Origin of the sequence: Streptomyces canus, from assembly GCF_041435015.1 — a bacterium.
GTDB lineage: Bacteria > Actinomycetota > Actinomycetes > Streptomycetales > Streptomycetaceae > Streptomyces > Streptomyces canus_G.
In genome coordinates, this window is sequence record NZ_CP107989.1 from 4,340,938 (window position 1) to 4,567,889 (window position 226,952).

211 protein-coding genes, 4 pseudogenes and 1 riboswitch (2 of these 216 only partly in view) are annotated in these 226,952 nt (G+C 70.1%); of the genes and pseudogenes, 91 read left to right on the forward strand and 124 right to left on the reverse strand.

Annotated features, from left to right (window positions below; genetic code table 11):
• The 4 genes in view from OG841_RS19530 to OG841_RS19545 are tightly spaced (each overlapping or abutting the next) and all read right to left on the reverse strand, a layout consistent with a single transcriptional unit that may run on beyond the window.
• Positions 1-202, reverse strand: partial view of a complex I subunit 1/NuoH family protein gene (locus OG841_RS19530; RefSeq protein ID WP_062041765.1) — the 5' portion only. It extends 767 nt beyond the left edge of the window; only the first 202 of its 969 coding nucleotides appear in the window; it begins with the start codon at positions 200-202; its stop codon lies off the left edge, out of view.
• Positions 199-1,932: an NADH-quinone oxidoreductase subunit C gene (locus OG841_RS19535; protein ID WP_328640357.1), complete on the reverse strand. Its 1,734-nt coding sequence runs from the start codon at positions 1,930-1,932 to the stop codon at positions 199-201. The genes OG841_RS19530 and OG841_RS19535 overlap by 4 nt, the downstream gene beginning before the upstream one ends.
• Positions 1,929-2,663: an NADH-quinone oxidoreductase subunit B gene (locus OG841_RS19540; RefSeq protein WP_371566277.1), complete on the reverse strand. Its 735-nt coding sequence runs from the start codon at positions 2,661-2,663 to the stop codon at positions 1,929-1,931. The genes OG841_RS19535 and OG841_RS19540 overlap by 4 nt, the downstream gene beginning before the upstream one ends.
• Positions 2,654-3,076: an NADH-quinone oxidoreductase subunit A gene (locus OG841_RS19545; RefSeq protein WP_057607955.1), complete on the reverse strand. Its 423-nt coding sequence runs from the start codon at positions 3,074-3,076 to the stop codon at positions 2,654-2,656. Before OG841_RS19545 ends, OG841_RS19540 begins: the two co-directional genes overlap by 10 nt.
• 221 nt (positions 3,077-3,297) lie before the next feature.
• Between OG841_RS19545 and OG841_RS19550 the strand changes: the two genes are divergently transcribed.
• From OG841_RS19550 to OG841_RS19575, 6 genes are all read left to right on the forward strand, one after another.
• The gene (locus tag OG841_RS19550; protein ID WP_371566279.1) at positions 3,298-4,521 is read left to right on the forward strand and encodes a sensor histidine kinase; all 1,224 of its coding nucleotides are present in this window, start codon (positions 3,298-3,300) and stop codon (positions 4,519-4,521) included.
• 112 nt (positions 4,522-4,633) lie between these two features.
• A complete protein-coding gene (locus tag OG841_RS19555; RefSeq protein WP_328640354.1) occupies positions 4,634-5,977 on the forward strand; it encodes a sensor histidine kinase in 1,344 nt (447 codons plus the stop codon).
• A gap of 981 nt (positions 5,978-6,958) precedes the next feature.
• Positions 6,959-7,663, forward strand: coding sequence for a response regulator transcription factor (locus OG841_RS19560; RefSeq protein WP_328640353.1), 705 nt, complete (start codon positions 6,959-6,961; stop codon positions 7,661-7,663).
• Positions 7,664-7,930: 267 nt separating this feature from the next.
• On the forward strand, positions 7,931-9,859 hold the full coding sequence (locus OG841_RS19565) for a 2-oxoacid:acceptor oxidoreductase subunit alpha (protein WP_328640352.1): 1,929 nt from the start codon (positions 7,931-7,933) through the stop codon (positions 9,857-9,859).
• Complete coding sequence (locus OG841_RS19570; RefSeq protein ID WP_328640351.1) at positions 9,852-10,931, forward strand: 2-oxoacid:ferredoxin oxidoreductase subunit beta; 1,080 nt, start codon at positions 9,852-9,854, stop codon at positions 10,929-10,931. Before OG841_RS19565 ends, OG841_RS19570 begins: the two co-directional genes overlap by 8 nt.
• Positions 10,932-11,137: 206 nt before the next feature.
• Positions 11,138-11,395: a hypothetical protein gene (locus OG841_RS19575; protein WP_328640350.1), complete on the forward strand. Its 258-nt coding sequence runs from the start codon at positions 11,138-11,140 to the stop codon at positions 11,393-11,395.
• A 21-nt stretch (positions 11,396-11,416) separates the two neighbouring features.
• Here the strand turns inward: OG841_RS19575 and OG841_RS19580 are convergent, their stop codons facing one another.
• On the reverse strand, positions 11,417-11,986 hold the full coding sequence (locus OG841_RS19580; RefSeq protein WP_328640349.1) for a DUF6082 family protein: 570 nt from the start codon (positions 11,984-11,986) through the stop codon (positions 11,417-11,419).
• Positions 11,987-12,215: 229 nt separating this feature from the next.
• Positions 12,216-12,626, reverse strand: a complete 411-nt coding sequence (locus OG841_RS19585; protein WP_328640348.1) for a winged helix-turn-helix transcriptional regulator — start codon at positions 12,624-12,626, stop codon at positions 12,216-12,218.
• Positions 12,627-12,717: 91 nt separating this feature from the next.
• Between OG841_RS19585 and OG841_RS19590 the strand changes: the two genes are divergently transcribed.
• Both OG841_RS19590 and rarD read left to right on the forward strand, forming a co-directional pair.
• A complete protein-coding gene (locus OG841_RS19590) occupies positions 12,718-13,572 on the forward strand; it encodes an SDR family oxidoreductase (protein ID WP_328640347.1) in 855 nt (284 codons plus the stop codon).
• Positions 13,573-13,700: 128 nt separating this feature from the next.
• Positions 13,701-14,705, forward strand: a complete 1,005-nt coding sequence (rarD, locus tag OG841_RS19595) for an EamA family transporter RarD (protein WP_371566283.1) — start codon at positions 13,701-13,703, stop codon at positions 14,703-14,705.
• A gap of 80 nt (positions 14,706-14,785) precedes the next feature.
• On the opposite strand, the pseudogene OG841_RS19600 reads toward rarD, so the two are convergent.
• Positions 14,786-15,940: pseudogene (locus tag OG841_RS19600) on the reverse strand (MFS transporter); the annotation flags it as partial.
• Between the two features lie 143 nt (positions 15,941-16,083).
• Here OG841_RS19600 and OG841_RS19605 point away from each other — a divergent pair.
• Both OG841_RS19605 and OG841_RS19610 read left to right on the forward strand, forming a co-directional pair.
• Positions 16,084-16,551 carry a VOC family protein gene (locus OG841_RS19605; RefSeq protein WP_328640346.1) on the forward strand — a complete coding sequence of 156 codons (468 nt, stop codon included), beginning with the start codon at positions 16,084-16,086 and terminating at the stop codon, positions 16,549-16,551.
• Positions 16,552-16,702: 151 nt separating this feature from the next.
• Positions 16,703-17,653 (forward strand): M28 family metallopeptidase, encoded by a 951-nt coding sequence (locus OG841_RS19610; RefSeq protein ID WP_328640345.1) that lies wholly within the window; start codon positions 16,703-16,705, stop codon positions 17,651-17,653.
• Between the two features lie 14 nt (positions 17,654-17,667).
• Here OG841_RS19610 and OG841_RS19615 read toward each other — a convergent pair whose 3' ends face one another.
• Positions 17,668-19,227 carry a hypothetical protein gene (locus tag OG841_RS19615; protein ID WP_328640344.1) on the reverse strand — a complete coding sequence of 520 codons (1,560 nt, stop codon included), beginning with the start codon at positions 19,225-19,227 and terminating at the stop codon, positions 17,668-17,670.
• 129 nt (positions 19,228-19,356) lie between these two features.
• Between OG841_RS19615 and OG841_RS19620 the strand changes: the two genes are divergently transcribed.
• From OG841_RS19620 to OG841_RS19630, 3 genes are all read left to right on the forward strand, one after another.
• On the forward strand, positions 19,357-19,848 hold the full coding sequence (locus OG841_RS19620) for a DUF6668 family protein (protein ID WP_328640343.1): 492 nt from the start codon (positions 19,357-19,359) through the stop codon (positions 19,846-19,848).
• The gene (locus OG841_RS19625) at positions 19,845-20,000 is read left to right on the forward strand and encodes a hypothetical protein (protein WP_328640342.1); all 156 of its coding nucleotides are present in this window, start codon (positions 19,845-19,847) and stop codon (positions 19,998-20,000) included. Before OG841_RS19620 ends, OG841_RS19625 begins: the two co-directional genes overlap by 4 nt.
• A 204-nt stretch (positions 20,001-20,204) precedes the next feature.
• Entirely contained in the window at positions 20,205-20,795 is a 591-nt protein-coding gene (locus OG841_RS19630) for a flavodoxin family protein (RefSeq protein ID WP_328640341.1), read from the forward strand.
• On the opposite strand, the gene OG841_RS19635 is transcribed toward OG841_RS19630, so the two are convergent.
• The 4 genes from OG841_RS19635 to OG841_RS19650 form a co-directional block, all read right to left on the reverse strand.
• Positions 20,785-21,669, reverse strand: a complete 885-nt coding sequence (locus tag OG841_RS19635) for an ABC transporter permease (protein ID WP_328640340.1) — start codon at positions 21,667-21,669, stop codon at positions 20,785-20,787. The genes OG841_RS19630 and OG841_RS19635 overlap by 11 nt on opposite strands.
• Positions 21,656-22,642: an ABC transporter ATP-binding protein gene (locus OG841_RS19640; protein WP_328640339.1), complete on the reverse strand. Its 987-nt coding sequence runs from the start codon at positions 22,640-22,642 to the stop codon at positions 21,656-21,658. The genes OG841_RS19635 and OG841_RS19640 overlap by 14 nt, the downstream gene beginning before the upstream one ends.
• Before the next feature lie 32 nt (positions 22,643-22,674).
• Entirely contained in the window at positions 22,675-23,910 is a 1,236-nt protein-coding gene (locus tag OG841_RS19645; RefSeq protein ID WP_328640338.1) for a LolA family protein, read from the reverse strand.
• A 240-nt stretch (positions 23,911-24,150) separates the two neighbouring features.
• The gene (locus OG841_RS19650; protein ID WP_328640337.1) at positions 24,151-25,161 is read right to left on the reverse strand and encodes a polyprenyl synthetase family protein; all 1,011 of its coding nucleotides are present in this window, start codon (positions 25,159-25,161) and stop codon (positions 24,151-24,153) included.
• Positions 25,162-25,370: 209 nt separating this feature from the next.
• On the opposite strand from OG841_RS19650, the gene OG841_RS19655 reads away from it, so the two are divergent.
• From OG841_RS19655 to OG841_RS19665, 3 genes are all read left to right on the forward strand, one after another.
• The gene (locus tag OG841_RS19655) at positions 25,371-26,882 is read left to right on the forward strand and encodes a peptide MFS transporter (protein ID WP_365118031.1); all 1,512 of its coding nucleotides are present in this window, start codon (positions 25,371-25,373) and stop codon (positions 26,880-26,882) included.
• Between the two features lie 19 nt (positions 26,883-26,901).
• Positions 26,902-28,896, forward strand: a complete 1,995-nt coding sequence (locus OG841_RS19660; protein WP_328640335.1) for a CocE/NonD family hydrolase — start codon at positions 26,902-26,904, stop codon at positions 28,894-28,896.
• Between the two features lie 269 nt (positions 28,897-29,165).
• Positions 29,166-29,341: riboswitch (cyclic di-AMP (ydaO/yuaA leader) on the forward strand.
• A 3-nt stretch (positions 29,342-29,344) separates the two neighbouring features.
• Entirely contained in the window at positions 29,345-29,827 is a 483-nt protein-coding gene (locus tag OG841_RS19665) for a transglycosylase SLT domain-containing protein (RefSeq protein ID WP_328640334.1), read from the forward strand.
• Here the strand turns inward: OG841_RS19665 and OG841_RS19670 are convergent.
• The 5 genes from OG841_RS19670 to OG841_RS19690 form a co-directional block, all read right to left on the reverse strand.
• Positions 29,824-30,636, reverse strand: a complete 813-nt coding sequence (locus OG841_RS19670; protein WP_328640333.1) for an HAD family hydrolase — start codon at positions 30,634-30,636, stop codon at positions 29,824-29,826. The two genes, OG841_RS19665 and OG841_RS19670, sit on opposite strands and share 4 nt — an antisense overlap.
• A 305-nt stretch (positions 30,637-30,941) precedes the next feature.
• On the reverse strand, positions 30,942-31,970 hold the full coding sequence (locus OG841_RS19675) for a LacI family DNA-binding transcriptional regulator (protein WP_328640332.1): 1,029 nt from the start codon (positions 31,968-31,970) through the stop codon (positions 30,942-30,944).
• A gap of 31 nt (positions 31,971-32,001) precedes the next feature.
• Positions 32,002-32,880: a carbohydrate ABC transporter permease gene (locus OG841_RS19680; protein ID WP_365118036.1), complete on the reverse strand. Its 879-nt coding sequence runs from the start codon at positions 32,878-32,880 to the stop codon at positions 32,002-32,004.
• Positions 32,877-33,878 (reverse strand): carbohydrate ABC transporter permease, encoded by a 1,002-nt coding sequence (locus OG841_RS19685; RefSeq protein WP_371566301.1) that lies wholly within the window; start codon positions 33,876-33,878, stop codon positions 32,877-32,879. Before OG841_RS19685 ends, OG841_RS19680 begins: the two co-directional genes overlap by 4 nt.
• Positions 33,875-35,212, reverse strand: a complete 1,338-nt coding sequence (locus OG841_RS19690; protein WP_328640329.1) for an ABC transporter substrate-binding protein — start codon at positions 35,210-35,212, stop codon at positions 33,875-33,877. Before OG841_RS19690 ends, OG841_RS19685 begins: the two co-directional genes overlap by 4 nt.
• Positions 35,213-35,568: 356 nt before the next feature.
• Between OG841_RS19690 and OG841_RS19695 the strand changes: the two genes are divergently transcribed.
• Positions 35,569-36,753, forward strand: a complete 1,185-nt coding sequence (locus OG841_RS19695; protein ID WP_328640328.1) for a glycoside hydrolase family 53 protein — start codon at positions 35,569-35,571, stop codon at positions 36,751-36,753.
• 124 nt (positions 36,754-36,877) lie between these two features.
• Positions 36,878-37,276: a hypothetical protein gene (locus OG841_RS19700; RefSeq protein WP_328640327.1), complete on the forward strand. Its 399-nt coding sequence runs from the start codon at positions 36,878-36,880 to the stop codon at positions 37,274-37,276.
• A 51-nt stretch (positions 37,277-37,327) separates the two neighbouring features.
• Here the strand turns inward: OG841_RS19700 and OG841_RS19705 are convergent, their stop codons facing one another.
• A complete protein-coding gene (locus OG841_RS19705; protein WP_328640326.1) occupies positions 37,328-38,530 on the reverse strand; it encodes an FAD-dependent oxidoreductase in 1,203 nt (400 codons plus the stop codon).
• A gap of 47 nt (positions 38,531-38,577) precedes the next feature.
• Positions 38,578-39,816, reverse strand: a complete 1,239-nt coding sequence (locus OG841_RS19710; protein WP_328640325.1) for a carboxylate--amine ligase — start codon at positions 39,814-39,816, stop codon at positions 38,578-38,580.
• Positions 39,817-40,063: 247 nt separating this feature from the next.
• Here OG841_RS19710 and fahA point away from each other — a divergent pair, with 247 nt between their 5' ends.
• From fahA to OG841_RS19750, 8 genes are all read left to right on the forward strand, one after another.
• Positions 40,064-41,299: a fumarylacetoacetase gene (gene fahA, locus OG841_RS19715; protein WP_328640324.1), complete on the forward strand. Its 1,236-nt coding sequence runs from the start codon at positions 40,064-40,066 to the stop codon at positions 41,297-41,299.
• Positions 41,300-41,453: 154 nt separating this feature from the next.
• Positions 41,454-42,395, forward strand: a complete 942-nt coding sequence (locus OG841_RS19720) for a M56 family metallopeptidase (RefSeq protein WP_328640323.1) — start codon at positions 41,454-41,456, stop codon at positions 42,393-42,395.
• A 128-nt stretch (positions 42,396-42,523) separates the two neighbouring features.
• Entirely contained in the window at positions 42,524-43,309 is a 786-nt protein-coding gene (locus OG841_RS19725; RefSeq protein ID WP_328640322.1) for a GntR family transcriptional regulator, read from the forward strand.
• 31 nt (positions 43,310-43,340) lie between these two features.
• Positions 43,341-43,568 carry a 4Fe-4S dicluster domain-containing protein gene (locus OG841_RS19730; protein WP_018568287.1) on the forward strand — a complete coding sequence of 76 codons (228 nt, stop codon included), beginning with the start codon at positions 43,341-43,343 and terminating at the stop codon, positions 43,566-43,568.
• A gap of 16 nt (positions 43,569-43,584) precedes the next feature.
• A complete protein-coding gene (locus tag OG841_RS19735) occupies positions 43,585-44,922 on the forward strand; it encodes an ABC transporter substrate-binding protein (protein ID WP_328640321.1) in 1,338 nt (445 codons plus the stop codon).
• On the forward strand, positions 44,919-45,827 hold the full coding sequence (locus OG841_RS19740; RefSeq protein ID WP_328640320.1) for an ABC transporter permease: 909 nt from the start codon (positions 44,919-44,921) through the stop codon (positions 45,825-45,827). The genes OG841_RS19735 and OG841_RS19740 overlap by 4 nt, the downstream gene beginning before the upstream one ends.
• Entirely contained in the window at positions 45,811-46,578 is a 768-nt protein-coding gene (locus OG841_RS19745; RefSeq protein ID WP_328640319.1) for an ABC transporter ATP-binding protein, read from the forward strand. The genes OG841_RS19740 and OG841_RS19745 overlap by 17 nt, the downstream gene beginning before the upstream one ends.
• 11 nt (positions 46,579-46,589) lie before the next feature.
• The gene (locus OG841_RS19750) at positions 46,590-49,394 is read left to right on the forward strand and encodes a fumarate reductase/succinate dehydrogenase flavoprotein subunit (protein ID WP_371566309.1); all 2,805 of its coding nucleotides are present in this window, start codon (positions 46,590-46,592) and stop codon (positions 49,392-49,394) included.
• A 57-nt stretch (positions 49,395-49,451) separates the two neighbouring features.
• Here OG841_RS19750 and recQ read toward each other — a convergent pair whose 3' ends face one another.
• The 15 genes from recQ to OG841_RS19825 form a co-directional block, all read right to left on the reverse strand.
• Positions 49,452-51,458: a DNA helicase RecQ gene (gene recQ, locus OG841_RS19755; protein WP_328643622.1), complete on the reverse strand. Its 2,007-nt coding sequence runs from the start codon at positions 51,456-51,458 to the stop codon at positions 49,452-49,454.
• A 231-nt stretch (positions 51,459-51,689) separates the two neighbouring features.
• Positions 51,690-53,339 (reverse strand): NADH-quinone oxidoreductase subunit NuoN, encoded by a 1,650-nt coding sequence (gene nuoN, locus OG841_RS19760; protein WP_266560915.1) that lies wholly within the window; start codon positions 53,337-53,339, stop codon positions 51,690-51,692.
• The gene (locus OG841_RS19765) at positions 53,336-54,907 is read right to left on the reverse strand and encodes an NADH-quinone oxidoreductase subunit M (RefSeq protein ID WP_328640317.1); all 1,572 of its coding nucleotides are present in this window, start codon (positions 54,905-54,907) and stop codon (positions 53,336-53,338) included. The genes nuoN and OG841_RS19765 overlap by 4 nt, the downstream gene beginning before the upstream one ends.
• 5 nt (positions 54,908-54,912) lie before the next feature.
• On the reverse strand, positions 54,913-56,826 hold the full coding sequence (gene nuoL / locus OG841_RS19770; RefSeq protein ID WP_371566312.1) for an NADH-quinone oxidoreductase subunit L: 1,914 nt from the start codon (positions 56,824-56,826) through the stop codon (positions 54,913-54,915).
• Positions 56,827-56,840: 14 nt separating this feature from the next.
• Complete coding sequence (nuoK, locus tag OG841_RS19775) at positions 56,841-57,140, reverse strand: NADH-quinone oxidoreductase subunit NuoK (RefSeq protein ID WP_003974374.1); 300 nt, start codon at positions 57,138-57,140, stop codon at positions 56,841-56,843.
• A complete protein-coding gene (locus OG841_RS19780; RefSeq protein ID WP_328640315.1) occupies positions 57,137-57,994 on the reverse strand; it encodes an NADH-quinone oxidoreductase subunit J in 858 nt (285 codons plus the stop codon). The genes nuoK and OG841_RS19780 overlap by 4 nt, the downstream gene beginning before the upstream one ends.
• On the reverse strand, positions 57,991-58,632 hold the full coding sequence (gene nuoI / locus OG841_RS19785; RefSeq protein ID WP_328640314.1) for an NADH-quinone oxidoreductase subunit NuoI: 642 nt from the start codon (positions 58,630-58,632) through the stop codon (positions 57,991-57,993). Before nuoI ends, OG841_RS19780 begins: the two co-directional genes overlap by 4 nt.
• Entirely contained in the window at positions 58,625-59,989 is a 1,365-nt protein-coding gene (nuoH, locus tag OG841_RS19790; RefSeq protein ID WP_371566315.1) for an NADH-quinone oxidoreductase subunit NuoH, read from the reverse strand. Before nuoH ends, nuoI begins: the two co-directional genes overlap by 8 nt.
• The gene (locus OG841_RS19795; protein ID WP_371566317.1) at positions 59,986-62,490 is read right to left on the reverse strand and encodes an NADH-quinone oxidoreductase subunit G; all 2,505 of its coding nucleotides are present in this window, start codon (positions 62,488-62,490) and stop codon (positions 59,986-59,988) included. The genes nuoH and OG841_RS19795 overlap by 4 nt, the downstream gene beginning before the upstream one ends.
• Positions 62,487-63,833 carry an NADH-quinone oxidoreductase subunit NuoF gene (gene nuoF, locus OG841_RS19800; RefSeq protein WP_365118053.1) on the reverse strand — a complete coding sequence of 449 codons (1,347 nt, stop codon included), beginning with the start codon at positions 63,831-63,833 and terminating at the stop codon, positions 62,487-62,489. Before nuoF ends, OG841_RS19795 begins: the two co-directional genes overlap by 4 nt.
• Positions 63,833-64,693: an NADH-quinone oxidoreductase subunit NuoE gene (nuoE, locus tag OG841_RS19805; protein ID WP_328640310.1), complete on the reverse strand. Its 861-nt coding sequence runs from the start codon at positions 64,691-64,693 to the stop codon at positions 63,833-63,835. The genes nuoF and nuoE overlap by 1 nt, the downstream gene beginning before the upstream one ends.
• Entirely contained in the window at positions 64,690-66,012 is a 1,323-nt protein-coding gene (locus tag OG841_RS19810) for an NADH-quinone oxidoreductase subunit D (protein ID WP_328640309.1), read from the reverse strand. Before OG841_RS19810 ends, nuoE begins: the two co-directional genes overlap by 4 nt.
• Positions 66,009-66,776, reverse strand: a complete 768-nt coding sequence (locus OG841_RS19815) for an NADH-quinone oxidoreductase subunit C (RefSeq protein WP_328640308.1) — start codon at positions 66,774-66,776, stop codon at positions 66,009-66,011. Before OG841_RS19815 ends, OG841_RS19810 begins: the two co-directional genes overlap by 4 nt.
• On the reverse strand, positions 66,773-67,327 hold the full coding sequence (locus OG841_RS19820; protein ID WP_010041554.1) for a NuoB/complex I 20 kDa subunit family protein: 555 nt from the start codon (positions 67,325-67,327) through the stop codon (positions 66,773-66,775). Before OG841_RS19820 ends, OG841_RS19815 begins: the two co-directional genes overlap by 4 nt.
• Before the next feature lie 14 nt (positions 67,328-67,341).
• Positions 67,342-67,701 (reverse strand): NADH-quinone oxidoreductase subunit A, encoded by a 360-nt coding sequence (locus tag OG841_RS19825; protein WP_007383963.1) that lies wholly within the window; start codon positions 67,699-67,701, stop codon positions 67,342-67,344.
• Between the two features lie 734 nt (positions 67,702-68,435).
• Here OG841_RS19825 and OG841_RS19830 point away from each other — a divergent pair.
• Complete coding sequence (locus tag OG841_RS19830) at positions 68,436-69,242, forward strand: C40 family peptidase (RefSeq protein ID WP_328640307.1); 807 nt, start codon at positions 68,436-68,438, stop codon at positions 69,240-69,242.
• Between the two features lie 751 nt (positions 69,243-69,993).
• Entirely contained in the window at positions 69,994-70,641 is a 648-nt protein-coding gene (gene def / locus OG841_RS19835; protein ID WP_306977733.1) for a peptide deformylase, read from the forward strand.
• A 105-nt stretch (positions 70,642-70,746) separates the two neighbouring features.
• Here the strand turns inward: def and OG841_RS19840 are convergent, their stop codons facing one another.
• Positions 70,747-72,033: a geranylgeranyl reductase family protein gene (locus tag OG841_RS19840; RefSeq protein ID WP_057608008.1), complete on the reverse strand. Its 1,287-nt coding sequence runs from the start codon at positions 72,031-72,033 to the stop codon at positions 70,747-70,749.
• 122 nt (positions 72,034-72,155) lie between these two features.
• Between OG841_RS19840 and OG841_RS19845 the strand changes: the two genes are divergently transcribed.
• The gene (locus OG841_RS19845) at positions 72,156-72,680 is read left to right on the forward strand and encodes a GNAT family N-acetyltransferase (protein ID WP_328640306.1); all 525 of its coding nucleotides are present in this window, start codon (positions 72,156-72,158) and stop codon (positions 72,678-72,680) included.
• Between the two features lie 110 nt (positions 72,681-72,790).
• Positions 72,791-73,111, forward strand: coding sequence for a PASTA domain-containing protein (locus OG841_RS19850; RefSeq protein ID WP_328643621.1), 321 nt, complete (start codon positions 72,791-72,793; stop codon positions 73,109-73,111).
• A 90-nt stretch (positions 73,112-73,201) separates the two neighbouring features.
• On the opposite strand, the gene OG841_RS19855 is transcribed toward OG841_RS19850, so the two are convergent.
• From OG841_RS19855 to OG841_RS19870, 4 genes are read right to left on the reverse strand one after another with little or no spacing between them, the layout of a single operon-like run.
• Positions 73,202-73,897: a demethylmenaquinone methyltransferase gene (locus tag OG841_RS19855; RefSeq protein WP_328640305.1), complete on the reverse strand. Its 696-nt coding sequence runs from the start codon at positions 73,895-73,897 to the stop codon at positions 73,202-73,204.
• Positions 73,894-75,198 carry an acyltransferase family protein gene (locus OG841_RS19860; RefSeq protein ID WP_328640304.1) on the reverse strand — a complete coding sequence of 435 codons (1,305 nt, stop codon included), beginning with the start codon at positions 75,196-75,198 and terminating at the stop codon, positions 73,894-73,896. Before OG841_RS19860 ends, OG841_RS19855 begins: the two co-directional genes overlap by 4 nt.
• On the reverse strand, positions 75,195-77,477 hold the full coding sequence (locus OG841_RS19865) for a bifunctional polysaccharide deacetylase/glycosyltransferase family 2 protein (protein WP_328640303.1): 2,283 nt from the start codon (positions 77,475-77,477) through the stop codon (positions 75,195-75,197). Before OG841_RS19865 ends, OG841_RS19860 begins: the two co-directional genes overlap by 4 nt.
• Before the next feature lie 17 nt (positions 77,478-77,494).
• On the reverse strand, positions 77,495-77,896 hold the full coding sequence (locus OG841_RS19870) for a hypothetical protein (RefSeq protein WP_371566324.1): 402 nt from the start codon (positions 77,894-77,896) through the stop codon (positions 77,495-77,497).
• A gap of 305 nt (positions 77,897-78,201) precedes the next feature.
• Between OG841_RS19870 and OG841_RS19875 the strand changes: the two genes are divergently transcribed.
• The gene (locus OG841_RS19875; RefSeq protein WP_371566326.1) at positions 78,202-79,230 is read left to right on the forward strand and encodes a chitinase; all 1,029 of its coding nucleotides are present in this window, start codon (positions 78,202-78,204) and stop codon (positions 79,228-79,230) included.
• A gap of 85 nt (positions 79,231-79,315) precedes the next feature.
• Here OG841_RS19875 and OG841_RS19880 read toward each other — a convergent pair whose 3' ends face one another.
• The 5 genes from OG841_RS19880 to OG841_RS19900 all read right to left on the reverse strand — a co-directional run bounded on the left by OG841_RS19880 (position 79,316) and on the right by OG841_RS19900 (position 84,748).
• On the reverse strand, positions 79,316-79,903 hold the full coding sequence (locus OG841_RS19880) for an imidazolonepropionase-like domain-containing protein (RefSeq protein WP_371566328.1): 588 nt from the start codon (positions 79,901-79,903) through the stop codon (positions 79,316-79,318).
• 7 nt (positions 79,904-79,910) lie between these two features.
• On the reverse strand, positions 79,911-81,110 hold the full coding sequence (gene mqnC / locus OG841_RS19885) for a cyclic dehypoxanthinyl futalosine synthase (RefSeq protein WP_371566330.1): 1,200 nt from the start codon (positions 81,108-81,110) through the stop codon (positions 79,911-79,913).
• A gap of 71 nt (positions 81,111-81,181) precedes the next feature.
• The gene (locus OG841_RS19890) at positions 81,182-81,910 is read right to left on the reverse strand and encodes a prepilin peptidase (RefSeq protein WP_371566332.1); all 729 of its coding nucleotides are present in this window, start codon (positions 81,908-81,910) and stop codon (positions 81,182-81,184) included.
• Positions 81,907-83,868, reverse strand: coding sequence for a serine/threonine-protein kinase (locus OG841_RS19895; protein WP_371566334.1), 1,962 nt, complete (start codon positions 83,866-83,868; stop codon positions 81,907-81,909). Before OG841_RS19895 ends, OG841_RS19890 begins: the two co-directional genes overlap by 4 nt.
• Positions 83,869-83,899: 31 nt before the next feature.
• Positions 83,900-84,748, reverse strand: coding sequence for a menaquinone biosynthetic enzyme MqnA/MqnD family protein (locus OG841_RS19900; protein WP_069762720.1), 849 nt, complete (start codon positions 84,746-84,748; stop codon positions 83,900-83,902).
• A 285-nt stretch (positions 84,749-85,033) separates the two neighbouring features.
• Between OG841_RS19900 and OG841_RS19905 the strand changes: the two genes are divergently transcribed.
• Positions 85,034-85,237 (forward strand): cold-shock protein, encoded by a 204-nt coding sequence (locus OG841_RS19905; RefSeq protein ID WP_003992177.1) that lies wholly within the window; start codon positions 85,034-85,036, stop codon positions 85,235-85,237.
• A gap of 99 nt (positions 85,238-85,336) precedes the next feature.
• Here the strand turns inward: OG841_RS19905 and OG841_RS19910 are convergent, their stop codons facing one another.
• Positions 85,337-85,903 carry a helix-turn-helix domain-containing protein gene (locus OG841_RS19910; protein ID WP_371566337.1) on the reverse strand — a complete coding sequence of 189 codons (567 nt, stop codon included), beginning with the start codon at positions 85,901-85,903 and terminating at the stop codon, positions 85,337-85,339.
• Positions 85,904-85,971: 68 nt separating this feature from the next.
• Between OG841_RS19910 and OG841_RS19915 the strand changes: the two genes are divergently transcribed.
• Genes OG841_RS19915 through OG841_RS19925 form a run of 3 tightly spaced genes read left to right on the forward strand, consistent with a single transcriptional unit; the run spans position 85,972 to position 87,621 of the window.
• Entirely contained in the window at positions 85,972-86,640 is a 669-nt protein-coding gene (locus OG841_RS19915) for an AzlC family ABC transporter permease (protein ID WP_371566339.1), read from the forward strand.
• Entirely contained in the window at positions 86,637-86,951 is a 315-nt protein-coding gene (locus tag OG841_RS19920) for an AzlD domain-containing protein (protein WP_371566341.1), read from the forward strand. Before OG841_RS19915 ends, OG841_RS19920 begins: the two co-directional genes overlap by 4 nt.
• Before the next feature lie 31 nt (positions 86,952-86,982).
• The gene (locus tag OG841_RS19925; RefSeq protein WP_371566343.1) at positions 86,983-87,621 is read left to right on the forward strand and encodes a class I SAM-dependent methyltransferase; all 639 of its coding nucleotides are present in this window, start codon (positions 86,983-86,985) and stop codon (positions 87,619-87,621) included.
• A gap of 3 nt (positions 87,622-87,624) precedes the next feature.
• On the opposite strand, the gene OG841_RS19930 is transcribed toward OG841_RS19925, so the two are convergent.
• The 4 genes from OG841_RS19930 to OG841_RS19945 all read right to left on the reverse strand — a co-directional run bounded on the left by OG841_RS19930 (position 87,625) and on the right by OG841_RS19945 (position 93,832).
• Positions 87,625-90,885 (reverse strand): S8 family peptidase, encoded by a 3,261-nt coding sequence (locus OG841_RS19930; protein ID WP_371566345.1) that lies wholly within the window; start codon positions 90,883-90,885, stop codon positions 87,625-87,627.
• Positions 90,886-91,016: 131 nt separating this feature from the next.
• Positions 91,017-92,756 (reverse strand): 3-oxosteroid 1-dehydrogenase, encoded by a 1,740-nt coding sequence (gene kstD, locus OG841_RS19935; RefSeq protein ID WP_371566347.1) that lies wholly within the window; start codon positions 92,754-92,756, stop codon positions 91,017-91,019.
• A 127-nt stretch (positions 92,757-92,883) separates the two neighbouring features.
• Positions 92,884-93,207: a hypothetical protein gene (locus OG841_RS19940; protein ID WP_371566349.1), complete on the reverse strand. Its 324-nt coding sequence runs from the start codon at positions 93,205-93,207 to the stop codon at positions 92,884-92,886.
• Positions 93,208-93,415: 208 nt separating this feature from the next.
• On the reverse strand, positions 93,416-93,832 hold the full coding sequence (locus OG841_RS19945; RefSeq protein WP_371566351.1) for an ATP-binding protein: 417 nt from the start codon (positions 93,830-93,832) through the stop codon (positions 93,416-93,418).
• Between the two features lie 117 nt (positions 93,833-93,949).
• Between OG841_RS19945 and OG841_RS19950 the strand changes: the two genes are divergently transcribed.
• The 3 genes from OG841_RS19950 to OG841_RS19960 all read left to right on the forward strand — a co-directional run bounded on the left by OG841_RS19950 (position 93,950) and on the right by OG841_RS19960 (position 96,680).
• Entirely contained in the window at positions 93,950-94,804 is an 855-nt protein-coding gene (locus OG841_RS19950) for a helix-turn-helix domain-containing protein (RefSeq protein WP_371566354.1), read from the forward strand.
• Entirely contained in the window at positions 94,801-94,989 is a 189-nt protein-coding gene (locus OG841_RS19955) for a DUF397 domain-containing protein (RefSeq protein ID WP_371566356.1), read from the forward strand. The genes OG841_RS19950 and OG841_RS19955 overlap by 4 nt, the downstream gene beginning before the upstream one ends.
• 89 nt (positions 94,990-95,078) lie before the next feature.
• On the forward strand, positions 95,079-96,680 hold the full coding sequence (locus tag OG841_RS19960) for a peptide-N4-asparagine amidase (RefSeq protein ID WP_371566358.1): 1,602 nt from the start codon (positions 95,079-95,081) through the stop codon (positions 96,678-96,680).
• Positions 96,681-96,724: 44 nt separating this feature from the next.
• Here OG841_RS19960 and OG841_RS19965 read toward each other — a convergent pair whose 3' ends face one another.
• The 3 genes from OG841_RS19965 to OG841_RS19975 all read right to left on the reverse strand — a co-directional run bounded on the left by OG841_RS19965 (position 96,725) and on the right by OG841_RS19975 (position 102,587).
• Positions 96,725-99,028, reverse strand: coding sequence for an MFS transporter (locus OG841_RS19965; protein ID WP_371566359.1), 2,304 nt, complete (start codon positions 99,026-99,028; stop codon positions 96,725-96,727).
• Positions 99,029-99,162: 134 nt separating this feature from the next.
• Positions 99,163-101,079 (reverse strand): AMP-dependent synthetase/ligase, encoded by a 1,917-nt coding sequence (locus OG841_RS19970; RefSeq protein WP_328640280.1) that lies wholly within the window; start codon positions 101,077-101,079, stop codon positions 99,163-99,165.
• A gap of 221 nt (positions 101,080-101,300) precedes the next feature.
• Entirely contained in the window at positions 101,301-102,587 is a 1,287-nt protein-coding gene (locus tag OG841_RS19975; RefSeq protein WP_328640279.1) for an acetyl-CoA C-acetyltransferase, read from the reverse strand.
• Between the two features lie 88 nt (positions 102,588-102,675).
• On the opposite strand from OG841_RS19975, the gene OG841_RS19980 reads away from it, so the two are divergent.
• Entirely contained in the window at positions 102,676-103,956 is a 1,281-nt protein-coding gene (locus tag OG841_RS19980) for a 3-oxoacyl-ACP reductase (RefSeq protein WP_328640278.1), read from the forward strand.
• 5 nt (positions 103,957-103,961) lie between these two features.
• Positions 103,962-104,873 carry a MaoC family dehydratase gene (locus tag OG841_RS19985; protein ID WP_328640277.1) on the forward strand — a complete coding sequence of 304 codons (912 nt, stop codon included), beginning with the start codon at positions 103,962-103,964 and terminating at the stop codon, positions 104,871-104,873.
• 203 nt (positions 104,874-105,076) lie between these two features.
• Here the strand turns inward: OG841_RS19985 and OG841_RS19990 are convergent, their stop codons facing one another.
• From OG841_RS19990 to OG841_RS20020, 7 genes are all read right to left on the reverse strand, one after another.
• A complete protein-coding gene (locus OG841_RS19990) occupies positions 105,077-105,751 on the reverse strand; it encodes a TetR/AcrR family transcriptional regulator (RefSeq protein ID WP_328640276.1) in 675 nt (224 codons plus the stop codon).
• 46 nt (positions 105,752-105,797) lie between these two features.
• Positions 105,798-106,109, reverse strand: coding sequence for a DUF4229 domain-containing protein (locus OG841_RS19995; protein ID WP_328640275.1), 312 nt, complete (start codon positions 106,107-106,109; stop codon positions 105,798-105,800).
• 96 nt (positions 106,110-106,205) lie between these two features.
• On the reverse strand, positions 106,206-106,730 hold the full coding sequence (locus tag OG841_RS20000; protein WP_328640274.1) for a GNAT family N-acetyltransferase: 525 nt from the start codon (positions 106,728-106,730) through the stop codon (positions 106,206-106,208).
• Between the two features lie 58 nt (positions 106,731-106,788).
• Entirely contained in the window at positions 106,789-107,439 is a 651-nt protein-coding gene (locus tag OG841_RS20005) for a UdgX family uracil-DNA binding protein (RefSeq protein ID WP_328640273.1), read from the reverse strand.
• Between the two features lie 254 nt (positions 107,440-107,693).
• Positions 107,694-108,857 carry an aminofutalosine synthase MqnE gene (gene mqnE / locus OG841_RS20010; protein ID WP_328640272.1) on the reverse strand — a complete coding sequence of 388 codons (1,164 nt, stop codon included), beginning with the start codon at positions 108,855-108,857 and terminating at the stop codon, positions 107,694-107,696.
• 47 nt (positions 108,858-108,904) lie between these two features.
• Positions 108,905-109,360, reverse strand: coding sequence for an Lrp/AsnC family transcriptional regulator (locus OG841_RS20015; RefSeq protein WP_328640271.1), 456 nt, complete (start codon positions 109,358-109,360; stop codon positions 108,905-108,907).
• Positions 109,361-109,418: 58 nt separating this feature from the next.
• Complete coding sequence (locus OG841_RS20020) at positions 109,419-110,102, reverse strand: UbiX family flavin prenyltransferase (RefSeq protein WP_328640270.1); 684 nt, start codon at positions 110,100-110,102, stop codon at positions 109,419-109,421.
• A 91-nt stretch (positions 110,103-110,193) separates the two neighbouring features.
• Between OG841_RS20020 and OG841_RS20025 the strand changes: the two genes are divergently transcribed.
• Positions 110,194-110,790 (forward strand): rhomboid family intramembrane serine protease, encoded by a 597-nt coding sequence (locus OG841_RS20025; RefSeq protein ID WP_328640269.1) that lies wholly within the window; start codon positions 110,194-110,196, stop codon positions 110,788-110,790.
• 25 nt (positions 110,791-110,815) lie between these two features.
• On the opposite strand, the gene mqnP is transcribed toward OG841_RS20025, so the two are convergent.
• Positions 110,816-111,718: a menaquinone biosynthesis prenyltransferase MqnP gene (gene mqnP, locus OG841_RS20030; protein ID WP_365118089.1), complete on the reverse strand. Its 903-nt coding sequence runs from the start codon at positions 111,716-111,718 to the stop codon at positions 110,816-110,818.
• Positions 111,715-113,166 carry a menaquinone biosynthesis decarboxylase gene (locus OG841_RS20035; protein WP_365118092.1) on the reverse strand — a complete coding sequence of 484 codons (1,452 nt, stop codon included), beginning with the start codon at positions 113,164-113,166 and terminating at the stop codon, positions 111,715-111,717. Before OG841_RS20035 ends, mqnP begins: the two co-directional genes overlap by 4 nt.
• 87 nt (positions 113,167-113,253) lie before the next feature.
• Between OG841_RS20035 and OG841_RS20040 the strand changes: the two genes are divergently transcribed.
• Both OG841_RS20040 and OG841_RS20045 read left to right on the forward strand, forming a co-directional pair.
• The gene (locus tag OG841_RS20040; RefSeq protein ID WP_328640266.1) at positions 113,254-113,643 is read left to right on the forward strand and encodes a PLD nuclease N-terminal domain-containing protein; all 390 of its coding nucleotides are present in this window, start codon (positions 113,254-113,256) and stop codon (positions 113,641-113,643) included.
• A gap of 81 nt (positions 113,644-113,724) precedes the next feature.
• A complete protein-coding gene (locus tag OG841_RS20045; RefSeq protein ID WP_328640265.1) occupies positions 113,725-115,116 on the forward strand; it encodes a purine-cytosine permease family protein in 1,392 nt (463 codons plus the stop codon).
• A gap of 4 nt (positions 115,117-115,120) precedes the next feature.
• On the opposite strand, the gene OG841_RS20050 is transcribed toward OG841_RS20045, so the two are convergent.
• The 3 genes from OG841_RS20050 to OG841_RS20060 all read right to left on the reverse strand — a co-directional run bounded on the left by OG841_RS20050 (position 115,121) and on the right by OG841_RS20060 (position 117,447).
• The gene (locus OG841_RS20050) at positions 115,121-115,939 is read right to left on the reverse strand and encodes a hypothetical protein (RefSeq protein ID WP_365118096.1); all 819 of its coding nucleotides are present in this window, start codon (positions 115,937-115,939) and stop codon (positions 115,121-115,123) included.
• A 91-nt stretch (positions 115,940-116,030) separates the two neighbouring features.
• A complete protein-coding gene (locus tag OG841_RS20055; RefSeq protein ID WP_328640263.1) occupies positions 116,031-117,005 on the reverse strand; it encodes an isopenicillin N synthase family dioxygenase in 975 nt (324 codons plus the stop codon).
• Complete coding sequence (locus OG841_RS20060) at positions 116,998-117,447, reverse strand: nucleoside deaminase (protein ID WP_328640262.1); 450 nt, start codon at positions 117,445-117,447, stop codon at positions 116,998-117,000. The genes OG841_RS20055 and OG841_RS20060 overlap by 8 nt, the downstream gene beginning before the upstream one ends.
• 93 nt (positions 117,448-117,540) lie before the next feature.
• Here OG841_RS20060 and OG841_RS20065 point away from each other — a divergent pair, with 93 nt between their 5' ends.
• Entirely contained in the window at positions 117,541-118,824 is a 1,284-nt protein-coding gene (locus tag OG841_RS20065; protein ID WP_365118100.1) for a PucR family transcriptional regulator, read from the forward strand.
• Here OG841_RS20065 and OG841_RS20070 read toward each other — a convergent pair.
• Together OG841_RS20070 and OG841_RS20075 are read right to left on the reverse strand one after the other, a co-directional pair.
• Positions 118,821-119,720 carry a transglutaminase-like domain-containing protein gene (locus tag OG841_RS20070; protein WP_371566369.1) on the reverse strand — a complete coding sequence of 300 codons (900 nt, stop codon included), beginning with the start codon at positions 119,718-119,720 and terminating at the stop codon, positions 118,821-118,823. The two genes, OG841_RS20065 and OG841_RS20070, sit on opposite strands and share 4 nt — an antisense overlap.
• Positions 119,721-119,834: 114 nt before the next feature.
• Positions 119,835-120,809 (reverse strand): quinone oxidoreductase family protein, encoded by a 975-nt coding sequence (locus OG841_RS20075; RefSeq protein ID WP_328640259.1) that lies wholly within the window; start codon positions 120,807-120,809, stop codon positions 119,835-119,837.
• 87 nt (positions 120,810-120,896) lie between these two features.
• Here OG841_RS20075 and OG841_RS20080 point away from each other — a divergent pair, with 87 nt between their 5' ends.
• Complete coding sequence (locus OG841_RS20080) at positions 120,897-121,223, forward strand: ArsR/SmtB family transcription factor (protein ID WP_328640258.1); 327 nt, start codon at positions 120,897-120,899, stop codon at positions 121,221-121,223.
• A 25-nt stretch (positions 121,224-121,248) separates the two neighbouring features.
• Here the strand turns inward: OG841_RS20080 and OG841_RS20085 are convergent, their stop codons facing one another.
• From OG841_RS20085 to hemL, 8 genes are all read right to left on the reverse strand, one after another.
• Entirely contained in the window at positions 121,249-121,647 is a 399-nt protein-coding gene (locus OG841_RS20085; RefSeq protein ID WP_328640257.1) for a hypothetical protein, read from the reverse strand.
• Positions 121,648-121,742: 95 nt separating this feature from the next.
• The gene (gene ccsB, locus OG841_RS20090; RefSeq protein WP_328640256.1) at positions 121,743-122,837 is read right to left on the reverse strand and encodes a c-type cytochrome biogenesis protein CcsB; all 1,095 of its coding nucleotides are present in this window, start codon (positions 122,835-122,837) and stop codon (positions 121,743-121,745) included.
• Between the two features lie 186 nt (positions 122,838-123,023).
• A complete protein-coding gene (resB, locus tag OG841_RS20095) occupies positions 123,024-124,736 on the reverse strand; it encodes a cytochrome c biogenesis protein ResB (protein WP_371566372.1) in 1,713 nt (570 codons plus the stop codon).
• A gap of 3 nt (positions 124,737-124,739) precedes the next feature.
• A complete protein-coding gene (locus tag OG841_RS20100) occupies positions 124,740-125,513 on the reverse strand; it encodes a cytochrome c biogenesis CcdA family protein (RefSeq protein WP_328640254.1) in 774 nt (257 codons plus the stop codon).
• 1 nt (position 125,514) lies between these two features.
• Positions 125,515-126,123, reverse strand: a complete 609-nt coding sequence (locus OG841_RS20105; RefSeq protein ID WP_328640253.1) for a TlpA family protein disulfide reductase — start codon at positions 126,121-126,123, stop codon at positions 125,515-125,517.
• Between the two features lie 66 nt (positions 126,124-126,189).
• Positions 126,190-127,452 carry a hypothetical protein gene (locus OG841_RS20110; protein WP_328640252.1) on the reverse strand — a complete coding sequence of 421 codons (1,263 nt, stop codon included), beginning with the start codon at positions 127,450-127,452 and terminating at the stop codon, positions 126,190-126,192.
• Positions 127,453-127,642: 190 nt separating this feature from the next.
• Complete coding sequence (locus OG841_RS20115) at positions 127,643-128,332, reverse strand: histidine phosphatase family protein (RefSeq protein WP_328640251.1); 690 nt, start codon at positions 128,330-128,332, stop codon at positions 127,643-127,645.
• Entirely contained in the window at positions 128,329-129,648 is a 1,320-nt protein-coding gene (gene hemL, locus OG841_RS20120) for a glutamate-1-semialdehyde 2,1-aminomutase (protein WP_371566374.1), read from the reverse strand. The genes OG841_RS20115 and hemL overlap by 4 nt, the downstream gene beginning before the upstream one ends.
• Positions 129,649-129,952: 304 nt before the next feature.
• Here hemL and OG841_RS20125 point away from each other — a divergent pair, with 304 nt between their 5' ends.
• Positions 129,953-130,600: a hypothetical protein gene (locus tag OG841_RS20125; RefSeq protein ID WP_174269201.1), complete on the forward strand. Its 648-nt coding sequence runs from the start codon at positions 129,953-129,955 to the stop codon at positions 130,598-130,600.
• A 77-nt stretch (positions 130,601-130,677) separates the two neighbouring features.
• On the opposite strand, the pseudogene OG841_RS20130 reads toward OG841_RS20125, so the two are convergent.
• Positions 130,678-130,961: pseudogene (locus tag OG841_RS20130) on the reverse strand (tyrosine-type recombinase/integrase); the annotation flags it as partial.
• A 294-nt stretch (positions 130,962-131,255) separates the two neighbouring features.
• On the opposite strand from OG841_RS20130, the pseudogene OG841_RS20135 reads away from it, so the two are divergent.
• Positions 131,256-131,384 (forward strand): annotated as a pseudogene (locus tag OG841_RS20135) (GNAT family N-acetyltransferase); the annotation flags it as partial.
• A 106-nt stretch (positions 131,385-131,490) separates the two neighbouring features.
• Here OG841_RS20135 and OG841_RS20140 read toward each other — a convergent pair.
• Positions 131,491-132,012 carry a hypothetical protein gene (locus OG841_RS20140; RefSeq protein ID WP_365118111.1) on the reverse strand — a complete coding sequence of 174 codons (522 nt, stop codon included), beginning with the start codon at positions 132,010-132,012 and terminating at the stop codon, positions 131,491-131,493.
• Positions 132,013-132,516: 504 nt separating this feature from the next.
• Here OG841_RS20140 and OG841_RS20145 point away from each other — a divergent pair.
• From OG841_RS20145 to OG841_RS20160, 4 genes are all read left to right on the forward strand, one after another.
• The gene (locus OG841_RS20145; RefSeq protein WP_328640248.1) at positions 132,517-133,035 is read left to right on the forward strand and encodes a hypothetical protein; all 519 of its coding nucleotides are present in this window, start codon (positions 132,517-132,519) and stop codon (positions 133,033-133,035) included.
• A 95-nt stretch (positions 133,036-133,130) separates the two neighbouring features.
• Positions 133,131-133,979 (forward strand): DUF4097 family beta strand repeat-containing protein, encoded by an 849-nt coding sequence (locus tag OG841_RS20150; RefSeq protein ID WP_328640247.1) that lies wholly within the window; start codon positions 133,131-133,133, stop codon positions 133,977-133,979.
• 60 nt (positions 133,980-134,039) lie between these two features.
• Complete coding sequence (locus OG841_RS20155) at positions 134,040-135,041, forward strand: ATP-binding cassette domain-containing protein (RefSeq protein ID WP_365118117.1); 1,002 nt, start codon at positions 134,040-134,042, stop codon at positions 135,039-135,041.
• Positions 135,038-135,856, forward strand: coding sequence for an ABC transporter permease (locus OG841_RS20160; protein WP_371566375.1), 819 nt, complete (start codon positions 135,038-135,040; stop codon positions 135,854-135,856). Before OG841_RS20155 ends, OG841_RS20160 begins: the two co-directional genes overlap by 4 nt.
• Positions 135,857-135,969: 113 nt before the next feature.
• Here the strand turns inward: OG841_RS20160 and OG841_RS20165 are convergent, their stop codons facing one another.
• The 7 genes from OG841_RS20165 to OG841_RS20195 form a co-directional block, all read right to left on the reverse strand.
• Entirely contained in the window at positions 135,970-138,516 is a 2,547-nt protein-coding gene (locus OG841_RS20165; RefSeq protein WP_328640244.1) for a sensor histidine kinase KdpD, read from the reverse strand.
• 2 nt (positions 138,517-138,518) lie between these two features.
• On the reverse strand, positions 138,519-139,202 hold the full coding sequence (locus tag OG841_RS20170; protein ID WP_328640243.1) for a response regulator: 684 nt from the start codon (positions 139,200-139,202) through the stop codon (positions 138,519-138,521).
• A gap of 133 nt (positions 139,203-139,335) precedes the next feature.
• A complete protein-coding gene (locus OG841_RS20175; protein ID WP_328640242.1) occupies positions 139,336-140,004 on the reverse strand; it encodes a potassium-transporting ATPase subunit C in 669 nt (222 codons plus the stop codon).
• A 5-nt stretch (positions 140,005-140,009) separates the two neighbouring features.
• Complete coding sequence (kdpB, locus tag OG841_RS20180) at positions 140,010-142,136, reverse strand: potassium-transporting ATPase subunit KdpB (protein ID WP_365118122.1); 2,127 nt, start codon at positions 142,134-142,136, stop codon at positions 140,010-140,012.
• Positions 142,133-143,797, reverse strand: coding sequence for a potassium-transporting ATPase subunit KdpA (gene kdpA, locus OG841_RS20185; protein ID WP_365118125.1), 1,665 nt, complete (start codon positions 143,795-143,797; stop codon positions 142,133-142,135). The genes kdpB and kdpA overlap by 4 nt, the downstream gene beginning before the upstream one ends.
• A 7-nt stretch (positions 143,798-143,804) precedes the next feature.
• A complete protein-coding gene (kdpF, locus tag OG841_RS20190) occupies positions 143,805-143,894 on the reverse strand; it encodes a K(+)-transporting ATPase subunit F (RefSeq protein WP_010351568.1) in 90 nt (29 codons plus the stop codon).
• A 221-nt stretch (positions 143,895-144,115) separates the two neighbouring features.
• Positions 144,116-145,957, reverse strand: coding sequence for an APC family permease (locus tag OG841_RS20195; protein ID WP_328640239.1), 1,842 nt, complete (start codon positions 145,955-145,957; stop codon positions 144,116-144,118).
• Between the two features lie 240 nt (positions 145,958-146,197).
• Here OG841_RS20195 and OG841_RS20200 point away from each other — a divergent pair, with 240 nt between their 5' ends.
• On the forward strand, positions 146,198-146,728 hold the full coding sequence (locus OG841_RS20200) for a hypothetical protein (protein WP_365118128.1): 531 nt from the start codon (positions 146,198-146,200) through the stop codon (positions 146,726-146,728).
• Between the two features lie 33 nt (positions 146,729-146,761).
• On the opposite strand, the gene OG841_RS20205 is transcribed toward OG841_RS20200, so the two are convergent.
• Entirely contained in the window at positions 146,762-149,281 is a 2,520-nt protein-coding gene (locus OG841_RS20205; RefSeq protein ID WP_328640237.1) for a sensor histidine kinase, read from the reverse strand.
• Positions 149,282-149,525: 244 nt separating this feature from the next.
• Between OG841_RS20205 and OG841_RS20210 the strand changes: the two genes are divergently transcribed.
• Positions 149,526-151,100 carry a Na+/H+ antiporter gene (locus tag OG841_RS20210; protein ID WP_328640236.1) on the forward strand — a complete coding sequence of 525 codons (1,575 nt, stop codon included), beginning with the start codon at positions 149,526-149,528 and terminating at the stop codon, positions 151,098-151,100.
• Positions 151,101-151,422: 322 nt separating this feature from the next.
• Here OG841_RS20210 and OG841_RS20215 read toward each other — a convergent pair whose 3' ends face one another.
• The 4 genes from OG841_RS20215 to OG841_RS20230 form a co-directional block, all read right to left on the reverse strand.
• Complete coding sequence (locus tag OG841_RS20215; RefSeq protein ID WP_371566378.1) at positions 151,423-152,820, reverse strand: hypothetical protein; 1,398 nt, start codon at positions 152,818-152,820, stop codon at positions 151,423-151,425.
• Positions 152,821-153,459: 639 nt separating this feature from the next.
• Positions 153,460-153,786, reverse strand: a complete 327-nt coding sequence (locus tag OG841_RS20220) for a DUF1048 domain-containing protein (RefSeq protein WP_328640234.1) — start codon at positions 153,784-153,786, stop codon at positions 153,460-153,462.
• Position 153,787: 1 nt separating this feature from the next.
• Positions 153,788-154,144, reverse strand: coding sequence for a DUF1048 domain-containing protein (locus OG841_RS20225; protein WP_328640233.1), 357 nt, complete (start codon positions 154,142-154,144; stop codon positions 153,788-153,790).
• Complete coding sequence (locus tag OG841_RS20230; RefSeq protein ID WP_328640232.1) at positions 154,141-154,467, reverse strand: PadR family transcriptional regulator; 327 nt, start codon at positions 154,465-154,467, stop codon at positions 154,141-154,143. Before OG841_RS20230 ends, OG841_RS20225 begins: the two co-directional genes overlap by 4 nt.
• A gap of 448 nt (positions 154,468-154,915) precedes the next feature.
• On the opposite strand from OG841_RS20230, the gene OG841_RS20235 reads away from it, so the two are divergent.
• The 4 genes from OG841_RS20235 (at position 154,916) to OG841_RS20250 (ending at position 158,468) form a co-directional block, all read left to right on the forward strand.
• Positions 154,916-156,871 carry an amino acid transporter gene (locus tag OG841_RS20235; RefSeq protein WP_371566380.1) on the forward strand — a complete coding sequence of 652 codons (1,956 nt, stop codon included), beginning with the start codon at positions 154,916-154,918 and terminating at the stop codon, positions 156,869-156,871.
• Between the two features lie 115 nt (positions 156,872-156,986).
• A complete protein-coding gene (locus OG841_RS20240) occupies positions 156,987-157,505 on the forward strand; it encodes a hypothetical protein (protein ID WP_365118137.1) in 519 nt (172 codons plus the stop codon).
• A 61-nt stretch (positions 157,506-157,566) separates the two neighbouring features.
• A complete protein-coding gene (locus tag OG841_RS20245; protein WP_371566381.1) occupies positions 157,567-158,097 on the forward strand; it encodes a GbsR/MarR family transcriptional regulator in 531 nt (176 codons plus the stop codon).
• Between the two features lie 26 nt (positions 158,098-158,123).
• Positions 158,124-158,468, forward strand: coding sequence for a hypothetical protein (locus OG841_RS20250; RefSeq protein WP_371566382.1), 345 nt, complete (start codon positions 158,124-158,126; stop codon positions 158,466-158,468).
• A 186-nt stretch (positions 158,469-158,654) separates the two neighbouring features.
• Here the strand turns inward: OG841_RS20250 and OG841_RS20255 are convergent, their stop codons facing one another.
• Together OG841_RS20255 and OG841_RS20260 are read right to left on the reverse strand one after the other, a co-directional pair.
• Positions 158,655-159,023, reverse strand: coding sequence for an amphi-Trp domain-containing protein (locus OG841_RS20255; protein WP_328640227.1), 369 nt, complete (start codon positions 159,021-159,023; stop codon positions 158,655-158,657).
• A 62-nt stretch (positions 159,024-159,085) separates the two neighbouring features.
• The gene (locus OG841_RS20260; protein WP_328640226.1) at positions 159,086-159,517 is read right to left on the reverse strand and encodes a DUF7144 family membrane protein; all 432 of its coding nucleotides are present in this window, start codon (positions 159,515-159,517) and stop codon (positions 159,086-159,088) included.
• A gap of 224 nt (positions 159,518-159,741) precedes the next feature.
• Between OG841_RS20260 and OG841_RS20265 the strand changes: the two genes are divergently transcribed.
• Positions 159,742-161,358, forward strand: a complete 1,617-nt coding sequence (locus OG841_RS20265; protein WP_371566385.1) for an MFS transporter — start codon at positions 159,742-159,744, stop codon at positions 161,356-161,358.
• 100 nt (positions 161,359-161,458) lie between these two features.
• Here the strand turns inward: OG841_RS20265 and OG841_RS20270 are convergent, their stop codons facing one another.
• The 4 genes from OG841_RS20270 to OG841_RS20285 form a co-directional block, all read right to left on the reverse strand.
• Complete coding sequence (locus OG841_RS20270; protein WP_328640224.1) at positions 161,459-162,292, reverse strand: class II glutamine amidotransferase; 834 nt, start codon at positions 162,290-162,292, stop codon at positions 161,459-161,461.
• A gap of 197 nt (positions 162,293-162,489) precedes the next feature.
• A complete protein-coding gene (locus OG841_RS20275) occupies positions 162,490-162,813 on the reverse strand; it encodes a hypothetical protein (RefSeq protein ID WP_328640223.1) in 324 nt (107 codons plus the stop codon).
• Between the two features lie 56 nt (positions 162,814-162,869).
• The gene (locus tag OG841_RS20280; protein WP_365118153.1) at positions 162,870-163,400 is read right to left on the reverse strand and encodes a potassium channel family protein; all 531 of its coding nucleotides are present in this window, start codon (positions 163,398-163,400) and stop codon (positions 162,870-162,872) included.
• A complete protein-coding gene (locus OG841_RS20285; protein WP_371566388.1) occupies positions 163,390-164,724 on the reverse strand; it encodes a diacylglycerol/lipid kinase family protein in 1,335 nt (444 codons plus the stop codon). The genes OG841_RS20280 and OG841_RS20285 overlap by 11 nt, the downstream gene beginning before the upstream one ends.
• A 686-nt stretch (positions 164,725-165,410) precedes the next feature.
• Between OG841_RS20285 and OG841_RS20290 the strand changes: the two genes are divergently transcribed.
• From OG841_RS20290 to OG841_RS20300, 3 genes are all read left to right on the forward strand, one after another.
• Entirely contained in the window at positions 165,411-165,755 is a 345-nt protein-coding gene (locus OG841_RS20290; RefSeq protein WP_328640220.1) for a carboxymuconolactone decarboxylase family protein, read from the forward strand.
• Positions 165,756-165,857: 102 nt separating this feature from the next.
• On the forward strand, positions 165,858-166,271 hold the full coding sequence (locus OG841_RS20295) for an SHOCT domain-containing protein (protein WP_371566391.1): 414 nt from the start codon (positions 165,858-165,860) through the stop codon (positions 166,269-166,271).
• A 642-nt stretch (positions 166,272-166,913) separates the two neighbouring features.
• Complete coding sequence (locus tag OG841_RS20300) at positions 166,914-168,332, forward strand: DUF2252 domain-containing protein (RefSeq protein ID WP_328640218.1); 1,419 nt, start codon at positions 166,914-166,916, stop codon at positions 168,330-168,332.
• A gap of 232 nt (positions 168,333-168,564) precedes the next feature.
• On the opposite strand, the gene OG841_RS20305 is transcribed toward OG841_RS20300, so the two are convergent.
• A complete protein-coding gene (locus tag OG841_RS20305; RefSeq protein ID WP_328640217.1) occupies positions 168,565-168,789 on the reverse strand; it encodes a DUF5133 domain-containing protein in 225 nt (74 codons plus the stop codon).
• A 269-nt stretch (positions 168,790-169,058) separates the two neighbouring features.
• A pseudogene (locus OG841_RS48635) lies at positions 169,059-169,148 on the reverse strand (hypothetical protein); the annotation flags it as partial.
• Between the two features lie 292 nt (positions 169,149-169,440).
• Here OG841_RS48635 and OG841_RS20310 point away from each other — a divergent pair.
• A complete protein-coding gene (locus OG841_RS20310; RefSeq protein ID WP_328640216.1) occupies positions 169,441-169,707 on the forward strand; it encodes a hypothetical protein in 267 nt (88 codons plus the stop codon).
• Between the two features lie 473 nt (positions 169,708-170,180).
• Here OG841_RS20310 and OG841_RS20315 read toward each other — a convergent pair whose 3' ends face one another.
• Together OG841_RS20315 and OG841_RS20320 are read right to left on the reverse strand one after the other, a co-directional pair.
• A complete protein-coding gene (locus OG841_RS20315) occupies positions 170,181-171,362 on the reverse strand; it encodes a M20 family metallopeptidase (protein WP_371566392.1) in 1,182 nt (393 codons plus the stop codon).
• Between the two features lie 53 nt (positions 171,363-171,415).
• The gene (locus OG841_RS20320; protein ID WP_371566394.1) at positions 171,416-172,969 is read right to left on the reverse strand and encodes an AbgT family transporter; all 1,554 of its coding nucleotides are present in this window, start codon (positions 172,967-172,969) and stop codon (positions 171,416-171,418) included.
• 162 nt (positions 172,970-173,131) lie between these two features.
• Here OG841_RS20320 and OG841_RS20325 point away from each other — a divergent pair, with 162 nt between their 5' ends.
• The gene (locus OG841_RS20325) at positions 173,132-174,157 is read left to right on the forward strand and encodes an Lrp/AsnC family transcriptional regulator (RefSeq protein WP_371566397.1); all 1,026 of its coding nucleotides are present in this window, start codon (positions 173,132-173,134) and stop codon (positions 174,155-174,157) included.
• A gap of 9 nt (positions 174,158-174,166) precedes the next feature.
• Here OG841_RS20325 and OG841_RS20330 read toward each other — a convergent pair whose 3' ends face one another.
• Genes OG841_RS20330 through OG841_RS20345 form a run of 4 tightly spaced genes read right to left on the reverse strand, consistent with a single transcriptional unit; the run spans position 174,167 to position 178,713 of the window.
• Positions 174,167-175,525 (reverse strand): GH1 family beta-glucosidase, encoded by a 1,359-nt coding sequence (locus OG841_RS20330; RefSeq protein ID WP_328640212.1) that lies wholly within the window; start codon positions 175,523-175,525, stop codon positions 174,167-174,169.
• Positions 175,526-175,545: 20 nt separating this feature from the next.
• Complete coding sequence (locus OG841_RS20335; protein ID WP_326672951.1) at positions 175,546-176,385, reverse strand: carbohydrate ABC transporter permease; 840 nt, start codon at positions 176,383-176,385, stop codon at positions 175,546-175,548.
• Between the two features lie 13 nt (positions 176,386-176,398).
• Positions 176,399-177,391: a carbohydrate ABC transporter permease gene (locus OG841_RS20340; RefSeq protein ID WP_371566400.1), complete on the reverse strand. Its 993-nt coding sequence runs from the start codon at positions 177,389-177,391 to the stop codon at positions 176,399-176,401.
• 5 nt (positions 177,392-177,396) lie between these two features.
• A complete protein-coding gene (locus tag OG841_RS20345) occupies positions 177,397-178,713 on the reverse strand; it encodes an ABC transporter substrate-binding protein (protein WP_365118167.1) in 1,317 nt (438 codons plus the stop codon).
• A 158-nt stretch (positions 178,714-178,871) separates the two neighbouring features.
• Between OG841_RS20345 and OG841_RS20350 the strand changes: the two genes are divergently transcribed.
• Positions 178,872-180,131, forward strand: coding sequence for an ROK family transcriptional regulator (locus tag OG841_RS20350; protein ID WP_371566402.1), 1,260 nt, complete (start codon positions 178,872-178,874; stop codon positions 180,129-180,131).
• A 220-nt stretch (positions 180,132-180,351) separates the two neighbouring features.
• On the opposite strand, the gene OG841_RS20355 is transcribed toward OG841_RS20350, so the two are convergent.
• On the reverse strand, positions 180,352-180,645 hold the full coding sequence (locus OG841_RS20355) for a putative quinol monooxygenase (protein WP_328640208.1): 294 nt from the start codon (positions 180,643-180,645) through the stop codon (positions 180,352-180,354).
• A gap of 301 nt (positions 180,646-180,946) precedes the next feature.
• Here OG841_RS20355 and OG841_RS20360 point away from each other — a divergent pair, with 301 nt between their 5' ends.
• The 4 genes from OG841_RS20360 (at position 180,947) to OG841_RS20375 (ending at position 185,046) form a co-directional block, all read left to right on the forward strand.
• Positions 180,947-181,963, forward strand: coding sequence for a sugar ABC transporter substrate-binding protein (locus OG841_RS20360; protein ID WP_328640207.1), 1,017 nt, complete (start codon positions 180,947-180,949; stop codon positions 181,961-181,963).
• A gap of 128 nt (positions 181,964-182,091) precedes the next feature.
• Positions 182,092-183,105 (forward strand): ABC transporter permease, encoded by a 1,014-nt coding sequence (locus OG841_RS20365; RefSeq protein ID WP_328640206.1) that lies wholly within the window; start codon positions 182,092-182,094, stop codon positions 183,103-183,105.
• Positions 183,102-183,938 carry an ATP-binding cassette domain-containing protein gene (locus OG841_RS20370; protein ID WP_020120685.1) on the forward strand — a complete coding sequence of 279 codons (837 nt, stop codon included), beginning with the start codon at positions 183,102-183,104 and terminating at the stop codon, positions 183,936-183,938. The genes OG841_RS20365 and OG841_RS20370 overlap by 4 nt, the downstream gene beginning before the upstream one ends.
• 76 nt (positions 183,939-184,014) lie before the next feature.
• A complete protein-coding gene (locus OG841_RS20375; protein ID WP_371566406.1) occupies positions 184,015-185,046 on the forward strand; it encodes a LacI family DNA-binding transcriptional regulator in 1,032 nt (343 codons plus the stop codon).
• A gap of 4 nt (positions 185,047-185,050) precedes the next feature.
• Here the strand turns inward: OG841_RS20375 and OG841_RS20380 are convergent, their stop codons facing one another.
• Together OG841_RS20380 and OG841_RS20385 are read right to left on the reverse strand one after the other, a co-directional pair.
• Positions 185,051-186,097, reverse strand: coding sequence for a CU044_5270 family protein (locus OG841_RS20380; RefSeq protein WP_328640204.1), 1,047 nt, complete (start codon positions 186,095-186,097; stop codon positions 185,051-185,053).
• Positions 186,094-186,732, reverse strand: a complete 639-nt coding sequence (locus OG841_RS20385; protein WP_328640203.1) for an RNA polymerase sigma factor — start codon at positions 186,730-186,732, stop codon at positions 186,094-186,096. Before OG841_RS20385 ends, OG841_RS20380 begins: the two co-directional genes overlap by 4 nt.
• A gap of 137 nt (positions 186,733-186,869) precedes the next feature.
• On the opposite strand from OG841_RS20385, the gene OG841_RS20390 reads away from it, so the two are divergent.
• From OG841_RS20390 to OG841_RS20400, 3 genes are all read left to right on the forward strand, one after another.
• A complete protein-coding gene (locus tag OG841_RS20390) occupies positions 186,870-188,210 on the forward strand; it encodes an MFS transporter (RefSeq protein WP_328640202.1) in 1,341 nt (446 codons plus the stop codon).
• Complete coding sequence (locus OG841_RS20395; RefSeq protein ID WP_328640201.1) at positions 188,207-189,580, forward strand: alpha/beta hydrolase family protein; 1,374 nt, start codon at positions 188,207-188,209, stop codon at positions 189,578-189,580. The genes OG841_RS20390 and OG841_RS20395 overlap by 4 nt, the downstream gene beginning before the upstream one ends.
• A 62-nt stretch (positions 189,581-189,642) precedes the next feature.
• On the forward strand, positions 189,643-190,494 hold the full coding sequence (locus OG841_RS20400) for a PaaX family transcriptional regulator (protein ID WP_328640200.1): 852 nt from the start codon (positions 189,643-189,645) through the stop codon (positions 190,492-190,494).
• A gap of 225 nt (positions 190,495-190,719) precedes the next feature.
• Here the strand turns inward: OG841_RS20400 and OG841_RS20405 are convergent, their stop codons facing one another.
• The 6 genes from OG841_RS20405 to OG841_RS20430 all read right to left on the reverse strand — a co-directional run bounded on the left by OG841_RS20405 (position 190,720) and on the right by OG841_RS20430 (position 197,212).
• Positions 190,720-191,985 carry an ArgE/DapE family deacylase gene (locus OG841_RS20405; RefSeq protein WP_371566409.1) on the reverse strand — a complete coding sequence of 422 codons (1,266 nt, stop codon included), beginning with the start codon at positions 191,983-191,985 and terminating at the stop codon, positions 190,720-190,722.
• 75 nt (positions 191,986-192,060) lie between these two features.
• On the reverse strand, positions 192,061-193,485 hold the full coding sequence (locus OG841_RS20410; protein WP_371566411.1) for a sensor histidine kinase: 1,425 nt from the start codon (positions 193,483-193,485) through the stop codon (positions 192,061-192,063).
• The gene (locus tag OG841_RS20415) at positions 193,486-194,211 is read right to left on the reverse strand and encodes a response regulator transcription factor (protein WP_328640197.1); all 726 of its coding nucleotides are present in this window, start codon (positions 194,209-194,211) and stop codon (positions 193,486-193,488) included. It lies immediately after the preceding gene.
• Between the two features lie 73 nt (positions 194,212-194,284).
• Complete coding sequence (locus OG841_RS20420) at positions 194,285-194,890, reverse strand: FMN reductase (protein WP_371566413.1); 606 nt, start codon at positions 194,888-194,890, stop codon at positions 194,285-194,287.
• On the reverse strand, positions 194,887-195,978 hold the full coding sequence (locus OG841_RS20425; protein ID WP_365118181.1) for an LLM class flavin-dependent oxidoreductase: 1,092 nt from the start codon (positions 195,976-195,978) through the stop codon (positions 194,887-194,889). Before OG841_RS20425 ends, OG841_RS20420 begins: the two co-directional genes overlap by 4 nt.
• Before the next feature lie 637 nt (positions 195,979-196,615).
• Entirely contained in the window at positions 196,616-197,212 is a 597-nt protein-coding gene (locus OG841_RS20430; protein WP_328640194.1) for a TIGR03086 family metal-binding protein, read from the reverse strand.
• A 76-nt stretch (positions 197,213-197,288) separates the two neighbouring features.
• On the opposite strand from OG841_RS20430, the gene OG841_RS20435 reads away from it, so the two are divergent.
• Both OG841_RS20435 and OG841_RS20440 read left to right on the forward strand, forming a co-directional pair.
• Positions 197,289-198,104 carry a DUF6597 domain-containing transcriptional factor gene (locus OG841_RS20435; protein WP_371566416.1) on the forward strand — a complete coding sequence of 272 codons (816 nt, stop codon included), beginning with the start codon at positions 197,289-197,291 and terminating at the stop codon, positions 198,102-198,104.
• 114 nt (positions 198,105-198,218) lie between these two features.
• The gene (locus OG841_RS20440; protein WP_328640192.1) at positions 198,219-198,557 is read left to right on the forward strand and encodes a DoxX family protein; all 339 of its coding nucleotides are present in this window, start codon (positions 198,219-198,221) and stop codon (positions 198,555-198,557) included.
• A gap of 33 nt (positions 198,558-198,590) precedes the next feature.
• Here OG841_RS20440 and OG841_RS20445 read toward each other — a convergent pair whose 3' ends face one another.
• Positions 198,591-199,478, reverse strand: a complete 888-nt coding sequence (locus OG841_RS20445) for an NADP-dependent oxidoreductase (RefSeq protein WP_328640191.1) — start codon at positions 199,476-199,478, stop codon at positions 198,591-198,593.
• 126 nt (positions 199,479-199,604) lie between these two features.
• On the opposite strand from OG841_RS20445, the gene OG841_RS20450 reads away from it, so the two are divergent.
• The gene (locus OG841_RS20450) at positions 199,605-200,006 is read left to right on the forward strand and encodes a winged helix-turn-helix transcriptional regulator (RefSeq protein ID WP_328640190.1); all 402 of its coding nucleotides are present in this window, start codon (positions 199,605-199,607) and stop codon (positions 200,004-200,006) included.
• 55 nt (positions 200,007-200,061) lie between these two features.
• Here the strand turns inward: OG841_RS20450 and OG841_RS20455 are convergent, their stop codons facing one another.
• Entirely contained in the window at positions 200,062-200,529 is a 468-nt protein-coding gene (locus tag OG841_RS20455; protein WP_328640189.1) for a hypothetical protein, read from the reverse strand.
• Between the two features lie 128 nt (positions 200,530-200,657).
• On the opposite strand from OG841_RS20455, the gene OG841_RS20460 reads away from it, so the two are divergent.
• On the forward strand, positions 200,658-200,993 hold the full coding sequence (locus tag OG841_RS20460) for a YnfA family protein (protein ID WP_059205070.1): 336 nt from the start codon (positions 200,658-200,660) through the stop codon (positions 200,991-200,993).
• A gap of 10 nt (positions 200,994-201,003) precedes the next feature.
• Here the strand turns inward: OG841_RS20460 and OG841_RS20465 are convergent, their stop codons facing one another.
• A complete protein-coding gene (locus tag OG841_RS20465; RefSeq protein ID WP_328640188.1) occupies positions 201,004-201,441 on the reverse strand; it encodes an ester cyclase in 438 nt (145 codons plus the stop codon).
• A 135-nt stretch (positions 201,442-201,576) separates the two neighbouring features.
• Between OG841_RS20465 and OG841_RS20470 the strand changes: the two genes are divergently transcribed.
• On the forward strand, positions 201,577-202,353 hold the full coding sequence (locus OG841_RS20470; RefSeq protein ID WP_371566419.1) for an SDR family NAD(P)-dependent oxidoreductase: 777 nt from the start codon (positions 201,577-201,579) through the stop codon (positions 202,351-202,353).
• The gene (locus OG841_RS20475) at positions 202,350-202,484 is read left to right on the forward strand and encodes a hypothetical protein (RefSeq protein WP_256122878.1); all 135 of its coding nucleotides are present in this window, start codon (positions 202,350-202,352) and stop codon (positions 202,482-202,484) included. Before OG841_RS20470 ends, OG841_RS20475 begins: the two co-directional genes overlap by 4 nt.
• 10 nt (positions 202,485-202,494) lie before the next feature.
• Here the strand turns inward: OG841_RS20475 and OG841_RS20480 are convergent, their stop codons facing one another.
• Entirely contained in the window at positions 202,495-203,688 is a 1,194-nt protein-coding gene (locus tag OG841_RS20480) for an RtcB family protein (RefSeq protein ID WP_328640186.1), read from the reverse strand.
• A gap of 205 nt (positions 203,689-203,893) precedes the next feature.
• Between OG841_RS20480 and OG841_RS20485 the strand changes: the two genes are divergently transcribed.
• The 3 genes from OG841_RS20485 to OG841_RS20495 all read left to right on the forward strand — a co-directional run bounded on the left by OG841_RS20485 (position 203,894) and on the right by OG841_RS20495 (position 207,115).
• Positions 203,894-204,709 carry a DUF3558 domain-containing protein gene (locus tag OG841_RS20485; protein WP_328640185.1) on the forward strand — a complete coding sequence of 272 codons (816 nt, stop codon included), beginning with the start codon at positions 203,894-203,896 and terminating at the stop codon, positions 204,707-204,709.
• Between the two features lie 118 nt (positions 204,710-204,827).
• Entirely contained in the window at positions 204,828-205,742 is a 915-nt protein-coding gene (locus OG841_RS20490) for a DUF3558 domain-containing protein (protein WP_328640184.1), read from the forward strand.
• A gap of 104 nt (positions 205,743-205,846) precedes the next feature.
• Complete coding sequence (locus OG841_RS20495; RefSeq protein WP_328640183.1) at positions 205,847-207,115, forward strand: DUF2637 domain-containing protein; 1,269 nt, start codon at positions 205,847-205,849, stop codon at positions 207,113-207,115.
• A 63-nt stretch (positions 207,116-207,178) separates the two neighbouring features.
• Here the strand turns inward: OG841_RS20495 and lysS are convergent, their stop codons facing one another.
• Entirely contained in the window at positions 207,179-208,918 is a 1,740-nt protein-coding gene (lysS, locus tag OG841_RS20500) for a lysine--tRNA ligase (protein WP_328640182.1), read from the reverse strand.
• A 139-nt stretch (positions 208,919-209,057) separates the two neighbouring features.
• Here lysS and argS point away from each other — a divergent pair, with 139 nt between their 5' ends.
• The gene (argS, locus tag OG841_RS20505) at positions 209,058-210,815 is read left to right on the forward strand and encodes an arginine--tRNA ligase (protein ID WP_328640181.1); all 1,758 of its coding nucleotides are present in this window, start codon (positions 209,058-209,060) and stop codon (positions 210,813-210,815) included.
• 30 nt (positions 210,816-210,845) lie between these two features.
• Here argS and OG841_RS20510 read toward each other — a convergent pair whose 3' ends face one another.
• The gene (locus OG841_RS20510; protein WP_328640180.1) at positions 210,846-211,247 is read right to left on the reverse strand and encodes an ATP-binding protein; all 402 of its coding nucleotides are present in this window, start codon (positions 211,245-211,247) and stop codon (positions 210,846-210,848) included.
• 113 nt (positions 211,248-211,360) lie between these two features.
• On the opposite strand from OG841_RS20510, the gene OG841_RS20515 reads away from it, so the two are divergent.
• The 9 genes from OG841_RS20515 to OG841_RS20555 all read left to right on the forward strand — a co-directional run bounded on the left by OG841_RS20515 (position 211,361) and on the right by OG841_RS20555 (position 219,229).
• Positions 211,361-212,176, forward strand: coding sequence for a helix-turn-helix domain-containing protein (locus OG841_RS20515; RefSeq protein WP_371566423.1), 816 nt, complete (start codon positions 211,361-211,363; stop codon positions 212,174-212,176).
• Positions 212,173-212,349, forward strand: coding sequence for a DUF397 domain-containing protein (locus OG841_RS20520; protein WP_371566425.1), 177 nt, complete (start codon positions 212,173-212,175; stop codon positions 212,347-212,349). The genes OG841_RS20515 and OG841_RS20520 overlap by 4 nt, the downstream gene beginning before the upstream one ends.
• A gap of 42 nt (positions 212,350-212,391) precedes the next feature.
• Entirely contained in the window at positions 212,392-213,216 is an 825-nt protein-coding gene (locus tag OG841_RS20525; RefSeq protein WP_371566426.1) for a DUF4253 domain-containing protein, read from the forward strand.
• A gap of 103 nt (positions 213,217-213,319) precedes the next feature.
• Positions 213,320-214,228 (forward strand): LysR family transcriptional regulator, encoded by a 909-nt coding sequence (locus OG841_RS20530; protein WP_328643618.1) that lies wholly within the window; start codon positions 213,320-213,322, stop codon positions 214,226-214,228.
• 121 nt (positions 214,229-214,349) lie between these two features.
• Positions 214,350-215,513, forward strand: coding sequence for a CaiB/BaiF CoA transferase family protein (locus tag OG841_RS20535; RefSeq protein ID WP_328640176.1), 1,164 nt, complete (start codon positions 214,350-214,352; stop codon positions 215,511-215,513).
• 49 nt (positions 215,514-215,562) lie between these two features.
• The gene (locus OG841_RS20540; RefSeq protein ID WP_328640175.1) at positions 215,563-216,330 is read left to right on the forward strand and encodes a crotonase/enoyl-CoA hydratase family protein; all 768 of its coding nucleotides are present in this window, start codon (positions 215,563-215,565) and stop codon (positions 216,328-216,330) included.
• A gap of 1 nt (position 216,331) precedes the next feature.
• On the forward strand, positions 216,332-217,078 hold the full coding sequence (locus OG841_RS20545) for an acetoacetate decarboxylase (protein WP_371566428.1): 747 nt from the start codon (positions 216,332-216,334) through the stop codon (positions 217,076-217,078).
• Positions 217,075-218,025, forward strand: coding sequence for a 3-hydroxyacyl-CoA dehydrogenase NAD-binding domain-containing protein (locus OG841_RS20550; RefSeq protein ID WP_371566430.1), 951 nt, complete (start codon positions 217,075-217,077; stop codon positions 218,023-218,025). The genes OG841_RS20545 and OG841_RS20550 overlap by 4 nt, the downstream gene beginning before the upstream one ends.
• 1 nt (position 218,026) lies before the next feature.
• Positions 218,027-219,229: an acyl-CoA dehydrogenase family protein gene (locus OG841_RS20555; RefSeq protein ID WP_371566432.1), complete on the forward strand. Its 1,203-nt coding sequence runs from the start codon at positions 218,027-218,029 to the stop codon at positions 219,227-219,229.
• 51 nt (positions 219,230-219,280) lie between these two features.
• Here OG841_RS20555 and OG841_RS20560 read toward each other — a convergent pair whose 3' ends face one another.
• Positions 219,281-220,483, reverse strand: a complete 1,203-nt coding sequence (locus OG841_RS20560; RefSeq protein ID WP_371566434.1) for an aminotransferase-like domain-containing protein — start codon at positions 220,481-220,483, stop codon at positions 219,281-219,283.
• Between the two features lie 114 nt (positions 220,484-220,597).
• Positions 220,598-221,500, reverse strand: coding sequence for an SAM-dependent methyltransferase (locus tag OG841_RS20565; RefSeq protein WP_328640170.1), 903 nt, complete (start codon positions 221,498-221,500; stop codon positions 220,598-220,600).
• Positions 221,501-221,735: 235 nt separating this feature from the next.
• On the opposite strand from OG841_RS20565, the gene OG841_RS20570 reads away from it, so the two are divergent.
• Positions 221,736-221,909, forward strand: a complete 174-nt coding sequence (locus tag OG841_RS20570; RefSeq protein WP_328640169.1) for a hypothetical protein — start codon at positions 221,736-221,738, stop codon at positions 221,907-221,909.
• Between the two features lie 30 nt (positions 221,910-221,939).
• On the opposite strand, the gene OG841_RS20575 is transcribed toward OG841_RS20570, so the two are convergent.
• From OG841_RS20575 to OG841_RS20595, 5 genes are all read right to left on the reverse strand, one after another.
• Positions 221,940-222,299 carry a DUF805 domain-containing protein gene (locus OG841_RS20575; RefSeq protein WP_328640168.1) on the reverse strand — a complete coding sequence of 120 codons (360 nt, stop codon included), beginning with the start codon at positions 222,297-222,299 and terminating at the stop codon, positions 221,940-221,942.
• Between the two features lie 294 nt (positions 222,300-222,593).
• Complete coding sequence (gene hemB, locus OG841_RS20580; protein WP_328640167.1) at positions 222,594-223,586, reverse strand: porphobilinogen synthase; 993 nt, start codon at positions 223,584-223,586, stop codon at positions 222,594-222,596.
• A 342-nt stretch (positions 223,587-223,928) separates the two neighbouring features.
• On the reverse strand, positions 223,929-225,635 hold the full coding sequence (locus OG841_RS20585) for a bifunctional uroporphyrinogen-III C-methyltransferase/uroporphyrinogen-III synthase (protein WP_328640166.1): 1,707 nt from the start codon (positions 225,633-225,635) through the stop codon (positions 223,929-223,931).
• Positions 225,632-226,591 (reverse strand): hydroxymethylbilane synthase, encoded by a 960-nt coding sequence (gene hemC, locus OG841_RS20590; RefSeq protein WP_328640165.1) that lies wholly within the window; start codon positions 226,589-226,591, stop codon positions 225,632-225,634. Before hemC ends, OG841_RS20585 begins: the two co-directional genes overlap by 4 nt.
• On the reverse strand, positions 226,588-226,952 hold the 3' portion of the coding sequence (locus OG841_RS20595; RefSeq protein ID WP_328640164.1) for a glutamyl-tRNA reductase. It continues 1,348 nt past the right edge of the window; 365 of the gene's 1,713 nt are visible here — the last part of the coding sequence; its start codon lies beyond the right edge, outside the window; its stop codon occupies positions 226,588-226,590. The genes hemC and OG841_RS20595 overlap by 4 nt, the downstream gene beginning before the upstream one ends.

The following is a 226,952-nucleotide window of genomic DNA, read 5'->3' on the forward strand; positions in this document are numbered from 1 at the left end:
CGACGTCTTCCTTCTGGGCGAACTTCACGCCGTCCGCGACGAGTTGGGCCCAGCCGTGGAAGCCGCCGGCGTACATCGGGCCCAGGCGGCCCTGCATGTGGGCCATCACCTTGTGCTCGGTCTGGCCGATGATCAGGGGGAAGGTGAGGAAGACGACGAAGACGATCAGGAGTCGCAGGGCGACGTCGAGAGCGTCGTTCACTGCGGGCCTCCTGCGGGCTTGTCGGGAGTGGGGGCGTGGGGGTCGGGGGTGGCGGGTTCGTCGGGGTCCGGGTCCTCGGAGGCCTGGGCGGCGCGGTCGGGACTCGGGGCGGTGCCATCTGGGCGTTCGGGGTCCTGGGACTCCTCGGGAGCCTCAGGAACCTCGGAAGTCGGGGGGCGCCCTGAAGTCTGGGGCCGCTCGGAGGCCTTGGATCCTTCGGAGGTCGTGGACTCCTCGGAGGCCGGCTCCCCGGAAACCGGCGGCTTCTCCGGAACCTGGGGAGCACCGGTGGCCGACGGCTCTTCCAGAACCTCGCGACCACCGGAAGCCGACGGATCCTCCGAAACCCCGCGACCCTCAAAAGCCGGCGACTCCTCCGAAACCTCGAGGGCTTCGGAAACTGCGGGACCTTCTGGGGCCGCCGAGTCTCCCGAAGCCGTGGGCCTCTGGGAGGCCTTGCGCATCTCGGCCCCCTCGGGCCGCTCGGAGACCCCGGGGCCCTCGGAATGCTGGACGACTCCGCTGCCCCCGGAACGCTCGGCGACCCCGCTGTCCCCAGATGAGGAAGGCCGCTCGGAGACTCCGGGGGCGCCGGGTGTGGTCGGTCGCTCGGAGACTTCAGGGTCCCCGGATGGGGAAGGTCGCTTCGGTTCCGGGGCGTCGAAGGCCTGGCGGGCGTGGTGCCACGGCGCGTCAGGGCTGCGGGGGGTGCTGGGGCGCTTCGGCGGGGCGGGGTTCGTGCTCGCGTCGTCGGTCGACGGCTCGGTCTGGGCCGCCGCGGCGCGCTGACTCGCGGAACCGCTCGAGGCGGTACGCGCCCGGCGAGGTCCGCCCGGTGCACCGCCCGTCGCTCCCGGACGCTGAGGGGCGTGGGCGGGGGCAGGCGACGCCGGGGAGTCTGAGTCGGGTGCGGGCGAACCCTTTCGCTGGGCGTCCGGCGAGGACGCGGGCAAGCCGGTTGCCGGAGCTGCGGACTCGGGCGCGCCACCGGCTGGGACTGCGGCACCGGCGCCGGTGCTGTCGGCATCCGATCCCGCCTGACTCGCCGAACCCTCCGCCGCCGAACGGGCCCGGCGGGCCGGGCGGTCGCCTGTGGGTCGGGGTGGGCGTTCGGTCGGGGGGCGGCCTGTTGCGCGGGTGGGGCGAGTCGGGGCCGGGGGGAGTTGGCCTTTCAGGGGGCCCCATTCGTTCGGGTCGGGGACTCCTGGGGGGAGCATCTGACGGCGTTTGGGGCCGCCGTGTTCGGACTCGCCCGGTTCCTTGGCGCCGGGCCAGGCCTTGGCGACGCGGGCGGCCAGGACGAAGTCCTTGCGGAGGGGGTGGCCCTCGAAGGTCTCCGGCAGAAGGAGGTGGGCGAGGGAGGGGTGACCCTCGAAGGTGACGCCGAACATCTCGTGGGTCTCGCGCTCGTGCCAGGCGGCACCCGCGTAGATGTCGACGGCGGTGGGCAGCACCGGGGTCTCGTGGGAGATCGTCGTACGCAGGAGCAGGCGTCGTACCGGGGAGAGGGCCGCCACGTGGGCCGCCACGCGGAAGCCGGTGCCCGGTTCGTCGACGGCGCTGAGCCAGTCGAAGTAGGTGCAGCCCAGTTCGTCGCGGGCGACGCGCAGTGCCGTGAGCCAGGTCGTGGGCGGGACGTCCACGGTCAGGACCTCGTACGACTCCTCGGCGGTGGCTTCGGGGCCGAAGAGTTCCTCGGCGGGGGCGGGGAGCCAACCGACGGCGGTCACTGTGACTCCCCCTCGCCCGAAGTCGGCGCAGGCGCAGAGGCAGGCGCAGGCGCAGAGGCAGGCGCAGGCGCAGAGGCAGGCGCAGGCGCAGAGGCAGGCGCAGGCGCAGAGGCGGGCGCAGGCGCAGAGGCGGGCGCAGGCGGCTTCACCAACCCGCTCTGCAGCGCGGCCGCCGACGGACGCGCCGTGGACGGCCCGTACCGCTCCTCCAGCGACTCCCGGGCGATCTTCTCCTGGAGCTTCAGGATTCCCTGGAGCAGGGCCTCGGGGCGGGGCGGGCAACCGGGGACGTAGACGTCGACGGGGATGATCTGGTCGACGCCCTTCGTCACGGAGTACGAGTCCCAGTACGGGCCGCCGCAGTTGGAACAGGCGCCGAAGGAGATGACGTACTTGGGCTCGGGCATCTGCTCGTACAGACGCTTCACCGCCGGTGCCATCTTGTCCGTGACCGTGCCGGAGACGACCATCAGGTCGGCCTGGCGCGGGCCCGGTGCGAAGGGGATGACGCCGAGGCGGATGAAGTCGTGGCGGGCCATCGACGCGGCGATGAACTCGATGGCGCAGCAGGCGAGACCGAAGTTGAAGACCCAGAGGGAGTACCGGCGGCCCCAGTTGAGGATCACCTTCATCGGCTCGGGGGCGAGGCGGGCGAGAGCGCCCAGTCGTTGCGGCTCCGGGAGCAGAACGGGCTCCGTGGCAGCGGAGTCGACCGCAGGGTTCACGTCCATGTCAGGACACCCTTCTTGTACGCGTACAGCAGTCCCACGGCGAGGAAGCCGAGGAAGATGAACATCTCGACGAGGGTCGTCGCGCCGTAGCCGGGAGCCGCGAAGACCGTCGCCCACGGGAACAGGAAGATCGAGTCGACGGCGAAGATGACGTAGAGGAAGGCGTAGACGTAATAGCGGACCTGGGTGTGGGCCCAGCCCTCGCCGACGGGGTCGACTCCGCACTCGTACGTCAGGAGCTTCTCGGGGGTGGGCACCACGGGTCGCAGCAGGCGGCCGGCGCCGAAGGCGACCGCGACGAACAGCACGCCGACGACGGCGAGCAGCCCGACGACCGAGTACGACTGGAAGTAGTCCGCCGCGACGACGGTCGGATCGACGACGGTTGCATCGACGACGGTCGGTTCCGGCACGTCCGCCCCTCACTCCCTGTGAGCACACTGAACACAGTGGTCACGCTGAACACCACTGTTCGACGATCTGTACGCACGGGAGTCTAGGCCCTGATAAAGGGACGGTAAGCAGCCCGTCACCCCTGGAAAGCCATCCGAAAGGCCGGGGTGGGGTTTTCCCCCGTAAGCCGCGGCGGTCCGCCTCATGGCGTGCGGCGGTCCGGGGCGGCACGCTAGCCCATATGACCGAACGCCATTCGTCCCCGAGCCGCGCCGTGACCACCGGCAGACACGGCGGAATCGACGACGGCCGGCCGCCGCCGGCCCGTTTCGCCTACGACGCGCACACCTGGAAGGAGATCGCGCATCTCCTGGCGAATCTTCCGGTGTCGATCCTCGGCTTCACCTACGTCGTGACGGTGTTGTTCACCGGTTTCTGGCTGACCGTCACGGTGATCGGATTCCCGTTGCTCGCGGCGGGTCTGCTGGGCGCGCGGCAGCTGGGCAAGCTGGAGCGGGCGCGGGCCCGGGCGCTGCTCGGCGTGCGGGTGGACGAACCGAGTCGGCTGCCGTGGCGCACCAAGAACGGCGGCAACGGCTTCTTCGCCCAGCTGTGGATGGGGGTGAAGGACCCCGTGGGCTGGCGGACGGTGCTGTACGACTTCATCCGGCTGCCGTGGGGGGTGCTCACCTTCACCATCACGCTGACCTCGTTGTTCGTGCTGTGGCCGGTCCTGCCGTTCATCGCGCGGGGCCTCGCCAACGTGGACCGGGTGATGGTGCGCGGTCTGCTGTCGCCCTCCGACGAGCTGGAACGCCGTATCGCCGAACTGGAGTCGGACCGGGGGGTCGTGGTCGACACGGCCGCCGCCGATCTACGGCGTATCGAGCGCGACCTGCACGACGGGGCGCAGGCCCGGCTGGTCAACCTGGCCATGGGTCTCGGCCTCGCGAAGGAGAAGCTCCTGGAGGACCCCGAGTACGCGCAGGCCATGGTCGAGGAGGCGCACGGCGAGGTGAAGCTGGCGCTTCAGGAGCTGCGGGATCTGGCGCGGGGCATCCATCCGGCCGTACTGACCGACCGGGGCCTGGACGCGGCGCTGTCCAGCGTCGCCTCGCGCTGCACGGTCCCGGTGAAGGTGACCGCCGACCTCGACGCGCGCCCGGTCCAGGCGATCGAGGGGATCGCGTACTTCACCGTCTCCGAGCTGCTCCAGAACATCAGCAAGCACAGCGGGGCCCGGTCGGCGTCGGTCGATGTGTGGCGCTCGGAGAACCGGCTGCTCATCCAGGTGTGGGACGACGGCCGCGGAGGAGCCCGGCTCGACGGCGGCACCGGTATGCGCGGGCTCGCGGAGCGCCTCGACGCGGTCGACGGGCTGTTCGTCATCGACTCGCCGCCGGGCGGGCCGACGGTCGTCACGGCGGAGCTGCCGTGGCGGGACCGCGGCCTGGAGAAGGGGTAGGGAAAACCCCCCTTCCAAGACGCCGACGGACTCCATGGTCCGTCGACCTGCGGCGCAGCAGGGTGGAGGTACGACACGACAGGCGCGGGACGAGAGAAGAAGGACGACGTCGATGGCCACGGACTACGGGTACGACAGTGGGCTCGGGTTCCCCGAGACGGTACGGCGGCACCGGGTGCCGGCCGGGCTGCGGGCGCCGTTCGAGGGGCGGACCTGGCGGGAGTTCGGCTATGTGCTGCTGAGCCTGCCGATCAGCATCGTGATGTTCACGTACGCCGTCACGATGATCTCGCTCGGCGCGGGCCTCCTCGTGACCTTCCTCGGGATTCCGGTCTTCGCGGCCGGGCTCGCCGGATGCCGTGGGCTGGGGGCGCTGGAACGGGCGCGGGCACGGGGGCTGCTGGGTCTCGAGGTCGGGGATCCGGAGCCGCTCAGGATGCGGAAGCCCGGATTCATGGCGTGGATGGGGGCGGTGCTCAAGAGCGGGACGTCGTGGCGGACGCTGGTGTACTCGGTGCTGCACCTGCCGTGGGCGACGTTCTCGTTCGTCGTCGCGGTGAACTTCTGGGTGTACGGCTGGGCACTGCTGACGTATCCGCTGTGGTTCTGGGTCTTTCCGGCGTACGTCGGTCAGGACGGGCTTCAGCTCTACGGCGACCAGACCCACCACATCTACCTGGACAACCCGTTCGAGATCGGTGTGACCGCGCTGGTGGGACTGTTGTTCACGCTGGCCACGCCGTGGATCGTGCGGGCGCTGACGATGGTGGACCGCCTGATGGTGCACGGGCTGCTCGGGCCGACCCGGCTGTCGGCACGGGTGGTGGAGCTGGAGTCCGACCGGGGGGTCGTGGTGGATACGGCGTCCGCGGATCTGCGTCGGATCGAGCGGGATCTGCACGATGGAGCGCAGGCTCGGCTGGTGGCGCTGGCCATGGATCTGGGGCTGGCGAAGGAGAAGCTCACGGAGGATCCTGCCGCGGCGGCGCGGATGGTGGACGAGGCGCACGGTGAGGTGAAGACGGCGCTTCAGGAGCTGCGGGATCTGGCGCGGGGGATTCATCCGGCGGTGCTGACCGACCGGGGGCTGGACGCCGCGCTGTCGGCGGTGGCTTCTCGGTGCACGGTGCCGGTGCAGGTGGAGGTGGATCTGCCGGCTCGGCCCGCGCCGGCGATCGAGGGGATCGCGTACTTCACGGTGTCGGAGTTGCTGCAGAACATCAGCAAGCACTCTCGGGCGACGTTCGCCGCGGTGGATGTGTGGCGGGTGGAGAACCGGTTGATGCTGCAGGTCATGGACAACGGGGTGGGTGGGGCCGATGTGTCCTCCGGGTCCGGGCTTGCGGGGTTGGCGGAGCGGCTGGACGCGGTGGACGGGATCCTGGTGGTGGATTCGCCGGTCGGGGGGCCCACTCGGGTCACGGCGGAATTGCCGTGGCGGGGCGAGCGGGTGTGACGGGTACCGCGTGAGAGGGCGGTGGGGGTTGTTTCGCCCCCGCCGCCCTCCCTCATTCCTCTCCCCTTCCCCTCTCCCCTTCCCCTCCGTAGGGGCTGCCGCCCCTTCAACCCCGCGGGGGCTCCGCGGGTCTGCACCGCCAGCGGCCCCGGGCGGAGCTCCGGTGGGTTGAGGTGCGTCCCCTTGAGGCCCCGCCCGGGGCCACTGGGGGCGTCCCTGCGGTTCTGGGCGGGGCCCAAGGGGACCCCCACAGGGGGAGCGGGGGGGCGAGCTGGCGGGGCGCGGGGGAAGTCACCGCAGGCGGTAGGGGCCGGTGCAGGCGAGGACGCAGCGAAAGTCACCGCAGGCGGTAGAGGGCGGTGCAGGCGAGGACGCAGCGAAAGTCACCGCACGGGATGGAAGACGGAGCTGGCGGGGCGCAGAGGAAGCGCCGCACGGGAAGCGCCGCACGGGAAGCGCCGCACGGGAAGCGCCGCAGAGGAAGCGCCGCAGGGGAAGCCCCGCAGGGGGCAGGGGGCCGAGCGACCCGCCCCTGCGAAGCACCCGGCCCCCGCACAACCCGACGCCCCGCGAGGCCCCTGCCCCCGCACAACCCGACGCCCCGCGAGGCCCCTGCCCCCGCACAACCCGACGCCCCGCGAGGCCCCTGCCCCCGCACAACCCGACGCCCCGCGAGGCCCCGGCCCCCGCACAACCCGACGCCCCGCGAGGCCCCGGCCCCCGCACAACCCGACGCCCCGCGAGGCCCCGGCCCCCGCACAACCCGACGCCCCGCGCGGTGCGCGACGCCCGCGAAACCCTGCGCCCTCCCCCAAGAAACCGGCGTCTCCCGGCCCCCGGTGGTCCCCTCCCATGGCGAAGATGGCCGGATTTCGAGGGTGGCCCCGTGTTATCGGGTCCTTGTTCGTATTCCGGGGGTTCTAATCCCGTTGCCCGCGCCCGCCCGGATCCGAATGCTGGAATGCTGGACTTGTCCAGCGGATGGACAGGGAGTGGGCTGGGGGGCCGAGAGTCGTGGAGGACAGGGTGCGGGTGGTCATCGCCGAGGATTCAGTGCTGCTGCGGGAGGGCCTGACCCGGTTGCTGACCGACCGCGGGCACGACGTCGTGGCCGGTGTGGGTGACGGGGAGGCACTGATCAAGACGATCGGCGAGCTGGACGCTCAGGGCGAGCTGCCCGACGTCGTGGTCGCCGATGTGCGCATGCCTCCGACGCATACGGACGAGGGCGTGCGAGCCGCCGTACAACTGCGCAAGGCGCATCCCGGACTCGGGGTACTCGTACTGTCGCAGTACGTGGAGGAGCGGTACGCCACCGAGTTGCTGGCGGGGTCCAGTCGCGGGGTGGGGTACCTGCTCAAGGACCGGGTCGCGGAGGTGCGTGAGTTCGTGGACGCGGTGGTGCGGGTGGCCGAGGGAGGTACCGCCCTCGACCCCGAGGTGGTCGCTCAGCTGCTGGGACGCAGCCGCAAGCAGGACGTGCTCGCCCATCTCACGCCCCGGGAGCGGGAGGTCCTGGGACTGATGGCCGAGGGGCGCACCAACTCGGCGATCGCGCGGCAGCTCGTCGTGAGCGACGGGGCCGTGGAGAAGCACGTCAGCAACATCTTCCTGAAACTCGGGCTGTCCCCGAGCGACGGGGACCACCGGCGGGTGCTGGCGGTGCTGACCTATCTGAACTCCTGACCATCTGACACGGCGTCAGATACCGCGGTGGCGGCCGGCCGGAGGGGCCGCCCGGGACCGAGAACCAAGGAACGATGAGGGAGCGTCTTCAAGGAAAGCGCCGGGGGGCGATTGAATCGTGACAATTCAGGGCGTCGTACCGTCTCAAATGCACGTTCATCATGCGAATGGCCGAGGGAAGGCGACCCCTGCGGTCGTAGGGTTGATCCTGGGAAGGCCTGCGGGAAGGCCGCTCCCGAACAGCCGCCCAGAGGGAGGTCCAGTTCAGTGACCAGTCAGGTCAGCAGCCCAGCGGAGCAGGCCGACGAAGCCGTCGTAGGAGAGCAGCGCAAAGAGGCCGGCGCGAAGGACGTCCGCCGCCTCGACCGGGTGATCATTCGTTTCGCGGGGGACTCCGGTGACGGGATGCAGCTCACCGGGGACCGTTTCACCTCGGAGACCGCGTCCTTCGGCAACGACCTGTCCACGCTTCCCAACTTCCCCGCCGAGATCCGGGCCCCTGCCGGAACCCTGCCGGGTGTCTCCTCCTTCCAACTGCACTTCGCCGACCACGACATCCTCACGCCGGGCGACGCGCCCAACGTGCTGGTGGCCATGAACCCCGCCGCCCTCAAAGCCAACATCGCGGATCTGCCGCGCGGTGCGGAGATCATCGTCAACACGGACGAGTTCACCAAACGGGCGATGCAGAAAGTGGGGTACGCGGCCTCGCCGCTGGAGGATGGATCGCTCGACGGTTACAGCCTTCATCCGGTCCCCCTGACCACGCTGACCGTCGAGGCCCTCAAGGATTTCGACCTCAGTCGCAAAGAGGCCGAGCGCAGCAAGAACATGTTCGCGCTCGGCCTCTTGTCGTGGATGTACCACCGGCCCACCGAGGGCACGGAGAAGTTCCTGCGGACGAAGTTCGCGAGGAAGCCGGAGATCGCCGAGGCGAACCTGGCCGCCTTCCGTGCGGGCTGGAACTTCGGCGAGACCACCGAGGACTTCGCCGTCTCCTACGAGATCGCCCCGGCGACGAAGGCCTTCCCGGTCGGCACCTACCGCAACATCTCCGGGAACCTCGCACTGTCCTACGGACTGGTCGCCGCGTCTCGCCAGGCGGACCTGCCGTTGTTCCTGGGCTCGTACCCGATCACGCCGGCCTCGGACATCCTGCACGAGCTGAGCAAGCACAAGAACTTCGGGGTACGGACCTTCCAAGCCGAGGACGAGATCGCGGGCATCGGCGCCGCCCTGGGCGCGGCCTTCGGCGGCTCGCTGGCGGTGACGACGACCTCCGGGCCGGGCGTGGCCCTGAAGTCGGAGACCATCGGTCTCGCGGTCTCCCTGGAGCTGCCGCTGCTCGTCATCGACATTCAGAGAGGCGGCCCGTCCACCGGTCTGCCGACCAAGACCGAGCAGGCGGACCTGCTGCAGGCGATGTTCGGGCGCAACGGCGAGGCGCCGGTGCCGATCGTCGCCCCCTGCACCCCGGCCGACTGCTTCGACGCGGCGCTGGAGGCGGCCCGGATCGCGCTGACCTACCGCACACCGGTGATGCTGCTCTCGGACGGTTACCTCGCCAACGGCTCCGAGCCCTGGCGCATCCCCGAGCTGGACGAACTCCCGGACCTGAGCGTGCAGTTCGCGCAGGGCCCGAACCACACCCTGGACGACGGTACCGAGGTCTTCTGGCCCTACAAGCGCGATCCACAGACCCTCGCCCGCCCCTGGGCCGTGCCCGGCACACCCGGCCTCGAACACCGCATCGGCGGGATCGAGAAGGAGGACGGGTCGGGCAACATCTCCTACGCCCCGGCCAACCACGACTTCATGGTCCGTACCCGCCAGGCCAAGATCGACGGGATCGACGTACCGGATCTGGACGTGGACGATCCGCACGAGGCGCGCACGCTGGTGCTGGGCTGGGGCTCGACGTACGGACCGATCACGGCGGCCGTACGACGGCTGCGGACGGCCGGTGAGTCGATCGCGCAGGCGCATCTGCGCCACCTCAACCCCTTCCCGCGCAACCTGGGCGCGGTGCTGAAGGCGTACGACAAGGTCGTCATCCCGGAGATGAACCTCGGGCAGCTCGCCACGCTCGTCCGGGCGAAGTACCTGGTCGACGCGCACAGCTACAACCAGGTCAACGGCATGCCGTTCAAGGCCGAACAGCTCGCCACGGCTCTCAAGGAGGCCATCGATGGCTGAGACGTCCACGGAAGGCACGGGCACGATCGAGGCACTCACGCTCGTCCCCAAGGCCGAGGCCCGCCAGAGCATGAAGGACTTCAAGAGCGACCAGGAAGTCCGCTGGTGCCCCGGCTGCGGTGACTACGCGATCCTGGCCGCCGTCCAGGGCTTCATGCCGGAGCTGGGGCTGGCCAAGGAGAACATCGTCTTCGTCTCCGGCATCGGCTGCTCGTCGCGGTTCCCGTACTACATGAACACCTACGGCATGCACTCGATCCACGGACGGGCGCCGGCGATCGCGACGGGCCTCGCGTCCTCGCGCCGCGACCTGTCGGTGTGGGTGGTCACGGGCGACGGAGACGCGCTGTCCATCGGCGGCAACCACCTCATCCACGCCCTGCGCCGGAACGTGAACCTGAAGATCCTTCTCTTCAACAACCGGATCTACGGCCTGACCAAGGGCCAGTACTCCCCCACCTCCGAGGTCGGCAAGATCACGAAGTCGACGCCGATGGGCTCGCTGGACGCCCCCTTCAACCCGGTGTCCCTCGCCATCGGGGCCGAGGCGTCCTTCGTGGCGCGGACGGTGGACTCGGACCGCAAGCACCTGACGCAGGTGCTGCGGGAGGCGGCCGCCCATCCGGGTACCGCACTGGTCGAGATCTACCAGAACTGCAACATCTTCAACGACGGCGCCTTCGAGGCGTTGAAGGACCGCCAGCAGGCCGAGGAGGCGGTGATCCGCCTGGAACACGGCAAGCCGATCCGCTTCGGCGCGGACCTGTCGAAGGGGGTTGTCCGGGACGCGGCGACGGGTGACCTGAAGGTGGTCACGGTGACCCCGTCGAACGAGGCGCAGATCCTCGTCCACGACGCGCATTCATCGTCCCCCACGACGGCCTTCGCCTTGTCCCGCCTGGCCGACCCGGACACGCTCCACCACACCCCGATCGGGGTGTTCCGGTCGGTGGACCGGCCGGTGTACGACACCCAGATGGCGGACCAGCTGGACGCGGCGATCGAGCAGTACGGCAAGGGGGATCTGGGGGCGTTGCTGGCGGGCGGCGACACCTGGACCGTGGTGGGCTGAGCTGCCGTACGTGATCGGTGGGGCCCGGAGGCGCCAACGCGTGGGCCCCACCGCGACGAGAGCCTCGTGCAACTGGGCTAATCCGCTCGAAACCAAGGTGCCCTTTCGACAAAAGGGCAGCGGCGTTCGTGATCTTGTGGGAGCCTGTGCGAACTTGTTCCGACCGTTGGTTGCCGGAAGCATTCCGGCCTAGAGAAGGCTCCGGAGTGCTCCGCAACTTTCCCGCCCTCAGCGTTGTCCGCCGCATCGGAGACCCCCCGAAGGCTCGGGGCAGTCAGACTGCGGAGACCTGTCCGGACGTGTTCGAATTGAGCGACGGCAGCTTCGCGATCATCGGAACGGAAGCCACCGCGGACCTGGACCGCCTCCTCCCCTCCCATATGACCCGGGCGGACCACGAGCGGATCGTGGTGATCGATCGTGAGACGATCATGCGAGCCAAGCGCGACATCCCTGACGTCTGAGGCGCTGTGCCCACCGAGCCCTCACGACGTGGATTCGGTGGATGGTGACGGCCCCACGATCCACCACTCGTCGGGGTCCTCGGCGAGTTCCTCCAGCATGATGTCGACGGCGGCCCCGACCTGCGCCTCCAACGAATCCCCGGGCAGGCTTCTGCGGTGCTCGACCGTACGGTCCCAGTACTCGGCGAAGCGCGTGTTGCGGCACAGCACACGCAGATGACCGAGCAGTTCGTCCCAGTCGCAGGCCCCGACGCGGTGCGACAGCAAGAGGTTGCCGTACTGCCTGTTGGCGAAGATCATCTGACGACGCCTGGCTTCGGAGAGTCCCGACAGAGTGCTCGCGGCCTCGGCCATGGACGGGTCGTCGACCATGCGATCCATCTGTTCCAGGGTGAGCCGGTACTGCTGGATCAGATTCGCCCGATGGATCTCCTCCGTCATCAGCGTGAGCTGGCCGAGTAACTCCAGCAGGATGTCCTCCTGACGTCGGCGGCGCGGGCCCCGAGCGAAGAAGGCCCGCATCAGGTCGCGTCCCGAAGCAACAGCAGAACCGATCCTGCTGTGACGAACGGCCGGAGTCTGTGTGGCCATGTCAAGGCATCCCCCTGGATCCGGTGACCGTGCGCCGAGAAGTGGCATGGCGGGTCGGTACACGGTGGGCGTGGGCACTCCGCATCCAGCGTGCCCGCCGACTCAAGTCGGCGTGGGAGGCGGAGAGGGGGCGCATGGGTGGACGAGGCTCGCATGTCGACCAACGCCCTGATACATGTGTGCCCCCTGGCGCCGTGTACATGCCTTCAGCCGGCCCGGGGCAGGCGTATCACCCCTGCTCAGAGCCCCTCTTCCGCGCGTCGTACACCTCCCGCGCCTCCTGCACCGCCGCCATCCTCTTCGCGGTCCACTCCGCCAGCCCGCGCACCTGTTCCGCCGCCTCGCGGCCGAGGTCGGTCAGCGAATAGTCGACCCTCGGCGGGATCACCGGCTTGGCGTCCCGGTGCACCAGGCCGTCCCGTTCCAGGGTCTGGAGGGTCTGGGTCAGCATCTTCTCGCTGACGCCGCGGCCGAGGCCGCCGATCGCCCGGCGGAGTTCGCTGAAGCGGTGCGGGCGGTCGAGAAGCTGGATCAGAACCAGGACGCCCCACCGGCTCGTCACGTGTTCCAGGACGAGGCGGTGGGGGCACATCGCTTCGCCCGACATCACCGGGGCGTTGATCTCCGCACTTACTGCCATGCCAGTACCTTACTTCAAAGTGGGTACTTTCGCAGAGTTAGCGCTTCACCTATGGTTAGTGCCACCGCACCCCACAAGGAGATCGCACATCATGAGCATCGTCGTCACCGGAGCCACCGGACACCTCGGCCGCCACGTCGTCGAGCAGCTGCTCGAGAAGGTCCCGGCCGAGCAGATCACCGCCGTCGTGCGCACCCCGGAGAAGGCCGCCGACTTCGCCGCCAAGGGCGTGAAGATAGCGGTCGCCGACTACAACAGCCCCGAGACCTTCGACAAGGTCTTCGCGGCGGGCGACAAGGTGCTGCTGATCTCCGGCAACGAGTTCGACAAGGGCCGCCCCGCCCAGCACCAGGTCGTCATCGACGCCGCCAAGGCCGCGGACGTGGCGCTCCTCGCGTACACCAGCGCCCCGGGCAGCCTCACGGCCGCGCTCGCCGACGACCACCGGGCCACCGAGGAGGCCCTCCTCGCCTCCGGCGTGACCTACTCGCTGCTGCGCAACGGCTGGTACAACGAGAACTACACCGAGAACCTCGCCCCCGCCCTGGAGCACGGTGCCGTGGTACAGGCCGCCGGTGACGGTCGCCTCTCCACCGCCTCGCGCGCCGACTACGCGGCCGCCGCGGTGGCCGTGCTGACCGGCGAGGGGCACGAGAACACGACGTACGAGCTGGGCGGCGACGAGCCCTGGGGCTTCGCCGAGTACGCGGCCGAGCTCAGCAGGCAGACCGGCAAGGAGATCGCCTACAACGCCGTCTCCGTCGAGGCCTTCGCCGGGATCCTGACGGGCGTCGGACTGCCGGCCCCGCTCGCCGCGATCCTCGCCGGTGTCGACGCCTCCATCGAGAAGGGCGAGCTGGTCGTCACCTCCGGCGACCTGTCCCGGCTGACCGGCCGTCCGGCCACCCCGATCGCGGAGTCGATCGCGGTCGCGCTCAAGGGCTGACACTCCCCAGCGGGGCCCCTGGGACCGGCACCCCCGGCTGTCATGACCGTATAGCGATACGGGCATGACAGCCGGGGGTGCTCGGCGATACCTTCTTGCAGGCGAGGACGGTGCGAGGAGGAGAGTCCGTGAAGTCGAGGGGCGAGCGGCACATAGGTCTGCTGAACGGCTTCGCCGCGTATGGGATGTGGGGCCTCGTCCCCCTCTTCTGGCCGCTGCTCAAGCCCGCCGGGGCCGCGGAGATCCTCGCCCACCGGATGGTGTGGTCGCTCGTCTTCGTCGCCGTCGCGCTGGTCTTCGTACGGCGCTGGGCCTGGGCCGGTGAGCTGCTGCGGCAGCCGCGCAGGCTGGCGCTGATCACCGTGGCCGCCGCCGTCATCACCGTGAACTGGGGCGTCTACATCTGGGCCGTCAACAGCGGTCACGTGGTCGAGGCCTCGCTCGGGTACTTCATCAATCCGCTGGTCACCATCGCGATGGGGGTGCTGCTGCTCAAGGAGCGGCTGCGGCCCGTGCAGTGGACGGCGGTCGGGGTGGGCGCCGCCGCCGTGCTCGTCCTCACCGTCGGATACGGCCGGCCCCCGTGGATCTCCCTCACCCTCGCCTTCTCCTTCGCCACCTACGGCCTGGTCAAGAAGAAGGTGAACCTCGGCGGCGTGGAGTCGCTGGCCGCCGAGACCGCGATCCAGTTCCTGCCCGCGCTCGGCTATCTGCTGTGGCTGAGCTCGCACGGCGACCTGAGCTTCGCCTCCGAGGGGCCGGGGCACGCGGCGCTGCTCGCCTCGACCGGCATCGTCACCGCGCTCCCCCTCGTCTGCTTCGGCGCGGCGGCGATCCGCGTGCCGCTGTCCACGCTGGGACTGCTCCAGTACCTGGCCCCGGTCTTCCAGTTCCTGCTCGGCATCTTCTACTTCGGCGAGGCCATGCCACCCGAGCGCTGGGCCGGGTTCGCGCTGGTCTGGCTGGCGTTGACGCTGCTCACCTGGGACGCCCTGCGGGCCGCGCGGACGCTGAGGAGGGAGATCACGAGGCCCAGCACCACCATGACGACGGGCACCGTCAGCGCCGTACGGAAGGCGGAGAGCCTGGCCTCGGGTGTGGAGCCGCCGGCCTCGCCCAGCGCCAGGCCGTAGACCGCCGTCACCGCGGAGATCCCGATCGCCGAGCCGAACTGTGTCGCCGTGTGCAGCAGCCCGCCCGCCAGGCCCTGCTCGGACTCGGCCACCCCGTCCGTCGCCGCGATCGTCAGCGGCCCGTACGCCAGCGCGAAGGCGGTGCCCGCGATGATCAGCGTCGGGAACATCGCGAGGTAGGGCCAGTCCATGCCGACCGGCAGGAAGAGGCCGTAGGCGAGCACCGCCAGCAGGAAGCCGCCGACGATCACGCGGACGTTGCCGAAGCGGGCGACGAGCCTCGGGGTGAGCGTGGGCGCGAGCACCGCGTCGCAGCCCATGACCACCAGGGCGATCGCGGTCTGCACCGAGGACCAGCCGCGCAGTTCCTGGAGATAGAGCGTCACCACGAACTGGAAGCCGAAGAAGGCCCCGACGAACAGCAGCGCCCCGAGGTCGGCCCGCACGACCGGTCCCGTGCGCAGGATCCCGAGCCGGACCAGGGGGTGCGCGGCCCGGCGTTCCACGCCGACGAAGGCGGCCCCGAGCAGCAGCGCCCCGACGGCGGACGCCGTCGTCGACCGCCAGCCGTCCAGGCCGTGTTCCAGGCGTACGACGGTGTAGGCGGCCAGCAGCATGGCGCCGGCGGCGGTCAGGGCGCCGAGCAGGTCGAAGCCGTGCCCGGTCGGCGGCGGGGCGGGCCGGCGCGGGATCAGCCGGAAGGCCGCGAGGAGCAGGGCGGCGGCCATCAGCACCGGCGCGAAGAACACCCAGCGCCAGCCGAGCGCGGTGAGCAGGCCGCCGATCACCAGGCCGAGGGAGAAACCGCCGGCTCCGGTGCCGGCGAAGACCAGCAGGGCCTTGTTGCGCCGCGGGCCCTCCTCGTACGACGTGGTGATCAGGGACAGTGCGGCCGGGGTCATGAAGGCGGAGGAGACGCCGGTGACGAAGCGGGCGACCACCAGCATCCAGCCCTCGGTCGCCAGACCCCCGAGGCCCGAGAAGGCGAGGAAGACCGTCAGCCAGATCAGGAACATACGGCGGCGGCCGAGCAGGTCGGCCGCGCGCCCGCCGAGGAGGGTGAAACCGGCGTAGCCGAGCACATAGGCGCTCACCACCCAGGCCGCGGTGTCGGTGGCGAGCCCCAGATCGGACCGGATCGACGGGATCGCGACGGCCATCATCGCGATGTCGGCGCCCTCCAGGAAGATCGTTCCGCACAGGACGAGCAGCAGCGCCCAGGCGCGTGCGCCCATGACCACACTCCATCGGTAGAGGGGAGTTACTCGACTGAGGGTCAGTTCCCTCCGACCACGGACGGTCCATCCGGTCGTACCGCCCCGGCGTCAGGAGCCGTTCAGGACAGTACGGGACCTGATTCGCCGCTATAAGTGGCTCCATGACGCAGACCACACCCACACCCCTGCACTGGAAACTTGTCGTCGACGCCGGCGACCCGCACGCCCAGGCCGACTTCTGGGCTGCCGCTCTGCACTACGTGGCCGAGGACAACGACGCGCTCATCCAGCGGCTGCTGGAGCTCGGCGCGCTGCCGCGCGAGGCCACCGTCGAGTACCACGCGCGCCTCACCTTCCGGGACCTGATCGCCGTACGGCATCCCGACGACCCGTACGACAAGGACAGCGGCACGGGTCGCGGCAGGCGGCTGCTGTTCCAGCGGGTGCCGGAGGCGAAGACCGTCAAGAACCGGCTCCATCTCGACGTGCACGCCGGCGACGGACAGCGGGCGGCCGAGGTCGAGCGGCTGACGGAGCTCGGAGCGAGCGTGCTGCGGGAGGTGAAGGAGCAGGGCGGCGAATGGGTGGTGATGGCGGATCCGGAGGGAAACGAGTTCTGCGTGCAATGAACCCATGAGAGCGATGGGGTCCGTTATGCGAACGGCCGTGACCGGATTCCGCCCTTGACGGTGAGTCAACCTCAGCTTCACCATCCAGGCACCCATTCACTGTGGAATCCCTGTGACTTCAGGGATTCCCACGGAATTCGGAGCCCCCCACATGAAGCTCTCGGTTCCCGGACGCGTCACGGCCACCGCCGTCGTCGCCACCGTCTCCCTCCTGGCCGGCGGATCCATAGCCGGCGCGGCCCCCGCGGGACAGCCCGCGGTGGCCGCGGCCCCGGACATTCCGGTGGCCAACGTGAAGGCGCATCTGACCCAGTTGCAGTCCATCGCCACCGCCAACGGCGGCAACCGCGCGCACGGCCGCGCCGGTTACAAGGCCTCGCTCGACTATGTGAAGGCCAAGCTGGACGCCGCCGGATTCACCACGACGGTCCAGCAGTTCACCTCGTCCGGCCGCACCGGCTACAACCTGATCGCCGACTGGCCGGGCGGCGACACCAACCAGGTGGTCATGTCCGGTTCGCACCTCGACAGCGTGACGGCGGGCGCGGGCATCAACGACAACGGGTCCGGTTCGGCGGCCGTACTGGAGACCGCGCTCGCCGTGTCCCGGGCCGGATACCAGCCCACCAAGCATCTGAGATTCGCCTGGTGGGGCGCGGAGGAGCTGGGCATGGTCGGCTCCCGCTCCTACGTCAACGGCCTCTCCACCGCCAACCGTTCACGGATCAGCGGCTACCTCAACTTCGACATGATCGGCTCGCCGAACCCCGGGTACTTCGTCTACGACGACGACCCGGCCATCGAGAAGACCTTCAAGGCGTACTACGCCGGCCTCGGCGTCCCGACCGAGATCGAGACCGAGGGCGACGGCCGCTCCGACCACGCGCCCTTCAAGAACGCGGGCGTGCCGGTCGGCGGCCTGTTCAGCGGGGCGGACTACGTCAAGACGGCGGCACAGGCGGCCAAGTGGGGCGGTACCTCGGGGCTGGCCTTCGACCGCTGCTACCACTCGTCGTGCGACACCACGGCCAACATCAACGACACGGCCCTGGACCGCAACAGTGACGCGGTGGCGTACGCGGTGTGGGAGCTGTCCCGGTAACAGGGCTTCCCGTGCTACTGGTCCGCGTTCCGTGCGCGTTCCGCGAGACGGAGCATGCGGGCGCGGGCCGACTCCAGCTTGTCGGGGTCCTCGGCCGCCGGGCCTTCTCCGGCGGCCAGGTCCGTCCACAGGGTGAGCAGGTCGCGACCGAGTTCCAGGCCCCGCAGCGGATCCCGTACGGCCTTCCACGCGGTGGCCGCGCTCTGTACGTTGCCGTAGGCCGCCTCGGCGTCTCCGGCGCGGTGGTGGAGGTCGGCCAGATCGAGGGAGATCTCCGCGGCACGGACCGGTTCGCCGCCCAAGTAGGCGATGTAGGCGGCGAGTTCACGCACCCGCAGCACATCGGGATGCTCGGCTCCCAGGGTCTCGGACGCCTCGCCGACCACCCGTTCGGCCAACTCGGCGGCAACGTCCGTCCGCCCCTCCCGCACCGCCTCACTGATCCGTTCGACGGGTTCCGCGAGAACGGCGCTGTCCTCCACCACCAACCCCTCCCCCAGCACGGCCTCGGCCACGGCGTCGAACCCACGCACGGGGGTCGGCTTGGGACCGGGGTCGTCCAGGAGGGGGACGGGATCGATGAGCGGGGCGGCGGGACGCGGGACGGGCGAGACCGACGGGAGCGGCTGCGGCACACCGGCGAAACCGGTCGACGGCAGGGGCTTGGGCTCGGGCACCGAGTCGCTCGGCGGCTCGGCGGCGGGGACCGCGTCCGACGGCGCTGCGGCCGGTGCCGGAGCGGGGTCGGGCTGCGGCAGGGGCCTGGGGGTGTAAGCGAAGTCGGCCGAGGGCAGGGGCGCGGGCGCCGAGTCGCTCGGCGGCTGGGGGGCGGGGACGGCGTCCGGCGACGGCGATACGGGGGTCGGGACCGCGTCCGACGGCGCTGCGGCCGGTGCCGGAGCGGGGTCGGGCTGCGGCAGGGGCCTGGGGGTGTAGGCGAAGTCGGTCGGTGACAGCGGGGCGGGGGGCGAGGCCGGGCCCGCGTCCATGACGGGGGGCGGGCCGAACTCGCCCGTCGGGGGTGCGACCGTCCCGGGGGCCGGAGCCGGGTCGGTGCGCCGAGGGTGCGGCAGCCGGCGCAGGACCTGGGTCGGGGACGGTTCGGCGTCCGTCGGCTGCTGCTCGGGCAGGTTCCGCAGCCGGAATGTGGGAGCCGGGTCCCGTGGGGGCTCGTCGAGTGACCGCGGGAGCTGCGGGGGCTCCTCGTGCGGGTCGGCGCCTGCGGACGGCCAGGGCGTCTCCGCGGACTCCTCGCCCGCACCGACCGGCGGAACCTCCGGCTGAGCCATCCGTACAGGCTCCGCGGTGAAGCGGCTGGAGCCGTCCGTCGTGACTTCCAGCGGGACCACATACCCGATGCGGGCGTCGTGGATCGTGGCGTGGACGGGTCGGCCGCCGGTGAGGGCGAGCTGGTGGAGGTGGGTCAGGACGGTCTGGTGGAGTTCCTCGCCGGGCGGGGCGGTGACCGGCGTTCCGGCCACCGTCGCGGACTCACCCGTCAGGGGGACGCGGACGTCGATCGGGGTCGCCCCCCGCTGCTGGTCCCGCTTCTTTTCGCGGCTGAGTCGAGACATCTCATCCCTCACGGTCGTGCACGTACTGTCGAGTCTCGCCGCTCGCCCCCGGTTCTCACGTCACCGTGATGTCACAGGCCTGTCCCAGCAGGTGGAGGGCGAGTGGGATGACATGGTCGGGGCGCGGGCATGCGGACCGACGTACGGCGAGAGGTGGAGAGCGTGCAGCAGGGGCCGGAGATCTGGATCCGCGGGCCGGTGGCCCCGCCCGGGAGGCGGTTCGCGTGGGTCGGCACGCACGGCGGCGCCGGCGTCTCCACCCTGGCCGCCGTCTACGGCGGCCACGACAGCGGACGTGACTGGCCGGGCCCCGGTGCGCCGACCTCCGTCCTGCTCGTCGCCCGTACGCACGCCGCGGGTCTGCTCGCCGCCCTCCGCGGCCTGGAACTCTTCCGGCGCGGGGAACACCCACCCGGGCTCGACCTCGACGCCGTCGTCCTCGTCGCGGACGCCCCGGGCCGGCTCCCGCGCCCGCTCGCCCAGCGGCTCAAGGAGATCGAGTCCACGGTGGACGTGTACCGCGTGCCCTGGGTCCCCGCGTGGCGCCTCGGTGACCTGAACGGAAGCCCGCCTCGCGGAACCGAGGCGCTGGCCCGGCTCACCCGGGCCGCCGCCCCGTGACGGCCGAGGACTCCGACCTGGCTTCCCTGTCCGCCCGGGACATCGCTTCAGCGGTACGTGCGCGCTCGCTGCGGGCCGTCGACGTCGTCACCTCCGCCCTGGAACGGATCCGGCGGGTGGATCCGGAGCTGTGCGCGTTCGCCGAGGTGTGAGAGGAGGAGGGGCCGCGGCGGGCACGCGAGGTCGCCCTCCGCGTCGACGGGGGTGAGCGGCCGCCGCTCTGCTGGAGGTGGCGCGGGCGGCACAGGCGTACGTCTGAGGGCACCCCTGGACAGATAATTGCGCACGCATATAATGCATGTGCGAGTATTTACCGTACGCGACGCCGCTCACCGCCGATCACCCGAGGGATCTCCATGACACGCCGTTTCCTGTTCGTGCTCGGCAGCAGCCGCAGCGACGGCAACACCGAACTGCTGGCCCGCCGGGCCGCCGAGCAACTGCCCCCTGATGTCGAGCAGCAGTGGATCGACCTCACGGAGCATCCGTTGCCCGACTTCGAGGACCTCCGCCACGACACCGACCACGTGCGTCCGACGATCGGCAACACGGCGCTGCTGTTCGATGCGACGCTCGCGGCGACGGACATCGTGATCGCTTCCCCGCTGTACTGGTACTCGCTCTCCGCCCACGTCAAGCGCTACCTGGACCACTGGTCGGGCTGGCTGCGCACACCGGGCGTCGAGTTCAAGGCGACCATGGCGGGGCGCACGCTGTGGGGGGTCACCGCGCTGGCCCACGAGGAGTCCGAGGTCGCCGACCCGCTGGTCGGCACCCTCAACAACTCGGCCGCGTACATGGGCATGCGCTTCGGCGGGGTGCTACTCGGCAACGGCAGCAAGCCCGGTGACGTGCTGAGCGACACCGAGGCCCTCGCCCGCGCGAAGACGTTCTTCGAGCAGGAGGCGCCGCTCGCGCGCTTCCCCTATGACCAGCTCACGCCGTGATGTCCTTCGCCATGAACCTCGCCCACGCCGCCGAGCCGAACACGGCCGCGTACAGGGCCTGCAGGCCGAGGTTCTTCACCAGGTCGTCCCAGTAGACCGGTTCGCGCATGAGGTCGGCGAAGGACAGCCAGTAGTGGGAGAAGAAGTACGGCTGCAGCGCGTGCAGCTGGGGGATCTGGTCGAGGATCTGGACCGTGATCAGCAGGCCGACCGTCGTGGCCATCGCCGCGATGCCGCTGTTGGTGAGCGTCGAGATGAACAGGCCCAGTGCCGCCACCCCGGTCAGTGACGCGGCCACCACCAGGGCGATCAGCAGGGCTCTTCCCAGGCCCTCGGCGAAGGTGATCCGGGTGCCGGAGATCGTCGTCAGGTCCCCGAGCGGGAAGAGGATGGCCCCTACGGCCAGCGCCGAGAGCGCGACCACGAGGGTGGCGACCAGGCAGAAGGCCATCACGGTCGTGTACTTGGTGAGGAGCAGACGGGTGCGGCCCGCCGGGGCGACCAGGAGATAGCGCAGGGTGCCGGCGTTGGCCTCGCCCGCGATCGCGTCGCCCGCGATGACGCCGATCGACATCGGGAGGAAGAAGGGGAGGGTCGCGGCGAGGGCGGTGAAGACCAGGAAGAGGCCGTTGTTCGTGATCTGCGAGATGAAGGCGGGGCCGCCTCCACCGCCGGCCGAGCCGTCGTCACCGGTTTCGATCTTCACCGCGATGCCCACGAGGATCGGTACCGCCGCGAGTACGGCGAGGAGGGCGAGGGTTCGCCAGCGGCGGAAGGTCGTGAGCAGTTCGTTGCGGAAGAGGGTGGCCCGGAAGGTCGTACGGCGGCTACGGGCCGGTTGCGGAGGAAAAGCCCCTGCCTCAACCTGCGACATCGAAGCCCTCCCCCGTCAGCGCTACGAAGGCATCCTCGAGGGAGGCTCGTTCGACACCGAAGCCCCGGACCCGCACCCCCGCCGTCACCAACGCGGCGTTGATGACGGCCGGTTCGCCTTCCGGAGGGTCGGACGTCACCCGGTCCTCGTCGATGACCACGTCACCGACCCCCTGTTCCTTCAGCACCCGCGCCGCGTCCGCCGTGTCCGGTGTCGTGACCACGAGCCTGCCCCTCGACCCACCCGCCAGGTCGCTCACCGAACCCTGGGTGATCAGGCGGCCCTGGGCCATCACCGCTGCGTGGGTGCAGACCTGTTCGATCTCGTCGAGGAGGTGGGAGGAGAGGAAGACGGTGGTGCCGTCCGAGGCCAGCTCCCTCACCAGGGAACGGATCTCGCGCATGCCCTGCGGGTCCAGGCCGTTGGTCGGTTCGTCCAGGACCAGGAGTCTGCGGGGCTGGAGCAGGGCCGCCGCCAGGCCGAGGCGCTGTTTCATGCCCAGCGAGTAGGCCTTCGCCTTCTTGCCGGCGGCGGCCGCCAGGCCCACTCGGTCCAGGGCCGCCGCCACGCGGGTGCCCCGGGTGCGGGGGTCGGCGGTCGGGTCCGCGGCGTCGTAGCGGACGAGGTTGTCGCGGCCGGAGAGGAAGCCGTAGAGGGCCGGGCCCTCGATGAGCGCGCCGACGTGCGGGAGGACGGTCCGCGAGGCGCGTGGCATGGGGTGGCCCAGGACGCGCGCCGAGCCGGAGGTCGGTTCGATGAGGCCCATCAGCATGCGGATGGTGGTGGTCTTGCCGGAGCCGTTCGGGCCGAGGAAGCCGAAGACGCTGCCCGCCGGGACGGTCAGGTCGAGACCGTCCACGGCGAGCTGTCCGCCGCGGTAGCGCTTGGTGAGGGCACGGGTGTGGATGACGCCGTCACCCGCGCCCCCGCGCGCCCCCTCCGGATCCGGCTCCGTGGCGGACGGCTGGTCCATCGGCTCCCTCGATTCGTCGTGCCGTGCGCGTCCTACTTCGCCGCGTCGGCCGCCTTCACCAGCGCGTCCTTGGTGACCGCGCCGACGTAGACCTTGCCGTCGTCCGTGATCAGGGCGTTGATCAGGCGGGTCTTGAAGACGGTGCCCTCGCCGAACGTGCCGGAGACCTTGTCGCCGAGCGAGTCCAGGAAGCCGCCGACGTCACCGCCGACGTCGGAGCCGGACGGGACGCCCTGGCCGCCGGTGTCGAAGGTGGCGATGGAGTCCCAGCCGTCCCCGATGACGTTCAGACCCTCGGGGCCGCCCTTGCCGGGCTCGTGGGCCGAACCCTTGCCGAAGCCCTCGGAACGCTCGGAGTGCTCGGAGCGCTCGGGCGCCTTCGCGGCGTCCCCCTCCTCGACCTTCGCGCCCTTCGGCGGGGTGAAGTCGAAGGTCGAGGCGGCCGGCTTGGCGAAGCTGACCTGGGTGAAGCCCGCGTCCACGACGGCGGAACCGCCGCTCGCCGGCGTCAGCGTGAACTTCAGCGGCAGCCCGGTCTTCGCGTCCACCGCCACGGTGATCTGGCCGACCGTCGACCCTTCGTCCTTGGGCTTGATGACGAGCCGGTAGGCGTCCCGCCCCGCGACCTGCGCGCTGCCGTCCACCGTCACCGACGTGGTCTTGTCGGCGGCATTGAGAGCCTCCTCGGCGAGGTCCTTGGGCGTGGCCGGGAGCTCTTCCTTCTGCTTCCCGTCGCTCTCGGAGGCCGTGGTGTGGAAGACCGAGTTGGACTTGCTGTCGTAGCCCCAGACGTCCTTGCCGTTGTGGATGAGGCTGTACTCGGCCGCGTTCTCCAGCAGCGAGACCTTCTGCCGGTTCTCACCGTCGGCCGCGACACGCAGCGTGTGCGTGCCGGAGGCGAGCTCGGTGAGTTTGGTGGAGGGATCGGCGGACGAGCCGTCGCCCGAGCCGGAGGGCCCGGCGGCGGAGCCGAGCGAGTTCTCCAGGCCGCCGAGGTCCGGCAGCCCCAGATCCGTGGTGATCTTCACCGTGCCGGACAGCTGCTGTACGTCCGATGCGGCGATCTTCTCGATGAGTTCCTGTGCGCTGATCTTCGGCAGGTCGGGGTCGCCGGAGTCGGCGAGCGCCGGGACGAGCCCGATGGTCGCCGCGGCGATGCCCACCACCGTGGCCGGCACGACGTATCGCGCGGCCTTGCGGCGGCGCGCGGAGCGCAGCTCTTCGGCGTCCGCGGCGGTCGCGTTGTCGTCGGATTCGTACGGTGCCATGTGTGCCTTACCTCCGTCGTCGGCGGCGGCTGTCAACTCCCGTGCGTCCACTCTGTAGCCGCCATTCTCACCCGAATCGGTGAGGAGTGGTGTTTTCTGTGATGTCCATCTGACCAAATCGGCCATGAGCATGCGTCAGCCCTCGGGGCCAACTCCGTGTACACCTGGGGTATGACACGACATGCGGGCGCCCCCTACTACCCGTAGGGGGCGCCCGTCTGCCGACCTGTCAAGGAGGCCCTAGCCCGCGCGATGCACCACCGCGTCGCACAGCTCCATCAGGGACGCCTTCGCATCGCACTCCCGCAGCGGGGCCAGCGCCGCGCGCGCGTCCTCGGCGTAGCGCACGGTGTCCTTGCGGGCCTGCTCCAGCGCGGGGTGCGTCCGCAGGGCGGCCAGCGCCTCCGCGTGCCGGGCGTCGTCGGTGAGGTCGGAGTCGAGCAGCTCGCACAGGGCGATGTCGTCGGCCAGACCGAGGCGGGCGGCCCGCTCGCGCAGCCGCAGCACCGGCATCGTGGGGATGCCCTCGCGCAGGTCGGTGCCCGGCGTCTTGCCGGACTCGTGGGAGTCGGAGGCGATGTCCAGGACGTCGTCGGCGAGCTGGAAGGCGACGCCGAGACGCTCGCCGTACTGGGTGAGGACGTCCACGACGGTCTCGTCGGCACCGGACATCATCGCCCCGAAGCGGCACGAGACCGCGACCAGCGAGCCCGTCTTGCCGCCGAGCACGTCGAGGTAGTGCTCGACCGGGTCCCGGCCGTCCTGCGGCCCGGCCGTCTCCAGGATCTGGCCGGTGACCAGGCGTTCGAACGCCTCCGCCTGCACCCGGACGGCCTCGGGCCCGAGGTCGGCCAGGATGTGCGAGGCGCGGGCGAACAGGAAGTCGCCGGTCAGCACGGCCACCGAGTTGCCCCAGCGGGTGTTGGCGCTGTCGACGCCCCGCCGGACCTCGGCCTCGTCCATGACGTCGTCGTGGTACAGCGTCGCGAGGTGGGTCAGCTCCACCACCACGGCCGACGGCACCACGCCCGGCGCATAGGGATCCCCGAACTGGGCAGCGAGCATCACGAGGAGCGGACGGAACCGCTTTCCACCCGCGCGCACCAGATGCTGGGCGGCCTCCGTGATGAAGGGAACCTCACTCTTGGTGGCCTCGAGCAATCCCTCCTCGACAGCCGCCATTCCGGCCTGGACATCGGCTTCCAGAGCCTGGTCCCGCACGCTCAGCCCGAACGGCCCGACGACGGTCACGAGGGGTCTCCTGTCTGCTGGTGTCCCACTGGCGGTTATACGGAATGTCGATAGGTCGCTGCCATCACTCAAGTCAGCGTATCCGGTCATCTTTGGATCACCGATAGCGCCCGCCCCGTCCATGCCAGGCGGTATCGGATCACGACCGGTATGTTTTTGATCACCTTAAAAGGACGGATATCTATCGACTTGTAGGGAAGTAGCCGCCCGTGTCCCGAACCGAAGTCGAGATCGAGCCCGAAGAACCCGGCGGCAAACCCTCCCCCGCGGACGACACCGCGTTCTTCGGCCAGCCCAAAGGCCTGCTGACCCTCTCCGGTCTGGAGGTCTGGGAGCGCTTCTCGTTCCTCGGCATGCAGGCCATCCTCGTCCTGTACTTCGCCGACACGCTCGCACACGGCGGTCTGGGCATGTCGGCCGGAACCGCCGCGTCCGTCTCCGCGGCCTACGGCACTCTCGTCTACCTGGTCTCCGTCGCGGGCGGCTGGCTCGCCGACCGCATCCTCGGCTCGTACCGCGCCGTGCTGTGGGGCGGCGTCCTGATCGCCTGCGGCCACTACGCCATGGCCGTCCCGACCGGCACCATGACCTGGGTGGGCCTCGGCCTCATCAGCGCCGGCACCGGGCTCCTGAAGCCCAACGCGGCCACCATGGTCGGCAAGCTCTACGCCACGGACGACGACCGCCGGGACGCGGGTTTCGCGCTGTACTACATGGCGATCAACATCGGCGCCTTCGCGGGCCCGCTCATCACCGGCTGGCTCGGCGAGCACAAGGGCTGGCACTGGGGCTTCTCGGCGGCTGCGATCGGCATGACCTTCGGCCTGATCCAGTACGTCCTGGGCCGCCGCCACCTGGCCGGCCGCAGGGCCGCCGCCGAGTTCGCGCTCGCGCCCGGGGCGATGAGGCGGGCGTTGCGGCTGATCGTCGCGGGGATCGTCGCCGCGGCGGTGATCGCCACCGGTCTGGCGCTCGCCGGCCTGCTCACCATGGACCGCTTCGTCGACCTGCTCACCCTCGTCTCGGTGGTCGCCCCGGTCGTCTACTTCGCGGTGATGTTCGGCAGCCCGCGGGTCACGCCGGAGGAACGCGGCCGTCTGCGGCCGTACATCGTGCTCTTCCTCGCCTCGACGGTCTTCAACTTCATCCTGTTCCAGGCGTATTCGACGATGATGCTCCTCGCCTCCACGAACGCCGGGACGACGATCCTCGGCTTCGACTTCCCGGCGAGCTGGTACGCCTCCGCGCTGGGCGCCTTCGAGGTGGGGCTCGCGCCCGTGGTCGCCGCCCTGTGGGTGCGCATGGGCCACCGCCAGCCGCACGCGTCCCACAAGATCGCCGCCGGAGTGGTCCTCGGCGGCCTGTCGTTCCTGCTGATGGTGGTGCCGACCAGCGGAAACGGCAGCGACGACTACCTGATGTCCGCCTGGTGGATCGTCGGGTCCTACTTCCTGCTGGGCCTCGGCGACATCCTCCTGGAGACCTCCGGGATGTCGGCCACCACCAAGCTCGCCCCGGTGGCCTTCGCCGGCCAGACCATGTCCCTGTGGTTCCTGTCGCTCGCCCTGGCGAACGGCATCCAGGCCCAGACGGTGAAGCTCTACGACGACGTCTCGCACCCGGCCTACTTCGGCGTCAACGGCGCGATCGCGGTGGCCGCGGGCCTCGCGGTGATGGCCGCCGCACCCTGGCTGCGCCGCACCATGCACCCGGTGCACTGAAACCGACGGGACCCCACCGATGCACATCCGTACGTCCTTCCCCTACGAGACGACCCACGACGACGTCCGTATCCCGCTGCCGGACGGGACGCTCCTGTACGCACGCGTGTGGCGACCCCTCACCCCCGAACCGGTACCCGCGATCCTCGAATACCTGCCCTATCGCCTCACCGACTGGACCGCTCCCCGCGACTGGCAGCGCCACCCCTGGTACGCGGGCCACGGCTACGCCTCCGTGCGCGTCGACGTGCGCGGGCACGGCAACAGCGAGGGCGTGCCGGGTGACGAGTACTCCGCGACCGAGCTCGCCGACGGCGTCGAGGTCGTCAACTGGCTGGCCGCGCAGCCCTGGTGCGACGGCAGGGTCGGCATGTTCGGCATCTCCTGGGGCGGCTTCAACTCCCTCCAGATCGCGGCCCTCGCACCCGAGCCGCTCAAGGCGGTCGTCACGGTCTGCTCCACCGACGACCGCTATGACAACGACGTGCACTACATGGGTGGTTCCGTCCTCGCGGTGGACATGCACGCCTGGGCGGCGACGATGCTCGCCTTCGTCTCCCGGCCGCCGGATCCGCTCCATGTCGGCGACGGATGGCGGGACATGTGGCTGGGGCGGCTCGAACAGGTCGACCCGTTCCTCCACACCTGGCTCGACCACCAGACGCGCGACGCCTACTGGCGCCACGGCAGCGTCTGCGAGGACTACGGCGCGATCGACGCGGCCGTCCTCGCGGTGGGCGGCTGGCACGACCCGTACCGCGACACGGTCCTCAGACTCGTCGAGCACCTGCCCGCCGAGCGCGTGCGGGGGCTCATCGGTCCGTGGTCCCACCAGTACCCGGACCGCGGCCTGCCGCCCGGCCCGGCGATCGGCTTCCTCCAGGAGACCCTGCGCTGGTGGGACCAGCACCTGAAGGGCGTCGACACCGGCATCATGCGGGAACCGCTCCTGAGGGCCTACGTGAGCGACTCCCACCCCCCGGCCACGGTCTACGACACCCTGCCCGGGCGCTGGGTCGGCGAGCCGACGTGGCCTTCCCCGAACGTGACGACGGTGTCGTACGGCCTCCAGGGCCCTGCCGTCCTGGTCCGCTCCCCGCAGCACACGGGTGTGGACGCCGGCCGTTTCTTCCCGTTCGGGAACGACGCCGATCTGCCGCCGGACCAGCGGGAGGAGGACGCGCGTTCGGCCTGCTTCGAGTTCGCGGTGGGTGAGGAGACGTGGGTGCTCGGGCGGCCGCGGGTGCGGCTCAGGGTGACCTCGGAGGTGTCGCGCGGACAGGTCGTCGCGCGACTGTGCGACGTCGCCGCGGACGGGTCGTCGACCCTGGTCACGCGGGGCGTGCTGAACCTCTCGGCACGCCATGGGCGGGACCGGGCGGTGCCCTGGGAGCCGGGCGCGACGCAGGAGGTGAGCTTCGAACTGAACGGCATCGGGCACGCCTTCCCGCCCGGCCACCGCATCAGGCTCGCCGTTTCCTCGGCGTACTGGCCGTGGATCTGGCCGCAGCCCGGGTCGCAGGCGGGATTCACGCTGGAGCCGGCGGGGAGCTTCCTCGAGCTGCCGGTACGCGCGCGTGAAGCCTCCTCGGACATCGCGTTCGAGGAGCCGGAGCAGTCCGAGCCGCTCGGCGTGAGCCACCCCGCGACCTTCGACGAGCCGCGCCCCGAGCGCCTGGTCGTCCGTGACGTGGCCAAGGGTGAGTGGCGTCTTGAGGTCGACCCGCGGTACGGCGGCACGCGCGTGTACCCCGACGGCCTGGAGTTCACCGAGGACGCGCTGGAGACGTACACGATCGACGAGAACGACCCGCTGTCCGCCCGCACCCGCTCGGACTGGTCGATCCGGCTGCACCGCCCGGAGCTCGCCTGGGAGGCGACCGTCCGGACCCGCTCGGAGATCACCTGCGACGGGACGGACTTCCACGCCTCGAACGAGGTCGTCTGCACCGACGGCGGTGAGGTGGTCTTCCACCGGACGTGGGAGAAGCGGATCCCACGGACGGCCGGTTGACCACGAGTTGAGCACTCTTGACCGTTTTACCCCTCTTGCGCTCCGCTGTGACTTGGCCCACGCGGACAGGGGAACGGGCGCCGATCCGGAATCTGCCGATCCGCCTTTGCCGACACCCCAGTTGAGGCTTGGCGACCGCAAAGGATCAAGTGCCCCAAATGCCTCCTACCAAGGTCAATAGGCATCGCATGTGAATTCGCCACTTGTTCCGGACATGTGCTCTCGCATACGTTCCCGGCCTGTCGGGCGGACGCCGAATCCTGCCACCGCCCGTACACCCACCGAGAAACCAGGGCAGGAGCGGGGGACCCAGGTAAGCCGCCGGACCGGGCGTCTTCGGACATACCGGTACGGCTCGGGGTGAAGTCATGCCTTTCGTAGGCGTGGCCGGGCAACTCCAGCCCGAACCCGACAGCTCACCTCGCAGGCGCCGGAGAGGAACTTCGCCATGTCTGCTGCCGCTCAGCACCGACGCACCCGTACCAGCCGTCTCGTCCGCAAGCTCGCCGTCGTCGGCACCGGAGCCGCCGTACTCGCGCTCCCCCTCATCGGCGCGACCAGCGCGTCCGCGGCCACCCCGACCGTGCAGACCGCGGCCACGCTCGGCTACCCCGACACCCTGGACGGCTGGATCCGCGCCTCCCTCGCCGTCATGGCGGAGCACGGGATTCCCGGCTCCTACGACGGCATCTACCGCAACGTCATCCGTGAGTCCTCCGGCAACCCCTGGGCCATCAACAACTGGGACTCCAACGCGGCCGCCGGTACCCCCTCCAAGGGCCTGCTCCAGGTGATCGACCCGACCTTCAACGCCTACCACGTGGCCAACACGTCGTGGGACCCGTACGACCCGGTCGCGAACATCACCGCGGCCTGCAACTACGCGGCCCAGCGGTACGGGTCCATCGACAATGTCTGGGGCGCCTACTAGGCCTCGGGAAACAGTCTTTCGAGGACGACGGCGATGCCGTCGTCCTCGTTCGACAGGGTCACCTCGTCGGCCACGGCCCTGAGTTCGGGGTGGGCGTTGGCCATCGCGACGCCGTGGGCCGCCCAGTCGAACATGGGAATGTCGTTGGGCATGTCCCCGAAGGCGATCGTCATCCCGGGCCCCAGGCCCAGGTGTTCGGCGGCCAGCGCGAGGCCCGTCGCCTTGGTGATGCCGCATGGCTGGAGTTCGACGGTCCCGGGCCCCGACATGGTGACCGTGGCCAGTGAGCCCACCACCGAACGTGCCGTGACCGCCAACTCGTCGTCGGACAGGTAGGGATGGCGCAGCAGCACCTTGCTGATCGGCTCGCACCACAGGTCGTCGCGCCGGCCGACCCGCACGGCCGGCAGGGTCGGATGGGGCATCAGATAGCCCGGCTCGATGAGGGTGAGCCCGTCGACACCGTCCTGGTCGACGGCCGCGTACACCTGGCCGACCTCGGCCTCGATCTTCTCCAGCGCGGTCTCGGCCAGTTCCCGGTCCAGGGTCACCGACCACAGCAGACGGTCCGCGCCGGCGTCATACACCTGCGCGCCCTGCCCGCACACCGCGAGCCCCGTGCTGCCCAGGACGTCGAGGAGCGGCCGCACTCTGGGCGCCGGCCGTCCCGTCACGACGAGATGCCGGGCCCCACCCGCGGCCACCCGCGCGAGGGCGGCCAACGACCGGTCGGAGAGGGTGTCGTCGGCGCGGAGCAGCGTGCCGTCCAGGTCGGTGGCGATCAGTGCATATGCGGGGGAGGCGGCCATGATCAGAGAATACGGATGGTTGGCCCCTGCGACTCGACGCGAACCGGACGGCTGCTGCTTTCACATCCGTTGACCGCAGTTCCGGTTCCGGCGGTACGGCGGCACGGGACGGCCCCACCGGCATGCGCCAGGAGACCGGGCACGGCCGGTCGGGGCATGTCCCGTGCGGCTCCGCCCTGTTGACGCGGCGGCCGGCCGGGGGGCGGTGCGGAACGGCCAGGCCTCCGTGCGCCGCGTCACCATGCGTTGCCGTGCGCCCGCCTGCGTCGTGCGGGCCCGTCATCGCACCGCGCCTCGGCGGAGCGCTACGCCGAGTCCCGGAGCACCAGTTCCGTCGGGAGGATCACCCCGGCCGTGTCCTCGCCGGCGATCTGGGCGAGGAGCATGCGGACCATCTCGGCGCTGATGCGGTCGAAGGGCTGGCGCATGGTGGTGAGGGCGGGATCGATGGCGGTGGCCGCGGGTGAGTCGTCGAAGCCGCCGACGGTGATGTCACCCGGGACCGAACGCCCTGCCTGCTGAAGGACGTTGACGACACCCAGGGCCATGAGGTCGGAGGCGACGAAGACGGCGTCCATGTCGGGGGCCTGTGCCAGCAGGCGGCGGGCCGCCCGTTCGCCGCCGCTGCGCCGGAAGTCGCCCTCGACCACGAGCGCCGGGTCGTAGGGCAGGCCCGCCTCGGCGAGCACGTCCCGGTAGCCGGCCAGCCGGTCGGGGCCGCCCGGCATGTCCAGCGGCCCGGTGACCATGCCGACGCGGCGCCGGCCCCCCGTGAGCAGATGGCGGACCATCTCCTGCGCGCCCTCGCGGTCGGCGGCCGCCACGTAGCTCACCTTGGAACCGAGCCCTATCGGCTTGCCGCACACCACCAACGGGATCCCGGCGTCGTGGAGTTCGGCGGCGACCGGGTCACCGCTGTGGTTGGAGAGCAGCAGCACGCCGTCGACGTGACCCGAAGTGATGTACCGGGTCAGCCGGCGCCGGTCGTCGTCGCTCTCGGCCAGCATCAGCAGCAGCGGGATGTCGTGCTGGGCGAGCCGCTCGGTGCAACCCCGCAGCAGGACGTTGAAGTTGGGGTCCTCGAAGAACTTCTCCTGGGGTTCCGTCAGCAGGAACGCCACCGAGTCCGACCGGCCGGTACTGAGGCTGCGCGCATGCCGGTTGACCACGTAACCGGTCTTCCTGATGGCGGCCTCCACGGCCCGCCGGGCGGCGGGCGAGACGTAGTGGCCGCCGTTCAGGAAGCGGGAGACGGTGCCCCGCGAGACGCCCGCCTCCCGGGCCACGTCGTGGATGGTCGGGGGCCTTCGGCGTCCGTTCGCGCTGGTGGTCATGTTCCTCGTTCGTGAAAGTGGGTCGGGGGCCTCAGGCCTTGACCGAGCCGCTGAGCAGGTCCAGGGACCAGAACCGCTGGATCACCAGGAAGAGCCCGATCAGCGGGAGGATCGCGAGCAGACAGCCGGTGATGACCAGGGTGTAGAGGGCCGGCTGCGAGGCGCCCTGTGCGAGCAGCGTGTAGAGGCCGAGGGTGATCGGGAACTTCTCGTCGTCGGCGAGCATCACGTAGGGCAGCAGGAAGTTGTTCCAGATGCCGACGAACTGAAAGAGGAACACCGTGATCAGGCCCGGCATCATCATCGGTACGGCGATCCTCGAGAAGATCCTCCACTCGCTCGCGCCGTCCATGCGGGCCGCCTCCATCAGCTCGGCGGGCACCGAGGCGGCCGCGTAGATGCGGACCAGGTAGACGCCGTACGGCGAGAGGATCGACGGCAGCAGCATCGACCAGTACGAGTCGGCCATGCCCAGCTTCGACAGCAGCAGGTACTGCGGTACGGCCAGCACGACGGACGGCACCAGGACGCCGGCCAGGATCATCTTGAAGATGGCCTCACGGCCCCGGAAGGCGAACCGGCCGAGCGCGTAGCCGCCGGCGGCGGAGACCGCGGCCGAGAGCAGGGCGCCGAAACCGGCGTAGAAGGCCGAGTTGGCCATCCACCTCCAGAAGATGCCGTCGCGGTAGTCCGTCAGGTCGCTCAGGTTCTGGAGGAAGCCGCTGCCGGGGGCGAAGGTGAAGGTGGAGAAGAGCTCCGACCGGTCCTTGGTCGCCGCGATGACCACCCAGGCGATGGGGATCAGGCAGTACAGGGCGCCGAGGATCAGGACGATCGTGGGCACCCAGGCGGTGCGCCGTGCTGTGGCGGCCCTGCCGGTGGTGTCGGCGGTGAGGGTGAGGGGGGTCATGCCCGGTCCTCCCGGGTGTAGCGGTCGGAGATGCGCAGCAGGGTGAAGGAGAGGACGAACGTGGCCAGGGCCAGGACGACCGCGGTGGCGGAGGCGCCGTAGATGTCGGACTGGAGGAAGGCCTTGTCGTAGATGGCCATCAGGGGGCTCCACGAGCTGGGCAGGCCGTTGGTGAGCGGCTTGAGGGCCATCGGCTCGGTGAAGACCTGGAGGGTGGCGATCACCGAGAAGAAGAAGGTGAGCACCAGGGAGGGCATCACGATCGGGATCTTGATCTTCAGGGCGATGCCCAGGTCGGTCGCGCCGTCGATCCTGGCCGCCTCGTAGATCTCCGGCGGGATGGCCCTGAGTGCGGTGTAGATGACGATCATGTTGAAGCCGGTGCCGCCCCAGACCGCGATGTTCGCGAAGGAGAGATAGAGGTTGCCGCCGTCGAACAGGTCGGGCTGCGGAAGGCCGAACTTGTCCAGCAGGTAGGAGAAGGGGCTGACGTCCGGCAGGTACAGGAAGCCCCACATGAGGGCGGCGATGATGCCCGGCACCGCGTACGGCAGGAAGATCATCAAACGGGCGAAGGGCGCGCTGCGCGCCTTGGGTGTGTCCAGCATCAGCGCGAACAGCAGCGCGAGCCCCAGCATGGTCGGGATGACGATGAGGCCGTAGCCGAAGGCGCGCAGGACGCTGTGGCCGAACTCGGAGTCCTTGAGGACGTCGGTGTAGTTGCCGATGCCGTTCCAGACCTGTGCGCGGGCACCCTTGCCGAGGCCGATGCCCTTGACCTGGACCTTGTGCAGGCTCAGCCAGATCGCGTACCCGATGGGCACCACGGTGAAGGCGGCGAAGAGGGTCAGGGTGGGCACCAGGAACCAGTACGGTGCGCTGCGGCCACGGCGGCGGGGGCGGGGGCGGCTGGGGCGGACGGACTGGGCGGTGCCGGTGCCGTCCGCCAAGGGCCCGACCTCGATGAGGTCGGAGCCCTGGAGCGGAGCGCTGGTCATGCCTCGGTCACCTCGAAGCCCTGCTTCTTCATGTCGCCGAAGGTCTTCGACTGCACGGTGGCGAGGGCGGAGTCGAACTGGGACTCCTTCTTCGCCTTGGTGGCCTTGCCGAACGCGTCCTGGAAGGTGGTGTAGGCCGTGTTGACGTTGGGGCCCCAGGCCGCGGCGGCGGTGGTCGCGGCGATCTCACCGGCGGTGGTGTAGAAGTCCGCCTGGTTCGAGAAGAACTCCGGCGTGGTCAGGACGTTCCCGGACTGGCCCTTCGTGGCGGCCGGGTAGATCGCGACCTCCTTGACCAGGGCGGCCAGCGCCTCCGGGTCGGTGTTGAGCCAGGTGGCGAACTTGGCGGCGGCCTCGGCGTGCTGGGAGTCGGTGGAGACGCCGGTGGAGGAACCGCCCCAGCTGCCGGTGACGTTCTCGCCGGACTTCCACTGCGGCAGCGGTGCCATGCGCCACTTGCCCTTGGTGTCGGGGGCGGAGGAGACCAGCACACCGGGCGCCCAGACGGCGGAGACCCAGGCCAGGTGGGTGCCCTTGTTGAGGGCGTTGTTCCAGGCCGGGGTGTACATCGGCTGGTTGTCGATGACGCCCTCCTGCACGAGCCCGCCCCAGAACTCGGCGACCTGCTTGGTGGCGGCGTCGTCGATGCCGACGGTCCACTTGCCGGCCGAGTCGACGGTCCACCACTTGCCGCCGGCCTGCTGGGCGAGGCCCGCGAACAGACCGGGGTCGTTGGAGGAGAACGTGGTCAAGTAGGCGTCCGGGACGGCCTTCTTGGCGGCGCGGGCGGTCTCGGCGAACTCTGTCCAGGTCTTCGGGACGGCCAGGCCGTGCTTCTTGAAGAGGTCCTCGCGGTAGTAGAACATCAGCGGCCCGGCGTCCTGCGGGATCGCGTAGAGCGCGTCCGTGCCGAGGGTGACCATGCCCCAAAGACCCTCGGCGAAGTCCGACTTGGTGTCGCCCGCGTACTTGGTGATGTCGGCCAGGACGTCGTTGGAGACCAGGGTCGGCAGGGACTGGTACTCGACCTGGATGAGGTCGGGGGCGTTGCCGGCCTTCTTCGCGGTGATCAGCTTGGAGACGATCTCGCCGCCGCTGGCCTGCTTGGACACGGTCACCGTGATGTCCGGGTTCTTCTTGTTCCAGATCGCGGCGACCTTCTCCATGTTCGGAGCCCACGACCAGTAGGTCAGCTTGACCGGCCCGCCGCTCCCGCCGGAGTCCTTGTCGTCGGAACCGCCGCAGGCGGCGAGGGTGCTCGTGAGGCCGAGGGCTGCGGCCCCGGCAAGGATGCTGCGCCTGCTGATCTGGCGGCGGTTGATCGACATCTTCATCTCCCCTGACTTGGAACCAGCCGTCCCGCACGTCCCGCGTACGCGGCAACCGCCGTGGGGGGAGGTTCTGCGGACGTGACCGAGAGGCTGTGCGCGAGGGCCGCGCGGCTCTGTGATCGTGCACAGTAGAGAATTGTTTCGGCCCCTTGTCAATGGCGGGTGCGTGGGGTTACCTACTTGTTGCTCGCCGATGACAGGGGCGAGGGGAGCTGTGCACGATCACAGAAAATGAGGGTTTTCTGTGATCGTCAGGCGTTACGCCGACTCCCCTCGCCCCGCTCCCCGGCCCTCCCCCGGCCGCCGACGTCACCGCAGAGCCGGTATCCCCGTGACCGTCCGCGAAAGGACCCTTTGACATGCGCAGACGCAGTGTTCTCACCGCTGCCGGAGCCGCCGCGCTGGCCGTTCCGGCGCTGGGGGCGACCCAGGCCGTCGCCGCTCCCGGCGTGTCCCGCTCTTCCGGCTCTTCCGGCTCTTCCGGCTCTTCCGGCTCTTCCGGCGGCCGTCGCCTGAAGATCCGGGGCGTGGACATCTCCTCGCTGCCGAAGAACGAGGACCACGGCGCCGTGTACCGCACGGCCGACGGCCGCCGCGAGGACCCGGTCCGCCTGCTCGCCCGGGCCGGCGTCACCCACGCCCGCCTCAAGGTGTGGGTGAACCCGGCCGACGGCTACAACAACAAGGCGCACATCCTGCCGCTCGCCCGTCGCCTCGAGCGGGCCGGGGTCGGCATCTGGATCGACTTCCACTACTCGGACAGCTGGGCCGACCCCGCCCACCAGACCAAGCCCGCCGCCTGGGCGGACCTGGACGTGGCGGGCCTGACGCGCGCGGTGTACGACCACACGGCCGACGTCCTGGGAGCGCTGAAGCGGCAGGGCACCCCGGCTCAACTCGTGCAGATCGGCAACGAGTTGAACGGCGGTCTGATCTGGCCCGAGGGCAACTGGGAGCACTTCGACACCATGACCGCCTTGCTCAAGGCCGGTCTGAGCGCGGCCCGCGACACCACCCCGCGGATCCGCACGATCCTGCACCTGGCGAACGGCGGCGACAACGGGCTGTACCGCTGGTGGTTCGACAACATGGTGGCGTACGGCGTCGACTTCGACATCATCGGGCTCTCCTACTACCCGTTCTGGCACGGCCCGATGGCCGACGTGGCCGCCAATATGGCGGACATCACCGCGCGTTACGGCAAGCCGTGCGTGATAGCCGAGACGGCGTACCCGTTCACGCTGGAGAGCGAGGACGACGTCAACGACATCCTGAACGACCCCTCACAGCTGACCGAGGGCTTCCCCGCCACGCCTGCGGGCCAGGCCGCGTGGCTGCGCGCGGTGGCCGACCTCGCGGCCGGTGTACCGGACGGGCAGGGACTGGGCTACTGCTGCTGGGAGGGCCTGTGGACCTACCGCGCGGGCAGCGGCTGGGACCCGACGGACCCCTCCTCGGGCAACGCGTGGGAGAACCTGGCGCTGTTCGACTTCCAGGACCGGGCGCTGCCGGGGCTGCGGACGCTGGGGCGCTACCGGTCGTAGGACGCGCCGCCAGGTGGAGTGGGCTACACCCCGCATACGCCGGGCAGCTCCCTCGTGGCGGTGGGCGGGCGACGGAATCGTGGACGGCATCGAATCCCGCCCCGAGAAAGGGTTGGCCACTGCCATGCGCCGTTGCCTCACCATCGCCACCGCCCTGACCGCCGTCGCCCTCACCGCCGTCCTCTCCACCGGCTGCGACCCCGAGGACGTGGACAACTCCCTGGACTGCGTGTCGAACGCCGACACGATCGCCGACAGCGTCAAGGCCATCCACGAGGCCGGCTGGGACGCGGTGAACGACCCCTCGAAGACCGCCGCATCCATCGCCACGATCGACAAGAACGTCGACGAGATCAACAAGGCCCGGGACGACGCGGCCGGCGGCAAGGTCGACCAGGCCGTCAAGGACCTCGACCAGGCGATCGAGGACTACAACAAGTCCGTCCTCGACGGAGACACCCACCCGGACACCGGCAGGATCGACGCGGCGGCCGACCGGCTGAAGGACGTCTGCACGTCGTGAGGCCGGCCGTGGGCCGCCGCCAGGTGCGGGGCGATCGTCTGCCCTCGTGAGCTACCCGTGGGCCGCCGCCAGGTGGCGGGCGAGCCTCGGGGAGGCGAATTCGGTGCCGCACACGAAGCGCATCACCGGGCCGTAGGACGCCGCCGCCGGCAGGCCGGTGAAGTACAGGCCCGGTACGGAGGAGACATATCCGGCGCCGAGCCTGGGCGTGCCCCGGCTGACGGCGAGCGCGGTGCGCAGTTCATGCCCGAGGAAGTCCATCGCGGCGAGGTCGACGCGGTAGCCGGTGGCCGCGATGACGTGGTCGGCGGCGAGGCGGTCCATGGTCCCGGTGCCGGTGAGGACCTCCAGGCTGGGGTGTCCCTCCGATGTGTCCGCCGTGAGGATGCGGTCCACCTCGGTGACCCGCACCTTCCCCTCGAAGCGGTCGCGCAGCCACCACGCGCCGAGCGGACCGAGGACCCGTCGGACCAGGAAGTGGCGGGTGCCGGCCGGGAGGTGGCGGTAGGGGTGCGGGTAGTAGGTCAGGGCCCACAGCGACCAGGCCCGGCCGAAGGGCGACTCGGGGCGCAGCCTGGGCTGCTGCCACGGCGGTGCGCCGAAGGCCACGCTGCCGCGGCCGCGGGCGACCACCCTGACCTGCGCGCCCGCCTCCGCCGCCAGGGCGGCCGTCTCCAGCGCCGACTGGCCGGCGCCGACGACGATCAGCTCCTTGCCGGAGTAGCGGGTGAGGTCGTGGTGCTGGGAGCTGTGGGAGACCGGGCCGGTCGGGGCGGGTCCGTCGGGTGCGGCGGCGGCCAGCTCCGGGGGCAGGTGGGAGAGGCCCGACAGACCGGTGGCGACGACGACAGCCCGCGCGGTGAACGACTCCCCCGAGTCGAGCTTGAGCTGGAAACCCCCCTGCTCGCTCCGGTCCACGGACACCACCCGCACCTGCTCCAGCTCGGGCACCAGCTTCTGCTGGAACCACTGGCCGTACGCGATGAAGGTCTCCACGGGGACGATGTCCTCGTCCGTCACCAGCCGGGGGATCCCGGCGGCGTCGCAGTAGTCGACGAGGGTGTGCCCGGGCTGGGGCGCGTCGAGGCTGGAGGCGGCCGGGGTGGACTTGAGGAGCATCCCCGCGGGCATGTGGTCGCGCCAGCTGACCATGGGGTCGCCGAAGACGCGCACGGGTATGCCGCGCGCCCGCAGATGGGCGGCGGTCGACAGGCCGAACGGCCCAGCGCCGATGACTGCTACCGGATGGATCACGAAGTCCCTCCCCAGGACGTCACTTCGTCACTTCGTGGTGGAGCTGTTCAGCTGGTCGCGCTGCCGCGGCGGTTGGCCCGCCACAGCTGGTGGAGATGCTTGGCGCCCGGCCGCACGAAGCGCCCGAGCATCGTGAGGAACGGCAGCGGGTCGTCACCCGCGAACCAGGCCAGCTCGGTCCCGCTGGGCCGCTTCGGCGCGTGCGGTGTCGTATAGCCGCTGCGGCGGTAGGCGAGCAGGGCGGGCAGGTCGATGTTCTCCACGACATAGCGGTGGCCCGCCCGCTGTTCCCCCTCCGGAACGGCACGTCCGGTCAGGTCCAGGTGCATGGCGCGGACGACGTCCACCGCCGACTCGCTCTCGAAGAGCCGGAACTGGGCGCCCATGCGTGGATTGAAGTCCAGCAGTTTGTACTGACCGTCGCGCCGGTCGAAGCGCAGGTCGAGGTCGATGATGCCGGTGTAGCCGATCTGTTTGATGAAACGTGCGGCGAGGTCCGCGAGTTCCGGGTTGTCGACGACGTACGCGTTGGCCGTCATGCCCGCGTGCGGCGGCCAGGAACGCACCTTGACGCCGGTGAACAGGGCCAGCGGTGTGGAGTTGCGGTCGAAGTAGGCGTGCACGATCCAGTCCTCGGCCTCCTCTCGCGGCAGGTACTCCTGGAGGATCACCCCGGGCCGCTCACCCCAGTCACGGGCGAGGGCGAGCAGCCCTTCACGGGTGGCGATGCGCGTGGTGCCGTTCACCGCGGGCCGCCGGCGCCGTACGAACGCCTCGCGGTTCTTGGCCACCACCGGGAAACGGGCCTTCTCGGCGAAGTCCACGATGTCGTCGTACGACTGCGGGAAGGAGGCCTCCGGGCTCGCGATCCCGTGTTCCACGCACAGTTCGTGCAGGCCCTGTTTGCTGGCCAGCCGGCGGGGCAGGCCGGGCTCCACGCGCGGGAAGAGGAAACGGCCGAGGAGGTCGCTCTGATGCTCGGCGATCAGAACCGCCGCCTCCTCGTCGGTCGGTACCAGCACGGCGGGGCGGCCGATGCGGCGCCCGATCCGGATCAGTCCCTCGATCAGCCGGCCCGGGTCCTCGGTGCCGGTCGTCGGCCAGACGAACGCGCGGGTGAGGTACCGGGAGGCGGCCGCGGGCGTGTAGCGGTCCTCCGTGATGGCGTACATGGGCACGCCGAGGCGGCCCAGAGTGCGGATCGCGCCGACTCCGCCGTGGTGCAGCGGGTAGTCGCCGAACTTGACGATCAGGGCCGGTACCTCACGATCGGCCTCGAATGGCACATTGCTCGCGCTCCTGGCCACGGTCCCCCCACGCGTCCCCCAACGGACGCGACCCCACCCATCCCGTCCGTACTCGCAAAGGACGCTAAGCCGGAATGGAAGCCTCCGAGTGTCCCGTAACAGGACATTGCGAACTCTTTAGTCACCTTGCTGTCCCTGGAGGCACTGCCGCGACAGGCGACTCGGACGTAACGTGTGCCGCGACCACCTGCACCGCACGGCATGCGCGAGAGTGAGGCAGCACCTCATGCCCCCCTTCGATGTCCCCTTCGACGTGCCCGAGGGCGACCCCTTCGGCCCGCACAACCTTCCGTACGGAGTGTTCTCGCCGCCGGGTTCGTCCGACCGGACCGTCGGCGTCCGCCTCGGTGACCACGTCCTCGACGCGGGCGCGGCGGCCGCCGCCCTCGGTTCCCCGTACGTCTCCCTGCTCGCCCGGCCCTCCCTGGGCCCGCTCCTCGCCGCCGGCCGCACGGCCTGGTCGGACGTGCGGCGGGCGCTCACCGCGTGGGTGACCGTGCCGGCGCACCAGGAGGCCGTCGCGGGGTTCTTCCACCCGCTGTCGTCGGTCGACCTCCATCTCCCCTTCGAGGTCGCGGACTACGTCGACTTCTACGCCTCCGAGAACCACGCGCGCAACGTCGGCCAGATGTTCCGGCCCGACGCCGCCGACTCCCTGACCCCCAACTGGAAGCACCTGCCGATCGGGTACCACGGGCGCGCGGGCACGGTGGTGGTGTCGGGGACGGATGTCGTACGGCCGTCGGGGCAGCGGAAGGCCCCCTCCGACGCCTCTCCCGTCTTCGGGCCGTCCGTGCGGCTCGACATCGAGGCGGAGGTCGGTTTCGTGGTCGGGACGCCCTCGGAGCTGGGCCGGCCGGTCGCGCTCGGCGACTTCCGGGAGCACGTCTTCGGGCTGTGCCTGCTCAACGACTGGTCCGCGCGGGACATCCAGGCCTGGGAGTACGTCCCTCTCGGCCCGTTCCTCGGCAAGTCCTTCGCCACGTCGGTGTCGGCGTGGATCACCCCGCTGGACGCGCTGGAGGAGGCGCGGGTGGCACCGCCGGAGCGGACGCACGAGCTGCTGCCGTATCTGGACGACACCGCTTCCGACGTGGAACCGGGCGGTTACGACCTGCGGATCTCCGTCGCGGTCAACGGCCACGTGGTGTCGGAGCCGCCGTTCTCCACCATGTACTGGACGGCGGCCCAGCAGTTGGCTCACATGACGGTGAACGGGGCGTCGCTGAGGACGGGTGACCTGTACGGCTCGGGAACGGTGAGCGGGCCCTCGGCGGGCGAGCGGGGGTCGCTGCTGGAGCTGACCTGGAACGGCCGGGACGCGCTCGAACTCCCCGACGGGAAGCGGACGTTCCTGGAGGACGGGGACCTCGTGACGCTGTCGGCGTGGGCTCCCGGTCCGGGCGGGGTCCGAGTGGGGCTGGGGGAAGTGGCGGGACGCGTGGTGCCCCGGGTGGTGTGAGGCGTCCGGTGCTGTTCGAGTCCTGCCGCAGGGCGTCCGCTCACGGCATACTGGCGGCGGGCGGCATACGTGGGACGACGTACCGACCGCCCCGCAGCACCTCACCACCCAGCCCCACCTTCCCTGTCTCCGATCAGGATGCGGAGCCCGTGGCATGACTCTCTGCCTGCTCCTGCTGAGCACCGTCGCCGTAGCGGCCGCCGTGCCGGTGCCGCGTGCGCTCACCCGGTCCGCGTGGCCCGAACGGGAACCGGTGGTCGGGCTGTGGGTGTGGCAGTGCCTGGTCGCCACGGTGCTGCTGTGCTGCCTGACGGCGCTGGTGCTGGGGGCGGCGGCGGTCTTCCACACGGTCCGCGACCATGTGTTCGCCCCGGCGCCGCCGGCCGTGACCGCGGCGTACGACCTCTCGGCGGCGCCGGTCTGGGCGGTCGCCCTGACCCTGCTGCTGGCGGGCGGGGCCGCGTGGACCACGGCGATGCTGGCCCGTGAACTGGTCGAGGCCCGTCGGCGCCAGGGGCTCGCCCGTGAGCATCTGCGGGAGCGGGCGCCGGATCTGCCGGCCGGGCTGGGCGCTGTCGCGCGCGGTCCACTGCTGGTGCTGGAGGACGAGTATCCGGATGCCTGGTGGATGCCGGGCAATCCGCCGCAGCTGATCGTGACGACCGGTGCGCTGCACCGGCTGACCGATCACCAACTGGACGCCGTCCTCACCCACGAGCGCGGGCATGCGCGGGCCCGCCACGACTGGCTGCTCCATCTGTCGACCGCGCTGGCCACGGGTTTTCCCCGGGTGCCGCTCTTCGCCCACTTCTGCGACCAGACGCACCGCTTGGTGGAACTGGCGGCGGACGACACGGCGTCGCGGCGGTGCGGTCACTTGACGACGGCGTTGGCGCTGATCGAGCTGAACCAGCATCGGGGCGTGCTGTCGTGCTCCTCCAGTCACCGGTTGCTGGGTGAGCGGGTGGACCGTCTGCTGGAGCCGCCGCCGCGGTTGCTGCGCCGACAGCGGGCGCTTACGTCTGCGACGGCGGCGCTGGTGCCGTTGCTGCCCCTGCTGATCGTCTTCGGACCGGGGTTGTCGGCGCTGGTGTAGTGGGTCAGGTGGCACATGTCACCCCGCAGCCACAGAAACCGCAGGTCAGCCACCAAACCGTCACACCGTCAGGTGGCGCAACAATCCGGCAACACTGCTTTTCCTACCAGCTCGGTATGGTTCCAGCCATGCCACCCACCGACCGCATCCGGGACCACGCCGGCCAAGGCGCGACCACCGTCGCCGCCCGCGCCCGGCGCCGGCTGCGTGCGGACCAGGCACGACAACTCGCCGACCTCCTGCGCCACCAGCTCCTGACCGGCGGCTTCGAGGACGGCACCCTCCCGCACGAGACGATCCTCGCCACCGACTACCGCGCCTCCCGCAACACGGTCCGCCAAGCCCTGGACCTGCTCCGCGCCGAAGGCCTGGTCCAACGCCTCCCCGGCGTCGGCACCGTGGTCGTGGGCCAGAAGTACCCCCATGGCCTGGACCGTCTGATGGGCCTCGCGGAAACCCTGCACGAGCACGGCACGGTCACCAACGAGGTCCGCACCATGGGCCCGGCCCCCGCGCCCCACCCGGTGGCCCAGCGCCTCCGAATCGCCCCCGGCACCGACGTCCTCTACATCGAACGTCTGCGCCGCCTGAACGGCCTCCCCCTCTCCCTCGACCTCACCTACATCCCCCTCGACATCGGCACCGCCCTGCTCGGCGCCGACCTGGAGAACACCGACGTCTTCCGCCTCCTGGAGACGATCACCGGCCAGGGCCTCGGCCACGCCGAGATCACTCTGGAGGCGGTGAACGCGGACGCCCACTCCGCCGCCGTACTGGAAGCCCCGCGCGGCGCGGCCGTCCTGATGCTGGAACGCCTCACCCACCTCGCCGACGGCCGCCCCGTCGACCTGGAGTTCATCCGCTTCCGCGGCGACCGCATCACGATGAGCGGTCTGCTGCACCGCTCCCTCTGACCTCTTTCCGAGCCGTTTCCTGGAGACAGCCATGCCCTTGGCGCCCCAGCGGGCCGACGTGCCCGTGACCATCGACGAGTCGAAGTGCATCGACGGCTGCACGCTCTGCGTGGACATGTGCCCGCTGGACTCCCTGGCCATCGACACCAGCAGCGGCAAGGCCTACATGCACGTCGACGAGTGCTGGTACTGCGGCCCGTGCGCGGCCCGCTGTCCCACCGGAGCCGTCACGGTCAACATGCCCTATCTGCTCCGGTGAGAGGCCCTGAACTCCCATGAAACACAAACCGGTTGTCGCCGCACTGCTGCTGTTCGCGCCGCTGACGGCCTGCGGCAGCGCCCAGGCGGGCGACAGTTCCACGGTCACCGTCACCGTCGGCTACCAGTCCAAGACCATCAACACGGTCACGGCCGGAACGCTGCTTCGCTCGCTCGGCTCCTTCGAGAAGCAGCTCAACTCCCTCCACGACGGCCACACCTACAAGGTCGACTGGCAGGACTACGCCACCGGCGCCCCCATCACCGCCCAGATGACCGCCGGGAAGATCGACATCGGCTCGATGGGCGACTTCCCGCTCCTCATCAACGCGGCCCGCGGCAAGCAGCTCGGCAAGCCCACCCGCCTGGTCTCGGTCACCGGCTACAACCTGCGCGGCGGTCTCAACACGATCGTCACCTCCCCGAACTCGAAACTGGCCTCCCTCGGCGATCTGAAGGGCAGGAAGGTCTCCACCAGCGTCGGCTCCGCCGCCGACGGCACCCTCGTACGGGCCCTCCAGCGCGCCGGCATCGACCCCGACAAGGGCATCGAGAAGCTCAACCAGCAGCCCGCGGTGGGTGCTTCGGCCCTGTCGGCGGGCAGCGCGGACGCCCTGTCACAGTTCGTCGCCTGGCCCGGTCTGCTCACCTACCAGGGCAAGGCGAAGGCGCTCTACGATGGTGCCGAGCTCGACCTCCCCACCTTCCACGGCGTCACCGCCCGCGAGGACTTCGCGAAGCAGCGGCCGACGGTCCTGGAGGCGTTCCTCAAAGCCCAGGCCGAGGCCACCGACTACCTCAACACCCACCCGGTCGCCGCCGCCGAGTCGGTCGCCAAGGCCACCGGCCTGCCCGCAGAGGTCGTCTACCTCTACAACGGTGCCCACGGCATCGCCACCTTCGACCCGGCGATCAAACCCCAGCTGGTCTCCGCCCTGAAGCAGGACGTCTCGGTCCTGAAGGCGGCCAAGCTGACCGGAGACGTGGACGTGGACTCCTTCGTCGACGACCAGTACGTCAAAAAAGCCCTCGGGTCCGGCTACGCGGGCCGCCTCGCCCTGAAGCCGTCCGCTTCCGCGAGCGAGGTCTGGCCCAAGGGCGCCTCCAGGACGCAGAGCTTCAAGACGCCCGCCGAACTTCTCGCGTACGTCTCCGCGCACAAGGACGGCATCCGCGCCGCGTACGTCCCCGACGCCACCACCGGCACCCTCTGGTTCGCCGACAAGGCGGTCTGGGTGGCCGACGGCGACGAACTGCTGCCCTTCGTCGCCCCGGAGACCGCCCAGGCCTACGTCTCCGCGCACGGCGGCGCCCGGGTCGTCACGTACGCCGAGGCCCTGGAGCAGGCGTCGTGAGCGGGAAGGAGCGCGCGAGCCGGGGCCGGGGGGTGCCCCGGCTCGGCCGGTACGCGCTGCGGGCGGCCTCGCTCGCGCTCGCCCTCGGCGTGTGGCAGCTGCTGACCAGTCTCGACATCGACCTGTGGCTGCGCTTCTCGCAGTTCCCCACCGTCGCCGACGTGGCCCGCACCTTCGCCGACCGGCTGTCCGGCCCGGACTACTGGACGGACCTCACCGACAGCCTCACCCGCATCCTCACCGGTTTCCTGCTGGCCGCCGTGCTCGGTGTGGCGGTGGGCGTGCTCGTGGCGCGCTCCCGCCTCGCCGAGGACCTGCTCGGCCCGGTCCTGGAGGTCGTCCGCCCGATCCCGGCGATCGCCCTGGTCCCCGTCGCGATCCTGCTGTTCCCCTCCAACGAACAGGGCATCGTCTTCATCACCTTCACCGCCGCCTTCTTCCCCGTCCTGGTCTCCACCCGGCACGCGGTCCGGGCGCTGACCCCGGGGTGGGAGGAGGCGGTGCTGACCATGGGCGGCGGCCGGTGGCGGATCCTCGCCTCGGTCGTCCTGCCGGGCGCCCTGCCCGGCATCTTCGGCGGCCTGTCCGTCGGCATCGGCGTGTCGTGGATCTGTGTGATCTCCGCCGAGATGATCTCCGGCCAGTACGGCGTCGGCTACCGCACCTGGCAGGACTACACCGTCGTCAACTACGCGGGCGTCTTCGTCGGCATGGTCACCATCGGCGTCCTCGGCTGGCTCACCTCCACGGCCGTGGAACTCCTGGGGCGCCGCCTGACGCGATGGCTGCCGAGGACGTCGTACGTCGCCGCCGGCCGGACTCCGCGACGGGTGAACCGTGCCGTGGCCGCCGTGCCGGCGAGCCCCACGACCCAGGAGGGCGTGCCCCATGACCAGCTCGTCTGACGTCCGTTCGCCCGCCCGCACCGGCGCGGCACTGGCGCTGCGCGGCGCCGCCCTCGGGCGTCCCGACGTGCCCGTGCTCGACGGAGTGGACCTCGTGGTGGCTCCCGGCGAGATCCTGACGCTCGTCGGGCCCTCCGGCTGCGGCAAGTCGACGCTGCTGCGCACGCTGGCCGGACTGTTGTCGCCGCTTGCCGGGGAGGTCAGCCAGGACGGACACCCCCTGACGGGCCCCGCAGCCGACCGCGCCCTGATCTTCCAGGAGGACGCCCTCCTGCCCTGGCGCACCCTGCGCGCCAACGTCGAACTCCCCCTCGCCATCCAGGGGGTACCGCGTGCGGAGCGCAGGCGGCAGGCGGAGGCGTGGCTGGAGCGCGTCGGACTCGCCGACCACGCCACGCAGTTGCCGCACCGCGTCTCCGGCGGACAACGCCAGCGCGCCCAGCTGGCCCGCGCCCTCGCGGGAGCGCCGCGCGCCGTCCTCATGGACGAACCCTTCGGCGCCCTGGACGCCCAGACCCGCGCCGGAATGCAGGACCTCCTCGTCGAGGTGCTGCGGGGCACCGGGGCCACCGTCGTCTTCGTCACCCACGACGTGGACGAGGCCCTCTTCCTGGGCGACCGGGTCGCGCTCATCGGCTCCGGCCGCCTGACCGCCGTACGCGACGTGCCCCGCCCGCGTGACCGCACGGCGCACGACGACCCGGCACGCCTGGCGCTGCGGCGCGACGTCCTCTCCTCGCTCGGTACCTGAAAGGCCCCCCGGTGACCACCTCCGTGAACCCGCCCCTGGAGATCCCCGCGCTCACCGACGCCGAGGAACTCACCTGCGACGTCCTTGTCATCGGCGGCGGCACCGCCGGCACCATGGCGGCCCTGACCGCCGCCGAGCACGGCGCGGACGTCATCCTGCTGGAGAAGGCCCACGTCCGGCACTCCGGTGCCCTCGCCATGGGCATGGACGGCGTCAACAACGCGGTCATCCCCGGCCGCGCCGAACCGGACGACTACGTCGCCGAGATCACCCGCGCCAACGACGGCATCGTCGACCAGTCCACCGTCCGCCAGACCGCCACCCGCGGCTTCGGGATGGTGCAGCGTCTGGAGTCGTACGGCGTGAAGTTCGAGAAGGACGAGCACGGCGACTACGCGGTGCGCCAGGTCCATCGCTCCGGTTCGTACGTGCTGCCGATGCCGGAGGGCAAGGACGTCAAGAAGGTCCTGTACCGGCAGCTGCGGCGGCGCGAGATGCGGGAGCGGATCCGCATCGAGAACCGGGTGATGCCGGTGCGGGTGCTGACCGCTCCCGCGGACGGGCGTGCGGTGGGCGCGGTCGGCTTCAACACGCGTACGGGCGCGTTCGTCACGGTCCGCGCGGGCGCGGTGATCCTGGCGACCGGCGCCTGCGGCCGCCTGGGCCTGCCCGCCTCCGGCTACCTGTACGGCACCTACGAGAACCCGACCAACGCGGGCGACGGCTACGCCATGGCCTACCACGCGGGCGCCGAGCTCACCGGCATCGAGTGCTTCCAGATCAACCCGCTGATCAAGGACTACAACGGGCCCGCCTGCGCCTATGTCGCCAACCCCTTCGGCGGCTACCAGGTCAACCGGCACGGCGAGCGCTTCGTCGACTCCGACTACTGGTCCGGCCAGATGATGGCCGAGTTCGCGGCGGAGGTCGCCTCCGACCGGGGGCCGGTGTACCTGAAGCTGAGCCACCTGCCCGAGGAGTCGATCTCGTCCCTGGAGTCGATCCTGCACTCCACGGAACGGCCCACGCGAGGCACGTTCCACGAGGGCCGCGGTCACGACTACCGCACCCACGACATCGAGATGTACATCTCCGAGATCGGCCTGTGCGGCGGCCACTCCGCCTCCGGTGTCCGCGTCGACGACCACGCCCGTACGACCGTCCCCCGCCTCTACGCCGCCGGCGACCTGGCCTGCGTCCCGCACAACTACATGATCGGTGCGTTCGTCTTCGGTGACCTGGCGGGCGCGGACGCCTCCCAGTACGCGCCGTACGAAGGGGAGTTGCCGCTCGACCAGCTCCGCGAGGCGCACGAACTGATCTACCGCCCGCTGCGCAACCCGGACGGCCCGCCGCAGCCACAGGTCGAGTACAAGCTCCGTCGCTTCGTGAACGACTACGTGGCCCCGCCCAAGTCGGGGGCGCGGCTGTCGCTGGCCCTGGAGTCCTTCGAGCGGATGCGCACCGACATCGCCTCGATGGGCGCCCGCACCGCGCACGAGCTGATGCGCTGCGCCGAGGTCTCCTTCATCCGCGACTGCGCCGAGATGGCCGCGCGTGCCTCCCTCGCCCGCACGGAGTCCCGCTGGGGTCTCTACCACGACCGCCTCGACCACCCCCATCGCGACGACGCCTCCTGGTTCCACCACCTCGACCTGCACAAGTCCCCCTCCGGTGCGATGGAGTTCACGGCCCGTCCCGTGGCTCCCTATCTGGTCCCGATCGACGAGTTCACGCCCGTCGGCGGCCCCTCCCGGCACCTCGGCGAGGTGCACGCCGAGGTGGTGGCGACGGCGGGGGCGCGGGAGGTGGCCCCGGTCGCCGTCGGGCAGTTCGGTGCCACGAGCGACACGGCCGCCGACCGTGCCGGTGCCGACACCGTGACGGACACCCCGGTCTCACCCGCCCCGGTCTCTTCCGCCCCGGTCTCACCCCGTCTGCTCGAGCTCCTCGCCCTCGCCGAGCAGGAACCCGAACTCGCCGTCGTCCGCACCTACTTGTCCGATCCCGAGCCCGCTGTCCGCCGTACGGCCGTCACCGTCCTGACGGAGACCGCGCCACCGGGGACCGGACCGGTCCTCGCCAAGGCCCTCACCGACCTCGACCCCGGTGTCCGCGCCGCCGCGGCCGCGTCCCTGCGCGAACTCGTCGAGACTCTCCCGCCCGAGCCCGCCCTCCGCGAGGGTCTCGCCGCCGCCCTGGCCGAGTCCGACCCGGTCGTCCGCGCCGCCGCCCTGGACGTGCTGCGTGCCCTGCGCCTGGGCGACACGGAACTGTTCGCCGGGGCCCTCACCGACTCGGACATCGCCGTGCGTATCGAGGCCGTCCGCGCCCTCGTCTCCGTGGACGCCGCCGTGGAACTCGCCCAGGCGGCGACCACCGACCCCTCCCGCGAGGTCCGTGTGACGATCGCCAAGGCGCTGGCGACGGTGTCGGCGGAACGCCCCCTCGATGTCGTTCTCGACGCCTTGACCCGTCTCACCGAGGACACCGACGCCCTGGTACGGGGGGCCGCCTACGGAGCGCTCGGCACCACCGGCTGCCCCGCCCCCCTCGCCACCCGCGCCGTCGCCGCCCTGTCGGCCGCCGCCTGGCAGGTCCGGTCGGGTGCCGCGACGGCACTGTCCGCCGCCGATCCCGACGTGGCCGTCCCCGCCCTCGCCAAGGCCCTCGCCGACCCGAACGCCGACGTCCGCAAGGCCGCCGTCCTCGCCCTGACCCGGCACACGAGCACCGCCGACGCCCGCGCGGCCCTGGCCACGGCGACGACGGACTCGGACGCGGACGTCAGGGCGTATGCGGCGCGGGCCTTGTGAGGTGACGTAAGACCCGCGCGACACAGCCGTCGCCCCCGCGCCGGCGCCCGGCGGCGGCTATATCCAGTCGTCCTCGGGCGCCGGCTCGGCGTCCATCTCGGGCCAGTGGTCCGCGCCGGGATCCGCGTCACCGGCCTGGTCCGGTGTCTTCGCGGCCGCACCGCCGTCGGCCAGCCCGGCGAGCACCTCGATCACACCCTCCCCGTACGTCACGAGCTTCTTCTCACCGACCCCGCCGACGCTTCCGAGCTGCGTCACGGACGTGGGCCACACTGTGACGATCTCCCTGAGCGTGGCGTCGTGGAAGATGACGTACGCCGGGACGCCCTGCTCACGGGCCTGCTCGGCGCGCCAGGCCCGCAGTGCCTCGAACGCCGGCACCAGCGCCTCGGGCAGCTCGGCCACCACGGCCTTGGCCTTGCCCCGACCGGAAGAGGACGAAGAGCCCGTCTTGGCGGTCACCGGCTTCTTCGGTTCCTTGCGCAGCGGCACGTCCCGCTCCCGCCGCAGCACCGCACCGCTCGCCTCGGTCAGCACCAGCGTGCCGTAGTCGCCTTCGACCGCGAGCAGCCCCTGGGCCAGCAACTGCCGTACGACCCCTCGCCATTCGCCCTCGGAGAGCTCCTCGCCGATGCCGAACACCGACAGCTGGTCGTGGTCGAACTGGATGACCTTGGCGGTGCGCTTGCCGAGCAGGATGTCGACGATCTGCACCGCCCCGAACTTCTGCCCGCGCTCCCGCTGCAGCCGCACCACCGTCGAGAGCACCTTCTGGGCCGCGACCGTGCCGTCCCAGGTCTCCGGCGGTGTGAGGCAGGTGTCGCAGTTGCCGCAGCCCGTCGGCTCCGGTTCCTGGCCGAAGTAGTTCAGGAGCTGTCCGCGCCTGCACTGGGCGGTCTCGCACAGCGCGAGCATCGAGTCCAGGTGGGCGGCGGCCCGGCGCCGGAACGCCTCGTCGCCCTCGCTCGACTGGATCATCTTGCGCTGCTGGATGACGTCGTTGAGGCCATAGGCCATCCAGGCCGTGGACGCCAGTCCGTCACGGCCCGCGCGGCCCGTCTCCTGGTAGTAGCCCTCGACCGACTTGGGCAGGTCGAGGTGGGCGACGAAGCGGACGTCCGGCTTGTCGATGCCCATGCCGAAGGCGATGGTCGCCACCACGACCAGGCCGTCCTCGCGCAGGAAGCGGGACTGGTGTGCGGCGCGGGTGCCCCCGTCCAGGCCCGCGTGGTACGGGACCGCCTCGATGCCGTTGCGGGAGAGGAACTCGGCCGTGGCCTCCACCGACTTGCGGGAGAGGCAGTACACGATGCCCGCGTCGCCCGCGTGCTCCTCGCGCAGGAAGGCCAGCAGCTGCTTCTTGGGGTCGGCCTTCGGCACGATCCGGTACTGGATGTTGGGCCGGTCGAAGCTCGCCTCGAAGTGCCGGGCCGTCGGCATGTTCAGCCGCTGGGTGATCTCGTCGTGCGTGGCACGCGTGGCCGTCGCGGTGAGCGCGATCCGCGGGACGTCGGGCCAGCGCTCGCCGAGCACGGACAGCATCAGATAGTCGGGACGGAAGTCGTGGCCCCACTGTGAGACGCAGTGCGCCTCGTCGATGGCGAAGACGGCGATCTTGCCGCGGGAGAGCAGGTCCTGGGTGGCGTCCAGCCTCAGCCGCTCCGGCGCGAGGTAGAGCAGATCCAGCTCTCCGGCCAGGAACTCGGCCTCCACCACGCGGCGCTCGTCGAAGTCCTGCGTGGAGTTCATGAACCCGGCGCGCACGCCGAGCGCCCTGAGCGCGTTCACCTGGTCCTGCATCAGCGCGATGAGCGGTGAGACGACGATGCCCGTGCCGGGTCTGACCAGGGACGGAATCTGGTAGCACAGCGACTTGCCGCCGCCGGTCGGCATGAGCACGACGGCGTCGCCGCCGGCCACCACATGCTCGATGATCTCTTCCTGCTCACCGCGGAAGGCGTCGTATCCGAAGACCCGGTGCAGCGTGGCCAGTGCCTCGCTGTCGCTCGCGTCCGGTGTCCCGGTGATCCCTGGCATCTCGCTGATACCGCCCATCCCGCCCATAGTCCCGTCCCCCGTACGTCGTCCCTCGACCACTGCCTCCACGATAGGTGCCGGGACCGACAGCGTCGGAGTTATCCACAGGCCGGGCCTGTGACGTTCCGTGGTCATTCGATCGGCCGCTGTCATACGAGGCCCGCCCCTGGCCACGACCGGTGCCCCGTACGCGGCGGGCCCCGGTTCCCTCGAAGGGAACCGGGGCCCGCCGCGTGAACGCGGTTCAGGCACCGCGGATCAGCGCACGAACACTCCCGCCTGGCTCGCCAGGTCCAGGAAGTACTGCGGCGCCACACCTAGCACCAGCGTGACGGCCACGCCGACCCCGATCGCCGTCATCGTCAGCGGTGACGGCACGGCGACCGTCGGTCCCTCCGGGCGCGGCTCGCTGAAGAACATCAGCACGATCACCCGGATGTAGAAGAACGCGGCGATGGCGGACGAGATCACACCGACCACGACGAGCGGCGCCGCGCCGCCTTCCGCCGCCGCCTTGAACACGGCGAACTTCCCGGCGAAGCCGGAGGTCAGCGGAATACCGGCGAAGGCCAGCAGGAACACCGCGAACACGGCGGCCACCAGCGGCGATCGGCGGCCCAGGCCCGCCCACTTGGACAGGTGTGTCGCCTCACCACCGGCGTCGCGCACGAGCGTCACCACGGCGAACGCGCCGATCGTCACGAACGAGTACGCCGCCAGGTAGAAGAGGACCGACGACACCCCGTCCGGCGTGGTCGCGATGACACCCGCGAGGATGAATCCCGCGTGCGCGATCGACGAGTACGCCAGCAGCCGCTTGATGTCGGTCTGCGTGATCGCGACGATCGCACCGCCGAGCATGGTGACGATCGCGACGGCCCACATCACCGGCCGCCAGTCCCAGCGCAGGCCCGGCAGGACGACGTACAGCAGGCGCAGCAGCGCGCCGAACGCGGCCACCTTGGTCGCCGCCGCCATGAAGCCGGTGACCGGGGTCGGCGCACCCTGGTAGACGTCCGGCGTCCACATGTGGAACGGGACGGCGCCGACCTTGAACAGCAGGCCCATGACGATCATCGCGGCGCCGATCAGCAGCAGCGCGTCGTTGCCCATGGTGTCCACGAGCGCCGGGTCCACGGTGGTGATCGTGCCGTCGACGACCTTCGCGATGGTGCCGTACGACACCGAGCCCGCGTAGCCGTACAGCAGCGCGATGCCGAACAGGGTGAACGCGGAGGCGAACGAGCCCAGCAGGAAGTACTTGACCGCGGCCTCCTGCGACATGAGCCGCTTGCGGCGGGCCAGCGCGCACAGCAGGTACAGCGGGAGCGAGAAGACCTCCAGGGCCACGAACAGCGTCAGCAGGTCGTTGGCCGCCGGGAAGATCAGCATGCCGGCGACCGCGAAGAGCAGCAACGGGAACACCTCGGTGGTGGTGAACCCGGCCTTCACGGCGGCCTTCTCGCTGTCACTGCCCGGCACGGAGGCGGCCTGCGCGGCGAATGAGTCGACGCGGTTGCCGTGGGTCTCGGGGTCGAGCCGGCGCTCGGCGAAGGTGAACAGGCCGACCAGGCCCGCCAGCAGGATCGTGCCCTGGAGGAACAGGGCCGGTCCGTCGACGGCGATCGCGCCCATCGCCGCGATGCCCGCCTTGGTGGTGGCGTATCCGTCGGAGGCGAGGGCGACGACCGCCGCGAAGGCGGCGCACAGCGCTACGACGGACACGAACAGCTGGGCGTAGTAACGGGACTTGCGCGGGACGAACGCCTCGACCAGCACTCCGATGATCGCCGCACCCAGGATGATCAGGGTGGGCGACAACTGCCCGTATTCGATCTTCGGCGCGTCGATCTTGGAGATCGGGTCGGCCGCGGTTGTCCACAGGCTGTGGACGGCTGTCGCACTCACTTGGCCGCCTCCACCTCGGGCTTGGGGTCCTTCTTGTGTACGTCGGACATGGTCGACTTCACCGCCGGGTTCACGATGTCCGTGACGGGCTTCGGGTAGACGCCCAGGAAGATCAACAGGACGACCAGCGGGGCGACGACCAGGAGCTCACGCGCGCGCAGGTCGGGCATCGCGGAGACCTCCGGCTTCACCGGGCCCGTCATCGTCCGCTGGTAGAGGACGAGGGTGTAGAGCGCGGCGAGCACGATGCCGAACGTCGCGATGATGCCGATCGCCGGGTAACGCGCGAACGTGCCGACCAGGACCAGGAACTCACTCACGAAGGGCGCGAGTCCCGGCAGGGACAGGGTCGCCAGGCCGCCGATCAGGAAGGTGCCGGCGAGCACCGGGGCGACCTTCTGGACACCGCCGTAGTCGGCGATGAGGCGCGAGCCGCGCCGCGAGATCAGGAAGCCGGCCACCAGCATCAGCGCGGCCGTCGAGATCCCGTGGTTGACCATGTAGAGCGTCGCGCCGGACTGGCCCTGGCTGGTCATGGCGAAGATGCCCATGATGATGAAGCCGAAGTGCGAGATCGACGCGTAGGCCACCAGCCGCTTGATGTCCCGCTGGCCGACCGCGAGCAGCGCCCCGTAGATGATGCTGATCACCGCCAGGACCAGGATCACTGGCGTCGCCCACTTGCTGGCCTCCGGGAAGAGCTGGAGGCAGAAGCGGAGCATCGCGAAGGTGCCCACCTTGTCGACGACCGCCGTGATGAGCACGGCGACCGGGGCGGTGGCCTCCCCCATCGCGTTGGGCAGCCAGGTGTGCAGCGGCCACAGGGGCGCCTTCACCGCGAAGGCGAAGAAGAACCCGAGGAACAGCCAGCGTTCGGTGTTCGTCGCCATGTCGAGCGAGCCGTTGGCACGCGCTTCGGCGATCGCCTGGAGGCTGAAGTTCCCGGCGACCACGTAGAGGCCGATCACCGCGGCCAGCATGATCAGGCCGCCGACCAGGTTGTAGAGGAGGAACTTCACGGCGGCGTACGAGCGTTGGGCCGCCGCCTTCTCGTCGGAGCCCGCGTGGGCACGGTCCCCGAAGCCGCCGATGAGGAAGTACATCGGGATGAGCATGGCTTCGAAGAAGATGTAGAAGAGGAAGACGTCGGTGGCCTCGAAGGAGATGATCACCATCGCCTCGACGGCCAGGATCAGGGCGAAGAAGCCCTGCGTCGGCCGCCACCGCTTGCTTCCGGTCTCCAGTGGGTCGGCGTCGTGCCAGCCCGCCAGGATGATGAACGGGATCAGCAGCGCGGTCAGCGCGAGAAGCGCCACTCCGATGCCGTCCACGCCCAGTTCGTACCGGACCCCGAAGTCCGCGATCCAGGCGTGTGATTCGGTGAGTTGGTAGCGGGCGCCGTCCGGGTCGAAGCGGACCAGGACGGCGATCGCGAGGGCGAGTGTGGCGAGGGAGACGAGCAGCGCCAGCCATTTGGCTGCGGTGCGTCGCGCGGCCGGCACGGCGGCCGTGGCGATCGCCCCGATCGCCGGGAGCGCCGCCGTCGCTGTCAGCAGAGGAAAGGACATCGGTATCAGACCGCCCTCATCAGCAGGGTCGCGGCGACGAGGATCGCCGCGCCGCCGAACATCGAGACCGCGTACGACCGCGCGTAGCCGTTCTGCAGCTTGCGCATCCGTCCGGAGAGGCCGCCGACCGAGGCCGCCGTGCCGTTGACCACGCCGTCGACCAGGGTGTGGTCGACGTAGACCAGGGAGCGCGTGAGGTGCTCTCCGCCGCGGACCAGGACGACGTGGTTGAAGTCGTCCTGGAGCAGGTCGCGCCGGGCGGCCCGGGTGAGCAGCGACCCGCGCGGGGCGACGACCGGGACCGGGCGGCGGGCGTACTGGGCGTAGGCGATCGCCACGCCGATCACCAGGACCACCATCGTGGCGAGGGTGACGGTGAGAGCGCTGACCGGGGAGTCGCCGTGGGAGTGCCCGGTGACCGGCTCCAGCCAGTGCAGGAAGCGGTCGCCGATGCTGAAGAACCCACCGGCGAAGACCGATCCGAACGCCAGCACGATCATCGGGATCGTCATGGACTTCGGGGACTCGTGCGGGTGCGGCTCGTGGCCCTCGGCATCCGGCTGCCAGCGCTTCTCGCCGAAGAACGTCATCAGCATCACGCGCGTCATGTAGAAGGCGGTGATGGCCGCGCCCAGCAGGGCCGCGCCGCCGAGGATCCAGCCCTCGGTGCCGCCCTTGGCGAAGGCCGCCTCGATGATCTTGTCCTTGGAGAAGAAGCCCGACAGGCCCGGGAAGCCGATGATGGCGAGGTAGCCGAGGCCGAAGGTGACGAAGGTGATCGGCATGTACTTGCGCAGGCCGCCGTACTTCCTCATGTCGACCTCGTCGTTCATGCCGTGCATGACCGAGCCGGCGCCGAGGAAGAGCCCGGCCTTGAAGAAGCCGTGCGTCACCAGGTGCATGATCGCGAAGACGTAGCCGATGGGGCCGAGGCCCGCGGCGAGGACCATGTAGCCGATCTGCGACATGGTCGAGCCGGCCAGTGCCTTCTTGATGTCGTCCTTCGCGCAACCGACGATCGCACCGAACAGGAGCGTGACGGCACCGACGACGGTGACGACGAGCAGGGCGTCCGGAGCGAGGTTGAAGATGTTGGCGGAGCGGACGATCAGATAGACGCCCGCGGTCACCATGGTCGCCGCGTGGATGAGGGCCGAGACCGGGGTCGGGCCCTCCATCGCGTCCCCGAGCCAGGACTGCAGCGGCACCTGGGCGGACTTGCCGCAGGCGGCCAGCAGCAGCATCAGCGCGATGCCGGTGAGCGTGGCCTCGGAGGCGCCCTCGACGAGTCCGGGCTTCTCGTGGCTGCCGAGGACCGGGCCGAAGGCGAAGGTGCCGAACGTCGTGAACATCAGCATGATCGCGATCGACAGGCCCATGTCGCCCACGCGGTTGACCAGGAAGGCCTTCTTCGCCGCGGTGGCCGCGCTGGGCTTGTGCTGCCAGAAGCCGATCAGCAGGTAGGAGGCGAGACCGACGCCCTCCCAGCCGACGTACAGCAGGAGGTAGTTGTCGGCGAGGACGAGCAGCAGCATCGCCGCGAGGAACAGGTTCAGATAGCCGAAGAAGCGGCGGCGGCGCTCGTCGTGCTCCATGTACGCGATCGAGTACAGGTGGATCAGCGAGCCGACGCCCGTGATCAGCAGCACGAACGTCATCGACAACTGGTCGAGGCGGAAGGTGACGTCCGCCTGGAAGCCCTCGACCGGGATCCAGGTCCACAGGTGCTGGATGAGGGTGCGGTCCTCGGCGTTCTTGCCGAGCAGGTCGGCGAAGAGGATGGCGCCGAACACGAAGGAAGCGGCGGCGAGGATCGTGCCGATCCAGTGGCCGACGGCGTCCAGCCGCCGGCCGCCGGTCAGCAGGACCGCCGCTCCGAGCAGAGGCGCCGCGATGAGCAGCGCGATCAGGTTCTCCACGATTCAGCGACCCCTTACAGCTTCATCAGGCTGGCGTCGTCGACCGAGGCCGAGTGGCGGGAACGGAACAGCGACACGATGATCGCGAGCCCGACCACGACCTCCGCGGCGGCGACGACCATCGTGAAGAAGGCGATGATCTGGCCGTCGAGATTGCCGTGCATCCGGGAGAAGGCGACGAACGCGAGGTTGCAGGCGTTGAGCATGAGCTCGATGCACATGAACACGACGATGGCGTTGCGCCTGATCAGCACGCCGGTGGCGCCGATCGTGAACAACAGGGCGGCGAGGTAGAGATAGTTGACCGGGTTCACTTCGACGCCTCCCTCTTGAAGGTGGCCGGTTCGATCTCGGTCCGGTCCAGGCGCTCCTCCGCGCGCTGCTCCAACGCCTTGAGGTCGTTGAGAGCTTCGGCGGACACGTCACGGATCTGACCGCGCTGGCGCAGGGTCTTGCTGACCGTGAGCTCGGAGGGGGTGCCGTCGGGCAGCAGGCCCGCGATGTCCACCGCGTTGTGCCGGGCGTAGACGCCGGGGGCGGGCAGCGGCGGGAGGTGCTTGCCGTCGCGGACGCGCTTCTCGGCCATCTCACGCTGGGTCAGGGCGCGCTCGGTGCGCTCGCGGTGGGTGAGCACCATGGCGCCGACGGCGGCCGTGATCAGCAGAGCGCCGGTGATTTCGAAGGCGAAGACGTACTTGGTGAAGATGAGGGTGGCGAGGCCCTCGACATTGCCGCCGGAGTTGGCCTGGGTGAGGCCGTTGAACTCGTTGAGGGAGGCGTTGCCGATGCCCGCGAACAGCAGGATGCCGAAGCCGAGCCCGCACAGCAGGGCCAGCCAGCGCTGGCCCTTGATGGTCTCCTTCAGGGAGTCCGCCGCGGTCACGCCGACGAGCATCACCACGAACAGGAACAGCATCATGATCGCGCCGGTGTAGACGATGATCTGTACGACGCCGAGGAAGTAGGCGCCGTTGGCGAGGTAGAAGACCGCCAGGATGATCATGGTTCCGGCGAGCGAGAGCGCGCTGTGGACGGACTTCTTCATGAAGACGGTGCACAGGGCGCCGATCACGGCGACGGTGCCGAGGACCCAGAACTGGAAGGCCTCGCCGGTGGAGGTGTCGGCGGCCAGAGTGGCCGCGGCGGCGAGCTGGAGAGGTGCGGTCATCGCCCGATCACCCTCTCCGACGCCGGTTCGTCCGCACCGAAGGTGGAGTCGGCCTCCTGGACCACCTCGCCCTTGGAGACGGCGACCTGGGGGACGGTGCCGGGCGCGGCCTCGGTCACCAGGCCCCGGTAGTAGTCCTGCTCATCCGTGCCGGGGTAGATGGCGTGGGGCGAGTCCACCATGCCGTCCTCGAGGCCGGCGAGCAGCTGCTCCTTGGTGAAGATGAGGTTGGCGCGACTGCTGTCGGCCAGCTCGAACTCGTTGGTCATCGTGAGCGCGCGCGTGGGGCACGCCTCGATGCACAGGCCGCACAGGATGCAGCGGGCGTAGTTGATCTGGTAGACGCGGCCGTACCGCTCGCCCGGCGAGTAACGCTCCTCGTCGGTGTTGTCGGCGCCCTCCACATAGATGGCGTCGGCGGGGCAGGCCCAGGCGCACAGCTCGCAGCCGACGCACTTCTCCAGGCCGTCCGGATGGCGGTTGAGCTGGTGCCGTCCGTGGAACCGGGGAGCGGTGGTCTTCTGCTGCTCCGGGTACTGCTCGGTCAGCCGCTTCTTGAACATGGCCTTGAAGGTCACGCCGAAGCCGGCGACGGGGTTCATGAAACCGGGCTTGGTTTCCTTGGGTTCCTCAGCCATCGGACGCCTCCTTTCCATCCAGAGATCCGTCACTCTGAGTATCGGGCCCGCCACTGACAATCAGCTCCCGCTCCTGGCGCGAGGGGCGTCGCGGTACCGGCGGCAACTCCTGTCCGGGCAGCGGCGGGACGGGGAATCCGCCCGCCATCGGGTCGTATCCGGCCGGCTGTTCGGCGGGCTGCTCTGCCACCTTCGACTTCTCGCGGAACATGTCGGCGACGAAGGAGAGCAGCAGCAGGACCAGGACTCCGCCGCCCACGTAGAGGGCGATGTCGGCGAAGTCGTAGTTCTCGTTGCGCAGGGTCCGCACGGTCGCGACGAGCATCAGCCACACCACGGAGACCGGGATGAGGACCTTCCAGCCGAGCTTCATCAGCTGGTCGTAGCGGACCCGCGGGAGCGTGCCGCGCAGCCAGATGAAGAAGAACAGCAGCAGCTGCACCTTGATCACGAACCAGAGGAGCGGCCACCAGCCGTGGTTCGCGCCCTCCCAGAAGGTGCTGATGGGCCAGGGAGCCCGCCAGCCGCCGAGGAAGAGCGTGGTCGTCACGGCCGAGACCGTCACCATGTTCACGTACTCGGCGAGCATGAACAGCGCGAACTTGATCGACGAGTACTCGGTGTTGAAGCCGCCGACCAGGTCGCCCTCGGACTCCGGCATGTCGAAGGGGGCGCGGTTGGTCTCGCCGACCATCGTGATGACGTAGATGATGAAGGAGACCGGCAGCAGGACGATGTACCAGCGGTCCTGCTGGGCCTCGACGATCGCCGAGGTGGACATCGACCCGGAGTAGAGGAACACCGAGGCGAAGGCGGCACCCATCGCGATCTCGTACGAGATCATCTGCGCGCAGGAGCGCAGACCGCCGAGCAGCGGATACGTCGACCCGGAGCTCCAGCCCGCCAGGACGATGCCGTAGATGCCGACCGAGGCGACCGCGAGGATGTAGAGCATCGCGATCGGCAGGTCGGTGAGCTGCATCGCCGTACGGTGGCCGAAGATCGAGACCTCGTTGTCGGACGGGCCGAAGGGGATCACCGCGATCGCCATGAAGGCGGGGATGGCCGCGACGATCGGCGCGAGGATGTAGACCACCTTGTCCGCGCGCTTGACGATGACGTCTTCCTTCAGCATCAGCTTGATGCCGTCGGCGAGCGACTGGAGCATGCCCCAGGGGCCGTGCCGGTTGGGGCCGATGCGCAGCTGCATCCAGGCGACGACCTTGCGCTCCCACACGATGGAGAACAGCACGGTCAGCATCAGGAAGGCGAAGCAGAAGACGGCCTTGATGACGACGAGCCACCAGGGGTCGGTGCCGAACATCGAGAGGTCTTCCGCAGCGAGGTACGGGCTCATGCCTCCACCTCCTTGGGGGCTTCGGTGGCGAGCGTGGCCGGGCCGATGCGGACGAGGGAGCCGGGCAGCGCCCCGGCGTCGGAGGCGACGCCGCCGCCGGTGGAGTTCAGCGGGAGCCAGACCACGCGGTCGGGCATCTCGGTGATCTGCAGCGGCAGTTCGACGACTCCGGTCTTGCCGGTCACGGCGAGGAGGTCGCCTTCCTTGACGCCCACCTCGGCGGCTGTAGCGGCCGACACACGCGCGCGTGCCGCGTGCCGGGTCCCGGCGAGCGCCTCGTCGCCCTGCTGGAGGAGACCCTGGTCCAGCAGCAGCCGGTGCCCGGCCAGTACGGCCTCTCCGGCGGCGGGCCGCGGCAACTGGGCCCCGGTCTCCAGGGGTTCGGTGCCGTGCGGTCCGTCCCAGGGACCGAGCCGGTCGATCTCCGCGCGCGTGGTGCGCAGATCGGGCAGGCCCAGGTGTACGTCCATGGCGTCGGCCAGCATCTGGAGGACCCGTGCGTCGGTGGGTGCGAGGCCGCGGATCATCTGGTCGGGCTTGAGCGCGGCCTCGAAGAAGCGCACCCTGCCCTCCCAGTTGAGGAAGGTGCCGCCCTTCTCGGCGACCGCGGCCACCGGCAGGACGACGTCCGCGAGCGCGGTGACCTCACCGGGCCGCAGTTCCAGCGACACCACGAACCCGACCTCCTGGAGCGCTTCACGCGCGCGTGCCGGATCGGGCAGGTCGGCGATCTCGACGCCCGCGACCACCAGGGCCTGGAGCTCGCCGGATACGGCGGCCTCGATGATCTGGCCGGTGTCCCGCCCGTAGCGGTGCGGGAGTTCGGCCACGCCCCAGACCGAGGCGACCTCGTCACGCGCACGAGGGTCGGTGGCCGGACGGCCGCCCGGCAGGAGCGACGGCAGCGCGCCCGCCTCGAGGGCGCCGCGCTCTCCGGCCCGCCGCGGGATCCACACCAGCTGCGCGCCGGTCGCGGAGGCGGCCCGTACGGCGGCGGTCAGTCCGCCCTTCGCCGCGGCAAGCCGCTCGCCGACGACGATCACCGCACCCGCGGTGCGCAGTGCCTCCGCGGCCCTGCTGCCGTCGCCCTCCAGTCCCACTTCGCCGGCCAGCGCGTCCAGCCACTCGGTCTCGGTGCCGGGAGCGGCGGGCAGCAGCGTGCCGCCGGCCTTCTCCAGGCCGCGGGTGGCGTGGGTGGCGAGCGAGAAGACCTTCTGTCCGTGCTTGCGCCAGGCCTTGCGCAGCCTCAGGAAGACGCCGGGCGCCTCCTCCTCGGCCTCGAACCCGACCAGCAGGACCGCCGGTGCCTTCTCCAGAGCGGAGTACGTGACGCCCGTACCGTCGAGGTCACGTCCGCGGCCGGCGATCCGCGCGGCCAGGAAGTCGGCCTCCTCGCTGCTGTGCACACGCGCGCGGAAGTCGATGTCGTTGGTGTCGAGCGCCACGCGCGCGAACTTGCTGTATGCGTAGGCGTCCTCAATGGTGAGGCGGCCGCCGGTGAGGACTCCGGCCCGGCCGCGCGAGGCGAGCAGTCCCTGGGCGGCGATCTGGAGGGCTTCCGGCCAGGAGGCCGGCACCAGCTCACCCTCGGGGTTGCGGACCAGCGGGTGCTCCAGCCGGTCCCGCTGCTGCGCGTACCGGAAGGCGAAGCGCCCCTTGTCGCAGATCCACTCCTCGTTGACCTCGGGGTCGTTGGCCGCGAGCTTGCGCATGACCTTGCCGCGCCGGTGGTCCGTGCGGGTGGCACAGCCGCCGGAGCAGTGCTCGCACACGCTCGGGGAGGACACCAGGTCGAAGGGGCGGGAGCGGAATCGGTACGCCGCCGAAGTGAGCGCGCCGACCGGGCAGATCTGGATGGTGTTGCCGGAGAAGTACGACTCGAAGGGGTCGCCCTCTCCGGTGCCGACCTGCTGGAGCGCGCCCCGCTCGACCAGTTCGATCATGGGGTCGCCCGCGATCTGGTTGGAGAAGCGGGTGCAGCGGGCGCACAGCACACACCGCTCGCGGTCGAGCAGCACCTGTGTGGAGATCGGGACGGGCTTCTCGTACGTCCGCTTCTTGCCCTCGAACCGGGACTCGGCCTGGCCGTGGGACATCGCCTGGTTCTGCAGGGGGCACTCGCCGCCCTTGTCGCAGACCGGGCAGTCCAGCGGGTGGTTGATGAGGAGGAGCTCCATCACACCGTGCTGGGCCTTCTCGGCGACCGGCGAGGTGAGGTGGGTCTTCACCACCATCCCGTCGGTGCAGGTGATGGTGCAGGAGGCCATCGGCTTGCGCTGGCCCTCGACCTCGACGATGCACTGGCGGCAGGCGCCGGCCGGGTCGAGGAGGGGGTGGTCGCAGAACCGGGGGATCTCGATGCCGAGCTCTTCGGCGGCCCGGATGACCAGGGTGCCCTTGGGCACGCTGATCTCGGCGCCGTCGATCGTCAGCGTGACGAGATCCTCCGGCGGGACCGCCGTCTCTCCCCCGCCCGAGGGAGTGCTGGTGGTCACGGTCATGCGTTCACCTCCGTGCGGTCGGCCCAGGCCGTCGACTTGGCCGGGTCGAAGGGGCAGCCGCGGCCCGTGATGTGCTGCTCGTACTCCTCGCGGAAGTACTTGAGCGAGGAGAAGATCGGCGAGGCGGCGCCGTCACCGAGGGCGCAGAACGACTTGCCGTTGATGTTGTCGGCGATGTCGTTCAGCTTGTCGAGGTCGGACATGACGCCCTTGCCGGCCTCGATGTCGCGCAGCAACTGCACGAGCCAGTACGTGCCTTCGCGGCACGGGGTGCACTTGCCGCAGGACTCGTGGGCGTAGAACTCGGTCCAGCGGGTGACGGCGCGGACGACACAGGTCGTCTCGTCGAAGCACTGCAGAGCCTTGGTGCCGAGCATCGAGCCGGCGGCGCCCACACCCTCGTAGTCGAGGGGGACGTCGAGGTGCTCGTCGGTGAACATCGGCGTCGAGGAGCCGCCGGGCGTCCAGAACTTGAGCCGGTGCCCCGGCCGCATCCCGCCGCTCATCTCCAGGAGCTGGCGCAGCGTGATGCCGAGCGGGGCCTCGAACTGGCCGGGACTGGCGACGTGGCCGCTGAGCGAGTAGAGCGTGAAGCCCGGGGACTTCTCGCTGCCCATCGACCGGAACCATTCTTTGCCCCGGGTCAGAATCGCGGGAACCGACGCGATCGACTCCACGTTATTCACCACAGTCGGGCATGCATACAGGCCCGCGACCGCAGGGAAAGGGGGACGGAGCCGCGGTTGACCACGGCGGCCTTCGAGCGAGTCGAGCAGTGCGGTCTCCTCACCGCAGATGTACGCGCCTGCGCCCGCGTGCACGGTGATATCGAGATCGAGGCCGCTGCCCAGGATGTTCTGTCCGAGGTAGCCGGCCGCATAGGCCTCGCTCACGGCCGCGTGCAGCCGCCGCAGTACTGGGACGACTTCACCGCGCAGATAGATGAAGGCATGCGACGACCTGATGGCATAACACGCGATGATCATGCCCTCGATGAGGCTGTGCGGGTTCGCGAAGAGGAGCGGGATGTCCTTGCACGTCCCGGGCTCCGACTCGTCGGCGTTGACAACTAGATAGTGCGGCTTTCCATCTCCCTGCGGAATGAACTGCCATTTCATTCCGGTCGGAAATCCCGCACCGCCGCGGCCGCGCAGACCGGAGTCCTTGACGTACGCGATCAGGTCGTCCGGCGACATGGCGAGCGCCTTGCGGAGCCCCTCGTACCCTTCGTGCCTCTTGTAGACGTCCAGCGACCAGGACTTGTCCTCGTCCCAGAAGGCCGACAGCACGGGTGCGAGCAGCTTCTCGGGGCTGGTGTCTTTGAGTTCGGGTGCCAAGGTCATCACTCCCCCTCCTCGGCGGCGGGCCCGGCCGGATGGGCCGGGTCGGAGGCCGACGTGTCCTGTGGCGCGTCGTGTGAGCTCAGGTGCTCCGACGGGGACGGCTCGTGGACGTCCCGGTCCTGCGGTGCGCCGTCGCGCGGATGGACCACGCGCGCGGGTGCGGTCTCTCCCCTGGCCAGGCGGAGGCCCACCAGCGACGCGGGTCCCGCTCCGCCACTCGCCTCGACGGCCCCCGGCCGCTCGTCGGGGAAGCCGGCGAGGATCCGCGCGGTCTCCTTGAAGGTGCACAGCGTCGCCCCGCGCGTCGGCTCCACCGGACGGCCCGCGCGCAGATCGTCGACCATGGCCTTCGCGCTCGCCGGGGTCTGGTTGTCGAAGAACTCCCAGTTGACCATCACGACCGGCGCGAAGTCGCAGGCCGCGTTGCACTCGATGTGCTCCAGGGTGACCTTGCCGTCGTCGGTGGTCTCGCCGTTGCCGACGCCCAGGTGTTCCTGGAGCTCCGCGAAGATCGCGTCGCCGCCCATCACCGCGCAGAGGGTGTTGGTGCAGACACCCACCTGGTAGTCGCCCGAGGGCTTGCGCCGGTACATGGTGTAGAAGGTGGCCACCGCGGTGACCTCGGCCGTGGTCAGCTCCAGCACGTCCGCGCAGAACCGCATCCCGGTGCGCGTGACGTGCCCCTCCTCCGACTGCACGAGATGCAGCAACGGCAGGAGCGCCGAGCGGGAGTCCGGGTAGCGGGCGATGATCTCGCGCGCGTCCCTCTCGAGCCTCTCTCGAACGTCGTCCGGGTACGCGGGCGCGGGCAGTTCGGGCATGCCCAGGCTGACGCCCCGCTCGGAAGAACTGGTGGTCACCGGTCGACGCCTCCCATCACGGGGTCGATGGACGCGACAGCGACGATGACGTCGGCGACCTGGCCGCCCTCGCACATCGCCGCCATGGCCTGAAGGTTGGTGAAGGACGGGTCGCGGAAGTGGACCCGGAAGGGGCGGGTGCCGCCGTCGGACACGGCGTGCACCCCGAGTTCGCCCTTGGGCGACTCGACGGCCGCGTACGCCTGTCCCGGCGGGACGCGGAAGCCCTCGGTGACCAGCTTGAAGTGGTGGATCAGGGCCTCCATGGAGGTGCCCATGATCTTCTTGATGTGGTCGAGGGAGTTGCCGAGCCCGTCGGGGCCCAGGGCGAGCTGGGCGGGCCAGGCGATCTTCTTGTCGGCGACCATGACCGGGCCGGGCTGGAGCCGGTCCAGGCACTGCTCGACGATCCGGAGCGACTGGCGCATCTCCTCGAGCCGGATGAGGAAGCGGCCGTAGGAGTCGCAGGTGTCGGCGGTCGGGATGTCGAACTCGTAGGTCTCGTAGCCGCAGTAGGGCTGTGACTTGCGCAGGTCGTGCGGCAGGCCGGTGGAGCGCAGGATCGGGCCGGTGGCGCCGAGGGCCATGCAGCCCGCCAGGTCGAGGTAGCCGACGTCCTGCATACGGGCCTTGAAGATGGGGTTCCCGGTGGCGAGCTTGTCGTACTCCGGGAGGTTCTTCTTCATCTTCTTCACGAACTCGCGGATGTGGTCCACCGCGCCGGGCGGCAGGTCCTGCGCGAGTCCGCCGGGGCGGATGTACGCGTGGTTCATCCTGAGGCCCGTGATGAGCTCGTAGATGTCGAGAATCATTTCACGATCACGGAATCCGTAGATCATGATCGTGGTGGCGCCGAGTTCCATGCCGCCGGTGGCGATGCACACCAGGTGCGAGGAGAGCCGGTTCAGCTCCATCAGGAGCACCCGGATGATCTCGGCCCGCTCGGTGATCTGGTCCTCGATGCCGAGGAGCTTCTCGACGGCGAGACAGTAGGCGGTCTCGTTGAAGAAGGACGTCAGGTAGTCCATGCGCGTCACGAACGTGGTGCCCTGCGTCCACGTGCGGAACTCGAGGTTCTTCTCGATGCCGGTGTGGAGGTAGCCGATGCCGCAGCGGGCCTCGGTGACGGTCTCGCCGTCGATCTCCAGGATCAGGCGGAGCACTCCGTGGGTGGAGGGGTGCTGCGGGCCCATGTTGACGACGATGCGCTCGTCGTCGGCGCGGGCCGCGGACTGGACGACCTCGTCCCAGTCGCCACCGGTGACCGTGTACACGGTGCCCTCGGTGGTCTCACGCGGAGTTGCGTGCTGCGTGCTCATGAGTACGACCTCCGCTGGTCCGGAGCCGGGATCTGGGCGCCCTTGTACTCGACGGGGATGCCGCCGAGGGGGTAGTCCTTGCGCTGCGGGTGGCCCTGCCAGTCGTCCGGCATCATGATCCGCGTCAGGGCCGGGTGACCGTCGAAGACGATCCCGAAGAAGTCGTAGGTCTCGCGCTCGTGCCAGTCGTTGGTCGGATACACGGAGACCAGCGACGGGATGTGCGGGTCGGCGTCCGGCGCGCTGACCTCCAGGCGGATCAGCCGGTTGTGGGTGATCGAGCGCAGGTGGTAGACGGCGTGCAGTTCGCGGCCCTTGTCGTGGAGGTAGTGGACCGCGCTGACGCCGGTGCAGAGCTCGAAGCGCAGGGCCGGGTCGTCGCGCAGGGTGCGGGCGACGCGGAGCAGGTGCTCGCGCTCGATGTGGAAGGTGATCTCGTCGCGGTCGACGACCGTCTTCTCGATCGCGTTCCCGGGGAGCAGTCCCTGCTCCTCCAGGGCGCCTTCCAGCTCGTCGGCGACCTCGTCGAACCATCCGCCGTAGGGGCGGGCCGCCGGTCCCGGGAGGCGGACCGAGCGGACCAGGCCGCCGTAGCCGGAGGTGTCGCCGCCGTTGTTGGCGCCGAACATGCCGCGCTGGACGCGGATCTCCTCACCGCCGTCGCCGCGCTGGCCCGGGAGGTTGGAGGCGCCGAGGTCCTTCTCGGGGTTCACCCCGTTCGACGCCCCGCCCGCGCCGTTGCTCGTGCCGTTCGCGTCGCTCACCGCAGCAGCCCCTTCATCTCGATCGTGGGCAGGGCCTTGAGCGCCGCCTCCTCCGCCTCGCGGGCCGCCTCCTCGGCGTTCACGCCGAGCTTGGAGGTCTGGATCTTCTGGTGGAGCTTGAGGATCGCGTCCATCAGCATCTCGGGCCGTGGCGGGCAGCCGGGCAGATAGATGTCGACCGGGACGATGTGGTCGACGCCCTGCACGATCGCGTAGTTGTTGAACATGCCTCCCGAGGAGGCGCAGACCCCCATGGAGATGACCCACTTGGGGTTCGGCATCTGGTCGTAGACCTGCCTGAGCACCGGCGCCATCTTCTGGCTGACCCGGCCGGCGACGATCATGAGGTCCGCCTGGCGGGGTGAGCCGCGGAAGACCTCCATGCCGAAGCGGGCCAGGTCGTAGCGTCCGGCGCCCGTGGTCATCATCTCGATGGCACAGCAGGCCAGGCCGAAGGTGGCCGGGAAGACGGACGACTTGCGCACCCAGCCCGCGGCCTGCTCGACGGTGGTCAGCAGGAAGCCGCTCGGCAGCTTTTCTTCGAGTCCCATGAGTTAAAGGCCCCTCAGTCCCATTCCAGGCCGCCGCGCCGCCATACGTACGCGTACGCGACGAAGACGGTGAGCACGAAGAGCAGCATCTCCACGAGCCCGAAAACACCCAGGGCGTCGAAGGTGACGGCCCAGGGGTAGAGGAAGACGATCTCGATGTCGAAGACGATGAAGAGCATCGCCGTCAGGTAGTACTTGATGGGGAAGCGCCCGCCGCCGGCCGGCGTGGGGGTCGGCTCGATCCCGCACTCGTAGGCCTCGAGCTTGGCCCGGTTGTACCGCTTCGGACCGATCAGCGTGGCCATGACCACGGAGAAGATCGCAAAGCCTGCCCCGAGGGCTCCCAGTACGAGGATGGGCGCATAAGCGTTCACCGCTCCTCGCTCCTCTCAGTCGGCACTGACTGCTGGCGATGGCATCGGACTCACACCCGACTCACACGTCCCTCCGACCTCCGTCTGTCCCAACGAAGATCGCGAACATGTGAAGCAGGTCACAAGCCCAACTGACCCGCATCCTATGCCTGCCGGTCTGTGATCTGCGACACGGGGTATTGCACAAGCTTTGTGATCTCCACCACCAGACGAAGGATCATGAAGTCGGATCAGCGGTGATCTTCACACGAGAAGCGTCCGAGTGATCACCAGAGGTGACATTTCCGCTAGTCGGCGCAGGTCGAGAGAGGCGTCTCCATATCAAGAGACTTCCCCTGCATGCAAATTGGTGCTGGACGCGACGGCTTGGTAGAGGACCGCGTTCACACATCAGAGGGACGCGCGAGGGCCGATGTGGACGCGTGCACACATTCACGAGCGCGGATCACCTCCGGACGCAGCCGTCGCCGTAACCGTTGCGTGACCTCCGCCACACGCGTGAGAGCTCCACAAGCAGGGGGCTTGGCCATCGGCCTCAACGGATGGTAGATGCGGGGCAATTGGGGCGTAACAGCGAAAGGCCATGATCACAGGCTTGATCACGAGAGTCCGCAATGTCCGTTAGGGCGTCAATAAAGAGACCGACACCGGGGATTCGGGCCAGCGATTGAACAACTGTGGCGCAGCCCACGTTTCTTGAAGGTATGGAGGAGCCCCTGATACCAGTTGGTCTCATGTCCCACACCGCTCACATACGCAGCCACCGGAAACCCCGCCGCAGCGCGACGACTTCGATCGCCGTCCGCGCCGGCGTCGCCGGTGGCGTGCTCAGCATGGCAGCGGCGGGCGCGTCGGCTTCGGCGTTCGCCGCCGAGTCGACGACGCAGACCCTCGAACTGCCCACCCTGTCGGCCGACCTGGGCAGCCAGGTCGCCGAGTCCGCCGACGCGATGCAGCAGGCTGCCGCCAACTACCAGCTGCAGGCCGAGCGTGATGCGGCCGCCGCAAAGGCCGCGAAGCAGGCCAAGGCGGACCTCGCGGAGGCCAAGAAGAAGGCGGAGGCCAAGAAGAAGGCCGAGGAGGCCCGCAGGGCCGCCGCCGAGGAAGCCGCCTCGCGCAGCACCGAGCGGACCACGCTGTCCGCCTCGGCGAGCGCCAGTGTCTCCACGAGCTCGTCCACGGCCACCGGTTCGGCCGCGGCCGTCATCGCCTTCGTGAAGGCACAGGTCGGTGACGCCTACGTCTCCGGCGGCACCGGCCCCAACTCCTGGGACTGCTCCGGCCTCGTCCAGGCCGCGTTCAGCCAGATCGGCGTCGACCTGCCGCGTGTCTCGCAGGACCAGTCGACCGCGGGTACCCAGGTCTCGCTGAGCAACCTCCAGCCGGGCGACATCCTGTACTGGGGCAGCGCGGGCAGCGCGTACCACGTGGCGGTGTACGTCGGCGACGGCATGTTCGTCGGCGCGCAGAACCCCTCGACGGGCGTCGCCGAGAAGCCGCTGTCCTACGACCCGCCGACCGGAGCGGTGCGGGTGCTCTGACACCGGAACAGCTTGGTGGGGCCGCAGCCGCTCGGGGGCAGCGGCCCCACTGATGTATCCCCCCGTGTGCACCCAAGTGCACCCAAATGGCAGAGGTTCCCTTTCCGGGGGCCGGTAGAGCTCCCACGCCCGACCGCTCGGCGTCCGAATTGTCCGCGTCCAGCAGCGCGTTGACCGTGAGCCGGGCCGACTCGTTGGCGCCTTCCATCGACGCCGGATCCACGCCCGTGCGGATGCCGTCGCCGGCGAGGAAGAGGTTCAGGACCGCTGTGCGCGCCGTGGGGCGGCTGTAGAGCGTGCCCGTGGGGTGGATGAGGAGTCGATCGCGGTCGCGCGGGGCGGGGCCGCCCAGGCCCGTCACCGCCGGGTCCACGAACCAGCCGAGCCGCCCTCGTCCCCGAGGGTCGTCTTCCCGGAGTCGTTCAGGACGCCCTTGAGTTGGGCCCAGAGCGCCGGGCTTGTCCTGTTCGGAGATGATCGCGGAAAGGCAGTCCCGGGTCGTCCGTCGCCATGGCCGCGCGGGTCGTGGGAGCGCAGATGCCCCGCCCCCACGGCCCCTCACGTGACCGCCCGCTTCCCCCGGTCCCCGCCCGCCGTCAGGAACCGTCTGTGGCCGGTCTGCTCCTGGGGCTGTTCGATGTGTTCTGTTGTCATGGGCAACGGGGGGCAAGGAGAGGTTCCGGAGGCCGGAACCCCCGGGGCCCGCCGCCCAGAGCATCCTCACCACCGGCATCGAACAGGAGACATCACCATGCCCAGTGTGTTCGTCCAGGGCAGGCCCACCGACTCGTATCCGCGTCTCGCCCCCGAAGCCCGGCGCGGGCAGGTCCGGCGCATCACCGAGGTCGGCGAGGAGGTGCTGCACAAGCCGTGCCGGGACGTGACCGAGTTCGGGCCCGACCTCGCCGCGCTGATCGACGACATGTTCCTGACGATGTACATCGCGGACGGGGCGGGCCTCGCGGCCAACCAGGTCGACGTCGATCTGCGGCTTTTCGTCTACGACTGCCCGGACGACGACGGGGTCCGGCATGTCGGGCACATCGTCAACCCGGTGCTCGAGCAGTTCGACCCGGCCGGGCGCAGGCTGCTCGACGACAGCGAGGGGTGCCTGTCGGTGCCGGGCGCCGTGATGGACGTACCGCGTCCGGACCGGGCCGTGGTCCACGGGTTCGACAAGGACGGCGAACCGCTCGTGATCGAGGGGACCGGGTACTTCGCGCGCTGCCTGGCCCACGAGACCGACCATGTGAACGGGCACGTGTATCTGGACCGGCTGTCCAGTCGGGACCGCAAGGAGGCGCTGCGGCAGGTGGCGGACCGGCGGGACGAGGTGTTCGCCCGCCGGGCGGCCAACATCGAGGCGCTGAACGGCGGTCAGGGCACCGTCAGCGCCTGAGGGAGTGGACCAGCGCCCACACCGACACCGCGATGAGGATGACGAACACGGGTAACGCGACCCCTACGTCCATCCCTCCACGGTGCTCCGTCCGAGGGGCTCCCGTCACGCCTTCGGCGCCACCTTGCTCAGCCCGTTGATGATCCGGTCCATCGCGTCGCCGCCCGTGGGGTCGGTGAGGTTGGCGAGCATCTTAAGGGTGAACTTCATGAGCAGCGGGTGGGTCAGGCCGCGCTGGGCCGCGATCTTCATGACCTTCGGGTTGCCGATGAGCTTCACGAAGGCGCGGCCCAGCGTGTAGTAGCCGCCATAGGTGTCCTTGAGGACGCGCGGGTAGCGCTGCAGGGCCATCTCGCGCCCCGCGGGGGTGGAGCGGGCGTGGGCCTGGACGATGACGTCGGCGGCGATCTGGCCGGACTCCATGGCGTAGGCGATGCCTTCGCCGTTGAAGGGGTTCACCATGCCGCCGGCGTCGCCGACCAGGAGCAGGCCCTTGGTGTAGTGCGGCTGGCGGTTGAAGGCCATCGGCAGGGCGGCACCGCGGATCGGGCCGGTCATGTTGTCCGGGGTGTAGCCCCACTCCTCCGGCATCGAGGCGCACCAGGCCTTCAGCACCTCGCGCCAGTCGAGCTCCTTGAAGGAGTCGGAGGTGTTCAGGACGCCGAGGCCGACGTTGGAGGTGCCGTCGCCCATGCCGAAGATCCAGCCGTAGCCGGGCAGCAGCCGGTCCTCGCCGGGACCGCGGCGGTCCCACAGCTCCAGCCAGGACTCCAGGTAGTCGTCCTCGTGCCGCGGGGACTCGAAGTACGTCCGTACGGCCACGCCCATCGGGCGGTCCTCGCGGCGGTGCAGGCCCATCGCGAGGGAGAGCCGGGTGGAGTTGCCGTCGGCGGCGACGACAAGGGGCGCGTGGAAGGTGACTTCGCGCTTGTCCTCCCCCAGCTTCGCGTGGACGCCGGTGATGCGGCCCGTGCGGTCGTCGATGATCGGGGCACCGACGTTGCAGCGCTCGAACAGCCGCGCCCCGGCCTTCTGGGCCTGGCGGGCGAGCTGCTCGTCGAAGTCGTCGCGCTTGCGGACGAGGCCGTAGTCGGGGAAGGAGGCGAGATCCGGCCAGTCCAGCTGGAGGCGTACGCCGCCGCCGATGATCCTGAGACCCTTGTTCCGCAGCCAGCCGGCCTCTTCGGAGATGTCGATGCCCATCGCCACGAGCTGTTTGGTGGCACGCGGCGTGAGGCCGTCGCCGCAGACCTTCTCGCGCGGGAACTCGGTCTTCTCCAGCAGGAGCACGTCGAGTCCGGACTTGGCGAGGTGGTACGCGGTCGTGGAGCCGGCCGGCCCCGCGCCGACGACGATGACATCGGCGGTGTTCTCGGACAGGGGCTCGGTCACGGCGGGATCTCCCCAGGCTCGGAATCAAGTTCGGAATCAAGTTCTGAATCCGCGTGCCGACCGGCACTGGACATGGGCAGTCTATTCAGCAGAATTGATCACCCGGCTGAAGGGCTGCCCCAGTGAACCGAGCTCTGCCCGTAGTACGGCTGCGCGTCCCCACCGACGAGGACGCCGTCGCCTGGCACCGGATCTTCGACGACCCGGACGTCATGGAGTTCCACGGCGGCAGGTCCGCGGAGCTGTACGTCTATGAGGAGCTCACCGCGCGCCAGCGCCGGCACGACGCCGAGCGGGGCTTCTGTCTGTGGACCATGGTTGACGAGAGCGGGCAGGTCGTCGGCTTCACCGGTGCCCAGCCGTGGCCGCAGGACTGGGGGCCGACGGGCGAGATCGAGATCGGGTGGCGGCTCGGGCGGACCTACTGGGGCCAGGGGTACGCCACGGCGGCCGCGCAGCTGACCCTGGAGCGGCTCAGGGCGGCGGGCGTGACGGACGTGGTGGCGATGGTCAGACCCGGAAACGAACGGTCGATCTCGGTCGCCAAGCGCCTCGGAATGGAACTCGCGGAGACCTTCACGCACCCCCGCTACAACGAAGAGGCGCTCTGCTTCCGACTCCCCCTGCGGATCAGTCACACAGAGTAGCGCTCTGTTACAGAAAGACACGCGACACTTCCTGCCGCCGCAGGGCCGGAGTTACCCTTCCAGTACCGCTGGGGGTGACATCTGTGCGCATAACACCCAAGACGCCCGAAGTGCGCGTACCGCGTCTGGTCGGACTCATGGCCGTCGACGCACGCGAGACGACCCAGGCACAGGGCCTGTTCGTCAGTGCGCCGGATCGCAAGGACTTCCACCAGGCCGTCGTCGACTATGTCGTACGCCAGTACCCGCAGGCCGGCGCGGAGGTGCCGCGGGACTCGGTGGTGTACGTGTGGTTCGACCTCGGCCCCGGTGAGGGCGGCGGGGGCATCCGCGAGCCCCGCATCCCCAGGCCCCCGAGCGGCGGCCTCCAGCGCGAACTGGACGAGCCGGGAGACCCGTACGCCGTGCGCTGTACGACGGGGCTCGGCTGACCCGCGTCGTACAGACCCGGGCCGTTCAGACCCGGGCCGTTCAGACCCGGTGGGATCCGACCCGGTCCGTACACGTCACGGAGCCGCTCCTCAGCTCTCCTTGACGCCCCGGTGCAGGGCCACGATCCCGCCCGTCAGGTTCCGCCACGCCACCTTCGACCAGCCGGCCTTCCGGAGTCGCTCCGCCAGGGCCGGCTGGTTCGGCCAGGCGCGGATGGACTCGGCGAGGTAGACGTAGGCGTCGGGGTTGGAGGAGACCGCGCGGGCCACCGGCGGCAGGGCGCGCATCAGGTACTCGGTGTAGACCGTGCGGAAGGGCGCCCAGGTGGGGTGCGAGAACTCGCAGATCACGACCCGGCCGCCGGGCTTGGTCACCCGGTACATCTCGCGCAGCGCGGTGTCGGTGTCCTGGACGTTGCGCAGCCCGAAGGAGATGGTGACGGCGTCGAAGGTGTCGTCCTTGAAGGGCAGCTTCGTCGCGTCGCCCGCGGTGAACGGCAGCCAGGTGTGCTTCCGCTTGCCGACCTGGAGCATGCCGATCGAGAAGTCGCAGGGCACGACATAGGCGCCGGTGCGGGCGAAGGGCAGCGACGAGGTGGCCGTGCCCGCCGCCAGGTCCAGGATCTTCTGGGCGGGGCGGGCGTCGACGGCCCTGGCGACCTCCTTGCGCCACACCCGGTCCTGACCGAGCGACAGCACGTCGTTCGTCAGGTCGTACCGTTCCGCCACGTCGTCGAACATCGAGGCGACTTCGTGCGGCTGCTTGTTCAGGGAAGCGCGGGTCACGTCCCCATTCTTGCAGGCCGCCCTCCCGGAAGAAGCTGCGGCTTCTTCTTCCCGGCCACGTCCTCCACCCATCCGCACAGCAGCACGAACACCGCGATCAGGATCCAGCCGACGCCGAACATGAACCACTGGCTCTCCAGCGGCAGCCATCTCTCGAACGCGGGCACGTTCCAGAACTGGTCGATCAGCGGCACGGCGAGGATCAGCGCGATCTCGTGCCACAGGTAGATCGTCACCGCGCGGGAGTTGAAGATCGTGACGACCCGGTCGGTCCGCCGGAAGCGGGTGAGCCAGGCGAAGTCGATCCCGAAGCACGACTTGGCCCACATCAGGAGCGTCACGTACCCGGCCGACCAGAAGGCCTGGGCGAGAGGGATGTCGTCGAGGTCGTACGACCCGGTCTCGGCCTGGTGGGTGAAGGCGTACCAGCCGCCGAACCCGATCGCGGCGAGCGAGAGAACGACGACGGCCGGCGCCTTCAGCCGCTCGAGGACCCCGTCCCGATGGGCGAAGCCCAGGATCCAGCAGAACAGGAAGGTGGCCAGGTCCGTCAGCGCGCTGCCGAGGCGGTTGTCCGGCGGCTCCCACAGGAACTGGAAGACCACGATCGGGGCCAGGGACAGCAGCAGGACCGGCACCGGAGCCGGCCGGAACACCTTCAGCAGCACCGGGGACAGCAGGACGAACCACAGGTACGTCCGCAGGTACCAGAGGATCTCCCAGGCCTGCTCGCCCCACGCGTTGCCCGGCGGATCGCCGAGCGGCACGATCCAGTAGACGATCTGCCAGCCCGGCATCCAGTCGTGGACCAGCATCGCGAGGACCACGAAGACGCCCCAGAACCAGAACGGCGGCAGCAGGCGGCGCATCCGGCTCCTGACCACCGTGAGGGCGGGCCGCTCCAGGGACTTCGCCATCAGCGTGCCGGCCAGGCCGAACATGATCCCCATGGAGGGGAAGACCATGCCGGCCCAGGCCCACCCGAAGGTGTGATAGGTGACGACCCGGATCAGGGCGACGGCCCGGAGGGTGTCGAAGTAGCGGTCGCGGCCCGGGGGCCGAGACGGAGGCTTCTCCTCCTCCGCCTCGGCGTCAGCGGGGGCTCCGGGAACCGGCGGCTCCGGCTCCACGCCCTGTCCGTAGTGGCCGTGGTCGACGTGCTCCTGGGGATACGGCTGCTGCTGCGGATACGGTTGAGCCTGCGGCTGCGGCTGCTCTACGTACCCCGAGTACCCGTACTCATAGCCGTACCCCTGTTGCTGACAGCCCTGCTGCTGATACCCCTGCTGCTCCCAGCTCATCGGCCCACCCCCGCCGGGGTCCCGACCTCGCCGGTCCGCTTCAGTTTCTGCCAGCGCAGCCGGCCACCGGTGAGCGCGGTGATGCAGGAGTGGATCAGGACGAGGTACATCATCTGGCGGTAGGCCAACTGCTGGAGCGGCATCATCAGCAGATAGCGGTACTTCTCCTTGTCCAGCTTGAAGGCGTACGCCGCGCACACGAGCTGGACGCCGAGGACCGCGAGCCACGCGTACAGCGCCGCCCGGAAGTCGACGAAGATCATCGAGTAGGCGGTGAACACGTCGATCAGCGGGGCGAAGACCGGTGTGACGATCTGGAAGATCACCACCAGTGGCATGCCGACCCGGCCGAAGCGGCCCGAGGGACCCTTGTCCGTGAGGGACTTGCGGTGCTTCCACAGCGCCTGCATGGTGCCGTACGACCACCGGTAGCGCTGCGACCACAGCTGCTTGAGGGAGCCGGGCGCCTCGGTCCACGCGCGTGCGTGCTCCTGGTAGACGACCCGCCGGCCCGCGCGGTGCATCGCGATGGTGATGTCGGTGTCCTCGGCGAGGGTGTCCTCGCTCATCCCGCCGACCTGGAGGACCGCCTCGCGGCGGAACGCGCCGATCGCGCCCGGGATGGTGGGCATGCAGCGCAGCAGGTCGTACATCCGGCGGTCGAGGTTGAAGCCCATCACGTACTCGATGTGCTGCCAGGCACCGATGACCGTGTCGCGGTTGCCGACCTTGGCGTTGCCGGCGACCGCGCCGACCTCCGGGTTCGCGAAGGGCTGCACCAGCTGCCGTACGGTGTCCGGTTCGAAGACGGTGTCGCCGTCCATCATCACGACGATGTCGTGACTGGCGCTGCGGACACCGTTGTTGAGGGCGGCCGGCTTGCCCGCGTTCTCCTGGCGGATGACCCGGACGTTGGTCATGCCCAGCGAGCGGGCCGCCTCGCGGGCGATCTCGGAGGTGCCGTCCGAGGAGCCGTCGTCGACGACGACGACCTCGATCGGATGGGTGCTCCTCGCCAGCGACTCCAGCGTGTTGGCGATGCACTCCTTCTCGTTGTACGCCGGCACGATCACGGTCACCGGCCGGGTGACCGTGGGTCCCCAGCTGAAGCGGCGTTTGTTGCGCAGCCGGTAGTGGCGGCGGGCGAGGATCAGCATCATCCCGAACCGGCCCATGACGGCCACACCCACAATCACGAGTCCGACCGACAGCGTGGGCACGGTGTACTCGGCGACGGCGACGGCCACGACGAGCGCCTTGCCCTCGTAGAGGGTCGCGCCGGTGGCCTCGCGGTGCGCGGCCTGGAGGCGGTCGGTGCCGTTCCGACTCCCGCCCCGGAGCTGTCCGCCCGCGGCGCCGGTCGGGGCGTTCGCCTGCTGTCCCGCGCGGGCAGCCGTGTTCTGCGCCTCGACGACCCCGCTGATGGTGGTGAAGGTGTAGCCCTTCGCCCGCATCTTCTCGATGTACTCCGGCAACGCCTTGATCGTCTGCTCACGGTCGCCGCCGGCGTCGTGCATCAGCACGGAGGCGCCCGACGTCCCGGACGGCGTGGCCCACTGGACGATCTTCGAGACGCCCGGCTTCTTCCAGTCGTCGCTGTCGGTGTCGACGAAGACGCTGGTGTAGCCCTCCTCGCCGAGCTTCTTGTACACGGGCCAGCTGTAGTTGTCGATCGCGTCCGTCTCCGAGGAGTACGGCGCCCGGAACAGCGTGGTGGTGATGCCGGCCGCGCCCGCGAGGGCGAGCTGCGTCTGGGTCATCTCGCGCCGGATACGGGCGTCGCTCTGGTAGGAGAGGTCGACGTGGGTGAAGGTGTGGATGCCCACCTCGTCGCCCTGGTCGACCATGTCCTGCACGATCCCCGGGTAGCGCGAGACCATCGAGCCGACCAGGAAGAAGGTGGCCGGGACGTCGTACTTCTTGAGGATCTTCAGGACCTGGGGCGTGTACGTCGGGTTCGGGCCGTCGTCAAAGGTGAGCGCGATGGTCTTGGCCGGCACGGAGGTCGTGGTGGCCTGGCCGCCCCGGAAGCTGATGATCGGCCCGCCGTTGAGGATCTTGTCGGGGACCTTGCTGGAGCTGGCGCCGTCGCGCACCCGCTCGTCGCCGCCGACCTCGGCGCGCAGATAGCCGTCGAGCAGCATCACGCTGGTCAGGCCGAGCAGGAGCAGCAGGGCGAGGATGACCCGCGGTTTCTGCAACGCCGCGGCCTTGCCCGCCGCCCGCTCGATGCGGGTGGGGGCACGCCGGCGGCCGCGGGAGGGCGTCGTCGTGGTCATGTGGTGGGCCGTTTCGGTCAGTGGGAGCCAGCGGAGGCGGTCGCGGTCGGGACGGTGCTCGGCGGAGCGCCCGTGGCGGTGCCCGTGGGCGGAGTGCCGGAGGGCCTCGACGGCGGGGTGCCGATACCGCCCTGCGGCTGGAGGCCGCCGGGGCCGGAGTTCGAGGAACCGCCGGGACCGCCGCCCGCGAAGGGCAGCAGCGTCGTACTGGAGACGCCGATGCCCATGAAGGCCAGGCCCAGCACGACGGCGTACCCGAGGGACAGGACGCCGAGGAGAAGGCCGATCCGGCGCAGCAGCTTGGAGCGGCGTCCGGAGTTGTCAACGAACACCGGGCCCTCGGCGGACCCGTTACTACCGCGTTTGCGGCGGCGACCGCGCGTGTCCGCACGGTTTTCGATGGCAGTCTCGGAATGCATTCTCCAGACGTTAAGGAGTCTTTATGTGACCGAGTCATCCATTCTTGTGAGACGCATATGAGAAACGCCTTAACCTGTCTTTTCCCTGAGAGATTTCACGAACGCCTGCGCAGGTCGCCATGGAGGGAAGTGAGCCGAATGCCCCATTCATTTTGCCCGTTTGGACCGATTCACGCGATGCGACCCATGGATCTTCTGTGTATCGACTGTCGCTTTGAACACCGGCTTCGTATGAGACGTTCTCCTTTCGAATGACCCCTTGTTTCCAGCCTGAGACGAAAATCACGAGAGCGGGTGCATGAACAATGCGGGGTTTCCTGAGGCCGGCCGCCGGGCTCACTTGTCTGTTTGCCCTGGCCATGACGGGGTGCTCCGCCGAATCCGACAGCGCCTCGGACGCGGAGCCTCCGGAACAGAGCAGCGCCTCGGCGTCGGCGTCGGAAGCCGCTTCCTCGGTCACCGCGTACGCGCCCTACGTCAGCGCTGACGAAGCGTCCGACAACGACTCCGCGGGCTCACCCTCGGTGTACAACCTCGCGTTCGTGATCGCCGACGGCAGTGCCTGTACGCCTTCCTGGAACGGCGCGTCCGCCATCGGCGACTCGTCGGTCACGTCCCGGATCAGCGCGCTGAAGGAGGACGGGGCTCGGGTACGGGTCTCCTTCGGCGGGGCCTCCGGGAAGGAGCTGGCCGAGACCTGCTCCACCGCGGCCAAACTGGCTGCGGCTTATGGGAAGGCACTGGACGCCGCCGGTTCCTCACTCGCCGACTTCGACATCGAGGGGGACGCGCTGACCGACTCCGACTCGGTGAAGCTGCGGTCCGAGGCGATCGCGTTGCTCCAGGAGGAACGGAGCGATCTCGCCGTCTCGTTCACGCTTCCCGTGATGCCGTCCGGGCTCGACGACGACAGTGTGGCGTTGCTGGAGTCCGCGAACGACAAGTCGGTTCAGGTGTCGACCGTCAACATCATGACGATGAACTACGGGGAGTCGTACGACGGGGACATGGGGGATTACGCGATCACTTCGGCGAAGGCGGCGCAGGCTCAGTTGCGGGACGTGTTCGGTACGTCCGATTCCACTGCGTGGCAGGCCATGGCGCTCACCTCGATGATCGGGACGAATGATGTGAACGGAGAGACGTTCACGTTGTCCGACGCGGCTCAGGTGCGGGAGTTCGCCGAGTCGAAGGAGGTGGCGTGGGTGTCCATGTGGTCGACGTTTCGGGATCAGGAGTGCGATGCGGGGAACTCGGATGAGGATGACCCGTTGACCAATTGCAGTGGGGTTTCTCAGAGTTCGGGGGCGTTCGGGGAGGTGTTGGGTGGTTGAGTTTTGGGTGCGGGCCCGGTGAGGGCTGGTCGCGCCCACGCGGCGGAGCCGCAAATCGATACAGCCCCGCGCCCCTGAAGGCCCCTTACCTACGCCGGTGCAACAACCGGCCCTTGATCACCGTTGCCACGCAGGTTGTCAGCTCTGGGGTTTCGAAGATCGCGAAAGTGGCCTCGGCCTGGGGGAGCAGAGGGTTGGCGAATGACTCGGAGGTCAGTGAAGGCCGGCCCACGGGATCCGCGAGCCGTTGCTCGATCGTCAGCCCCGATCGGTGGACGGCGTCGATCACCGCGGGGCGTCGCAGCTCACCCCTCACCGCCACCACCCCGCGCGCCAGCATCCGCTGCACCCCCCGCCTTGCGCTCGCACCCCAACGGGCGTCGGTCATGCCCAGTGACTCCAGCGCCTCGCCCGAGATCGGCTCGCTGCCCAAGTCCTCACGCGGGTCCGGATGGTAGGCCTGCTCCAGGAGCTCCGGGCCGTACGGGTTCACCAGGCCCGGGGTGAGAACTCCCGGCCAGCGGCGCACCCTTGCCGTCGGATGTGCGGCGGCCAGCTCCTCGTAGACCTCTACGGCCGCGAGCCGCCGCCCCTCGACCAGTACCGCCCCACCGGGCAGCGGTGACCGTCCGTCGCCCGGGATCAGCAGGTCGGCGGTGTGGATCGTCAGCAAGACAGGCCTAGTTGGACGCGAGGATCTTCAGCTCGGGATGCGCCGTGCCGCCCGCGATCGCCGTGGAGGAGATGTGGGACATCACGCGCGCGTCGACGGGGTCGTTCGCCGGGTCGTCGTGGACGACGAGGTGCTCGTACGTGGTGGCGCGCTGGGCCGGGACCCGTCCCGCCGTACGGATCATGTCGATCATTTCCTGGAGGTTGGAGCGGTGCTTGGCACCGGCCGCCGAGACGACGTTCTCCTCCAGCATGACCGAGCCGAGGTCGTCCGCGCCGTAGTGCAGCGTCAGCTGGCCCGCGTCCTGGCCGGTGGTCAGCCAGGAGCCCTGGATGTGGGCGATGTTGTCCATGAAGAGCCGCGAGATCGCGATCATCCGCAGATACTCGAAGATCGTGGCCTGGGTGCGGCCCTTCAGGTGGTTGTTCATCGGCTGGTAGAGGTACGGGATGAACGCCCGGAAGCCGCCCGTCCGGTCCTGTACGTCACGGATCATCCGCAGGTGCTCGATGCGCTCGGCGTTGGTCTCACCGGTGCCCATGAGCATCGTGGAGGTGGACTCCACGCCCAGGTTGTGCGCCGTCTCCATGATCTCCAGCCAGCGCTCGCCGGACTCCTTGAGCGGCGCGATGGCCTTGCGGGGGCGCTCGGGGAGCATCTCGGCACCGGCGCCCGCGAACGAGTCGAGGCCGGCCGCGTGGATGCGCTGGATGGCCTCCTCCACGCTCACCTCGGAGATCCGGGCCATGTGCTCGACCTCGGACGCGCCCAGCGAGTGGATCACCAGCTGGGGGAAGTCCTTCTTGATGGCGGCGAAGTGCTTCTCGTAGTACTCGACGCCGTAGTCCGGGTGGTGGCCGCCCTGGAACATGATCTGCGTGCCGCCGAGTTCGACGGTCTCCGCGCACCGGCGCAGGATGTCGTCCAGGTCGCGGGTCCAGCCCTTGTCCTTGGCGGTCGGCGGGGCGTAGAACGCGCAGAACTTGCACGCCGTGACGCACACGTTGGTGTAGTTGATGTTCCGCTCGATGATGTACGTCGCGATGTGCTCCGTGCCCGCGTACCGACGGCGGCGCACGGCGTCCGCGGCGGAGCCCAGCGCGTGCAGCGGGGCGTCGCGGTAGAGGTCGAGCGCCTCCTCCGGAGTGATGCGCCCACCCTCGGCGGCACGGTCGAGGACGGACTGAAGGTCGGCCTTCTCGGTCACCGGGGCGTGCCTTTCGTCAAGGGTTCGGGCGGTCTCGGCCAGCCTACGCCAGCCCCCCGACAAGCCCGACCTCAGGCCGTGTACGCGCCGATCAGCAGCCCCGCGTACGCCCCCGTGATCAGGAACGGCCCGAACGGGATCGCCGTCTTGCGTCCCGCCCTGCCCACCAGGACCAGGACACCGCCGTAGAGCGCGCCGAGCAGGAAGCCGGCAAAGGTGCCGAGCAGCACGGTGTCCCAGCCGTACCAGCCCAGGACCGCCCCCGCCCCGAGCGCCAGCTTCACATCGCCGAAGCCCATGCCGCCGGGGTTGATCCGCCACAGCACCCAGTAGCCGGCGCCGAGCGCGAGGGCGCCGAACAGGGAGTTCAGCCAGTTCCCGGCGTGCTCGGGCACCAAAGAGACCGCCCCGAGCAGGGCGAGTGCGGCGGCCGCGAGGGGGAGGGTGAGCGGGTCGGGCAGTCGTCGTACGCGCAGGTCGATGACGGCCAGCAGGACGCCCACGGGGGCGAGCAGCAGCCAGACGGCGATCTCCGGGTGGGTGCCGGTGGCGGCGGCGAGGGCGGCGCAGAGGAGGGCGGTGACGGTGGAGAGGACCGGGGTGCTGGGGCCGTACGACTGCCGTGTGGCGCATGTCCCGCACCTCGCCCACCCGAGCCGGCCGCCCAGCGGGTGCCCGTCGGGGCAGGTCTCCCGCCACGGTTCCCCGGACGGGACGGAGTAGCGGTAGGCGGCGCGCGGCAGCAGCGAACCCGCCGCCGCTCCCCACAGTGCGGCGACGGCGACGAGCAGCTCCGTCACCGCTCGACCTTCGACATCCGCGCCTCGGGGTATCCCTCGGCCTCGCTCTCCGACGTGTACTTCAGGTCGTCGCCCACCGCGGTGAGGCGGACGGTGTGGGCGGTGGGGTTGCAGCCGGCGTGGTTGTCCTTCGCGCCGACGGCCGTGGTGACGAGCTCCGTCTCGGTGACCTGCTTCAGCGTGAGGACGTCGGTGCACTCGGCTCCGATCGCGTCGGTCTGCCGCAGCCGGCCCACCTCCTCGCCGACGCTCACCTTCTTGACGGTGATCCGGAAGGTCCCCATCGGCAGGCTCCCGCCGAGACCGCTCCCCTGCCCCTCCCAGGTGCCGAGGTAGCGGGCGGGGACCTCGGAAGGCCCGCTCGGCGCCGCGCTGGACGGCTGGGAGGATGCGGACGGCGGCGAGGAAGCCGAGGGCAGGGAGGCCGACGGTACGGAACTCGGGGCCGAGGAGTAGGCGTCGTTGCCGGGTCTGGAACTCGCCGAGTCGTCGTCGCCCCGGCCCGGCAGCAGGTCGAACAGGAACACCGACCCCACGGTCACCGCGGCCAGCGCCCCCGCGACCGCGAGCGCCACGGTGCAACTCATCCGGCGCCCGCGTCCGTTGTCCCCGGCCGCGGAGGTGGCGGCCACGGAGACGGAGAGCTTCCCGGGGCCGGGTCGCCGGTCGGAGGGCACCACCGTGTCGTGCGGCGCCGCGTCCCGGGGCTCGGGCACAAGGGGTCCGCCCGTGGTGGCCGACGGCGTGACCGGGAACGCCGGGGGGCCGGCCGCGGCAGCGGGAGGCGCTCCCGCGGACACCACCGGCATCACCGGCGGCGGCCCGAACGCACCGGCCGAACCCGAGGAACCGCCCGCACCGGAGGACCCACCCGAGCCCAAGGCTCCACTCGAACCCGACGCTCCACCGGAACCCGATGACCCACCCGAGCCCGAGCGACCACCCGGCCCAAACGGCCCACCCGGCCCGGACAAACCCCCCGCTTCCGGCGAAGCCCCTCCCACCGAAGGACTGCTGAACCCCACCGGCCCGGACGCCTGCTCCCCCGTCCGCTCACCCGTCGCCGCCTCAAGGTTCAGCAGCTGTACGGCACTGCGCCCCAGCTGCTCGACCAGCGCCCCCGGCAGCCATCCCGCCGCCACCAACCGAGCCGCGCCCTCAGGGGCGATCCGTCGGGCCAGTTCCCCCGGGGTCGGCCGGTCCTGTGCCGACTTGGACAGGCAGGCCCCCACGAGGTCCCGCAACTCGCCGGTCAGTGATCCGAGTTCGGGCTCCTCGTGGACCACCTTGTAGAGGAGGGAGGCCGAGGAGTCCCCCGGGAAGGGCGGTACCCCCGTGGCCGCGTAGGCCAGCACCGCGCCCAGGGAGAAGACGTCCGCCGCGCCCGACACCCCCTTGCTCAGGATCTGTTCGGGGGACATGTAGCCCGGCGAGCCGATGGAGACGCCGGTGGAGGTCAGGGACGCGGTGCCGTCGGTGGCGCGTGCGATGCCGAAGTCGATGAGGAGGGGGCCGTCGACGGTGAGCAGGACGTTGGAGGGCTTCACGTCCCGGTGGACCAGCCCCAGTCCGTGCACGGCCACGAGCGCCTCGGCAAGCCCCGCCCCCAGGACGCGTACGGAATGCTCGGGCAGCGGCCCCCCGTCCGTGACCGCCGAGGTCAGGGAAGGGCCCGCCGCGTACCCCGTGGCGACCCACGGCACCGCCGCCTCCGGGTCCGCGTCGAGGACCGGCGCGGTCCAGGCCCCGCCCACTCGCCGCGCCGCGTCGACCTCGCGGCGGAAGCGGGCACGGAACTCCTCGTCGAGCGCGAAGTGCGGGTGCACGATCTTGACGGCGACCGTGCGGCCCCCGGCACTGCGGCCGAGATAGACCCGGCCCATGCCACCGGAACCCAGTCGGCCGAGCAGCCGGTAGGGCCCCACGGCGGTGGGTTCGTCGACTCCCAGCGGCTGCATACCGGCCTCCCCCATAAGGTGCAGATGCAGATTAGGGCTGAAGCAGTTCCACCTTCACGTCCCCGGGGAAACCCGTCGTCGGCCCCACCCTCCGCGCGAACTCCGTGACCGCCGCCAACTGCGGGCCTCCGAACCGGAAGTCCAGCGTCGTGAAGTACTTCGCCAGGACCTCTTCGTCGAAGTCCTCCCAGCGGGCCGCCTGCTCCGCGACCTTGCCGACCTCCTCCAGGGAGAGGTTCCGGGAGGCGAGGAAGGCCTCGTGGACCTTGCGGGTGATGACCGGCTCGCGTTCGAGGTAGTCCCGGCGGGCGGCCCACACCGCGAAGACGAACGGCAGCCCCGTCCACTCCTTCCAGAGCGAGCCGAGGTCGTGCACCTCGAGGCCGAAGCGCGGCCCGTCGAGGAGGTTCGCCCGCAGCGCCGCGTCTCCGATGAGTACGGCCGCCTCCGCCTCCTGCATCATCAGGCTGAGGTCGGGCGGGCAGGTGTAGTAGTCGGGCCGGACGCCGTAGCGCTCGGCGAGGAGGAGCTGGGCGAGGCGTACGGAGGTACGCGAGGTCGACCCGAGGGCCACCCTGGCGCCGTCCAGCTCGTCCAGCGGGACCTGCGAGACGATGACGCAGGACATGACCGGGCCGTCGCAGCCGACGGCGATGTCGGGGAAGGCGACCAGGTCGTCCGCGTTCTTGAGGAACTCGACGAGGGTGATGGGCCCGATGTCGAGGTCTCCCTGCACCAGCTTCTCGCTGAGCTTCTCCGGGGTGTCCTTCGTGAGCTCGAAGTCGAGGAGCGTGCCCGTCCTCGCGAGCCCCCAGTACAGGGGCAGGCAGTTCAGGAACTGGATGTGGCCGACGCGCGGCCGGGTGCGAGAATTGTCCACATCGCGACAGTAGACCCCTTGGGGTACGCTTCGGACTTCGGCCCCACAGTCAACGCCCGCGCGATCTTCAAACGTCCGGGTGACGTGATCTTGGCCTCTATTGCTTTCGGCTGCCTGCATGCTAGGCTCGCCGCAAGTTGCAGTTTGGTTTCCCTTGCAGTACAGAGCCTGCGGAGCATGTAACCGCAGGCTCTAGTCGTTTTCAGACATATGCAGTTGTGCGGCACTGTTTTCACACTTGCAGGTTCTGGAGCAGGGCAACCCTTTTGGGCCCAAGGAGGGCTTATGGCTACCGGAACCGTGAAGTGGTTCAACGCCGAAAAGGGCTTTGGCTTCATCGCCCAGGAGGGCGGCGGCCCCGACGTCTTCGTCCACTACTCCGCGATCAACGCGAGCGGCTTCCGTTCGCTGGAGGAGAACCAGCAGGTCTCCTTCGACGTGACCCAGGGCCCGAAGGGCCCGCAGGCGGAGAACGTCACCCCCGTCTGAGCGATCCCGTCTCATGGGCGATCCAGCCTCTGATCCGGACCTGAAAGCAATACCCAAGGAGCCCCGCGCCGCACGGTAGCGGGGCTCCTGCCTTTGCCTTTACAGGTGCTGCATGACCAGCACGAACGTCGTGCCGGGGGTGAGCGCCTCGTACGAATGGGACACGTCTCCCCGATACGTCATGTAGTCGCCGGGCTCCAGCTCGGCCTCCTCCCCCGCCGGTCCGGCCTTCACCCGCCCCGTGCTCAGGATGAGATGCTCCACGGTCCCCGGAATGTGCGGCTCCGACTCCCGTACGGCCCCGGGTTCGGCCCGCAGGTGGTAGATGTCCCGGCGCGCTCCGGGCGGGCTCGCGGAGAGCAGGGTGGCCGCGAACTCGGCCCTTTCCGAGGCCACGGTCGGCCCCTGTCCCGCCCTGATCACCCGCACGGAAGGCGCCGGCGGCTCCACCAGGGCACTGAACGGCACCCCGAGCGCCACCCCCAGCGCCCACAGCGTCTCCACGCTCGGGTTCCCGCTCGCCGCCTCCAGCTGGGACAGCGTGGACTTCGCGATTCCGGCGCGCTTGGCCAGCTCGGAGAGGGAGAGCCCGGCGCGGGTGCGTTCACGGCGCAGGGAGGCGGCGATCCAGTCCAGGGGGAGCCGGGGCGGCGGGCTGTCGGACATGCTGTTCGCTCCATCGGTACGATCGTTCGCCTTGACGAACAGGGCGCCTACCGTCCAGTGTAGTGAACATGCGTACGGCAGAGCGAACAGCCTTGGTCCGTGACAGTGCGCTCGTCTGGCTCGCGAGCGGGGTCGTGGGCGTCTCCTTCGGCGCGATCGCCGTCACCGGCGGCCTGCCGGTGTGGGTACCGGTGGTGATGTCCCTGGTGGTGTACGCGGGATCCGCCCAGTTCAGCGCGGTCGGGGTGCTGCTGGCCGGGGGCGGCCCGGTCGCCGCGTCGGTCACCGGCCTGCTGCTCAACACCCGAACGGCCGCCTTCAGTCTCGCCGTCGCGGACATCCTCGGCCCGGGGCGGGTCGCCCGTCTCCTCGGCGCACACCTGGTCACCGACGAGACGGTGGCCTTCGCCCTCGCCCAGCCGGATCCGGCGCGGCGCCGGGCGGCCTTCTGGGTTTCCGGGCTCGGCCTGTTCGCCGTGTGGAACACCGGCGTCCTGGCCGGGGCCCTCGCCGGGGACGCCCTGGGCGACACCGGCACCTACGGCCTGGACGCGGCCTTCCCCGCCGTCCTCGTCGCCCTGGTGCTGCCCGCCCTGCGCGACTCTTCGGCGATACGACGGTCCGCGCTGCTCGGCGCCGCGCTGGCCCTGGCGGTGACGCCGGCGGTCCCGGCGGGGGTGCCGGTGCTGGTGGCACTCGCGGGCCTGGTCCTCCACGGCGCCAGGAGGCCGGTGTGAGCGCGACGGTCGCGATGATCCTGGCGCTGGCGGTGGGGACGTATGCCTTCCGGCTGGTCGGACCGGTGCTGCACGGGCGGGTGGAACTGCCGGAGCGAGTACAGGAGTTGCTGGGCGCGGCTGCCGTCGTACTGCTGGTGGCGCTGCTGGCGACGGGGGCGCTGACGGAGGGCGGCGGTTTCGCGGGGTGGGCACGGCCGGCCGGGGTCCTGGTGGGGGCCGTACTGGCGTGGCGGAGGGCGCCGTTCGTGGTGGTGGTGCTGGGGGCGGCGGTCGCAACTGCCGTACTGCGAGCGGCCGGTGTGGCCTGAGTGTCAGTGGGGGCCGCTAGGGTCCCCGGCCATGACCGACACCGACTTCGTGACCGCCACCCGCACCTTCTACGACACCGTCGCCGAGGACTACGCCGAGCAGTTCCGGGACGTTCTCACCGTCAGTCCCCTGGACCGGGTCCTGCTGGACGGGTTCGCCGAGTTGGTGGGGGACAGCGGACGGGTCGCCGACCTGGGCTGCGGGCCCGGCCGGGTCACGGGATACCTGGCCTCCCTCGGGCTGTCCGTCTTCGGCCTCGACCTGTCGGAGTCGATGCTGGCCATCGCCCGCCGGGAGAACCCGGGGCTGCGGTTCGAGCGGGGCTCGATGCTGGAACTGGATCTCCCGGACGGGGCGCTCGCCGGTGCCCTGTCCTGGTACTCGTCCATCCACACCCCGGTGGACGAACTCCCCCGCCTGTTCGCCGAGTTCCACCGCGTGCTGGCACCGGGCGGGCACCTCCTCGTCGCCTTCCAGGCCGGCGACGAGGACCGGCACCACGACCGGCCCTGGGGACGCCCCGTCGCGCTGACCTTCCTGAGGCGGCAGCCGGAGCAGATCATCGGGTTGCTCCGCGCGGCCGGGTTCGCGCTCGTCTCGCGGACAGTGCGCGAACCCGGCCCCGAGGAGGTGTCGCAGCAGGCCTTCCTGATCGCCCACCGCCCCTGACGCTCAGCCCACGGTGTAGGAGTACGGGATCCCGATCAGCTCGGACCCCATGACGCCCGAGAAGGCCGAGTCGGTGTCGACGTAGACCGTTCCGTGGACGACCGTGCCGACGGGTGCGGTCGGGGTCAGGGTGAGCTTCATCGTCGCGGTCTTGCCCGAGGCGGCGGCGACAGGCTTCCAGTCGGCGTCGAGGTCCCAGAACTCACCGGTGGAGGCCTTGGCCGCCGGGTCGAACGACTGGGTCGTGGCGGTGAGCGTGACCTTCGCGGTGCCCTTGCCCGCGGGCTTGTCCCCGAAGGGGCCCGGATCGGTCACCTCGGTGCTCCACAGCCCGGAGGCCAGCTGGCCGGCGAGGGCGGTGGCGACCGTCGTGTCACCGGTGCCGGCCTCCCCGAACACCATGGGAGAAGCGGTCCAGGGGTACATGTTCAGGTCGACGGGACGGTCGGCGGTGGCCGTGGCGACCAGCTTGGTGGTGTGCGAGGGCACGAACCAGCCCAGGCCCCCGTCGTTGATCTTCGCCGTCCCCGACTTGTCGCTGCCGTTCTCGACGAGGGCGATCTCGCCCGTGGTGTCGAGCCTGGGGTCGAGGTAGTAACGCCGCTCCGCCGGACCGGAGTTGGGCACCCGGACCGGGACAGTGAGCGTGCTGCCGCGCTTGAGGACGCGGGACGGGCTGTCCGGCAGGCCGGGCGCTGTCGCCGTCATGGCGTCGAGGCGGACCGTCCCGGTGACCTTCTGGCTGAAGGCCTTTCCGCTGATGGCGTCGGGCAGTCCGACGATCAGCGTCCACCGTCCCGCGGCCGGGCGGTGGGCGGTCAGGCTCGAGTACTTCGTCGGGACGCCGTGTTCCCCCGCGGTCCTGTCGGTGTCCCGGGCGAGGATCTGGCCGTCGGGGCTGACCAGGTAGTACACGAGGGCGGTGGCGGGGTCCTCGGCCGTGAGGTCGATGGTCAGGTCACGCCTGCCGGGCGGTACGTCCAGGTAGTAGCCGTTCGTCTGGCCGACGTCCCGGCCGACACCGCCGGTGAGGGTGGCGGCGAAGGAGGTGCTGTGTCCGGGGGCCGGGTCGACGGGGACCAGCGTCCGGCGGGCCACCGGGAGGGAGAGGCGGGTCCCCGTGTCCGAGGCGAACTGCAGGGAGAACGGCGCGTCACCGGCCGTACGCGGCAACGGGATCCGTACCGGGAACCGCGCGATGCCGCCCGCCGGGACGGTCCGGGTCTGCTCGGGGACGCCGGCCGAGGTGTAGCGGTGGCCGGTGATCCTTACGGTGACCGGGCCGCGGTAGGTGCCCGGCTTCAGGGGCTTGTCCTGAAGGTGCATGCGGCCGTTGTTCCACACCACCTTGACGGTCCAGGTGCCGGGGCGCGGGTCGTGGACGTCGACGTGCTGGTAGTTGCTGTGCAGTCCGTAGCCGTCGTAGTCGTAGCTGACCTGTGTCAGCCGTCCGGCCGGATCGACCAGGACCAGCGCGAGCTTGCCGGAGTCCGCGGTGCCGGGCCACACCATCTCGGCGTCCAGGAACGGGGTCCCCTTCGGCACCTTGACGGTGAACGGCCGGGCGGCGAGCTTGCCCTCCCGGTCGTCCCCGGCGAGCGGGGAGCCGACGGTGACCTTGTGCCGGCTGCTGAAGGTCTGGGCGCCGACCGTGCGGGAGGACATCGTGACCCGCTGCGGCCGATCGGCTGTGTTGGTGAGGGTGACGGAGGTCTGCCGCTCACCGCCCGGCTGTCCGACGACGTTCAACTGCCCTGCCGAGGGGACGAGCCGGGTGCTGTTCGGCGAACCGCCGAGGGTGTTCACGGCCCTGGCCGCGCGGACGGCCGCGCCCGTGTCCAGCAGCCCCGCGCCCTGCTCGTCGGCGGGGACGTGCAGGTCGGTCGCCGTGCCGGTCAGGATGCGCTTGACCAGGTCCGGCGACGGCCGCACCCCGCCGTGCGCGTCCTTGTACGCCTGGATGACGTCGGCCGCCGCGCCGGCCGCGAAGGGGGCCGCCTGGCTGGTCCCGCCGAACACCTGGGTGGGCAGGGCGCAGTCGCTCCAGCGGGGGTCGACGGTGCAGGCGGCCATGCCGACCATGCCCGGCGCCACCAGATCGACCAGCTTGTTGCCCTGGGTCGTACCGCCGGAGGACAGCCCGGTGATGTTGTCGCTGGTCCACTTGCGGTAGCCGTAGCCCTGCGCCGCCAGCCGGAACGACGTGGTGGCGCCGACACCGATCACGTTCGGGTCGCTCGCGGGTGAGCCCACCGTGCCGGACGTCCCGGAGTCACCGCTGGAGGCGACCACCGTCACCCCGGCGGCGACGGCGGCGTCGTCGGCCAGCCGGATCGGGTCGGTGGCCGCGTCGGGGTAGAAGTTGGACCCGAAGGACTGGCTGAGGACGTCCGCGTGGTGTGCCACCGCGTACTGGATGGCCCGCACGAACCCGGAGGTGAAGGAGTTCGCGCCGAACACCCTCAGGTCCATCAGCTGCGCCCCGGGCGCGAAGCCGCGGACCCGGAACGTGCAGCCCTTCGGGAGCTTGGCGTACGGCAGTTGCGCGGACATGTCGTACGTACGGCTGCCCTGTGCCGCGATGGCACTGGCGTCACCGAAGGCCTCGCCGCCGGTGGTGCCGGCGTTCACGCCGTCCCCGCTGAAGTCCTCGGAGTCGGTGACCACACGGCTGCCGTCGGGTCGGACGAACTCGGGGTTGGCGGCGTCCATGCCCTCGGCGAAGAAGGCGACCTTGACCCCCTTGCCGGTGGCGGTGCGCTGCGCCGCGTCGGTGTGCGTCAGCTGAAGCGCCTCGGGTTCGAGGAGGGGCTTGGCGGGGTCCTTGGGACAGGCGGTGCCGGGTGCGGCCGCGCCCTTGGCGGTGGCCGCGGCGGCCGTGGTGGCGGAGTCCGGGGCGGGCCGCCGTATCGGAAGGTCCGGCACGACCGCGGCCACCCGCCGGTCGTCGCGTATCCGCGCCATCGCGGCCGGGTCCAGCGTGGCGGAGACGGCGTTGATCAGGCTCATCCCGTGCACGCGGGTGGCCCCGCTCTTCTTCAACTGCGCCACGACGGGCGCCTGGTCGTCGGCCGCGGCCTGCCCGCGCTTCGCGGCCTGCGTGCGCATCGGGAGGTCGGTGAGCTGGTCTCGCATGACGATGATGACGCGCTGCGGGGAGCCGCTCGCGCTGTCGCCCGCCGCCTGTACGGGGGTGGCGCCCAGAGAGAAGGCGCTCAGCAGGACCGTGCCCGCGAGCGCCGCTCTTCTTCTGTTGTTGTTCATGGAGTTCTCCGCTGGTGGGGGGTGCGGGACGGCTGAGACAGCCGCCGCCGACGATCTTTCGCCCCAACTGGTGAACTCCGCCAGATACTTGGCGTCAAGGGATCTTCAAGACTTCAAGACGGGCCCGTCCTCTAGAGCACCCCCGCGAGATCCCGGGCCGCGATGTACCCGAACGTCATCGCGGGCCCGATCGTCGAGCCCGCGCCCGCGTAACTGTGGCCCATGACGGCCGCGCTGGCGTTCCCGGCGGCGTACAGGCCGGGGACGACGGAGCCGTCGGGCCGCAGGACGCGGGCGCCGGCGTCGGTCACCAGGCCGCCCTTGGTCCCCAGGTCTCCCGGGACGAGCCGGAAGGCGTAGTACGGGGGCAGCCAGAGCGGGGCCAGGCAGGAGTTCGGGAGGACCGACGGGTCCGTGTAGTAGTGGTCGTAGGCGCTGTCGCCGCGCCCGAAGTCCGGGTCGTCGCCCTTCAGGGCAAGGGAGTTGAACCGGTCGACGGTCGTGCGCAGGGCGGTGGCCGGGGCGCCGATGGACGCGGCCAGGGCGTCGAACGACCAGGCCTTGTGGGCGGCGCCGGAGCCGTACCAGTCGTCGGGGAGGACGAAGGTGGGCGCGATGTCCCTGAAGAGGTACCGGTTGCGGTAGTTCTGGTCGACGATCAGCCAGGCCGGGATGTCGGGGTCGGTCGGGTTGCGCTCGTACATGGTGTGGACGACGTCGCTGTAGGGGGCGGCCTCGTTGACGAACCGCCGCCCTGCCGCGTTGACGACGAGGCCGCCGGGGAGGGTGCGTTCGGCGAGGCAGAAGTACGGCTCGTCGGGCAGCGGGATGGCCGGTCCCCACCAGGCGTCGTCCATGAGCGCGACATCGGCGCCGAGTCGCTGCCCGGCCCGGATGCCGTCCCCCGTGTTCTCCTTCGCGCCCACGGTCCACTCCGTGCCGATGGGCTGCCGCTGGTACTGGGCCCGCATCGCCGCGTTGTGCTCGAAGCCGCCGGAGCCGACGATCACGCCCCGGCGGGCACGGTAGAGGCCGCCCGGGGTCACCGCTCCGGCGACGGTGCCGTTCTCGACGTAGAGCTCGGTGAGGGGCGTGTTGAGCCGTACCGGCACGCCCGCGTCCAGGAGCCCCTTCCGCAGCCCGGCGGCCAGCGACTGCCCCATGGTGAGCGGTGTCTGCCCGAGCAAGGCCGCCTTCGTGCCGCGCGCCAGGCACTCGGCGGCGACGGCGGCACCCTTGACGCTCACGGCGGACAGGGCGAGCCACTTGTAGTCGGCGCTGAACACGACCAGTCCGGCGGGGACATCGAGGTACGGCGGGTTCAGATGGGCGAGTTCGGCGCCGAGGATCTTGCCGTCGAGCTGGTCGGGCTCGATGGAGCGGCCGTTCGGCAGGCCGCCCGGCAGCTCGGGGTAGTAGTCGCTGTACCCCTCCATCCAGCGGAACCGCAGCGGGCTGTTGGCCAGGACGAAGGAGATCATCGCGGGGCCGTGCGCGAGAAAGGCCCGCTGCCGGGCGGCGGGGACGTCCGGTCCCACAACGGCGGCGAGGTAGGCGGCCGCCTTGGCGGGGGTGTCCGGGACACCGGCGGCGAGGAGGACGGGGTTGTTCGGGATCCAGATCCCGGCCCCGGACCGGGCCGCGGACCCGCCGAAGGTGGGCGCCTTCTCCAGCACCACGGTGCTGAGCCCCTGCTTCGCGGCAGTGAGCGCGGCGGTCATACCGGCGGCGCCGGAACCGATGACGACGATGTCGTACGTCCCGAGAGGTGGCAAGTCGGCGGCGCTCGCGCCCTGTTGCACTCCGGCGGCGACGGCCGCCGCCCCGGCCCCCGCACCGACGGCCAGCAGATGTCTTCGGGTCACACTCATGGTCGGGTCCCCCCTGCGGTTGGTATGGACGAAGGGTCCGGAACGTCGCGCGGGGGTCTTGAGAAGTCAAGAGGCGTGGAGGACGGCGAGGGTTTCCCGCCGGGTGGGGCTGGTACAGGCCCTCGGCTCAGAATCCCGGAGCGGGGAGGAAGCCGGGCCACCACGGTGGTACACCGCTGGGGCATTCGTACGTGGCGCCGCTCCAGAAGAAGGAGACAGCACACCAGCACAGAGCGGGGAGCACCACCATGAGGGCGAGAGCATGGAGGAGGGCTAGCCTCCCCAGGAGGGCGCCCACCATCACCCAACTCAGGGTCAGAAGGCCCCAGAGGGACGGGATGAAAAGGATGATCAGGAAGGTACCGTTCGCCGCGCCGTTGACGCCGGCGTCGCAGGCGCTCAGCGCCCTGCCGAGAAGCATGGCAGTGAGCACCGCGAGCGCAAGCCCCATCAGCGTTCCGAAACATCCGTGAAGCCGCCGCTCACGCATAGATCTCCCCCTCACTGTCGGCTTTCGTACATCCTCCCGACCAGGTCGACTTCCTACGCTGCCTGCCTCGGATGAAGATCGTCACCATTCCTTTCCCCGTATCCCACCGCTCACGCTGTGTCCGAAGCCCCCGGACGAAGCGCGCCTGTGGAGCCGATCGTCGGCGTCATCACCCCAGCCCGATCTCGGCCCAGACCGTCTTGCCGACGTCCCGATCGGTCACGCCCCAGGTACGGGCGAGCAGGGTGACGAGGATCAGGCCTCTCCCGTGCTCACCGTCCTCGTCGTTGACGAACCGGAGCGGGCGGTCGCCTCTGGGGTCACTCACCTCGATACGGAGCGTGTTCTCCGGGAGCCGGAGGAGGCGCAGCTCGAAGTCCCTTCCGGGTACGCGGCCGTGGGTCACCGCGTTGGCGGCGAGCTCGGCGACGAGGTGCTGCGCGGTGTCGTTCACGTCGGTGTCGTGGGAGTGGCCCCATGCCGCGAGCTGGGTGGCCGTGAGCCTGCGGGCCAGGCGGGCACCACGGGGCGTCGCGCTCAGACGCTGGGTCAGTTCGTCGGTGGGGGTGGAGATTTCGGCGTTCACGTCACTGAGCGTGCTGGGTTCTCCCTACGCTGACCAGGTGCGACTCGGCGACGCTGAGTAGCTGTACGAGTGCGGTCGGTTCGGTGTACGGGTTGTCGCGTGGGAGGGGTGGGGCGCATGGGTGAGCGGAGGCCGGAGACGCCTGCGGAGGCGGACGGTACGGCGGGGTTGTTCGTCGCGCTGGGCAAGATGGTGAAGTTCCTGCGGGAGCGGAAGGGGCTGACGCAGAAGGAGTTCGGGGAGCTGGTGGGATACGGCCCCGACGCGGTCTCGGCCATGGAGCGGGGCGTCCGGACTCTACGGCCGGAGGTCCTGCTGAAGGCGGACGAACTGCTCGACGCCGGGGGCCTGTTGAAAGAGGTCGTCCCCGAGGTCGAGGAGGCCATGGCGAAGGTTCGGACCCGGCATCCGGAGTGGTACCGCAGCTACGCTGGGCTGGAGGCGGAGGCGGTCGAGCTGCACTTCTACGCCAACCACGGGGTGCCGGGTCTGTTGCAGACCGAGGAATACGCACGAGCCGTGTTCGCAAGGCGGCGACCGTTTCTTGACGAGGAGACCATCGAGAAGCGGGTCGCGGATCGCCTCTCCCGACAGCAGGTCTTCGGGCGTTGGCCCGTCCCGATCGTGAGCTATGTCCTCGAAGAGATCGTGCTGGACCGGCCGATCGGCGGACGGCGAGTGCACGCGGACCAGCTGCGGCGGCTACTGCAGGTGGGCCGGATGCAGAACGTCGAGATCCAGGTGATGCCGTCCACACTGGAGGAACACCCCAACATGGACGGCGCGTTCAACCTGCTGACACCCAAGGGGCACAACCAGGTGGCGTACACGGAGGTCCAGGGGTATCCCCGCCTGATCACCGAGTCGGAAGAGGTCCGGAAGATCACCGACCGCTATGGGATCATGCGAGCGATGGCACTCTCCCCTTCGGAGTCCCGGAAGTTGATCGAGCAGAAGCTGGAGGAGCTATGAACATCGGGCAGCTCACTTGGTTCAAGTCCAGCTACAGCGGCGGCGAGGGCGGCGAATGCCTGGAAGTCGCCGTCACCCCCGCCACCATCCACCTCCGCGACTCCAAGCACCCGCACCCCACCGGCCCTCACCTCACCCTCTCCCCCACCGCGTGGGCGCACTTCGTGACCGACGTCTCCCGGTGACCGCGAAGGTCAGCGAACAGACTGGAATTGGTCAAGACCTCTCCTGGTCCTCTGGTCACCGGAGGGGCAGCCCGGGTTCACTGCGGCGCATGAGAAGACCTCACCCTCCCCTGCGCCGGGCCGCCACCGTCCTCGCCGCCGCGCTCGCCTCATTGGCCCTCGCGGCGGGCACGGCGGCCGCCGGCGGCCCCACCGTCCCCGTCGAGTTCGGCACCGACTACCACGACCCCGTCACCGCCGCCCCGCCGATCAGCACCCCGCACACCAAGGCGTGTTCGGTCACGGTCGCGGAGGCACAGTTCAAGGACTTCACGCCGTACACGGGGACGTACACACCGCCGACCGGCTGCGGGACCCCGGGGCGGTGGTCGAAGGTCGTGCTGCGGATGGACGGGAACGTGAAGGGGCGGCAGTACGACCGGCTGGGGTATCTGGACATCGGTGGGGTGCAGGTGTTCCGGACGTCCACCCCGGAGCCCTCGCAGGACGGGATCGACTGGTCCGTCGAGAAGGACGTCACCGAGTACCAGAAGACGCTGAGCAGCGCCCAGTCCGTCGACATGCTCATCGGCAACGTTGTCAACGACACCTACACGGGCGTGCTCGACGTCAAGGTGACGCTCACCTTCTACGCCCCCAGGCACGGTCACGCCTCGTCCGCCCCGGATCAGGTCATCCCCCTCAGCGACCAGGACAGCGTCACCACCGGCGCCTCCCTCACCGTCCCCCGCAACTCCGAGCGCATCCTCGCCGAGGTGTACGCGACCGGATCGGGCGGCGGCTGCGAGGAGTTCTGGTACTCCGCGACCACGCCCTCCGCGTCGTACTCCTGCCAGGGCGGGGACGACGGGCCGTACCGCGAGGTGCAGGTGAGCGTGGACGGGAAGGTCGCCGGGATCGCGTCGCCTTACCCGAACGTGTGGACCGGCGGCTGGTCGCCGTATCTGTGGTCGGTGATTCCGTCCCCGACCGCCTTCGACGTACGTCCGCTCACCTTCGACCTGACCCCGTTCGCGGGCCTCCTCAACGACGGCAAGGCGCACACCGTGGACGTCAAGGTGGTCGGAGTTCCGGCCGGACAGACCGGGTGGAGCGCGCCGACCAACGTCCTGGTGTGGCAGGACGCCCACAAGTCGGTGGTGACGGGGGCCGTGACGTCGTACAAGAAGGACGCTCCCGCGGTGGGCAACACCTTCACCGACGGATCGCTGCGGCACCTCGTGACCTCCGGCAAGGACCACCTGAAGGTCAGCGGGTATCTGAACACCTCCCACGGCCGGGTCACCACGACCGTCGAGCGGACCCTGACCACGGCGATCGACCACCAGTGGACGCCCGACGAGAACACGGACAATCAGTCCGGCACGTGGACCGACCACCAACTCGTCACGTCCAACGGCCACTTGTCCCGCACCGACCGCACCTACACCCTCGACGGGCGCGCCACCATCGACAGCGCCAACCGGCTGCGGGTCCTCATGTCCATCGGTGACCACGCCCGGTCGGGCGCCACCCGTATCGACGACACGTACCAGGGCGACGCCACCTTCACCCTCGGCGTGGCCCGCGAGGAACGGCACGCGGTCGCCACCACGGGCGAGCGGTACCGGCTCCGGGCCCCGGGAACCTGCTACGACCACACGCTCGCGACGGAGCAGGGGGTGCTGACGAAGGACGTACGCGGCTGCTGAGGAGAACCGACAGCCCCGTACGTCCCTACGCTTCCCTCCGCCCCCTACGCCTCCTTGTGGCTCAGGCTGAGGTCGACCCCGTCCTGGCTGCCGTTCACGGTGACCTGGGTGGCCACGGGCGGGTACCCGCTCGCGATCACCGTGTACTGCTCGCTCGCGAGGTCGGTGAAGGCGTAGCCGCCGTCGACGCTCGTGGTGCGCGTGCCGACGACGTTGCCGGCGGCGTCGATCAGGGTGACCCGGGCGTCGTCCAGGGCGCGTCCGTCCGGGGTGTGGACCGTGCCCCGCAGGGTCGCCGCGACCGTCAGCTCGAGGTCGAGGCGGGCGGTCTCGGCGGAGACGGTGGCGGGTACGGCGACCGGGCGGTGGCCGGGTGCGCTGACGCTCAGCGTGTAGTCGCCGGGCAGCAGTTCGGCGAGCTGGTACCCGCCGTCCGTCCCGGCGGTGACGGAAGCCGTCACGTCACCGCGCTGGTCGGTGGCCACCACCAGCGCGCCGGGCAGGGGCTCGCCGTCCCCGCCGCGCACCGTGCCGGTCAGGCCGCCGGGGCTGGGCAGGATGACGAGGTCGTGGGAGACGGGCGCACCGTTCACGCTCAGGGTGACGACCTGGGGCTGGTGGCCGGGCGCCGAGCCGATGAGGACCAGGCTGCCGCGCTCGGCGGTGTCGAGGGCGTACGTGCCGTCCTCGCCGGAGGTGGCGCGGGCCAGCTGGCGGCCGGAGCCGTCGAGCAGGGTGATCGCGGTGCGGGGTACGGGGGTGCCCGTGCCGTCGCGCACCTGTCCGCGGATGACGGGCGCCGCCGCCGTGTCCGTGGCGGGGAGGGCTGCCGTGGGGGCGGTGGGCGCGGCCTCGGCCGGTGCCTCGGTCTGCTCCGCGGGTGCGGTTTCCCTCCTCTTCGCGCGGAACAGCAGCGCCGTGATGATGACGCCGACGGCGAAGAAGCCCGCCGACCACCAGTAGGCGACCTCGTAGCTGTGCAGCGCCGCGTTCGCCTTGACCAGCGGGTCGGACAGGTGGTCCTTCGCATAGTTCGTGGCGGCGGTGGCGGCCAGGGTGTTCAGCAGCGCCGTGCTGATCGAACCGCCCACCTGCTGGGTGGTGTTGAGGGCCGCCGAGGCCACGCCCTGGTCGTTCGCCTGCACCCCGAGGGTGGCGTAGCTCATCGCCGCGGGCATCGACATGCCGAGCCCCGCGCCGAGCAGCAGAAGCGGCGGCAGCACGTGGGAGGCGTAGCTGCTGTCGAGGCCGAGGCGGGTCAGCCAGACCATGCCGCCCGCGCCGACCAGCATGCCGAGGGGTACGACGATCTTGGGGCCGATCCTCGGGACCAGCCAGTTGGTGGACAGCTGCGCCATCACCATCAGCGCGCCCACCATGGGCAGGAAGGCCACGCCGTTCTTGACCGGTGAATAGCCCAGCGTCGACTGGAGGTAGTAGGTGAGGAAGAGGAAGACGCCGAACATCCCGGCGGACGAGATGAGGATGGTCGACAGGGCGGCGGCACGGTCGCGGTCGGCCAGGACCCGCAGCGGCAGCACGGGGTGCTTCGCCCGCGCCTGCCAGAGGAAGAACGCCACCAGCAGGATGCCGCCCGCGGCGAGGAAGCCCCAGGTCATCCAGTTGTCCCAGTCGTGCGTCTCCGCGTTGGCGAAGCCGTAGACGATGCCGAACAGGCCGCCGGAGACCAGGACCACGCCGGGGATGTCCAGCCGGGGCCGTTCGGCCGGGACGGAGCGGCCGATGAAGACGACGGCGCCGACCAGCGCGAGCACCGCGATGACGTCGTTGACGTAGAGCGTCCAGCGCCAGTCCAGGTACTCGGTGAGCAGGCCGCCGAGGACCAGGCCGACGGCGGCGCCGGAACCGGCGATGGCACCGAAGATGCCGAACGCCCTGGCGCGTTCCTTGGGTTCGGTGAACGTCGTCGTCAGCAGGGAGAGCGCCGCCGGTGCGAGCAGGGCGCCGAACAGGCCCTGCACCGCGCGCGCCACGACCAGCATGGTGAAGCCGTTCGCCGCGCCGCCGACCGCGGAGGCGGCGGCGAAGCCGACGATGCCGATGATGAAGGTCGTCTTGCGGCCGAAGAGGTCGGCGAGGCGGCCGCCGAGCAGCAGCAGGCTTCCGAAGGCGAGGGAGTAGGCGGTGACGATCCACTGCCGGCCGTTGTTGTCGAAGCCCAGGTCCTGTTGCGCGGACGGCAACGCGATGTTCACGATCGTGGCGTCGAGCACGACCATGAGCTGGGCGAGACCGATCACGGCCAGCGCCCACCATCGGTGTTTCGGCGGGGCCTGGGACTGGCCGGACGGCACGACCTGGGCGGTGGCTGCCGGAATGGCTTCCACGTTGGTGCTCCCCTCATGGGGCTCGGATTGCTCGGACCACCCACATCGGTCCGAAACCGTTTCGTACACCTAACCTAGGTCACACTTGCAGCGAACCGCAAACGTCTTCATGAGGTCTCCACCGACCACGGCGCTCAGCGCTCGTACAGCCCCTCGATCGCCCCGGCGAAGTCCCGCATGACCGCCTCCCGGCGCAGTTTCATCGACGGGGTCAGATGGCCCGCCGCCTCGGTGAGGTCGGTCGGCAGGACGGTGAAGCGGCGGATGGACTCGGGGCGGGAGACCATCTTGTTGGCCTCGTCCACCGCGCGTTGCAGGACCGTCCTCAACTCCTCGTCGTTCATGAGAAGTTCGGCGGGAACAGGGTGTTTGCCGTTCATCTGGCGCCAGTGGTTGACGCCGTCCATGTCCAGGCTGATCAGGGCCGAGATGTAGGGGCGGCGGTCGCCGAGGACCATGCACTGCGAGATCAGGGGGTGCGAGCGGAGCCAGTTCTCCAGCGGGGCCGGGGCGACGTTCTTGCCGCCGGCCGTGATCAGGATCTCCTTCTTGCGGCCCGTGATCGTGAGGTAGCCCTCGTCGTCCAGCTGTCCGATGTCACCGGTCGGGAACCAGCCGTCGGCCGAGGCGGGGGCCACCCCCTCGCCGTACGGATCCCAGTAACCCCGGAACACCTGACCCCCGTTCAGCAGGATCTCGCCGTCCGCCGCGATGCGGACCCGGGTGCCCGGGATGGGCCAGCCGACCGTGCCCAGGCGGGGCTTCAGGGGAGGGGTGCAGGTCGCGGCCCCCGTCGACTCCGTCAGGCCGTAGCCCTCGTAGATCTCCATGCCCGCGCCCGCGTAGAACGCGGCGAGCCGGCGGCCGAGCGGGGAGCCGCCGGAGATGATGTGCCGGATCCTGCCGCCCATGGCGTTGCGGATACGGCGGTACACGAGCGGGTCGTAGAAGGTGCGGGCCGTTCTGAGGGCCGCGCCCGGGCCGGAGCCGGTGCCCGCGTGGCGGGTCTCCATCGCCTCGCCGTAGCGGACGGCGACGTTGGTCGCGCGGTCGAAGACCGTCACCCGGCCACCGCTCTCCGCCTTGGCGCGGGCGTTGTTGAAGACCTTCTCCAGCATGTAGGGGATCACGAGGAGGAAGGTCGGCTTGAAGCTGCTCAGGTCGGCGAGCAGGTCCTCGGCCTGGAGGCTCGGCGCGTGGCCGAGGCGGACGCGGGCGCGGACGCAGGCGATGGCCACCATGCGGCCGAAGACGTGCGAGATGGGCAGGAAGAGCAGGGTCGCCAGGTCCGCCTCGTCCGACTTCGACTTGAAGACCGGATAGAGAAGCTCGATCGCGTTGTCGACCTCGGCGAGGAAGTTGCCGTGGCTGAGCACACAGCCCTTGGGGCGGCCGGTGGTGCCGGAGGTGTAGACGACGGTGGCGACCGTGCCCGGGCCCAGCATGCCGCGCCGTACGCCGATCTCCTGGTCGGGGACGGCCTGGCCGAGTTCTCCCAGACGCTCCACGTGACCCTTCTCCATGATCCACATGTGCCGCAGGTCGGGAAGGCGACTGAGCTCGGGACCGAGGGCCGCGGCCTGGCCGGCCGTCTCCGTCAGCAGGGCGACCGCGCCGGAGTCCTGGAGGATGAAACGGGTCTGGAAGACGGAGGACGTGGGGTAGATGGGGACCGTCACCAGGCCCGCGGCCCAGGCGGCGAAGTCGAGGAGCGTCCACTCGTACGTCGTGCGCGCCATGACCGCGACCCGGTCGCCCGGCATCAGGCCCTCCGAGATCAGGCCCTTCGCCACGGCCAGCACCTGCCCGGCGAACTCCGCCGCCGTCAGATCGACCCAGCGGCCGTCCTCCGTACGGCGGCTCATCACCCGCTGCTCCGGCGCCGCCTCGGCGTTGTCGAAGGGCAGGTCGGCGAGCGAGCCATGCGTCCGCGGCGGGGCCAGCGGCGGCACCGACACCTCACGGACCTCGCCGTCCAGCCGCACGATCTCGGGTTCCACGAGCACGGGCGCGCCGTCGTAGTCGTGACCGGACACGTACGAGAGGGACATGGTCAGCTCCTGGGACGTGCAGCTCGGTAACGTTCCGCTGCATGAGGTACGCAGGGGACGTACCGGGGCGTTCACCCGCGAGTGCGCCGGGAAGGGTTACCTGGGGTTAGGACGGTGATCCTAAGTGGCCCAAGTGGGGGGTCTGTGCGGGTTCGTTGATGGTCCGGAGCCGGGACTGTGCAACCTCGACCGCAAAGTGAGACTTTGTCAGCTGTCGGGGCTTACGGCCGCTCCAGAATCGCCGTCACCCCCTGCCCGCCCGCCGCGCACACCGAGATCAGGCCGCGACTCGGGCCGTCCCGTTCGGCCAGCAGTTTTGCCAGCGTGGCGACGATCCGCGCACCGGTCGCGGCGAAGGGATGCCCGGTGGCGAGGGAGGATCCGGCGACGTTGAGGCGGGCCCGGTCCACCGGGGCCAGGCCCTGCTTCTCCCAGGCCGCGAGGGTCGCCAGGACCTGGGAGGCGAAGGCCTCGTGGATCTCGACCAGGTCGAAGTCGTCCATGCCGAGACCGGCTCGCTCCAGCATGCGGGGGACGGCGTACGCGGGCGCCATGAGCAGACCGTCCTCTCCCTGTACGACATCCCCTTGCACGAAGTCCACGGCCGCCGTCTCGTACGCCGTGAGGTAGGCCAGTACCTCCAGGCCGCGCGCCTGCGCCCACTCCTGGGACGCCAGCAGCACGACCGCCGCGCCGTCCGTCAGCGGGGTCGAATTCCCGGCCGTCATGGTCGGGTCGGGGTCCTTGAGCCCGAACACCGGCTTGAGCGTGGCGAGTTTGGCGGCGGTCGAGTCGGGGCGGAGGTTCTGGTCGCGGGCCAGCCCCCGGAAGGGGACCACCAGCTCCTGGAAGAAGCCGCGTTCGTACGCCGCCGCCAGCCGCTGGTGACTCGTCGCCGCCAGCTCGTCCTGGGCCTGACGGGTCACGCCCCAGGCGCAGGCGGTGACGGCCGCGTGCTCGCCCATGGACAGACCGGTGCGGGGTTCGGCGTTGCGGGGGATGTCGGGGGCCAGGTGGGTCGGACGGATGCGCGCGAGCGCCTTCAGGCGGGCGCCGGCCGACTTCGCGCGCCGGGCCTCCAGCAGGATGCGGCGCAGGTCGTCGTTGACGCCGAGGGGCGCGTCGCTCGCGGTGTCCGCGCCGCCCGCGATCGCGGATTCGGTCTGCCCCAGGGCGATCTTGTTGGCGGCGGCGATGACGGCCTGGAGACCGGTCCCACAGGCCTGCTGGATGTCGTACGCCGGGGTGCGCGGGTCCAGTTTCGAGCCGAGGACCGTCTCGCGCGCGAGGTTGAAGTCGCGGCTGTGCTTGAGGACGGCACCGGCGACGAACTCCCCCACCATGCCCGGTTCCTGGAGCCCGTTCCGCTCGACGAGGGCGTCGAGGACGGCGGTGAGCATGTCCTGGTTCGAGGCGGTGGCGTACGGACCGTCCGAGCGGGCGAAGGGGACGCGGGCACCGGCGACGATCGCCACGCGCCGGGCGACCGGCGGTTTCAGGGGGCTCATTTCCACCAGTTCCTCACCTCGGACAACGGCTTACCTACGGTAACCTTACTCCAGAGTAAGGACTCTGCGACCGACCCGGGAGATGGACATGGCCGACCGCTATCTGAGCTTCACCGGTACCGCGCCGGGTCGGTTCCTCACCCGCCGCCTGGGGCTTCCGCAACCCGCGGTTCTGCGGCGGTGGTCGGAGGGGTCCCCCGGGTTCGAGGGCGGGGTGCTGCACCTCACGGCGGGGAAGTCACAGCTTTCCGGGCCGACGTTCCCGTCCCCGTCGGACGCACCGGCCGCGGTCCTCCTCGACGCCACCGGGGTGCGGGACGTCGAGGGGCTCGCTGAGGTGCACGCGGCACTGCACACGGTGGTGCGGTCGGTCGCCGAGAGCGGACGGATCGTCGTCCTGGGGGCGCCGCTCGATCCCGTCGACCATCACCAGGCCGCCGCCCAGCAGGCGTTGGAGGGATTCACGCGCTCGCTCGGCAAGGAGATCGGGCGGGGCAGAACGGTCAACCTCGTACGGCTCACCGACGCGTCCGCGGCCGAGTCGACGCTGCGTTTCCTGCTCTCCCCCAAATCGGCGTACGTCAGCGGACAGGTGATCGAGGTCGGAGAGGCGCAGGAGGCCGACGTCGACTGGTCCCTCCCGCTCGCCGGGCGGACGGCCCTGGTGACCGGCGGGGCGCGGGGCATCGGTGCGGCGGTCGCCGAGACGCTGGCCAGGGACGGGGCCCGGGTGGTCGTACTCGACGTGCCGGCGGCGTCGGCGGATGCCGAGCAGCTTGCCGCGCGCCTCGGGGGCAGTGCCCTCGCGCTGGACATCACGGCCGCGGGCGCGGGCGCTCGGATCGCCGAGGCGCTGCCCGAGGGGCTGGACGTGCTGGTCCACAACGCGGGGATCACCCGGGACCGGCGACTGGTCAACATGCCCGCCGAACGCTGGAGTTCGGTGCTCGAGGTGAACCTGGCGAGCGTGCTGCGCACGACGGACGCGCTACTGGAGGCGGGCACGCTGCGGCGGGGCGGACGGATCGTCGCCACCGCGTCCATCGCGGGGCTCGCGGGGAACGCCGGGCAGACGAACTACGGCGCGAGCAAGGCGGGTGTCGTCGGGCTGGTGCGCTCGCTGGCGCCCCGGGCGCGGGCCGAGCACGGGGTCACGGTGAACGCGGTCGCTCCCGGGTTCATCGAGACGAAGATGACGGCGGCGATCCCGCTGTTCATCCGGGAGGCGGGACGGCGGATGAACTCCCTCGGACAGGGCGGGCTGCCGGCCGACGTGGCCGAGACGACGGCGTGGCTGGCGCATCCGGCGTCCGGCGCGGTGAACGGGCAGGTCGTGCGGGTGTGCGGCCAGAGTCTGCTGGGGGCGTAGTGGGGATGCACTCGGACGACGGGCGGGCCGAGGGGTCGTGCGGCGCGGAGTCGAACGGCCACGGCTCGGATCCCCGCGGACCGCTCACCGTCCTCGCTCGGTCTCCCTCCCTCACTCCCCTCCTGGCCCTGGGCGCCCTGCGCTCCCCCTTCAAGCGGCCCGCCGCGACCGCGGACTTCCCCCGCACCCGGCTGGTGCTGCCCGGTCTGCGGGTGGACCTCGCGCGGCTTGCCGCCTACGAGCGGGTGTGCGGGTTCCCGACCGGGGAGGACGCGTTGCCGGTGACGTATCCGCATGTGCTGGGCTTTCCCCTGGCCATGAGTCTGATGAGCGGGCGGGACTTCCCACTGCCGTTGCTCGGGCTGGTGCACACGTCGATCGAGATCACGCGGTACCGGGAGCTGGCGGCGACGGGCGAGTACGAACTCACCGTCTACGTCGACGGGTTGGCACCGCACCGGCGCGGTACGGAGGCCGCGGTCGTCACCGAGCTGCGGGTGGGCGAGGAGGTCGTATGGGAGTCGGTGAGCACCTATCTGGCCCGGCACCGCACGAACGAACCTGAACGGGAGCGGGACCGCGAGCGGCATGAACCGCTGCCCGGCGTCGACGAGTGGCGGCTGGCCGGGGACATCGGCCGGCGTTACGCCGCCGCGTCCGGCGACCGCAACCCGATCCACCTGTACCCGCTCACGGCCCGCCTCTTCGGCTTCCCGAGGACGATCGCGCACGGCATGTGGACGGCGGCCCGCTGCCTGGCAGCCCACGGCACGCCTCAAGCGGCGCTGGTGCGGGCGGAGTTCAGGGCACCGGTGCTGCTGCCGGGGACGGTGACGTACGCGGCGAACGGCGAGCGCTTCGAACTGTGCGGCGGGGACCGCGTGCATGTGACCGGGGGCGTCCACCCACTGACGTGAAGCGGGCCGGGCCTCGGACGAGGTGTCGGCCGATCTGGCGCGGGCCCGCCTCGGACGAGGTGTCGGCCCGACCTGCCGCGGCGCCCTCGGAGGGCGATGCAGGCCGACCTGACGCGGGGCGCCTTCGGAGCGTGGTGTGCCGATCCGAAGCGGCGGCACCCCCAGGGCCGACCTGAACCGAGGACAAGCGTCGGGGAACGCTGTCAGCCGACCTGCATCGGTGTGCCCTCGGAGGGCACGTCCCGGAGGGTCCACGGTCGGCCCTCCATCAGGTTTCCGAGGCCTGCCCACGCGAAGTTCATGAGCGTGGCCGCCGACTGCCTCGCGGTCACGCCCTCGGTCGCGTTGGCCCAGGCCGCGAGGGACTCGGCGGCGCCGACGAGCGCCTCGGCGAGGCCGGCGACCTCGCGCTCGGGCAGGTCGGGATCGCGGTGCGCGTCGCGGGCCGCGACCACGATCAGGTGGGTCACGAACTCCACGATCTCCTCGCGCATCGCGGTGACCTCGGCGACGAACGCCTCACCGTGGATACGGGCCTGGAGATGCAGCACGGACCAGGCGTGCGGGCTCCCCGAGGTGTGGGTGAAGAACGCCAGCAGCCCGTCCCAGAGCTGACGGTCGGCGGGCAGATCCGTCCGCACCGCCGTCCGCACCGCCTCCGTGAGCGCGGCCGCCTCCCGGCGGATGCACGCGGTGAAGAGGTCTTCCTTGGAGTTCAGGTACAGATACACCAACGGCTTCGACACACCGGCGAGTTCGGCGATCTCGTCCATCGAGGCGGCCATGTACCCACGCTGCCCGAAGATCTCCACAGCGGCGTCCAGCATCTGCTGTTCCCGCACGGCACGCGGCATCCGCTTGCTCTTCACGACACCCATGCGCAAAGCCTACGGTCACGCGGGCACGGCGGCGCGGGCGTTGACCTCAGGAAGTCTGCGGGGCCTGCCCCTGAGGACGGCTCGCCTCCTCGGCGGCTTCGTCCTCCTGGCTGCGGTTCGCCTCCAGGTTGGCCTTCATCCGGTCGACCCGCTGCACGACCTTGATGGAGGCTCGGTCACGCTCCTTGCGCAGGACCACGAAGCTGATCGGAGCCGAGAGCAGCAGGGAGAGCAGGACGATCCACATGCCGTTGGAGTCGCCGAGGCCGCGCGGGGCGAGGCCGGAGTAGACGAGGCCCCAGACGACCACGAGGCAGCCCACCAGGATCCCGAGGCGCATCAGCGTGTAGCGGAGCATGTCAATCCACTCTTCCGTATCCGTATCGAACGGCCCGAACACCCCAAAGGGGCACCGTCCAGTGAAGCACGCCGGGCACCCGGCCCTCGAACGGGGTCAGGTGAGCGGCAGCAGCATGATCACGTCGTCCCGGTCGTCGCCCGGTACGACGCGGATCGCGCCGGGTACACGGCCGACCTCCTTGTAGCCGCAGGAGCCGTAGAAACGCTCCAGACCGAGGCCGCCGCGGCAGGTGAGCCGTATCGCCTCGATGCCCTCGAAGGTGCGGGCCGCGTGGGCCGCCGCCGAGAGGAGGTCGCGGCCGTAGCCCCTGCCCTGGTGGCGGGGGTGGATCATGACCGTGTACAGCCACACCCAGTGGGTCATGAGCCGGTGCGTGTTGAAGTGGAAGAAGGCGGTGGCGGCGACCTGTCCGTCCTCGTCGCGTCCGACGAGCAACCGCGTCCGCCCCTCCTCTATCGCCGCGACGTGCTTCACCAGCTCGGGGCGGATCGTCTCCCGGCCCACCGGCGCCACGAAGCCGACGGCGCCGCCCGCGTTGGAGACGTCCGTCCACAGGTCGAGGACCTCTTCGCGGAGCGCGGGGGTGACGGCCGGGTCGAGGGTGAAGGTAAGGGGCATGAGGCAAGGTTAGATATTACGCATCTGCCGCCTCAAGGGGGTTCCGGCGTCACCTACGTCACCCCAGCGCCCGGGCCGCCACCTCCAGGTCCGCCACCAGGCCGCGGTACGCGCCCTCCCTGTCCTCGGCCCGCAGTACGGCCGACGGGTGCACGGTCGGCACGAGCCGCTCCCGTCTGCCGTGGATCTCCTCCTCCAGCACGGTTCCGCGCACCTGCGTCACCCGGAACGACGAGCCGAGCAGCGCCTTGCCCGCGGTGGCGCCGAGGACCACGATCAACTCCGGTTCGACGATCTCCAGCTCCTTGGCGAGCCAGGGGCCGCAGGCCGTCATCTCCCGGAGGCTGGGCGCCTTGTGGATACGGCGCTTGCGTGGCTCGGCCTGCGTGAACTTGAAGTGCTTCACGGCGTTGGTGACGTAGGCGTCCGCCGGTTCGACACCGGCCTCCGCGAGGGCACGGTCGAGCAGCTTGCCGGCGGGACCGACGAAGGGCTTCCCCTGCCGGTCCTCCTGATCGCCGGGCTGCTCCCCGACGAGCATCACGCGCGCGTGTACGGCGCCCTCGCCGAACACCGTCTGGGTCGCGTCCCGGTGAAGCGGACAGCCACGACAGCCGGCGGCGGCCTTGCGCAGAGCGGCCAGACCGCCGCGGCCGGGAACGAAGGGTTCGGCGGTGTAGGCGTCTTCGGGTGACGTGGTGCTCACCATGGTGGGCGAGTACCCGGGGTGGGAGAACGCGAACGAAGGGGACGACTTGTGCCGGGAGCGGCCGCGGGCCGGTGGGGGCCGGTCGCGCAGTTCCCCGCGCCCCTGCGTGGCTGCAGCTGCCGTCCGCCGAGCGTCGGCGTCGCCGCGGGCGGGCCCGCGCGACCGAACAGGGCCACTCGCGCCGGAAGCACGACTGCGGGCCGGTGGGGGCCGGTCGCGCAGTTCCCCGCGCCCCTGGGCGTCCGACCTCGGGGTCAGAGCCGCATCGGCTGCGGTGCCTCCCGGCGCCCCGCGTCCGGACCGTCGTACTCGCGGATGATCTCGTACCGCGTGTTCCGCTCCACCGGGCGGAAGCCCGCGTCGCGGATCAGGTCCAGCAGGTCCTCGCGGGTCAGTTTGTTCGGGGTGCCGTAGTTGTCGGCGTCGTGGGTGATCTTGTACTCGACCACCGAGCCGTCCATGTCGTCCGCGCCGTGCTGGAGGGCCAGCTGGGCGGTCTGGACGCCGTGCATGACCCAGAAGACCTTGACGTGCGGGACGTTGTCGAACAGCAGCCGGGAGACCGCGAAGGTCTTCAGGGCCTCCGCGCCCGTCGCCATCCGCGTGCGCGCCTGGAGGCGGTTCCTGACCTTGCCGTCCTTCACGTCCACGAAGTCGTGCTGGTAACGCAGCGGGATGAAGACCTGGAAGCCGCCGGTCTCGTCCTGGAGCTCGCGCAGACGCAGGACGTGGTCGACACGGTGCCTGTGCTCCTCGATGTGGCCGTACAGCATGGTGCTCGGGGTCTTGAGACCCTTCTCGTGCGCCAGGCGGTGGATCCGGGACCAGTCCTCCCAGTGGGTCCTGTGGTCCACGATGTGCTGCCGGACCTCCCAGTCGAAGATCTCCGCGCCACCGCCGGTGAGGGACTCCAGGCCCGCGTCGATCAGCTCGTCCAGGATCTCCGACGCCGACAGACCCGAGATGGTCTCGAAGTGGTGAATCTCCGTCGCGGTGAAGGCCTTCAGGGAGACGTCCGGAAGCGCGGCCTTCAGCTCGCGCAGCGACCGCGGGTAGTAGCGCCACGGCAGGTTCGGGTGCAGGCCGTTGACGATGTGCAGCTCGGTGAGGTTCTCGCCCTCCATCGCCTTGGCGAGCTTCACCGCCTCCTCGATGCGCATCGTGTACGCGTCCTTCTCGCCCGGCTTGCGCTGGAAGGAGCAGTAGGCGCAGGACGCCGTGCACACGTTGGTCATGTTGAGGTGGCGGTTGACGTTGAAGTGGACGACGTCGCCGTTCTTCCGCGTCCGCACCTCGTGCGCGAGGCCGCCGAGCCAGGCCAGGTCGTCCGACTCGTACAGTGCGATGCCGTCCTCACGGGTCAGCCGTTCACCGGCCCCGACCTTCTCCTCCAGCTCGCGCTTGAGCCCGACATCCATGCCCACACCTCTTCCGACGACCCCGAACGACTCCGACAACCGTACGTCTACGCCTCTTCGGGCAGCTCTCCGACCCGGTTCTCCCACTTCGTGGAGAGCACGATCGTGGTACGGGTCCGGGAGACGCCCTTGGTCCCGGACAGCCGCCGGATGATCTTCTCCAGACCGTCGACGTCCGACGCCCGGACCTTCAGCATGTACGAGTCGTCGCCCGCGATGAACCAGCAGTCCTCGATCTCGCCGAGGTCCCTCAGCCGGCGCGCCACGTCCTCGTGGTCGACCGCGTCCCCCAGCGAGATGCCGATCAGCGCGGTGACGCCGAGGCCGAGCGAGGCGGAGTCGACGGTGGCGCGGTAACCGGTGATGACCCCGGCCGCCTCCAGCCGGTTGATGCGGTCGGTGACGCTGGGTCCCGACAGACCGACGAGGCGCCCCAGCTCCGCGTAGGAGGCCCGGCCGTTCTCCCTCAGGGCCTGGATGAGCTGCCTGTCCACCGCGTCCATGCGATCGAAGCCTTCCGCTGAAAAGTGCCTGAAGTGATGAGAGGTACTGCCACGTGCCTTACCGACCCGACGTGCCGCCGCCCAGCTCGCCCTCCCAGCGGCGGTACAGCCCGTGCCCGACGCCTGCCGCGTCCAGCACCCGCCCGGCGACGAAGTCCACCAGGTCCTGGATGTGGGTGGCGCCGGCGTAGAAACCCGGCGAGGCCGGGACCACGCTCGCGCCCGCGTCGTCGAGCGTGACGAGGTGCCGGAGGGTCTGGCCGTTCAAGGGGGTCTCCCGTACGGCCACGACCAGCCTGCGGCGCTCCTTGAGGGTGACGCTCGCGGCCCGCTGCAGCAGGTCCTTGGAGAGGCCGAGGGCGACTCCGGCGACGCAGGCGGTGGAGGCGGGGACGATCAGCATCCCCTTGCTCGGATACGACCCCGAGGACGGCCCCGCTGCCAGGTCCCCGGCGTTCCAGTACCGCACGTCGGTGATGTCCGCCTCGAAGGTGCCGGGCTTGCCGTCGGCCCCCCGGTCCAGCCATTCCCGCAGGTCCTCGCGCCAGTGCGCGTCCCGGAAGGAGATCCCCGTCTCGTCGAGGAGGGTGAGCCGCGAGGCGCGGGAGATCACCAGGTCGACGCTCTCGCCGGCGGCGAGGAGCGCACGCAGCACGGACGCGGCATACGGGGTGCCGGAGGCGCCGGACACCCCTACGATCCAAGGCGTACGCCGCGTCTCTCCTGGCTTGACTGGGTTCACACCCCCGAGCCTATCCGGCGTCACAGAGTGGGAACCGGCCAAGGGGTCCGGTCGTTCCTTGGATGGGGACGAGTGAGTGGTGGGGGTCGCCATGACGAGCAGGGAACTCGAGTGGTCGCGCGGTGATCGCGCCAAGGCCGCGGCCAAGCTGATGGTGGGCTGGGTCGCGCTGCTGTGGCTGCTGGAAGTCGTGGACGTGGCGAGCGGCCACGCGCTCGACGGCCTCGGCATCACGCCACGCACCCCGTCCGAGCTGGTCGACGTCGTCCCGGCCGCCTTCATCCACTTCGGCTTCGCCCATGTGGCCGCGAACAGCGTCCCGCTGCTGGTCATGGGCTTCCTCGCGGCCCTCGGCGGCCTGCGCCGGTTCGCCGCCGTCTGCGCCCTGATCATCGTGGCCGACGGCCTGGGCGTCTGGCTCATAGCCCCGGCCCACACCAACACGGCGGGCGCGTCGGGCCTGATCTTCGGCCTGTTCGGCTACCTGCTGGTCAGCGGCTTCGTGGAGCGGCGCCCACTGGGGGTGCTGGTGGGTCTGCTGGTCGGTGCGGTCTGGGGCACGTCGATACTGGTGGGCCTGGCGCCCACGCAGTCGGGCGTCAGCTGGCAGGGGCACCTGCTGGGACTGGTGGCGGGAGTGGCGACGGCGTTCGTGTTCAAGCGCCGGACGCAAGCGTCGGACGCCTGAACCCGCCTGACGGCGCGGGGCCGTGTCAGACCGTCAGTCCCCGCACCAGCAGATCCAGCAACGCACACACGAACAGGGCAATCCCGATGAAGCCGTTGACGCTGAAGAACGCCCGGTTCAGGCGGGACAGATCATGCGGCCGCACGATCGAGTGCTCGTAGACGAACGCACTCGCCACGATCATCAGCCCCACCCAGAAGAACCCGCCCGCCTCCGTGGCGACGGCGTACCAGATGAGGAGGGACATCGTCAGGAAGTGACAGACCCGGGCACCCCAGATCGCCGCCGGGATACCGAAGCGCGCCGGCACCGACATGACGCCGATCTCCCGGTCCGTCTCCACGTCCTGGCAGGCGTAGATCAGGTCGAACCCGCCGATCCAGATACCGACGGCCAGGCCCAGGACGACCGCGTCCCAGGACCACTCCCCGGTGATCGCGAGCCAGCCGCCCACCGGTCCCATCGCCTGGGCGAGACCCAGGATGGCCTGCGGGAAGTTCGTGAACCGCTTGCCGTACGGGTAGACCACCATCGGGATGACGGCGACCGGGGCCAGCGCCAGGCACAGCGGGTTCAGCAGCGCCGCCGAGCCGAGGAAGACCACGACCGCGACCAGCGCACCGGTCCAGGCGTGCTTCACCGACATCGCACCGGTGACCAACTCCCGCTGCGCCGTCCGGGGGTTCCGCGCGTCGATCTCCCGGTCGATGATCCGGTTGACCGCCATCGCGAAGGTCCGCAGGCCGACCATGCAGATCGTCACCAGGAGCAGCCGCCCCCAGTGGATGTTCCGGTCCCACGCGAACATCGCGGTGAGCGCGGCGATGTACGCGAACGGCAGCGCGAAGACCGAGTGCTCGATCATCACCAGCCGCAGGAAGGTTTTCGTGCGTCCCGGTTGCGGGAGTGCCGCGGAGGCGCTGCTCACAGTCCGTACTCCTTCCACCGGCGGTCGACCTTCGCCGCCGTCTCCGGGTCGGACAGCACCATGTCGGGCCAGCCGCCGTCACGCGTGTAGCCCTCCTCGGGCCACTTCTTCGTCGCGTCGATGCCCGCCTTGCCGCCCCAGAACTGCTGGTAGGAGGCATGGTCGAGGTGATCGACGGGTCCCTCGACGACCGAGAGGTCACGGGCGTAGTCCGTGTTGCCCAGCGCCCGCCAGGCGACCTCGTGCAGATCGTGCACGTCGCAGTCGGCGTCGACGACCACGATCAGCTTGGTCAGGGACATCATGTGTGCCCCCCACACCGCGTGCATCACCTTCTGCGCGTGCTTCGGGTACTTCTTGTCGATCGAGACGATCGCGCAGTTGTGGAAGCCGCCCGCCTCGGGCAGGTGGTAGTCCACGATGTCCGGCACGATGATCTTCAGCAACGGAAGAAAGAACCGTTCCGTCGCACGGCCCAGCGGTCCGTCCTCCGTCGGGGGGCGGCCCACGACGATCGACTGAAGCAGCGGCCGCTTCCGCATCGTCACGCAGTCGATCGTCAGCGCCGGGAACGGCTCCTGCGGGGTGTAGAACCCGGTGTGGTCGCCGAAGGGTCCCTCCGGCAGCATCTCGCCCGGCTCCAGCCACCCCTCGATGACCACCTCGGCCTGCGCCGGGACCTGGAGCGGGACCGTCTTGCAGTCCACCATCTCGATCCGCTTGCCCGCGATGAACCCCGCGAAGAGGTACTCGTCGATGTCGCCGGGCAGGGGGGCGGTGGAGGCGTAGGTGACCGCGGGCGGGCAGCCGAAGGCGATGGCCACCGGGAGGCGTTCGCCCCGCCGGGCCGCGACCTGGTAGTGGTTGCGGCTGTCCTTGTGGATCTGCCAGTGCATGCCGATCGTGCGCTTGTCGTGGCGCTGAAGGCGGTACAGACCGAGGTTGCGGATCCCGGACTCCGGGTCCTTGGTGTGGGTCAGGCCCAGGTTGAAGAAGGACCCGCCGTCCTGCGGCCAGGTGAAGAGGGCGGGCAGCTGGTCGAGATCGACGTCGTCCCCGGTGAGGACGACCTCCTGGACCGGCGCCTCCTTGACCTTCTTCGGCGGTACGTGGGTCATCGCACCGAGCTTGCCGAAGGCCTCGCGCACGCCCACGAAGCCGTGCGGCAGCTCGGGCCGCAGCAGTCCGCCGATCTTCTCGGAGATGTCGCCGTACGACTTCAGGCCGAGGGCCTTCAGGAGCCGCCGGTCGGTCCCGAAGACGTTCATGGCGAGCGGCATGGCGGACCCGCGGACGTTCTCGAAGAGCAGCGCGGGACCGCCCGCCTTCTGCACCCGGTCGACGATCTCCCCGACCTCGAGATACGGGTCGACCTCGGCCTTGATCCGCTTGAGGTCTCCCTCGCGTTCCAGTGCCCTGAGCAGGGAGCGAAGATCGTCGTAAGCCATGGGGTCCAGTATCCCCGAGCCGCTACCCTGACCCCGTCAGGGGCCTGTCACAGGCTCCACACCACGTTCCCTGGGGGCCAAAAGCACATGTTCCGGCTGCTGATGTACCTGATCCCGCTGGCGCTGACGATCTACGCGTTCATCGACTGCCTCAACACCCCCGAGGACGAGGCCAAGCACCTCCCCAAGATCGCCTGGGTCTTCATCATCCTGCTGTTCTGGATCGTCGGCCCCGTCGCGTGGCTCGCGGCCGGCAAGCTGCGCACCCCGCCGGCGAACGGCCGTACGCCCTCGGAGTGGCACCGCAACCACCGCATGGAGTACGTCGCTCCCGACGACAACCCCGAGTTCCTGAACTCCCTGAAGGCGGACAACAAGAAGGACGAGGCGCTCCTCAAGGACTGGGAGGCCGACCTGCGCCGCCGCGAGGAGGAGCTGAAGCGCCGGGAGTCCGGCGAGGACCCCAGGGCCGACTGACAAGCTGTACGCCACCGAGCCCCCCGAAGCGGACATTGCGCCCCTGGGCGCGAGCGGACGCGAGCCGGACACTTACCTCGCATGACGACAGCTCCCGCCGACTCCGCCGGCCCCCTCGCCCCCGCCTATGGTGACAAGGTCATCGCCGTCGAGTCGGCGGGCTCAGAACCCATCCCCGAGTCCGAACGCCACGGCGGTCCACTGCAACTGCTGTGGACCTGGGCCTCTCCGAACATCGAGTTCGCCACCGTCTTCATCGGTGTGATCGCGGTCCTCTTCTTCGGTCTGAGCTTCTGGCAGGCCACGGCCGCCATCGTGCTCGGCACCGCGCTCGGCGCGCTCACCCAGGGCGTGCTGTCCCTGGACGGGCCGCGGTTCGGGGTGCCGCAGATGGTGATCGGCCGCCTCTCCTTCGGGCACCGCGGCAACATCCTGCCCGCCGCGGCCAACGGCCTGGTGGCGGGCGTCGGCTGGTTCGCCGTGAACAGCGTGAGCGCGGCCTTCGCCCTCAACACCCTCACCGGACTACGGCCGTTGCCGTCCCTCCTGCTCGTGGTGGCCGCCGAGATCCTGATCGGTTTCATCGGCCACAACTTCGTCCACGTCTTCGAGAAGTACGCCTTCCCCGCCCTCGCGGTGATCTTCCTGCTGGCCGGGGTGTGGACCTTCAAGGACGCGGACCTGGGCGGGGGCGGCACGGGCGGCGGAATCGGCGGCTTCCTGCTCGCGTTCAGCGCGGCCTGGGGCTACGCGGCGGGCTGGAACCCGTACGCCTCGGACTACTCGCGCTATCTCCCCCGTACGGCGAACAAGGCCAGGACGGTCCTGTACCCGGCGCTCGGCCTGTTCCTGTCGGTCACCGTGGTCGCGGTGATCGGCGCGGCCTCGGCGACCATCGTGGCCCCGAAGGACGCGACCCCGACGGCGGCCTTCACCGGCCATCTCCCGGGCTGGCTCGGCGACCTGGTGCTGCTCGCGATCATCCTGGGCGCGGTCTCGGCGAACGCCCTCAACGTGTACTCCGGCGCGATCTCGATCGCCTCCTTCGGCCTGAACCTTCCCGCCTGGCTGAGCCGGAGCGTGCTGGTCGTGGTGTCCGGGGTCGCCGGTACGGCGGCGGCGTGGGCGTCGCTCTCGGACGCGGGGGCGGCGTACGAGGCGTTCCTGCTGGTGATCGCGTACTGGGTGGCGCCGTGGCTGGGCGTGGTCCTGGTGGAGCGGTGGCTGCGGGCACGGGTGTCCCAGGAGCAGTCGGCGGCCCGGCTGACCGACCGCTCCTTCACCAACTGGCCGGGGCTCGCAGCCCTGTTGATCGGCGTGGCGGTCTCCGTGCCGCTCTTCTCCAACCAGGAGGACTACGTCGGCTACGTGCCGGAGCACTGGCCGTCGTTCGGGGACATCACCCCCGTGGTCGGCTTCGCGGTGAGCGCGGTGCTGTACGCGGCGCTGCGCACGCGGTCACCGGCGCGGTGACCGCTCAGCCCTCCTTCGCCGGGTCGCTCCCGTACAACGCGGAGGCCGTGACCGCCTGTGGGGCCCGGCAGGTGCGCTGTTCGTCGGCCGGCGCGGTCCACAGGGGGACCAGCCCGGCGGCGGAGGACCCGGAGTCCATGCGCAGGAAGTGGCAGACGCCGTTGACGCGCAGGGCCACCGCGTAGACGCCGGTGCCGGCCTCCCTGCCGGAGAGGTCGGTCACCGTGTCCTTGGCGGCGACCAGGCCCTTGTCGGTCAGGAACCGCGTGGCGCCGTCGGCGGTGTGGTCGTAGCCGGCGGCCGACATCTTGCGGTAGGCGCTCGCGGTGGCGGGCTGCCGGGCGAGCAGTCCGCCCAGCTGAGCGGCGAGGCTGCCCGGGCGGCCGTCCGCCTGGGTGACCGGGCAGGTGAAGGTGGTCCGCCGCACGCTGTGGGCTCCGCGCGCGAAGGTGAGGCGGTAGCAGCGGACCGGGTAGGCGTCGGCGTCGACGGTGGTGCCGGTGGGCGGCACCAGGCCCAGCATCACCTCGGCCGTGTGGGACAGGCCCGCGGAGCGGACGCTCAGCAGTGCCCCGCCGTGCTCCTCGGTCTGGGCGACGAGGGTGCCCTCGGTGAACTGCCCGCCGTAGGTGCCGCCGCCCGCCGAGTAGAAGCCGGCGGTCAGGTCCTGGCGCAGGTCCTGGGCGAGCGCGGCGGCCTGCGCGTCGACGGCCGAGGTGTCCGGGGCGGTGATCCGCTGGTAGAGCAGGGTGCCGCCGACTCCGGCGGCCGCGGCGACGAGGGCGGTCGCCGTGACCAGCAGTCCCTGTACGGCTTTCCTCATGTCTCCCCCGGCTGCGACGGCCGCCCCGGAAAACGGCCGTCGCACTGTATCCCCCGTACCTGGAAGGCCTACGGGAGACCCCGGTACCGCCTCAGTCGACCGTGATCGAGTCCAGCTTCGCCCTCAAGTACACGTGGGAGTCGACGGGTTCGTGCGCCACCCGCCCGACCGGTGCCGGTACCGACTCGACGGTCGTGCCCGGGGTGCACTCACCGAAGTAGACGAGGGACATCAGCTCCTCGGCGGGCGCGTCGGCCGGCGGCGGCAGCACCCGGTGCCGTCCGGACCGCCACCGGTCTCCCGTCCAACGGGCCATCAGGTCACCGATGTTGATGGTGAAGGCGTCCGGGTCGAAGGGCGCGTCCTCCCAGCCGCCCTCGTCCGTGAACACCTGGAGACCGCCCTTGCCGGCCTGCCGGTCGAGGATCGTCACCGTGCCGAAGTCGGTGTGCGGGCCGATGCGGAACTGCCCCGGCTGCGGCTCTCCGATCACCTCCGCGCCCGGGTACCAGTTGATGTTGAAGCCGTACGTCGGATGGTCCATGTGCCGGGAGAAGAAGTCGGGTTCGAGCCCGAGGGCCTCGCCGAGGAGCGACAGCAGCCCCTTCTCCAGCTCGCCCATCCGCTCCAGGTACTGCTCGCACAGCGACTGGAGCTCGGGCACCTCGGCGGGCCAGACGTTCGGCGCGTACCACTCCGCGTTGACGACCGGGTCCTCGAAGGGCTCGTGGGTGGCGAAGGTCAGCGACTCCTTCAGGTCCGGCGGGGTCTCGGTTCCCTCCGAGTAGCCGTTGGCCTCGGCGCCGGGACCGAGCCAGCCGCGACCGCCGACCTTCGCGGAGTACGGCTGCTTGACGTCCACGGGCATCCGGAAGAACGTCCGCGCGGCCTCCCGGATCCGGGAGCGCAGCGCCGGGTCGACGCCGTGCCCGGTGACCAGGAAGAACCCGGCGGTCTGGAGGGCCTCGTCCAGGGTGCGGGCGATGGCGGCGCGGGCGTCGGGGTCCCCGGCGAGCCAGGGCCGCAGATCGATGGTCGGGATGCGGGGCTTGGGGGTGTCAATCACCGATGTCCTCGTTCCACAGTGCCGGGTTCTTCTCGATGAAGTCGCGCATCAGCCGGACGCACTCGGGATCGTCGACGAGCACGATCTCCACACCGTGCTCGGCCAGCCAGTCGTGCCCGCCGTGGAAGGTGGCGGCCTCCCCGACGACGACCCGCCCGATCCCGAACTGCCGGACCAGACCGGAGCAGTACCAGCAGGGCGAGAGGGTGGTCACCATCGTCGTTCCGCGATACGACCGCTGCCGTCCCGCCGCCCGGAAGGCGGCCGTCTCCGCGTGCATCGAGGGGTCGTCGTCCTGGACGCGCCGGTTGTGGCCGCGCCCGAGGAGGGTGCCGTCGACGCCGTAGAGCGCGGCCCCGATGGGGATGCCGCCCTCGGCGAGCCCGGCGCGGGCCTCCTCGACGGCGGTGGCGAGCCACGTGTGAGCCTGTGCCTGATCCATGTCTCTCACTCTCCTGTGGCCGAAACACGAGGGCAACGTGCGGAAAGTACTCTCCCGGCAGCCCACAGCCGGACGAACTGTCGGGAGGCGCGCATGCCCGCACTCACCCTTCGCGAGATCCTTGCCCTCGATCCCGTCCACGCCGCCGAGCCCGAGCTGCTGGCCGGACACACCGCTCTGGACCGTCCGGTGCGCTGGGTCCATTCCAGCGAGGTCTACGAGGGCGCGAACTTCCTGGACGGCGGCGAGCTGCTGCTCACCAACGGTTTCGGGCTGATGGACGCCGACGACGAGGTCCGCCGTCGTTACGTCCGCGAGCTGGCCTCCCGGGGCGTGGCCGGGCTGGCCGTGGAGGTCGGGCGGTCCCTGCCGGCGATGCCCGCCGAGGTGGTCGACGAGGCCCGCCGCCGTGAGCTGCCGCTCCTGGCCATGCACCGGGTCGTGCCCTTCGTCCGGATCACGGAGGCCGCCAACCGGGCGATCGTGGCCCGCGGGCTGTCGGGCCGTGCGGTCGTACGGCCATGGGGCGACGACCATACGGCGGCGCTGCTCGCCGACCTGGCCGACCGGGCGGCGCTGAACCAGCCGGAGGTGGAGGCGCGGGCGGCGCTCGCGGGCTTCCATCCCGGCCCCGGTGCCCGCCTGGTCGGCGTGTCCCTGCACGGCACGCGGGAGGTCGGGACGGTCGACCGCGCGGTACGGCTGCTCGGCGGTGCGGGCGTGCTGCGGGCCGCGTTCCCGGGGGACGTGCTGGCCCTGCTGTCGCTGCCCGGGGCGCGCCCCGGTGACCCGGTGAAGGCGGTCCAAGAGGCCTTCCGCACGATGTCCGCCCCTGGCCTCACGGTGGCCGTGGGTCACGCTGTCGCCGAGGGCAGCGGCTGGCTGCGCTGGAGCGACACGCTGCGGGCGGCCCGTACGACATTGGAGTTGGCGCTGACCGTCCCGGCCGCGGAGCCGGCTGTACCGGACGGCCCTCTGGTGACCTCGTCGAGGGCGCTGGCCCTGGAACGCGAACTGACCAGGGGCGGCCTGGACGCCAACCGGGAACGCCTCGCGGCGCTGGTGCAACACGCCCTGGGGCCGTTGCTGGCCTGGGAGGCAGCTCACCCGAGCGATCTGGTCCGCACCCTGGAGACCCACCTCCGCAACGGCTGCTCCCCGACCCGCACCGCGGCCCTGCTCCACATCGGCCGCCAGTCCCTTTACCAACGCCTGGACCGCATAGAGACGTTGCTGGGACTGGACATCAACGACCCGGACCTGCTGGGCGAGTTGCTGACGGCAACATGTGCGCACCGGCTGGTGGAGCGCCCCGAAGGGGCGCGGGGCACTGCGCGACCAGCCACGACGGCGCCGCACTTCAAACGAACCGCTTAACGCAAGGTGACAAGGTGCGCCCCGTTGAAGGGTGCGTAACACGTGACCGTTGACGGCGTCCGCAGCGCATCCTCCTCGGCGAACAGCTTGCGCGCGGCCTCGAACGACACGTCCCCGCTCACCACGGGCGCCACCCGGTCGTAGAACTCCCGCGACGCCTGCGGCAACGGCGTCCCCGGCTCCCCCTCGTCCTCACCCCAGACGTCCCACAGCAGCGTCTCCACCTTGTTCAGCGCGGCAAGGTCGAGCCGGATGTTCCCGGCCACGAACCGCTCACCCCAGAAGGGCCCCTCGGTCGGCCGGTGCAGCCCGAACTCCGTCTCGTCCGCCCCGCCCTCCCGGATCGCCCGCCAGGCCTCCCCGGCGACGAGGAAACGTGACCGGGGGACGTCCATCGGGTCGAAGTCCACCGGCCAGTTGGCGGTGATCGCGGGGTCGGTCAGCTGCGCGTCCGCGAGCAACCAGCCCCGCTTCTCGTCCCAGTACTCGGTGACCACGTGGTCACCGTGGAAGCGGGTCGGAAAGAAGTAATCGGCGAACCCGGACCGCAGCCGGGCCGGGATGCCGACATGGCGGAGCAACGAGACGTGCAGCAGCGTGAAGTCGCGGCAGGTCCCGACGAACCGGGCGTCGGGCTCGCGGCGCACGGTCAGCGGGGCGTCGTTCCGCTCGACGAGGATCCGCAGGACGTCGTCGATGTAGCGGGACTCCGCGTCGTTGTGCAGGCGGTCGGCCGGATGGGTGTGCCCGAAGAGCTCGCCCTCGACACGATGGATCATCACATCCCGTACGACACGGGCCAGTTGGCCGGGATCGCGCGGCAGGTCGTCGTAGCGAGAGGCGAGATCACCCGGGTCGGAGAACGCGCTCTGGGCGGAGTAGAAGGAAAGGGACACGACGGCCTCCCAAAAGGCGTCATCGACCACGTGTTCGATTACGGGCCGGCGCACCCCACCGTGTCAAAATTCGCCGCAGAATGTCCAGACGGCGGGCGGCCTGGGAATCGGAGCTCAGCCGCCGACCCTCAGCAGGAGCTTGCCCGTGCTCGTCCGCGCCCCCATCAGCCGGTGCGCCTCCGCCGCCTCCTCGAGGTCGAACTCCGCGGTGACCGGCAGGGACACCGTGCCGTCGGCCACCGTCGCGAACGCCCGCTCGGACAGCGTCCGCAGCTCGGCCGGGGCCTTCTGCGCGAGCGTGAGGATGGAGAAGCCGCCGACGGAGAGGCCGAGGGGGTACAGCTCGGGCTGGCCCACGGTCCACGCCGGCGCCCCGCTCGCGTTGCCGAAGGAGATCAGGCGGCCGTAGACGGCGAGGGAGGCCAGGGAGGCGCGGAGGGTGTCGCCGCCGACCGGGTCCAGGGCCAGGTCGACCCCGCGCCCGCCGGTCGCCTCCCGTACCGCCTGCTCGAAGTCGCCGACGAACACCTCGTCGTACCCGTGCTCGCGGGCGTACGCCGCCTTGGCCTCGCCGGACACCACGCCGTACACCGTGGCGCCGGCCGCCTTGGCCAACTGGCCGGTCGCCGTGCCGATTCCGCCCGCCGCTCCCTGGACCAGGACCGTCTCCCCCGCCCGGAGCCGGCCGACGGTGTGCACGAGGGCGTACGCCGTCGGGAGGACCGCCGGCAGGGTGGCCGCCGCACGCAGTCCGACGCCGGGCGGGAGCGGGAAGACGTTGACCGTGTCGGCCACGGCCACGTCCGCGTAGCCGCCGCCCACCGTCAGGGCGGCGGTCACCTCCTGGCCGACGCTCAGACCGGTCACGCCCTCTCCGAGGGCCCGGACCCGCCCGGACACCTCCAGACCGGGGACGAAGGGCAGCGCCGGCACCCGGTAGCCCTCCGAACGCGCCTTGAGGTCGGCGAAGTTCACCCCGGCGTACGCCACGTCGACGCTCACCTGACCGGGGCCCGGCTCGGGGACGTCCGCCTCGACGACCTTGAGGACCTCGGGACCGCCGTATTCCTGGATCTCTACCGCGCGCATGCCTCACCCCTACTGTTCAACGAAAATCGAACACTCGCCACTGTATGGTTTCCATCGAACACTCGGCAAGCGGAACGGAAGGAATCCATGAGCACTCCCCGGCACCGGACCGCCCCCGAGCACCTCCACCCGGACGACGTCCCGGTGCTCACCGCGCTCGCCGCGCTCGCCGATCCCGTCCGTCTGACCCTGGTGCGGGAACTGGCGGGCTCGCCCGAGTGGAGCCGGGCCTGCGGCACCTTCGACGTGCCCGTCGGCAAGGCGGGGCTCAGCCACCACTTCGCGGTGCTGCGCGCGGCCGGGCTCGTGGAGCAACGGGACGAGGGACCGAGGCGCGTCAACCGGCTCCGGCGCGCGGAGTTCGACGCCCGCTTCCCGGGACTGCTGGACCTCGTGCTCCGACCGGACTCCTGACCCGTCCCGTGCCGACCGGACACTTCTAGGCGTCCAGGGTTTCCAGCAGCCGCTCGAAGCGAGCCCGCCACTCGGGCTCGGTCTCGCCCTCTCCCTCGTACGCGTGCGTGAAGCGCAGTACGGCCCCGGCCTCCCCGTCCCGCTCCAGATGGAACCGCACCCGGTCGCCCCGCTCCAGCGTGTACTCCGCGACCCGGTCCACGTCCCACGCCGTGACCTGCCCCTCCCCCAGGCCCGGCAGCACGACCGCGCCGCCGAGCCGGGGTTCGAGCACCTCCACCCCGGTCCACCAGGCCCCCAGCCCCTCCACGGTGGCCACTGCCGGCCAGACCGTCCCCATGGGGACCGGCAGCCGCACCAGGAAGTGCAGGATGCGGGTGCTGCCATGGGTCCGGCTGCTGCCCTGCTCGACGGAACCGCTCATGACACCAGGGTGGCGCGGAGCCCGGCGTTCCGCACAGGGAAGGCCGGTTCCCCGCGACCTGGGTCACGGGGAACCGGCCTTCGCCGCGAGTGGGTTCAGACGCCGGCGTAGGAGTGCTTGCCGGTGACGAAGATGTTGACGCCGTAGTAGTTGAACAGCCAGCAGCCGAAGGCGAGCATCGCCAGGTAGGCGGCCTTGCGGCCCTTCCAGCCGGCGGTGGCGCGGGCGTGCAGGTAGCAGGCGTAGGCGACCCAGGTGATGAATGACCAGGTCTCCTTGGGGTCCCAGCCCCAGTAGCGGCCCCACGCGTCACCGGCCCAGATCGCGCCCGCGATGATCGTGAACGTCCACAGCGGGAAGACGGCCGCGTTGACGCGGTAGGCGAACTTGTCGAGGCTCGCGGAGGCGGGCAGCCGGTCGAGGACGGAGTTCGCGAACCTGCCGGGGGTGCCGCCGGACGCGATCTTGTTCTCGTAGCTGTCCTTGAAGAGGTACAGGATCGTGGCGACCGCGCCGACGTAGAAGACCGCGCCGCAGAAGATCGCGGTGGAGACGTGGATGTACAGCCAGTACGAGTGGAGGGCGGGAACCAACTGGTCGCTGGCGGTGTACAAGACAGTGACGGCGAGGCCGAGATCGAGGAGGACCGTGGTGACCAGGAACAGCCCGAGCCAGCGCACGTTCTTCTTCAGGGCCAGCAGCCCCAGGTACACGGCGACGGCCACCGTGGAGAAGGTGATGTTGAACTCGTACATGTTGCCCCAGGGCGCCCGCTCCACCGAGGCCGCGCGGGCGACGACCCCGGCGAGCTCGACGAGAAAGGCGAGCACCGTGAGGGAGATGGCGATACGCCCGTAGAGGTCGCCCTGCTCGTCCCCGCCGTGCGCACCGGGCCCGTCGGGCACGTCCCGCGAGCCGGCCGCGGACCGCACCACGACCTGCGGCCGCTCCAGTACGGCGGTGCTGCCGCCCTTGTTCACGGTGACGGCCGGCGCCTTGGCCTTCGCGTCGGCGGTGAGCGCGGCGGCGGTCCGGCCGACCTTGCTGCGACTGCCGAGGAGCCATTCGGCGATGTAGGCGAAGAAGGCCAGCGTGTAGACGGCCATCGACGAGTAGATCAGCGTGTTGCTGATGTTGGCGAGGTGCTCGTTGGTGGCGGTGGCCAACTCGGTTGCGGCGGCGTAAGTCACCTCAACACTCCTTCGGGTGAATGTCCCGGCGACTTGCTGTCGGGCGGTGAGGGCTGCGGGAAGCTTGGCGTCGTGTTACCGGGCTGGTTTCAACCCGGCTGGCGTTGATCGTGGAAGACCCGGAGGGCCGCTGGTCCATCGGGCGGCGAGAGCCAGGAATCTCCCCTGTTCCGCGCGGGAGAGGACTCAATTGTCAGCCCCTTCGGTAGACGCGGCGCCGGAGTCGGACACACCGTCCGGCTCCGCCTCCGTGGCCTCGGACGGGCTGGGAGCCTGGTCGAAAAGAACACCCGCCAGTTCGCCCAGTTCCTCCGGTACCTTCGCCGACTCGCTGCGGCCCAGGCCGGCCATCTCCACGATCGTCACCCCGTCGGCGCCGCGCACCGCCCGCACCCACACCCGGCGGCGCTGGATGAACAGGGACGCGGCGAGGCCGAAGATCGCGGTGAGGGCGCCGGCGAGGGCCCAGCCGCTGGCCGGCTGCTGGACGACCTGGAAGTTCGCCCACTGCTTGGTGCCCTCGTAGGTGACCGAACCGGCGCCGCCCGGCAGCTGCATGGTCTCGCCGGGCTTCAGGTTCTCCCTGAGCTGCGCGCCCTTGGAGTCCTTGAACCCCTTCACATGCGACTTGTCGAGCTGGTAGACGCTCTGCGGGATGCCCGAGTCGACGCCGAGGTCACCGTGGTACGGCGCGAGGTTGAGCACCGGGTTGTTCAGCGCGGGGAAGGTGGAGGCCGTCTCGCTGCCCGTGGTGTAGGTCGGCAGGAAGAAGGCCGAGATGCCCAGCTGCTCGCTGACGCCCTTGGGGTTCTTGTAGCCGTCGAGGACCTTGACCACGCCGGTGGAGGTGACGTTGGAGTCGAGCGGCAGCATCGCGACCGCGTCGTGGAAGACGACATTGCCCTTGCCGTCCCGCACGGTGATGAGGGGCGCGTAGCCGTGGGCGGTGAGGTAGACCTTCGCGTCGCCGATCTCCAGCGGCTCGTTGACCTTGACGAGGGTCTTGTGGCCCTTGCCGTAGGCGCCCTCGCTGTAGGTGATGGCGGCCTGGTAGAGGCGCGGGGTGCCCTTGTTGGGGCCGGAGGTCTCGTAGGTGCCGGTGAACTTGTTCAGGCGGAAGCTGAGCGGCACCAGGTCGCCGGTGTCGAAGAGGTTCCCGGACTTGAAGTCGTCGTACTGAGTGAGGGTGTTGGAGAAACCGTCACCCTCGACGACCACTTTGTTGCCCTCGGACTTGAAGAGCTGGCCCCAGGCGAAGGCGGTCAGCATCACGATGAGCGCGATGTGGAAGGCGAGGTTGCCGACCTCGCGCAGATAGCCCTTCTCGCCGGCGACGTTGTCGCCGGTGAGGTGGGCACGGAAGCGCTTCTTCTTCAGCAGGGCGAGCGCTGCCTCGCGGACCTGCTCGGGCTCGGCCGTGGTGCGCCAGGTGGTGTAGGCGGGCAGCCGGGTCAGCCGCTTCGGGGCGCCGGGCGGACGGCTGCGCAGCTGCCCGACGAACTGCCAGGTCCGGGGCACGATGCAGCCGATGAGGGAGACGAACAGCAGGATGTAGACCGCCGAGAACCACACCGAGCTGTAGACGTGGAAGAGGCCGAGCTTGTCGTAGACGTCCCCGAGGGTGGGGTTGTTCTTGACGAAGTCGGCGACCTTCGTGGCGTCGGTCCCGCTCTGCGGGATCAGCGAGCCGGGGATGGCACCGAGCGCCACCAGCAGGAGCAGCAGCAGCGCGACCCGCATGGAGGTCAGCTGGCGCCAGAACCAGCGGGCCCAGCCGACGACCCCCAGGGCGGGCATGCTCAGGCTCTCCGTGGGCGCGGTGGACAGCTGGGAGCCCGCGGCACCGAGGTCCTGGTCGCCGACGGGAGCGTCGGGGGTGGCGGGTGTGGTCTTGCTCATGGATCAGATCCCCACAGTGAAGCCGGCGGACCAGGACTGGACGTCCTGCACGAGGCGGTCCCACGCGCCGGTCAGCAGCAGCAGTCCGGTCACGATCATCATGGTGCCGCCGATGCGCATGACCCAGACGTAGTGGCGCTTGACCCAGCCGAAGGCGCCCAGCGCCTTGCGGAAGGCGACCGCGGCGAGCACGAAGGGCACCCCGAGGCCGAGGCAGTAGGCGACGGTCAGTATGGCACCGCGGCCCGCGCTGCCCTGCTGGGAGGACAGGGCGATCACCGAGGCGAGGGTGGGGCCGATGCAGGGGGTCCAGCCGATGCCGAACAGCGCGCCGAGCAGCGGGGCACCGACCAGGCCCATGGTGGGCTTGTTGTGGAAGCGGAACTCCCGCTGGGTCATCCAGGGCATCAGGCCCATGAAGAAGATGCCCATGAGGATCATGAGCCCGCCCAGCACCTTGGACAGCACGCTCTGGTTCTCCTGGAGCGTCTGGCCGAAGTAGCCGAACAGCGCCCCGCTGGAGACGAACACCGCGGTGAAGCCGAGCACGAACAGCGAGGCGCCCGCGACCATCCGGCCGCGCCGGGCCTCGGCCAGATCGGTGCCGGTGACGCCGGTGACGTACGACAGATAGCCCGGGACAAGGGGCAGGACGCAGGGCGAGAAGAAGGAGACCAGGCCGCCGAGGACCGCGATGGGCAGGGCGAGGAGCAACGCGCCGTTCAGGACGGTGCCGTTGTAGCCCGTTTCGGCGGCGAGCGTGACGACTGCGCTCACGTCACTTCTCCGCGAGGACCGGGTTGATCATCTTGCGCAGCTTGCTCTCGCTGAGCGCGGCCAGCGAGCGGGCGGCGATCTTCCCGTCCCGGTCGATGACGAGCGTGGAGGGCACGGCCTGCGGGTTGAGGGTGCCCTTGGAGAAGCGGAGCATCAGCTTGCCCGTCGGGTCGTACAGGCTGGGGAAGGTGATGCCCATGTCCTTCTCGAAGGCGCGGGCGTTCTGGACGCTGGTGTCGCGGGTGTTGACCCCGACGAACTGCACGCCCTGGTCCTTGAGGTCCTTGTAGACGGCCTCGAGGTTGGGTGCCTCGGCCCGGCAGGGGGCGCACCAGGAACCCCACATGTTGAGGACGACGACCTTGCCCTTGTGGTCGGCGACGTCGAGCTGTCCCCCGTCGACGGTCTTGCCGGACAGGTCGGGGGCGGCGCCCCGGTCCCCCTGCTTGGCGGTGGAGATGCCGTCCGCGCCCATGATGAAGTTGGTGTCGCCGCCTCCGCCCGAGGTGCCGCCCGAACTGCAGGCGGACAGGGTCAGCGCTGCGGCTGCGGCACCCGCGGTGAGCAGGGTGATACGGACTCGGGAGCGGCTACGGCTGGCGGCACTCATGTGAAAAGTTTCGCATGCCCGTTCTGGGGATCTTGCGCACCCCCCTTGCGGGCGGAAACCCGCATTTCAGGCGGCGTTCGACGCAGTCGCGGAGGTGTCCTTGAGGAACCCGTTCCAGCCGCCCGCGGGCTCCTGGCCGACGTCGAGCGTACGGAGCTTGGCGAGGACCTCCGGCTTCTGGACGTCCATCCAGTCGACGAACTGCCGGAAGGAGACCAGGCGGATGTCCGCGCCCTTCTCCTTCTCCTGCGCGATGTGGGTGAGGGCCCGCTCGACGGCGTCCATGTAGATGCCGCCGTTCCAGTGCTCGAAGTGGTTGCCCACGAAGAAGGGGGCGCGGTTGGTCTCGTAGGCCCGCTTGAAGCCGGATATGTAGGCGCCGGCGGACTGCTCGCGCCAGGCCGGGTAGTTGTAGGCGGGCGCGTTGGTCGAGTTGATCGACTGGTTGGCGAGCATGTTGTAGTCCATGGACAGGACCTCGAAGCTGTGGCCGGGGAAAGGTATCGCCTGTAGGGGCAGGTCCCAGATGCCGTTCTTCTTCTCGGGCCAGACCTGGCGGCCGCCGGGCGAGGAGGCGTCGTAGCGCCAGCCGAGCTCGCGGGCGGTGGGCAGCAGGTTGTTCTGGCCGAGCAGACAGGGGGTGCGGCCGCCGACGAGTTCCTTCTCGTAGTCGAAGGGCAGCGCGGGCAGGTCGGTCCAGCCGGTGTTGGTGCGCCACTCCTTGACGAAAGCTTTCGCCTGCGCGATCTCCGAGCGCCACTGCGCGGGAGTCCAGTTGCCCACGGTGCCGTAGCCGGAGCAGAAGTGACCGTTGAAGTGGGTGCCTATCTCGTGCCCTTCGAGCCAGGCCCGGCGGACGTTGGTGAGGGTCGCCTTGACGTGCTCGTCGGTGAGGTAGCCGATGTCCGAGGCGCCACGGGGGTTGTTCGGGGGGTCGTAGAGCCGCTTCTTCGACTCGGGCAGCAGATACAGCCCGGAGAGGAAGAAGGTCATGTGCGCGTCGTGCTTCTTGGCGAGGTCGAGGAAGCGCGGGAAGAGGCCGTTGCCGACCTCGCCGGCGCCGTCCCAGGAGAAGATCACGAACTGCGGCGGGGTCTGGCCGGGCTCCAGCGGCACGGCCTTTCCGGGCTGGCGGGGCTGCTTGCCGGTGAAGGAGGTGGAGCCGTCACCGATGGGCCGGGCCGTCGGCGTCGGCGCGTGCGTGGGCTTGGAGCCCGAGGTGTGGGTCACCCCGTCCGACCCGGTCGGGGTTCCGCACCCCGAGAGCCCTACGGCGGCTGCGGCGCCCGCACCGAGGCCTATTGCTCCCCTTCGAGTGAGAGAGTGCATGCTTCCCCGATTCGTCACGTTCTCTGGCGGTCACCCAGTCAGAGGTGACGAGGAGGGGGGAAGGTTCCGGCACTTTTTCCGGATTCGGTAACAGAAGGGCGCCCCACAGGGGCGCGGGGCCGTATCACTCTGCGGCTCCGCCGCGCGGGCGCGACCAGCCACAACGGACCCGCGGTCCCCCACGGACCGGCTACGCCCCGAACGCCTTGCTCTTACCCTTCACCGGCTTGGCGCCCGCCCGGAGATGGACCGGCACCAGATCGATCGCGGGCTCGCTGTAGCCGACGGAGACGATCCTGTCGCCCTGGTACGTGAAGGACGTCAAAGAAGCCAGCGTGCACTGCCGCTTGCGCGGGTCGTGCCACAGCCGCCGCTTCTCGACATACGACCGCACGATCCAGATCGGCAGCTGATGGCTGACCAGCACGGCCTCGTGTCCGCGCGCCCGGTCCCGCGCGGCGTCCAGCGCGCCCTTCATCCGGACGACCTGGTCGACGTACGGCTCGCCCCAGGACGGCTTGAACGGGTTGACCAGGTGCTTCCAGTTCTCCGGGTTCTTCAGCGCCCCGTCGCCCACGCCGAAGGTCTTGCCCTGGAAGACGTTCTCGGCCTCGATGAGCCGCTCGTCGGTCGCGATGTCGAGGCCGTGCGCCTTGGCGATCGGGGTGGCGGTCTCCTGCGCCCGCTCCAGCGGGGAGGCACAGACGTGGGTGACGTCCCGGGGGGCGAGGTGCTCGGCGACCCGGTCGGCCATCTGCCGCCCGAGCTCGGAGAGGTGGTACCCGCCGAGACGGCCGTACAGGACCCCGTCGGGGTTGGCGACCTCACCGTGCCGCATGAGGTGGACGACGGTGATGTCGCTGTTGTTCGAGGTGCTCATGCTGCCGTGGCCTCCGCCGCCGCTCGGGCCGCCGCCGGAAGGGCGTCGGCGATCCGCTGAACCGCCTGCTCGTCATGGGCCGTGGACACGAACCACGACTCGAAGGAGGACGGCGGCAGGTAGACGCCGTTCTCCAGGAGGGAGTGGAAGAAGGCGGTGAACCGGAAGGACTCCTGCGCCTTGGCGTCCTCGTAGCTGCGCACCGGCCGGTCGGTGAAGAACACCGAGAACATGTTGGAGGCGTTCTGCACGGTGTGCGCGACGCCTTCCTTGCCGAGCGCCTCGGAGACCAGCGACTGGATCTGCTGGGAGACGGCGTCGATCCTGACGTAGGCGGCGTCGTCGAGCAGCCGCAGCTGGGCGAGGCCGGCGGCGGTGGCGACGGGGTTTCCGGAGAGGGTGCCGGCCTGGTAGACGGGTCCGGCCGGGGCGAGGTGGGCCATGACGTCCGCGCGCCCCCCGAAGGCGGCGGCGGGGAACCCGCCCCCCATGACCTTTCCGAAGGTCATGAGATCGGGCCGGACGCCGTCGATGCCGTACCAACCACTGCGGCTGGTCCGGAACCCGGTCATGACCTCGTCGGAGATGTAGAGGGCGCCGTTCTGCGCGCAGGCGTCCTTCAGTCCCTGGTTGAACCCGGGCAGCGGCGGCACGACGCCCATGTTGCCGGGCGAGGCCTCGGTGATCACACAGGCGATCTCCCCGGGGTGCCGGTGGAAGGCCTCGTGGACGGCCTCGAGGTCGTTGTACGGCAGCACGATCGTGTCGCCGGCCTGGGCACCGGTGACACCCGGGGTGTCGGGAAGCGCGAAGGTGGCCACACCGCTGCCCGCCGCGGCCAGCAGCGAGTCGACGTGACCGTGGTAACACCCGGCGAACTTGATGACCTTGGTGCGCCGGGTGAAGCCGCGGGCGAGCCGGATGGCGGACATGGTGGCCTCGGTCCCGCTGGAGACGAGCCGCACCTGCTCCAGCGGTTCGACGCGGGCGACCATCTCCTCGGCGAGTGCGACCTCGCCCTCACCGGGAGTGCCGAAGGAGGTGCCTTTCGACACCGCCTCCTGGACGGCGGCGATCACCTCGGGGTGGGAGTGCCCGAGGATCATGGGTCCCCAGGAGCAGACGAGGTCGACGTACTCGCGCCCGTCGGCGTCGGTCAGATAGGGGCCGGTGCCGGACCCCATGAAGCGGGGGGTGCCGCCCACGGCACGGAAGGCGCGGACCGGGGAGTTCACGCCGCCGGGCGTGACGGCGGACGCGCGGTCGAACAGGGCCTGCGAGACAGGCGCATCGTACGAATAGGGCAATTCACTCATATCCTGCGACTACTCCGACCTTCTCCGGTGCGTTCGGCTTTTCTCGGACTCCATTGCCGGTGACTACCTCAGGGTAGGCCAGGCCTCGAAAGCCCCCGGTCCCCGGCGATCTGCGAAACTGGATGCAGATACACACAGCTCACGGAGACGATGGCACGGAGCCGTTTGTTCAGGGGCTGCGAAGATCCTGCGGACAGGTGTTTCAGCGCACGTTTCGGCGGGCGACCGTGGGGGAGGTCACTGACACGATGATCGGGTTGCGCGGCGGGGGTCGCGCGTCCTAGAAAAGCAGTCGGGTGGAGATATGCATCGCGGTGGCGGACTGGGCGAGGGGACCGATGACCTGGGTCCTCGACGTGCCCGGCGGGGAAGGCACCGACGCGAGGCGGAGGAAGCGGCCGAGACACGTCAGGGGCGGGGCGCCTCGGGCACCCCGGATGAGTCGGAACGCGACGAGCGACGTATCGAACGTCGGATCGATCCGTTGAGGGCGGGAAGCAGGAATGGTGGTCGGGTGGGGGTGACGTACAAGTACTTCGGCGCGCCCGACGGCGCTACCGCGGCCCGCGTCCCGATCTCGATGCGTCCCGAGGAACTCGGCGGCGACGAGCTCGGCATGAACGGCATGTTCACCAAGATCAAGCCGGAGACCATGGCGGCGATGGTCCTCACCGGCATCGAAGGCGTCCCCCTCCACAAGGTCCCCCCGCTCGAACTGGTCGTCCTGCACCCCGACTACGCGGTGGTCAAGCTCCCCATGACGGTCGTGGACCCGCTGCGCGGCATAGGCGAGGAAGCGGTCGGCGCGGCGGCGTTCATCTGGTCGACGGTCCCGGACCGGGGCGGCCCGCGGGACGCGTTCAACGTGTACCAACTGCTGCACGAGTGGCAGGACTTCAGCCACCGGTTGCATGAGGCGGGGCATCAGCCTTATTGCCTTGTCTGGCCCTGACCTGGGGTTTCTTGCGGATCGGGTGGGGTCTTCGGGCCTCGCCCTTTTTGGTGCCGGAGAGGGGCCATCAGGCGGCCAGGGCACATTGATTTCGCTGGGGGCACTGATGCGCGCCCTGGCCGGCGGGCGGGTCGCCGTCGTCTTCCGCCTCGGCTTCTTCCGTGAAGGCGTCGTCGATTGCTTTGCGGGTGCGGGTTTCGCTGGACGGCAGCAGGTGCGTGTACATCCGCACTGTGAAGCCGGGGTCCGAGTGGCCGAGGTACTCGGAGAGCGCCTTGATGCTCTCCCCCGCGTCCAGGAGTACGGAGGCGTAGGCGTGCCGGAGGGCGTGCATGCCGTCTTCCGGAGCCGCCTGGAGGTGACCTCACGGCCTGACCCCGCGCTTGGCGCGGACAACGAAGCTGCCCCCGGCGCGCCAACGCCGAGGGCCGAAGACTTCCCAAATGATCGCCCATCCCTGAACGAATGAGCTGGTGAGGGGCGGGATCTTGCCCGTCCTGCCTCCAGCGCAACCATGGCGAAGGTCGGATACGGGGTCGGTTTGTGCTCCGGACCGGACACTTTGCGAGCGTGGCTGTAAATACCCGTGCCTGGCGGATCGCTTCGCCGATCCGTCTTGCTTCGCTGTGTGCTTCGGCCATCTGTCACGGCCCCCCTGGTCGATCTGGCCCACCCCAAGGTCCAAGCCCTGTACGAGTCGTGGGGATACGCCAAGGCCGGAGAACAGCAGCCGTTCGCCGACTCCCCTGTGTACGCGGTCATGGTCAAGGACCTTCGCTGCTGAGGCGGCCCATTCGAGCCGCTGCTGCATCTCCAGGAGCGGCGAACCCCTAGCTTCTCGGGCGCATCCCGTCCGTCGGCCCGCGCGGCACGCCGCCCATCGGCACCGGTCAGGCGGCGTGGCAGAGCACCGCGGGGCCGGCCGGGGCCGCGGTGCGGGCCACGGTCGCGTGCACGGAACGGGCGGTGCGAACGGTAGGAGTGACCTGCGAGCGGTTCCGCGCGAAGACGACGAGGCGCAGCACCATGAACCGCGCGACACCGGCGAGTGCGGAGGCGGACAGGTAGACGACCTGCTCGAGCACGGCACCGGGCGCCGCCGCCATCTGCTGCAGGACCAGCATCGCCACACACGTAACCGCGTACGCGACCGCTGCGGACCCGGCCGACTGCGCATGCTGGCGCAAGGTCGCGTGCCCGCCCCCGAAGGTGAACCGGGCGTGCAGTTCGGTGGCGAGGAGCGTGGCGACCACGGTGATGAGGGCGTTCGCCAGAACCCAGGGCATCCAGGAAGCGAGGGCCGCCACGGCGAAGCTGGAGGCGATCCCCACCCCACCGCCGAAGAGCACGAAGCGGGCGAAGGCGGTGAAGGCGGGGGGCGCCGCCTTCATCTGGCTGTGCGCTGTCTCCATGATCCGACCCCTTCGATGACTCACTCCGCGAAAGGCGCACTCCTCGGCCTGCGAGACCGAGTCGTGCGCCATTAGTGGCGCCACTATGGCACATGAATGGCACCATTACGAGTCCAAAATGGCTCCCCGTATGGGAGGACCCACTAATGTGCAGGTCAGCGGTCCAAGGCGCCGTCGACGCACGCCAGCAGCGGTAAATGTCACGACAGCGCCGCCGTCCGCATCAGCCGACTGACGTCAGTCCGGAACACTCGAAAGGCTTGCTCCGGCCGACACCGGCGCCAGGTCGACGACCAGCTGGAGCCCCCGAGGCATCGTTGGCGCGGGATGGCACCACCCGGCACCATCCCGCGCTTCTGGAAACGCGTGAGCACGCATGGCGCCACAATGAATCGGGTCGTCCATTTCACGTCCCCGCAGCTCAGGGCGCACTATCTCAAGCCCGCCCCGCCGAGGCGCCATTTAGGCTTGCGGATGGCGCCATCACGGCGCCATACTGGCACCATGGACCTCACCCCGTATGTCGACTCCCTCCGCCGCGAACTCGCGGTGGCCGCCGAAAGCGGCGGCGACGAAGCCCGCGAGCTGGCCGAGAGGCTCACCGCTCCCCTGGAGTCGGCGACCCGTCTGACCATGCTCAATGTGCTCTCCGCCGCGATGGACGAGGTCACCCGCGAACTCGCCCCCGGCTCGGTCGACGTACGGCTGCGTGGACTCGACCCCGACTTCGTGGTGACACCGCCGCCCACCTACGGCGGCGCCCCCGCTGAGCCGGCCGCGCCCGCCGAACCGTTCAGGGCCCCGCTCCCGGCCGACGGCGACGACGGGGGCACGGCCCGCGTCAACCTACGTCTGCCGGCCCACCTCAAGACGCGTGCCGAGGAGGCCGCGACCCGCGAGGGCCTGTCGGTCAACGCGTGGCTGGTGCGCGCTGTGGCGGCCGCCGTCGACGGCGGCACCCGGCCGCGTACGACGGAGAAGGCCCAGACCGTCGGACAGAGCTTCACGGGCTGGGTGCGCTAGCCGCGCCCGCCAACACCCCCCAAGAAACCAGCACAGCACCCACACCACGTCCCACCAGCGGGGACGACCCGAAGACCCAAGAGGACGGGACAGCCATGCCTTCTTTCGACACTCCCGAAGCGATCTCGGTCACGGCGCGCGTGGAGGCCGGTTCCATCCAGTTCACCGCGGACGACCGCCTCGACACGGTCGTCGATGTGCGGCCCCGCGACCCGAAGAAGGACCTGGACGTACGGGCGGCCGAGCAGACCGAGGTCACGTACACGGGCGGCGTACTGACCGTCAGGACGCCCAAGGGCAATCTGCTGGGGCTCGGCCGCACCGGCACCGTCGACGTCACGGTCGAACTGCCCGCGGACTCGCGCATCGACATGACAGGTGCCTGGGCCCAGGTGCTGGGCGAGGGCCGGCTCGGCGAGGTCCACGTGAAGACCTCGTCCGGCGACGTCCGCCTCGACACGACGGGTCCGCTCCAGCTGACCGCGTCGCACGGCTCGATCACCGTGGACCGTGTCGAGGGCCGGGCCGAGATCACCACCAGCTCCGGCAGCCTGCGCGTCGGCCTCCTCGATGGCCCCGCGGTCCTGAAGAACTCGCACGGCACCACGACCGTCGACGCCGCGACCGGCGAGCTGCGGGTGAGCGGCGCCAACGGCGACATCGAGATCCGGCGCGCCGAGGACTCGGTCACCGCCACCACCGCCCACGGCACCCTGCGGGTGGGCGAAGTGGCGCGTGGCACCGTCCAGTTGGAGACCAACTACGGCGCCATCGACGTTGGTGTCCGCGAAGGCACGGCCGCCTGGCTCGACGTCAGCTCTGGCTCGGGCCAGGTGCGCAACACGCTCAGCGCGTCCGAGAGCCCGGAGCAGACCGAGGACACGGTCAAGATCCGCGCTCGCACCAAGTACGGCAACATCGACGTCCGCCGCGCCAGGGCCTGAGCACCACCCCGCCAACCGGCCCCTTCCCCTTATCACTTCAGCCTTCGATCGGAGGGCCCCATGCCTTCATCTGTCATGCCCACGCCCAGGCAAGGTGACGGTCCGCAGTCGTCGGCCGCCGTCTCCACCGTCGGTCTGCGCAAGTCGTACGGCGACAAGACCGTCCTCGACGGCATCGATCTGCGTATCCCGGCCGGGTCCGTGTTCGCGTTGCTGGGGCCCAACGGCGCCGGCAAGACCACCGCCGTGAAGATCCTTTCCACGCTCATCACCGCCGACGGCGGACAGGCCCAGGTCGCGGGCCACGACGTCGCCACGTCACCGGACGGCGTGCGCGCCGCGATCGGTGTCACCGGGCAGTTCTCCGCCGTCGACGGCCTCATCACCGGCGAGGAGAACCTGCTCCTCATGGCGGACCTGCACCACCTGTCCAAGGCCGAGGGCAGGCGAGTCACCGCCGAGCTGCTGGAACAGTTCGATCTCACCGAGGCCGCGAGCAAGCCCGCCTCCACCTACTCCGGCGGCATGAAGCGCCGCCTCGACATCGCCATGACTCTGGTCGGCAAGCCGAGGGTCATCTTCCTCGACGAACCGACCACCGGCCTCGACCCCCGTTCCCGCCACAACATGTGGCAGATCATCCGCGAACTCGTCTCCGACGGCGTCACCGTCTTCCTCACCACCCAGTACCTGGAGGAGGCCGACGAACTCGCCGACCGCATCGCGGTGCTGAACGACGGCAAGATCGCCGCCGAGGGCACCGCCGACGAACTGAAGCGGCTGGTCCCCGGCGGTCACGTCCGGCTCCGCTTCACCGACCCGGACGCCTACCGGTCCGCTGCCTCCGCCCTGCGCGAGGCCGCCCGGGACGACGAGGCACTCGCGCTGCAGATCCCCAGCGACGGCAGCCAGCGCGAACTGCGCTCCATCCTCGACTGGCTGGACGCCGCCGGCGTAGCGGCCGACGAGCTGACCATGCACTCCCCCGACCTCGACGACGTGTTCTTCGCCCTGACCGGCGAAGCCGACCGAACCGACAAGAAAGGTGAGGCTGTCCGATGAGCTCCCCCCTGGCTCCCGCCCGCCCGACCCGGATCTCGCTCGCCGTGCGGGACTCGAGCACGATGCTGCGCCGCAACTTGCTGCACGCGCGCCGCTACCCGTCCCTCACCCTGAACCTGCTGCTCACGCCGATCGTCCTCCTGCTGCTCTTCGTCTACGTCTTCGGCGACGTGATGAGCGCGGGCATCGGCGGCGGAGGCGCCGATCGCTCGGAGTACATCGCGTATCTCGTCCCGGGCATCCTGCTGATGACCATCGGCGGCACCCTGGTCGGCACAGCGGTGTCCGTCTCCATGGACATGACCGAGGGCATCATCGCCCGCTTCCGGACCATGGCGATCCACCGCGGCTCCGTGCTCATCGGGCACGTCATCGGCAGCGTGCTGCAGTCGGTCATCAGCGTGGTTCTCGTCGGCGCCGTCGGCGTGGCCATCGGCTTCCGCTCCACGGACGCCTCGGCCCTGGAGTGGCTGGCGGCATTCGGGCTGCTCACGCTGTTCGCCCTGGCGTTCACCTGGATCGCGGTCGGGATGGGGATGGTCAGCCCCAGCGCCGAGGCAGCCAGCAACAACGCGCTGCCGCTGGTCTTCCTGCCGCTCATCTCCAGCGCCTTCGTTCCGGTCGACGCGATGCCGGGCTGGTTCCAGCCGATCGCCGAGTACCAGCCGTTCACGCCCGCCATCGAGACCCTGCGCGGGTTGCTGCTCGGCACCGAGATCGGCAACAACTGGTGGATCACCATCGTCTGGTGCCTGGGCCTCGCGGCGCTCGGCTACCGCTGGTCGAAGGCGGTGTTCGACCGCGACCCGAAGTAACCGCACGGACTGCCTCCGGCAGCTCGTCACGCCCGCGGGCGGCGTACACCGGCACTACGTCGGCGTACGCCGCCCCGGCGGCATTCTGCATCAGCGCCTGTCGCTCAACACCCCTACGCGATCGCCGTAGTGGACAGGTCCGGTTCCGGCGGTGGCGGGTGGCTCGCCGCCATGGGCAGGGTCAGCACCATGGTGAGGCCGCCGCCCGGTGTGTCCTCGGCGTGCAGGGTGCCGCCGATGGCCTCCGTGAAGCCGCGGGCGACCGCGAGTCCGAGGCCGACGCCGTTGCCGCGCGGGGAGTCGCCGTAGCGCTGGAAGGGTTCGAAGATGCGGTCCTTGGCCTCGTCAGGGACGCCCGGACCTCGGTCCACGACCCGGACCTCGACCCGGTCGGCGATGGCGCTCGCCTTCACCAGCACCCGTGTGTCCGCAGGGCTGTACTTGACGGCGTTCTCGACCACGTTGGCCACGGCCCGCTCCAGGAGGCCCCGGTCGACGTCGACCATCGGCAGGGTCTCCGACACGTCCATGTCGACACTGTCCTCGGGGACGCCGCCGAGCGCCATCGGGATCACCTCGTCGAGATCCGTCTCGCGGATGAGCGGGGTGACCGTGCCGGTCTGGAGGCGCGACATGTCGAGGAGGTTGCCGACGAGGTGGTCGAGGCGGTCGGCGCCCTCCTCGATGGCCTCCAGCAGGTCCGCCTGGTCCTGCTCCGACCACTCGACGTCGTCCGAGCGCAGGGACGTCACCGCCGCCTTGATCCCGGCGAGCGGGGTACGCAGGTCATGGCTGACGGCGGCCAGCAACGCGGTGCGGATGCGGTTGCCCTCGGCGAGCGCCCGGGCCCGGTCCGCCTCCTCCTGCAGCCTCCGGCGGTCCAGGACGACGACGGCCTGCGCGGCGAAGGCCGCGAGGACGCGTCGGTCCTCGGCCGGCAGCACCCGTCCCGTCAGGGCCAGTGCCATGTGGTCGCCGACCGGTACGTCGACGTCCGCGTCGTCGGGGACGGCACAGGGCCGCGGGCCCACGCTCCCGGCGCAGGTCCACGGCGCGACGTCGCTCTCGCGCTCCAGCAGCGCCACCGACTCCATGCCGAAGGTCTCCCGGACTCGTTCGAGGAGCGCCTCCAGTGTGGTCTCGCCGCGCAGGACGTTGCCGGCGAGGAAGGAGAGGATCTCCGACTCGGCGCGCAGACGCGCCGCCTGGTGGGTGCGGCTGGCGGCCAGGTCCACGACCGAGGCGACGGACACGGCGACTCCGACGAAGATCGCGATGGCGACGATGTTCTTCGGGTCGGCGATGGTCAGGGTGTGGACGGGTGGGGTGAAGTACCAGTTCAGCAGGAGGGAACCGGCCGCCGCCGAGGCCAGGGCGGGGAAGAGGCCGCCCAGCAGGGCCGCCGCCACCGTCATGGCCAGGAACAGCAGCATGTCGTTGGCGAGCCCGACGTCCGGGGACATGCTCCGTAGTAGCCAGGTCAGCAGGACGGGGCCGCCCAGGCCGGCGAGCCAGCCCCAGATCAGGCGGGTCCGGCCGAGGCGGGCGCTCCGGGCGACCGGGAGTCCCCGCCCCTTGCCGACCTCGTCGTGGGTGATGAGGTGGACGTCGAGGTCGGGCCCGGAGTCGCGGGCGACCGTGGCGCCGACACCTGGGCCGAAGGCGTATTGCCAGCCCTTGCGGCGGGAGACACCCAGCACGATCTGGGTGGCGTTGACCCCGCGCGAGAAATCGAGGAGCGCGACCGGTATGTCGTCGCCGACGACGTGGTGGAAGGTGCCACCGAGGTCCTCTACGAGGGTGCGCTGGACGGCCAGCTCCTTCGGGGAGGCCGCGGTCAGACCGTCGCTGCGGGATATGTAGACAGCCAGCACCTCGCCGCCCGCGCCCTTCTCCGCCAGCCGGGCCGCGCGGCGGATGAGCGTCCGGCCCTCGGGGCCACCGGTGAGCCCGACGACGATCCGCTCGCGCGAGCCCCAGATCGTGGAGACCCGGTGCTCGCTGCGGTACTCGGTCAGATAGGCGTCGACCCGGTCGGCCACCCACAGCAGCGCCAACTCCCGCAGGGCGGTGAGGTTCCCGGGCCGGAAGTAGTTGGAGAGGGCCGCGTCGACCTTGTCCGGCTTGTAAATGTTGCCGTGCGCCATCCTGCGCCGCAGCGCCTGCGGGGACATGTCGACCAGCTCGATCTGGTCGGCCCGGCGTACGACCTCGTCCGGCACGGTCTCCCGCTGCCGTACACCCGTGATCGACTCCACGACGTCCCCCAGCGACTCCAGGTGCTGGATGTTCACCGTGGAGACGACGTCGATCCCCGCCGCCAGCAGTTCCTCCACGTCCTGCCAGCGCTTCTCGTTGCGCGAGCCGGGGATGTTGGTGTGGGCGAGTTCGTCCACCAGCGCCACATCGGGGCGGCGCGCGAGGACCGCGTCCACGTCCATCTCCGTGAAAGTGCTGTCCCGGTAGGCCAGTTCCCTGCGCGAAATCTGCTCCAGGCCGTGCAGCATCACCTCGGTGCGCGGCCGGTGGTGGTGCTCGACGAAGGCGACCACGCAGTCGGTGCCCCGCTCCACGCGACGGTGCGCCTCGGACAGCATGGCGTAGGTCTTGCCGACGCCGGGGGCCGCGCCGAGGTAGATCCGGAGCTTGCCGCGTGCCATGTTCATCCTTCGAAGCGGTAGCCCATGCCGGGCTCGGTGATGAGATAGCGGGGGTGGGCGGGGTCTGTTTCCAGTTTGCGCCGCAGCTGGGCCATGTAGACGCGGAGGTAGTTGGTCTTGTTGCTCTGGGACACGCCCCACACCTCCTGGAGCAGGTGCTTCTGTGTGATCAGCCGCCCGGGGCTGGTCACCAGGATCTCCAGCAGGTGCCACTCGGTGGGCGTGAGCCGTACGTCGTGATCGCCCCGTACGGCCTTCTTGGCGAGCAGGTCGATGGTGAAGTCAGCCGTCTCGACCAGGGTCGCCCCCGGCGCGAGCGGCACCTCCTCGGTGCGGCGGACGGCGGCCCGCAGCCGGGCGAGCAGTTCGTTCATGCTGAACGGCTTGGTGACGTAGTCGTCGGCGCCTGCGTCCAGCGCGGCGACCTTCTCGTCGGACGCCTGCCGCGCGGACAGAACGAGGATCGGCACCCTGGTCCAGGCCCGCAGCCCCTTGATGACGTCGACACCGTCCATGTCGGGCAGCCCGAGGTCGAGGAGGACCACGTCGGGCTGCCGGGCAGCCGCGAGCCGGAGCGCGGTGGTGCCGTCGGGGGCCGCGTCGACCCCGTACTGGCGTGCCTGGAGATTGATGAGGAGGGCCCGTACGAGCTGCGGGTCGTCCTCCACCACCAGCACCCGTGTCATGGGCGTGCGCCTTTCCTGTCGTACGTCGGGCTGTAAGCGCCGGAGGCCGTGCAACCGACCTCATGGCGGTGGGAGTCGGCGGAACCCGGTTCTCCCCGGATCCGCCGACTCCCCTGTGGATCGCGTAACGCCATCAGCTCTTCGCCGCGAGTTCCTTGAGCGCGATGTTGAGTTCGAGAACGTTCACCCGGGGCTCGCCGATGAAGCCGAGGGTGCGGCTCTCGGTGTGGTCGTCGACCAGCTTCTGCACCTGGACCACGGAGAGGCCGTTTTTCTCGGCGATCCGGTGAACCTGGATGTCCGCGTACTGCGGGGAGATGTCCGGGTCGAGACCGGAACCGGAGGAGGTCACCGCGTCGGCGGGCACCTCGGACGGCTTCACCGTGTAGCCGTTCACCGAGTTGTCCTTGACGACGGCCTTCTTGGCGGCGGTCACCCAATCGATCAAATCCTTGTTGTCGGCGGACCGGTTGGTGGCGCCGGACAGGATCAGCTTGTACTGGGTGTTCACGCTGTTGCTGCCGAGGCCGTTCTGCGGGCGCCCCTGGAACCACTTCAGGTCGGGCTCCGGGGTCTCCTGGCCCTTCTTCAACGGCAGGTTGTACGACTGCCCGATCAGGGACGAGCCGACGACCTTGCCGTCCGACGTGATCTCGGAGCCGTTGGCCTGGTCGCTGAACAACCCCTGGGCGATACCGGTCACCACCAGCGGGTAGATGACGCCGGTCACCAGGGTCAGCACGAGGAGGGCGCGCAGGCCGGCCCAGAGCAACCGGGCGGTGTTCATAACCGAGTTGTTCATGGGGATCAGCCGATTCCGGGGATGAGGGAGATGAGCAGGTCGATGAGCTTGATGCCGACGAAGGGGGCGACCAGGCCGCCGATGCCGTAGATCGTGAGGTTGCGGCGGAGCATCTTGTCGGCGCTGACGGGCCGGTACTGCACGCCCTTCAGGGAGAGCGGGACCAGCGCGATGATGATCAGCGCGTTGAAGATGACCGCGGACAGGATCGCGGAGTCCGGCGAGGACAGGTTCATGATGTTGAGCTTGTCCAGGCCCGGGTAGACGGCCGCGAAGAGCGCCGGGATGATCGCGAAGTACTTCGCGACGTCGTTGGCGATGGAGAACGTCGTCAACGCGCCCCGGGTGATGAGGAGTTGCTTGCCGATCTCGACGATCTCGATCAGCTTGGTCGGGTTGGAGTCGAGGTCGACCATGTTGCCGGCCTCCTTAGCGGCCGACGTACCGGTGTTCATCGCGACACCGACGTCCGCCTGTGCGAGGGCCGGTGCGTCGTTGGTGCCGTCGCCGGTCATCGCGACGAGCTTGCCGCCCGCCTGCTCCCGCTTGATGAGCGCCATCTTGTCCTCGGGAGTGGCCTCCGCGAGGAAGTCGTCGACCCCGGCCTCCTCGGCGATCGCCTTCGCGGTCAGCGGGTTGTCGCCCGTGATCATGACGGTCTTGATGCCCATCCGGCGCAGCTCGTCGAAGCGCTCGCGCATGCCGTCCTTGACGACGTCCTTGAGATGGATGACGCCCAGGACGCGTGCTCCGTCGGTGTCCTCGACCGCGACAAGCAGGGGAGTGCCGCCCGCCTCGGAGATCCGGTCGGTGAGCGCGCCGGCGTCCTCGGACACCTCACCGCCCTGCTCCCGGACCCAGGCGACGACCGAACCGGCCGCACCCTTGCGGATCCTGCGCCCCTCGACGTCCACGCCGGACATCCGGGTCTGTGCGGTGAAGGCGATCCACTCGGCGCCGGTCAACTCCCCCTGGTGGCGCTCGCGCAGGCCGTACTTCTCCTTCGCCAGTACAACGATGGAGCGGCCCTCAGGCGTCTCGTCGGCCAGCGACGACAGCTGGGCCGCGTCGGCGAGTTCGGCCTCCGTGGTCCCGCTCACCGGCACGAACTCGGACGCCTGACGGTTGCCGAGCGTGATGGTGCCGGTCTTGTCGAGCAGCAGGGTCGACACGTCACCGGCCGCCTCGACGGCCCGGCCGGACATGGCCAGCACATTGCGCTGCACCAGCCGGTCCATGCCCGCGATGCCGATCGCGGACAACAGCGCCCCGATGGTGGTGGGGATGAGGCAGACCAGCAGCGCCACCAGCACGACCATCGTCAGATGCGTACCCGCGTAGTCCGCGAACGGCGGCAGGGTCGCCACCGCCAGCAGGAAGACGATCGTCAACGAGGCCAGCAGGATGTTCAGCGCGATCTCGTTCGGCGTCTTCTGCCGGGCCGCGCCCTCCACGAGGTTGATCATCCGGTCGATGAAGGTCTCGCCCGGCTTCGTCGTGATCTTGATGACGATCCGGTCGGACAGGACCTTCGTGCCGCCGGTCACCGCGGACCGGTCGCCGCCGGACTCCCGGATGACCGGCGCTGACTCTCCTGTGATCGCCGACTCGTCCACGGAGGCCACACCCTCGACGACGTCACCGTCGCCGGGGATGATGTCGCCGGCCTCGCAGACGACCAGGTCACCGATCTTCAGGTCGGTGCCGGGCACCTGCTCCTCGGACTCCCCCACGAGGCGTCGGGCGACCGTGTCAGTCTTGGCCTTGCGCAGGGTGTCCGCCTGCGCCTTGCCACGCCCCTCGGCGACCGCCTCCGCCAGGTTGGCGAAAACGACGGTCAGCCACAGCCAGGCGCTGATGGTCCAGCCGAACCAGTCGCCCGGGTCCTTGAAGGAGAACAGGGTGGTCAGCACCGAGCCGATCCACACCACGAACATCACGGGCGACTTGACCATCACCCGCGGGTCGAGTTTGCGACAGGCGTCCGGCAGCGACTTCAGCAGCTGCTTGGGGTCGAAGAGGCCCGCGCCGACACGGCTCTCCTTGTGACCGGTCGGGACGTCCTGGTGGGGTGCCCGGGTCGGGGTGGCTGTGGACATCGAGTCCTCTTGCTTCTGCGTGTCGGTCGTCATGACGCCAGCCCCTCGGCGAGCGGACCCAGCGCGAGCGCCGGGAAGTAGGTCAGACCGGTGATGATCAGGATCGCGCCCACCAGCAGGCCGGTGAACAGCGGCTTCTCAGTGCGGAGTGTGCCCGCGGTCGCCGGCACCGGCTTCTGCTCGGCGAGCGAACCGGCCAGCGCCAGCACGAACACCATCGGCAGGAACCGGCCCAGCACCATGGCCAGCCCCAGCGTGCTGTTGAACCACTGCGTGTCCGCGTTCAGACCGGCGAAGGCCGAACCGTTGTTGTTCCCGGCGGAGGTATAGGCGTAAAGGATCTCGGAGAATCCGTGCGCACCGCTGTTGGTCATCGAGTGGCCCGGAGTGGGCAGGGCCATCGCCGCGGCGGTGAAGACGAGCACCAGCGCCGGGGTGATGAGGATGTAGCAGGCCGCGAACTTGATCTCACGGGTGCCGATCTTCTTGCCCAGGTACTCGGGCGTACGGCCGACCATCAGACCGGCGATGAACACCGCGATGATGGCCATGACCAGCATGCCGTAGAGACCGGAGCCCGTACCGCCGGGCGCGATCTCCCCCAGCTGCATGCCCAGCATGGTGATCCCGCCGCCGAGACCGGTGAACGAGGAGTGGAACGAGTCCACCGCTCCGGTCGAGGTGAGCGTGGTCGAGACGGCGAAGATCGACGAGGCACCGACGCCAATGCGGGTCTCCTTGCCCTCCATCGCTCCCCCGGCGATCTGGAGCGCCGGACCGTGGTGCGCGAACTCGGTCCACATCATCAGCGCGATGAATCCGACCCAGATGGTGGCCATGGTGGCGAGGATCGCGTAGCCCTGCTTGATGGAGCCGACCATGATGCCGAAGGTGCGGGTCAGCGCAAACGGGATGACCAGCAGCAGGAAGATCTCGAAGAGATTCGTGAACGGCGTCGGGTTCTCGAAGGGGTGGGAGGAGTTGGCGTTGAAGTAACCGCCGCCATTGGTGCCTACCTCCTTGATGGCCTCCTGCGAGGCGACCGCACCGCCGTTCCACTGCTGGTGGCCGCCCATGAACTGGCCGACCTCATGGATGCCGGAAAAGTTCTGGATGGCACCGCAGGCGACCAGCACGATCGCGGCGACGATGGAGAGCGGCAGCAGGATGCGGGTCACACCGCGCACCAGGTCCGCCCAGAAGTTGCCGAGTTCACCGGTGCGGGAGCGGGCGAACCCGCGCACCAGCGCCACCGCGACCGCGATACCGACGGCCGCCGAGACGAAGTTCTGCACCGCCAGTCCCGCCGTCTGCACGACGTGGCCCATGGCCTGCTCGCCGTAGTACGACTGCCAGTTGGTGTTCGTGACGAAGGACGCGGCCGTGTTGAACGCCTGGTCCGGGTCGATCGCCTTGAAGCCGAGCGAACCGGGCAGGTGGCCCTGGAGCCGCTGGAGCAGGTAGAGGAAGACGACGCTCACGGCCGAGAAGGCGAGGACGCCGCGCAGGTAGGCCGGCCAGCGCATCTCGGTGTTCGGGTTGGCACCGATGCCCTTGTAGATCCACTTCTCGACGCGCCAGTGCTTGTCGGAGGAGTAGACCTTGGCCATGTAGGTGCCGAGGGGGACGTAGGCGAGAGCCAGCGCCGCTATGAGCGCGAGCAGCTGGAGCACGCCGGCGAGTACGGGACCCATGACGATCTCAGAACCTCTCCGGGAAGATCAGGGCGAGGACGAGATAGCCCAGCAGGGCGACGGCCACGATCAGGCCGACGACGTTTTCGACGGTCACAGCTTCGTCACCCCCTTGGCGACGAGGGCCACCAGCGCGAAGACCGCGACTGTGGTGACGACGAAGGCCAGATCGGCCATCGCGAACTCCTGGAGTGAGGTTCGGGTGGAACGGACGATTAGAGGTAACCGCTTCTGTGGCCGGATTCGGCCGCCGTTGACGCCTCTCTTACGGCGGCCCCGGCACCTTTGACGGGACTCTGACGCCGCCGGAGGCGAGGGTCACAGCAACCGGAAGCGCAGTCGGCAGATGACCGCGTCGGTCTCCCTGCGCACGGCGTGGGCGACGACGGCGCCGCGCTGGTTCTGCAGCAGCCGCTGCCACAGCCGCTCCGGCTCGGTCTCCGGGATCAGCACGGTGACCTGGGTGGCCGGTTCCGACGTGGCGACCTCGCGCACGTACGCGGCGATGGGACGGCCCAGGCTGCGGCTCTCGCAGGTCAGCCGGACCAGCGGAACCCCAGGGCCCCACTCCGCCCAGGAGCGCTCCAGAGCGTGCAGCTGGGCCCTGTCCTCGGGGTCGGGGTAGCAGACGGTGACCGCGCGTACCTCGTCGCCCAGGGAGGCCGCCGCGGTCAGCGCCTCGGACGTCAGGCGGGAGAGGGAGGACACGGGGACGATCACCAGCGACCGCTCGCGATGAGGAGTCTCGGGGATACTGCCCAGGCCCAGGCGCTCCCCGATGCGGGCGTAGGCGCGGTGCACGGCGACGAAGGCCGCCACCAACAGCGGCAGGGTCACCACCACCAGCCAGGCCCCCTCCTCGAACTTGCTCGCCGTGACGACGATCGAGGAAATCCCGGTCAGTAGCGCGCCGAAGCCGTTCAGCAGGGCCTTGCCCCGCCAGCCCCGACCTCGCTCCTGACGCCAGTGCCGCACCATGCCGACCTGGGCGATGGTGAAGCCGACGAAGACCCCGATCGCGAACAGCGGCACGAGGGTGTTGGTGTCGCCGCCGGAGAACACCAGCAGTGCCGCCGAGACCACGGCCAGGGCGAGCACACCGTGCCGGTGCACCTGGCGGTCGGCCTTGAGCGCGAACACGTGGGGCAGGTAATTGTCACGCGCCAGGAGCTTCAGCAGGACCGGCAGCCCGCCGAACGACGTGTTCGCGGACAGGGCCAGCAGGATCACCGTGGCGAACTGGATGATGTAGAAAGCCCAGTTGTGGCCGAGGGAGGCGTCGGCGAGCTGGGCGAGGACGGTGACGCCCTCGACCGGCTGGAGGTGGAAGCGGGAGATCAGTACCGACAGTCCGATGAGCATCAGGCCGAGGACGGCGCCGAGGGCGACCTCCGCGTGCTGGGCGCGCTTGGCGCGCGGGACGCGGAAGGAGGGGACGGCATTGGCGATGGCCTCGACGCCGGTCAGGGCGCTGCACCCGGAGGCGAAAGCTTTCAGCAGGAGCAGGGCGCCCACGGTGGTGGCGTTGTCGGCCAGCACCGAGGCGTGCCCGTCCGCCGTGGCCGTACTGACGGGGGCGGACCGGAACAGCCCGACGCCGATCAGCACGAAGATCGAGCCCACGAACACCACGGTCGGCACGATGAACACCTTCGCCGACTCGACGATGCCCCGCAGGTTGACCGCCGTGATCAGCGCCAGCACGGCCAGACACAGCCATAGCCGGTCGTCGTAGAGGGCCGGGAAGGCCGAGGTCAGCGCGGCCACTCCGGCCGTGACGGCGACGGCGACGTTCAGGACGTAGTCCAGGACCAGCGAAGCGGCCGCGACCAGGCTCGTCCGCGCGCCAAGATGGGTCTTGGCGACGGCGTACGACCCGCCGCCGTCCGGGAAGGCGGCGATCACCTGCCGGTACGAGGCGACCAGCACCGCCAGCAGACCCGCGATCGCCAGGGTCACCGGGAGGGTGAACCCGAGGCCGTGGGCGCCGGCTGCGGCCAGCACGAGGACGATCGCCTCGGGGCCGTAGGCCACGGACGCCATCGCGTCGAGGGAGAGTGCGGCAAGACCTGTGACGGCGGTCAGCCGGTGGCGCTCGCCGGTATCGGGCGGCTCCTCGTCGGCGGGGGTCGCGCCCGGCTCGATGGTCACGACGGACATGAGTGCGTGCTCCTTCTTCCCTCGGCCGCGCACGAGGGCTGTGGTGTGCGCGGTGCACTCAGGGTGTGTGCGTTTCCAGCCGGGACCGACCGCTCCTTGCGGTTTCTTCGCGCCGAACGGGCCGACTTTGACGGGTCCTTGACGGCGATGTGACCCAGGTGACAGAGCCGTGAGGACAAGGCCGTCAGAGTGGCGTCAAAAGGGAGGCGATCCGGCCATGCGGATACCTACGGTCGGCGCATGGCACCCCGCAACGACGCGCGCGGCCCCGCGGACGCGGCGCACGACCTCCGCTGGGCGCGCGACGTGCGGGACTCGGTGCGCTGCGCCGGCGTGTTGCTCGCCCTGGCCCTCCTCCTCGACTGGGGCACGGACCGGCTGTCGCTCTGGCGCGGCGCCCTGTGGGTCGCCTCGGCGCTGCTCCTCTTCCTCGTGCTGTGTCCCGCCCACGTCCGGGCCGGTGAGGACTGGTTGTCCGTGCGCCGGCTGCTGCGCGAGCGGCGGGTCCGTACGGATCTGCTGGTGTCCATCCGCTGCCTTGACGGCGTCTCCCAACGGCTCGTGCTGCGGGACGCGTTCGGCGGGCGGGTGGAGATCGACCCCGAAGTCCTGGTGAGGAACTCGCCGTTGTGGTTTCGTCTGGAGGCGGGCGCCCGGAAGGCGGCGGCCGGTGGCACGCTGCTGTGCGGAGCGACCGCCTTGCGCCGCCTCTCCTTGCGCGTCGACCGCGAGGCCGCCCAGGCCGTCTTCAAGGTTTCCGGGCTGGAGTGACGCCCTCGGGGCGCCTCCTCTGGAGCCGTCCCTTCAGGCACCGCCTACGTTGCGCGCACCTCGCGGGTGGTGCGGGCCGGTCGGGGAGGGCACCGGGTCCGTCTGCTCGGCGAAGGGCAGTGACACGACCATGGTCAGGCCGCCGCCTGGGGTGTCCTCGGGGGTGAGGGTCCCGTCCATCGCCTCGGTCAGGCCCCGGGCGAGGGCCAGCCCGAGGCCGAGTCCGGTGGTGTTGTCGGTGTCGCCGAACCGTTGGAAGGGCTCGAAGAGGCGATCGCGGCCGGTCGGCGGGAGGCCGGGACCGCGGTCCACGACACGCAGTTCGACCCGGCCCGCGAGGGCGCTGGCGGTGACCAGCACCTTCTGCCCCGGAGAAGTGTGGCGGGCGGCGTTACCGACCAGGTTGGCGACGACGCGCTCCAGCAGCGGCGGGTCAGCCAGCACGGCCGGGACCTCCTCCATGTCCCGCACCTCGGCCCCTGGCACATCGGCCAGCGCCATCGGGAGTACCTCCTCCAGGGTCGTGGCCCGCAGGTTCAGCGTGAGGACACCGGCTTCCAGGCGGCTGAGGTCGAGGAGGTTCTCCACGAGGCCGTTCAGCTTGGCCATGGACTCGTCGGCGGTGGCCAGGAGTTCGTCGCGGTCCTGGGGCGAGAACTCCACATCGCGACTGCGCAGCGAGGTCACGGCCGCCCATCCGGCGGCGAGCGGGGTGCGCAGGTCGTGTCCGACGGCCCGCAACAGTGCCGTACGCATCCGGTCGGCGGCCTTCACCGGCTCGGCCTCGGCCGCCGCCTCGGCCAGCCGAGCCCGCTCCACGGCCGACCCCACGTGCGCGGCGAACGCGGCCAGCACCCGCCGCTCGGAGGAGGACAGTGTGCGTCCACGCAGCGCCAGCCACGCCTCCGGCCCTGCGGGCACGACCGTGGTGTCCTCGGCGTCGGGCGGCTCGTCGACGAGTTCCGCGGTCTCCATGCCGAAGGTCTCCCGCGTGCGTTCCAGCAGTGCCGGGATCGTCGCTCCGCCCCGCACGATGCTGCCGGCCAGCGACGACATGGTCTCCGCCTCGGCGGTGGCTCGGGCCGAGCGGCGGGACAGACGCAGGGAGCGGTCGACGACGGCGGCCACGGTGGCGGCCACCGTCGCGAACACCCCGAGCGCGAGCAGCGCGTTGGGGTCCTCGAGCGTGAACGAGCCGATGGGCGGGATGAACCAGTAGTTCAGCAGCAGGGACGCCGTCACCGACGCGATCAGCGCCGACAGGACCCCTCCTATGCAGGCCACGCCGACCACCGTGAGCAAGAACAGCAGCGCCTCGCTGGTCAGGTTGACCGTCCCGCGTACCTGGGCGAGGACGACCGTGAGCAGCACCGGCAGCACCAGCCCGGCAACCGGCCCCGCGATCTGCCGGGCCGTGGACAGGGTGCGGCGCCGGGACGGCAGCAGGGTGCCGCGGCCGGCGCGCTCGTGGGTGACCCGGTGGACGTCGATGTCGCCCGACAGCGCGGTCACGGTCTCTCCCGTGCCCGGGCCGGTCAGGAAGCGTTCCAGTCGGCCCCGGCGGCTCGTGCCGAGGACCAGCTGAGTGGCGTTCTCGGCGCGGGCGAACTCCACCAGGGCGGTGGCGATGTCGTCGCCGACGACGGAGTGGTAGCTGCCGCCGAGGTCCTCCACCAGCCTGCGCTGGCGGGCCAGCGAGGCGTGGGAGACCCCGGCGGCGAGTCCGTCGCTGCGTGCCACGTGCACGGCGAGCAGATCGCCGCCGGCCGACCGGGCGGCGATCCGGGCGGCCCGCCGGACCAGCGTGTCGCCCTCCGGCCCGCCGGTCAGCGCGACGACGACCCGTTCCCGCGTCTCCCACACACCGCCGATGCCGTGCTGGGAGCGATAGTCCTGGAGGGCCTCGTCGACCCGGTCGGCCACCCACAGCAGCGCGAGCTGGCGCAGTGCGGTGAGGTTGCCGGGCCGGAAGTAGTTGGCGAGCGCAGCGTCGACCTTGTCGGGGGCGTAGATGTTGCCGTGCGCCATGCGGCGGCGCAGCCCCTCGGGCGGCATGTCCACCAGCTCCACCTGGTGCGCGCGCCGGACGACGTCGTCGGGCACCGTCTCGTGCTGCGGCACGTGCGTGATCTTCTCGACCACGTCGTTGAGGGACTCAAGGTGCTGGATGTTCAGCGCCGTGACGACGTCGACGCCGGCGGCGAGCAGCGCCTCGATGTCCTGCCAGCGCTTGGGGTTGCGGCCGTCACCGGGGACGTTGCTGTGCGCGAACTCGTCGACGATCGCCACCTGCGGGCGACGCGCGAGGACCGCGGCGAGGTCCATCTCCTCGAACCGCCCGCCACGGTACGAACAGCGGGCTCGCGGGACGACCTCCAGGCCGTCGAGCATCTCTTCCGTGCGGGGTCGGCCGTGGCACTCGGCGAAGCCGACCACCACATCCGCACCACGGGCGGCACGGCGCCGCCCCTCGTCCAGCATCCGGTAGGTCTTGCCCACCCCCGGGGCCGCCCCGAGGTAGACCTTCAGCCGTCCAGGCCGTACGTCACTCATCGCCGCCGACGCGCTCCGCTCACTGGCTCAACTCCCACGGGAGACGGGTTGCTTCCCCCTACCGATCCCTACCGAAGCGCTTTCGAGGCTCGGCCGGTGCGGGTGTTAGCGCGTTCTTGGCGCCGATCACGGGGACCTTGACACTGCCTTGACATCCCTTGGCCGGATAAGGTGAAGGCGGTGTGCCGGGAAGTCTGGTCGGCGGGGAGTCAGAGCGGCTCCTTCGTAGTCCCAGGGGGACGGCATGCGCGGCGTCGGCACGGTTCTGGCACTGGTCATCCTGGCCACCGTCGTGGCGACCTTCGCCCGCCGGTGGCGCATACCCGCGCCCTCCCTGCTCGTCGTCGCGGGCCTGACTGTCGCGCTGCTGCCGGGCACTCCGCAGATAGAGATCAGCCCGGAGATCATCGGCCTCGTCGTACTGCCACCACTGCTGTACGCCAGTGCGGAGGAACTGTCCTGGCGTGAGCTGCGCGCGGTGTGGAAGCCGGTCGGGATTCTCGCGATCGGACTGGTGCTGGCCTCGGCGGCGGCCGTCGGCTGGGTGGCCTCGCTGGTAACTCCCCTGTCATGGCAGATGGCGTTCGTGCTCGGCGCGATCCTGGCCAGCACCGACCCGGTCGCGGTCACGGCCCTGGGCCGACGGCTCGCGCTGCCGCCGAAGGTTCAGATGCTGGTGCAGGCTGAGAGCCTGTTCAACGACGCGACCTCGCTCGTCCTGTACCGCGTCGCGGTGAGTGTCGCCGTGGCCACCGCGGCGGTCGGCTGGGGCTCGGCAGGCAGTGAGTTCGTGGTGCTCGCGGGCGGCGGCACGCTCATCGGCGCCGCGGTCGCCGGGGTGGTCGCGCTGATCCGACGGCGCACCGAGGACCCGGTGCTGGAGACGGTGATCGCCCTGGTCACGCCGTACGCCGCCTATGTCCTCGCGGAGGCGGCACACACCTCCGGGGTCACCTCCGTGGTGGTCGCGGGCGTGGTCCTCGGCGGCCGCGGCGACCGGCTGACCAACGCCCGCATCCGGCTCCAGCTGCATGCCGTCTACGGCACGGTGGTGTTCCTCTTGGAGAGCGTGGTGTTCTCGCTCATCGGCCTGGCCCTGCCCGCACAGGTGCAGGCACTGGACGACGGTGACCGGGCCTGGCCGCTGTACGCCCTCGCGGTGGCGGGCACGCTGATCGCGGTACGGCTGTTGTGGCTGGCGCCCCTGTCGGCCGTGGTGCAGCGCAAGGGCGGCATCCAGCGGATGAACTGGCGGGTGCCGCTCGTCCTGACCTGGGCGGGCACCCGGGGAGTCGTCCCCCTGGCCGCAGCCCTCTCCATCCCCGAGACCACGAAAGCGGGTGCGGCACTGGCGGACCGCCCCCTGGTCCTCGTCCTGACCACCTCGGTCGTGGTCGTCACCCTCGTCGTGCAGGGCTTCACCCTCGCCCCGGCCGTGCGCCGCTCCGGCATCGCCCTGGAGCCCGACCACACCGAGCGCGAGGAGGCCTCCGCCCGCTGTCACCTGGCCGACGCCGGCATCCGCCGCCTCGACGAGCTCTCCGGCCTCGAAGCCGTACCGGACGTCGTCGTCGAACGCCTCCGGCGGGGGCTCACCGCCCGCCTCGACGACGCCCGCGACCGCCTCGCCGACGACAGCACGACCGCGGCTCCGGCCGGGTCCGCCGACCTCGTCTACCGCCGGCTGCGCCGCGACCTGATCGCCGTGGAAGCCATGGAACTGCAACGCCTCTACGACGACCACGCCATCAGCGACACGACGCGCAGAAGGCTCCAACGCTCCCTCGACCTGGAGGAAGCCCGGCTGGCGGACGCCTGAGCGGCGCTCGGCGAGGCTCCGCGAACCCCGACGATGCAGGGACTTGGGGCACCTCGCCCTGACGACCGCCGTCTGACATCTCAACCGATGGCGTTTCGGAGCCGGTCAACGGCTTCCGCCAGATCGTTGAAAGCCTTGTTCTCCTGCTGCCCGGTAGTACGGGAAGCCGACAAGATGCTGTCGCGACCTCCGCGGATCCGAGCGTAGGCGTCAAAGCGGACGAGGACCTCTTGCACTGGCTCCTGGGACGAGAACTGGGGCACGGAGGGCAGATCACTCTGCGGCGACATCATCAATCTCCTTCCCTGAGCAGCACAGGAACTCAGCGGAACTCGGCCAGCCGTGGCCGCAGCCCGAGCGCGGTCAGCAGCATCGCTGCGAGCAGCAGACCGGCCGCCCACGGCAGCAGACCACTCACCGCCGACCGGCCCGCCCGCACGGACGCCGCGAAGTGGGCCTGATTGATGTCCGTCACCTTGTCCAGTGCGGTCATCCAGGCCCCGAAGTGCGCGTTGGACGTGCCGGGCTCCCAGCCCATGCAGAACTCGGTGGCCTGCCGTTCCTTCCCCGCCGCCACCAGCGCCCGGATCTTCCGGTCGTCGCGCTGATAGACGGCGTACGTCTCCACCGTCTTCTCGGCTGCCGTTCGCTCCCCGGGGAAGGTGATGTTGTCCAGCTCGCGCCGGAACTCGCCGGTGAAGCGCAGGTCGTGGTGGTCGGACTCGTACGCCTTCCAGGTGGTGGCGAGCCCGGCGTCGTACGTGGCTAGGGTCGCGCCCTGGATGCCGTACAGCTTCTGCGACTTGGCTAGGAATGCGCCCGAGTACTGGTCGCGGCGCTGGGGGTCGAGAAGGTAGCGGCTCTCGTCGGCGTTGGCGTCGTAGGCGACGGCCCGGGCACGGGAGAGCGCGACGACGGAGTCGAAGGCGTCGCGGCGGGCGCCCCGCAGCTGGCCGGAGGTGGAGATCAGCATCTGCGCGCCGAGGATCACCGCGAGCAAGGCGCAGACGGTGGCGGCCAGGACGCCGGGGTTGAGGATCCGCCGGAAGCGGCGGACCAGGTACCACTGCACAATGCCGAGCGTGGTGAGCAGCAGGACCCCGAGTGCGACGACTGCGATGAGCCGGCCGGAGAGCGTCGAGCGGGCGGCGGTGTACCGCGTCTCGAAGGAGCCGTCGTTGGACGACACCAGCACGCGTGAAGCGGGCAGGAGCCTGCTCTGCAGGAGGTCCGTAGCCCGGCGGTATTCATCGACCGCGGACGCCTTGCCGCTGCTACGGTCGTCGCTCTCCAGCGCGCGCCCTACGAGTTCCTGGTACTCGGCGAAGTCGTCGGTGAGGGACTCGACCGTCGTCTCGTCGGCCCGGTCCCCCTGCGCCGCGACGGCCAGCGTTCGCAGGTCATGACCGATCCCGCGCCGCGCGTCGCCGTACAAGCCGACCGCCTTCTCGTACGGCGTCTTCAAGCGCCCTTTCCCCGCATCCCCATGGGACAGCAGGATGTTGGCGGCCTGCGCGTCCATGTCGTTGAGGGCGAGGTTGAGATCGGCTGCGCTGGTGGTGCGGGGTGCGTCACGGTCGGCCACGCTGTCCCAGGTGCCGTTCGCGGCAAGCCCGGCGACGAGAAGCAGGACGGCCAGGGCGGCGGTGAGCACAGCCGTGGCCGCTCGCAGGAGACGCAGCCGCGCGGGCACCGTGGCCCAGAAGCGACGGCGCAGCACGGCCCGCGCGGCCGCGGCCTGCTGTCTCAGGCTCGGCCGCGGCCCCGGACCGGGATCGCCCGTCCACGCTCTACCTCCTGGCCGTGGTCCGGGGCCGCTCGGCGGCACGACCACCTTTCGCGGTGGCCGTGCGCCACCCTCCTGAGGTGTCCGCGCTGTGCCGGCCGTGATCGTCACGGTCCCTCCCAGGTCCCGCCGCGGACGGTTACCCGTCCCCCGTCGCCGATCAGTCTGCGACCGTATCCGGCCACCGGCGGCTGGCCTTGATGCCTCCCTGACGGTTCCTCAGGGTTGTTTGACGGGACGTTGACGGCACGCAGGCGAGAGCCGTGCGAGTGCCGCACATTCCTTGCCGGACCGGTCAGTTACGACGTCGACCACGATCGGTGCTCCACCTGGCGCCAACACAGCGCGAGAGCCACCACGGGCTGACCTCAGCCGTAGATCCGCGGGGCGGGAACAGGGCGCACCGGCACGTGACGACAGCGTCGGATCAGGATCGTTACGAGACCCGGGTCGAAGAGCCATGCCGGCGAGGTCGACCCCTGTAACTGCGCCATCGGCCGACGCCTGTTCGCGCTGCGCCGAGGTGCACGAACCGCGCGTGCCGGCTACGCCGCCGGCATGGGGCGGCGGGCGTCACTTCTCGGCCATGCCTGATCCCCCGCTGAGGGATTCCTGGTAGACCTCCGCATAGGTGGGAGAGTCCTTGACCAGGTCGTCGCAGAACACGGCGACGTCGTTGCCGACGAGTTCCAAGACCCCCTTGCCCGCGGCGACGCCCTCCTCGAAGAAGTCGACGATCCCGGGGAGCAGGGGTCCGTCAGACAGGTCGATCGGTCCGACCTTGAACAGGTACCTCTGCATCTCCTTGTAGACGATCCGGTAGTCCGGCGGGAGCGCCTTGACCCGGGCCATGTGTGTCCGCCACTGCTTCTTGCCCTCGATGATGTCTTGGATGCCCACGTCAGCCTCCCAGCCGGCTCAATTTCTTTGCGACGTTCCTGTTCAGCTGCTCGCGCCACCGGTCGCGATAGGTTCGAGCCCCTTCGCCCCCCGCCAGCGCGGTGCAAAAACCTCCGATGTCGTCGCCGAGCACCTCCTGGACACTCTGTCCGTCCACCGCCGCCATTTCGAGCAGCCCCAGGCCGGCGTCGAGGATCGGCATCAGGTTGCGGCCGGTGAAGTCCCCGTAGGGGAAGAGGTGGGCGACGACCTGCCCCCACGCCGCCCGGTAGTCGTCCGGCAGGGCCTCGGCTCGGGCTTCGAACGCCTTCCATTCCCTGGTGAGATCGCTGCCTGTGATGGTCTCCCAGAAGGTCATCTCCCGCTCTCCTTGAGCCTGTTAATGCGTGATGAGACGTACTGCCATTTCGCCCAGAACTTCGCGAGTTCTTCGTGTCCGGCTTCGTTGAGCGCGTAGAACTTGCGCGGCGGACCGACCCCGGATGGTCGTTTCGTCACCTGGACGAGTCCGTTCCTCTCCAGTCGTAGCAAGATCGTGTACACCGTCCCCTCGATGACGTCGGCGAAGCCGAGCTCGTTCAGCTGACGGGTGATGGCGTACCCGTAGGTTTCCTCGCTGCCGATGATTTCGAGCACGCATCCTTCGAGCGTGCCCTTCAGCATCTCCGTCAGGTCGTCCATCGCGATTCCTCCTCAGCCCTCGGTACTGCGTGCTACCGAGTACCGCTACACGGTATCACCGAGTAGCGGAGGAGTCGCAGTATCCCGGGCGGGCGCGGACCTCGGACCGATCCACGAGGAGCCAGGCCCCGCAGCGGCGGCCACCCCATCGGCCCGGATCCGTCATGGGCGGGGGCTGCGCGACCACGAGGGTCGGCGTACGAGATGACGCTGGGTGCACGCCCCTGATCCCGGAACCATCCCCCGTACGGCCCAACCCGTTCCCATGCGCCCGAAACGTCCCTACTTGATGTGCCCGCGGACGCTTCCGTGGTCGGTCTTAACGCAAGCTTGACGCCGTCGCATGCCCCATCCGTGGGCCCCTGCGTCACGCTCTGCATACGCTGGTGCCGCCGTCCGCGTGATGGCCGGAACCCGACGCCGAGCCGCACATCAGGAGAGCAAGCCGATGGCCACCACCGAGCACCCGCCGTCGAGCCGTCTGCGGACATGGATGCTTCAGGGCCTGTCCGACATGGGCAAGCAGGGCGGCCACACGGGACCGCACGCCCAGCCGGAGCCCCCGCACAAGGGCCAGCGCTGGTGGCGCGTGATGTGTCTGACCGGTGTGGACTATTTCTCCACCCTCGGCTACCAGCCGGGCATCGCGGCCCTGGCGGCCGGTCTGCTGTCGCCGGTCGCGACCATCGTGCTCGTGATAGTCACCCTGGCCGGCGTCCTGCCGGTCTACCGACGCGTCGCCGAGGAGAGCCCGCACGGCGAGGGCTCGATCGCGATGCTGGAGCGGCTGTTGACCTTCTGGAAGGGCAAGCTGTTCGTCCTGACCCTGCTGGGCTTCGCCGCCACCGACTTCCTGATCACCATCACGCTCTCGGCGGCGGACGCCTCGACCCACCTGGTCGAGAACCCGCATCTGACCAGCACTCTGCACGACAAGCAGATGCTGATCACCCTGATCCTCGTGGCTCTGCTCGGCGCGGTGTTCCTCAAGGGCTTCCTGGAGGCCATCGGCGTCGCGGTCGCCCTGGTGGCCGTCTACCTCACGTTGAACATCGTGGTGGTCATCGTCGGCGTGTGGCACGTCGCCACCGCCGGCCACGTGATCACCGACTGGTCCAGCGCGCTGACCGCCGAGCACGGCAACGTCTTCGCCATGGTCGGCGTGGCGCTCCTGGTCTTCCCCAAGCTCGCGCTCGGCCTGTCCGGCTTCGAGACCGGCGTCGCCGTCATGCCGCACGTGCAGGGAGATGAGGGCGACACGGAGGAGGACCCCCGGGGCCGTATCCGCGACACGAAGAAGCTGCTGACGGCCGCCGCTCTCATCATGAGCGTCTTCCTGATCACCACCAGCTTCATCACGACACTGCTGATCCCGGAGAAGGAGTTCGAGTCCGGCGGCCAGGCCAACGGACGCGCCCTCGCCTACCTGGCCCATGAATACCTGGGCGGCGCCTTCGGCACGGTCTACGACGTCTCGACGATCGCGATCCTGTGGTTCGCGGGCGCCTCGGCGATGGCCGGCCTGCTGAACCTGATGCCGCGCTATCTGCCCCGCTACGGCATGGCCCCGCACTGGGCACGGGCCGTCCGCCCGATGGTCATCGTGTTCACGCTCGTCGGCTTCCTCGTCACGTGGATCTTCGACGCGGACGTGGACGCGCAGGGTGGCGCGTACGCCACTGGCGTGCTCGTCCTGATGTCCTCCGCCGCGATCGCCGTGACCATCGCCGCCCGCCGCGCCCAGCAGCGGGGCTGGACCATCGGCTTCGCCGTCGTCTCGGCGGTCCTGCTCTACGTCACCGTCGCGAACGTCGTCGAACGCCCCGACGGCGTCAAGATCGGCGCCTGCTTCATCGCCGGCATCATCCTCATCTCCCTGCTCTCCCGCCTGGCCCGTGCCTTCGAGCTCCGCGTCACCAGTGTCACGCTGGACGACATGGCGGAACGATTCGTCCGAGACATGGCCAGTCGCAAGATGCGCTTCATCGCCAACGAGCCGGACCAGCGCGACAAGGCCGAGTACCGCGACAAGATCGAGCAGATACGGGCCGACAACGACATGCCGGAGCAGGAGGACTTCGTCTTCGTCGAGGTGACGGTGACGGACCCCTCCGAGTTCGAGGCGAGCCTGACCGTACGCGGCGAGGTCCTCCACAACCGCTACCGCGTGCTCACTCTGGAGTCCTCCTCCGTCCCCAACGCCCTCGCCGCGCTGCTCCTCCACGTCCGTGATTCGACGAACTGCACCCCGCACATGTACTTCGAGTGGACCGAGGGCAGCCCTTTCGCCAACTTCCTGCGGTTCTTCCTCTTCGGCCAGGGCGAGGTCGCCCCGGTCACCCGAGAGGTCCTGCGCGAGGCGGAACCGGACCGCGCCCGCCGCCCACGCGTCCACACCGGCTGAATCACCGGCTGGACACGACGCCAGCGTCAGGAGCCCGTCAGGATTCACCCGCACGGCGTCAGGACCCCGTCAGGGACCGCCGCCAGGACCCGCACAGCCGCATAGCGTCAGCGCTATGACACGGATGGACCGGCGGGTCCTGGCCGGTGACCGCCACTGGCGGGGCAGCGCCCGACTGGCGGCGATCTGCGCCCTGCTGTTCTGCGCCCTCTCCCTGCTCGTGGACTGGGACGCCGGCACCCTGACGCTCCTGCGAGCTCTGCTGTGGCTGACCTTGTCCGCCACCGTCTTCGCCGTCCTGCTCCCGCCCCAGGTGACGGCGGGCCCCGGATGGCTGGAGGTACGCACACCCTGGCGCAGGCGCATCGTGCGTACCGACGCGCTGGTGGCCGTACGGCAGTACAGCGGCGTGTCAGCACACCTGGTCCTGCGCGACACCCACGGCGGGCGCCTGGAACTCGACCCCCGCGTCCTCGCCGCCAACCCCCTGATCTGGCACGAGCTCGACACCGGCGTCCACCGATCCGTCGACCGCGGCACGCTCCTCCAGGGCACGGACGTCCTGGGACAGCTCGGTCACCGGATCGACGACGAGACCGCGCGAGCGGTTCTGAGGACCTCCGGACTCTCCTGACCAGAAGGCTGAAATGACACAAATAATTGTCATCTCAGCAAAAAGTGCTATCTTCGAAGGCGTGCCGAACGACGCCCACCTACTCTTCGCCGACCACGTCGGCCGCTTCTACGCCCGCCAGTACGGCTTCCCGCCCATGGCCGGACGCCTGCTGGGCCACCTCTTCGTCTGCGACCCGCCGCAACAGTCGATCGACGAACTGGCGGAAGCCCTGCTGGCGAGCCGCAGCGCCATCACCGGCGCCGTAAAACTGCTGGAGAACTACGGGATCGCTCGGCGTACCCGCACCGCCGGTGAGCGCATGGACCGGGTCAGCTTGAACCCGGACAGCCAACAGCCGCAGAACTTCGACGCCGCCCTCCACCAAGAACACGCCACGCTGTTCCGGGAGGGCCTGGCGCTCCTCACCGACGCCCCGCCGGAGCGCCGCGCCCCGCTGGAGGAGATGGTCGCGCTGGCCGAATTCCTCGCCGAACGCCTGCCCCAGCTGGTCGATGAGTGGCAGGCGCACCGAGACGAGTTGCGCACCTCGGGAAGACTCCCCACCCCAGGTGATCAGCCACCCCAGAGCCCTGGGCCGACCGGTCCGTAACTGACACCACGGAAGAGGCGCTCCTCATGACGGAACCCGACCTGTCCGCCCTGCGGGAACGTGCCGCACACGGTGACGCCGACGCAACCGCTCAGCTGATCGAACTCGCCACCGAACGCGGCGACCTCAACGAACTGCGCGGCCTCGCGGACGCAGGCAGCGCCGATGCGACCGACGAACTCATCCAACTCGCCTCGGAACAAGGCAACATCGAAGAGCTACGACACCTCTCGGACAGCGGCAACGCGACGGCCACCGACCAGTTGATCGAACTCGCCACCGAGCAGGACAACATGAACGAGCTGCGACGCCTCGCCGACCGGGGCAACATCACCGCAGCCGAGCAACTCGGGGAACTCACCGCCGAGTGATCACGCAGCCGCCCCTTCGGTCCGGGAAGCGGCGTGAACACGAGGCCCGCGACTGGGCGCCTCCGATCCAGCCGCCCTTGAAGTCGATGTCCTCGACGGCGAAGCCGAAGACCCACATTGGCGCCGTGCAGATGTTCGTGCAGCTGGCCCCGCCCATACCGCCGGCCACGACGGGACGTCCGCGACTCAGGACGTTTTCGTGGCGGACCGCTTCGCGCTTTTTCTTCCTTCGGTGCCCATGCTGCTGCGCCCTGGCTCTGCGGCCACGCTCTCTCGCGTAGTGGCCTCGTCCGTGCCTGCGGCGGTCCGCGACGGCTCTGTCCGGGGCGTCACGGTCGGCCACTTGAGCTCGATCTCCAGTTCGATCTCCCCGTCACCGATCTCGACCTCGATCTCGCTGCGAAGGTCGTCGGGGACCCGCAGGCTCAGCGTTCCCGGGCTGAGCTCCAGTTCGGCGTCCCCGCCTTCCCTCAGTGCGGCTGCGAGCGCCGTGAGCTGGTCGGCCGCCTCACGGCGGGACAGCGACCGCTTCTGCTCGATCTTGAGGTCCTTCATCGGTGTCTCCGTCCGTATACGGCCGGGGTGTCGGGCCGCACCTCAAGGTCGGCCGTGCTTCATCACTCCGACGGACTGGGGGCGGCACACAGCGCCCAGATCACGAAGCCGTTGACGGCGATCAGGACGATGGCCCAGACCGGCGCGTAGGGGAGCCACAGGAAGTTCGCGAACATGGCCAGGCCGGCCACCGCCACGCCGACGACCCTGGCCCAGGTGGCACCCTGGAAGAGGGCCGCACCCGCGAGTGTGATGACCACACCCACAATCAGATGGATCCACCCCCATGAGGTGAGATCGAAGGCGTAGGCGTAATTGCGGGTGGTCACGAACACATCGTCCTCGGCGATGGCCGCGATCCCCTCGAAGATCATCATCAGGCCACCGAACACCATCAGGACGGCGGCGAAGACCACCCAGCCGCTTCCCGCCCCGGTCCTCTCCGAACTCCGCGCCGCCTCACCTGAGTGGGTCCCACTCACATGACTGGCCATTGTCGGCTCCTAGGTGTCGTACGGCCCCGCACGGCCGCGCATTCACGTTCGGCCAGTCGGGCTACTTCCACTCTCTGCCGACCGGGGTCACTACGCACCTCGAGGTGTGCGGACAGCGCTGCACGACAAGCAGTTGACGGCCCATCCTCACGTGACTACGCCAACCGGTCGACCTCCGGGGCGGGTCGCGGATCGCCCTTTGGGGCGGCTGGGACGATGCGCGGATGGCATCCAGGACAAAAAACGCCGAGAGTCCGCCGAAGGCGCGAATCGTCCTGCTGGCCCTCGCGGCAGGTCAGTTCCTCATGGCGCTCGACAGTTCGGTCATGAACGTCTCGATCGCGACGGTGGCCGAAGACTTGGGCACGACGGTGACAGGTGTCCAGGGCGCCATCACGGCCTACACCCTCGTGATGGCCATGTTCATGATCCCCGGCGGCAAGGTGGGGGCGCTGATCGGCCGCAAACGCGCGTTCATGATCGGCTGCGGCATCTACGGCTGCGGCTCCCTCACCACGGCGCTCGCACCGAACCTGCCCGTGCTGCTGCTCGGCTGGTCGTTCCTCGAGGGGATCGGTGCGGCACTCATCCTGCCCGCGATCGTGGCGCTCGTGGCGAGCAACTTCGCCACCGAACGCCGTCCCGCCGCCTACGGTCTCGTCGCGGCCGCGGGGGCCGTGGCGATCGCGGTCGGGCCGCTCATCGGGGGTGTCGCGACGACGTACTTCTCCTGGCGGTGGGTCTTCGCCGGAGAGGTCCTGGTGGTCCTCGGCATCCTGGTGCTCGCCGGCCGCATCGCCGATGCGCCGGTCGGCGAACGCCCTCGCATCGATCTCGTCGGCGCCGTGCTGTCCGCGCTCGGGCTCGGGGTCTTCGTCTACGGCGTCCTGCGTTCGGACGAGTGGGGCTGGTTCCAGCCCAAGCCCGACGCGCCCTCGTGGCTCGGGATCTCGCTGGTCGTGTGGCTGATGCTGGCCGGTCTGCTGCTGGTCTGGCTCTTCCTCCGCTGGGAGGCCCGCATGGTGAAGCGACGCAGGGAGCCACTCGTCGACCCGGCCATGCTGCACAACAAGCAGCTCACCGGCGGACTGACGATGTTCTTCTTCCAGTACCTCGTCCAGATGGGCGTCTTCTTCGTCGTACCGCTCTATCTGTCGGTCGCCCTGGGCCTGTCCGCGCTCAAGACCGGCGCCCGCCTCCTGCCGCTCTCCCTGACACTGCTGGCGGCCGCCATCCTGATCCCCCGCTACCTCCCGGACGTCTCGCCCCGGCGGGTGGTGCGGCTCGGGGTTCTGGCGTTGCTCGCGGGCGCGGTCGTCCTGATGGCCGCGCTCGACGCGGACGCCGGCGCGGAAATCGTCACCATCCCCCTGCTGTTGATCGGGCTGGGCATGGGCGCGCTGGCGTCCCAGCTCGGGTCGGTCACCGTGTCCGCGGTGCCCGAAGCAGAGAGTGCGGAAGTCGGCGGCGTGCAGAACTCCGTCACCAACCTGGGCGCCTCGATCGGCACGGCGCTCGCCGGGTCGATCTTGATCGCCGCGATGACGTCTTCCTTCCTCACCAGCGTGGAGCAGAACCCGGAGATCCCGGCCGAGGTCAAGAGCCAGGCGACCGTCGAACTCGAAAGCGGCGTACCGTTCCTGTCGGACGCCCAGCTCGAGTCCGCGCTCGACGACGCGGGCACGAGCAAGACGGTGACCGAAGCGGCACTCGACGCGAACGAAAAAGCCAGGATCGACGGACTGCGCGCCGCCCTCGCCATCCTCGCCTTCGCCGCTCTCCTCGCGATGTTCTTCACCTCACGGATCCCCAAGACCCAGCCCCGTTCGGTGGGGTCGTAGCCCCAGGACGGCCGCAACCAAGCCGTCCCTGCCTCACCGGACCGGGGGCGGTGCGTCCGGGAGCCGGCGCGGCCAGACGGCATATCCGGAGCACGGGGCCCTACACGGGTTGCGGGGCGAAGGGGAGCAGGTTGTCCCCTCCGGACCGCACAATGCCGTAGCTGCCCTCGGGGACCTCGTTCCAGACGCCGGGCAGATCGCCCAATGGCTCGGACACGATGAGGCGGGTCTCGTCGGACACCTCCTGCAGGAACTCTATGTCGGGGTGGAGTGCCCGGAGCGCCTCAACCTGGGTGCTGTAGTACAGCGAGCGGGAGGCTCCCTGACTGGAGTAGCGGAAGGCCCACATCTGCTGCCCGTCGGTCACGGCGACCGTCATCTGCATGGGGAACTCCACCCCGTGCTCATGACCGGTCCGTTCCACCATGCCGACCATGCGGGCGACGGCACCCGGCGGGTCCTGTTCCAGGCCGAAGGTGAGTGCCAGGTAGAACATCATCTCGGAGTCCGTCGAGCCCTCGATGTCGAGGAAGAGCTCCGGGTCGACCACCAGGGCGAGATCGCGCCGTAGCCGGTGGAAGTCGGTGATCCCGCCGTTGTGCATCCACATCCAGCGGCCGTGGCGGAACGGGTGGCAGTTGGTCTGCTGCACCGGGGTACCGGTCGAGGCCCGGATGTGGGCGAAGAACAGCGGGGAGCGGACGTGGTCGGCGATCTCCCGCAGATTGCGGTTGCTCCATGCCGGGCCGGTGTCCCGGAAGACTGCGGGGGTGCCGTTGTCCGGTGTGTACCAGCCGACGCCGAACCCGTCGCCGTTGGTCGTCTCGACCCCCATCCGGGAGTGCAGGCTCTGGTCGATCAGCGAGTGGTCCGGTTTGTAGAGCACGGTGTCGAGGAGGACAGGGGTTCCTGTGTAGGCGAGCCAGCGGCACATGGGCTACCACCTTCCTGGTGTTCGGAACCACGCCCGTCGCAGGGGCGTCGTTCCCTGACGCAGGCACGGCGACTGCTCCGTCAGGATGACCCCCACTGTGAGCCGCCGAGTGCGCCTCCGCATCACCCGGGACAGGTGAGTGCCCGGCACGGCTGACCGCCACCGGGGACCAGACACGCCTGAGCGCGGGAAGGACGTCACTCGCCCCTCCGGTGGTTCCAGAGCGCGAAGACCAGGGCCACGATCGCGCCGCGGACTCCGCCGCGCGGTGGGCTTACGGCCATCAGGTCCGCACCGGCCGCGTGGGCACCTGGACGCAGGCCCACCGCCACCGGATCGCCCTGACCGCCCTGCTGTGCCCCGATCGCGATCACGACACCGAGCACGATCGCCGTGCGCAGGCTGACCTTCAGGAAGTGCAGCAGGGTGTCGAAGACGGCCGCTGCGGCGGCCTCCGACTGGACCTGGGGCGGCAGATGATCGAGGTAGTAGCGGCGGACGACGACCAGGACGATCACCACGACCAGGCAGGCGAAGGCCGCACCGAGTCACGGTCAGCCAGACCGTTCGAGCACCGTCACTTGGCTTTCGGGTCCTGTCGCCGTTGGCCGGTCTCGACGGCCTTGACGACTACCCGGGCCGCGACCCCGACGAGCAGGAGCCCGCCGACCATCTGGATCATCGTCATGACGCGGGCCGTTTCGGTGCGGGCGGTGATGTCGCCGAAGCCGACGGTGCTGATCACGGTGAACGTGAAGTACAGGGCGTCGGTACGGGTGAGGGGCTCGGTGAAGCTGCCGGGTGTGGCCCGCTCCAGCAGGAAGTACGAGGTGGCGAAGAGGAGCGCGAACAGCGTGACGAGGGCGGCGAGCGACTCCACGGCCCGCAACTGGGGGTAATGGGAACGGGCGATCGCACGGACCTGCCAGAGGAACAGGGCCGTCAGAACGAGCAGACCGAGGACGAGTACGGCTATCGTGCCCGCGTCGAACGACCCGTCCATGGGCAGCAGGTAGTAGCCGACGATCAGTCCGGTCGCCATGCCGATCGACCGGGCCAGCGCCGACAGGGTCGCCCGACGGCCTGGCCGCGAAAGGTCACCCGTCATGTCCCGCGGCCCTCCGGATCGTCGTCAGGGCCAGCCGCCGCACCCGGTGCCAGTCCATCGCAGGTCTGCCGCGCGGCACGCCGGGGCGTTCGCGGGGGACCCGCACGCGCAGAGCGCGCGGGCGGATCCGGCACCGGACCGGGGTCGCCAGGGTGAGGGCCTCGCCGTCCACGCCGACGGGGACCGTATCGGCATCGGCATCGACGACGACTTCCTGCGCGGTCAGTTGCGCGAGCCCGGCCGCCCGGTGCCCGCGGAGCATCCCCGCCGCCTGCGCCGCGCTGTCGACCTTCACGCCCAGCACCCCGAGGACGCCGGAGTCCAGCCGCTCCCGGTGACCCAGCCCCGCCGGGTCGTCCGTCCGGTACGGGTTGTTGCTGACCAGTACGGCCTGCGGCTGCTCGACGGTCACGCCCTCCGCGCGCACGGTGAGGCGCGGGCCGTGCTGGTGCGTCAACAGATCGGGCAGCATCTGCACGGTGGTGCGGGCCTTGTCGTCGCGGTAGGCGGGGCTCTGCACCACGGATGCATAGGCGCCGAACGAGGCGTTGTTGACGAACACGCGGTCGTTGATGGTGCCCAGGTCAATGCGGAGTTCGACGCCGTCGGTGAGGGCGTCGAGACACTTCGACGGGTCGTCCCTGTCCAGCCCGAGGTCCAGGGCGAAGTGGTTGCGGGTGCCGGCGGAGATGACCATGAACGGCAGGTCGCGCTCCGCGGCCACGGCCGCGACGAGGGCCTGTGTGCCGTCGCCTCCCGCGACGCCGAGCAGGTCGGCGCCCTCGTCGGCGGCCCGGCGGGCGAGCGCGGCCACGTCCTGCCGGTTCGTCACGTCCAGGACGCGGACCTCGGCGCCGAGTGCCTCGGCCTTCTCCCGCAGCCGGAACCGGCCGACCTTGCCGCCGCCGGAGCGCGGGTTCATGATCAGGTAGGCGTGCCGCGGCGGCGCCAGTGGGCGTTGCGGGGCCTGTGCCGGGGCCGCGTCGGCGCCTGCCAGCGCGACCCTGCCGCAGAAGACGGCCAGAACCCACAGCGCGAGCGAGACGAGCACCACCCACAGCAGCCCGGCCGCCACGTAGAGCACGATGACGACGGCGGGGGCGGCGAAGGCCAGCACCCCGGCCAGCACCCTGACCAGGCCCGTGTGGACGAGCGCCCACCACACGCCCGCCGCCGTCACCGCCAGCCCGGCGGCCCCCACGAGGATGAGCAGCAGGCTGTCGAGCCCGCCGAACAGCAGCAGCACGATGACCGCCCCGATGCCCGCGGTCACAGCCAGGCGTGCGGCCCAGCGTGGCGCGAGCGCGGAACGGCTACCGGACATGTCGACCTCCCACGGGCCTCCCACGGGCGTGGTGCGCTCGGACGGACCATGCCACCGTGCTTCCGCCCCATCCGCATCACCCGCCCCGGGTGATACTCCGGACCGAGCGGCCGCCCTCGCACCGGCGGAGCGGTCCTCGCGCGGGCCGGTGGGTATGTGGCCCGATCCGTGGCGGCTCGGTCGACGATCAGCGGTCGGTCACCTGCGTCAGGACGTCCGGAGTCGGGCGAGCAGCACTTCGTGTGTCAGGCGTCTGGCGCGAGTCCTCCGCTTCCGGAAGCAGCCCAGCACGGCGAGGGAACCGCACCCGCTGCGCGGTCCGGCTCGTTGGCGCCAGGTGGGCATGCTCAGCCGTAGCGGCGTTCTCCGTACGGCGGCTCGGGACCGGCATGCCGGGAGACATCAGCGGGGGAAGGTCCACGGCTTCCACCGTCGTCTCCTCAGCGGCTGCCGAAGGTTCAGGTCTTTCTGGCCACGACCGGCCCGTCGACGGACCTCCTCCGAGCGCAGGCGAACTCGTCGTCCCTCGTGCTGCTCCTCCTCGCGTTCCTCGGCGCAGCTTCCGAGGCACCGAAGTACCCGGCCGCCTGCGCCCGGACGATCACCCCTTCCGGGTGAGGCGGTCCGCGGCAGGCCCAGCTCTCATGAAGGTGCACGACACCACGCCTATGAAGGGAACTTGAACCATGACCCAGAAAGAGACAGGCGCCAAAGGTGTCGCCGCCCTCGCCGAAGCGGACGCCCCCGTATTCGAGACACTCGTCCAGATGACCCTCGACACCTTCGAGCGTTCAGGGCTGGACGAGGAAACGTATCTGCTGGCACGCATCGCCGCCCTGGTGGCGATGGATGCCTCCGCACCCTCCTATCTCCTCAACATCGGCACCGCCGCGGAAGTCGGCGTGCCGCTGGAGAAGGTTCAGGGAACGCTCGTGGCGATCGCCCCCGTGGTGGGCAGCGCCCGGGTCGTGTCCGCCGCCCGCGCCATCGGCGAAGCCTTCGGGCTCGACATCAGCACCGAGGACGAATAGCAGCAAGGCGACCGGGACCGCCCGTGAGTCCCACCCGCCTTCAGTTGGGACTCACGGGCGGTCCCGCCGGGGTCCCGGCGGACGACACCCAGAGGAGAAGCGATGAGCAGCAGCATGAACCTCGCCTACGACTTTCCCGTCCTGGGGGCCTTCTGGGCGATCATGTGGTTCTTCCTGTGGATCATGTGGTTCGTCCTGCTTTTCCGCGTCGTCGTGGACGTCTTCCGTGACGACGACCTGAGCGGATGGGCCAAGAGCGGATGGCTCCTCTTCGCCATCGTCCTCCCCTTCCTGGGCGTCTTCGTCTACGTCATCGCCCGGGGCAAGGACATGGGCAAGCGCGAACAGCGTCACGCCAGAGCCAAGCAGGAGCAGACGGAGCGGTACATCCGCGAGACCGCAGGCAGCGCGGAAACCAGCGAGGCGGACGAACTCGCCAAGCTCTCCGAGATCCGCGCCAGGGGCGACATCACCGACGAGGAGTACCGCCGGGCCAAAGAGAAGGTCCTCCACTGACCGGGGTGTGCCCGCGGTGCGGAGCCCGGCGGGAATCGACGGCCCGACCGTACCCAACTGCCGTCTGCAGGAATGGACCTGGGCGGGGAACATGCCGTTCCGCCGCTGCAAGAGGGCCGCACTTCCGCGGTGGCGCCGGCCATCCGCTCCTCATGTGTGGCGGCCGTCTGCCATCAGGACACGAGACGAGGTGGGCGCCCAGTGCGCCCACCTCGTCGACCTGACGTCCACCTTCCTCTTCCTCGACGTCCTCGGCGTCGAACAGCCCGAAACCAGCAGGGATTTGACCCGCCCCCCCCCGGACTCGGCCACTGACCGTCGACCACGAATGACGGCGCGCCGTCCGACGGCAGCGAGGTCACCGTGAGGCCGTACGGCCGGATTGCTCCCACTCGCCGGTAGCGCAATCCAGGCATATGTTGTAGATAGTGGCCAATCGGACTGGCGTGACCAGGGTTGAACCGTCTGCTTCGGCAACTGATCGGCTCCGAGTTCGGCGTCAACCGCAAGGCCCACGCCTTGGGTTGACACCCATGCCGTCAACGCCGGCTCCTTTCCGGGCATGCGGAGCGGTCGACTCCCTCTCTGAATGGCATCGCCAAGGCATCCGAGCGCCGGCCATCACACAGTGGAGGGTCCGCAATGATCGACAACCACTTTTCCGGCGCCGGCACACGGCACCTCACCCCGCACGATCGGGTCGCCCGCGGCAAGGCCGCACGCGCCGACGTACCCCGGTCCAGCCACGCCGAGTTCGTGCCCCCGCCCAAGCGCCCGGATCCGGTGGAGATCATCGAGAAGCAGTCCGCGACGCGGGTGCCGGAACTCGTGCCGATCCGCTACGGCAGGATGAGTGAGGCGCCGTTCCGCTTCTACCGTGGGGCCGCCGCCATCATGGCCGCGGACCTCGCGGAGACCCCCCGCACCGGGATCAGGGTGCAGTGCTGCGGCGACGCGCACATGCTGAACTTCCGGCTGCTGGCCTCACCGGAACGCCATCTGATGTTCGACATCAACGACTTCGACGAGACGCTGCCCGGACCGTGGGAATGGGACGTCAAGCGGCTGTCGGCCAGCTTCGTCATCGCGGGCCGGGCGAACGGCTTCAGCTCCAAGGAACGGGCGTCGGTGGTGCGGGCGGCCGTACGGTCGTACCGCGAGCGCATGCGGAGCTTCGCCGGAATGGGCAATCTCGAAGTCTGGTACGCCCACCTCGACTTGGAGGAGTTGCAGCAGCGGTTCGCCCCCGAGCTGAGCGCCGGGCAGCGCGATCGCCTGGAGCGCAGCCGCAAGGGGGCGCGTGCTCATGACACGCTGCAGGTCTTCGAAAAGCTCACCCACGTCATCGACGGAAGGCGTCGGATCGCTCCCGATCCGCCGCTGCTGGTACGGCTCCAGGATCTGCTGCCGGACACCGAACGCGGCGAGCTGGAGAAGCTGCTCAGCCGGCTGATCGAGCGCTACGGCCAGACCCTGCAGACGGACCGCCGGTTCCTGCTGGAGAGCTACCGGGTCGCCGACATGGCCCGCAAGGTGGTCGGCGTGGGCAGTGTGGGAACCCGCTGCTGGATCATCCTGCTGCTCGGCAAGGACGACCAGGATCCCCTCTTCCTCCAGGCCAAGGAGGCCGACGAGTCGGTTCTGGCGCCTTACGTCGGAGGCAGTACGTACACCACCCAGGGCGAACGCGTCGTCGCCGGCCAACGGCTCATGCAGGCCACCAGTGACATCTTCCTGGGCTGGGAACACGTCCAGGGCATCGACGGCAGGCAACGGGACTTCTACATACGCCAGTTGCGAGACTGGAAGGGCGTCGCCGTGGCCGAGAACATGTCGCCGAAGAGGATGGCCCTGTTCGGCCGGCTGTGCGGTGCCACCCTGGCCCGCGCCCACGCCAGGTCCGGGGACCGGATCGCGATCGCCGCGTACCTGGGCGGCGGCGACGCCTTCGACCGCGCGCTGGTGACGTTCGCCGAGCTGTACGCCGACCAGAACGAGAAGGACCACCAGGCCCTGGTCGACGCCATCCGTACCGGACGGGTCCCGGCCGAAGCGGCCTGAGGTGCATGACGGCCTGGGCTGCCGGCGACGTACCCGTGCACGAGTACAGGCAGGCGATATTCCCTCGGGCCCGCGGACCTGACACGCGGGCCCGAGGGCACGTACGCGGGCACGGCGAGATACCCGGTGCAGGCCCGGAGACAGGCGAGCCGGGGCTGACGTCAACGGCGGCACAGGCGGCACATAACTGCCGGGCGCCGCCGCCCGACGGCGTCGCCCGGCAGTTATGTGCTCAGTCGTGGAAAAGCTGTTGTCGTGCCATGGCGTCGGCCAACTGCCGGCGGGCCACAGACAGTGCCGCATCCAACTCGCGGGTGCCGGTGACCACGCAGAGCGTGTACGTCGCATCCTCAAGCCGGCGCGTGACCTCCGGACTGCCGTCGGACTCCGCGTGCCGTCTGAGCGTCTCGCACCGCCCGACCAGCTCCCGCAGAAGCGAATGTGCCACCACCGCCATGGCCACCTCCAGTGCAACCCATTGGGACCATCCAACACATCACTCCAACGGTCGCAGCCGTCTCCGCGCTCCGCACCCTGAGGACCATGAGCTGAACCACGCGCCTCCGAGAGCACGGAAGGATCGGACCGGCAAGGTCCGGCAGCGCGAGCGTTACCCAGCTCAACCGGTGGACGTGTCCCGCTTGACCACGCACAGCGCCCGGATGACGCATGAGTCAGCGCGATCAGGGTGATCGACCACACCGGGTAATACGGGATGGACAGGAAGCTGACGACGAGCAGCAGCGCGGCGATCCCCACCCCGACGACCTCGCCCACAGTGCGGCCGAGAACAGGCCGATGCTCACTTGAGGACATAGTTCCTCGTGGGGCCACACGCCCGTAGCTCCTCTTCTCCAGCCTGTGCCGAGGGCGGGGCCCGGGCGCCTGGACTCGCGTCCGGGTCCTGCCGATCTCTGTGTGTGACCACTGAGGGCGAAGCGCGGAGGGACGGGCCGTTCGCGTCCGAAGCAGACGACGCCCGCCTCCTGACCGGACCTGGCCGACCGGCTGCGCCTACCCGCCACTCGGAGCCTTCGTGGCCCCCCGTACCGGGGCCCTGAGCATCGGCCGGGATGCGGTGCGGTTCCCCCCGTTGGATGGTGGAGTCATGAAGCGTCACCACCAGTCCCGAGGGACGATCGAGATCAACACCCGGCTCGTCACGACCGGTGTCGTACTCGCCGCGGCCGGTGCCGTGGTGTCGTGGGCCGGCATGGCCATCGCGGCCTCCGCCGTGTTGGTGGCTGGCCGGCGCCTGGTCCGCGAGATGGACGTGCCTCCGGCCCAGCAGGCGGCCATGAAGTGGCAGCAGGCCAAGGAGGCGTCCCGAGCGGGCATGCAGGCGTGGCAGTCCACGTCCGACGCCCAGAGCTGATCGCCCGCCCGCCAGGTGTGTCGCTCACCAGCGACTCACGCCCCACCTCCCGGGGGGGGCACGCACCCCCTCAAAGGTCTGGCCTCCCGACCGACCAGCAGGGCCACGGTCCGCACTCGGAAGTCACGTGCTTCCGGCGACAAGCGTGCTCACCTGCCGGCGGGATCGAATGCCGAACGGCTGCACCGGGTGGAGAGCACAGCCGGGGACCTACTTGCTCGACACGTCCGGCCTGCCCGCCCGTCCTGATGACTGGCCGTCGGCAGAAGCCGTCGGCCGTTGGGCGTCGGCTCATCGCTGAAAGCCCGCACAGCCCGGCGGCTGTCCAAGGTGGCCGGCATGCCGCGCCCTTCTCTCAGCAATCCACCACCGATCCGGGTAGCGAACACAGTCGCAGGCCGACCTTCGCTACGCATATTCCCTCACAAAATAGGACTTCAGCCATCGGTTGCACGAGGTGGGGCATGCCGCGTTCAGCCGCGCAGGGGGTCCGCAAGCCGTGTCAGCAGGCCCGCGACCAGGGCGGTCTGGGCGGGCACGGTGTCGGGGTAGATGAACTCGCCCTGGGCGTGGGCGCCGTCGCCGACCGCGCCCATGCCGCACAGCACCGGCAGTCCGAGGGCGGCGACGAAGTTGGCGTCGCTGGCGCCGCCGACGGCGGCTGTGGGCAGCTCCTGACGGCCCTGTTCGCGGGCGACCTGGCGGGCGAGGTCGAGGAGCGGGGCGGAGGCGGCGTTCAGGGTCATCGGCGGCCGGTTCCAGGCGTGGTCGACCTTGACGCGTACGCGGGGGTCGCTGACGTCGATGGCGTCCAGTTCGGCGTCGACGCGGTCCTGCTCGGCCTGGCTGCTGACCCGGATGTCCACGCTCGCGGTGGCCCGCCCGGCGACGACGTTGGTGGCGGTGCCGCCCTTGATGAGGCCTGCGTTGATCGTGGTGCCCTTGTCGGGCGCGGCGACGCCGGCCGCCGCGACGACGAACTCGGACAGCGCGGTGATCGCGCTCGCCCCGTCCTGGGGCGCGAGCCCGGCGTGCGCCTCGACGCCGGTGACCGTGACCTCGAAGATCCCGGTGCCCTTGCGGCCCGTCTTGACGGCACCGTGCGCGGTCGGCTCCAGCACCAGCGTCACATCGGCCTTCTGGGCGACCTGCTCGATCACCGGGCGCGAGGACAGGGAACCGATCTCCTCGTCGCCGTTGAAGAGGAAGGTGACGGTAGGTACGGGGACGCCGCTCTCCCGGGCGAGCTTCAGGGACCAGATCCCTTGAGCCAGGCCGGTCTTCATGTCGAAGATGCCCGGCCCACTGAGCTTGTCCCGGCCGTCGCCGGACGCCTGCGGATGCTCCCATCCGGCGAGCGTGCCGGTCGGCCATACGGTGTCGTAGTGGCCGACGAGCGCGACGTGGCCGGGGGCGGTACCGGTGTAGGTCAGGGTGAGCGTGTCTCCGCACTCGCCGCCGGGGTGGCGGTGCTCGTGGTCGGGCTGCCCGAGCCGATGGACGGCCAGCTCCCGCAGGAGGTCCAGGCCCGTCGCGAGGGCGGACAGGTCGTAGCTGCCGGTCTCGTGGCGGACGAGCGCCAGGATGTCGGTGACGATCTCCGACGAGACGTCCTGGGCGCGGGCGGTGAGGGCGGCGACGGGCGATACGGTCATGATCTGCTTTCTCGTACGAAGGTGCGGGGTGGCGTTGTGGCGGCAGGGCCGGGTCAGCTGATGCCGAAGGGCAGGCCCAGCAGGTACCAGGCCACGAAGAACGCGACCCAGACGACCCAGACGACGGCGGCGATCGGGATCGTGAAGGAGGCCAGCGTGCCGATGCCGGCGGACTTCTTGTGCTGCTGGATGAAGCCCAGCGCCATCGCGAAGTACGGGCTCATCGGGGTGACGCAGTTGGTGACCGAGTCGGCGACGCGGTAGACGGCCTGGGTGGTCTGGGGCTCGATGCCGATGAGCATCAGCATGGGGATGAGCACCGGGGCGGCCAGCGCCCACAGGGCGGAGCCGCTGGTGATCACGAGGTTCATGAAGGTGATCAGTACGGCGATGCCGACCAGCACGGTCCAGCCGCCCAGATGCATCTGCTTCAGGGCCTCCGCGCCCTGGATGGCGATGACGTTGCCGATGTTCGTCCACTTGAAGTAGGCGAGGAACTGCGAGATCGCGAAGAACAGGACCAGGATCGGGGCGTAGGTGCGCGTGCCCTCGACCAGTGCGTCGACGATGTCACCGGCCGTACGGAAGGTCCCGACGCTGCGGCCGTAGACCCAGCCGAGCAGGGAGAAGAAGAGGAACAGGACGATCGACATGCCCGTGATCACCGGGGACTCGACGAGGGAGCCGTGCTCGCCGCGCAGCGGGGAGTCCGCCGGGATCATGGCCGCGGTCAGGACCGCGACGAAGCCGGCGGCGGCCAGGCCGGTCATCCGCAGGGCGCGGCGCTGCTCCGGGGTGACCTCGACCGCCTTCAGCTCCTCGGCGCTCAGCGCCTTCACCGGCTCGTCGGGGGCCAGGTCCGAGCGCTTGGAGATGACCTTGTCGACGACGAGCGTGATGACCAGGGCGACGAGGACGGACGAGGCGAGGCCGAAGAAGTAGTTCGCGACCGGGGTGACGGTGACGTGCGGGTCGATGGTGTGCGCGGCAGCCGTGGAGATCGACGACAGCAGGACGTCGGTGGTGGTGAGGGACGGGGAGGCGTCGTAGCCGGCGGAGATGGAGACGTAGGCGACGATGCAGCCGAGGACGGGGCTGCGTCCGGCGGCGCGGAAGACGAGTGCCCCGAGCGGTATGAGGGTGACGTACGCGGCGTCGCCCGCGACGTGGGCGACCATCGCCGTCATCGACAGCGCGAAGGTGAGGTACCGGCCCGGCACCCGGGCGACCATGCGGCGCAGCAGGGTCGTGAACAGGCCGCTCGCCTCGGCGACCGCGATCCCGAAGCCCACGATGAGGATCGTGGCCAGCGGCGGGAAGGTCGCGAAATTCTCGACGGCCCCCTCGACCATCGTCGTGACGCCGGCCTTGCTGAGCAGGCTCTGCACCTTGATGGTCTCGTGCGTTCCGGGATGCACGGCGCCGACCCCGGCCGCCGCCAGGATCGCGCTGAGGACGATCACGACCCCCGCGAGGATCCAGAACAGCCAGAACGGGTTGGGCAGCTTGTTGCCGACCTTCTCGATCGCGGCGAAGGCGCGGAACGCGGTACGCAGGGCTCTCGACGGTGGCTCGGTCGGCCGGGACTCGGTGGCGGTGGCACTCATGGGTACCTCTTCGTGCACTCGGGGAGGGTTCGAGATGACGCGGGGGGGGAACATCCTTTGGGGATGTTCCTGCAAACCATGACAGCACAGTGAGAGATTCTCTAGAGTCGGTGTGTAACAGTGGGATTAACCGGCGAGCGTCCGCGGTCTAACCTGTGCGCTATGACTCGCCCCCTGCTCGACGAGCTCGACCGGCGCCTGATCGGGGCGCTGCATCTGGCACCCCGGGCCACCTGGGACGACATCGGCGCGATCCTGTCCGCCGACGCCAGCACCCTCAAGCGCCGCTACGACCGTCTGCACGAGGCCCGGATGGTCCGCGTCATCGGACAGGCCGACTGGGGCATGCACTCCACGACGATGCCGATCCACGTCTTTTTGGACATCACCGGCGAGACTCCGCTCGCCGTCCTGGACCGGCTGCGTGACCTGCCCCATCTCCAGCTCCTGGCGCAGATCTCCGGCGACTACCCGCTGTACGCCGTCGTGCACGCCCCCTCCGAGGCGGCCACCAGCGAGGCGATCGACCGGATGTTCTCCGTGGCCGGGGTCCGCCGCGTCAACGCCCTGCCGGCGCTCAGCACCCTGCGCCGGGGCATCACCTGGGACCCGCAGTTCCTGACCGACACCGAACGCGCCGAACTGCTGAAGCTCACCGGCACGCAGCCGGAGGGCACGGCGACCGCGACACCCCCCGCGAAGCCCCTGAGCGAGTCCGAACGAACCGTGGTGGCCCTGCTTTTGCAGGACGGCCGGGCCTCCGCCGCGAGCATCGGCCGCGCCGCCGGACTGGCCACCTCCACCGCTCATCGCGTGGTCCGACGGGTCCTGGACGAACAATGGGTCAAGCCACGCCTGGAGATCGTGTCGGAATGGCTCGGCTTCGAGACCCCGTTCATGCTCCGTCTCCGCGTCGCTCCCGGCGAGACTCCCGAGGCCATGCGCCGCATCGACCGGCTCCCCCAGACCCGCCTCGCCGCCCACGTGGCCAGTGACATGTCCGTCCTCGCCACCGGTCTGGTCACCGACCGCTCCGCCCTGGCCCGCTTCATCGACGACGAGTTGGCGAAGATCCCCGGCATCATCACCGTCAGCGTCGACGTCATGCTCGCGGAGCCGCGCCGCTACTGGCTGGACCGGGACCGGGTGTCGGGCCTCGGGGAGTTCCACGCGCCGACGTTGCTCTAGATGTACTGCTCAGGCAGCCCTGCGCCCCCTCTCCGCATGCGCCCGGATGATGTCCGCGTACCGGTGCCCCGTGCCCTTGATCGTGCGCCGCTGCGTCGTGTAGTCGACGTGGACCAGGCCGAAGCGCTTGTCGTAGCCGTAGGCCCACTCGAAGTTGTCCAGCAGGGACCAGGCGAAGTAGCCGGCCAGGGGGGCGCCCTTGCGGGCGGCGGAGGCGCACGCGGCCAGGTGGTCGGTCAGGTACTTCTGGCGTTCCGGATCGTCGATCGTCCCGTCGGGGCGTACGACGTCGGGGTAGGCGGAGCCGTTCTCGGTGACGTACAGCTTGCGGGCGCCGTACTCGTGCGTGAGGCGCAGCAGGAGGGTCTCGATGCCGTGGGCGTCGATCTCCCAGTCCATGCCGGTGCGGGGCACGCCGGGGCGGGGCACCTGACGGGCCCGTGGGGCCGGTCCGGTGGGGTCGTCGGCGACGGTGACCGGCATGTAGTAGTTGAGGCCGAGCCAGTCCAGGGGTGCCGCGATCGCCGCCGAGTCGCCTGATTTTTCCGGGAGTTCGACGCCGTAGACCTCGCGCATGTCCCGCGGGAAGCCGCGGCCGTGGATCGGGTCGAGCCACCAGCGGTTGGTGTGGCCGTCCATGCGGCGCGCGGCGTCGAGGTCCTCCGGCTTGTCGGTGGCCGCGTGGATCGTCGAGAGGTTGGTGACGATGCCGACCTGGGCGGACGGGGACGCGGCGCGGATCGCCCGGGTGGCCAGGCCGTGGCCGAGGAGCAGGTGGTAGGAGGCGCGGACGGCGGCCGTGAGGTCGGTCAGGCCGGGGGCCATCGTGCCTTCCAGGTGGCCGATCCAGGCCGAGCACAGCGGTTCGTTGAGGGTGGTCCAGTGGTGGACCCGGTCCCCCAGCCGCCCGGCCACGACCGAGGCGTACGCCGCGAAGTGCTCGGCGGTCTCGCGGGCGGGCCAGCCGCCGCGGTCCTGGAGCACCTGGGGCAGGTCCCAGTGGTAGAGGGTGACGGACGGGGTGATGCCGGCGGCCAGCAGGGCGTCGATCAACTCGTCGTAGAAGTCGAGGCCCTTGGGGTTGACCGGTCCGTCGCCCCCGGGCGTCACACGCGGCCAGGCGATGGACAACCGGTAGGCGTTGGTGCCGAGTCGGCGCATCAGGTCGATGTCCGCGCGCCAGCGGTGGTAGTGGTCGCAGGCGACGTCGCCGGTGTCGCCGCCCGCGACCTTGCCGGGAGTGTGCGAGAAGGTGTCCCAGATCGACGGCGAACGGCCGTCCTCCGCCACGGCTCCCTCGATCTGGTAGGCCGCCGTGGCCGTGCCCCACAGGAAGTCGTGCGGGAGTGCGGAGAGGTCGATGCTCACGAAAGTCCTTTCACGGTCGGTCACTTGACGGCGCCCGCCGTCAGCCCGGCGACGAGATAGCGCTGGAGCAGCAGGAACCCGGCGACCACGGGGACGCTCACCACCAGCGAGGCGGCCATGATCTGGTTCCAGTACACGTTGTTGAGCGTGGAGTAGCCCTGGAGGCCGACGGCGAGGGTGCGGGTGGCGTCGTTGGTCATCACCGACGCGAAGAGCACCTCGCCCCAGGCGGTCATGAAGGCGTAGACGGCGACCGCGACGATCCCCGGGATCGCGGCGGGCACGACGACCCGGAAGAGCGCGCCGAACGGCCCGCAGCCGTCCACCAGCGCGGCCTCGTCCAGGTCGCGCGGTACCGAGTCGAAGTACCCGATCAGCATCCAGATCGAGAAGGGCAGGGAGAAGGTCAGATACGTCAGGATCAGCCCGCCCCGCGAGCCGAACAGGGCGATTCCGGTGGCGTTGCCGATGTTGACGTAGATCAGGAAGAGGGGCAGCAGGAAGAGGATGCCCGGGAACATCTGCGTGGACAGCACGGTGACCGTGAAGACGCGCTTGCCGCGGAACTCGTAGCGGCTGACGGCGTACGCGGCGAACACCGCGATCACCACCGAGCAGACGGTCGCCGCGCCCGCCACGATCAGCGAGTTCACGAAGTACCGCGCGAGCGGGATCGTCGACCAGATGTCGATGTACGGCCGGACGGTCAACCGGCTCGGCAGCCAGTGGAACTCGCCCGTCACGTCCGCCAGTGGCTTCAGTGAGCTGGAGACCATCACGTAGACCGGCACCAGGACGAAGCCGGTGAGCAGGGTGAGGAAGATCCGCCGGGACCAGAAGAACGAACGCGGCGGTGCCATGGGCGAGCGGGGGCTAGACATCGGCCGGCTTCCTTCCCCGGGAGGTCAGCAGGAGGTAGACGCCCGTCACCACGAGCAGGAACAGCAGCAGCAGGACGGACATCGCGGAGCCTGTGCCGAAGTTCCAGGTCACGAAGGACGCCTGGTAGATGTGGACCGAGATGAGGTCCGCGGCCTCCGGAGCCGACTTGCCGAACAGGACGAACGGCGTGTTGAAGTCGTTGAACGTCCACAGGAACAGCACCAGGAGCAGCACCTGGTTGACGGACCGCAGGGACGGGAGCGTGATCCGCCGGAGCTGCTGCCACATCCCGGCGCCGTCCAGGGCCGCCGCCTCGTACAGCTCGCCGGGGATGTTCTGGAGTCCGGCCATGACGATGAGGAAGGCGAACGGCCAGCCCTTCCACACCGAGACGGTCAGCAGCGCCCAGAAGCTGTTGTCGCCGATGAGCCAGAAGGACGGCTTGTCGGTGAGGTGGAGCTGGTCGTGCAGGACGTGGTTCACCAGGCCGTTGTCGTGCTGGAACATGAACACCCAGGTGATGACGGCCGCGTAGACCGGCAGGGCGTAGGGCACCAGGAACAGGGCGCGCAGCAGGCCCCGGCCCCGGAAGGTGTCCTGAAGGAAGACCGCCGCCGCGGTCCCGACCAGCCAGCACAGGCCGACCGACAGCAGCGTGAAGGCCACCGTGACGAGGAACGAGTGCAGCAGCGCCTCGCCGACCGGGGCGTCGAAGTCCACCGACACCCGGTAGTTGTCGAGGCCGGACCAGGGCGCCGTGCCCCAGTCGCGGATGTAGAACTGCGTGAGCTCCTTGAAGCTCATCACGATGCCGATCACCATCGGCACCAGGTGGACCAGGAGTTCGAGGAGCAGGGCCGGCAGCAGGAGCAGGTACGGCAGACCGATGCGGCGGATCCTGCCGGGGCGGCGGCGGGGACCTGGGTGCGCAGCCCCGGAAGGGTTGTGGTCCACGGCGGTCTCCGCGGGCGCGGTGGTGGTCATCCTGCTCACTTCGCCGGCATCTGCTGCTGGGCCTTCTCCAGCGCCGCCTTCACCGAGTCGGTGGTGACCGGGCGTCCGGCGGCCGCGTCGGCGAACAGGTCCTTGACGGCGGTTCCCACGGCCGTCTCGAACTGCGACTCGTCGGCGACCTGCGGCAGCGCGGCCGCACTGGTGGCGAGGGTGTCTTTCAGGACCTCGTTGGTTCCCGAGCTGAACACGCTCTCCGCCTGCACGCTCTTCACCGGCGGGATGGAGCTGTAGGCGGTGTTGAGGATCTTCTGCTCGGCGTCGCCGGTCATGAACTTCACGAACTTCTTGGCGCCGTCGATGTTGTCGGTGTTCTTGAAGACGGCCAGGTTGATGCCCATGACGGCCGAGTTGACCTGACTGCCGGGCCCCGGGGTTCCGGACTGCACGGGCACCGGTGCGATGCCGTACTTGTCCTCGCTCATGCCCTGGGACTTGAGGTTGGAGGAAGCGGACTGCCACAGCAGCATGGCCTGCTTGCCCTTGGCGAAGTCGCTCACCGACTGGTTCTGGGCGTACTCGGCGTCGCCGGTCGGTATGACCTTGTCCTTGGCCATGAGGTCGACGTACTGCTTGACCGCCGCCACCACGTTGTCGTCGGTGAAGTCGGGCTTGCCGTCGGGGGTGAAGAAGTCGCCGCCGTGCTGCTGGGCGAAGACGAAGACGTGGTGGATGTTCTCCGACAGGTTCGCACCCTCCGCGCCGAGCGCCGACTTGCCCTTGGCCTGGATCTTCTTGCCGTCGGCGATCAGTTCGTCCCAGGTGGCCGGGGGCTTGGTGATGCCGGCGTCGGCGAAGATCTGCTTGTTGTAGTAGAGGGCGTAGGACATCGAGTAGAGCGGGACCGCGGCCGGGTCCTGGCCCTGGGCGCCGGTGGAGCCGAGCGCGGAGTCGACGAAGCGGTCCTTGCCACCGATCGCGGCGAAGTTCTTGGCGTTCCAGGGCAGCAGCGCGCCGGTGGCCTGGAGGGAGGCGCTCCAGGTGTTGCCGATGTTGAGGACGTCGGGGCCCTGCCCTGAGGTGGTCGCGGTGAGGATCCGGTTGAGCAGGTCGGACCAGGGGACGACCTCGACCTTGACCTTGATCCCGGTCTGCTTCTCGAACTTGTCGAGCTCGGGCTGGAGGACCTTCTTGTCCACCTCGACGCCGGCGCCCTGGTTGGAGGCCCAGTAGGTCAGGGTCTTCGGCGAGTCGTTGGACCCGCCGCTCGTCGACGAGCCGCCGCCGCAGGCGGTCACGAGAGTCATGAGGGAAACGGCGACCGCACCGGCGGCCGCGGCTCGGGTTCTGCGCATGGCTCTGGTGTCCCTTCCAGGGGAGACCCCGGGTGCGTTCGCTTCTCGAACACCGGCCGGAGTTAATTTATGGCGTGATTTAAGACGCGAAGGAAAGTCGCGTCAAGGGTCGGCGCGGCGGTATCTTGCAGGTCGAGGCGGCGTCGGAAAGGATCCACATGGCGGGGCGTAACGGGCGGACGGTGCGTGACCTGCGACGGGGCAACCGGGCCGCCGTACTGCGACGGCTGTATTTCGACGGGCCGATGAGCCGCTTCGAGCTGGGCCCGGCCACCGGCCTGAGCGGCGGCTCCATCAGCAACGTGGTCGCTGAACTGGTCGAGGACCACCTCGTCGAGGAGGCCGGCACCGTCGAGTCCGACGGCGGCCGCCCCCGCACCCTGCTGCGCGTGGCCCCCTCCGGCGGCCACATGATCGGCGTCGACGTCGGCGAGACCCGCGTCCGCGTCGAGCTCTTCGACCTCACCCTCACCGAACTCGCCCGCACCGAACGGCCGCTGGAGCATCACGGCTACGACGTCGAGGTCGTCGTCGGCCACATCCGGGACGGCATCGCCGAGGTGCTCGCCGACACCGACATCGCCCCCGAACAGCTCCTGGGCGTCGGCATCGGAGTCCCCGGCATCGTGGCCCGCACCCCAGGGCAGGGCGCGGTGGTGCACGGCCAGACGATCGGCTGGGACGCCGTCCCGCTCGAGTCCCTGCTGCGTTCGACCTGTGAACTCCCCGACACCGTCCCGTACTTCATCGACAACGGCGCCCGCACACTCGGCCAGGCCGAGCTGTGGTTCGGCGCCGGCCGGGGCTGCCGCAACGCGGTGGTCGTCCTCTTCGGCTCGGGCATCGGCGCCTGTCTCGTCACCGAGGAGGTCGAATACGGCCGCCCCCTGGAGTGGGGGCATGTGACCGTGCAGGTCAGGGGACGCCGCTGCCGCTGTGGTGCCCTGGGCTGCCTGGAGGCCTACGCGGGCGCGGGGGCACTCGTCGACCGCTGGCGCGAGGCGGGCGGCCATCCGCCCGTGGGTGCCGACGAGGAGACCGCGCTGGCCGCGCTGCTCGCCGCCGCCCACCCGGCCCAGGCCGCCGAGGCCGACCCGGTGGCCCTCGCCGTCCTGGAGGAGACCGCCGAGTACGTCGGCGCGGGCCTGTCCGACCTGGTCAACCTCTTCCAGCCCGAGCGCATCCTCATCGGCGGCTGGGCAGGCCTCCAGCTCGGTCCCCGCTTCCTGCCCGCCGTACGCCGGTACGCCGACGCGTACGCCCTGCGGCACCCGGCCGAACGTGTCTCCATCGACCTCGGCAAGCTCGGCCCCGACGCGGTCACGGTCGGCGCGGCGAGTCTGCCCCTCGCCGACCTCTTCGCCCGGGGCGGGCGGCCCGCCACGCACAGGCAAGACCGCGAGGGCGCGACCGGCTGACCGGGGCTGGAGCGCGAGGACGCCACCGCACCGACCAGAGCTGAAGCCCGAGGACACTTCCAGCCGACCAGAGCCGAAGCCCGAGGGGGACCACCCGTCCCGACACGGCTGAAGCACGTCGGGGCCAGGCCGACCGGCCCCGGAGCGCGAGCGGCCAGGGCACTGCCGTCGGCGTCACCGGCAGATCAGCACCCCGTCCCCGGCACTGCGCCGGCTCCGGTCAGGTCACCGGGTCGAGGAACGTCAGCACGGAGGCGTCCTCCTCGATCAACGGGGTGAGCGCGGCGTTGAAGGGGCCGCCGTACGGGGCGTTCAGGTGCGTCTGGAAGGCGTCCTCGTCCCGGTACACCTCGAAGATCCAGAAGGCGCGTGGATGCGAGGCCTTGGTGTAGACGTCGAAGGCGAGGTTGCCCTCCTCCGCACGCACCTTGTCGGCGTACTCCACGATCATGCGGGCGACCTCGTCCTGCGCTCCCTCACGGGCGGTGAACTCGGCGAGCAGGGTTTTCTTCACGGGTGCGTGTCCTTGTTCGTCGCGGTGGCGCCGACCGGATGTCATCGTTGACTTGTGTCATCGATGACATCCGGGGTCGGTCTGAATGATGTGCGCAGTGCGGTCGGCTCGTCAACGGTTCGGGCACGAAGCGGGCGGCCACCTCACCGTTGCGGACTTGTGACAGACGCGGGGCATTGACGTTGCCGGGAGACGGGGTCATCATCCTCGGCAGTGTCAACGATGACATAAGTCAACGATGACACCTAGGGACGGCATGCTCCGATGCCGCCGCTCGTCCGCAATCCCGCTGGAGTCGTTCATGTCTCGCATCCCCCGACTGCCTTCCTCCCTGCTCAGAGTCGCCGCGTGCACGTCGGTCGCGGCCCTCGCCCTGACGGCCTGTGGTTCCGGCTCCGGATCGGGCTCCACGAGCTCCGGATCGGGCACGGTGAAGGTCGGGCTGATCACCAAGACCGACACCAACCCGTTCTTCGTGAAGATGAAGGAGGGTGCGGAGAAGGCCGCCAAGGAGAACGGCGCCCAGCTCATGACCGCGGCGGGCAAGTTCGACGGAGACAACGCCGGTCAGGTCACCGCCATCGAGAACATGGTCGCCGCCGGTGTGAAGGGCATCCTGATCACCCCGAGCGACTCCAAGGCGATCGTGCCCGCGATAGCGAAGGCCAAGGCCAAGGGCGTGCTGGTCATCGCCCTGGACACGCCGACCGAGCCGGAGAGCGCGGTCGACGCCCTCTTCGCCACCGACAACCTCAAGGCCGGCGAGCTGATCGGCGAGTACGCCAAGGCCGCGATGAAGGGCAAGACGGCGAAGATCGCCGCCCTCGACCTCGCGCCCGGCGTCTCCGTCGGCGTCCAGCGGCACAACGGGTTCCTCAAGGGCTTCGGCGCCACCGAGAAGGACGTGGCGTGCGCCCAGGACACGGGCGGCGACCAGGCCAAGGGCCAGACGGCGATGGAGAACTGCCTCCAGAAGGAGCCCGGCATCAACCTCGTCTACACGATCAACGAGCCGGCCGCGCTCGGCGCGTTCACCGCGCTGAAGGCCAAGGGCCGCGAGAAGGACGTACTGATCGTCTCCGTCGACGGCGGCTGCACCGGCACCCAGGCCGTCAAGGACGGCAAGATCGCGGCCACGTCGCAGCAGTACCCGCTGAAGATGGCCGCCCAGGGCGTCAAGGCCGTCGTGACGTACGCCAAGGACGGCAAGAAGGCGTCCGGTTACACCGACACCGGCGTCACCCTGATCACCGACAAGGCCCAGACGGGCGTCACGTCCAAGGACACCGCCTTCGGCCTGGAGAACTGCTGGGGCTGAGTCCGGCTCCAGCGGACGTACTTCTTCGCCTCACCCCTGAGCGGGGCGGCCGGCCCCGCACCTCCCCGACCCGGGGACGGCCGCCCCCTTGTCCCACCAGGACTTCTGTCTTCCGACAAGGACTTCGCATGACCGCCACGTCCACGCCTCCGAGCACCTCCTCGCCGTACGCCGAGCTCAAAGCGCCGACCACGGCCCGCAGGCTGCTCACGGCACCGACCACCGGCCCGCTCGTCGCCCTCCTTCTCGCCTGTGTCTTCTTCGCCGTCTCCTCCGACCAGTTCCTCACCGGTGGGAACTTCTCGCTGATCGTGCAGCAGGTCATGGTCGTCGGCACCCTCGCCATCGGCCAGACCCTGATCATCCTCACCGCGGGCATCGACCTGTCGTGCGGCGCGGTGATGGCGTTCGGCAGCATCGTGATCGCCAAGATGGCCGCCGAGGGCTCGCTGCCGCCGCTCGCCGCCATCGCGCTGGGCCTGGTCGTCTGCGGCGGATTCGGGCTGCTGAACGGGCTGTTGGTGCAGAAGATCCCGCTGCCGCCGTTCATCGTCACGCTCGGCATGCTCAACGTGGCCTTCGCGCTGACCCACATCTACTCCGAGGAGCAGACGGTCACCAACCTGCCCGGCCCGCTGACGGCCCTCGGGCAGACCTTCCCGATGGGCCACACCGACATCACCTACGGCTCCCTCGTCACCATCGGCCTGTTCCTGCTGCTCGCCTACGCGTTGAGCAGCACCGGCTGGGGCCGGCACGTCTACGCCCTGGGCAACAGCCAGGAAGCCGCGCGGCTGAACGGCATCCGCACCTCCCGGCTGACCATCGGCGTCTACACCGTCGCCGGTCTCCTCTACGGCGTCGCCGCCCTGCTCCTCATCTCCCGTACCGGAGTCGGTGACCCGCAGGCCGGACAGACCGACAACCTCGACAGCATCACCGCCGTGGTCCTCGGCGGCACCAGCCTCTTCGGAGGCCGCGGTTCGGTCCTCGGCACCTTCATCGGCGTCCTGATCGTCGGGGTCTTCCGCAACGGGCTCCAGCTGATGGGCGTCGCCTCGATCTACCAGACCCTGATCACCGGAGTCCTGGTCATCCTCGCGGTGACCGTCGACCAGATCTCCCGGAAGAAGGCCCGATGACCGCCCTCGACTCCCCCACCCCGATCCTCCAGGCCCGCGGTCTCGTCAAGCGCTACGGCCAGGTCACCGCCATCGACGGTGCCGACTTCGACCTGCTGCCCGGCGAGGTGCTCGCCGTGATCGGCGACAACGGCGCCGGAAAGACCAGCCTCATCAAGGCGCTCACCGGTGCGGTGACGCCCGACGCGGGCGAGATCCGCCTCAACGGCGAACCCATCCAGTTCTCCGGCCCGCAAAGTGCCCGCGCTCACGGCATCGAGACGGTCTATCAGGACCTGGCCGTGGCCGCCTCGATGGACATCGCCTCGAACGTGTTCCTCGGCCGCGAGCTGCGCCGGCCCGGTGTCCTCGGCAGTGTCTTCCGCATGCTCGACAAGAAGCGCATGCGCCAGGAGGCCGCCGAGCACATGGCCGACCTGAAGATCGGACTGCGCTCGCTGACCCAGTCGGTCGAGACCCTCTCCGGGGGCCAGCGGCAGGCCGTGGCGGTCGCCCGTTCCGTCGCCTGGGCCCGCAGTGTCGTCGTCATGGACGAACCCACCGCCGCGCTCGGCGTCAAGGAGTCCGGACAGGTCCTCGACCTCATCCGGCGGGTCCGGGACAAGGGCATGCCGGTCGTCCTGATCAGCCACAACATGCCCCACGTCTTCGAGATCGCCGACCGGATCCATGTGCACCGGCTGGGCCGGCGCGCCGCCCTGATCAAGCCCTCCGACTACTCCATGGCGGAGGTCGTCGCCATCATGACCGGCGCCCTCACCGTGGACGAGGCCGGCGGTACTGTCGTAGCGGATTCCGAGGCCGCGAAGGCCGCGGGCGTCCAGGCCACCTGACCACAGCACTCGACACTCGACGGCATCCGGCCGAGGCCGCGGCCGGAACCGACGAGCACAGGAGACGGTTTCCTCCATGGCAGCGAACCGCCGCCCGACCCTGGCCGACGTCGCCCGCGAAGTGGGCGTCAGCGCCAAGACGGTCTCCCGCGTTCTCAACGAGGACGGACCCGCGTCGCCCGAGACGAGGGAACAGGTGCTGGCCGCCGTGGCCAAGCTCGGCTTCCAGCCGAACCTGATGGCGCGCAACATCCGCGTCGGCGGGCCCGACACCACCGTCGGGCTGGTCATCCCCGACCTCGGCAACCCGTTCTTCGGAGCGGTGGCCCGCAGTATCGAGGACACGGTCCGCGACCGTGGACTGACCCTGCTCATGGGCTCGTCGGCGGACGAACCGGACCGTGAACGGGCCCTGACGGACAAGTTCCTGGCCCGCCGCGTCAGCGTCCTGCTGGTCGTGCCGTCCGTCGGCGCCGACCACTCCCACCTCAAGACCCACCGCGCCACCGGGCTGCCCGTCGTCTTCCTCGACCGCCCCGGAGTGGGCCTGGCCGCCGACAGCGTGGTCAGCTCCAACCGCACCGGCGCCCACGACGGCGTCGCCCACCTGATCGCCCACGGCCACCGGCGCATCGGCTTCGTCGGCGACCTGCCGGTCAAGCTCTACACCCGCCGTGAGCGCTTCACCGGGTACCGGGAGGCCCTTGAGCGGGCCGGCCTGCCCTACGACCGTTCCCTGGTCACCAACGCCCATGACCAGCAAGGGGCTTCGGCCGCGACCTCCCGGCTCCTCGGCCTGGCCGCTCCGCCCACGGCCCTGTTCGCCGGCAACAACATCGTCGCCCTGGGGATAGTGGCCGAACTCGCCCGCAGCAGACGCAAGGACGTCGCCGTCGTCTCCTTCGACGACGTCCCGCTCGCCGAGGCACTCGAACCGGCCCTGACCGTCGTCGCCCAGGACCCGGACGAGATCGGCAGGACGGCGGCGACCACGGCCCTGTCCCGCCTCGACGGCGACCGCACCCGGGCCCGGACCATCACCGTGCCGACCCGGCTGATCGTGCGCGGCTCGGGCGAGCGGCCCGCCCCGGAGTTGCAGCGGGCCTGACCCGTCAGCCCGCCTGCCCCGGCACCTCCTTCATCTCGTTCACGACCGCCCGCTGAGTGATGGCGATGGTGAACGTCACGGTGCCCTTCTTGAAGGTCTCACTCGGCCCGACCTGCACACTGCGCTCACCGAGGAACGCGTACGTCTTCCTGTCGAAGATCCACTCCGTGCGCTGCCCGCTCTGCTCGTCGAGCCGCGCGACGGCCACCCCGTGGCGCCCCACCGCGTCGACCGCGTCGTCCACCGCGACGACACCGGGGATCTCGGCGGCGGCCTTGTAGAGCGCGGCGGTGAGGTTCGCGGGCGGGTAGCTCTCGGTCAGCAGGTCGCCGATGGCGACGAAGGCGGCCTGGTCGCGGGAGACTTCGGGATCCCTGGTGGCATCCGACTCCTGGTAGATCTTCCGCAGCAGGGCCCCGGGTTCGGTGGGCAGCTGGGCGAGCCGGCGGTAGGCAGAGCTGAGCGGGTTCGGTCCGGCCAGGGTGATGCCGTCCTCGCTCGTGTTGCCCGGCTCGATCAGCCAGCCGTTCCTGCCGTCGGGGGACTCCCAGACCTGACGGGAGTGCAGCTTCTCGCTGACCACCGTGGTCTTGTCGTCGACCGTCTTGGGGTAGGTGCTGGCGACCTTGGACGCGATGTAGAGGAACTGGTCGTCGCGCACGCCGGGTTCGGAGGTGTCGGCGGCGGCCAGCGAGATGTGGTCGAGCAGGCGGTCGGCGCCCCGGGCGTCGGCGGCGCCGATGCGGGTTGTCAGGGCGGGCCCGGTGGCCAGGGAGGTGTTCGCGTCACCGCCGCCGGTCAGGGCGAGGCCGCCCACGACCGCGCCGGCCAGGGCGCAGGCCAGCGCGGGCAGCAGGACCGTCCGGCGCAGGAACGGGTTGCGGCGTACGGGGGCAACGGCCGTGGCACGGAGGTCTTCGCGGATCCGGACCATCATCTGCTCCTTGTGGAACTGGTGGCGGCCCGCCGGCAGATCCCGCTCCACGGAGGGCAGAAGACCCTGGGTCTCCGTCCACTCGGCCGGGTGCGGCTGGGAGGGGCTGGCGTTCATCGGTTTCCTTCCTGTGCGGACCGGATCACGTAGTCGCGATCACCTGTTATCTGCCGGTTCGACGGGGTGAGTTCCCGTCTTTTTCTCGCCAGTTCGGCCTCGGCGAGCTTCCGCAGCCTGCCGCGCGCCCGGGACAGCCGGGAGCGGACGGTGCCGACGGGGATGCCGAGGGCGCGGGCGGCGTCGGCGTACTCGAGCCCCTCCCACAGGCACAGCACCAGGACCTCGCGTTCGGGGCGTCTCAGGGAGCCGAGCGCGGTCAGCGTGGCGGCGATCCGGCGCCGGTCGTCCACCCGCCCGGCGGTCTCCTCGGCATGGTCGGCGACCTCGGCCACCCCTGCCGCGGCCGCCGCGCCGGCCGCGGCCCGGTAGCGGCGGTTGCTGCGGTAGTGGGACCGGGCGACGTTCGTGGCGATGCCGAGCAGCCAGGGCCGCAGCGAGCCCCCGTCGGCCTCGATCGACGTCCGGCGCCGCCAGGCCTCCATGAACGTCGCCGACATGACGTCCTCGGCCACGGACCAGTCGGCGGTCAGCCGGAAGGCGTGGTTGTACACCGAGCGGGCGTACTGGTCGTAGAGCTCCGCGAAGGCGTCCGGATCCCCGGCCCGTATCCGGGTTCGCATATCTGTGGTCACGCACTCAACTGCCCGGACGCATCACCGAGTTCCAGTGATCCACGTCACACTCCCGCTAATGTTGTGCACTTTATTGACGGCGGTCACGAGACAGCCTAATTTCACGGTGTCCTTCCCCCGCTCCAAGGGAGCCCGCGATGCCCCCGTCCCCCACCGCATCAGAACGCACCCGCCAACTCCGCCGAGTCGCCCTCTCCGGACTGCTCGGCACCGCCGTCGAGTTCTACGACTTCCTCGTCTACGGCACCGTCGCCGCGCTCGTCTTCGGCGAACTGTTCTTCCCCGGCGCCGACCCCGCCGTGGGCACGATCGCCGCGTTCGGCACCTTCGCCGCCGGATATGTGGCCCGCCCCATCGGCGGCATCGTCTTCGGACACTTCGGCGACCGCCTGGGCCGCAAGAACATGCTGCTGCTCACCATGGGCCTGATGGGCGGCGCCAGCTTCCTCATCGGCCTGCTGCCCACCTACGACACCATCGGCGTCTGGGCACCGGTCCTGCTGATCGCCCTGCGCGTGGTCCAGGGCATCGCCATCGGCGGTGAGTGGGGTGGCGCGACCCTGATGGTCGTGGAGCACGCGGGCGAGAAGCGCCGTGGGCTCTGGTCGAGCTTCACGCAGATGGGGGCCCCGCTCGGCTCCCTGATCTCCGCCGCCGTGGTCGCCCTGGTCTCCACCCTCCCCAAGGACCAGTTCGCGGCCTGGGGCTGGCGCGTGCCGTTCCTGCTGAGCGTGCTGCTGCTCGGCGTCGGCCTGTTCGTCCGTCTCAAGGTGGTCGAGAGCCCGCTGTTCGCCGAGGTGAAGAAGGACCGCGCCGAGTCGAGGCTCCCCATCCTCGACGTCCTGCGCCGCCCGCGCCCGGTGCTGCTGGCCTGCTGCGTCGGCATCGGCGCCTTCACCGCCCAGTCCCTGCTGACCAGTTACCTGATCTCGTACGCCACCGGCATCGGCTACGCCCGCCCGCAGGTGCTCACCGCGCTCGCCGTCTCCGCCGCGGTCGCCCTGGTCGTGCTGCCCTGCGCCTCCGCGCTCTCCGACCGGATCGGCCGCCGCCCGGTCGTCCTCACCGGCGCGATCCTGTCCGCCGCCACCGCCTTCCCCGTCCTCGCGCTGGTCGACTCCAAGTCGTCGGGGGCCCTGATCCTGGCCGTGGTCCTCGGCCACGGCATCTCCCAGTCGCTGATGTACGGCCCGCTGGGCGCCCTGTTCAGCGAGATGTTCGGCACCAAGGTCCGCTACACCGGCGCCTCCCTCGGCTACCAGGGCGCCACGCTGGTCGGCGCCGGCTTCTCCCCGATGATCGCCGGAAGCCTGGTCGCGAGCAGCGGCAACGGCACCCCGGTCGCCCTCCTGCTGTGCGGCGGCTCGCTGATCACCGCGCTGACCGTGTGGTTCGTCCGCGAGACGAACCGTACGTCCCTGACCGACCCCGCGTCCGAACTCCCCACCCCCGCCCGCACGGAGGAGATCACCGCATGAGGCACGGCACCCGCATCGTCTGCACGGCGGCCCTCCTGCTCACCCTGACCACCGCACCCGCCGCCACGGCGTCGGCCACCACGGACACCACCCATGTGGACGGCCGACTCCCCTCCGGCGCCACGTACATGATGGATGTCCCCACCAACTGGAACGGCACCGTCCTCCTGTTCAGCCACGGCTACAACGCGGGCCCCGCCAACCCCGCCCAGGACGCCCCGGACGCGGCCACCAAGCCCCTTCTCCTCCAGCAGGGTTACGCCCTCATCGGCTCCTCGTACGCGTCCACCGGCTGGGCGGTCACCGACGCGGTCCCCGACCAGATGGCCACCCTGAAGGCCTTCACCACCCGCTTCGGCCAGGCCTCGCGCACCCTCGCCTGGGGACGGTCGTACGGCGGCCTGGTCACCACGGCGATAGCCGAACGCCACCCGGACGAGATCGACGGCTCGCTCTCCATGTGCGGCCTGGTCCACGGCGGCATCGCCAACTGGAACAACACCCTCGACCCGGTGTTCGCCCTCAAGACGCTTCTGGGCTCCGACGTCCCCCTGGTGAACCTCCCGACGCAGCAGGCGGCCACCGATGCGGCGAACACGCTGACCGCCACGGTCGACTCCGCCCAGTCGACGACCGAGGGCCGGACCCGTATCGCCCTCGCCGCGGCCCTGCACAACATCCCGGTCTGGAACGCACCCACCCAGACCCGCCCCGCCGCGACCGACTGGGACGCCCAACAGGCCAACCAATACGACGCCGTCAAGGGCCTGCTGAAGATCGCCGCGTTCAACCGGCGCCAGGAGGCCGAGGTCCGCGCGGGCGGCAACATGTCCTGGAACACCGGCATCGACTACGCCCGGCTGCTCGAAAAGTCCTCCGTCCGCAAGGAGGTCACCGAGCTGTACAAGAAGGCGGGCCTCTCCCTGACCAAGGACCTCGCCGCCCTCAACCGGGCCCCGCGCATCAAGGCGGACCAGAACGCCGTGTCGTGGATGAGCAGCACCAGCAGCTTCACCGGCAAGCTGGCCAAGCCCCAGCTCTCCATCCACACCATCGGCGACCCCCTGGTCCCCGTCCAGACGGAGAGTGCCCTGCGCCGCGCGGCCACCGCGGCCGGTTCCGGCCCCCTCCTGCGCCAGGCGTACGTCGACAACGCCGGCCACTGCACCTTCAGCCCGGCCGAGCAACTGGCCGCCCTCCACGCCCTGGAGGACCGCGTGACCACCGGCAGCTGGCAGGGCACCGACCCGGCGTCCCTCAACTCCCGCGCCACCGCGGCCGACCCCACCACCCCCACCCGCTACGTCTCGTACCGCCCCACCCCCTACCTCCGCCCGTACGACCTCGCGCACCCCGCCGACGGCCGGTGACCTCCCACGACCTTCCACGACCGCCCGCCGTGCCCTCGGCGGGCGGCCGTACCCTTGCCCCCGTGGAGGACGACGACATCCTGGACACCGCGGAGGGGCCGCAGCCGCGCCCGCAGTCGCTCATGCTCACCTTCTTCGGCAACCACGTCCTGGAGGAGGGGGACCTGGGCGTCTACTCGGGCAGCATCATCGACGTCCTGGGCCGCGTGGGCGTAGGTGAACAGGCCGTACGTTCCACGCTCACCCGCATGGTCAACCGGGGTCTGCTCCAGCGTCAGCGCGAGGGCCGCAAGATGTTCTTCGGCCTGACCCCGCAGGCCACCCGCGTCCTGATCGACGGCCGCACCCGCATCTGGAAGCAGGGCGCCGTCAACGACGACTGGGACGGCTCCTGGACCCTGCTCGGCTTCTCCCTGCCCGACTCCTGGAAACGCCAGCGCCACGACCTGCGCTCACGGCTCACCTGGTCGGGCTTCGGCGCCCTGTACAGCGGCCTGTGGATCGCCCCCGGCCACGTGGACGTCTCCAGGACGGTCACCGAGCTCGGCCTCACGGCTCACGTCAAGATCTTCCACGCCCAGGCCGCCGAGGTGACCGACATCGAGCGGATGATCCGCGAGACTTGGGACCTGGAGTCCATCGCCGCCCGCTACGCCGCCTTCGACAAGCGCTGGAGCGCCCACCTGGGCAACGGCACCGACGACGACCCGATCGGCACCCGCCTCCGCCTGGTCAGCGACTGGCTGCGCACCATCCGCACGGACCCGAGACTCCCGGCCCGCCACCTGCCCCCGGCCTGGCCGGCCCGCACCGCGCAGGAGACCTTCCACCGGGTCGCGGAACAGACCCACCCCGCACTCGAGGCGGCCCGCGCCGCCCTGGAGACGATCCCGCTGCGCCCGCAGTCCGCCTAGCGGACGTCCCCGTCGCCGAGGCACCTCGACTTCCGCGAGATCGGCTCCACCAGCCGGCTCGTCTCCACCAGCACCGCGTCGACGGCGTCGACCGGGAGGAGATCTCGACCTCGACGGCGGGATCTCGGCCGTAGCTGACAAGGACCTCGCTGCCGCCGAGGGAGCCCGCGTCCCGCCACCCCCAGTAGCCGGAGCGCTGCTTCGGCAGGACGGCGAACTGGTCCCCTACTTCGTACCCACGGTCCGCAACACGGTCACCGCCAGGACCCGCGCCACGTCCACCACCTCCCGCACGGCCACGTGCTCCCGCGCGCTGTGCGCCACCCCGATGTCCCCGGGCCCGTACTGGAGGGCCGGGATCCCGGCCCCGGCGTACAACCGCAGATCGCTCCCGTACGGCGCCCCGCGCTCCGGCAGGGCCGGGCCGCCCACCGCATCCGCGTGGGCGGCCCGGACGGCAGCCGGCAGGGGATGCCCGGCGGGCAGCCGCCCGCTGGCGAACTGCCCGCCGGGCCAGCTCACCACCACGGGATGCTCCCGCAACCAGGGATCAAGGCCGCACACCCGCGCCACACACTCCTCGAACTCCTCCCGGGCCGCCGCCGGGTCCTCGCCCAGCCGCACCCCCAGCCGCCCCTCCGCGACGAGCAGGTCGGGCACACTGCTGGACCAGTCGCCGCAGCGCAGGATGCCCACGGAGAGGGCGTACGGAACGGGGTACGCGGCCATCAGGGGATGCGGATCCCGGTTCCGCTCGGCCTCCAGCCGGGCCAGCGCCTGGTGCAACGGCACGTACGCGTCCAGGGCGCTCACCCCCTCGTACCGCGAACTGGCGTGTGCCGCCTTGCCGTTGACGGTGAGCCGAAAGGTGAGCGCACCGGCGTTGGCGGTGATGAGGCTCCCGGCCGTGGGCTCCGCGATGACGCACACATCACCGCCGTACCCCCGCCGCAGGGTCCCGAAGGCCCCGAGTCCCCCGTCCTCCTCCCCCACGACGAAGTGCGCGGCGACCCGCCCCCGCAGCCGCACTCCGCTGTCCCGCAGGGCCGCGAGCACGGCCAGCTCCGCCGCCAGCCCGGCCTTCATGTCACAGGCACCGCGCCCATGGACCAGGTCTCCCGTGACCCGGGGCACGAACGGGTCGCCCTCCCACGCGGCGAGATCCCCGGGCGGTACGACGTCCACGTGCCCCTGCAACACGAACGTGGGCCCGTCCCCACCGTCCTGGGTCTGCCCGACCAGCCCCCACGCCTCGTCGCGCGGCGCCTCGGAGCCGGGGAAGCCGGGATCGGCCAGCAGGGCCGGCAGATCCATCGACCACAGGTCCACGTCGAGGCCCGACGCACGGAGCCGGCCCGCCAGGTGGTGCTGGATCTCCGACTCGGCGGGGCTCCCGGTCACGCTGGGGATCGCGATCAGCTCCAGCAGGGTCCGGGCGACCCCGGCCTCGTCAATGGCCGCGAGGACAGCGGCCTCCTCGTCACTGAGCACGTCGACGCCCCCACTCTCTCGGACAGGTGTGCCCATTCTGAGGGGTCGGTGCGGTGAGGTCCGAGCCGCCCCGGCTCAGCCGCCGGAGGCATCCCCGCCCACGGTGAAACCGATCACCGTCCCGCCCCCCTCCCGGGGGAACGCGAACGGCGCGCCCCCGTGCGACAACGCCACCTCCCGCACGATCGACAACCCCAAGCCCGACCCCGGCAACGACCGCGCGTCCGCCGCCCGATAGAACCGGTCGAACACCCGCACAAGATCGGCGTCGGCGATCCCCGGCCCCCGGTCCAGCACCTCCACCCGCACCGGCCCGGACACCGTGAACCCGGACACCGAGATCTCGATCGGAGCGGTACCGTCCCGGTCGAACTTCGCCGCGTTCTCGACCAGGTTCGACAGGGCCCGTTGCAGCATGCCCGGCCGCCCGTCCGTCACCGTCGACCCGCTGGCGTGCACCACGACCTCCCGCCCGTTCCGCCGCCGGGCCAGCCCCGCCACCTCCTCCGCGACATCGGCGAGGTCCACCCGCTGCGGCGGCTCGTTGTCCGACTGCCCGGCCGCGAGGTCGACCAGCTCGTTGACCAGATCGGTCAACTCCCGTGCCTCCTGCGAGAGATCGGCGACCAGCTCGTCGCGCGTGGCGGGCGGCAGTTCATCGATCCGCCGCAGCAGCGAGATGTTCGTACGCAACGACGTGAGCGGCGTCCGCAGCTCGTGCCCCGCGTCCTGCACCAGCCGCCGCTGATCCTCCTCCGACTGCGCGAGCCGCCCCAGCATCCGGTCGAAGGCCCGCCCCAGCCGCCCCACCTCGTCGTAACCGGTGACCGGCACCTCGATCCCCAGCCGCCGGGTCCGCGCCACATCCTCCGCGGCGGACGTGAGGATCACCAGCCGCCGGGTGATCCGCCGGGCCAGCCACCACCCGAACAACCCGGCGCCCACCACGACCGCCACCATGAGCAGAAACGTCCGCTGCTGAAGCGCCCGCAACAGATCCTCGGTGTCACTGAACTCCTGGGCGACCTGCACGGCGCCGTGCCCGCCCCCCAGCGAGACGGTGGCGATCCGGTACACATCGCTGCCGACCGAGACCTCCTTGTGCAGGACCATCCGCCCGGCCGTACCGGCGGCCGCGATCCGCCGGTCCCCGGAGGTCACCGGCAGCCCGGGCCGCCCGGGGTCGGCGACCACCCCGGTGGACCCCAGCACCTGCACATCCGTACGGGCGGGCCGCACCAGGTCGTGCCCGGGCGCCGAGGACGAGAAGTCCTCCGGTGTCATCCGCTGCTGGCTCACCTCGTCCCGGAGATCCTGCACGACCTGGTCGAACACGGACTCCTGGTCCACCCGCACCAGCCGCGCGGCGGCGCTGTAGGACAGCACACCGACCAGCACGGTCACCGCGGCCGTCACCGCGGCGAAGGACACCGCGAACGTGGTCCGCAGGGACAGCAGCCGGGGCCGCGGCCGGGCCCAGAGCCGAGCCAGCCGCCCCACTCAGTCCTCCCGCAGCACGTAACCCACGCCGCGCACCGTGTGGATCAGCTGCGGCGCGCCGGGCTCGTCGAGCTTGCGACGCAGATAGCCGACGTAGACGGCGAGGTTCTTGGAGCCGGGCCCGAAGTCGTAGCCCCAGATGCGATCGTAGATCGTCGAATGATCCAGCACGATGCCCGCGTTCCGCACGAGCAGTTCGAGCAGCTCGAACTCGGTACGGGTCAGCTCCAGCTCGCGCGTCCCCCGCCAGGCCCGCCGCGCCTGGATGTCCATGCGCAGTCCGGCGGCCTCGATCCGCCCCTCGGGCAGGTCGGGCACCACGGCCTTCGGAGCGACGCCGACCGGAGCCATCCCGTCCGGGCTGGTCCGCCGCAGCAGGGCCCTCAGCCGGGCGAAGACCTCCTCGACGTCGAACGGCTTGACCACATAGTCGTCGGCGCCCGCGTCCAGACCGGCGATCCGGTCCTGGGTCTCCACGAGCGCCGTCAGCATGAGGATCGGCGTCCGGTCGCCCTCGGCGCGCAGCACCCGGCAGACCTGGAGCCCGTCGATCCCGGGCATCATCACGTCGAGAACGAGCACGTCCGGCGGCGTCTTGTGGGCCTGCGCCAGCGCCTCGACGCCGTCGGCGACCGCGGTGACCTGGTAGCCCTCCAGGGTCAGGGCGCGCTCCAGGGCGTGACGGATGGCGCGGTCGTCTTCGGCGAGCAGCACATTTTGGGGCACACCCTCAGTGTGCCGTCCCACCGAGTCGTACGACGTGATGAGCTGCTCACCTGGTGCCCTTCTTACTGCCCTCTCACCCCGTGGGACGCAACGCGGCGAGCTGCTCCTCGAACGGCACGACGGCCGAGAACGAGTCGGCCCGGGCCGCACGCGGCCCGCGCCCGACCGACAGTCCCGCCATCAGCGTGGCCAGTTCCCCGGCCGCCCGCTCGATCCGCCCGTCCAGCCCCTCGGCACCCCAGTCCTCCGACGCGGCGTAGACCCCGGTCGGCACGACGACGGCCTTCAGGTAGGCGAAGAGCGGTCGCAATGCGTGCTCCAGCACCAGCGAATGCCGGGCCGAGCCACCGGTCGCCGCGATCAGCACCGGCTTGCCCTCCAGGGCCTCCGGCTCGAGCACGTCGAAGAACGACTTGAAGAGTCCGCTGTACGACGCCGAGAACACCGGGGTCACCACGATCAGCCCGTCGGCCCCGGCCACCGCCTCCTGCGCGGCGGCCAGCGCCCGTCCCGGAAAGCCGTTCGTGAAGTTCTGCGCGATCTCCACGGCGAGGTCCCGCAACTCCACGACCTGCACGTCCACCTCGGCCGCGCGACCCACGGCCGCGGCCAGCCGGTCTCCCAGCAGGCGGGTGGACGACGGGACGCTCAGCCCCGCGGACACGACGACGAGCTTCATGCGACGACCTCCTTGTTCTGCTCCGCGGCCAGCAGGGACGCGTGGGTGGGAGCCTCCGGGACGTCCGCGGGACGCCCCGCCGCGAACTCCTTGCGCAGCACCGGCACGACCTCCTCGCCGAGCAGGTCGATCTGCTCCAGGACGGTCTTCAGGGGCAGTCCGGCGTGGTCGACGAGGAACAGCTGGCGCTGGTAGTCCCCGGCGTACTCGCGGAACTTCAGCGTCTTCTCGATGACCTGCTCCGGGGAGCCCACGGTCAGCGGGGTCTGGTCGGTGAAGTCCTCCAGGGAGGGCCCGTGCCCGTACACCGGCGCGACGTCGAAGTACGGCCGGAACTCCTTCACCGCGTCCTGGGAGTTGCGGCGCATGAACACCTGGCCGCCGAGGCCCACGATCGCCTGCTCGGGCGTTCCGTGCCCGTAGTGGGCGTACCGGGCCCGGTACAGCTCGACCATCCTCTTGGTGTGGTCGGCCGGCCAGAAGATGTTGTTGTGGAAGAACCCGTCGCCGTAGTAGGCGGCCTGCTCGGCTATCTCCGGGGAGCGGATGGAGCCGTGCCAGACGAACGGCGCGACGCCGTCCAGCGGCCGGGGCGTGGAGGTGAACCCCTGCAACGGCGTCCGGAACTTCCCCTCCCAGTTCACGACGTCCTCGCGCCACAGCCGGCGCAGCAGGGCGTAGTTCTCGATGGCGAGGTTGATGCCCTCGCGGATGTCCTTGCCGAACCAGGGGTAGACCGGCCCGGTGTTCCCGCGGCCCATCATGAGGTCGACCCGGCCGTCGGCCAGGTGCTGGAGCATCGCGAAGTCCTCGGCGATCTTCACCGGGTCGTTCGTGGTGATCAGCGTGGTCGAGGTGGAGAGGATCAGCCTCTCGGTCTGCGCGGCGATGTACCCGAGCATGGTGGTCGGCGACGACGGCACGAACGGCGGGTTGTGGTGCTCGCCGGTCGCGAAGACGTCGAGCCCGACCTCCTCGGCCTTCAGGGCGATCGCGACCATGGCCTTGATCCGCTCGCGCTCGCTCGGCGTACGGCCGGTCGTCGGGTCCGGCGTGACATCGCCGACGCTGAAGATCCCGAACTGCATGGTCGCTCACCCTCCAGGTTGTTTACCGTTCAACTATAACTGCGTACCCGGAGCAACGACACCCCACTCCGCCCTATTCCCGAAGAGAACCCCACCGCCGAGCACAACCCGCCGCCCTCGCCCTGCGGCCCCACCGACCTCATCCCGCCCACGCCACCAGCCGCCCCGCCCTCACTCCGCACCCCTACGAGCCCCAGCCCGCCGGCCCGCCACCCCAACCCTCGAGCCACCACCCAACCAGCCGCCCCGCCACAACCCCGCACCCCCGACCCCTGCGCGCCGTACGCGGCCAACGGCCCGTGGTGGCGCGCGGCGCGGCCAACGGTCCGCCGTGGCGTGCGAGGTGGCGAACGGACCGTCGTAACGCGGGTGACTGCCACTCCCCAGGGGCGCGGGGCTGCGTCGATCTGCGGCTACCGCCGCGCGGGCGCGACCAGCCCCCACCGGCCCGCAGCCGCTCGAACATCGCCCCGGCCCGCCGACCCCCCAGCCCGCTGACCCACGCTCACCATCACCCCAACCCCCGAGCCGCCACCACTCCAACCGGCCGGCCCTCCCAAGCCCGAACCCCTCCGAGTTCCTAGCCCCCGTCGCGCCACAACCCCGCACCCCCACCCCGCCGGAACCGCCCCGCACCTCACCCCCAGCGCGGATCCCGCCCCGTCCCCGCCAGCAGCCGCTCGAACGCCGGTGCGTCCTCGGCCACCGGCACCGGATCCCGGAACACCCCCATCTTCCTGGCCGTGGGCGCCAGTTGAGCCACCGCGGCCGTCAGCTCCGCCACGACCGCCTCGTCCGCAGGTCCGTACTCCTGTCCCGTCGCCCGTGCGAGGTCCCACACATGCACGGTCAGATCGAGCAGCGCCATCGCGCCGACCAGCCGCGCCGGCATGTCCATCGCCCCGGTCGTGCCCTCCTCGGCGCCGGGCGCGGACCAGGCCGCCACCAGCCGGTCCGTCTCCCGCGCGAGCCGCTCCCGCCAGTCCGGGCCATCGGCCACCCGGTCCGGGGTGACCTCGCCGAAGTCCGACGGCTCCTTCACGGCCAGCCGCTGGAACTGCACGATCACCTGGAAGACATGGTTGACCAGCGCCTTCACGTCGTACTCCGCACAGGGCGTGGCAGCCCCGAGAGCCGCGTCCGGAATCCCCCGGAACACCGGAACCGCCCGTTCCCGGGCCATCCCCAGCAGCTCACCGATGCCGTATGTCTTCTTCGCCGCGTTCGTGTCCATGCCCCGACCGTACGAAGACCGCCACCCGCCCTTCTTGAAGAAACGCGACGCCCGACCCCGGACGTACGATCCCCTCATGGCCGCCCCCCGCCGCGACACCCGCGGGATCGTCGACCCGGCCGGGCTGCTGACCCGGGTGAGGTTCCGCCGCCATGAGCCCGCCGAGCCCCTGCGCCGGTACGTCGAGCGGTACTGGTTCATCGACTGGGACCTGCCCGAGCCCTACGCCTCCCACGTCGTCCCGCACCCGTCCGTCCACCTCACCTTCCAGCAGGACGAGGGCTCGCCCCACGCCGAGCTGACGGGCATCCCCGGCGGCCTCTACACCAGGAAGCTCACCGGCCGTGGCCGGGTCTGCGGGGTGAAGTTCCGCCCCGGCGGCTTCCGGCCGTACGCTCCCGAGCACCCGGTGTCCCACTGGACGGGCCGGACGCTCGCCGCCCGGGACGTGTTCCCGCAGATCACGACGGACACCGCCCGCGAGGTCGTGACCCCCGCCACCGACGAGGCCCGCGTCGCCGCACTCGACGCCTTCCTCCTCCCCCTCGCCCCGGCCGAACCCGACCCGCAGGCCGACCTCGCCACGGCCCTCGTCGACCGCGTCCACGACGACCGCACCGTCCGCCGCGTCGACGACTTCGCCCGCACGGCGGGACTCTCGGTACGGGCGCTGCAACGGCTCTTCTCCGCCTACGTCGGCGTGAGTCCGAAGTGGGTCATCCTCCGCTACCGCATCCACGAGGCCCTGGAGCTCGCCGGCACCCGCAGCGAGGTCGACTGGGCCACCCTCGCCGCCGACCTCGGCTACGCCGACCAGGCCCATCTGGTCCGGGACTTCACAGCGACGGTCGGGGTCCCGCCGACGGCGTACGCACAAGCGGCCGCGGGCTGACCCCGGGCCCCGAGGCCAAGCCCCGAAAAAGGGTTCGGCCGGGCTGTCACACTCCCGCTCCGCCCCGGGTCAACCCCGTGAAACCGATGACCCGGAGCTCGAAGGAGCCACCTCATGTCCGTCGCCCACACCGTCGTCACCCTGCTCGCCGCCGCCATGGCGGGCTACTCCGGCACCGTCGTCCTCACCCGCGCCGACTGGATCGTCAAGGCCCTCACCGACTACCGCGTCCCGCGCGCCTGGTGGAACCTGCTCGGCGCGGCCAAGATCGCCGGGGCGGCAGGCCTCCTGGCCGGCCTCTTCGTCCCGTACGTCGGCCTCGCGGCCGGCATCGGCCTGGTCGTCTACTTCACCGGAGCCGCCGTGACCGTGGCCCGCGCCCACTGGTACACACACATCCCGTACCCGCTGGTCTACGCGGCCCCGGTGGTCGCGGCCCTGGCCCTGACCTGAGGCGGTGGCCCGGCCCGTCCGGCGGACAGGCACTTACGGCACCAGCACCAGCCGCCCCCGCACCCCGCCCTCCTCGAGCCGGGCGTGCGCCTTGAACACCGAGTCCAGGGCGTACGTCTCGGCCACCCGGAGCGTCAGCGCCCCCTCGTCCACCAGCCCCACCAGCTCGGCGAGGCGCGCCCCGTCCGCGCTCACCGCGACGGCCGTAGTCCGCACCCGGCGCACCGACCCGGGATGCGCCCCCGGCCGTACGCCGACATAGGCACCCCCGTCCCGCACCCGCTCCAGCGCCGCCTCCCCGAGCACCGCCGCGTCCAGTACGGCGTCGAAGGTCCCGGCCGCGACGGTGGTCGTGAACTCCGCAGCTCCCAGGGACCGTACGAACTCCTCGTCGCCCTCCCTGGCCAGCCCGGTCACCGACACCCCCTGGCGCGCGGCGAGTTGGACGGCGAACCCGCCGACCGCCCCCGCCGCACCGGTGACCAGCAGAGACTGTCCCTCGGTCAACTCCAGCAGATCCAGGGCCTGTACGGCGGTCAGCGCGTTCAGCGGCAGCGTCGCCGCGTGCACCGCGTCGACCGTGACCGGCGCCTTGGCCACCGCGTCCGTGTCCACGACGACGTACTCGGCGTGCGTGCCCAGCGTCTTCGCCACCCCGGCCTGCAGCGCCACCACCTCGTCCCCGACGCTCCACACCGTCGCAACGCCCACCGCGTCCACGGTCCCCGCGACATCCCAGCCGAGACCGACCGGCTTGCCCGCCCCGCCGAAGAAGCCGGCCCGGACACCCAGGTCCACCGGGTTCAGCGCGGCACCGGCGACCTTGATCCGCACCTGCCGGGCCCCCGGCTCGGGCAGTTCGCTCTCCACCACTTCCACGGCCTCGGGCCCGCCGAATGTCCTCACCACAGCAGCACGCATGACGGAAAACTCCCCATTGGTCATTGTTCGCTCCGGTATCCCCGTCGCTGGCAACAACCCTAGGAAGAGTTACTATCCATCAGTAAGTAGTTACCTGAAGGTGCGTACATACCCCGGAGGTGAGCCATGCCGACCATGACGGCGGCCCAGCGGCGCGAACAGGCACGCGTGGAGTACGACGCCTTCATCAAGGGCTGCCCCACCAACCAGCTCCTGGACCGCCTCAGCGACAAGTGGGTCAGCCTCGTCGTCGCGGCCCTCTCCACCGGCCCCATGCGCTACAGCGACCTCAGCCGCAAGATCGCCGGCGTCAGCCCCAAGATGCTCACCCAGACCCTGCGCGCCCTCGAACGCGACGGCATCCTCACCCGCGCGGTCACCCCCTCCGTCCCCGTCCGCGTGGACTACGAACTCAGCGCCCTCGGCCGCAGCCTGGCCGGCCTGCTGACCGCGGTGAAGGCCTGGGCGGAGACGCACATCGAGGAAGTCCACGAGGCGAGAGAGCGCTACGACACCTCGACCGACTGATTCCCGGACGGGGTGCCCCGCTCAGGGGCGCCGGACTGTGGCGGTTCGCGGCGGGTCAGAAGTAGTACGCGTCCCCGCTGTCGAGCACCAGCACCCGCTGCCGGTCGTTCTCCCGGTTCCGGTCCACCGTCCCGCCGTTCCACACCGTGTCGATCTCCAGCAGCACCTCCGACGGCACCCCCCGCAACCGCACCCACATCTCGACCCGCTTCCCCACCCCGTCCGCCGCCAGCGCCCCCACCCGGCACAGCACCACCCGCGCCGCCGACCGCGCACACCCCTCGGGCAGGGTCTGACCCTCCACGATGGGCTCCGACCAGCGCAGCCGTACGATCGCGTCCGGCACGGCGGCAGGTCCGTGATTACGCGGCGTGAACCGCACGTCCACCCGCCCCCCGGCCATGGACGCGGCCCCGTGATACGCCAGATCCGCCTCGGGCACGGCAGCGGCGAGAGCCGTACCCCCACCCAGCACCACCGCACCAACCGCAACCCCCGCACCCCACACCGCAAGCACCCGCATGCCACCACTCCTCACTGCCGACGGCCGGCCGCCGTGGTCGCAGGGATGTATCCCACGTACGGCAGCCGGCAGGCGCCCTCCATCAGGTGACACCGGTGCCGGCGGACGGGCATGCGAGGCTGATCCCCATGCTCGTAGCCCGCTCCGCCGCCCTCTTCGTCGTCGCCGCCCTCTTCGAGATCGGCGGAGCCTGGCTGGTCTGGCAGGGCGTACGGGAGCACCGGGGCTGGATGTGGACCACGGGCGGCATCCTCGCCCTCGGCGCCTACGGTTTCGTCGCCACCTTCCAGCCCGACGCCCACTTCGGCCGCATCCTCGCCGCGTACGGCGGCATCTTCGTGGCCGGCTCGATCCTGTGGGGCATGGCGGCGGACGGCTACCGCCCGGACCGCTGGGACATCACGGGCGCCCTGATCTGCCTCGCGGGCATGGCGGTCATCATGTACGCCCCGCGGGGCGACTGAGCGGCCGTACTCACGACGTCTCGTCGTCGGGCAGCAGCCCCAACTGCCCCAGGAACTCCATCTCGTCGAAGTAGAGCCGGTAGTCCACGATCCGCCCGTCCTTCACCGTGGCGATGTCCACCCCACGGATCCTGACCTCCTTCTGCGTCGCCGGGAGCGTCTCCCCGGTGGGCAGCTGGATCGGCCCGGTGTTGCGTCCGCTGAAGACGCCCTCGTCGATGGCCGTGTCCCCGGCCTCATAGGCGTGCAGCGACTCGAACGTGGCCTCGGGCACCGCGTCCGTCATCTGCCGCCAGTACTCGACGATGTTGTCGCGACCGCGGATCTCCCCCTCGTCGGGGGTCTGGGCGACGGCGTCCTCCGCATACAGCTCGCCGATGACCTTCAGGTCCGAGTGCGTGGTGAGCGCATCGGTGAGCCGGTCCATGACCTCACGCGCTTCTCCCATGATCCACCTCCGTATGTCAGGGGATCACCCACCTCAATCTTCGCACCGGCCCGCGATCCGGACCGCCCGGAGCGTCGGACCGCGGCCGACCTATCCTGGCGGGAGCCCGTACCCACGCACGCCCGAGGAGCAGCCATGGCATCCGCCGCCCCGTCCCCCGCGTCCCGGATCGCGATCGTCACCGGGGCGAGCAGCGGAATCGGCGCGGCGACCGCACGGCAGCTCGCCGCGGCCGGCTACCGCGTGGTGCTGACCGCCCGCCGCAAGGACCGCATCGAGGCGCTGGCGGAGGAGATCAACGCGGCGGGCCACCAGGCGACGGCCTACCAGCTGGACGTGACGGACCGGGCCGCGGTCGACGAGTTCGCCACCGCCTTCAAGACGGTCGGCGTGCTCGTGAACAACGCCGGCGGAGCCCTCGGCGCCGACCCGGTCGCCACCGGCGATCCCGCCGACCGGCGCTCGATGTACGAGACGAACGTCATCGGCGCCCTCAACGTCACCCAGGCCCTGCTCCCCAAGCTCGACGCGAGCGGCGACGGCACGGTCGTCGTCGTCTCCTCCACGGCGGGCCACGGCACCTACGAGGGCGGCGCCGGCTATGTCGCCGCCAAGCACGGCGCCCACGTCCTGGCGGAGACCCTCCGCCTTGAGATCGTCGGCCGCCCCATCCGCGTGATCGAGATCGCGCCCGGCATGGTCAGGACCGACGAGTTCGCCCTGACCCGCTTCGCCGGCGACGAGACGAAGGCGGCGAAGGTCTACGAGGGCGTCGCGGAACCCCTCACCGCCGACGACGTGGCCGACACCATCACCTGGGCGGTGACCCGCCCCAGCCACGTCAACGTCGACCTCCTGGTCCTGCGCCCCCGCGCCCAGGCGTCCAACACAAAGGTCCACAGGGACCTGTGACCCGGCCCGAGAAGGACAAGAAGGACCCCCACGACGAACGCCAGATGTGGTGGTGGCTCGCCTACTTCCTCTTCGGCATCCACATCGTGGCCTTCGTCATGATCTACGCGGTGATGCACGCCCCGAAGTGAGCGGCAGCTCTCACCCCTTCACGCACACGACCTGCTTCAGCTTCGCCACGACCTCCACCAAGTCCCGCTGCTGGTCGATGACCTGGTCGATCGACTTGTAGGCACCCGGAATCTCGTCCACGACGCCGGAGTCCTTACGGCACTCCACGCCCCGCGTCTGCTCCTCCAGGTCGCGCGTCGAGAACCGCCGCTTGGCCGCGTTGCGGCTCATGCGCCGACCCGCGCCGTGCGAGGCCGAGTTGAAGGCCTTCTCGTTGCCGAGGCCCTTCACGATGTACGACCCCGTGCCCATGGACCCCGGGATGATGCCGAACTCGCCGGAACCGGCCCGGATCGCGCCCTTGCGGGTCACGAGCAGGTCCATCCCGTCGTAACGCTCCTCGGCAACGTAGTTGTGGTGTGCGCTGATCTCCGCCTCGAAGGTCGGCTTCGCCTTCTTGAACTCCTTGCGGACGACGTCCTTGAGGAGCGCCATCATGATCGTGCGGTTGTACTTGGCGTACTCCTGCGCCCAGAAGAGGTCGTTTCGGTACGCCGCCATCTGCGGCGTCTGCGCGATGAAGACGGCGAGGTCGTGGTCGACCAGACCCTGGTTGTGCGGAAGCTTCTGGGCCACGCCGATGTGGAACTCGGCGAGTTCCTTGCCGATGTTCCGGGAACCGGAATGCAGCATCAGCCAGACAGAACCCTCTGTATCGGTGCATACCTCAACAAAGTGATTCCCGGATCCAAGCGTCCCCATCTGCTTCGCCGCCCGCTCCCCACGAAACTTCACCGCATCCGCCACCCCATCGAACCGCCCCCAGAAGTCGTCCCACCCAGCAGTCGCCAACCCATGGAACCGCCCCGGCTCAACGGGACTGTCATGCATCCCCCGCCCCACCGGAATCGCCTGCTCGATCTTCGACCGCAGCCGGGACAGATCCCCCGGCAGATCGTTCGCCGTCAGAGACGTCTTCACCGCCGACATCCCGCAGCCGATGTCCACGCCCACCGCCGCCGGGCACACCGCGCCCTGCATGGCGATCACGGACCCGACCGTCGCGCCCTTGCCGTAATGGACGTCCGGCATCACCGCGAGGCCCTTGATCCACGGCAGGGTCGCGACGTTGCGCAACTGCTGCAGGGCCACGTCCTCGACCGTCGCCGGGTCGGTCCACATACGGATCGGGACCTTGGCGCCCGGCATCTCCACGTACGACATATCGTCCTCATTCCCCCGGAAAGCAAGCAGAAGTCTTGAAGCGCAAAACCGGTGCCAAGGTCGACGAATGGGATGACGGACCGGCGTCCACGGCAGTGCGTGCGATACACATTGTCTCCAGGGCGCACCCAGTTGCGGCAAGCGAATAACCTGCGGGGACACTGAGATCCCCACGAGTCGGAGACATTCCGAGAGGAGCCCCACCGTGCAGCGGAAGGCCTATGTATCCGGCGTCGCCGCCCTCCTCGCGGCGGTGTTGGCCGGCTGCACCGGCAGTTCGGGCGGCGACGGCCCGACGGACGACGCCAATCCCGGCGACACCGGCACCGCCTCCCCCGCCGCGCAGCCCGGCAAGTACCGCACTCTCCCCGAGGCGTGCGGCGTGGTCGGCCAGAGCACCCTCGACGCGCTCCTGCCCGGCATCCAGCAGATCGCCGACCAGGATCAGCGCACGAAGGCCTACGAGGGCCAGGCCTCACTCACCTATGACACGGACCGCAAGGTCGGCTGCCGTTGGAAGGTGGAGGCCACGGACGCCACGGAGTACCTGTCGGTCGACTTCGAGCGTGTGGTGTCGTACGACAACGCGGTCAGCGACGACAGTCAGGCGGAGCAGCTCTTCTCGCAGACCGAGGAGAAGGCCGATCTGCCGGTGGCGGCGACGTCCAGTGCCGCGTCGGACGTGGAGGAGAGCGGCACCGCCGGTCCGACGGCCTCCCCCTCGGCCACCCCGAGCGGTTCCGCGAGTCCGAGCGGTTCGGCCTCGGCCACTCCGTCCGATCTCCAGCCCCGCGTTCTGGACGATCTGGGCGACGAGGCGTTCCTGGACGACGCGTTGAGCAACTCGGGTTCGACGGCTCAGCAGCGCAAGGTGACTGTGGCGTTCCGCACGTCCAACGTGATCGTGACCATCGAGTACGAGGAGCAACCGACGACGATCGGCGTCACCCCGGACAGCAAGGAAATGCAGGACAACGCCCGGAAACTGGCCTCTCAGCTGGCCGGGTCGCTGTCCGGCTGAGCGCTCTCCACACACCCCTCACCCGCGCGCACAAAGCATTCGAAGCTGGACCGCACGGCATCCTCACCGCGTACCGTGGCCCCTCGGACCCGATCCGACGGCAGGAACCACAAGCGTCATGAGTGAAGGAACCATGCAGCGACGAGCAGAGCGTGACCAGGGTGCCCAGCGAGCGAAGCGTCTTCATCGCGTCCTTGTCTGCGCGGCCGCAGTCCCCGTGATGCTGATCGCCTCTGGCTGCTCCTCCGACTCCGGCTCCGGCGACTCCGGCTCCGGCAGCGGTGGCGACAAGGCCGCGGGCGCCGGTGCGACGGTGTCGGCGTCCGAGAGTGCGGCTCCCACGGTGCAGGCGGCGGCGTACAACTCGCTTCCCGAGGCGTGCGGGGTGTTGTCGAAGAAGACGCTGAAGTCGCTCGTCCCGGAGGCTTCGAAGTCCGGCAAGAAGGGCACGGCGGAGGCGGGTACGCGCGGCAGTTGCTCCTGGAGCAGCCTGGACAACAACGGCGTGAAGGGCTCGCAGTTCCGCTGGCTCAACGTCTCGTTGCTCCGCTTCGAGTCGGACACCTCGCGGGGTACGGGCGAGGCGCAGGCGCAGAAGTACTACGACCAGCAGATCCAGGACGCCAAGTCGGTGGCCGGTGCGAAGAACACCAAGTCGCAGGCGGTTGCGGGCACGGGTGACGCGGCGACGCTGGTGCGTTACGACCTGAAGAAGAAGGAAGGCTCCTTCAAGCAGCAGACGGTCGTCACGCGCGTGGAGAACGTCGTGGTCACCGTCGACTACAACGGCGCGGGTCTCGCCGGTGACAAGGCGCCGAGTGCGGAGACCCTCGGGAAGCTCGCGGGGCAGGCCGCGAAGGAGACGGTGAGCGCGGTGTCGGCGGCGAACGGCGAGGGCGCTGCGAACCCGGCCCCGTCGGAGTCCGCCTCGGGTTCGAAGGCCCCGTCGAAGTCCGCTTCGCCGTCCGCGTCCCCGTCGAAGTCGGCGTCGAAGTCGGCATCCCCGTCCAAGTCGGCCGCGAAGACGAGCTGAAGAAGAACTGACGGTACGTACCGGTCACCCGTGCGCAGCACACATGTGCCACTCTGTTGCGCGCAACAACACGCACAGGGAGGGGAGTACGGGTGTCCGCGCCCATGCAGCTGACTCGAATGCACCGCATTCTCATAGGCGTGGTCGTGTTCGGCGCCGTGATCATCGCCGGCATCGGCTTCGCGGGGTCGTACGCGGCCGTCCGTGAGCTCGCCATCCAAAAGGGCTTCGGGAACTTCAGTTACGTCTTTCCGATCGGCATCGACGCGGGTATCTGCGTCCTGCTGGCCCTGGACCTGCTTCTGACGTGGATCCGGATCCCGTTCCCGCTGCTGCGTCAGACGGCGTGGCTCCTGACGGCCGCGACGATCGCCTTCAACGGCGCGGCGGCCTGGCCGGATCCGCTGGGTGTGGGTATGCACGCGGTGATCCCGATCCTGTTCGTGGTGTCGGTGGAGGCGGCCCGTCACGCGATCGGCCGGATCGCGGACATCACGGCGGACAAGCACATGGAGGGGGTCCGCCTCACCCGGTGGCTCCTGTCCCCCATCCCCACGTTTCTCCTCTGGCGCCGTATGAAGCTGTGGGAGCTGCGCTCCTACGAGCAGGTCATCAAGCTCGAACAGGACCGGCTGGTCTACCAGGCCCGTCTTCACTCCCGCTTCGGCCGGGCCTGGCGCAGGAAGGCGCCGGTGGAGTCCCTGATGCCGTTGCGTCTGGCCCGCTACGGCGTCCCCCTGGCGGAGACGGCTCCGGCGGGCCTGGCAGCGGCGGGTATCGAACCGGCCCTGCTCCCGCCGGCGCCCCAGGAGGTCGCGGGCAGGGGTGGCGCCGGGGCGGCTGCCGAGCCGCAGCGGGTGGCGGCTCCGGGCGAGCAGCGCCTGGAGCTGAACGGCAACCCGCAGCCGTCGCGGGCCGACACCGCGCCCGACCCCGAGTCGAGCCCCTGGTTCGAAGCCCCCCAGCAGATCCAGTACCAGGGCGGCTACAACCCCAACTACGACCCTGCTGAGCAGTACGAGAGCTGGTACGAGGAACAACTCGAGGCAGAGCAGTACGAGTTGCAGCAGATCCAGTACGAGGAGCCCCCCAGGGAGCCCTCGATGGAGGAGACCGGCAGCTTCCCGATCCCGGTGACCCATGGCCGTACCCGTGAACTGGGCGAGGGCGGCGGTACTCCGGAGCCGACCGAAGAGGACTTCTACCAGGTCTTCAAGAAGTCGATCGACGGCAGCTACCCCTCCCCGGGCCAGCTCAGGGGAGACGTGGAGGCGACGTACGGCGTCGTGCTCCCACAGCGCGAGGCCGAGCGCATGGTCAACCGCTTCACGAACCGCCACACGGCGGAACTCCAGGAAGACCACATCGCATAGCGGACGACCACATCGCATAGCGAAGGGGCCCTCGCCGAAACGAGGGCCCCTTCGCCGTACCGTCTACTCGCCGAGCAGCGCCCGGACCCGCTCCTGCCCCACGGCCAGCAGGAGGGTGGGCAGCCGGGGCCCGGTGTCCCGGGAGACCAGCAGCTGGTAGAGCAGGGCGAAGAACGCCCGCTGGGAGGTCTTGATCTCGGCCGGCAGTTCCTTGGGGGTGGCGTCCGCGGGGAACCCGGCCTGCACCTTGGGCACGCCGTACACGAGGTGCGTGAGCCCGTCGAGGGACCAGTGCGAGGCCAGCCCGTCCAGCAGCAGTCGTAGCGACTGCTGGGAGGCCTCGTCGAGGGACTTCAGCAGCTCGGCGTCGGGCTCGCCGCGCACGATGGTCCGCTGGTCGGCGGGCACCTGCGTGTTGATCCAGGCCTCGGCCTTGTCGTACCGGGGGCGGGCCTCGTCCAGTGTCGACAGCGGGTTGTCGGGGTCCAGTTCGCTGAGGATCCGCAGCGCCTGGTCCTCGTGGCCCGCGGTGATGTCGGCGACGGACGCGAGCGTCCGGTACGGCAGTACGCGCGCCGTCCGGGGCAGCTCACCACCGGCGGTCCGCACCGCGCGGGAGTGCGCGGCGACGTCGGCCGGCAGGGCGGCCCCCTCGGTGACCTTGGCGTCCAGCTTGTCCCACTCGTCGTAGAGCCGCTGGATCTCCTGGTCGAAGGCGATCTTGAAGGACTGGTTGGGCCTGCGGCGGGCGTAGAGCCACCGCAGGAGCTGCGGCTCCATGATCTTCAGCGCGTCACCCGGCGTGGGCACCCCGCCCCGGGAGGACGACATCTTGGCCATGCCGGAGATGCCGACGAAGGCGTACATCGGCCCGATCGGCTGCTTCCCGCCGAAGATCCCGACGATCTGCCCGCCGACCTGGAAGGAGGAGCCGGGCGACGAGTGGTCGACGCCGGAGGGCTCGAAGACGACGCCCTCGTAGGCCCACCGCATCGGCCAGTCGACCTTCCAGACGAGCTTGCCGCGATTGAACTCGTTCAGCCGGACGGTCTCGGAGAACCCGCAGGCGTTGCAGGTGTACGACAGCTCGGTCGTGGCGTCGTCGTAGGACGTGACGGTGGTGAGGTCCTTCTCGCAGTTGCCGCAGTAGGGCTTGTACGGGAAGTATCCGGCGGACCCGGAGGACCCGTCGTCCTCGGCGGCCGCGCCGGACCCCTCGGCGGCCTCGACCTCGGCCTCGTCCACCGGCTTCTGCTGCTTCTTGGCCGGGGCCTTCTTGGTCCGGTACTGGTCGAGGATCGCGTCGATGTCCCCGCGGTGCGCCATGGCGTGCAGGATCTGCTCGCGGTAGACGCCCGAGGTGTACTGAGCGGTCTGGCTGATCCCGTCGAACTCGACGCCGAGCTCGGCCAGCGCGTCGATCATGGCGGCCTTGAAGTGCTCGGCCCAGTTCGGGTGTGCGGACCCCTTGGGCGCGGGCACGGAGGTCAGCGGCTTGCCGATGTGCTCGCCCCACGACTCGTCGACGCCCGCGACGCCCGCCGGCACCTTGCGGTACCGGTCGTAGTCGTCCCAGGAGATGAGGTGCCGCACCTGGTGGCCGCGGCGCCGGATCTCGTCGGCGACGAGGTGGGGGGTCATGACCTCGCGGAGGTTCCCCAGGTGAATGGGGCCGGACGGGGAGAGCCCAGAGGCGACGACCACGGGTTTGCCGGGGGCCCGACGCTCCGACTCCTCGATGACCTCATCCGCGAAACGGGAGACCCAGTCGGTGGTCTCGGTGCTCTGAGCCACGATCGGCACGTCCTCTTTTACTGAAGTACTGAAGGTTGATGGACGCCCCATTCTCCCAGACCGCCCCGCGCCGGAGAAAACCGCTTTACCCCCCATGGGATACTGACCGTGTCTATCTGATCCCCCGAGGAGAACGGCACCCACTCCCATGGCCCCGGTCACGTCCCTCAGCGACTCCGTCAACCAGCAGCTCAGCTCCGCGATCTCCGCCACCCTGCCGGAGGCCTCCGCGGACCCACTGCTGCGACGTAGCGACCGGGCCGACTTCCAGGCGAACGGCATCCTGGCGCTCGCCAAGAAGGCGAAGGCGAACCCGAGGGAGCTGGCGACGCAGGTCGTGGCGAAGGTCGCGTCGGGCGACGTGATCAAGGACATCGAGGTCTCCGGCCCCGGCTTCCTGAACGTCACGATCACGGACCGGGCGATCACCGAGACCCTGGCCGCGCGTTATGAGGACGGCGACCGTCTCGGCGTACCGCTCAAGGACGAGCCCGGCACCACGGTGATCGACTACGCCCAGCCGAACGTGGCGAAGGAGATGCACGTCGGGCACCTGCGCTCCGCGGTGATCGGCGACGCCCTGCGCGGCATGCTCGACTTCACCGGTGAGAAGACGATCGGCCGGCACCACATCGGCGACTGGGGCACCCAGTTCGGCATGCTCATCCAGTACCTGATCGAGAACCCGGGCGAGCTGGCCCCCCCGGACGAGGTCGACGGCGAGCAGGCCATGTCGAACCTGAACCGGGTGTACAAGGCGTCCCGTGTGGTCTTCGACTCCGACGAGGAGTTCAAGGAGCGGGCGCGGAAGCGGGTCGTGGCCCTGCAGTCCGGCGACAAGGAGACCCTCGAACTCTGGCAGCAGTTCGTGGACGAGTCGAAGGTCTACTTCTACTCGGTCTTCGCGAAGCTGGACATGGAGATCCGTGACGAGGAGATCGTCGGCGAGTCGGCGTACAACGAGGGCATGCCCGAGACCGCCCGCCTCCTGGAGGAGATGGGGGTGGCGGTCCGCTCCGAGGGCGCGCTGGTCGTCTTCTTCGACGAGATCCGCGGCAAGGACGACCAGCCGGTGCCTTTGATCGTGCAGAAGGCGGACGGCGGCTTCGGCTACGCGGCCTCCGACCTGACGGCGATCCGCAACCGGGTCACCGACCTGCACGCGACGACACTGCTGTACGTCGTGGACGTACGCCAGTCGCTCCACTTCAAGATGGTCTTCGAAGCGGCCCGCCGGGCAGGCTGGCTCTCCGACGGTGTCACCGCGCACAACATGGGCTACGGCACGGTGCTCGGCGCGGACGGCAAGCCGTTCAAGACCCGTGAGGGCGAGACCGTCAAGCTGGAGGACCTGCTGGACGAGGCGGTGCAGCGGGCGGCCGAGGTCGTACGGGAGAAGGCCAAGGACCTCACCGAGGACGAGATCCAGGAGCGGGCTGCACAGGTGGGCATCGGCGCGGTGAAGTACGCCGACCTGTCCACGTCCCCCAACCGGGACTACAAGTTCGACCTGGACCAGATGGTCTCGCTGAACGGCGACACGTCCGTGTACCTCCAGTACGCGTACGCCCGTATCCAGTCGATCCTCCGCAAGGCGGGAGAGGTACGGCCGACCGCCCACCCGGAGCTCGAACTGGCGGACGCGGAGCGGGCGTTGGGCCTGCACCTGGACGCGTTCGGCAGCACGGTCTTCGAGGCGGCCGCGGAGTACGCCCCGCACAAGCTGGCGGCGTACCTCTACCAGCTGGCCTCGCTGTTCACGTCGTTCTACGACAAGTGCCCGGTGATCAAACCGGCACCGCCGAAGGACATCGCGGAGAACCGTCTGCTCCTGTGCGACCTGACCGCCCGCACCCTGCACCAGGGGATGGCGCTGCTGGGGATCAGGACGCCCGAGAAGCTCTGACCGTCCCGTAGGCGGTGTGGCCGCGCGCTTTTACGGCAGCCCGAACTCGCACCACACCGCCTTGCCCAGCTCCCGCTCCCGCACTCCCCACTTGTCGCTCAGCGCGGAGACGAGCAGCAGCCCCCGCCCGCCCTCGTCCCCGTCGTGCACGACATGCGGCACCCCGCCCCCGCTGTCGTGCACCTCGACGACCAGCGCGCTCACGTCGTACCGCAGAAACAGCCTCAACTGGCGCCCGGGCGGTACGCCGTGCAGCAGCGCGTTGGTCACCAGCTCGCTCACGCAGAGCAGTACGTCGTCCGCCCGCGCGGTCTCCGCGAGGCCCCAGCCGGCCAGGGCCTCGGCCGTGAAGCGGCGTGCGGCCTGCGCGGATCGGCGTTCGCGGCGGAAGAACCTCTCGCGCAGGAGCGGTAGTTGGGTCGTCTCGTTCACGGGACGAGAGTTGCGGAGAGTGACTACCGTGGATCACTCGGTGAACCCGTACAGATTTTTTGTACGGGCTCGCACCCGGTGACGTACGCGCCCCGAGGGGGAGGGAGACCGTCATGAGCGCCAGGAAGCCGCCGCGGCCGAAGAACCTCACGTCCATGAAGATGCTGGGCAAACAACTCGGCACCGCCCGCCGCGCCGCGGGCCACACCCAGACCGCCCTCGCCGACCTGGTCCGCGTCGACGAGGAGACCATCGCGTCGATCGAGCAGGGCAGGCGGACGCTGAAACCGGACCTGGCCACGCTGCTGGACGAAGTCCTGGAGACGAAGGGGATGTTGGCGGCGGGCGTGGCCAACCTGCCGGACATCGACCAGTTCCCGATGTGGGCCGAGCTGTACATGGAGCATGAGCGGGAGGCCATCTCCCTCTCCTGGTACGACAACGCGGTCCTGCCCGGCCTGCTCCAGACCGACCCGTACGTCCGAGCCGTACTCCGCAACCGCGTTCCCGCATACGACGAGAGCGAGATCGAGACACGTACGGCGGCCCGTCTGGAACGTCAGGAGATCCTGCACCGCAGGAACCCGCCCACGCTGAGCTTCATCGTGTGGGAGCCGGTGCTGCACATGAAGATCAGCGGCACGGAACAACTGCGCCATCTTCGGGTGATCGCTGAACTGCCCTGTGTGTCCCTCCAGTTCTTGCCGTTGGACAGTCCGTACCACGCGGGCCTGGACGGCCCGTTCACCCTTCTCGAAACACCGGACCACCAGCACCTCGCGTACACCGAGTCGCAACGCGGCAGCCAGTGGGTTTCCGACGCGGACGAGGTGTCCAAGCTGGCGCGCAAATATGCGATGCTGCGGACACAGGCCCTGACCACACAGGACTCGAGGGACCTGCTCGACCGCCTGCTAGGAGAGCGATGAGCGCCGAAGCACTTCACTGGTTCAAGTCGACGTACAGCGGCAGTGAAGGCGGCCAGTGCGTCGAGGTAGCCGCCTCCCCGCACACCATCCACGTCCGCGACTCCAAGAACCCCGAGCCCACCCTCCGGGTAACGCCCACCACCTGGACCGCCTTCACCACCGGTCTCAAGTAGCGCCGTCCGCCATTGTCAGTGGCTCCCCCTACAGTCACTGACATGGCGACTCTTCCCAACCCGCTGCCCACCCTGGCGGCAGACCCGAGCGGCCGTTCGCTCGGACTCGGGCTCCCCCTCGGGAGACTGATCGACGAGACCGACGACGGCCCCTGGCACGAGCCGTTGCTGTGGCATGCCGAGTACGCCGCGTCCTCCGGCGCCTGGACCGCACTGGGCGCCCCGGCCGCGCGAACGGGCCTGCTGCCGGTGCTGATAGAGGTCGGCGGCAGTCAGGGCGGGCCGGACGAGTGGGAGTTGATGCCCGGGGAGATGTCGTACCCCGGGGACCACGACCCCGAGGAACTGCTGGCGGAGTACTGGGCGTACGTGATCGAGGAGCCCGACGACCTCGACGAGACGATCGCCCCCTACGACGAGGCGTGGCCCGGCATCGCCCTGGCCCCCGCGTCCCTGCGCATCGACCCGGACCGCCGGGCCGCCGAGACGGCCGACGCGCTCCTCGACGAGGGCTCGTGGTTCAAGGAGCCGCGCCTCGCCCTGGTCCCGGCCCGTCGCAGCGCGGACATCCCGGCGGCCATCGGCTGGACGGGACCGATGAACTTCGAGGGCGACACCGCGCGGATCAGCGCGGTCCTCCGCTCCTGGGAGGACCGCTTCGGCATACGCGTGGTCGCGCTCACCTTCGACCAACTGGTGCTGTCCGTCGCCGCCCCGCCGACGACGAAGGACGAGGCGGAGGCCGTCGCCGCCGAGCACTTCGCGTTCTGCCCGGACACCATCACCCAGGGGGACCACGAGACCCTGCGCGCGTACGCCGAGCACGCGGTGCTGGGGCAGCGGGTCTGGTCGTTCTGGTGGGACTGATCTGGTGGGACTGACGGGACTCAGCCGGGGCAGCAGCCGTGCTCCAAGCTCTCCATCTCTCCACGCTGCCGTCAGCCCGGCCGTTAGGGTTGGCGCCGTGGAAATGCTGCACCTGCGCTATTTCGTCGCCGTCGCCGAGGAACTGAACTTCACCGCCGCGGCTCGCAGACTGCACATGTCGACGCCCCCGTTGAGCAAACGGATCAAGGACCTGGAGCATGAGGTCGGGCACCGCCTCTTCGACCGCAGCACCCACCATGTCCGGCTCACTCCGGCCGGCACCGCGCTGCTGCCGATCGCCCAGGACGTACTGGAACAGGTCAACTCGATCCCCTGGCGGCTGGCCGAGGCCAGGCGGCCGCAGCGCAGCACCGTGTTCCTCGGCATGCCCGAGGGCGTCCACCCCGACCTGCGCGACCTGGTCAACGCCCTCGCCGAGCGGGTGCGGGAGCGGTTCGAGATCAAGCGCTGGCCCGGTGCCACCGCAGATCTGGTCACCGCGGTGCGCGACGGCCGCCTCGCGCTGACACTGGCCCGGCTCCCGGTCACCGGCCCCGCGCTGGAACAGCTGGAGCAGCTGACGGTGATGTCGGAGCGGCTCGGCGCGGTCGTACCGGCGGACCGGTTCGCCGGCCGGGAGGCCATCGCGCTGGCCGAGCTCACCGGCCTCCCCTACGCCGCCTCCCCCGACATCACTCCCGCGTATTTCGACCAGCTCGACCGTCAGCTGTCGGAACTCGGGGTGAAGAAGCGCATCAAAATCACTCACGCGGGATTCGGTGCGGCCTCCGAAGTGATTTCCTCAGGGCTGGCTTTTTCCATTTCCATGCTCGACGAGAAAAGTCCCATGCACGGTTACGGAATAGAGAATGTGACCGTCCTCCCCTTCACGGACTTCCACCCCCGCCTGGAGACCGCCCTCCTGTGGAACCGCGACCGCGGCGACTGCGGTGACCTGGAGGAACTTGTCACCGCAGTGCGCGAGATCTTCAGTGAGCCGATCCAGATCTAGCGGCCACAACGGTATGACCACTGTGGTCATACCGCCCTTCACAGCTTGATCATTCCGTTTCTCCTCCGTCCTCACTAGCTTCGTTATCAGAGCAACGAAGCAAGGTGCGAAAGGACGAACGATGACGGACACCAACACCCCCACCGGCCCCCTGGACGGTGTGCGCGTAATCGACCTCTCGACCGTCGTGATGGGCCCGTACGCCGCCCAGATCCTCGGTGACCTCGGCGCCGACGTGATCAAGATCGAGTCCCCCGCCGACACCGTGCGCGTCGGCCAGTACCGCACCACGCCCGGCATGACCCCGCTGAACCTCAACGTCAACCGCAACAAGCGCAGCGTCGCGCTCAACCTCAAGGACGCCGCCGAGCGCGACCGGGCCCTCGAACTGATCGACACCGCGGACGTGTTCATCACCAACATGCGCCCGCACGCGCTCAGCCGCCTCGGCATGACCTACGACGACCTCGCCCGGCGCAACCCCGGCCTGGTCTACGCGCACGCCCAGGGTTTCCGCAGCGACTCCGACCGGGCCGGCGACGCCGCCTACGACGAGACCGTGCAGGCCTCCTCCGGGCTCGTCGACATCGCCCACCGCGCCCTGGGCGAGCCGGTCTACCTGCCGACCATCCTCGGCGACAAGGTCTCCTCGCTGACCATCGCCTACAGCGTGCTCGCCGCGCTGCTGCACCGGAACGGCACCGGGCAGGGCCAGCGCGTCGAGATCCCGATGACGGACACGCTGATCGCCTTCAACCTGGTCGAGCACCTCTCGGGGCACGTCTACGAGCCGGCACAGGGCACCACGGGCTTCCCGCTGTCGATGACGAAGGGCCACCGAGCCGTCCGTACCAAGGACGGTCTCGCCTGTGTGATCCCCTACAACCCGCAGAACTTCCGGGACTTCTTCGCCGCCGCGGGCCGTCCCGACCTGGCCGCCGACCCGCGCGTCAACGGCGAGGCCATCGACGGCGCCGACCACGAGGCCCTGGCCGCGCTGATCGACGCGTGCGCCCCGGCGCTGACCACCGCCGAGTGGACCGAGGTGTGCTCCAAGCACAGCATCCCGATGGCCCCGGTCCTGGAGCTGGACCGCGCGCACGAGGACGACTACGTCCGCGGCGGCCACCTCCTCGACACCGTCGAGCACCCGACCGAGGGCGCGATCCGCACCGTGGGCATCCCGGTGCAGTTCTCCGCCACCCCCGGCTCGATCCGCCGCCTCGCCCCCGTCGCGGGCCAGGACACCGCGGCCGTCCTCGCCGAACTCGAAGCCGCTCGCTGAGCCCGCGCAGAAAGCCCGCGTGCACAGCCGGCGAAGAAAGAAGCAATCCATGAGCACCCCCGAAGTCCGCACCGAACAGCTCGACTCCACCCTGCTGATCACGATCGACCGCCCGCAGGCCCGCAACGCCGTGAACGCCGCCGTCGCCGCCGGCCTCGCCGCCGCCCTGGACCGACTGGAAGCCGACCCCGACCTCCGCGTCGGCGTCCTGACCGGCGCGGAGGGCACCTTCAGCGCCGGCATGGACCTCAAGGCCGCCCTGCGCGGCGAGTCCCCCGAGATCGAGGGCCGCGGTTTCGGCGGCCTCACCGAGACCGAACTGACGAAGCCTCTGATCGCCGCCGTCGAGGGCTGGGCGATGGGCGGCGGCTTCGAACTGGCCCTGGGCTGCGACCTGATCGTCGCCGCCGAGGACGCGCGATTCGGCCTGCCCGAGGTCAAGCGCGGCCTGATCGCCGCGGGCGGCGGAGTGATCCGACTGCCGCAGCGCATCCCGCACCACCTGGCGATGGAGTTCCTGCTGACCGGCGAACCCGTCGACGGCCGCCGGGCCGCCGAACTGGGCCTGGCCAACCGGGTCACCGCCCCGGGCGAGGCCACCGCCGTTGCCCTGCGACTCGCCGAGCAGCTCACGCTGAACGCCCCGCTCGCGCTGGCCGCGGTCAAGCAGATCGTGCGCGCCGCCCACGGTGTGCCCGAGGCCGACGCCTTCGCGGTACAGCGCAAGGAAATGGCCGGCCTGACGGCCTCGGCCGACGTCCGCGAGGGAATGACCGCCTTCGCCGAGCGCCGCGCCCCGCAGTGGACGGGCAAGTGACATGAGGATCGACGACGTACGGCAGCACGTGATCACTCCGCTGACCGGCCCGGCGTTCCCGCCGGTGGTCCCGAGGTTCACCGACCGCGAGTACCTCAACATCGTCTACCGCACCGACGCCGACGCGCTGCGCGCCGTGGTCCCCGAACCCCTGCGGATCGACGAGCCGTTGGTCCGGTTCGAGGTCATGAAGATGGGCGACGTCAGCGGCTACGGCCCCTACACCGAGGCCGGCCAGGCGATCCCGGTGACCCTCGACGGCGAACGCGGCGAGTACCTGCACGCCATGTACCTCGACAACTTCCCGGCGACCGCGTCGGGGCGCGAGGTCAGCGCGTACCCGAAGACGATCGCCGCACCAAGCCTCTGCCTCGACCACGGCACCTTGGTCGGCACCCTCGACCACGGCTCGCTCCGGGTCGCCACCGCGACCATGGGCTACAAGCACCACGAGCTCGACCGCCGCGAGGCCGAGGCACAGATCACCGTGCCGACCTTCATGCTCAAGACGATCCCCGGCTACGACGGTTCGCCCCGGGTGCAGGAACTCGTCCGCACCGAGATCACCGACATCGAGGTCAAGTGGGCCTACACCGGTCCCGCGAGGCTCCAGCTCTTCCAGCACGTCCTCGCCCCCCTGGCCGACCTGCCGGTCCTGGAGATCGTCTCCGCGAGCCACATCCTCACCGACCTGACGCTCGCCCCGGTCAAGCCGGTCTTCGACTACCTCGAAGGAGCAGCGTCGTGACACACGACTTTCGTACGGCCGCCGTGATCGGCGCCGGCACCATCGGACTCTCCTGGACGACCCTCTTCGCCGCCCACGGCCTCACCGTCCACGTGACCGACCCCCGCCCCGACCTCGCCGAAGCCGTCGACGCGGCCCTGGCCGACTTCGCCCCGCACCTCGCGGCCCGGGGCCTGGACGTCGGGGGTCTCGCCGACCGGGTCCACCTCGCGGCCGACGTGACGGAGGCGGTCCGGGACGCGGACGTGGTCCAGGAGAACGGCCCGGAGCGGGTCGAGTTCAAGAAGGACCTGTTCGCCACCCTGGTCCGCGAAGCGCCGCAGCACGCACTCCTGCTGAGCTCGTCCTCGGCGATCCCCTCGACCGACTTCACCACGGACCTGGTCCGGGAGGACGCCGGCCGGATCCTCATCGGCCACCCCTTCAACCCCCCGCACCTGATCCCCCTGGTCGAGGTCGTCCCCGGCGAACGCACCACCGAGGACGCCGTCCAGGCCGCGGTGAACTTCTACACCCTCCTCGGCCGCACCCCGGTCGTCGAGCGCAAGGAGATCCCCGGCTTCGTCGGCAACCGCCTCCAGAACGCCCTCAACCGCGAGGCGATCTACCTCGTCGAGCAGGGCGTGGTGACCCCCGAGGACCTCGACAAGGTGATGACGAACTCCCTCGGCATCCGCTGGTCGACGGTGGGCCCGTTCCTCGGCTCCCACCTGGGCGGCGGCCCCGGCGGCTACCGGCACATCGTCGAGCACATCGGAGCCTCGATGGGACAGGTGTGGGCGACCCTCGGCACCCCGTCCCAGACCCCCGAGGAGAAGGAACGGCTCATCACGGCCGTAGAAGACGCTTACGGCTCCTCCACGTACTCGGAACTCACCGAGACGCGCGACCGCAGGCAACTGGCCGTCCTGGCCGCACTGGACAACTCCCACAAGGAGGAGAACTGAGATGACCACCACCGTGCAGCCCCTCGAAGACCAGCTGATCTCCGACTTCTACGGCTACGAGGCCCTGCTGCCCGACGAGGAGCGCAAGCTCCTCCTCAAGGCCCGCACCCTCATGCGCGACGAGGTCAAGCCGCTGGTGAACGAGAACTGGGGCAACGGCACCTTCCCCCGGGAACTGATCGGCATCTTCCGCGAGAGCGGCCTGGCGGGCCTCCCCTACGAGGGCTACGGCGAGCACCGCCCCGCCGTCAGCAACCTGCTCACCGGCATGATGGCGATGGAGATGAGCCGCACCGACGCCTCGGTGGCCACGTTCTTCGGCGTCCACAACGGACTGGCGATGTACTCCGTCCACTCCGGCGGCGACCAGGAGCAGCGGGACCGCTGGCTGCCCGGGATGGCCGCGATGGACAAGATCGGCGCGTTCGCGATGACCGAGCCGCTCGGCGGCTCCGACGTGGCGGGCGGCATGCGCACCACGGCCCAGCGCGACGGTGACAGCTGGATCCTCAACGGGGCCAAGAAGTGGATCGGCAACGCGACCTTCGCCGACTACGTCGTCGTCTGGGCGAGGGACGTCGGCGACAACCACGTCAAGGGATTCGTGGTCGAGAAGGACACTCCCGGCTTCGAACCGACGAGGATCGAGGGCAAGATCGCCTTCCGGATCGTGGAGAACGCCGAGATCACCCTGACCGACGTCCGCGTCCCGGAGGCGAACCGCCTCCAGAACATCGACTCCTTCCGCGATGTCGCCGAGATCCTGCGCGCCACCCGCGGCGGGGTCGCCTGGCAGGCGCTGGGCGTGATGATCGGCGCCTACGAACTCGCCCTGGACTACGCCAAGGAGCGCAAGCAGTTCGGCCGCCCGATCGCCCGGTTCCAGCTGGTGCAGGACCTGCTCGTGAAGAGCCTCGGCAACATCACCGCCTCCTGGGGCATGCTCGTGCAGCTCGCCCGGCTCCAGGACGCCGGGATCTTCCACGACGAACACTCGTCGCTGGCCAAGGCGTTCGTCACCTCGCGGATGCGGGAGGTCGTCGCCTGGAGCCGGGAGATCTTCGGCGGCAACGGCATCGTGCTGGACTACGACATCGCCCGCTTCTTCACCGACGCCGAGGCGATCTACTCCTTCGAGGGCACCCGGGAGATGAACACCCTGATCGTCGGCAAGGCGATCACGGGACAGAGCGCCTTCGTCTGAACGACCACCCGAACACCGGCCGTATGGGGCGTGACTCGCGCAGGAGGCGAGTCACGCCCCGCCGCGCAACCCCTCCCCCAGCCTCCGCAGCCCCTCCCCGATCTCCCGCGGCGTCTGCGTCACGAAGCACAGCCGCAGGGTCGAGCGGTCGGGCTCACCGGCGTAGAAGGGCGCCCCCGGGACGTAGGCCACATCCCACGTCACGACCTGCGGAAGCAGCGCGGTCGTGTCGTACGACGCCGGAAGCCGCGCCCAGAGGAACATGCCGCCCTCGGGCCGGGTCCAGGTCGACCCCTCGGGCAGGGCGTCGGCCAGCCCCGCCAGCATGGCGTCCCGCCGCTCCCCGTAGACCCCGGCGACGCGCCGCACATGCGCGTCGAGGTCGCGGTCGGCCAAGTACCGTGCCGCGGCGAGCTGGTTGACGGTCGGGGTGTGCAGATCGGCGGCCTGCTTGGCGACCGCGCAGGCCCGCCGCAGCTCGCCGGGCGCCCGCAGCCAGCCGAGCCGCAGCCCGGGGGCCATGACCTTGGAGAAGGACCCGAGCAGCACGACCCGGTCGCGGACCTCCTTGTGGGAGGCGATCCACGGCACCCGCTCGCCCTCGAAGCGGAGCTCGCCGTACGGGTCGTCCTCGACGATCCACAGCCCGCGCCGCGCGGCCACGGACGCGACGGCGGCCCGGCGCTCCGCGGACATGGTCCGTCCGGTCGGGTTCTGGAAGGTGGGCACGGTGTAGAGCAGCTTGGGCCGCTCCTTCACCACCAGCTCCTCCAGCGCGACCGGATCCGGACCCTCCCCGTCCCCCGGCACGGCCACCACCCGGGCACCGGCGAGCCCGAAGGCCTGAAGTGCCGCCAGATAACAGGGACTTTCGACGAGGACGGTGTCCCCGGGCTCAAGGAGCGCGGTGGCGAGCAGCGACAGCGCCTGCTGCGACCCGGTGGTGACGAGGAGATCGTCCGCCTCCGTGACCAGCCCCCGAACCGACATCCGCGCCGCGAGGGCCGCCCGCAGCACGGGCTCGCCCTCGGTGGTCGAGTACTGGAGCGCCCGCTCGGGCATCTCCTCCAGGACCGCGCGGAAGGCGGCCGCGATCCCCTCGGCGTCGAACAGTTCGGGCGCCGGCAGCCCGCCCGCGAAGTTGATGACCTCGGGGCGGGCGGTGACGGCGAGGATGTCCCGTACGGGCGACCCACCGACCGCCCGGGCCCGGGCGGCGAGCGGCGGCACGGAAGCGATCATGGGCACCGTCATGGCACGGCTCCTTCACCTGCGGACTGCGGACTGCGACGACTGGGTCCAGCGCAGCCTAAGCAAATGAATGCCGCCTACAAGCACCTTTCCGCGATACGGACGTCACGCACCCGCTCACGCCTTGGTGCCGGTCGCCCCGTAGACGTTGATGTCGTCGTCCGTGACGTCGTTGATGTCGCGGTAACGGATCTTCTCGATGTCGTCGAGGGACTCGAAGTCCTCGGCGTCGATGGCCGGCGGCTCGGGTGCGGGCCCCGGGTGCCACTGATGCGCGGGCACCACGCCGGGCTCGTCCAGGGAGACACCCGGCACGTCGGTGAAGAACCGCTCCACCTCCCGCCTGGACCGGAACACGAAGGTGAACCCGCGTTCGGTGTAGGTCCGCTGGACCGCGCGGGTGGGCTCGGGATGCAGCTCGTCGGTCAGATGGCTGAGCACGATCCGGCTGCCGGCGGGCAGGGCCTCCACGAGCTCCCGCACGATGGGATAGGCCTCGTCGTCCTCGACGAAGTGCAGGATCGCGACCAGGCACAGCGCGATCGGCTGGTCGAAGTCCAGTGTCTTGGCGGCCTGTTCGAGGATCTGCGCGGGACTCTTGAAGTCGGCGTCGACGTAGTCCGTACGCCCCTCGGGTCCGCTGGTGAGCAGCGCGCGGGCATGCGCCAGCACCACCGGGTCGTTGTCGACGTACACGACCCGGGAGTCGGGCCGGATCCGCTGGGCGATCGTGTGGACGTTCTCCGCGGTGGGCAGCCCGGTGCCGATGTCGAGGAACTGCCGGATCCCGTCCCGCGCGGCCAGCCTGTCGACGGCCCGGCGCATGAAGTCACGGTTGTGGCGTACGTCGAGGTAGCCGCGGGGGTTGGCGGCGAGCGCGGCGGCGGCCGCCTCACGGTCGGCGGGGTAGTTGTCCTTGCCGCCGAGGAAGACGTCGTAGACGCGGGCCGGATGGGCCTTGGTGGTGTCGATCCTCCTGGCCAGCTCGGCCGGGTCCTGACTCAGCGCGTCACCGGACATGGGCGTCTCCCCTGTGAATGTGTCGGTCCTTCGACGGACAACCACCGCGATCGTCAAGAACCTAACTCCCCGGGCGACTTGATGGTGCCCGGCGCCCGATATGCCCCGTCCCGCATCCCACGACAGGGACTCGGGAAGCCACATCTCCGCAGGTCAGCGCGGTTCCCGACGCAAGGCCGTCCCGAATTCCCCGCCAAGGCTGGCGAACGTCGCCGCTGCCCCGCAGCCTGATCCCATGCCCACCCGACCCCACACCCCCCGCCTGCTCACCGCACTCGCCCTCGCCCTCCTCTCCCTCACCACCCTCACGGGCTGCAAAGACGGCCAGGGCGTACGCGACGAGGGCCCGGCCACGAACAAGGCGGCCGCGGTGAGCCCTTGGGAAAACCAGAAGGCCGCCCGGCACTGACCGGGCGGCCTTCGAAGCAGAGCTACGGCATCACACGTGCGCGGGGGCGAAGGCCTTCGGGTTCGGGCCGTACTTGTTGTCGCCCGGCTCGCTGTCCAGCACCGAGAAGACGAACAGGGTGATGCCGCCGACGAGCGGAACGAAGCTGAACAGGATCCACCAGCCGCTGCGGCCCGTGTCGTGCAGACGGCGCGCGGTGACGGCAAGGCCGGGCAGCAGGAAGGCGAGGTAGGGGATGAACGTGATCCACGACTGCTTGGTGGCGAGGCCGATGACGAGGAACAGGACGTAGATGATCCCGGCGAACAGCGCGAACATCCAGTATTCCTTGCGGCGCGCACGCCCACTGAAGACCGCGTACTTCTTGAGAACCTCGATGAACCAGCTCATGGTGGTGTCCCCCCATAGATCGCCGCTCGGAACCGTTCCGAATGGATCAGGCCAGGCGCAGAAGATATGGAGGATGTCGGGAACTCGTCAATTCGGCGGATGTAAGGAGTCCATCAAGCCGAAGGCTCGACACAGCCCGACAAATCCACCACATCCGGATGCGCATTACGGACACAACACCAGAAGATCACCGAGCGAAGTGGGCGTTGTTATCCGGACGTTGGCCGGAACGAGCTCCGCCCGTATCCGGACCGAGCTCGAACCGTTGCCGCAACACGCCCTCCGGCGGCTTCGTCAGCCGAGCTTCTGAGCCACCTCGGTCGCCCAGTAGGTGAGGATGTTCTGCGCCCCGGCCCGCTTGATTCCGGTCAGCGTCTCGAGGATCGCCCGGTCCCGGTCGATCCAGCCCTTCTCGGCGGCGGCCTCGATCATCGAGTACTCACCGGAGATCTGGTACGCGGCGACGGGCACGTCGACGGCGTCCGCGACCCGCGCGAGGATGTCGAGGTAGGGCCCGGCCGGCTTGACCATCACCATGTCGGCACCCTCCTCCAGATCGAGGGCGAGCTCGCGCAGGGACTCCCGCGCGTTGGCGGGATCCTGCTGATACGTCTTGCGGTCCCCCTGCAACGAGGAGGCGACGGCCTCCCGGAACGGACCGTAGAACGCGGAGGCGTACTTGGCCGTGTACGCCAGGATGGCCACGTCCTCCCGCCCGATCTGGTCGAGCGCGTCCCGGATGACCCCGACCTGCCCGTCCATCATCCCGCTGGGCCCCACGACATGGGCGCCGGCGTCGGCCTGGACCTGGGCCATCTCGGCGTACCGCTCGAGGGTGGCGTCATTGTCGACACGCCCCTGCGCGTCGAGCACCCCGCAGTGCCCGTGATCGATGGTCTCGTCGAGACACACATCGGACATCACGAGCAGGTCGTCCCCGACCTCGGCCCGTACGTCCCGGATGGCGACCTGCAGAATCCCGTCGGGATCGGTGCCCGGCGTCCCGAGAGCGTCCTTCTTCGACTCCTCCGGCACCCCGAAGAGCATGATCCCGGACACGCCTGCCGCCACGGCCTCCGCTGCCGCCTTCTTCAGACTGTCCCGCGAGTGCTGCACGACCCCGGGCATCGCCGAGATCGGCACCGGCTCACTCGCCCCTTCCAGCACGAACGCCGGGAGGATGAAGTCGGCGGGGTGCAGCCGGGTCTCGGCAACCATGCGGCGCATGACGGGGTTGGTCCGCAGCCGCCGGGGCCGCGTGCCGGGAAAGGATCCGTACGTCGTCATACACCTAAGCTACGCCCGCCCCGGGCCCCCCTTTGCCGACGCCTCGTCGGAGGCGGCGCCTACGGGGGTGCCAGGTCGGGTGGTCGTGCGGCCGCGCGCCGGTGGGGGCTGGTCGCGCAGTTCCCCGCGCCCCTGGGGAGTTGCAACCACCCACGCCACAACGGGCCGCAGCCGCGTACGGCGGCGAGGGGACGGGGTGGGGGGGTGTCCGCCCGCAGCGGCCGGCGTCCGGCACCGACCCACCCACCGCCGCAGGCACTCAGGGGCGCGGGGAACTCCGCACAACGCCCGCCCCCGCCGAACCCGCACCCGACCCCGACCCCGCGCACCCGAACAGCCCGCTCAGGTAGTCGACCGCCGACGCCTGGCCCCCGGCCGCCGCTCGCTCGGCCGTGTCACCGGGTCCCCGGCCTCGACCGCCGCCGCCCGCCGCTTCAGCCCGAAGTCGGCGAGGGCCTCGGCCAGCTTGTGCACGGACGGCTCGGGAGCCATCACATCCACTCGCAGCCCGTGCTCCTCGGCGGTCTTGGCCGTGGCGGGACCGATGCACGCGATCACGGTCACGTTGTGCGGCTTCCCGGCGATACCCACCAGGTTCCGCACGGTCGACGAGGACGTGAAGAGAACGGCGTCGAACCCACCGCCCTTGATCGCCTCCCGCGTCTCCGCGGGCGGCGGCGAGGCCCGCACGGTCCGATAGGCGGTGACGTCGTCGACCTCCCACCCGAGCTCGATGAGCCCGGCGACCAGGGTCTCGGTCGCGATGTCGGCCCGCGGCAGGAACACCCGGTCGATCGGGTCGAACACGGGGTCGTACGGCGGCCAGTCCTCGAGAAGACCCGCGGCCGACTGCTCACCGCTCGGCACCAGGTCAGGCTTCACGCCAAAGGCGATCAGCGCCTTAGCCGTCTGCTCGCCCACCGCGGCGACCTTGATCCCCGCGAACGCACGCGCGTCGAGCCCGTACTCCTCGAACTTCTCGCGTACGGCCTTGACGGCGTTGACCGAGGTGAAGGCGATCCACTCGTAGCGCCCGGTCACGAGCCCCTTGACCGCCCGCTCCATCTGCTGGGGCGTTCTCGGCGGCTCGACGGCGATCGTCGGCACCTCGTGCGGCACGGCCCCGTAGGACCGCAGCTGGTCGGAGAGCGAGGCCGCCTGCTCCTTCGTACGCGGCACGAGAACCTTCCAGCCGAACAGCGGCTTGCTCTCGAACCACGACAGCTGGTCGCGCTGCGCGGCGGCCGAACGCTCACCGACCACGACTATGACCGGCCGGCCGCCCTCGGGCGAGGGCAGCACCTTGGCCTGCTTGAGCGTCTGGGCGATGGTGCCCAGGGTGGCCGTCCACGTCCGCTGGCGGGTGGTCGTACCGGCCACCGTCACCGTCATCGGCGTATCGGGCTTGCGACCGGCCGCGACCAGTTCCCCGGCGGCGGCACCGACGGAGTCCAGGGTCGTCGACACGACCACGGTCCCGTCCGACGCCCCCACCTCCGTCCAGCACCGGTCCGAGGCCGTCCGCGCGTCCACGAACCGCACGTCCGCGCCCTGGGCGTCCCGCAGCGGCACACCGGCGTACGCGGGTACACCGACCGCGGCGGCGACACCGGGCACGACCTCGAAGGGCACGCCCGCGCGGGCGCAGGCCAGCATCTCCTCGGCGGCGTACGCGTCGAGCCCGGGGTCCCCGGACACCGCACGTACGACCCGCCTGCCGCCCCGCGCGGCCTCCATGACAAGATGTGCGGCATCCCGTACAGCGGGGACAGCTGCGGTTGTTGACGCGCCGTCAACGATCGTTAGTTGGGGCGCGCCCGTGCCCGGAACCGGAGTCGAAGGCGACTCCGTGTCCGTGTCCACGACGGCGACGCCCGACCGAGCGTGGACGCGTACGACGTCGAGCACTTCGTGCCCGGCGACGAGGACGTCCGCGTTCGTGAGCGCCTCGACGGCGCGCAGAGTCAGCAGTCCCGGATCTCCGGGTCCGGCACCGAGGAAGGTGACGTGCCCGTGTTCAGGACCGACGGGAAGGGTGGTGGGGCTCACTGTGCTCGCTCCCCCATCAGACCGGCCGCGCCCTGGGCAAGCATCTCGGCCGCGAGTTCACGGCCGAGCGCCATTGCTTGGTCGTACGTCTCGGGCACGGGACCGGTGGTGGACAACTGCACCGTGCGAGAGCCGTCGGTCGTGCCGACGACTCCCCGCAGGCGCATTTCCTTGACAATCTGCCCGTCGGCCAGCAGGTCGGCCAGCGCGCCCACAGGGGCGGAGCAGCCGGCCTCCAGGGCGGCGAGCAGTGACCGTTCGGCGGTCACGGCGACCCGCGTGAACGGGTCGTCGAGCTCGCCGAGCGCTGCGATCAGGTCCGCGTTGTCCGCGGTGCATTCGATCGCGAGTGCTCCCTGGCCGGGAGCGGGCAAAACTGTGTCGACCGAGAGGAAATCGGTCACTTCGTCGATACGGCCGATGCGGGTGAGGCCTGCCGCGGCCAGCACCACCGCATCGAGCTCACCATCGCGCACGAACCGCACCCGGGTGTCGATGTTCCCCCGGATCGCAACCGTCTCGATATCAAGTCCGTGCGTGCGGGCGTACGCGTTCAGCTGTGCCGTGCGCCGGGGCGAACCGGTGCCGATGCGGGCGCCGCGGGGCAGGTCGGTGAACTTGAGGGCATCCCGGGCGACGATGACGTCCCGCGGGTCCTCGCGCTCGGGTATCGCGGCCAGCGCCAGCTCCTCCGGCTGCCCGGTCGGCAGGTCCTTGAGCGAGTGCACCGCGAAGTCGACCTCGCCCTTGAGCAGGGCTTCGCGCAGCGCGGTCACGAAGACGCCGGTGCCGCCGATCTGCGCGAGCGCCTCCCTGGACACATCGCCGTACGTGGTGATCTCCACGAGCTCGACGGGCCGCCCGGTCACCTGGCTCACGGCGTCCGCCACCTGCCGCGACTGGGACATGGCGAGTTTGCTCCGCCTGGTCCCGAGCCGTAGCGCCTTGGTACTCATGACGAGCCTCGGTCTTTCTCATCGGTGGTGCTGTCCTCGGCGCGGGAGACGGCAGCCACCGTCTCGGGGTCGAGGTCGAACAGAGTCCGCAACGCGTCCGCGTACCCGGCACCGCCGGGCTCGGCCGCGAGTTGCTTGACCCGTACGGTCGGCGCGTGCAGCAGTTTGTCGACCACGCGCCGCACGGTCTGCGTGATCTCGCCGCGCTGCTTGTCGTCCAGCCCCGGCAGCCGCCCGTCGAGCCGGGCGATCTCACCGGCGACGACCTCGGCGGCCATGGACCGCAGCGCGACGACGGTCGGCGTGATGTGCGCGGCCCTGAGCGCGGCCCCGAAGGCGGCGACCTCATCGGCCACGATAC

Excerpts from the sequence above, each read along its gene's own strand:
- OG841_RS19540 (WP_371566277.1), bottom strand. The coding sequence starts at position 2,663 with ATGGACGTGAACCCTGCGGTCGACTCCGCTGCCACGGAGCCCGTTCTG.
- OG841_RS19550 (WP_371566279.1), top strand. The coding sequence starts at position 3,298 with ATGACCGAACGCCATTCGTCCCCGAGCCGCGCCGTGACCACCGGCAGA.
- OG841_RS19555 (WP_328640354.1), top strand. The coding sequence starts at position 4,634 with ATGGCCACGGACTACGGGTACGACAGTGGGCTCGGGTTCCCCGAGACG.
- OG841_RS19560 (WP_328640353.1), top strand. The coding sequence starts at position 6,959 with ATGGACAGGGAGTGGGCTGGGGGGCCGAGAGTCGTGGAGGACAGGGTG.
- OG841_RS19570 (WP_328640351.1), top strand. The coding sequence starts at position 9,852 with ATGGCTGAGACGTCCACGGAAGGCACGGGCACGATCGAGGCACTCACG.
- OG841_RS19580 (WP_328640349.1), bottom strand. The coding sequence starts at position 11,986 with ATGGCCACACAGACTCCGGCCGTTCGTCACAGCAGGATCGGTTCTGCT.
- OG841_RS19585 (WP_328640348.1), bottom strand. The coding sequence starts at position 12,626 with ATGGCAGTAAGTGCGGAGATCAACGCCCCGGTGATGTCGGGCGAAGCG.
- OG841_RS19590 (WP_328640347.1), top strand. The coding sequence starts at position 12,718 with ATGAGCATCGTCGTCACCGGAGCCACCGGACACCTCGGCCGCCACGTC.
- OG841_RS19605 (WP_328640346.1), top strand. The coding sequence starts at position 16,084 with ATGACGCAGACCACACCCACACCCCTGCACTGGAAACTTGTCGTCGAC.
- OG841_RS19610 (WP_328640345.1), top strand. The coding sequence starts at position 16,703 with ATGAAGCTCTCGGTTCCCGGACGCGTCACGGCCACCGCCGTCGTCGCC.
- OG841_RS19615 (WP_328640344.1), bottom strand. The coding sequence starts at position 19,227 with ATGTCTCGACTCAGCCGCGAAAAGAAGCGGGACCAGCAGCGGGGGGCG.
- OG841_RS19620 (WP_328640343.1), top strand. The coding sequence starts at position 19,357 with ATGCGGACCGACGTACGGCGAGAGGTGGAGAGCGTGCAGCAGGGGCCG.
- OG841_RS19630 (WP_328640341.1), top strand. The coding sequence starts at position 20,205 with ATGACACGCCGTTTCCTGTTCGTGCTCGGCAGCAGCCGCAGCGACGGC.
- OG841_RS19635 (WP_328640340.1), bottom strand. The coding sequence starts at position 21,669 with ATGTCGCAGGTTGAGGCAGGGGCTTTTCCTCCGCAACCGGCCCGTAGC.
- OG841_RS19640 (WP_328640339.1), bottom strand. The coding sequence starts at position 22,642 with ATGGACCAGCCGTCCGCCACGGAGCCGGATCCGGAGGGGGCGCGCGGG.
- OG841_RS19645 (WP_328640338.1), bottom strand. The coding sequence starts at position 23,910 with ATGGCACCGTACGAATCCGACGACAACGCGACCGCCGCGGACGCCGAA.
- OG841_RS19660 (WP_328640335.1), top strand. The coding sequence starts at position 26,902 with ATGCACATCCGTACGTCCTTCCCCTACGAGACGACCCACGACGACGTC.
- OG841_RS19665 (WP_328640334.1), top strand. The coding sequence starts at position 29,345 with ATGTCTGCTGCCGCTCAGCACCGACGCACCCGTACCAGCCGTCTCGTC.
- OG841_RS19670 (WP_328640333.1), bottom strand. The coding sequence starts at position 30,636 with ATGGCCGCCTCCCCCGCATATGCACTGATCGCCACCGACCTGGACGGC.
- OG841_RS19675 (WP_328640332.1), bottom strand. The coding sequence starts at position 31,970 with ATGACCACCAGCGCGAACGGACGCCGAAGGCCCCCGACCATCCACGAC.
- OG841_RS19680 (WP_365118036.1), bottom strand. The coding sequence starts at position 32,880 with ATGACCCCCCTCACCCTCACCGCCGACACCACCGGCAGGGCCGCCACA.
- OG841_RS19685 (WP_371566301.1), bottom strand. The coding sequence starts at position 33,878 with ATGACCAGCGCTCCGCTCCAGGGCTCCGACCTCATCGAGGTCGGGCCC.
- OG841_RS19690 (WP_328640329.1), bottom strand. The coding sequence starts at position 35,212 with ATGAAGATGTCGATCAACCGCCGCCAGATCAGCAGGCGCAGCATCCTT.
- OG841_RS19695 (WP_328640328.1), top strand. The coding sequence starts at position 35,569 with ATGCGCAGACGCAGTGTTCTCACCGCTGCCGGAGCCGCCGCGCTGGCC.
- OG841_RS19700 (WP_328640327.1), top strand. The coding sequence starts at position 36,878 with ATGCGCCGTTGCCTCACCATCGCCACCGCCCTGACCGCCGTCGCCCTC.
- fahA (WP_328640324.1), top strand. The coding sequence starts at position 40,064 with ATGCCCCCCTTCGATGTCCCCTTCGACGTGCCCGAGGGCGACCCCTTC.
- OG841_RS19720 (WP_328640323.1), top strand. The coding sequence starts at position 41,454 with ATGACTCTCTGCCTGCTCCTGCTGAGCACCGTCGCCGTAGCGGCCGCC.
- OG841_RS19725 (WP_328640322.1), top strand. The coding sequence starts at position 42,524 with ATGCCACCCACCGACCGCATCCGGGACCACGCCGGCCAAGGCGCGACC.
- OG841_RS19730 (WP_018568287.1), top strand. The coding sequence starts at position 43,341 with ATGCCCTTGGCGCCCCAGCGGGCCGACGTGCCCGTGACCATCGACGAG.
- OG841_RS19735 (WP_328640321.1), top strand. The coding sequence starts at position 43,585 with ATGAAACACAAACCGGTTGTCGCCGCACTGCTGCTGTTCGCGCCGCTG.
- OG841_RS19745 (WP_328640319.1), top strand. The coding sequence starts at position 45,811 with ATGACCAGCTCGTCTGACGTCCGTTCGCCCGCCCGCACCGGCGCGGCA.
- recQ (WP_328643622.1), bottom strand. The coding sequence starts at position 51,458 with ATGGGCGGGATGGGCGGTATCAGCGAGATGCCAGGGATCACCGGGACA.
- OG841_RS19765 (WP_328640317.1), bottom strand. The coding sequence starts at position 54,907 with ATGTCCTTTCCTCTGCTGACAGCGACGGCGGCGCTCCCGGCGATCGGG.
- OG841_RS19780 (WP_328640315.1), bottom strand. The coding sequence starts at position 57,994 with ATGACCGCACCTCTCCAGCTCGCCGCCGCGGCCACTCTGGCCGCCGAC.
- nuoI (WP_328640314.1), bottom strand. The coding sequence starts at position 58,632 with ATGGCTGAGGAACCCAAGGAAACCAAGCCCGGTTTCATGAACCCCGTC.
- nuoH (WP_371566315.1), bottom strand. The coding sequence starts at position 59,989 with ATGAGCCCGTACCTCGCTGCGGAAGACCTCTCGATGTTCGGCACCGAC.
- OG841_RS19795 (WP_371566317.1), bottom strand. The coding sequence starts at position 62,490 with ATGACCGTGACCACCAGCACTCCCTCGGGCGGGGGAGAGACGGCGGTC.
- nuoF (WP_365118053.1), bottom strand. The coding sequence starts at position 63,833 with ATGACCTTGGCACCCGAACTCAAAGACACCAGCCCCGAGAAGCTGCTC.
- OG841_RS19810 (WP_328640309.1), bottom strand. The coding sequence starts at position 66,012 with ATGAGCACGCAGCACGCAACTCCGCGTGAGACCACCGAGGGCACCGTG.
- OG841_RS19820 (WP_010041554.1), bottom strand. The coding sequence starts at position 67,327 with ATGGGACTCGAAGAAAAGCTGCCGAGCGGCTTCCTGCTGACCACCGTC.
- OG841_RS19830 (WP_328640307.1), top strand. The coding sequence starts at position 68,436 with ATGTCCCACACCGCTCACATACGCAGCCACCGGAAACCCCGCCGCAGC.
- def (WP_306977733.1), top strand. The coding sequence starts at position 69,994 with ATGCCCAGTGTGTTCGTCCAGGGCAGGCCCACCGACTCGTATCCGCGT.
- OG841_RS19860 (WP_328640304.1), bottom strand. The coding sequence starts at position 75,198 with ATGAGCTGGGAGCAGCAGGGGTATCAGCAGCAGGGCTGTCAGCAACAG.
- OG841_RS19865 (WP_328640303.1), bottom strand. The coding sequence starts at position 77,477 with ATGACCACGACGACGCCCTCCCGCGGCCGCCGGCGTGCCCCCACCCGC.
- OG841_RS19870 (WP_371566324.1), bottom strand. The coding sequence starts at position 77,896 with ATGCATTCCGAGACTGCCATCGAAAACCGTGCGGACACGCGCGGTCGC.
- OG841_RS19875 (WP_371566326.1), top strand. The coding sequence starts at position 78,202 with ATGCGGGGTTTCCTGAGGCCGGCCGCCGGGCTCACTTGTCTGTTTGCC.
- OG841_RS19895 (WP_371566334.1), bottom strand. The coding sequence starts at position 83,868 with ATGCAGCCGCTGGGAGTCGACGAACCCACCGCCGTGGGGCCCTACCGG.
- OG841_RS19905 (WP_003992177.1), top strand. The coding sequence starts at position 85,034 with ATGGCTACCGGAACCGTGAAGTGGTTCAACGCCGAAAAGGGCTTTGGC.
- OG841_RS19910 (WP_371566337.1), bottom strand. The coding sequence starts at position 85,903 with ATGTCCGACAGCCCGCCGCCCCGGCTCCCCCTGGACTGGATCGCCGCC.
- OG841_RS19915 (WP_371566339.1), top strand. The coding sequence starts at position 85,972 with ATGCGTACGGCAGAGCGAACAGCCTTGGTCCGTGACAGTGCGCTCGTC.
- OG841_RS19925 (WP_371566343.1), top strand. The coding sequence starts at position 86,983 with ATGACCGACACCGACTTCGTGACCGCCACCCGCACCTTCTACGACACC.
- OG841_RS19930 (WP_371566345.1), bottom strand. The coding sequence starts at position 90,885 with ATGAACAACAACAGAAGAAGAGCGGCGCTCGCGGGCACGGTCCTGCTG.
- kstD (WP_371566347.1), bottom strand. The coding sequence starts at position 92,756 with ATGAGTGTGACCCGAAGACATCTGCTGGCCGTCGGTGCGGGGGCCGGG.
- OG841_RS19940 (WP_371566349.1), bottom strand. The coding sequence starts at position 93,207 with ATGGGGCTTGCGCTCGCGGTGCTCACTGCCATGCTTCTCGGCAGGGCG.
- OG841_RS19950 (WP_371566354.1), top strand. The coding sequence starts at position 93,950 with ATGGGTGAGCGGAGGCCGGAGACGCCTGCGGAGGCGGACGGTACGGCG.
- OG841_RS19955 (WP_371566356.1), top strand. The coding sequence starts at position 94,801 with ATGAACATCGGGCAGCTCACTTGGTTCAAGTCCAGCTACAGCGGCGGC.
- OG841_RS19960 (WP_371566358.1), top strand. The coding sequence starts at position 95,079 with ATGAGAAGACCTCACCCTCCCCTGCGCCGGGCCGCCACCGTCCTCGCC.
- OG841_RS19970 (WP_328640280.1), bottom strand. The coding sequence starts at position 101,079 with ATGTCCCTCTCGTACGTGTCCGGTCACGACTACGACGGCGCGCCCGTG.
- OG841_RS19975 (WP_328640279.1), bottom strand. The coding sequence starts at position 102,587 with ATGAGCCCCCTGAAACCGCCGGTCGCCCGGCGCGTGGCGATCGTCGCC.
- OG841_RS19980 (WP_328640278.1), top strand. The coding sequence starts at position 102,676 with ATGGCCGACCGCTATCTGAGCTTCACCGGTACCGCGCCGGGTCGGTTC.
- OG841_RS19985 (WP_328640277.1), top strand. The coding sequence starts at position 103,962 with ATGCACTCGGACGACGGGCGGGCCGAGGGGTCGTGCGGCGCGGAGTCG.
- OG841_RS19990 (WP_328640276.1), bottom strand. The coding sequence starts at position 105,751 with ATGGGTGTCGTGAAGAGCAAGCGGATGCCGCGTGCCGTGCGGGAACAG.
- OG841_RS19995 (WP_328640275.1), bottom strand. The coding sequence starts at position 106,109 with ATGCTCCGCTACACGCTGATGCGCCTCGGGATCCTGGTGGGCTGCCTC.
- OG841_RS20000 (WP_328640274.1), bottom strand. The coding sequence starts at position 106,730 with ATGCCCCTTACCTTCACCCTCGACCCGGCCGTCACCCCCGCGCTCCGC.
- OG841_RS20005 (WP_328640273.1), bottom strand. The coding sequence starts at position 107,439 with ATGGTGAGCACCACGTCACCCGAAGACGCCTACACCGCCGAACCCTTC.
- mqnE (WP_328640272.1), bottom strand. The coding sequence starts at position 108,857 with ATGGATGTCGGGCTCAAGCGCGAGCTGGAGGAGAAGGTCGGGGCCGGT.
- OG841_RS20015 (WP_328640271.1), bottom strand. The coding sequence starts at position 109,360 with ATGGACGCGGTGGACAGGCAGCTCATCCAGGCCCTGAGGGAGAACGGC.
- OG841_RS20025 (WP_328640269.1), top strand. The coding sequence starts at position 110,194 with ATGACGAGCAGGGAACTCGAGTGGTCGCGCGGTGATCGCGCCAAGGCC.
- OG841_RS20035 (WP_365118092.1), bottom strand. The coding sequence starts at position 113,166 with ATGGCTTACGACGATCTTCGCTCCCTGCTCAGGGCACTGGAACGCGAG.
- OG841_RS20040 (WP_328640266.1), top strand. The coding sequence starts at position 113,254 with ATGTTCCGGCTGCTGATGTACCTGATCCCGCTGGCGCTGACGATCTAC.
- OG841_RS20045 (WP_328640265.1), top strand. The coding sequence starts at position 113,725 with ATGACGACAGCTCCCGCCGACTCCGCCGGCCCCCTCGCCCCCGCCTAT.
- OG841_RS20050 (WP_365118096.1), bottom strand. The coding sequence starts at position 115,939 with ATGAGGAAAGCCGTACAGGGACTGCTGGTCACGGCGACCGCCCTCGTC.
- OG841_RS20060 (WP_328640262.1), bottom strand. The coding sequence starts at position 117,447 with ATGGATCAGGCACAGGCTCACACGTGGCTCGCCACCGCCGTCGAGGAG.
- OG841_RS20065 (WP_365118100.1), top strand. The coding sequence starts at position 117,541 with ATGCCCGCACTCACCCTTCGCGAGATCCTTGCCCTCGATCCCGTCCAC.
- OG841_RS20075 (WP_328640259.1), bottom strand. The coding sequence starts at position 120,809 with ATGCGCGCGGTAGAGATCCAGGAATACGGCGGTCCCGAGGTCCTCAAG.
- OG841_RS20080 (WP_328640258.1), top strand. The coding sequence starts at position 120,897 with ATGAGCACTCCCCGGCACCGGACCGCCCCCGAGCACCTCCACCCGGAC.
- OG841_RS20085 (WP_328640257.1), bottom strand. The coding sequence starts at position 121,647 with ATGAGCGGTTCCGTCGAGCAGGGCAGCAGCCGGACCCATGGCAGCACC.
- resB (WP_371566372.1), bottom strand. The coding sequence starts at position 124,736 with ATGAGCAAGACCACACCCGCCACCCCCGACGCTCCCGTCGGCGACCAG.
- OG841_RS20105 (WP_328640253.1), bottom strand. The coding sequence starts at position 126,123 with ATGAGTGCCGCCAGCCGTAGCCGCTCCCGAGTCCGTATCACCCTGCTC.
- OG841_RS20110 (WP_328640252.1), bottom strand. The coding sequence starts at position 127,452 with ATGCACTCTCTCACTCGAAGGGGAGCAATAGGCCTCGGTGCGGGCGCC.
- OG841_RS20115 (WP_328640251.1), bottom strand. The coding sequence starts at position 128,332 with ATGAGCACCTCGAACAACAGCGACATCACCGTCGTCCACCTCATGCGG.
- hemL (WP_371566374.1), bottom strand. The coding sequence starts at position 129,648 with ATGAGTGAATTGCCCTATTCGTACGATGCGCCTGTCTCGCAGGCCCTG.
- OG841_RS20125 (WP_174269201.1), top strand. The coding sequence starts at position 129,953 with ATGCATCGCGGTGGCGGACTGGGCGAGGGGACCGATGACCTGGGTCCT.
- OG841_RS20140 (WP_365118111.1), bottom strand. The coding sequence starts at position 132,012 with ATGGAGACAGCGCACAGCCAGATGAAGGCGGCGCCCCCCGCCTTCACC.
- OG841_RS20145 (WP_328640248.1), top strand. The coding sequence starts at position 132,517 with ATGGACCTCACCCCGTATGTCGACTCCCTCCGCCGCGAACTCGCGGTG.
- OG841_RS20150 (WP_328640247.1), top strand. The coding sequence starts at position 133,131 with ATGCCTTCTTTCGACACTCCCGAAGCGATCTCGGTCACGGCGCGCGTG.
- OG841_RS20155 (WP_365118117.1), top strand. The coding sequence starts at position 134,040 with ATGCCTTCATCTGTCATGCCCACGCCCAGGCAAGGTGACGGTCCGCAG.
- OG841_RS20160 (WP_371566375.1), top strand. The coding sequence starts at position 135,038 with ATGAGCTCCCCCCTGGCTCCCGCCCGCCCGACCCGGATCTCGCTCGCC.
- OG841_RS20165 (WP_328640244.1), bottom strand. The coding sequence starts at position 138,516 with ATGGCACGCGGCAAGCTCCGGATCTACCTCGGCGCGGCCCCCGGCGTC.
- OG841_RS20170 (WP_328640243.1), bottom strand. The coding sequence starts at position 139,202 with ATGACACGGGTGCTGGTGGTGGAGGACGACCCGCAGCTCGTACGGGCC.
- OG841_RS20175 (WP_328640242.1), bottom strand. The coding sequence starts at position 140,004 with ATGAACAACTCGGTTATGAACACCGCCCGGTTGCTCTGGGCCGGCCTG.
- kdpB (WP_365118122.1), bottom strand. The coding sequence starts at position 142,136 with ATGACGACCGACACGCAGAAGCAAGAGGACTCGATGTCCACAGCCACC.
- kdpA (WP_365118125.1), bottom strand. The coding sequence starts at position 143,797 with ATGGGTCCCGTACTCGCCGGCGTGCTCCAGCTGCTCGCGCTCATAGCG.
- OG841_RS20195 (WP_328640239.1), bottom strand. The coding sequence starts at position 145,957 with ATGTCCGTCGTGACCATCGAGCCGGGCGCGACCCCCGCCGACGAGGAG.
- OG841_RS20200 (WP_365118128.1), top strand. The coding sequence starts at position 146,198 with ATGGCACCCCGCAACGACGCGCGCGGCCCCGCGGACGCGGCGCACGAC.
- OG841_RS20205 (WP_328640237.1), bottom strand. The coding sequence starts at position 149,281 with ATGAGTGACGTACGGCCTGGACGGCTGAAGGTCTACCTCGGGGCGGCC.
- OG841_RS20210 (WP_328640236.1), top strand. The coding sequence starts at position 149,526 with ATGCGCGGCGTCGGCACGGTTCTGGCACTGGTCATCCTGGCCACCGTC.
- OG841_RS20225 (WP_328640233.1), bottom strand. The coding sequence starts at position 154,144 with ATGACCTTCTGGGAGACCATCACAGGCAGCGATCTCACCAGGGAATGG.
- OG841_RS20230 (WP_328640232.1), bottom strand. The coding sequence starts at position 154,467 with ATGGACGACCTGACGGAGATGCTGAAGGGCACGCTCGAAGGATGCGTG.
- OG841_RS20235 (WP_371566380.1), top strand. The coding sequence starts at position 154,916 with ATGGCCACCACCGAGCACCCGCCGTCGAGCCGTCTGCGGACATGGATG.
- OG841_RS20240 (WP_365118137.1), top strand. The coding sequence starts at position 156,987 with ATGACACGGATGGACCGGCGGGTCCTGGCCGGTGACCGCCACTGGCGG.
- OG841_RS20250 (WP_371566382.1), top strand. The coding sequence starts at position 158,124 with ATGACGGAACCCGACCTGTCCGCCCTGCGGGAACGTGCCGCACACGGT.
- OG841_RS20255 (WP_328640227.1), bottom strand. The coding sequence starts at position 159,023 with ATGAAGGACCTCAAGATCGAGCAGAAGCGGTCGCTGTCCCGCCGTGAG.
- OG841_RS20260 (WP_328640226.1), bottom strand. The coding sequence starts at position 159,517 with ATGGCCAGTCATGTGAGTGGGACCCACTCAGGTGAGGCGGCGCGGAGT.
- OG841_RS20265 (WP_371566385.1), top strand. The coding sequence starts at position 159,742 with ATGGCATCCAGGACAAAAAACGCCGAGAGTCCGCCGAAGGCGCGAATC.
- OG841_RS20270 (WP_328640224.1), bottom strand. The coding sequence starts at position 162,292 with ATGTGCCGCTGGCTCGCCTACACAGGAACCCCTGTCCTCCTCGACACC.
- OG841_RS20280 (WP_365118153.1), bottom strand. The coding sequence starts at position 163,400 with ATGACGGGTGACCTTTCGCGGCCAGGCCGTCGGGCGACCCTGTCGGCG.
- OG841_RS20285 (WP_371566388.1), bottom strand. The coding sequence starts at position 164,724 with ATGTCCGGTAGCCGTTCCGCGCTCGCGCCACGCTGGGCCGCACGCCTG.
- OG841_RS20290 (WP_328640220.1), top strand. The coding sequence starts at position 165,411 with ATGACCCAGAAAGAGACAGGCGCCAAAGGTGTCGCCGCCCTCGCCGAA.
- OG841_RS20295 (WP_371566391.1), top strand. The coding sequence starts at position 165,858 with ATGAGCAGCAGCATGAACCTCGCCTACGACTTTCCCGTCCTGGGGGCC.
- OG841_RS20300 (WP_328640218.1), top strand. The coding sequence starts at position 166,914 with ATGATCGACAACCACTTTTCCGGCGCCGGCACACGGCACCTCACCCCG.
- OG841_RS20305 (WP_328640217.1), bottom strand. The coding sequence starts at position 168,789 with ATGGCGGTGGTGGCACATTCGCTTCTGCGGGAGCTGGTCGGGCGGTGC.
- OG841_RS20310 (WP_328640216.1), top strand. The coding sequence starts at position 169,441 with ATGAAGCGTCACCACCAGTCCCGAGGGACGATCGAGATCAACACCCGG.
- OG841_RS20315 (WP_371566392.1), bottom strand. The coding sequence starts at position 171,362 with ATGACCGTATCGCCCGTCGCCGCCCTCACCGCCCGCGCCCAGGACGTC.
- OG841_RS20320 (WP_371566394.1), bottom strand. The coding sequence starts at position 172,969 with ATGAGTGCCACCGCCACCGAGTCCCGGCCGACCGAGCCACCGTCGAGA.
- OG841_RS20325 (WP_371566397.1), top strand. The coding sequence starts at position 173,132 with ATGACTCGCCCCCTGCTCGACGAGCTCGACCGGCGCCTGATCGGGGCG.
- OG841_RS20335 (WP_326672951.1), bottom strand. The coding sequence starts at position 176,385 with ATGGCACCGCCGCGTTCGTTCTTCTGGTCCCGGCGGATCTTCCTCACC.
- OG841_RS20340 (WP_371566400.1), bottom strand. The coding sequence starts at position 177,391 with ATGACCACCACCGCGCCCGCGGAGACCGCCGTGGACCACAACCCTTCC.
- OG841_RS20345 (WP_365118167.1), bottom strand. The coding sequence starts at position 178,713 with ATGCGCAGAACCCGAGCCGCGGCCGCCGGTGCGGTCGCCGTTTCCCTC.
- OG841_RS20350 (WP_371566402.1), top strand. The coding sequence starts at position 178,872 with ATGGCGGGGCGTAACGGGCGGACGGTGCGTGACCTGCGACGGGGCAAC.
- OG841_RS20360 (WP_328640207.1), top strand. The coding sequence starts at position 180,947 with ATGTCTCGCATCCCCCGACTGCCTTCCTCCCTGCTCAGAGTCGCCGCG.
- OG841_RS20365 (WP_328640206.1), top strand. The coding sequence starts at position 182,092 with ATGACCGCCACGTCCACGCCTCCGAGCACCTCCTCGCCGTACGCCGAG.
- OG841_RS20370 (WP_020120685.1), top strand. The coding sequence starts at position 183,102 with ATGACCGCCCTCGACTCCCCCACCCCGATCCTCCAGGCCCGCGGTCTC.
- OG841_RS20375 (WP_371566406.1), top strand. The coding sequence starts at position 184,015 with ATGGCAGCGAACCGCCGCCCGACCCTGGCCGACGTCGCCCGCGAAGTG.
- OG841_RS20380 (WP_328640204.1), bottom strand. The coding sequence starts at position 186,097 with ATGAACGCCAGCCCCTCCCAGCCGCACCCGGCCGAGTGGACGGAGACC.
- OG841_RS20390 (WP_328640202.1), top strand. The coding sequence starts at position 186,870 with ATGCCCCCGTCCCCCACCGCATCAGAACGCACCCGCCAACTCCGCCGA.
- OG841_RS20395 (WP_328640201.1), top strand. The coding sequence starts at position 188,207 with ATGAGGCACGGCACCCGCATCGTCTGCACGGCGGCCCTCCTGCTCACC.
- OG841_RS20420 (WP_371566413.1), bottom strand. The coding sequence starts at position 194,890 with ATGAAGCTCGTCGTCGTGTCCGCGGGGCTGAGCGTCCCGTCGTCCACC.
- OG841_RS20425 (WP_365118181.1), bottom strand. The coding sequence starts at position 195,978 with ATGCAGTTCGGGATCTTCAGCGTCGGCGATGTCACGCCGGACCCGACG.
- OG841_RS20430 (WP_328640194.1), bottom strand. The coding sequence starts at position 197,212 with ATGGACACGAACGCGGCGAAGAAGACATACGGCATCGGTGAGCTGCTG.
- OG841_RS20435 (WP_371566416.1), top strand. The coding sequence starts at position 197,289 with ATGGCCGCCCCCCGCCGCGACACCCGCGGGATCGTCGACCCGGCCGGG.
- OG841_RS20440 (WP_328640192.1), top strand. The coding sequence starts at position 198,219 with ATGTCCGTCGCCCACACCGTCGTCACCCTGCTCGCCGCCGCCATGGCG.
- OG841_RS20445 (WP_328640191.1), bottom strand. The coding sequence starts at position 199,478 with ATGCGTGCTGCTGTGGTGAGGACATTCGGCGGGCCCGAGGCCGTGGAA.
- OG841_RS20450 (WP_328640190.1), top strand. The coding sequence starts at position 199,605 with ATGCCGACCATGACGGCGGCCCAGCGGCGCGAACAGGCACGCGTGGAG.
- OG841_RS20455 (WP_328640189.1), bottom strand. The coding sequence starts at position 200,529 with ATGCGGGTGCTTGCGGTGTGGGGTGCGGGGGTTGCGGTTGGTGCGGTG.
- OG841_RS20460 (WP_059205070.1), top strand. The coding sequence starts at position 200,658 with ATGCTCGTAGCCCGCTCCGCCGCCCTCTTCGTCGTCGCCGCCCTCTTC.
- OG841_RS20465 (WP_328640188.1), bottom strand. The coding sequence starts at position 201,441 with ATGGGAGAAGCGCGTGAGGTCATGGACCGGCTCACCGATGCGCTCACC.
- OG841_RS20470 (WP_371566419.1), top strand. The coding sequence starts at position 201,577 with ATGGCATCCGCCGCCCCGTCCCCCGCGTCCCGGATCGCGATCGTCACC.
- OG841_RS20480 (WP_328640186.1), bottom strand. The coding sequence starts at position 203,688 with ATGTCGTACGTGGAGATGCCGGGCGCCAAGGTCCCGATCCGTATGTGG.
- OG841_RS20490 (WP_328640184.1), top strand. The coding sequence starts at position 204,828 with ATGAGTGAAGGAACCATGCAGCGACGAGCAGAGCGTGACCAGGGTGCC.
- OG841_RS20495 (WP_328640183.1), top strand. The coding sequence starts at position 205,847 with ATGCAGCTGACTCGAATGCACCGCATTCTCATAGGCGTGGTCGTGTTC.
- argS (WP_328640181.1), top strand. The coding sequence starts at position 209,058 with ATGGCCCCGGTCACGTCCCTCAGCGACTCCGTCAACCAGCAGCTCAGC.
- OG841_RS20515 (WP_371566423.1), top strand. The coding sequence starts at position 211,361 with ATGAGCGCCAGGAAGCCGCCGCGGCCGAAGAACCTCACGTCCATGAAG.
- OG841_RS20520 (WP_371566425.1), top strand. The coding sequence starts at position 212,173 with ATGAGCGCCGAAGCACTTCACTGGTTCAAGTCGACGTACAGCGGCAGT.
- OG841_RS20525 (WP_371566426.1), top strand. The coding sequence starts at position 212,392 with ATGGCGACTCTTCCCAACCCGCTGCCCACCCTGGCGGCAGACCCGAGC.
- OG841_RS20530 (WP_328643618.1), top strand. The coding sequence starts at position 213,320 with ATGCTGCACCTGCGCTATTTCGTCGCCGTCGCCGAGGAACTGAACTTC.
- OG841_RS20535 (WP_328640176.1), top strand. The coding sequence starts at position 214,350 with ATGACGGACACCAACACCCCCACCGGCCCCCTGGACGGTGTGCGCGTA.
- OG841_RS20540 (WP_328640175.1), top strand. The coding sequence starts at position 215,563 with ATGAGCACCCCCGAAGTCCGCACCGAACAGCTCGACTCCACCCTGCTG.
- OG841_RS20545 (WP_371566428.1), top strand. The coding sequence starts at position 216,332 with ATGAGGATCGACGACGTACGGCAGCACGTGATCACTCCGCTGACCGGC.
- OG841_RS20555 (WP_371566432.1), top strand. The coding sequence starts at position 218,027 with ATGACCACCACCGTGCAGCCCCTCGAAGACCAGCTGATCTCCGACTTC.
- OG841_RS20560 (WP_371566434.1), bottom strand. The coding sequence starts at position 220,483 with ATGACGGTGCCCATGATCGCTTCCGTGCCGCCGCTCGCCGCCCGGGCC.
- OG841_RS20565 (WP_328640170.1), bottom strand. The coding sequence starts at position 221,500 with ATGTCCGGTGACGCGCTGAGTCAGGACCCGGCCGAGCTGGCCAGGAGG.
- OG841_RS20570 (WP_328640169.1), top strand. The coding sequence starts at position 221,736 with ATGCCCACCCGACCCCACACCCCCCGCCTGCTCACCGCACTCGCCCTC.
- OG841_RS20575 (WP_328640168.1), bottom strand. The coding sequence starts at position 222,299 with ATGAGCTGGTTCATCGAGGTTCTCAAGAAGTACGCGGTCTTCAGTGGG.
- hemB (WP_328640167.1), bottom strand. The coding sequence starts at position 223,586 with ATGACGACGTACGGATCCTTTCCCGGCACGCGGCCCCGGCGGCTGCGG.
- hemC (WP_328640165.1), bottom strand. The coding sequence starts at position 226,591 with ATGAGTACCAAGGCGCTACGGCTCGGGACCAGGCGGAGCAAACTCGCC.